Origin of the sequence: Photobacterium sp. 2_MG-2023, assembly GCF_030547675.1 — a bacterium.
Taxonomy (GTDB): Bacteria; Pseudomonadota; Gammaproteobacteria; order Enterobacterales; family Vibrionaceae; genus Photobacterium; species Photobacterium arenosum.
In genome coordinates, this window is sequence record NZ_JAUOQQ010000001.1 from 288,358 (window position 1) to 519,043 (window position 230,686).

Below are 230,686 nucleotides of genomic sequence, written 5' to 3' on the forward strand. Positions count from 1 at the left end.
TAATGTCTGCCGGCGTGTCGGAGCGGTAAGCGTCAATATGCAGACGGCAGCGTTCAACCATGGCGCGGGAGTTGTCGACGCCTATGATTCTACAACCGGGCTGTTTGATATGACGACGCATGGACAGCGTGGCAGCGCCAAGCGAACAGCCTAGATCATAAATAGTGGAATCCGGCATAGCAAAGCGCTCGGCCAGCATGCCAATGGCGGAGATGATATTGCTGTATCCCGGCACAGAACGTTGGATCATATCCGGGAATACTTCGGCGACGCGTTCGTCAAAGGTAAAATCACCCAATTTATCGATCGGGGCGGCGAACAAATTGTCGTGGCCAGCCATTATCTCTTCCTCACACCTGATATCTGAATCTCGCACGGTTCCTTCCGGTATACCTCGCCGCACGGCGATGGCAATGGGGAGTCCTTCTCCCGCTGAAAAGGCGCGTATTGTAGATAAAATAGCGCCACTTGTCTTGTGGATTTACAGGGCAGGTCAGGCAGGATTCAGAGCAGTGACACCTGGTCACCACCTTGCGGCAATTTCAGTTCGGGCAGGTGCAACGCTGTGTCAGCCAATTGTTGTGCCAACTGGCGATGAAGCCGGACGGCCAGTTCCGGGGCAAAGTCGTTGTCGGGCGTATGAATGAACAGATAAGGCTGGCGGCCTTCACTCAGCCATAAGGGAAGACGTTGTAACCAGTTGGCAAAAAAGGGATCGTTGGCATCAAGATCCGGATGACCAATGAAACGCACCACAGGGTGCATGGCGGTTGCAATGGCGTGAACCGGCACTCTGGGTTTTTTCTGGTGGGCATCAATGACGGCCTCGCTGGTGGCGGGGGCCGAAAAAACCGGGCGAGTGTCCATGATAATCCGGTTGGCCTGATGTTCGATAAGCAACCGGTTTAGCGCCTTTTCTTCTGCGCCTTTGCTGAAAAAGGCCGGATGGCGGACCTCAACCCCAACCGTCAGATCTGACGGCAGCTGTTTAAGAAAAGCGGAGAGTGCAGGCAGCTCTGCCGGTCCGAAGCTGGCGGGTAATTGAATTTTCCAGATGCCGGTTTTTTCTGCCACAGGCGCCATGATATGAAAAAATTCACCGAGCTGGCCCTGGCAGTGCATCAGCTTATATTGATGAGTGATGGTTTTCGGCAGCTTGAAGGTGAATCGAAAATCGTCCGGTGTGGCATCAGCCCAGTTCTGTACAGTGGCCGGCTTGGGCGTGGCATAGAAGGTGGTATTGCCTTCGACAGTGGAGAAAGTTTCTGCGTACCGGTTTAATCTTTCGGTGGAAGGACAGCCGCGGCCGTAGAGGCTACGTTGCCAGGGCGCATGTGACCACATTGCCATGCCGATCTTTAGGGGTGAAGAAAAGGGCATTGAAAAACCTTAGTGAATACTTTTTATTCGTCTGGATAAGGGGCTTGGCTGACATTGTGGAGAATATCCCGCCATTCGGTCAACATTCACGACTGGAATCAGGCTATTTTGCTTGATTTACGCCAGAGGTTTTTCCTACAGTGGTGTTTTTCATTTATAATACCGCGTTATTTTTATTTCGGACGTCAGTCAGGCCGCAGCCGGACACTGAAGATGGCCGAAACTGGCACAGTTGGTGTCTGTCATACCATTTTGGGCGGACACACAGGATTGTAAGTAAACAGATCGGGAAATTCTTATGCGCACCCAATATTGTGGTCACCTGAACAAGTCCCATGCGGGACAAACCGTTGAGCTTTGCGGCTGGGTAAACCGCCGTCGTGATTTAGGCGGTCTTATTTTCATTGATATGCGAGATCGTGAAGGTATCGTTCAGGTAGTGGTTGACCCGGATATGAAAGATATCTTCGAGGTGGCGAACCAACTGCGCAATGAATTCTGTATCCGTCTGACCGGTGAAGTCCGTCAGCGTCCGGACAGCCAGGTCAACAAAGACATGGCGACCGGTGAAGTGGAAGTGATTGCCAAAGGCCTGGAAATCATCAACCGTTCCGATGTGCTGCCGCTGGACTTCAACCAGAAGAACACCGAAGAGCAACGCCTGAAATTCCGCTATCTGGACCTACGTCGCCCGGAAATGAGCGACCGTATCAAACTGCGTGCGAAAGCATCCAGCTTCGTGCGTCGCTTCCTGGATGAAAACGGCTTCCTGGATATTGAAACACCTGTCCTGACTAAAGCGACACCGGAAGGTGCCCGTGACTATCTGGTGCCCAGCCGTGTGCACAAAGGCAGTTTCTACGCATTGCCTCAGTCACCGCAGCTCTTTAAGCAGTTGCTGATGATGTCTGGTTTTGACCGCTACTATCAAATCGTCAAATGTTTCCGCGACGAAGATCTGCGTGCAGATCGTCAGCCTGAATTTACCCAGATCGATATTGAAACCTCTTTCATGACGGCCGATCAGGTACGTGCCGTGACTGAGCGCATGGTAGCCGATATGTGGAAAGAGCTGCTGAACGTTGACCTGGGTACTTTCCCTGTCATGAAGTATGAAGAAGCGATGCGTCGTTACGGGTCGGACAAGCCCGATCTGCGTAACCCGCTGGAGCTGGTGGATGTGGCCGACATCCTGAAAGACGTCGACTTCAAAGTCTTTGCCGGCCCTGCTAATGATCCTAAAGGCCGCGTGGCCGTTCTGCGTGTACCGGGTGGTGCAGCGCTGTCTCGCAAGCAGATTGACGAGTACACCAGTTTTGTCGGTATTTACGGTGCAAAAGGCCTGGCATGGATGAAGGTCAATGACCGTGCGGCTGGTTTTGACGGCGTGCAGTCACCTGTGGCTAAATTCCTGAACCAAGACATAGTGGCCCAGCTGCTGGAGCGCACTCAGGCCGAATCTGGCGATATTCTGCTCTTTGGTGCCGATCGTAAAAATGTGGTTGATGAAGCAATGGGTGCCCTGCGTCTGAAGCTGGGTAAAGACCTGAAACTGACTAACGATTCGGCATGGGCACCGTTATGGGTGGTTGACTTCCCAATGTTTGAAGAAGATGAGGAAGGTAATCTGCACGCGATGCACCACCCGTTCACCTCGCCACTGGGCATGACTGCGGAAGAGCTGGCGGCTAACCCTGCAACAGCAATTTCCAATGCTTACGATATGGTACTGAATGGCTACGAAGTGGGCGGTGGTTCTGTGCGTATTCACAACGCAGACATGCAGGCGGCAGTATTCAACATTCTGGGTATTGACGCGCAAGAGCAGCAACTGAAATTCGGCTTCCTGCTGGACGCACTGAAATTCGGTACGCCGCCGCATGCGGGTCTGGCGTTTGGTCTGGATCGTCTGGTCATGCTGCTGTGCGGCACTGAGAATATCCGTGACGTGATTGCCTTCCCGAAAACAACGGCGGCAGCATGTCTGATGACAGATGCGCCAAGCCTGGCTAATCCTGCCGCTCTTGAGGAGCTGGCAATTGCGGTGAAATTAGCCGCGAAAGACGAACAAAATACCGAAGCCTGATTAATCAGGCTTATCCGGGCTGGCAGCTCTGCCAGCCCGATCACTCTTCAAGACATTGCAGTATGCTTCATACCATCTGATGTACGATCTCTCGCCGTGTTCTGAACAGTGATCAGCGCCTCCCAGTGACGCAGAGCTGGGACAACACCCTCTATAAATCCGGAGCATTGTTATGGCAGGTCATAGTAAGTGGGCCAACATCAAACACCGCAAAGCGGCGCAAGACGCTAAGCGTGGCAAAATTTTTACCAAGTTAATCCGAGAAATCGTGGTGTCGACCAAAGAAGGCGGTCCTGAAACGGAAAGCAACCCGCGCCTGCGTGCTGCTGTCGATAAAGCGCTGTCCAATAACATGACGCGTGACACCATCAACCGTGCTATCAGTCGTGGTGCTGGCGGTGAAGGTGACGACAACATGGAAACCGTGATTTATGAAGGATACGGTCCTGGCGGCACTGCTGTGATGGTTGAATGTATGACGGACAACCGCAATCGCACGGTATCCGGTGTGCGCCATGCGTTCAGCAAAGCGGGCGGTAATCTGGGCACAGACGGTAGCGTTAATTACCTGTTCGAGAAAAAAGGGGTGATTTCCTACGCGCCGGGGCTGGATGAAGACGCTGTCATGGAAGCAGCACTGGAAGGGGGGGCTGATGATGTTGAAACCAATGATGATGGTTCTATCGACGTCTACACCACACCGGCGGATTTTGGTCCGGTGAGAGACGCACTGGACACTGCCGGATTTGAAGCCCAGAACGCAGAAGTGACTCTGGTGCCGTCAACCAAGGCCGAGCTGGACGCGGACACAGCGCCAAAACTGCTGCGTCTGATTGATGCGCTGGATGATCTTGATGATGTGCAGGAGGTATATCATAACGGGGATATTTCCGACGAAGTGGCGGAACAGTTGTAATATTAATGGCCATTATTTTAGGGATAGACCCAGGCTCCAGAATCACGGGATACGGTGTTATCCGTCAGGTGGGCAGACAACTTGAATATCTGGGCAGTGGTTGTATCCGTACCAGCTGTGATGATATTCCGGGTCGGCTGCATCAGATTTATGCCGGGGTTACCGAAGTGATCACTCAGTTTCGTCCCGATGATTTTGCCATTGAAGAAGTCTTCATGGGCAAAAATGCCAATTCGGCACTGAAACTCGGGCAGGCACGCGGCAGTGCAATTGTTGCAGCCGTGAATGCCCATATCCCCGTCAGCGAATATGCGGCCAGATTGATTAAACAGGCGGTGGTTGGCAAAGGCAGTGCCGATAAAGTACAGGTTCAGCACATGGTCTGCCATATGCTGAAATTACCGGGTAAGCCCCAGGCGGATGCGGCAGATGCTTTGGCAGTGGCTATCTGTCATGCCCATACCCACAAAACCCTGGTGGCGATGGCAGGCCAGGCATCGGGTTCGAAACGGGGACGATACAGATAGTCATACGCTGTTAAGTCACCATATCAATATCCCTGTCAGGAATGCGTTCTGTTGGACGGATCAAAAAAAAGCAGCCTTGTGCTGCTTTTTCTTTGTTAATTCATTGTTAACTGAATATAGTGGTCGGAGCTGTTGGATAGTTCATATATAACAATGACAAGGATAACAAAATGTCCCCAGTCGCTTTTTGGCGCGGCCTGTTTTTGCCCTCTTCACATCAGTGGCAGGGAGAGCAAGTCCGCTTGGTTGATACCCTGCTATTTTTCACCCTCATCTCGTTTTTCGTCGGCTTGTACAGCTGGATAAAATGGTCGAGCCATGCCCATACCAGTTTGGTTATCACGTCTATTACACTCATTGGATGCGAAATACTGGCCGGGTTGGTTGTACGCTGGCTGAAACAGATTGAACTTGCGATCAATCTGGGTTTTCTGGGCATGGTGATCCATGCCGTGAACATTGTCTATCAAAGTGGCGGTATTGTTGTTTCCACTCAGGCATTCTGGATGCCGCTGCTGATTGTGGCGTTTTTTCTGGCGGCCAAACCGGTCACAGCCATGATCTGGAGTGCGCTGGTCGTAGTGATTTCTGGCTGGATGATAAAGGAATCTCTGGCCGGTCACGACTTTCCTCACCTGGTATTGACGCCGGCAGCAGAACGGCTGGAAACCTGGTCTGGCTTATTACTGCCTTTAATAGTGATAGGTATCGCTCAGGCCTTCACCGTGCGTCAGCGAGAAAGCGCGCTGGTGAAGTCGTCAGAGGCTGAACGGGCCAGCCATACATTGGCAGAGCAAGCCAAAAAAGGTGAGCAGGCGCTGGGCAGCATTATGGATCGTGCCAGCGAAAGTGCCAGTCAGCTGGCACAGTTAGCCGATGATCTGGAACAGCAGTCTGATGCGTTGCATCATCAGGTGAAAGATCTCAATCAGAACTGTCTGTCGCAGGCCAGTGCGGCCGAGCAGATGAGCCAGCAACTCGGGCAGATGACAGAAGGGCTGGATGAATCAGACCGTTCGGTAACCGAATTGCGCCAGCGCAGCCGAACCATAGAAACTCAGGCCCAGCACAGCTCGGCATCACTGAATGCCTCAACCGACGCTATCGCCCGCATCCTGCACAGTAATAATGAAGTCATGTCGGCCGCTGAGCTGATCACTGCCGTTGCCGAACAGACCAATCTGCTGGCATTGAATGCCGCGATTGAAGCCGCGAGAGCCGGGGAATCGGGACGAGGGTTCGCCGTGGTCGCCGATGAAGTCCGTAAGCTGTCTGCAAAAAGTAATGCTTCCGCCACAGAGATCCGCAGCTTGCTGGAGAAAAGTAAAAATGAAGTGCAGCAGGGACAAAAAGTCATTCATGCTACGGCGACCGAGCTGGGCGGTATTATTGCCGAGATCACTGGTCTGTCTGAGGATGTTAACCGGCTGGCCGATACCCTGGGTATTCAGGTCCAGTCACTGAAAGAGCTCAATCAGGTCAGCACCGAAGTGGCACACAGTGTGGTGCAGACTAATCAGGTTTCGGATCAGGTGGCCCAGCAGGGCGCCGAGCTGGCCAACAGAGTCGAAACCTTAAAAGGACTCGCCGATAGCCTCAATGCGCTGGTGTCACGCCATCAGGCTTGATCTTGTCTGTCATTTCTTACGACATTCTGATAAAGCGCTGGATATCCATCCAGCGCTTTATTATGCTAGAGCCAATTTAATTTGCGAGATAGAGGCAAGGCAGTGATTGGCCGATTACGAGGAATCATAGTAGAAAAACAGCCACCGGAAGTGGTGATTGAAGCCGCCGGAATCGGGTATGAAGTTCAGATGCCGATGAGCTGTTTTTACGAATTGCCGCAAGCGGGGCAGGAAGTCACCATTGCCACCCACTTTGTGGTGAGAGAAGACGCCCAGCTGCTGTACGGTTTCAATAAGAAAAGTGAGCGGGATTTGTTTCGCGAAGTCATCAAAGCCAATGGTGTTGGCCCGAAACTGGGTTTAGCCATCTTGTCTGCGTTGACGGCCAGCCAGTTCGTGCTTTGTGTGGAAAATGAAGATATTTCTACCTTAGTGAAGATCCCCGGTGTGGGTAAGAAAACGGCAGAACGCCTGCTGGTTGAAATGAAAGACCGTCTGAAAGGCTGGGGCGAGGGCGATCTTTTCACACCAGCGCTGGATACTGCAGCCAGCCAGGCACAGTCTGCCGCATCCGATAAGAACCGGGCGGAAGATGAAGCCGTGAGCGCCCTGATAGCGCTGGGCTATAAACCTCAGCAGGCTTCTAAAGTGGTCGCTCAGGTTGCGCAGGATGATATGCCAAGTGAAGCGATTATCCGTGAAGCCCTGCGCTCCATGGTGTAAGTGAGATTGTATGATAGAAGCTGATCGCCTGGTGTCGGGAAGTTATCCGGTCAACCGCGAAGAAGAGGTCATTGACCGTGCCATCCGCCCGAAATTACTGCAGGATTATCAGGGCCAGGATCATGTCCGGGGCCAGATGGAAATTTTTATTCAGGCTGCGAAACTGCGTACTGAAGCGCTCGATCATCTGCTGATTTTTGGCCCGCCCGGATTGGGTAAAACGACACTGGCTAACATTGTTGCAAACGAAATGGGTGTCAGTATCCGTACAACGTCAGGCCCTGTGCTGGAGAAGGCCGGCGATCTGGCGGCACTACTGACCAACCTGGAAGAAAATGATGTGCTCTTTATTGATGAGATCCATCGTCTCAGCCCTCAGGTGGAAGAGGTGCTCTATCCGGCGATGGAAGATTATCAGCTTGATATCATGATTGGCGAAGGGCCGGCGGCACGGTCTATCAAGATAGATCTGCCCCCGTTTACCCTGGTGGGCGCGACAACGCGTGCCGGTTCGCTGACCTCACCGCTGCGTGATCGTTTTGGTATTACCCAGCGGCTTGAGTACTACAAAGTGGCTGATCTGCAAGATATTGTTCAGCGCAGCGCCCGGTGCCTCGGGCTGTCTATGGTGCCGGAAGGGGCGCTGGAGATTGCACGACGTGCCCGCGGCACGCCGCGTATCGCGAACCGGTTGTTACGGCGCGTACGGGATTATGCTGAAGTGAAGAGTGATGGTCATATCAGTGAAGAGGTAGCAAGCCAGGCACTGGATATGCTGGATGTGGACAGCAGCGGCTTTGATTATATGGATCGAAAACTGCTGATGGCGATTATTGACAAATTCATGGGTGGTCCTGTGGGATTGGATAATCTTGCAGCCGCTATCGGAGAGGAAAAGGATACGATTGAAGATGTACTCGAACCCTATCTGATTCAGCAAGGCTTTTTGCAGCGCACACCTAGGGGACGGATTGCGACCCATCGCGCTTATCTGCATTTTGGTTTGGATATCCCTAGCAGCTGATATCACAGATAATCAAATGTTAAAAACGGAGCCCAAGGCTCCGTTTTTGTTTGCTTTTTACGCATGTTTTTTTCGGCTAAATCCGGCTGAGTCATCTAATATCATTAACATTTCCTGCATGAGTTTATGCGTCAGACGGGTCAAATCCTGACGGTGGCCATAGCTTTAATGCTGGTAAAGGCCCAAATGGTTGAGGCTGGCCAGGAGTTGCGGATTTTTCTGGCAGGCCTGGGCTTGGCGGTGATTGTTTAAAACTTGGATATTGGTGCAGTAACCAAACCGGGAAATGTTAATAGGAATATCTTCATCTCCAAACAAGTGTCACAGTTGGTATGGCTGCCAGTAAGGTGATACCTGCAGGGCACAGTCATTGTCCTGTTGTCTTTTTGGATTAGAAAAAATAATCTAAAGGTCGGGTCAGGTTTATATTAATTGCACTGTCTTTACGCTTGTTTATTGATGTTATCTTGTGCGCCGAAGTCGTTTTTTCCTTTCAGCTTTACTGAGAAAAATTACCCGTTTTTTGTTGTGACTATAGAACCTGCCAAGGTGATTAAATTTGCATTTTTTGTAACTTTATAATTGAAAAATCACATTTATTTAAAGTGTTAGCTACAAAGCTATGCAATTGCGAGAAGTTTGATCTCGCGCATGGAAATAACTTATCTATACGATTTAAATCGCAATCTGCTTAGCGAATCAGCGCGCTTTTTTATAAATACCTTTGAACCTGTGTGGCGAAGTCAGTAGTATTAGTTTCAGCTTATCTGGCTGTGGTTTTACATTAAAATCTATAATTCGAAACAAGTCCGCAACATCCAGTTTGGCGAGTAAATCGCTGGTCAGGAAATGATGTTGTAAAACAGGCAGGCGTGCTCGCTGACGTTTTGCGTAGCCTAACGATGGATAACGCGTTGTCGGGTTATCAATCAATGATTGCTGATGTTTTAACCGATTGACAGTAGTCTTGAAGAATACTTGCTGGGCGTGCTCGATCAACTATGTCGTACGTTGCCGGGAGACTGGCGACTAAAGGAGTTATCATGTTTGATATCGTCGAACTATCGCGGTTACAGTTCGCTATGACTGCGATGTACCACTTTTTGTTCGTCCCGCTGACTTTGGGCATGGCGTTTCTGCTCGCCATCATGGAGTCTGTGTATGTGATGACCGGAAAGCAAATCTACAAGGACATGACCAAGTTCTGGGGTAAGCTTTTCGCCATTAACTTTGCACTGGGTGTAGCCACTGGACTGACCATGGAATTCCAGTTCGGTATGAACTGGGCCTACTATTCTCACTACGTCGGCGACATTTTTGGCGCCCCGCTTGCAATTGAAGCGCTGATAGCTTTTTTCCTTGAATCCACTTTTGTCGGCTTATTCTTTTTTGGCTGGGATCGACTCAGTAAGCGCCAACACTTAACGGTGACCTGGCTGGTGGCTCTGGGCTCAAACTTCTCTGCATTGTGGATTCTGATTGCCAATGCCTGGATGCAAAATCCAGTTGGTGCTGAGTTCAATTTCGAAACCATGCGCATGGAGATGGTGAGTTTTGCCGAAGTGATACTCAATCCAGTTGCACAGGTGAAATTTGTCCACACTGTGGCATCAGGCTATGTAACAGGTGCCATGTTCATCTTGGGTGTCAGCTCTTATTACATCCTCAAAGGTCGCGATCTGCCTTTTGCCCGCCGTTCATTTGCGATTGCGGCTTCTTTCGGTATGGCCTCTATCCTGTCTGTGATCGTGTTGGGAGATGAATCCGGCTACGAGCTGGGTGATGTCCAAAAGGCAAAACTGGCCGCTATTGAAGCCGAGTGGCACACCGAAGAAGCCCCGGCGGCATTCACCTTATTCGGCATTCCGAATCAGGAAACCATGCACACGGATTACGCCATTAAAATCCCCTATGTGATGGGTATTATTGCTACGCGTTCATTTGATACTGAAGTCACGGGTTTACGTGATCTTAAAGATGAGCACGAAGTGCGTATCCGTAGTGGTATGGAAGCCTACGGCCTGCTTGAGAAACTGCGTGCGGGTGAAAAATCACCTGAAAATATCGCCGCGTTCGATGCCGTGAAAAATGATCTGGGCTATGGGCTGTTGCTAAAGCCTTATACCGACAGGGTCGTGGATGCTACGGATGAGGACATCGCACAAGCGGCGGCCGATTCATTGCCTACCGTCTGGCCATTATTCTGGAGCTTCCGCATCATGGTGGGCTGTGGATTTATTATGCTGGGTGTGTTTGCTGCGGCATTTATTCAAACCTGTCGCCATAAAATCACTGAGAAAAAATGGGTGCTTCGCGCGGCGCTGTACGCCATCCCGCTACCTTGGATCGCCATTGAAGCCGGCTGGTTTGTCGCTGAGTACGGTCGTCAACCCTGGGCGGTGGGTGAGATTTTGCCTACAGCGATGGCGGCGTCCAATGTGGCCGTGTCGGATGTACTGACGTCGATGGCCGTTATTATCGCTCTGTATACCTGTTTCCTCATTGCGGAAGTCTACCTGATGCTGAAATTTGCCCGTTTGGGTCCAAGCAGTCTGAAAACCGGGCGCTATCATTTTGAACAGAATGTTGCACCGCATGACTTAACTGATAACCCGGTCATGAAGTGATCCGAGACGGACAGGAGAATTAAAAATGTTTGATTACGAAGTGTTACGTCTTATCTGGTGGTTGCTGATTGGTGTCTTGTGCATCGGTTTTGCAGTGACGGATGGATTCGATATGGGTGTCGGTGTTCTCACCAACATTATTGGTAAAACAGACACAGAACGCCGCATCATGATTAACTCTATCGCACCGCACTGGGACGGTAACCAGGTTTGGTTAATCACAGCCGGCGGTGCGTTATTTGCGGCCTGGCCACTGGTCTATGCGACGGCTTTTTCCGGGTTTTATCTGGCTATGGTTCTGACAGTAGCGGCCCTCTGGCTCCGTCCTCTGGGGTTTGATTACCGCTCGAAAATTGAAGATCCAAAATGGCGTAACCTGTGGGACCGTGCGATTTTCATCGGCAGCTTTGTTCCGCCTGTGATCTTTGGTGTGGCTTTTGGCAACCTGCTGCAAGGCGTGCCTTTTGTTCTGAGCGATCTGCTGATTCCGACTTATAAGGGCTCGTTTTTCGGCTTGCTGAATCCCTTCGCTTTGCTGTGCGGCGTTGTCAGTCTGGCGATGATAGTGACACAGGGTGCGGTATACCTGCAGATGAAAACCACAGACGAGCTGCATGCGCGCGCGCGCAACATTGCGCCAGTCACAGCGTTAATAACCTTGGTTGCTTTTGTGCTGGCCGGATTCTGGGCGAAAAACCTGGAAGGGTATGTGGTCGCGTCTGAGCTTGTAAAAGATGCGGCGTCAAACCCGCTCAACAAAGAAGTGGTTCGCCAGACTGGCGCACTGATGATGAATTTCAATGCTCAGCCGCTGCTGTGGATTGCTCCGGCACTGGGCATTGTGATGCCGTTGCTGACGATTCTGGCATGTCGTATTGAACGGGCAGGGTTTGCTTTCCTGTTCTCCAGTCTGACCATGGCAGGCATTATTCTTACTTTCGGCTTTGCAATGTTCCCATTCATCATGCCGTCCAGTGAGATTCCGAACCACAGTCTGACACTCTGGGATGCAACATCCAGTGAGCTGACGCTGAACATTATGACAGTGGTTGCTTTTGTCATGGTGCCGATCATCCTGGCTTACACCTGCTGGTGTTATTACAAAATGTTTGGTCGTCTCGATAAGCAATATATCGAAGACAATAAAAATTCACTGTACTAAGGAGACTGACTATGTGGTATTTCGCCTGGATTCTGGGGGTCCTGTTAGCCTGCTCGTTCGGTATCATTAACGCGTTGTGGTTAGAAACAACAGAGAACATGGATGACAGCAGTCAATCAGACAGTGAGTAATCGTATCGACGTCTGGGTCAGAACAAGCCATGCCTGGCTGGCGCACAGTGTGTTACGTGTGCTGGCCCTGATCATGGGACTGGTTACAGGCGGTCTCGTGATATGGGACCCAGTCTTGTTCGCCGAGGAGATAGGAGGTTTTGGTCCTGTTATTTCTCCGGCACTCATCTGGTCTTGCTGTGCCGCGGTTATCTTCGGGGTAGGTTTCGTGCCTCGGCGGTGGTACTGGCAACTGTTATTCACACCTTATGCCGCCTTACCCATATTGGCGGGTATTCTTTGGCTCCGTCTGAGCTGAAAGCATGTATGTTACGACACAGCCCGCTGAGAATAGCGGGCTGTGTTTTATGTGGCAGTAATTCCCGGAAATACCGACAAGGTCAAAAATTGAAAGGAAATAATACATGCGGAAAGTCAGGGGTTTCATTCTCTAAATTAACTCCGGTATAGTTATTGCTGGATTACCTTCTGACGTCATTTTTTTGGCGTTGGTTATGCATCATTAGTGGTATTGGGATGACGGAAGAAAACGCCTTTGAATGGCCAATCACTATTTATATTGAAGACACAGACACTGGCGGCATTGTTTATCATGCCAATTATCTTAAGTTTTTTGAGCGTGGCAGAACGGAACTATTCAGAAGCTTTGGAGTCAGCTTACAGGACATGTTAGAGCAAGGTTTCAGTTTCGTGGTGCGCCATCTTGAAATTGATTACCTGAAAGGTGCCAGATTAGACGATCAGCTCAAGGTTCGTACCTGGCCGTTAAAGGTGCGTAAAGCCTCCATCGAATTTTGTCAGATTTTAGTAAACAATGAGGGCCAGTGCTTGTGTAAAGCTACTGTTCAGGTAGCCTGTGTCGACCCTCGTTCAATGAAACCCATTGTGATACCAGAACATATACTGTCGGAGATAGCCTAAGTGAGTGCTGAACTTTCTATTCTGGATTTGTTTTTGCAGGCGAGCCTGCTGGTCAAAATTGTCATGCTGATCCTGCTGGGAATGTCGGTCATCTCCTGGGCGATGATTGTGAAACGTTCGCAGATATTGTCTCAGGCAGCCTCAAAAGCCGAGCGTTTTGAAGACCGTTTCTGGTCGGGCATTGATTTATCTCATTTGTTTCAGGAAGTGCAGAGCCGTAAAGACGATCTGAGCGGAACGGAACAGATTTTCTATGCGGGATTTAAAGAGTTTGCCCGTTTGCACCGTAATAATGGCAAAGCGCCAGAATCTGTCATGGAAGGGGCTGGCCGTGCGATGCGTGTATCGCTGTCGCGGGAAGTGGAAGAAATGGAAACCAGTCTGCCGTTTCTGGCCACTGTGGGTTCAATCAGTCCTTACATCGGCCTGTTCGGTACAGTATGGGGCATTATGCATGCCTTTATTGCGTTGGGCGCCGTGAAGCAGGCAACACTGGCGATGGTCGCTCCGGGTATTGCCGAAGCATTGGTTGCAACGGCGATGGGTCTGTTTGCAGCAATCCCGGCTGTGATGTTTTACAACCGCCTGACCAACAAGGTTGCCAAACTGGAACATAACTACGCCACCTTTATGGAAGAGTTCTCCAGCATCCTGCACCGTCAGGCGTTTGCAGCTAACCAGGAGTAACATCATGGCGGTTTATCAACCGAAAAAGCGCAAGATGACGGCGGAAATCAATGTGGTTCCGTACATTGACGTGATGCTGGTGCTCCTGATTATCTTCATGGTGACCGCGCCATTTGTGACTCAGGGTGTAGACGTTGAGTTACCTGCCACGCATACAGCGCAAACGGCGGCAGAGCTGGCCGGTGAAAACGATAGCGGGGCACCTATCATTGTCGAGGTGGACAAAGATGGTCAGCTTGGCCTGAGCGTCAATAACGATGACATGATACGTGGCCTGCAATTGACTGAGCTGCTGACGCGCGTTAAAGCCGAATTGCAGCTTAATCCGAAAACGCCCGTAATGGTGGGCGGAGACGCCAGAGTCCCTTATTCAGCGATTATCGAAACGCTGGATGCCTTGAATCAGGCAGGTGTCGGCTCTGTGGGTCTGATGACTGAGCCATTGGAGCAGTAGGGAAGTAAATGAAAAAAAACAACTATACAGTTGCCATCATCATTTCGTTATTTTTCCATGCTGTATTGTTTGCTGCGCTGATCTGGGGAACGGACTTCACTATGTCTGACCCTAAGCCAAAGGGTTCGACCATTCAGGCTGTTGTCGTTGATCCCGCTTTGGTCAATCAGCAGGCCCGCCAGTTTCGCGAGCAGCGAGATGCGGCGAAAAAAGCAGAGCAAGAACGTCTTGAGCGCCTTGAACGTCAGGCTGTGGCACTGGAACAGCAGCGTCAGGCTGAAGAAGAGCGCATTCGTAAATTGAGAGCGGATAAGCTCCAGGCCGAGAAAGCAGCGCGCGAAGCAGATGCTGAAAGGGCTCGAATTTCTCGTGAAAAAGAAAAAGCAGCAGAAGAAAAGCGTCAGGCAGACGAACAAGCCAAGCTGGCTCGCGAAGAAGCGAAAAAAGCCGAAGCGGATCGTCAGGCTAAGTTAAAAGCCAAGCAGGAAGCTGAAGAAGCAACGCGTAAAGCTGAAATTGCGCGTCAGCAGAAAATTGAAGAGCAAAAACGTGCCGAAGAAGCGGCTCGCCAGGCAGAAGTTGATCGTAAAGCTAAGGTAGCGGCGAAGAAGAAAGCGGAAGAAGAAGCACGTAAAGCTGAAGCTGCCCGTAAAGAAGCCGAACGTAAAGCGAAAGAAGCAAAAGCACTGCAGCGGCAGCAGGAAGCGGCTCTTAATGACATGTTTGCCGGCCTGGAAGCAGAAACTGAGCAACGAGGTAGTGCGAAAGGGCAGTTCATCGCTGATGAAACTGCCCGTTACGGCGAAATTTATAAGCAGATGATCCAGCAAAATTTGCTGTTTGATCAAAATTTCTCGGGTAAAGAATGCAACCTGCAAATGCGACTGTCAGTGAGCGGCCTGCTGCTGGATGTGTCGGATGTGGGAGGGGATACAAGTTTGTGCCGCGCGGCAAAAGCGGCCGTTGTAAAAGTCAGCCAGTTTCCCATGCCAGAAGATCCGGCAGTGGTGGAAAAACTGCGTTCAATTCGCTTAACCGTGAAGCCAGTAAGTTAAGAGGGAAAGCTAAATGAAACGTTGGATTTTGGGCTTGTGTGCCGCCCTGCTCACCATGAGCCAACTGGCACATGCTGAACTGGAACTGGTCATTACTGAGGGTGTCGATTCGGCACGCCCGATCGGTATTATTCCCTTTCAGTGGGAGGGTGGTGGTGCGGCGCCTGTTGATATGGCGTCGGTTATTGCCTCGGATTTACGTCGCAGTGGCAAATTTAGTCCTGTTGCCCCTAATGCAATGCCGCAAACGCCTACCAGCGAAGCAGACATTAATTATGCCGCCTGGACAGCATTGGGTGTGGATGCGCTGGTAACAGGCACTGTCAGTAAGAACGCTGATGGTAATTATGTCATCAATTACCAGCTGATAGATGTAGTGCGCGGCCAGTTAACCAATGGCGAGAGCCGGGGTCTGGAAGACGGAAAGCTGGTTCAGACCAGTGATCACGTTTTGCTGAATAACCGAGCGACAGTCAGAACCAACCGTCTGCGTCAGTATGCGCACCGTATCTCGGATGTGGTCTATGAAAAACTGACCGGCGAAAAAGGGGCATTCCTGACGCGGATCTCTTACGTGGTCATCGACGATAACTCGGACTATCCGTACCAGCTTCGCATTGCTGATTATGATGGCTATAACGAGCAACTGGTCCTGAAATCCAAACAGCCGTTGATGTCGCCTTCCTGGTCTCCTGACGGCAACAAACTGGCTTATGTCAGCTTTGAAAATCAGCAGTCCCAGATTTTTATCATGAACATTACGAATGGCACCCGTGAAATGGTCGCCTCATTCCCTAGACACAATGGTTCACCGCGTTTTTCCCCTGACGGGAAGAAACTGGCCATGGTCTTGTCGAAAAGTGGGAGTTTGCAAGTCTACGTAATGGATTTACAAACTAAAGCGATGAAACAGGTGACAGACGGGCGTGCGAACAACACTGAAGCGTTTTGGGATCCAAGCGGTCAATCTATGATTTTCACGTCAGACAGAGGTGGTAAACCTCAGATATATCGAGTAAATTTAGCTGACGGTTCGACTGAGCGTCTGACATGGCAAGGATCGCAAAATCTCGGTGGTCAGCTGACTCCAGATGGCCGTTATTTGGTAATGGTGAACCGATCGGATTCGGGTTACAACATTGCCAAACAGGATTTGAAAACAGGTGCTGTACAGATTTTGACGAAAACATTTTTGGATGAATCTCCAAGCATTGCCCCAAATGGTGGCATGGTGATCTACAGCTCGGTTAATAACAAATCCAACGAGTTGTCTCTGGTATCAATAGATGGTCGTTTTAAGGCTCGTTTACCAGCTACCAGTGGGCGAGTAAGAGCACCATCTTGGGGACCGTTCTTATAGGGTTCACTGCAATATAGCGATAAATAAGGAAAAAAAATGCAACTGAATAAAGTTTTAAAGGGTTTGGCAATTGCGCTGCCAATGTTTACTCTGGCTGCTTGTAGTTCTACCGACAGCACAGACAGTTCTGCCGCTCAAACTAACACTGGCGCTGGTACAACTGGCTCAGAAACCACAGTTGTAACACCTGTAGATTCTGGTTCAGCGGCGATGTCAGAGCAAGAAGTCCGCAACCAGCAACTGCGCCAGGAACAAACGGTTTACTTCCAGTTTGACAATGCTGAAATTCAGGCCAGCTATCAGGCGATGCTTGAAGCACATGCTGAATACCTGCGTAACAACAGTGGTGTGAAAATTATTGTTGAAGGCCACGCGGATGAGCGCGGTACGCCAGAGTACAACATCGCACTGGGCGAGCGTCGTGCCAATGCTGTTGCTAAGTACCTGCAGGCACTGGGTGTGTCTTCAAGCCAGATCTCTATCGTAAGCTACGGTGAAGAGAAGCCGCTGGTACTGGGCCACACTGACGCCGATTACGCTAAGAACCGTCGTTCGGTTCTGGTTTACTAATTAAGGTTATGAAAATGAACAGTAACATGATGCGTTATGTCGCATTAACGTTGCTGATTGGTGCGGCGACCCCTGTGGTCGCCGCACCTGCTCCTGTTTCTGAGCTCAAAGGCAGCTCATCAAGCAGCGAAAGCAGTCTGCAACGTTTAGAACGTATGTTTGAGGCGCGTAGCCAGATGCAACTGGATATGCAGCGTCAACTTGATGAATTGTCCCGTGAAGTTGGCGAACTACGTGGTATGGTTGAACGCAATAGTTACGATATGAAGCAGATGCTGGAACGTCAGCGTGAGCTCTATCGTGAAATTGACAAATTAAGCCGTGAGCAACCCGCTGCAGCCAAAGCAGAGAAAAAGGATGTATCCGGCGGTGAAACCTATGCCGCCAGCGCCGATGAAAATACCGCTTATGAAAGTGCCGTGAATTTGATTCTGAAAGAAAAGGATTATGATGGTGCGGTGACGGCGTTCAACGGATTTTTGTCCACTTATCCTGACTCTGTGTATGCGGCCAATGCCCATTACTGGCTTGGGCAGCTTTATTTTACCCAGAACAAGATGGCGGATGCTCAAACACACTTTGAAGCTGTTGCCAGTTTCAAAGATTCCAATAAGCGCGCTGATGCGCTGTTGAAGATGGGTGTGTTAGCCGAGCGTGGCAACAAAGCAGATGTGGCAAAAAAACTCTACGAGCAGGTAGTGGCAGAATATCCCAATACTGCGACATCTCAACAAGCCGAAAAAAGCCTCAAGAATCTTAAATAACAGGATATCGGGCTTAGTCTATTCCTCGCCGCTGACCTCTCAAAATTGGGTTAGCGGTGTCTGATTGCCCCTTCTATGCCTTATCCAGATTAGTATTACAGCGTAATTGCAGTGTATAATGCGCGGATTGTAAGGACGAGCTGATAGAGCAAGACGTAATGAGCCTGACATTTGACCCTTCAGAAATGGTGTATCCATTTCCACCCAAACCTATTCCACTGACTCAAAGCGAGCAAGTGGATTACAAAGCGAAAATTAAAGCGCTGCTTCAGGAAAAAGAAGCTGTGCTGATCGCGCATTACTACACCGATCCCGAAATCCAGGCACTGGCCGAAGAAACCGGTGGTTTTGTGGGCGATTCGCTGGAGATGGCACGATTTGGTAATCAACATCCTGCGAAAACCCTGATTGTTTGCGGTGTGCGTTTCATGGGGGAATCGGCCAAGATTCTTACGCCAGAAAAACACGTGTTGATGCCGACGCTGGAAGCTGAATGCTCTTTGGATTTAGGCTGCCCGGAAAAAGAATTCAGTGAATTCTGCGATGCGCACCCGGATCACACTGTGGTGGTGTACGCGAATACGTCTGCAGCGGTCAAAGCACGCGCTGACTGGGTAGTGACGTCCAGTATAGCGCTGGAGATTGTCGAACATCTGGATGCCGAAGGTAAGCCGATCATCTGGGGACCAGACCGCCATTTAGGCAGCTATATCCAGAAGAAAACAGGCGCTGAGATGCTGTTATGGCAAGGCGAGTGTGTTGTTCATGATGAATTTTCCGCCAAAGCGCTGAAAGACATGAAGCACCTGCATCCGGACGCAGCTATCCTGGTCCACCCTGAATCGCCTGCGAGTGTGGTTGCCTTAGCAGATGCTGTAGGCTCTACCAGCCAGTTGATCAAAGCGGCTAAGAGCCTGCCGCAACAAAAACTGATTGTTGCGACTGACAAAGGCATTTTCTTCAAAATGCAGCAGATGGTGCCAGGAAAAGAACTGATTGAGGCACCGACGGCAGGAGCTGGCGCGACTTGCCGAAGTTGTGCGCATTGCCCCTGGATGGCAATGAACGGCTTGAAAGCCATTGAAGCAGCTTTGCGCGAAGGTGGCGAAAAGCACGAGATCTTTGTCGATGAAGCCATTCGTGTGAAATCTCTTATTCCGTTGAACCGTATGCTGGATTTTGCTGCATCGCTGCAGTTGCAAGTGAAAGGCAACGCCTGACACGGGCAAACCAGATCCACCGAGATGAAAAGCGGCCCTATGGTCGCTTTTTTTTGTATCTGAAGACTTTTGTGTTGTTGAAGGTGTGGCGGGATTTTGCGAGATGTTGTGGAATCCGACTGTGATAGACAGACCTTGATCCGGTATAAGTCATTATCGGTAAGTGGTACAGCAGGTTTTACTCGCCGTAACATAACAAAATGAATCAAATTTGTAACATTTAGTGGCACCTGAGATCTCATTGTCAGCATTTTTTAGTTGATCATGTATGCCAACAAGGCAATAACATTTATAGGATAAATAATAATGAAACAACCCTACTAAATATCTGAAAACTAGGATCATAACTATGCTTACACAATTCAGAAAAAGCTGGCTGGCCTTCACGACTACAGCATTGCTTACCTTTTCGGTTCAGGCGAGTGCGGAAAATTACACCATAGGAACAGGCAGTCAGAGCGGTACTTACTACCCGTTAGGCGGCATGCTGGCCAAGATCTGGAGTGAGAATATTGATAACTTTGATATGCGGGCTGAGGTGACTGCTGCTTCGGTTGAAAACGTGATCAAAGTATCTACCCATAAGCAATTGGCGGGTATTGCAATGGGCAATGTGGTTGAGCAGGCCTATGAAGGCACTAAACCCTTCCCGAGAAAAATGGACGCGGTAGTTTTGTTTGCTCTCTATCCCAATGTTGTCCAGTTTATGGTACCTGCGGATTCAGATATCCACAGTATTGCTGATCTTAAAGGTAAAAAGGTTTCGCTTGGCGCACCGGGTTCGGGTACACGAGTCAGCGCCGTTAATATTCTGAATGCATTGGGGGTTGAAGAAAAAGATATTCAGGCCCAGTCTCTGAATTACACCGCGACCACCAGTGCGATTGCCAATGGTCAGATTGATGCCGGAGCCATTGTCGGCAGCTTAGGTGTAGGCGCAATCACAGAGCTGGCATTGACCCGTAATATCCGTATTTTGTCGTTTACCGAAGCGGATATGGCGAAAATCACTGCGGCCAACCCCTCTTATCAATTGATCGAAGCACCCGCTGACACCTATAAGAATGTCGCAAGCTTTAAAGCACCGGCAATCTGGAATGTGTTAGTGGTGAATAAAGATCTGGATAACAAACTGGCGTATGAAATGACCAAAACCGCCTTCGAGAATATGGATAAGATTCGTAAAACGATCAGCGTGACTCAATATACGACGCTTGAAAATATGAAAAAACTGGGTGGTGTGCCATTGCATCCTGGTGCCCAGCAATATCTGGATGAGCAGTCGCAGTAAACATGGGTTGTTTTCAGGGGCGGGGAAGTGCAGACCCGGGTCTGTCTCTCAGCCCTTGTGCTGAATTGGAGTATTTATGTCAACGACAGCCACTGCCCGGCACGGGCAAAAGCTTGCAGATATGCTGATGAAAATAGCCGCTATAGCGGCTATCGTTTTGTCTGCCTTTCAGATTTGGCAGGGGGTGACGGCAGAATTAGCGGCGCCTGTTTTTCGTCCGGTACACTTAAGCTGGATTCTGGTATTAGTGTTTCTCACTCAGCCATTAATCAAACAGAGCCATTCTTTTCCACTATATCTGGCGGCACGTAGTATCGATTTTGTGTTGTCGGCTGCCACCATCTGGGCGACCTGGCACATTGTTCAGTTTGATTATGACGATATCAGTTTTTTACTGGATGGGCTGAAAGGGGCAGATCAACTGGCTGGGTTGATCACTATCGTTGCCTTACTGGAAGCGACCCGGCGTTCTGTCGGCATGGTAATGGTGGTGATTGCGGCGGTCTTTATCACTTATGCGCTGTTTGGTGATGCCTTGCCTTCTGGCATCGCCAGCAAAGGGTTCGAGTTGGAAGAGCTGATTCGATTCCATATTTTTTCCACCAACGGGGTATACGGCGCGCCTTTAGCGATTGCGGCAGGGGTAGTGTTTATTTTCGTGCTGTTTGGTGCTTTTCTGCAGGTGACCGGTGCCGGGCAATTTTTCATCGATATTGCTTTTGCTGTTGCTGGTAAATACCGCGGGGGCCCGGCAAAAGCCAGTGTGATCGCGTCGGCGGCGTTAGGCTCTATTTCTGGCTCTGCGATTGCCAACACGGTGACCACCGGCTCGTTAACGATTCCGATGATGAAAAAGCTGGGCTACAAACCTGAGCAAGCTGCCGGTATTGAAGCCGCTGCATCCACTGGGGGGCAGATCATGCCGCCTGTGATGGGGGCGGGCGCCTTTGTCATGGCGCAGTTTACCGGGATCCCTTATAGCGAAATATTACTGGTCTCGATTGCACCTGCGATTTTGTATTTTGCCTGCACGCTGCTTTATGTCCACCTGATGGCCTGTAAGCTGGGGCTGGAAGGGATGGATGTCAAAGCAGGTGTGCGTGAAGTGCTGAATAAAGGCTGGCACTTTCTCGCGCCATTGATTCTGGTCACTACGCTGCTGATGATGAGTTACTCGCCGGTGCTGGTCGGGATTGCGGGATGTGTCGCTATTCTTGTTTCCGCCTTGTGTCGCCGTTCGAGCCGTGTCAGCCTGAGTCAGGTACTGGAAGGCATGAAAGAGGGGGCATTGATGGCCCTGCCGATTTCCGTGGCCTGTGCAACGGCCGGTATTGTTGTTGGCGTTGTCGGACAAACCGGTATTGGCCTGCAGTTCACCCAGTTCCTGCTGGCGCTGTCCGGTGGTCACTTATGGTCGGCACTCCTTCTGATAGTACTGGCGGCGGTGGTGCTGGGCATGGGCTTGCCTGTAACAGCCGCGTACATAGTGCTGTCCGTTATGGCGGTACCGGCGCTGAATGATTTCGGCTTGCCTATTCTGACTGCCCACATGATTGTATTCTGGCTGTCGCAAACTTCTAATGTCACGCCACCTATCGCTCTGGCGGCCTTTGCCGGTGCCGGTATTGCGAATGCATCGCCGATGCGATCTGCGGTGCAGGCGTTTAAACTGGCTCAGGGCTTTTTCCTGATCCCTGCTATGATGGCATTCTCCGGGCTCATACTGGGTGACGGGGAGACGCTGCATTTTGTGATTGGCATTGCGACAACGGCAGGGCTGATTATTGCATTTGCGGGTGGTATTGAGGGACGTTTGATTAACCCGCTCAATAAGCCGTTCAGAGTGATACTGCTGGCATTGGCACTGATGATGCTGTTTATGGATGACTCGGTCAGGTTAGCTGCGTTAGTTGCTGTTATCGGGATAGTCGTGGTAAACACCAAGTTAGGCCGGAAGAAGGTGGAAATGACCCACTGACGCTTGTTTCCAGCCCGTGTAATCAGCCGGGCAGAAGTGGCTGCCCGGCGGTTGGTTACTGGTTTTCGGTAAGCTGTTGTGCGCGCTGAGTCAGGCCGCACAGCATGGGAGGGATGGCTTTGAATACTTCTTCAAATTGTGCCAGACCTTCAGCGCCTTGCTCAGATAAGGCGGCCATTGCACTTTCCGGATCATACAGCAGGCTGACAGAAAGCAGCACGCCACCCAGCAGGGCATTGTCCTGGCTGTTTTCCGGCATGATGGTTTCCCAGTCATCCCGGGCCAATTGCCAGCCCTGTAATACGCCTTCGGCAAATTCACGGGTGGCTGGCGTGACTAATTCTTTGTCATCCAAATCGCAGCCTTCCGGCCATTCCCAGCTATTGGACAACAAAGCCTGGCGCGCTTCGTTCCATATCTGAACGATGGCGTTGGCATAGTTTTCCAACTCTTCATGACTGGTAAATGGCGAGGTTTCATCACCACCCCACAGGTAGGCCAGCCATTCAGCCGGATCCAGTAAATGAGGGGCCGCCGCCATTGCCGTTACAAAGCCACGGGTTTGATGTTCAGACAGCAAATGCTGACTAAGTTCAGGGTCTTGCAAAATTGCCGAAAGTTGCGCAGACATTATCAGTTTCTCTTTTAAATGGGCAGGCACGCTGTTCCAGCGCCTGGGAGCAGAATAACGGTATTGTAGCAGGCAGAGTCAGAAGACATAGCCTTGTAACGGGGAAACATGAAAAAAGGGGAGTGTGAGCCTGACAATGCTGCAAAAGTATCCACTTGATTGATAATGTGGTGATTTGGGTTGACCTCAGTCGGGGGCAACACTATAGTTACGCCCCGTTACTGAGTAAGCGCAGTGACCAAAATTAGGTGAGGTGTCCGAGTGGCTGAAGGAGCACGCCTGGAAAGTGTGTATACGGCAACGTATCGAGGGTTCGAATCCCTCCCTCACCGCCACATTCAGAAAAGACCCGTTGAGAAATCAGCGGGTCTTTTTGTATTTAACGACTCTGAGTTGTATCAAATGGCCTATAAGCCAGAAAATTAAAACTGACCTTCATTATTTCATTTCTGACTCAGTCTTTATTCATGAATCGTTATTTATTTTGTATTGAAAATTTAAAATAGCGTCGTTAATGCTAGATGACAGCGAACTGGTTTATTCACGAAATACTCATTTCTAATTTGGCCGTTAAGCGCTTTTATTAGCCGAAAATATTTGCGAGCCACTATTCATTTTATGTTCATTCGTTACATTAAATATCAAACCCTCATTATATTTGTAAATTAGCAAGAACTAATTTGTAAATTTTCATATACAATCCGTGGTGATTCAACGTGTTGATTTTACTTGACATTAGAGTAATAGCTCTTATTTATTGTTTTAATTGTTATTAAAATGTTAACTTTTATGTACGTTTCATTATCGGTTTTTTGTTCGTTATGTTTGCAAAGTATTGAAATGCTGAGCCAAAGTTGAATCGCTTTCTTGAAAAGCATACATATGTGTAACGGAGCTGAAACAAGAAGTTCTCAGAAGTTAGGCGATAAAACATTTGCAGTATGAATGGTTTGTTGGTTGGGATGCGCAGGACAGCTCACTATAATCTCTAGGAATGAGTAATGAAAACAAACAAACAACAAGCTTTGGCTGTATTGACACTAGGTTCACTTTTCACCTTGCCGGCCATGGCCGCAGAAATGGTTGACGTAACCGATTCTGCTGTTCTGGAACAAGGGTTAATGGCACGTTCACTGACACCATTAAATAACAGTTTTAAACCTGTTAAATCGGTCACTTTGCCAAATGGTAAACAAAAGGTTCGCTATCAGCAGCTTTATAAAGGATTACCCGTTTATAATACTGCCGTAGTGGCAACGACAAGTAATAAAGGCCTGACTCAGGTTCATGGCCGAATGGCGCAAAATGTAGAGCAAGATCTGCCATTAATTCAGGCAAGTATTGATGAAAAACAGGCACTGAATATTGCTAAATCACACCATGCTTCTTTACATTCTCCGCAATTAACCGGTGAGCTGCCACTTGAAAATGAACAAGTGACACTGATGGTTCGTCTGGATGAAAACAATCTGGCTGAGCTGGTGTACCAGGTGAGTTTCTTTGTTCCTTCTGATGAGCCATCACGTCCTTATTTCTTCATTGATGCCAACACAGGTGATGTGCTGGATACCTGGGACAGCATCGCCCATATCCAGGCTCCGGGCTCTGGCCCTGGTGGTAACACTAAGACCGGGCAATATCAGTTCGGTGTGGATTTCCCGAATTTCATGGTGGAGAAAAACGGTACGACCTGTACCATGAATACCAGTGCAGTAAAAACCGTCGATCTCAATGGGGCGACCTCAGGCTACAACGCCTTCAGCTATAACTGTCCGACTGACAGCAACGCCAATAGCCACAAGCAGGTCAATGGTGCCTATTCACCGCTGAATGATGCTCACTACTTTGGCCAGGTTGTCTTTGATATGTATAAAGACTGGCTGAATACGGCACCGTTAACCTTCCAGCTGACAATGCGTGTGCATTACGGCTCTCAATATGAAAATGCCTTCTGGGACGGCAGCGCAATGACCTTTGGTGACGGTTCTTCTACCTTCTATCCACTGGTAGATATCAATGTCAGTGCTCATGAAGTCAGCCATGGCTTTACCGAGCAGAACTCAGGTCTGGAATACCGCAATATGTCTGGTGGTATCAATGAAGCGTTCTCTGATATTGCCGGTGAAGCGGCTGAATTCTATATGCGTGGCAGTGTGGACTGGGTAGTAGGAAGCGATATTTTCAAACAGTCCGGTGGCTTACGTTATTTTGATCAGCCATCCAAAGACGGCCGCTCAATCGATCATGCTTCGCAGTACACATCGGGCCTGAATGTGCACTATTCAAGCGGTGTATTCAACCGTGCATATTACTTGCTAGCCAATAAATCCGGTTGGGATGCCCGTAAAGGTTTCGAAGTTTTTGCAGTGGCTAACCAGCTGTACTGGACTGCCAACTCCAACTTTGACCAGGGTGGTTGTGGTGTTGTTAAAGCAACCCAGGATCTGGGCTATAACACTGCTGATGTTGTCGATGCCTTCAATACTGTCGGTGTCAATGCCGCTTGTGGTGTAACCCCGCCAACGGGTGATACGCTAGAAAAAGGCAAGCCTATCAGTGGTCTTTCCGGTAACAGAAGCAGTGAGCTTCACTACACATTCACTGTGCCAGCATCAGTATCAAGTGCTTCTGTAAGCATTACTGGCGGATCTGGCGATGCCGACTTGTATGTGAAAGCAGGCAGCAAGCCCACCACGAGCTCATGGGATTGTCGCCCATATGTTGGTGGGAATAATGAAACCTGCAATGTTGCCGTTTCATCTGGCCAGACCTACTACGTGATGCTGCGTGGCTACAGCAACTTCTCAGGCGTGACACTGAACCTGAATTACTAAGCCGTTTTTAACGTTATGAACCAGAAGGGAGCCTTGTGCTCCCTTTTTTCTTTGCTGAGCGCTTGGTCATGATATGTAATTAAATTTCACTTATGTAGTTATATCTCTTTTGTGTGCCTGCATCCCCGCGATAAAAACCTGCAGTTTTATCTTCATTTGGCATGATCTTCAGTCATGACCCAGTAAAGTGCACCTTATGCATACGACTTTTGGCAATCTTAACAGTGTTAATTGCAGGCTAGATGAGGTAGCCGAGCTTGTTCGATCCTAAGTTTATGAAAAAAATATAAAAATAACACAGGCAAATTGAAGCGGAGCTTGGGGTGGGGTTTCATGCAAATAAACCGGATCTTGGCGACAAGCTGTGTTTATCAACTGACAAACTGAGCTTTCCGGCCATTTTTGTGCCGTGAAACATGCGGAAAAACCGGATAACAGAAGGCAAGAAATACCTGAGTAGCACGTCAGTAGTGCGCAACTAGCTAAATATGCGGCTTTGATCACGATTATTGGTTGTAAATAGACAACATCAATATTAATACAGTGAGATATTTTATCTGAAAGTTGATTTAATATGACAAATGACTGGCTATGTGTGTTGATTCTGGTCATATAGTCTTTTTGAATTGCCCATATTGGCTTTTATCTCTGGTTAATGGTTCGGAGCGGCAGTGAAAGAACAATTTAATGTGCGCAATGCGGCAGCAGACACTTTTGCAATGGTGGTGTTCTGCTTTATCACGGGCATGATGATCGAAGTGTTTATCTCAGGGATGACCTTCCAACAGTCGCTGGCTTCCCGAACGTTGTCAATTCCGGTTAACATTGCTATTGCCTGGCCTTACGGCGTCTTTCGCGACTGGATGATCCGCCAGGGCGCAAAATTGAGCCCGTTGGGCCGGATGAAATTCGTCTCCGATATGCTGGCTTACGTGCTATTCCAGTCGCCTGTTTATGCCGCTATCCTTTGGTTTGTGGGGGCCGAGCCTGAGCAAATCATGACAGCGGTTGCAACTAATGCGCTGGTAAGCGGTGTACTGGGTGGCGTCTATGGCCAATTTCTTGAAGTTTGCCGTCGTATGTTCAGAGTACCGGGTTACTACCAGCAGGCTTAACACAGCGAGTTAAAACGTCTTTCCTGAGAGGCAGTCCAACGGACTGCCTTTTTCGTTGCTGCCGCTAGCGGCTCAAAGGGTGACGTTGCTGTTTCTTGATGGCAATTTCAAGTTGAGGGTGCGCAATACTGATATCGTGTGCCAGGAACTTACGTTTAATCCGGCTATGGAGATCATGGGTCAGACTGAGCCGGTGGCCAGTCTCTGCTGCATAGGCCCGCACTTCAAAATTTTGTGCGTCTGCAGTAATACTCAGAAAAAACACCTCGGGTTCAGGATTGTCCAGAACCAGTTCGCATTCATCTGCCGCCTCAAATAACAGCCGGGTCACCAATTCAGTATCAGCCAGATATTTCACACTGATAGCTATGGTTACCCGGGTAATGGAATCCGATAACGACCAGTTGACAAACTGCTCTGTGACAAAGGCTTTGTTGGGCACGATGACTTCTTTTCTGTCCCAGTCGACAATGGTGGTTGCCCGTGTATTAATTTTTGCCACAATCCCGGTAAGATCGCGAATGGTGACCGTATCTCCAATGCGGATAGGCTTCTCAAACAAAATGATTAAGCCGGATATAAAATTGGCGAAAATTTCCTGCAGACCAAAACCCAGGCCGACACCCAGTGCTGCAATCAGCCACTGCATTTTTGACCAGTCAAAACCTATCAATGCCGAACCAATAATGATACCAAAGAAAATGGCCATATAGCGGGTCAGGGAAGTAATCGCATAGCCGGTCCCCGGACTCAGGCTAATGTGTTGCAGTACCAGCAGCTCCATTGCACCGGGTAAATCACGGGCCAGAATGGCAGTCAGCCAGAGCGCCAGAATGGCGAGCAGCACACTTTTCAGCGTGATATGGCTGAGTTGTTCTATTCCGTCGATATTGGCATTGACGTCCCAGAGTGTAATGTCTTCAAGGAAGCTGGTGGCCTGATATAAATCTGACGACAAGAGCGCCAGAATAAACAGGTAAATCAGTAGCAACAGCGAGCGTAAAAGCCGCAGTGACTGCGCACTGATGACATCCAGATCGACTTCTGGCTCTTCAATTTCAATATGCAGTTCACTGCTTGATGGTTCCTCTTTGCCTTCAAGTAATTCAGCTCTTCGCTGCGCCAGTATTTCCTGACGTTTTGCTTTGGCACGTTCGAAAGCCAGCCTGCGTCGCTGAATCAGCATAAGGCGTTTGATCAGGTAATACACCAAGAGGGTAAACACGCCCAGCACTGCAGCATATTCGAGTTTGGACATCAGTTTTTGCGCCGAGCCCAGATAGCCCAGCAGTGCAAAATAGTTAAGCGCTTGCGGTAATAAAATCAGCAGCCACCAGAATAAGTGATGGCTGAGATGCAAATGGCCTTGAGGTAGGTCCCGGTAGGTCATAGGAATACGCTCATTGGCCATTTTCCACATAAAGTAACTGACGGCTATGTTGCTGATGATAAAAGCAAGTCGTCCTAGTGTGGCGTTCACATCAATATCGTTGTAGAAGAAGGCAAAGTTTTGGATCACCATCATAGGGAGGTAAACCCAGAGCAATCGGCGATAATGGCCGAAGCAGCGCATGACCAGATTGGGCTGCCAGTCAAAATGTTTGATGAGCAGGCCGTCCGGCCGTACCAGCTCCCTCATGAAACAGTACATGACCAGAGGCAATGGCAGTGCGAGGGCCTGGCCTAAGTGATGGATGAAAGGCAGTTGCCAAAGCGCGCTTAACAGGGCGCCAACGACGGCGACCACCAGTGGTGCCGGCCAGGCAAACAGGCCAGAGCAGATGACATTGATCGTGCTGAAGCTGAACCTGTCTTTGGTGACTTTACCTATATACTGACTGGTTTCTTTTAAATATTGCTTCCAGCGTGCGCGGCTCCAGCTGAGGGCAATAATCAGCAGTGCGACAATGATCAGACAGAAAGCCAGTAGCACAGGATCGGCAACCAAAGGGACTTTGAGTAAGCCCAGCCAGTGCGACGGTGAAAAAAACCACTGCAATTTTTCCAGTGTGTCGGTCGCTAATTTGATACTGAAAGCGTTGCTGTCCGGCGCCAGAAACAGCAAGCGTGCCGCTCTGTTTTTCAGGTTATTCAGTGATGAGTCCAGCCGGTCATAGGCGACTTTCAAGGTTGCTTGCTGATAAATCAGGATGTCGCTGCTGTCTATCAGCTTTTCTAACAAAGACAGGTTGTTCTGAATGAGTTCGGATTGCAGTGCTTGCTGATCTTCGGACAGATTTTTTTCTGGCGCAGACTTTGCGCTTTCGGTCAGATCTTCAAACCGTTGCTGGTATTCATACTTACGGATCTGATTTTGAGCGATGTTATTGTCGAGCTCTGACATATCCGGCGGATCTGGCAGTCTCTTGAGCCGCGTACGCATGTTTTCACTGAAAGCAGGGCTGAGGGACAACCACTCGGCCATGTTATTCAGATCCTCTGCCGTTTTTGCCACTTGTTCTGATTGCTGATCGGTTTTTTCCTGTTGCAACTGAACCTGATCCAGTTGATCTGACAACGAGGACAACACACGGGCATAGCGCCGGTTTTCTTCACTGAGCTGTTTCAGTTCAGGGGGAAGATCGACCAGCTCTTGTACAAGTTCATCGGTATCGACGGCAGACTGTTCGGCATCGGTTCTGAGTAGCCGGTTCAGCATCAATTGCAGATTGTTACGATATGCTTGTCTGGCCTCTATTTCTACATTGACCAGCTGGAGCTTTTGCTTGCTGAGCGTGCGGCGATTATCACCCGTCAACTGTTCGGCTTCGAGGGCAGACAACTGGTTGTCATAAAACTCATACTCAATGTTATGAACCAGCAACAGCGGGTTATCACGATCTCTTTCCGCCTGCTTGCGGGCTTTATCTGCATTATCTATCTGTTGGCGCAGTTGTTCGACCCGTTTTGGAAACGCATCAATACTGCGTTCTATGTCTTCAATCTCGTTGCGATAGTTATGTCGCTGTAACTCAAGCTGCTCTAACTTGTTGTCCTGTTCAGCTATCTCAAGGGTAAGCTGATCCTGGCTCCATTGGCTAAAGTCTGGAAAGTTTGAGGCATTAAAGTCACTGATTTGAGTTTTTATGGTTTCCGTTTGCTCATTGAAGTTATCCAGCAACTGCTGGTTCTTTTCGATTTGCGTTTTATAGGTTTGCGTTTTTTGCAGCTGATCCTGAGCCTGAAGTAGTTTCTCCAGTAATTTTTCATTCTCAGGCGTTGTCTCCAGCTCGTTGGCCAACGCAATCTGTTTGTCCAGTGCTTTACTGTAATCGGACGTTTGCTGGGTGGTGGCGGAATTTGACTCTTCACTGGCGTAGCAGGGAAAGACGGTGATCAATAAGACTAACGAGAGTACGAATACGGTGAGATTACGCATAGTGAAGTGGTGAGACTCAAATAAGAATTATCTTACAAGTGTAGAAATAAGCGTGTGTTAGGCCTAAGAAAAAACCGATTTGATCTTTTGATCATCGCTTACGATAAGAAAGTACAACTAATTGGGAAAAAACCTTGACCCGATTAGCACAAGTCAGTAAATTAGCCGCCGTCGACGCGACAGGCGTTGGCAACAATTTGGTGAGGTGTCCGAGTGGCTGAAGGAGCACGCCTGGAAAGTGTGTATACGGCAACGTATCGAGGGTTCGAATCCCTCCCTCACCGCCACATTCAGGAGAGATGGCTGAGTGGTTGAAAGCACCGGTCTTGAAAACCGGCATACGTTAATAGCGTATCTAGGGTTCAAATCCCTATCTCTCCGCCACATTTGAAGAAACCGCTGAAGCATCAGCGGTTTTTTTTTGCCTGAACCTTGGCAGGATGAGATAGGGTGAAGAAGCCTGGAAGGGGGCGGACGGCCAGTCTCAGCCGAGCCATAAATCCCTATCTCTCCGCCACATTCGAAGAGACCGCTGAACTATCAGCGGTTTTTTTTCGCCTGAACCTTGGCAAGATGAGATAGGGTGAAGAAGCCTAGAAGGGGGCGGACGGCCAGTCTCAACCGAGCGGAGCGAGACCACGTTGCCCTTCAGGCAAACCCATATTTAGTCTGATGTATATCAGGCCGCTAAGCCTGTTGAAATACCGCGACACCCCATCCGGATTTCTTTCGCATCCATCATCCTGCATATTCAATATAGGCATCAATTAGCTTAACTCTGCAGCCATATACTCTCTGATGAATATTGAACCGAATTATCTCAGAATAAACCTGCCTAGAAAGACAAACGTAAAAAATATTGACACATGCTTTTATGGTAAAAATGTTTATGTGTAGAAAGCCTTTATCAACTATCTAATTTAACTGAATAATTGAAATTTAATACTTAAGTTTACTACCAAACTAAACTTCCAGTGCTAAAAATAAGAAGGTGATTTTTTATATAATTTTATTGAGATTAATAAGACAAATAAGTCTTAAGGTTTAAATGTAAGACCAATTGCAACTTCATGTTTTTAAATGATTAACTTTAAATGCCTTCACGATAACTTTATTATTTGTCATTTTTTTTACGTGAACTAAAGTTAACTTTATTAAAACGCTAATATAATAATGAAAGGACGAGTAGGAATGTCTAGAAAATCATACACTAGATTGGCATTAGTGTCGGACGAGAGTATTCAGTCTTCAATTCTGAAAGAGTACTTGGTAAAGAAGCTTACATTTTCCATAAACTGTATAAAGCTGGATGAAATCAGCAAGTTATCAGCTAAGCAGATAGAAGAGACATTGTTCATTTTAGATTCTGCCAGTATCACGCCGAAATCGAGTGAAAAGTATCTGAGTATCATGGCAGATAAAGAGGTAATACCTTCTGAAGTTCTGATTAATGTTTGCACTGATATTAAGGTCGATGAGCTTAAGAGATGGCCGAATTTGGTGGGGGTTTTCTATACCAGCGATTCACTTGATCTGTTATCTGAAGGGTTGCTGAAGATACAAAGTGGTGAGTTGTGGTTTAGCCGTAAGTTATGCCAGGAACTGATTTCCGAATACCGCAGTACTCAAGCCAATATCCCAAAATTGAGCGTAGAGTTAACGACAAGAGAAAAAGAGATTATGCAACTATTGGTCTCAGGGGCATCTAATTTGCAAATTGCCGAGTCCCTGTTCGTGAGTGAAAATACAGTTAAAACACATCTCCATAATGTGTTTAAAAAAATTAAAGTTAAGAACCGCCTGCAGGCATTCATGTGGGCTAAGAATCATACATTCAATAGCTTATTATCATGAAATATCCATATTTGATGCTTGTATATCTAGCCATTGTTTTTCCTGCGGTTAGTGCAGTAAAGGGTGAGTCGATTGAGTCATCAAAACCGATTGAGAATGGACCGTCATTGGAAAATGATGAGCCGCTTGAAGTTCAGGGTCGATTGGAATCGTTAGATAGTTTGCGTGAAATTGATGGTGTAGTGATCGACAGGACAATGACTCGACTAGGTGAAGAGTTTTATTCTCTCTTTGCACAAAAATTAGAAGATCAACTTGATGAGTTAAAAGAGAATATTTCTGTGAAGGAAAGGCCGACAGCGTTATCAGGTAGTATTATTACTGTTTTTCATCGGCAAAATATCATATACAGAACGGCTTTATCTCCAGGAAGAAAAAATGTTGAAGATAAAACGGATCAGGCTGTTTCAGCGGTTAAGAATTATGTATTGAGATGGCGGATAGAAAGGTATTTAAAAGATACCTTCGATATTGACTACGACGAAATTTAAGAGGTCAGAACATGAAAGGGAAGGTATGTTGTTTATTGTTTATGAGTTTCTGGACAATTGATGTCTCAGCAACCGAACTAATTTATACGCCGGTGAACCCTAATTTTGGTGGAAGCCCATTAAATGGTAGTTATTTATTAGCAGGAGCTAATGCTATTAATGACTATAAGCCGCCACAAGAAGCCAGTTTACTGGGTGAAGACGAAAGCAGTATACAAAGATTAGCGGCGAACTTGGAGTCTCGCTTAATCGGTCAGCTACTTTCCGATGTAGGTAACGGAAATACAGGGCAACTCAGTACGGATGATTTTCTGTTGAACATAGTCGATAACAATGGTGCTTTGATGATTCAAGTCACTGATAAGGCGACAGGTGAAACATCCACTATACAAGTTAGTGGCTTAGTGCCTGATATGTAAGGAGACGATCATGAGACTCATAGCCTTATTGTGTTCTACATTAATTTTAGGTGGTTGCTCTCAGTCTATGAGCATTCCGGCACCTAAAGATGAGCCAACACTGATGCCAAGAGGGGCTACCTATTTAGATTTAACCTCTTTGCCCCTACCCCGAGGTCCGGTTTACGTGTCGGTTTATGATTTCCGGGATCAAACCGGCCAGTATAAACCTCAGCCTAATAGCAACTTCTCTACTGCGGTTCCGCAAGGAGGAGCTGCAATGTTGACAACAGCGCTGCTCAATTCTAAGTGGTTCATACCATTAGAGCGGGAAGGGCTTCAGAACTTGCTTACTGAACGTAAGATTATTCGTGCGGCTCAGAGTAAGCATGAGACACCGAAAAACCATGGTAATCATCTGCCCTCTTTGATGGCGGCCAATATCATGGTTGAAGGTGGAATTATAGCTTACGATACTAATATTCAGACCGGTGGAGCGGGAGCAAGGTATTTGGGAATAGGGTTATCTTCCCAGTACCGCACTGATCAGGTGACGGTGAATGTCAGGGCGGTTGATATTCGCAGTGGTCGTATTTTGTTGAGTGTCACAACCAGTAAAACAATCCTGTCTCAGGAGCTGCAAACCGGTATTTTTAAATTTATAGATTATAAAGATCTCTTAGAGGCTGAGTTAGGGATAACAACCAATGAACCTGTAAATGTCGCTGTAATGTCAGCGATAGATTCTGCAGTAATACAAATGGTTGTGGATGGGATAAAAACGAACCTCTGGAAGCTTAGAAACCCTTCAGATATATCAAATCCCGTCATTCAAAAATATACAGGAACCACTCAACCAATTATTTAGTGTTTTGAGTAGTTACATTTCTTTCTCTCCAGGTGTTATTTTATTATCGATGACAATCATCTCACACAGGTGATTGTCTTTTTTTTGTATTAAATGTTTAAATTATCCTGACAATAATTATGATTGTTTAGCTGATAAAGATAGACTTGTTTCTTGTGTGTCATGTAAATCACCCGCGCCCTATCTTGCTGATTTAGTTATATTTATTTTAATTTTTTTGTGAATTGTATAGTAACAAAGTGCTAGCAAAAAAATAGATACAATCATCATAAAGTTCATAGGAAATAGCTAAATAAATACCATAATGAAATTACAAACAAGGCAAGGTGATTTCGAGGGTTACAGCAATGAAGTATCAATTTCCTAATAATTCGAATGCGGTGGCCTTATTAGGTGTTATTTTAAGCTTCCCTGCTTTTTCAAGTGATCTGGCAAGAAATGAATTAAGCAGAGTGTCTGAATTGTCAGATGACTTTAATAATGTGGCAAGAGTCGAATTAAAAAATGCGTATGAGAGTTCAGCGACAATTAACCAATCGCATTTGTTTGGCTCAGGTAACAAAGCGCTAATCAGACAATCGGGATATAACAATAACGCTAATATTGATCAAATTGGTGGGGGGAACCTCTCTTATATCGAACAAAATGGTAATGATAATTATGCTGCCATTTATCAGGCCGGGTGGAACAACGAAGGCGCAATTATACAAAATGGCAATCAGAATCGTGCGGTACTTTCCCAAACGGGAATAGGGCTTAGCGAAACCATTAACCAGGATGGTGATGGTAATATGGCTTTCGTTATTGATAAGCCAAATGTGAATTACTCTGGTTTTAACATCAATCAATCAGGTAATGAGCAAATACTAATAGTCAACGGAATGAATAAACAAATAACAGTCCATTAACACAATGTAAGGAATATCACATGAAAAAGTTAGCTCTGGTAATTTCTGCGCTGTTGGTATCTGGTGGTGCGCTGGCGGTAGATAACGAAGCTGATGTAAGTATTACAGGTTACAGTGATAACAATGATGTTTGGATTTATCAGGAATCTCCAGGAAGCTGGGGTAACGAAGCAGTGGTCGATATCAGCGGTGGTTCCGATGACAACGAAATCGATATTGAACAAGATGGTTCGGATAACTACGGTAAAGTCGAAGTAGCCGACGACTCAGAAGATAACGAGTTGGAAGTGCTGCAAGACGGTGACGATAACACGGGCCGAATCAGCCTGGATGACCATGCAGATGATAACTATGTTGTTCTGAACCAAAATGGTGATGGCAATACCGCCGATGTAGATATTGAAGGTGGTGATGACAACCATGTTGATGTTGACCAGTATGGCGATGACAACAAAGTGTATGTGGACATCAAAGGCTATGGCGCAGACAACAATGACGTCTTTATCAACCAATATGATGATGATGCCCGTGTCTACGGTAAAATCCTGGGTGACTCACACCGTAACGATGTGAATATTGATCAAACATACGCTGATAAAGCGACCTTTCATATCAGCAACTCTTCACATAACGATGTTGACATCCAACAGTTCTAATAACGTTGTTGAAATTAAATTGAATGACTAGTTATGTGTAAACTTATGACCAATAAAGCGGCGATTATCGCCGCTTTCTGTTTTTATCCATCGCTGGCGATAAGCCAGACGGAGAAGCCGTTTGATATTAGCTGTAGTCTGGACGGGGAATCAGTGGCGATAATGATGATGTCGGAAAGCGGTGAGCGAGTCGCCTATTCACTGACCTCACGTAGTGGAAATAAAATGCGCTCAGCAGTAAGTGGCTCCAGCAAATCTAGAATGTCATTAAGTAAAGCTCAATTCCCTGTCAGTATCACGGTTGATGCCACTGGTGAAACGTCTCAGCTGATCGTCACTGACGATTGCCAAATTACCACCCAGACACCTCATTCCTGAGGTGTCTCAATACTCATGGCATCTTAGATTGCCTTGTAGTACTGTGCGCCCCCAGAATCGCAGATTGATGCAAATTCAGAACAGTTTGTCCTAAACATCGGGATGCATAATGGCTGAGTTTGCTTTGGTGTATGGCTATGTGCGTGAGTGCACAGAATGTTATCACTTTACGCTTTAAGCTCTCATTCCGATTTCAAAATTGCTATTATGTGAGGCTGATTCCGATTATAGCGCCTGAGTGCTGGTCGGTTTTATTGGTGATGAGGGTATGGAGGCATGAGTATTGGCCGTCAGCTAATGCAAAAAGCTATCCTGTTTGCCCGTCGTAACGGCGCCAGAGGGATCGCGTTAGAGACATCGCACGGAAACCTGACCGCCCAGGCTCTTTATGAGTCGTTGGGTTTTCAGCGCGATGAAAATTATTATCACTATTATTTGACTGTGTAGCAGTAACAACATTAATGCTTGGTTAATACTATGTATATTCAGAGAGTTATGCCCAATCGTGATGACGTTCGAGTGATCCTCAGCGCATCCGATGATTATATGTATAGTCTGTACCCACCCGAGACGAACAATCTGGAAAGTGAGGAAACCCTCATGAAGGATAATGTTCATCTGGTCGGCGCCTTTGTACGCGGTGCATTAGCCGGTATTGGCGCAGTGAAAATGATGGATGATGACGGGCAGTACGGTGAAATCAAGCGTATGTTTGTGCTGGATAACTATCGCGGCCTGGGTATATCCCGGCAAATTATGGAGGCTTTGCACCAGTACCTTAAGCATAACGGTATCGGCATTGCCCGCCTGGAAACCGGCGTGAATCAACCTGAATCAATTGGCCTATATCAAACCATGGGTTATCGGGTTTGTGAGCCTTATGGTCAGTACCAAGCGCACCCGCTCAGTATTTTCATGGAGCTTGACCTGAATTCGCTGGACAGTTAGCAGGACGTTTGACATGTCATGGAGGACAGATGTCAGTAGAAGCAAAAATTAATGCATTAGGTCTGGTGTTACCTTTGGCCAGCGAGCCGCAGGGCAGCTATGCCAATTGTGTTCGTAGCGGAAATTTGTTGTATGTATCCGGTAAAGGACCTGTTGCCGGTTTAGCCGAGGCTCCTAAAGGAAAGCTGGGGCGAGAATACAATGTTGAGGAAGGTTACCAGTTTGCCCGAATAACAGGTCTGGATATTTTGGCGGCTGTTAAGCTGGCGGTCGGGAGTCTGGATAAAGTCAGCCGGGTGGTGAAACTCCAGGGATTTGTCAATGCAACTGAAGATTTTGAGCAGCATCCAAAGGTACTTGATGGCTGTTCCGATCTGATGGCAGAGATTTTCGGAGAAAAAGGTGTACATGCGCGATCCGTTTTTGGTGCCATGTCCGTCCGTGGCAATTTACCTATTATCATCGACTCCATCTTTGAAATCGAAGACTAGCGCGTCTTCAGTCATAGCCCCATGACGACCCATCTGATGTCGAATCAATACCACGGCTCCTGTCAATGCGGGGCCGTGACCTTTTCTATCTTTGGTGAAATTAAAGCCATTACACATTGCCATTGCTCTATGTGCAGAAAAAGCCATAGTGCTGTGTATGCCACTTATGCGGCGACCTTGAAGGATAACTTTAGCCTGAAAGGTGAAGAGCATCTCACTGCGTTTTCATCCTCCCCCGGCGTTATTCGTCGGTTTTGTAAGCACTGCGGAGCCAGCGTACAGTGGCTGGACAGCGGTAAATACAGTCATGAGTGGGTGACATTTTCACTTCCTTTGCTGGATACGCCTTTTACTCCCAGAAAGCAAAAACATATTTATATCAATGATAAGCTCGTTTGGTTAGCGGTTTGTGATGAGCATAAAAAATACCCAAAAGGGCGCGGATAAGCCTCTCTTCTGTATTTCTTCTGTAAAAAGTGAGAGTTAGCGCAATCAATCAGGCTTAGATCCTTGATCTGGTTCTCTACTAAAGTAATGCTACAAAGCTTTGTGCAACTGAACTCACTGCATTTGTGTGTTGATGATCCTGTGATTGAGAAATGAAGCCAGCTTTCGAGCTTTGTCATGGCTCCGAGCGTTATCAGGTTCCATTTCTGCGAACTGTTGCAACTGTTTAAACACCGTATAAATTTGTCCAAGGAAGATCATGCTTATCAAACGGCCAGGCTCCCGGTATCAACTAAAACCGTTTACCGCGCAGGACTATTCATTACTCATGGATTGGGTAACGGATGAGGAGTTTAATTTACTTTGGGGAGGACCTGTGTATCAGTTTCCTCTGACCATAGAACAGATTGAGAAACATATTGCCCGTCCCGAAGTCCATCCCTATTTATTTCAGGTCGAAGGCCAGACAAAAGGCTATGTCGAGTTATACCAATCAGCACCCAAACAGTGCCGGCTTTGTCGTGTACTAGTGGCGAATGAATCGGACCGTGGTAAGGGCTATGGCCGGATGCTGCTGGATATGGCGGTGGAGAAAGCAGAGTCTGAGTTCGGTGCCGAGGTGGTATCATTAGCCGTGTTTGAGCACAATTTTCGTGCAGTAAATTGCTATCGTGGTATGGGGTTTGAAACGTATCAGGCTGATCGGGCGACTCGCGTTTTTAATGGTGAACCCTGGACTTTACTGCAAATGAAGAAGTTATTGTAACTATCCGGTTCGGCTTGCAGAGACACTCAGTGCTACTCTCAATAAAGAATGACTGAATTCTCCTCTTTGGTAGTGATACCAAGGTATCTTGAGCTGTATTCTGGCTATCCGGCCAGATTTGCCGCCCCTATGATGAGGTATGCCCATGAGCTTGGAACAATTCAAATATGTCAGCTATATCGCGGCAAAAGATACTGATGTCTGGAATGCTTTGCTGGATCCGAAAATGACCCAGCAATACTGGGGGCATGTGAATGAATCTGACTGGAAAGTGGGCAGCCGGTGGGCGCATATTCGGGCTGACGGCTCTGAAATTGAAGATGTGACGGGAAAAGTGTTGCTTATTCATCCACCTCACCATTTAGTGCTGAGCTGGCAGGAAACCGGAGGGCACCATGGTGTGATGCATTCATCTCAGGTGAGTGTTGCGCTGGAAAACCTTGGTGAAGACACCCGGATAACGGTTATCCACAGTGACTTGCAGTCGGGTTCGCTGAGTTATCAGGATGTCAGTGAAGGCTGGCCCGCGGTGATCAGCAATTTAAAAACCTTGCTGGAAACGGGTCATGTAATGGCCAGCGATATCTGGTCGGCCAATTAGTAACAGGTTACTGACGTTTGGTAAAACCTGGTGCGGCATCAGAAGCAGGGTGTTCCAGGTTGGTGATTGGGTATGGATGCTCTGCTTTAAATTGCTGTTTCATTTCATACATAGCAAAATCTGCCTCCTGCAGCAGTTCTGACAGGCTTTTGCTGCCCGGAGTATAAACGCTCAGGCCGATACTGGCCGAGAGCGATAATTCGCGATGGAGGAGCTGAATGGGGATTTTGAGTACGTGGTCCAGCGTGTTCATCAGAAAGTTCGACACATACGCCTGATTGACCGACTGAGGGAAAACCTGGATCACAGCAAATTCATCACCTCCCATCCTGGCAACATACATGCCATCGTGTGTCAGGTTATCAAGTCGACGCGCTATTGTTTTTAGCAACTGATCCCCGGCACCATGCCCCAGTGTATCATTCACTTCTTTGAACCCGTTCAGGTCAATCAGGAAAAACGCAAACTCGTTACCGGATTTCTCAAGATCTTTTAATTTTCTGTTGAGCCAAAGTCGGTTATGGATGCCGGTTAATGAGTCATACATCGCCAGTTGATGGTGTGTTTTCGACTCTTTCATCAGTAAGTAAATCATCATGATGCCGATCAGCAAGGTGGAAAACAGGGAGGCATGGATTAACCAGCGCAGAGAAATAAACCTGTCCAGTTTTGAGCGCAATACATTGTTGGTGAAAAGAAATGTTTTTAACGCATAACTCATCAATTGATCGTAATTATCTTTGACCGCCAGGGTCAGTTCAGTCACGTTCTGTTTGGTGAGCTGTTGCAGCGAAGCTTCGTAGCCTTTAACGATTTGATAGTGATGATTGAAAGATTGCAATGAACCAAAGGTGCTGTGAAGGCGGTTCACCTGGCTGTTGACTTGAATGGAATTAAAGCGGCTTAACAGTATCTCATACTGGAGTAGTACGTCGTTATTATCAGCCCGCCCGGCTTCATAGCTCTGAAGCTGGTATATTAACTCACTGTATTCATCGCTCAGTTGCATCATGAACCAGCTGGCCAGATTCTGGTCTTTACTGACAGACTCAGCATTGGATTCTAAAGAGCTGACAGACACGAAAGTAAACACAATAAGCAGGGGAGCCGCAAAAAAAAGCAGCTTTTTCATTAAGGGCATCCCGGCTAAGTGAAAGACTTTTAATGATTTCAAAGATAACACGTCATGGCACCACATTAATTTCGTTTATTTGCCAGACCATTTTTTCTAGGAAACCCTTATCTATGAGGTTTGGGTACGTATCCAGTGAAAAAATAAGCCAGAAGGGGCCGTAATCACGTACTCTCATCCATTCATCATTGTGACGTACCGCCAGTACAGGTTGATATGTTTCCATATCTTGCCAGTTTAACTCGGCGGTAAATTTATTCAGGGCCGTAAAATGTATGGTGCCGGGTTTTAGCTGATAGTGGTCTAACAAGGCTTGCAGATTAACACCGGAAAATGTTGCTTTGCCATTGACCCAAGGCATAGAGGTGGTGATGGATTCCTGCGGGAGGCTGGCGATATCGTCTCGTGTCAGGCGTATTTCTATGGGCGCATTTTCCGCCGACTGCCCTTTAAGTGTCAACGGAGGTGGTGTGAGAGCAAAAACAGGAAAAACGAAAATAACTCCTGCAAATAGCAGGCCTGACAAGAGGGTATTGGAAAGTGGTGAGATATACTTCCTGAGAATCACATATCCCTCAGCTTCGTGTGCGATTAGTGCGTAAATACAAAGATAGCTATATAAAAGCGCAAAGCAATACTTTTCTCGTATGAATGAGTGTGAAGGGATTATTTCAAATTTGAATTGAATGAGGTCGTTATGTCTGAAATGACAGTTTATGTGGGTTTATATTTTTCAATCATTGGACTTTTCAGTATAAACACACAGTCTTGTTGCGTGACTTTTGTTCCAAAAGTGGCGCGTGGGAGGCGATTGCATATATGAAGTTCCAACTTAAGTTTATTGTCACGCAAGGAAATCAGATGCCAAAGTGTCTTTTTTTAGACATCTGATGCTATTACCGGCGAACCCTAGTTAAAGTGCCTTTGCTGAAGTCATTGGCGCTGTTGATCACGCCGGCATGACAGGCAAATTAAAGTAACGGGCTGAACATATAAAAGCATTGTTCAAGAAATTTATGGCCTAAAGAACGTTCACGCCATTTTGCCGGATCAATCCGGCTGGATTGTTTTATATACTGTTGCTGCAATTGTGCTAATTGCGCTGTAAAAACCGGATTATCTACCGCTAACGTCACTTCAAAATTCAGCCACAGACTTCGCATATCCAGGTTGACTGTACCAATCAGGCAGTGGGTATCATCAACGACAACCGATTTAGTATGGAGCAGACCGCCGTTAAACCGGTGAATAAACACACCGGCATTGAGAAGTTCGGCAAAAAACGAGCGGCTGGCCCATTCCACCATGACAGAGTCGTTTTTGGCAGGAATGACAATGTGAACTTCTGTCCCTCGTTCCGCGGCACTGATCAGCGCATGTAACAAGTGTTCGCTGGGTACAAAATAGGGGGTAGTGATGACCACGCGCTCCCTGGCCTGGTAAATACTGATCAGCAGAACCTGATGGATGATTTCATCCGGCATACCCGGCCCGGACGGAATCACCTGGATCATATCGATGTTGCCAGCAGGCGGGGTTGCGTCGCATTCAGGAACGGGGGGCAAATAACGTTGCCCGGTTTCGACTTCCCAATCCCAGGCCTGAATACAATTGAGCACCGACACGGCCGGACCGGTGACTCGCACCATCACATCAATCCATTGCCCTACACCGGCATCTGTTTTAAAAAAAGCCGGATCGACCAGATTCATGGAGCCGGTATAGGCAATTTGCGCATCAATGACAACAATTTTACGGTGCTGCCGGATATCCAGTCTTCGCAGGAACATACGTAACGGGCTGACAGCCAGCGCTTCTGTCAATTCGATACCGGCATGCTTCATTAAACGCGGCCAGTGGGAACGGAAAAAACGCATACTGCCAGCAGAATCCAGCAATAATCTGACTTTAACACCACGTTTAGCGGCAAGAATTAATGCTGTTGCCACTTCGTCGGCCAGGCCGCCCGGATGCCAGATATAAAATTCCAAATGAATTGCGCGATGGGCCTGCTGTATGTCTGAAATCAGCGAGCGCAGAATGGTTTGCGGGGTGTCCTGCAATGTCATGCTGTTACCCACCAACGCCGGAATGCCGAGGCGGTTCTGACACAGGTCGTGAATGGGTTTGGTATGCAGGTTCATCAGCTGAGGCTGGTGCCCCGGGCAGTTATACAGTTGCTTAAACCAGTTGGCGAAGGGCTCAAACATTTCTTCGGCACGTAATGCCCGCTTTTTGCCAAGATTGAGTTCACCAAACAAGAGATAGGCAATGATGCCACCAATAGGAATGATGTAGATAATCATCAGCCATGCCAGCGACACGCCCACAACACGACGTTTGAATACCACCCGCATAGTGACAGCCGCAATGGCCACCCAATAGATAAACAGGCTGAGCCAGGCTAAGACTTGATAAACGTGATCCATAAAAGCGGCTTGTCTCTTTCTATATGCATACCTGCGCTCTATTTTGCACCCGAATCTCTGTAAAACATAGGGTTAAGCGAAAACTTGACACATTTTATAATGCCGTATGTATCAATAGTGAAGGCGTTATACGCTGAGAAATGTCTTATCTTGTAAGAGCCCCTTATTATTTGAGTATCGTGTATGGCGAACAGAGCGCAATTCAGCTCCCGCATTGGTTTCATTCTGGCGGCAGCCGGCTCCGCGGTCGGTCTGGGCAATATCTGGGGTTTTCCGACTCAGGCAGCCAGCAATGGCGGCGCGGTATTTCTGATGGTTTATTTGCTGATGGTGTTTGCGCTGGCTTATCCCTTGCTGGTGGCCGAGCTGACCATTGGCCGCTATGGCAGTGCCGATCCCATCACCTCGTTGCGTAAAGTCTGGCCACGGCAGAAAGCCTTGATGGGACTGGTCGGGCTGGCGGGTATGATAGCTGTATCGCTGATATTGAGTTTCTACGCGATTGTTGCCGGTTGGCTATTGGGGTATTTGCTGGCACCGATTTGTGAGGCGGTGGGGTTGGTTTCACTGGCTCACTGGCTGGAAGCGTTTGGCAGCGGCCGTAACCTGATACTCATGCTGGTCTTTATGTGGCTGACCGTAATGGTAGTAAGGAGCGGGGTTGCTGATGGGATCGAAAAATGGTCCACCCGTCTGATGCCTGTTCTGCTGCTGCTGTTCGTTGTTATGGTGGTGTATATATTGACGCAGGACGGCGCCTGGAACGGGTTGAAGCTGTACCTGATCCCGGATTTCAGCCATTTGTCTCCCAAGCTGATTGTCAGCGCGATGGGGCAGGCGTTTTTTTCTCTTTCTCTTGGGGTGTGCACTATGATGGTGTACGGCTCGTATCTGAGTAAGTCGGCGAATCTACCGAAAACAGCAGCGCAGGTTGCACTGCTCGATACTGCCGTTGCTTTTATCGCCGGGCTGCTGATCCTGCCTGCTATGTTTGTGGCCCAGCATAACGGCGTGGTGATTTACGACGAGAGCGGGGCATTACTGGCGTCCGATACGCTGGTATTTAGTGTGCTGCCGACCATGTTCGACACTATGGGGCCGGTGGGCATGATAGTCGGCATCTTGTTTTTCGTGCTGATGATCATTGCGGCGCTTACCTCTTCCATTTCTATGCTGGAGGTGCCCGTCTCTTGCGCCATTGAAGAACTGAACCAGAGCCGCAGTACCGCCGTCTGGTGGATAGGCGGGTTAATCTGCGTCATCTCGGCGATCATTGTGTTTAATTTTGACGCCTTGTTCGGCCGGGTAGTGACCACGACCACAGCCTACGCACAGCCGATCATCGGCATGATTTTCGCGCTGCTGGTGGGATGGATCTGGCACAGAAATAAAGTATTGCAAGAAATCCGCAAAGGTTATCCGGCCGTTGCGTCGAGCCTGTTCTGGCGGATCTGGCCCTGGTATGTGCGTATTGTCTGTCCGGTTCTCATGCTGCTGGTCTTTTTCCTCCAGTAACGGATGACATCACAAGGCTGGCGTCATGCGGCAGAGCGGGTATACTGCCGCTTTCCTGAGTTAATCGAACTGCGAACCATGTTTACACTTCTGCATCAAACCCCGGACTTCCTCGTTATTTGCAAACATGCTGGCGTGAGTGTGCATAAAGATGACAATGATCAGCCACTGCTTGCGGAGGTTGCTGCGGCAACCGGAGATAAACAGCTGTATCTGATCCACCGTCTGGATAAGATGACATCGGGCATTTTGCTGCTGGGCCGTCACGCGAAAGCCGCCGCCGAGTTGTCGGGTGGTTTTGCCCGTCGTGAAGTGCAGAAGTTTTATCTCGCTATCAGCAGCAAGAAACCCAAAAAGAAGCAGGGCACAGTGATTGGCGATATGAGCCGTTCACGTCGTCGCAGCTGGAAGCTGGATGCAACGCGAGAGAATCCGGCTATTACCCAGTTTATTTCAACGGCCGCCGGTGGTGGCCGCCGGCTGTTCCTGTGCAAACCCTGCACAGGGAAAACCCATCAGATCCGGGTGGCGTTGAAAAGTGTGGGGGCCGGCATCACAGGTGATGATATTTATGGTCAGGAAGAGGCAGACCGCGGATATTTACACGCATTTGCCCTGCAGTTTACCTTTCAGGGACAAGTCAGCCGCTTTGTCTGTTTGCCTGAACAAGGCTCGCTATGGCAAGTGGCGGAAGTGCAGGTTGCGTTGTCCGAGTGGTCTGCCCCCTGGGACATTTCATGGCCTTCGCTACCTTCAGGGCTGGTTAAACCGCGCATTGATTAACGCCGTTGCCGCCAGAGCGGCAATCCGGTTAGATTCATTTATTATTTATTCCATACTGGTGATTCATGGACGCTTCTGCTTTACCTCTTTTTTATCAACATTTGCTGTCGCAACTGGCTTCACCTCCTCATGAAATGCGCCGGCTATTCCATGGCCGGGGCCGGCGCTGGGCCGGACTGGAGCAACTGACGGCCGACTGGCTTGACGGCCAGGTGTTGATATCGCTGTTTAAAGAGCAGGATGCTGACTTTCTGGCTGCTTTGACGGCTTTACTTCAAGACGTAACGCAAACGCAAGCCTGGCAGCACTCGGGCGCGGTGTCGCTTTTGGTGCAGCATCGTGACCGGGTGGGCTCACCGATGGAAGTGATCTGGGGGGAGCTGCAAACCTGGCAGCAAGTGACGGAAAATGGCCTTAAGTTTCAGCTGGATTTGGGCCAGAAGCAAAATAATGGTCTGTTTCTGGACATGCGTTATGGCCGCCAGTGGGTAAGAGACGCGGCGAAAGACAGCAAAGTGCTCAATTTGTTTGCCTATACGTGTGGATTTTCTGTTGCCGCCATTGCGGGCGGCGCAGAGCATGTGGTTAATCTGGATATGGCCAAAGCGGCTCTGGGGCGTGGCCGGGATAATCACCGGCTGAACGGGCACGATCTGAGCAAGGTGAGCTTTTTAGGGCACGATATCTTTAAATCCTGGGGCAAACTGAAAAAGTATGGCCCTTATGATCTGATTATCATTGACCCGCCGTCCTTTCAGAAAGGCAGTTTTGCACTCACGAAAGATTACGCCAAAATTCTGCGCCGTTTGCCGGATATGCTGACAGCCGAAGGCAAGGTGCTGGCCTGTGTCAACTCGCCTGCTGTGTCACCACAGTTTTTGATCGATGGCATGGCTGAGGAAGCACCTGAACTGAGGTTTATTGAGCGCCTTGATAATCCGCCTGAGTTTGCGGATCTGGAGCACGACAGTGCGCTGAAGGCCATGATTTTTGCCCGATAAATAAAAATGCCGGAGGATATCTCCGGCATTTTTATAACGGGTTAGCTTCCTGCCTGCCTGGTTTTCTGTCTGGCAACAGATCAGGAGCCGGGAGCCACAATCTGGGCACAGAATTGTGCATTGATCGGCTGCTGCACCACGGGTCTTCCCCGCATATCCAGGATCTGAATCAGATAGCCCAGACCTTCGCTGACCATAGGCGTCAGTTCAGGATTACTGCAGAAGTTCGCTGCCGCTGCCTGAGCCGCCTGAGTGGGAGGAACTTTACCGCCACCACCGTAGAGAATGGTAATTTCAACAATATTCTGCTGCGCCTTCGCTTTCATGATCTGGTACTGATCAATCTTGGGATAAGGTGCTTTGGAGTTAATGACAGCTGCCCGGCGCTCCGCAAGCTCGTTGGTCAGGTCATCCTGCGATTTAGCACAGCCAGTGAGAATAACTGCAGCCATCATGGCGGTAAACAGGGTCTTTATGGATGCTCGATTCATAACCATCAGGCCGGAAGTACTTTTTTGAATGGCTTCACAATGACTTTGTCATAGACACCGGCATCAATGTAAGGATCGGCATCTGCCCAGGCTTTTGCTTCTTCAAGAGAGCCAAACTCGGCGATGACGGTAGAGCCTGTAAAACCGGCTTCACCCGGGTTATCGCTGTCAATGGCGGGCATAGGTCCGGCAACCAGCAGGCGGCCTTCATCCTGCAGGGCTTTGAGGCGAGCCAGGTGATTTTCGCGAACGCTCAGACGGCGCTCCAGACTGTTTTCAACATCTTGAGAAAAAATGACGTACCACATGCGTTCTGTCTCCCTGTACTTGTGGTGGAATGCAGCCGTTATCATAGCGGAATGAAAAAGCCCCAACCAGCGATCAGGGCAGATAAATCAGGCTTTCTTAATCGGACGAGGGCGGCCATCGGCATCAATGGCGACATAATTGAAGGTGGCTTCACTGACTTTGTAGCGCTCACCAATACCGTCATTGCCAACGGGTTTCACCCACACTTCCATGGCGACAGAGAGCGATGTATTACCAATACGGTTACATTCGCCATAACAGCACACAACATCGCCCACACCGACGGGGGCTTTAAACACTATGTTGTCGACTGAGACGGTAACCACTTTACCGCGAGATATTTCCTTAGCCAGAATCGCGCCGGCCAGATCGAGCTGTGACATTATCCAGCCACCAAAAATGTCGCCATTTGCATTGGTGTCAGCAGGCATGGCTAAAGTGCGAAGTAATAACTGGCCTCGTGGGACATTATTTTCTGAATTCATCATAAATCATGTGTTGGGAAGATGTATTCATATGGTCATCAATATTACGCTGGCTTGCAAGCAGAAAGCACCTGGTCTGACCCAGGCCTGATGGAACTTTGAACGAAAATCGGATTCATAGCGGCAGAAAATAATAAGGCTGTCAGTTGACAGCCTTATGAGATTACAGAAGCCGCAGTTTAGATTAGGCTTCGTTCTGTGTTGCCATGCGTACGTCTTCTTTCTGCTCGTCAGTGATCAGGCTGTCCACAATCACAGCACAGGCAGCATCACCTGTGATATTGAGTGCGGTACGGATCATGTCGAAGATACGGTCCAGTGCGAACAGCAGCGGCAGACCTTCAATAGGAATACCTGCCGACAGCAGTACAGCCACGACCAGGAATGAAGGACCCGGTACACCGGCCTGACCCACGGCGCCCAGTGTCGAAGTCACTATGATGGCGACATACGCGCTCATAGACAGGTCGACATTGAACAGCTGGGCAAAGAAGATAGCAACCAGGCCATAATAGATAGCGTTACCGCTCATATTGATAGTCGCACCAAGCGGCAATACGAAAGCCGCCGTGCTGTTTTTCACTTTCAGCTCTTCTTCGCAGGTTTCCATGGTGACAGGCAGTGTTGCCATGGAAGAGGCGGTAGACAGTGCAACTGCCTGAGGTTTCTTCATTGCAGCCAGGAACTTGATTGGCGATGTCTTGCTGAAGCATTTGATCATCAGCGGGTAGAACACGAAGCCGTATACCAGAATGGCAGCGATGTAGACAACGAACAGTTTGAACACCACCATCAGGGCGTCAAAGCCAAACGTACCCACGGCATCAGCCATCAGGCCGAATACGCCAAGAGGGGCGATCTTCATGACTACGTTGATCATCCAGACCATAGCGTCAACGATGGAATTAACACCGTTGATCAGCGGGTCACGGCGTTCTTTTTCCAGTTTAGAAACGGCGAGACCGAAGAACAGGCAGAACACCAGAATTTGCAGGATGTTTGCTTCATTCAGGGATTGGAAAATGTTGGTTGGGATCATACCCAAAATAGTTGCCCAGAACGAAGGCAGGTCACCTTTGTCAGCATAGGTATTTGCGAACATGCCCTGTACGCCGGTCAGGTCGACACCCATACCTGGCTGGAACACTTCACCCATAAACAGCGCCAGTGCAACGGCAACTGCTGATGTCAGGCCAAAGAACCCCAGAGTAATCAGGCCGATCTTACCCGCTGACTGGCTGCTACCCAGACCGGCTGCGCCAGAGATGATAGCCACAGCAACCAGAGGGATCACCAGCATTTTAATCAGGTGGATGAAAATGCTGCCCAGTGGAGCAAACATACTCGCCGAGTGCCCCATCATTGCACCGGCCAGTGCACCCAAGCACATGGCAATGACAACCTGTACTCCAATGTTGCCAAGTAGTCCTTGTTGTTTTAGCACCTTGAACACCTTTATTGTGGAAGTTTGTTAATTGATGAAAGACTTATGTTTCGCAAATGTTGCTTAATTTGAGTCAATATTTTGCGGGTTAAGGTTTTACAGCAGAATAATGCGATAATCAATGTTGAAATTCGTTACTTTCTACTTCTGTTACGATTTAGGGGCGATTTATTCTACTAGGCTGGCGGGCTTATGCATTACGTTTTTTATGCCCGAAAAGGAAGGGTGTAACAGCAATGTTAAAAAATAAGCCCCGGCTTAATGAAGCCAGGGCTCTGTTTTAGGGCGGAGGAATCCATCAGCCTCTGGTGGCTTGCTTCATACTGTGGATGAACTGTCCTAATGCGTGGAGCAAAGCGTCCGGATTATCTTTGTGCTGCTCGATGATTTTCACTACAGCAGAGCCGGATATCGCTCCGGCTGCACCGGCCTTGATGGCGTCAGCCACTTGTGCCGGCTCTGAGATACCAAACCCCAGCAGTGCGGGGGGCGCTTTATATTCGGCCAGAGAGGCCAGCAGATGGTCAATGGGCATACCTGCTTTGGTTTCCGCCCCGGTGACACCGGCGCGTGACAGCAGGTAAGTATAACCACCACCCAATTCGGCCACGGTTTTCAGCGTACTTGCTGTGGCATTCGGCGGGGCGATGAAAATCGGGTGAATTCCGTATTTTTCCGCCGCTTGCCGGAACTCTGCGGATTCATTAACAGGCACGTCTGCGACCAGAACCGAGTCAACACCCGCTTCCTGGCAACGACGGTAAAAATGCTCAATGCCGCCTGCAAACACCAGGTTGGCGTACATCAGCAGGCCAATAGGCAACTCGGGGTACTTTTCCCGCACCTGTTTTAACAGCTCAAAACAGGTGTCAGGCGTGGTTCCGGCATCCAGAGCACGGATAGTTGCCCCCTGAATGGTTGGCCCGTCGGCGAGCGGGTCTGAAAACGGAATACCCAGCTCAAGGGCATCGGCGCCGGATTCAACCAGGGTATCAATGATTTGCAAAGAGAGGGCCGGACTCGGATCCCCTAAGGTGACAAAAGGAACAAACGCGCCCTCCTGTTTGGCCGCTAAACGGCTGAATAAAGCTTGATAACGGTCCATTACAGCGCTCCCTTTTCATCCAGAATCTTATGTACGGTAAAGATATCTTTGTCACCACGGCCAGATAAGTTAACCACCAGGAGTTGTTCCTTTTCTGGTTCATCTTTAATCAGCTTGAGTGCATACGCGAGGGCATGTGCCGATTCCAGCGCCGGAATAATGCCTTCATTACGGGCCAGTGCCTGGAAAGCATCCAGTGCTTCGTCGTCGGTCACTGAACCGTATTCCGCGCGGCCGGTGGCATTCAGATGAGCATGCTGAGGGCCCACAGACGGGAAGTCTAAACCGGCCGAGATAGAGTAAGATTCCTCCACCTGACCATGTTCATCCTGCATTAACGGGGCTTTCATACCAAAGAAAATCCCCAGCTTGCCATGTTTCAGCGGTGCGCCGTGCATGTGGGTATCCAGCCCCAGGCCGGCAGGCTCCACACCAATCAGTTTCACGCTGGTGTCTTCGATAAAATCGGCAAACATGCCGATAGCGTTGGAACCGCCGCCGACACAAGCGATAACCGCATCCGGCAAGCGGCCTTCTTTATCAAGAATCTGCGCTTTGGTTTCTTCTCCGATAATGCGCTGGAATTCACGGACTATCGTTGGGAAAGGGTGCGGGCCTGCTGCGGTCCCCAGCAGATAATGCGCCTTGTCGTAAGTGGCTGACCAGTCACGCATGGCTTCATTACAGGCATCTTTCAAGGTCGCTGAGCCGGAATGAACCGGAATGACTTCTGCACCCATCAGTTTCATACGAAAAACATTCGGACTCTGGCGCTCAACGTCTTTGGCACCCATGTAAATACGGCATTTCAGGCCCAACAGGGCACAGGCCAGTGCAGTGGCAACGCCATGCTGACCCGCGCCGGTTTCGGCGATGATTTCACTTTTACCCATGCGTTTGGCCAGCAGGGCCTGGCCCAGAACCTGATTGGTTTTGTGTGCGCCGCCATGGAGCAGGTCTTCGCGTTTGAGGTACAGTTTGGTTTTGGTGCCCTTGGTTAAATTCTGGCACAAGGTCAGTGCCGTTGGGCGACCGGCATAGTCTTTCAGTAAGCCGATAAATTCTTTTTCAAAAGCCGGGTCTTTCTGCGCATCAATAAATGCGTCTTCCAGCTGGTCCAGGGCCGGAACCAGAATCTGGGGCACAAACTGGCCACCAAATTCACCAAAATACGGGTCGAGTTTACTCATGTGTCTGCTGTCCTATTCTTATCATCTGTGTCAGTGCGGAAGCCCGCAAGCTGTTCGCTTACCTGATTAAGGTTTCACTGCCTTGAATACCGAGAGTAATTTCTGTCTGTCTTTTTTGCCAGGCTCGCTTTCCACGCCTGAGTTAAAATCAAGGCCACGACAGCCTTTACTGGCGGCGTCTTTAGCATTACCCGGGTTCAAACCGCCAGCCAGCATAATGCGGCTTTTCTCTTCGCAGTTATCCAGCAGCGACCAGTCAAATTGCTGACCTGTACCACCGCTCTGATTACCGACCTGAGTATCCAGCAGGTGTCGGTCAGCTGGCCAGTCAGCCAGCTCGGGCAGGGCATCACTGACACCATGGGCTTTCCAGACTTCACAGTCTGCGGGTAATAGCGCTTTCAGCGCTGAAATATAATCAGATGACTCGTTGCCGTGCAACTGAACGGCCGCCAGTTTCAGAGTTTTAGCGAGTTCGGCTACAGCATTGACATCCGCATTGCGAAATACGCCGACGTACTTCAGCGGAGCACCACTCATCACCAGTCGGGCCAGCTCACCGTCGACGGCTCTTGGTGACCCTTCGACGAAAATCAGCCCGCCATAAACCGCACCGCTCTGGTACGCCGCACAGGCATCATCAGGGTGCGTCAGTCCGCAGACTTTATGTTCGCCCAGCAGTACAGTGCGTACAGCCATTTCCAGATTATCTTCACTCATCAGTGAGCTGCCAATCAGAAAGCCACTGGCGTAGTCTGATAAATCACGAATTTGCTGGTTGGTGTAAATACCGGATTCTGAAATTACCAGCGTACCTGCAGGCAGACGCGGAGCCAGCACTTTGGTCCGGTTCAGGTCAATGCTGAGATCGCGCAGGTTACGGTTGTTAATCCCTACCACTTTGGCTTGCAGTGCAATAGCACGTTCCAGTTCTTCTTCGTTACTGACTTCGGTCAGCACCCCCAGATTCAGCGTGTCGGCCAGGGCTGCCAGTTCGCGGTACTGATCGTCGTTCAGGACAGACAGCATCAGTAAAATGGCATCGGCCTGATAATAGCGGGCCAGATAGACCTGATACGGATCTATCATGAAATCCTTGCACAATACGGGCTGGGTCACGTGCTGGCGGACTTGCGGCAGAAAATCAAAGTTTCCCTGGAAATATTTTTCATCTGTCAGTACGGAAATCGCATTGGCATAACGGCTGTAGACCTGAGCAATATGATCCAGATCGAAATCTTCCCTGATCAGCCCTTTAGACGGCGAGGCCTTTTTGCATTCAAGAATGAATACCGCGCTTTCGCTGTGCAGAGCCTGATAAAAGTCCCGGTCGCTAGGGATGACATCGGCAATGAAGCTGTCCAGCGGTTGGACTGCCTTACGGGCTTCAACCCAGATTTTCTTATCAGCGACGATTTTGGCGAGTACAGTTTCCATGGTTAACCTCGTGCGGCCAGTTGTTCTACCAGTTGGTAGGCTTTGCCGGATTGCATGACTTCCATCGCTTGCTGAGCATTGGCTTTCAAATCTTCCTGACCAAACAGACGAAGCAGCAGAGCGACATTGACGGCCACAGCGCTTTGCTGTGCTTCCGTGCCTTTGCCCGTCAGTATGTTGGTGATAATGGCACGGTTTTCTTCCGGTTCGCCCCCTTTAATCGCATCTAATGCATGGGTTTGCAAGCCAAAATCTTCCGGTGTCACTGTATATTCGCGAATATCGCCATTGATGATTTCGGCAACCAGAGTCGGGCCGTGAATGGCCACTTCATCCAGACCGCTGCCGTGCACCACGGCGGCGCGTTTCATCCCCAGCGCAATCATGGTTTCTGCAATCGGGCGAACCAGAGCGGCATCGTACACGCCCATCAGCTCAATGCTCGGACGGGCAGGGTTAATCAGCGGACCGAGCAGGTTAAAGATAGTGCGGGTTTTCATGGCCTGACGGGCGGGCATCGCATGACGCACACCGCTGTGGTACTGAGGCGCAAACAGGAAACAGACACCTTGCTCATCGAGCGCGGCGCGGGCGTCTTGTGCCGACATCGCCAGATTAATGCCAAATTTGTCCAGCAGGTCTGAAGAGCCTGATTTACTGGAGACGCCACGGTTACCGTGCTTGGCAATTTTTACGCCGCAGGCGGCGGCGACAAAGGCCGCGGTGGTGGAAATATTAATGGTGTTCGCACCGTCACCGCCTGTGCCGACAATATCGGCAAAGTCGTAGTCAGGACGAGGGAAGGGCGCTGCATTTTCCAGTAAGGCAGTGGCGGCGCCGGCAATCTCATCGGGTGTTTCGCCTTTGATTTTCAGCGCGGTCAGAATGGCAGCCAGCAGAGCGGGCTCCACGTCACCTTTGATAATGGCATCGAATAATGTGCGGCTTTCGTCTTTTGTCAGCGTTTGCTGATCGTATAACTTGTCGGTAATCGGATAAATAGCGCTGTTCATCTGGGCTCTCCCTTAGCTTTAAAATTCAGTCACAGTGGCGGATTGGCCCGAGACCCAGTCGAGGGTATTTGCCAGCAGTTGCGCGCCTTGCGCAGTCAGAATGGACTCAGGATGAAACTGAAATCCGCAAACTTTGTCCTTCTCGTGGGTGACCGCCATCACCAGGCCATCGACCTCAGCCACTACCCTGAGCGAGTCCGGCACCTGGGTGGCTACCAGCGAGTGGTAACGGGCGATGGTCAGCGGGCTTGATAACTGACCAAAAACGGCATGCTGGTTATGGGTCATCTGCGCGGCTTTACCATGGACTATGTCACCCGCTCCCTCTACTTTGCCGCCATAGGCTTCAACAATGGCCTGATGGCCAAGACAGATACCTATCATGGGGATCTTGCCGGCTACCCGTTTGATCAGTGCCGGCATACAGCCAGCCTCGGCAGGCGCACCCGGACCCGGTGACAAAACCAGTACCGGATTTTGTTTCTCTGCCAGAGCCTGCTCCACCTGTTCTGCGCTCAGGCTGTTGCGAAAAATGGTGACCGGATAACCCATGGAGCGAAACTGGTCGACCAGGTTGTAGGTAAAGGAGTCGAAGTTATCCAGCAGAACGATGTCGATATGTTTGTTCATGAGCGGCTCCTTATTGCACATTGTGTGCGTGACGAATGGCGGTGATCACAGCCTGTGCTTTGCTACGGGTTTCGTCCGCTTCTGCCTGCGGTACGGAGTCATACACCACACCGGCACCGGCCTGCACGGTTGCAACACCGTCTTCGACATAGGCCGAACGAATGACGATACAGGTATCCATATCACCCTGCCCGGTCAGGTAACCAACTGCACCGCCATAGCTGCCGCGACGTTGCTGTTCGACATCGCGGATGAGCTGCATGGCCCGGATTTTCGGTGCCCCTGTTAGGGTGCCCATGTTCATGCAGGCCTGATAGGCGTGCAGGGCGTCAAGATCATCGCGCAACTGGCCAACCACACGGGAAACCAAATGCATCACATGGCTGTAGCGGTCAACCTGCAGCAGATCGGCCACGTAACGCGTACCTGGCTGGCTGATTCGGGCCACATCATTTCGGGCCAGGTCGACCAGCATCATGTGCTCGGCGTTTTCTTTTTTATCGCAGCGCAGTTCCAGTTCGATACGGCCATCTAGATCCAGATCTATGCCGCCGTCCGGTTTTTTACCGCGTGGACGGGTCCCGGCAATGGGGTAGATTTCGACCTGATTGCTGTCGGTGCAATATTTCAGTGCGCTCTCCGGAGAAGCGCCAAACAAAGTGAAGTCGGCATCTTTCAGGTAGAACATGTATGGGCTTGGGTTACCTATCTTCAGTGCTTTGTAGGCGTTCAGCGGTGACGGGCAGGGCAGAGTGAACTGACGGGACGGCACCACCTGAAAAACATCACCCCGTACCACAAATTGCTTTAACTGCTCGACGGTGGCGCAGAAGTCGGCATCACTGATGCTGACGCTGGGCTCGCACGTGTCCAATAACTCGGGCGGTGGCAGGGCAACCGGTTTCAGGCATATTTCTTTTATCTGTTGCAGCCGGCGGCTCAGTTCGAAATAGCTCGCCGTATAGTTGTCGCCGCCGAACAAGGTCGCCTGAAGCTTGCCTTTACGGCGCTGGTGGTCGATAACCAGCAGGGTTTCTGCCACGTAAAACAGGTAATCCGGACAGCGGTTGCCCTGCTCTGCGTCAGGCAGCGGCTCGAAGCTGGCGACCAGATCGTAGGCAAACAGACCGCCCAGAAACAGTGCTTCGCGAGACTGAGCAGGCTGGTGAAAAATGTGCTGAATCAGGCGCAGTGCATCAAAAGGTGATGACTGGCGCAGCCGGCTGTCTTCATCCAGTGCACGGCCACTTTCCTTAAATGTCAGTATCAGGGTGTTGTTGTCCACGGCCAGGTCAACATCGTCCGGGATCTGATTTTTCACTGCCTGCAGGACGTTCTGACCATTGCTGGTTAAGGCTTCCAGGCGTACTTCGCGGCCGCGGCAGACAATGCGAACGGCGGCATCAATCAGCATCAGACTTTTCAGATCTTCCTTGGAATCGATTTCTGCCGATTCAAGTAACAGATTGTGGGGACGGTCGCCACAGATTGAATAATACAGTTCCGTGGGCTCTGAGACATAAGGAACGTCCAGATTCAGAACGTCCAGTTCTCCGACAGCTAAAGGCGTTGTTTTCATAGTGTTTTACCTGCAGCTTCTACAAAGGGTTTCAGTTCCTGCATCAGTTGCTGGAACATGGGGCCGGTCAGCGCCTGATGGCCGTCAGACAGTGCTTCGCCAGGATTGAGGTGAGATTCAACGATGATGCCGTCGGCACCTACTGCGGCCGCCGCGCGGGATAAGGGAATCACCAGCTCACGGACACCCGTGCCATGGCTCGGATCAACAACAACTGGCAGATGGGTTTTCTGCTTCAGGAAAGCAACGGCATTGAGATCCAGTGTATTGCGGGTAGCGGTTTCGAATGTGCGGATACCACGCTCGCACAGGATGATGTTCGGATTGCCGGCATCATAGATATATTCCGCCGCCAGCAGCAATTCTTCGATAGTGGCAGACAGGCCGCGCTTCAGCAGAACAGGCTTTTTGCTCTCACCCACTGCTTTAAGCAAAGCATAGTTTTGCATGTTACGGGCGCCGATTTGCAGACAGTCGATGTAGTCACACATGGTCTCCATCTGGCTCACTTCCATCACTTCAGACACAGTGGGCATGTTCAGCATCTCGCTGGCTTGCTTGAGCAGTTTCAGTCCTTCAACGCCCATGCCCTGAAAGTCATAAGGGCTGGTACGCGGTTTGTAAGCGCCGCCCCGCAGTGCCACCGCGCCATGCTGTTTGACCACTTCGGCCACAGACAGCAACTGTTGTTCGGATTCCACCGAGCAAGGGCCGGCAATCACGGCAAATTGATTGCCGCCCACCGACGCATTGCCAAAGCGAACGACAGTATCATGTGCCTGCACTTCACGGCTGACCATTTTGTATTTGGTCAGGATCGGCTTGATGTTTTCCACGCAAGGATTGGCATCCAGATTCAGTTTTTGCAGCACCCGCTCGTCGCCCAATGCACCCAGCACAATGCGCTCCACACCTGGCATATAAAGGGGTTTGAGGCCGGCATCTTCGATACGTTTCAGGATGTCTTGTGCTTGGCTCTCGGTGGCTGTTGGTTTCAGTACGATAATCATGTTGTTGTCCTTGCTAGCCAGATGTGGAATTGGTTTTAGATTGTTCAGCTATAAAAAAACCCGCGAAAGGCGGGTTCTGGATTCTGTGCAGTCGGCACAGCAAATCTCACGACCCGCTAAAGGTTGTGCAGCCACCAAGTGAAGAAAGCGCGAAGCGGATGATGTTTTTGCTGTAACATAAACAGAACCTGAGTAATTAAATGTTCATCGAGTAACTTCGTACTAGTAAACTAGTTCATGGATATTATGTCAAGACTTTATTTTTATGTTGTTTGATCTTCACAGTCACACCACGGCCTCGGACGGTCGGCTTACGCCTGCAGAGCTGGTGAAACGGGCGACCGATTTCCGTGTGGATGTTCTCGCGATCACCGATCACGATACTGTCGCGGGCCTTGAATCTGCCCAGCAGGCGATAGATGCACAAAATCTGGCTTTAAAGCTGGTCAAAGGCATTGAAATATCGACAGTTTGGAATAATTTTGATATTCACATTGTTGGCCTGAACATTGACCCGGCGCATGCCGACATAGCGTCTTTAATCGCCCAGCAGGCAGAGCGACGAACTGCCCGTGCTGTGTTAATGGGGGAGCGTTTGGCCAAAAGCCAGATAGAGGGCGCTTATGAAGGCGCGAGAGCCCTTGCCGGCGACGCTACCTTAACCCGGGCCCATTTTGCCCGCTGGCTGGTAGAACAAGGGCATGCCAAAACAATGCAGGCAGTGTTCAAGAAATTTCTGACCCGGGGAAATACAGGTTACGTTCCGCCAAACTGGTGCAGTATTGCCGAGGCGGTTCAGGCTATTCATGCCGCTGGCGGGCAGGCAGTACTGGCCCACCCGGGCCGGTATGATATGACGGCGAAATGGCTGAAGCGTTTGCTCAGCGATTTTGTGGCCGCCACCGGAGATGCCATTGAAGTGGCTCAGCCGCAGCAGGCACAGAATGAGCGCCGCACACTGGCGGAGTACGCTGAACAATTTGGTCTTTTGTCATCTCAGGGGTCGGATTTTCACTATCCGTCACCCTGGACAGAGTTGGGACGCAATCTTTGGTTACCCAAAGCTTCAGTGCCTGTCTGGCAGGACTGGGGCATGGAATAAAATGTTGTAAACCTGCGCCCTGAGTAAGCGCAGGTCTGGAGGAGTGATGAGTCAAATTTTTTATGTTCACCCGGAAAACCCGCAGGCAAGGCTGATCAGTCAGGCCGTGGCTATTGTTCGCAACGGTGGCGTTATCGTTTATCCAACCGACTCAGGCTATGCGTTGGGCTGTCAGCTGGCCAATAAGCAGGCGCTGGAACGTATCTGTCGGATCCGTAAGCTTGACGAAAAGCATAATTTCACCCTGTTGTGCCGTGATTTGTCTGAATTGTCGCTATATGCCCGCGTCGAAAATGATGCGTTCAGGTTGTTGCGTAACAACACGCCGGGTGCGTATACCTTCATTTTCAAAGGGACAAAAGAAGTGCCTCGCCGCCTGATGAATCCGAAGCGTAAAACGATTGGGATCCGGGTACCAAACAACGAGATCGCGCTGGCATTGCTGGATGCGCTGGGTGAGCCTATGATGTCCACCAGTTTAATTCTGCCGGACAAAGACACAGCTGAATCGGATCCTGAGGACATTCACAATGCGCTCGATCACGCCGTCGACTTGATCATCCATGGCGGGGTGATAGGGGAAGAGCCAACGACAGTGGTGGATTTCAGTAACGACAGCATCGATATTGTGCGTTACGGCGCCGGTGATACCACTCCGTTCGAATAAAGTCCGTTCGCCTGTGCGGGCAGGGGCCGCGCGGAGAAAGAATAGCGCATTTCCCTTCTTTTTATATGGTATCAGGCGGCAGTATTTGGCATAATTCACGGCTGCTTTGAATAGGGTGGACGCCGTTTCGGCTTAAGACTGCAAACGGCGGGTATCTTGTGTTACTGGCGGACAAAACGTCAGTAACAGAACGATGATTTTTAGAATGTTTCGACGCCTGTGAAGGCGACAAAGGTTTGTCTGATGAGTGAAAAATTACAGAAGGTACTTGCGCGTTCCGGTCAGGGTTCACGACGTGAAGTGGAACTGATGATCCAGGAAGGGCGTGTCAGTATTGATGGCAAAGTTGCCCACTTGGGTGATCGTCTGGATAACCTGGACGTACTTGTGCGTATTGATGGTCACAAAGTAGACCTGGTCAAGCCTTCTGAAGAAGTGTGCCGTGTGCTTGCTTATAACAAACCTGAAGGTGAGTTGTGTACCCGACACGATCCGGAAGGACGCAGAACGGTATTTGACCGCCTGCCACGACTGAGCGAAGGCCGTTGGGTATCTGTCGGTCGTTTGGATGCCAATACATCTGGCCTGCTGCTGTTTACTACCGATGGTGAACTGGCTAATCGCCTGATGCATCCCAGCCGTAGCGTAGAACGTGAGTACATGGTGCGTGTCTTCGGTGAAGTGACTGAGCAGATGGTGAAAAACCTGGTTCACGGTGTACAGCTTGAAGACGGCATGGCCCGTTTTGAAGATGTCGTTTACGCTGGTGGCGAAGGGATGAACCACACTTTCTATGTGGTAATTACCGAAGGCCGTAACCGTGAAGTTCGTCGCCTGTGGGATTCTCAGGGTGTGACGGTGAGCCGACTCAAGCGTGTACGTTATGGCGACATCTTCCTGACCAAAGATTTACCGCGAGGTGGCTGGCTGGAGCTTGAGCTGCAGGAAGTGAACTATCTGCGTGAAATCGTTGAGCTGCCTGAAGAAACGCGTTCGCATCTGACCGTCGAAGGTCTGAAGCGTAAGAAAGGGGTGCGTAAGATCCGTCGTGCCGTTCGTCGTCATGAAGAACGTGTCAGCGATGACTCACGCGGTCGTCGTCGCGACAACCGTCGCCCGGCACCTCAAAACCAGCCTGCTGAAGAGACGGCGCGCTCTGCTGGCAATAAGCGTAAGCCTGCCGGCAACGCTGCCAACCGCAGGAACCCGTTGAAGAACAAACCTGCGAAACCGCGTACTCGCAAGTAAGCGTCGTTCTCGCAAGAATGCTGTGACGCACAGTAAAAAAGCCGACCCGTAAATGGTGGTCGGCTTTTTTGTGCCTGTCAGTTAATGGCAGAGCCGTTCCTGCGCTTATTTAGGCTGAGCATCAATGCACTGTCCGTTGACATCTTTGCTCTCAGGCCCCATCAGGTAAAGGTACAGCGGCATGATGTCTGTCGGTGTTTTCAGCGTTTTAGGATTTTCTCCCGGATAGGCCTTAGCACGCATGCCTGTGCGCGTACCGCCCGGGTTAATCGCATTCACCCGAACGCGGGTGTCGCTCAGCTCGTCAGCCACCACTTGCATCATGCCTTCAGTAGCAAATTTCGAAATCGCATACGCACCCCAAAAAGCCCGGCCATCGTGGCCCACTGTGGAGGAAGTGAAAATGATACGGCCGTCTTCGGATTTCTTAATCAAAGGCATAATCGCCTGAGTGAGCAGGAATTGTGCTTTGACATTGACCTGCATCACTTCGTCAAATGTGTCTTCACCCAGTTGGTCAAAAGGGCTGAGCACACCAAGCAGGCTTGCGTTATGCAGCACACCGTCAAGGCGACCAAACTGATCGTTAATGGTGTCTGTCATATCCAGATAGTTCTGTTTTGAAGCGCCTTTCATGTCCAGCGGGATGATTGCCGGCTGCGGGTAACCCAACGTCTCTATTTCATCGTATACGGCTTCCAGCTTGGCAACCGTGCGGCCCAGCAGAATGACGGTCGCACCGTGAGCTGCGTAGCTGATAGCGGCCTGGCGGCCGATACCGTCACCGGCACCTGTCACCAGAATGACACGGTCTTTGAGTGAGTCAGCGGCAGTTTGATAATTCACTTGCTTTCCTTCTTGGTAAGGCATTTCTTTGTGCCGCTATTGTAGGCGCTTCACGCTCAGGGTGACAAGCCAGCAAGATAGATCGGTAATGAAAAACAGCAGGTTGCTAAGACGGTTAACTGCCAGTATGGTGTGTTTTTCGAGTGCCGGGTGCCTGTCAGGCGATTAATCACTCTGGAAAGCGCAAAATGTAAACCTGAATCGTTAACAAGCCTAGAGGCTTGATTGGATTGGTATTACAATCAGGTAAAACCAGAACATGAGGAAATACGCTTGGATTTTTTGTTTGATTACGGACTTTTTCTGGCCAAGATAATCACTGTCGTGGTTGCTGTCGTCAGTATTTTGGTCATTGTAAAAAGCGTAGGTGGTCGCCAGGGGACGCGAAAAGGGTCGTTGGAAATTACCGATTTGTCTGAACGCTATAAAGAAACCGTTCATCATTTAGAGTCTCACTTGTTCGATAAACCTTTGCTCAAAGCCAGGGAGAAGGCGGAAAAGAAAGCCGAGAAAGAAAAAGGTAAAGCCCGCCAAAGTGAAATTAAAGCAGCGGCAAAATCGGGCGAGTTGTCAGCGACCCGTGAACCACGACTGTTTGTGCTGGACTTTCACGGCAGTATTGATGCCAAAGAAGTGGCCGGATTACGCGAAGAAATTTCGGCTATTCTGGCCGTGGCTGCTGACGGCGATGAAGTTCTCCTGCGGCTGGAAACCGGCGGCGGTATGGTGCATGGCTATGGTCTGGCATCTTCGCAGCTTGATCGCCTTAAACAGGCGGGTATTAAGCTGACCATCGCGGTAGACAAAGTCGCTGCCAGTGGCGGTTATATGATGGCCTGTGTTGCTGATCAGATTATCTCTGCGCCGTTTGCTGTAGTGGGGTCAATTGGTGTTATTGCCCAGTTGCCTAATTTCAGCAAGGTATTGAAAAAGAATGATATTGAGTTCGAACAAATCACAGCTGGTGAGTTTAAACGTACCCTGACTATGTTTGGTGAAAACACAGATAAGGCACGTGAGAAGTTTCAAAGCGAAATTGAAGCGACCCATGGTTTGTTTAAGGATTTTATTGCAGAACATCGTCCGTCTCTGGATCTGGAAACGGTGGCTACCGGAGAGCACTGGTTCGGTAAGCAAGCGATTACGCTGGGTCTGGTCGACAGTATTGGGACCAGTGACGACTTTATTATGAAGGCGTGTAAAGACCGTGAAGTCTTGCAGGTGCATTATGTTCAGCGTAAGAAACTGGCTGAGCGTCTGGCCGGAGCGGGCAGTGAAGCCGCCGACAGTTTGCTGCTGAAATGGATTAGCCGGGGACAGCGGCCGATTATGTAAATAGTAAAGATATAACCCGCCAGCAGGCGGGTTATATCTTTCTGGCTGAAGTAATAACAACAGATTAATGTTTTTATATTTTTGGCATGTTGTCCGTTGTATTAAATAATGTGAGTGAATATTACGCCTTTGAATCGTTTTATTGGTTGTAAAATAATCACAACGGGTCGTTTTGTAGTAAGAAAACGGATATTTCTGTGAGCTGACACAAATAAACAGGGCTGAAAATAGTCAAAGTTCCGTCGAGGTGGTAATGATCTGCGCCCTGTCTGAATACTGGCTCAGAGAGATGAAAAATGGGGGCTGATCGGATAATACAGCGACACTTAACACAGTGTTTACATATGCAGAAGGGTCGAGCAATTAGCCTGAATTTCTTAAAAACAGGTTGACCTTCTTGTATAGTAGCCCAATATTGTAATAGCGTTGCCGTGCGTACACTGTCACTTTTAGCGTGCAACTATATGTTTTTATTTGAAAATTTCGCGAGCACGAGGACGTAATAGAGTCATATGGGTAAATCTCTTGTTATTGTGGAGTCCCCGGCCAAGGCAAAAACGATTAATAAGTACCTTGGTAAGGATTTCATCGTAAAGTCCAGCGTTGGTCATGTTCGAGACCTGTCTACTGGTGGTAGCAGTACGGGTAAAAAAGCGACTGCACCGTCTACGAAAGGTCTGAGCGCTGAAGAGAAAGCACAGATCAAAAAAGAAAAAGAGCATACAGCGCTGATCAATAAAATGGGTGTTAACCCATATAAAGATTGGGAAGCGCATTATGCTGTGCTGCCCGGAAAAGAGAAAGTCGTCCAGGAATTGCAAAAGCTGGCTGAGAATGCAGATTATGTCTATCTGGCAACCGATTTGGATCGCGAGGGAGAAGCTATTGCGTGGCACCTTCGTGAGCTCATCGGTGGTGATGAAGAACGCTATAAACGTGTTGTTTTTAATGAAATTACCAAAAATGCGATTCAGCAGGCTTTCGAACATCCGGGTGAACTGAATATTGATGGTGTGAATGCGCAGCAGGCACGCCGTTTCCTTGATCGTGTTGTTGGCTTCATGGTTTCCCCTCTGTTGTGGAAAAAAGTTGCCCGGGGTTTGTCTGCCGGCCGAGTTCAGTCGGTAGCAGTAAAGCTGATTGTTGAGCGAGAGCGTGAGATCAAAGCATTTGTTCCGGAAGAGTTCTGGGATGTTCACGCCAATACGGTAACCGGTGGCAAAGATGCATTGCGTCTGATGGTAGCCCAGCAGGCGGGCAAGGCATTTCGACCGGTCAACAAAGCGGACACAGATGCGGCAGTTTCTTTGCTGGAAAAAGCCGCCTATAAAGTGGCTGAGCGGGAAGATAAACCGACCAGCAGTAAACCTTCTGCACCTTACATCACATCAACGCTGCAACAAGCGGCCAGTACCCGTTTAGGGTATGGTGTCAAGCGCACTATGGGCCTGGCTCAGCGTTTGTACGAAGCGGGTTATATTACCTATATGCGTACTGACTCGACTAACTTGTCCAAAGAAGCGGTCGAGGCTGTGCGTGGCTATATTGCCTCTGAATATGGTGAAAATTACCTGCCTGCCAACCCTGTGGTGTACGGCAGCAAGGGCAATGCACAAGAAGCGCACGAGGCGATTCGTCCATCAAGTGTCGATATCCAGCCAGCTGATCTGGAAGGCATGGATCAGGATGCCGTCAAACTGTATGACCTGATCTGGCGCCAGTTTGTGGCTTGTCAGATGACAGCGGCTCAATATGACTCCAGCACCATTACCGTGCAGGCCGATAACTTCACACTGAAAGCCAAAGGCCGGACATTACGTTTTGCCGGTTGGACCAAAGTGCAGCGTCCGTCTGGCAAGAATGAAGATACGACTCTGCCGACCGTTCAGGTGGGTGATGTTCTGACGCTGGACAGTTTAGAACCTAAGCAGCACTTCACTAAACCGCCTGCGCGTTTCACTGAAGCGGCACTGGTTAAAGAGTTGGAAAAGCGCGGTATTGGCCGTCCTTCGACTTATGCATCGATCATTTCTACTATTCAGGATCGTGGCTATGTTAAAGTGGATCAGCGTCGATTCTATGCGGAAAAAATGGGTGAAATAGTCTCTGATCGTTTGGAAGACAGTTTTTCAGATCTGATGGACTACGATTTCACCGCCCGCATGGAAGGCAATCTGGATAAGATTGCAGAAGGACAGGCAAACTGGAAATCGGTGCTCGACAAATTCTTCAGTGATTTTACCGATGAACTGGTCAAAGCCGAGCAGGATGAAGATGAAGGCGGAATGAAGCCGAACAAAATCGTTCTGACCGATATTGAGTGTCCGACCTGCTCCCGTCCTATGGGGATCCGTACCGCCTCTACCGGGGTTTTCCTGGGTTGCTCGGGTTATGCTCTGCCTCCGAAGGAGCGCTGTAAGACCACCATTAACCTGGGTGATGAAGAAGGCGTGGTGAACGTGCTGGAAGAGGACGTGGAAACCGCTGCTTTACGGGCTAAGAAACGTTGTTCTAAGTGTGGTACAGCGATGGATGCCTATCTCATCGACCAAAGCCGTAAACTGCATGTCTGTGGTAATAACCCGGGCTGTGATGGCTTTGAGGTTGAAAAAGGTGAATTCAAACTCAAAGGCTATGAAGGTCCTGTGGTTGAGTGCGATAAATGCGGCTCAGACATGGAACTGAAAAATGGTCGTTTCGGCAAATATATGGGCTGTACCAATGAAGCCTGTAAGAACACGCGGAAAATTCTGAAAAACGGTGAGGTAGCGCCACCAAAAGAAGATCCGGTTCATTTGCCTGAGCTGCCCTGTACTCAGGATCCGGATGCGTATTTTGTGTTGCGTGATGGTGCATCAGGACTGTTCCTGGCGGCCAGTACCTTCCCTAAATCCCGTGAGACCCGCGCACCTCTGGTGGAAGAGCTGGTTCGCTTTAAAGACAGATTGTCACCTAAGTTTCAGTATCTGACTGAGGCGCCGACCGAAGATCCGGATGGCCTGAAGACAGTGGTTCGTTTTAGCCGCAAGACTAAAGAGAACTATGTCCGCTCAGAAGTAGACGGTAAACCAACCGGTTATACCGCACTCTACGATGCCGGAAAATGGCTCATTACCGATAAGCGCAAAAACGCCAAAAAAGAGAAATAATGAAAAACCGCCGCAAGGCGGTTTTTTTATGCTTCCGTTTTGGTTTTGGCTGGTGAGGTGGCTTTGTCCTGCCCGCTCAGGTTCTCTTCGGCTGATGATGTCAGCTGTGTTCGATCAGCCTTAGGCTTGCGGTTGACCTGAATCACAGCGAACACGACCAGCGTTATCCCGAGCAGGTGATAGATTGTAAATGACTCATCAAGTAGGGTGATCGCGAAGACTGCTGTCATGGCCGGGCCGATATTGCTGGTCAGGCTGACTGCCGAAGGGGTCAGGCGCGCCATCGCGGCTGCAATCAGATAGGACGGCAAGACAGTGCAGAAAAATCCCAGTGCAATGCCCAGCAAGGCCAAATTCAGTGAGATAGTGCTTAGCTGCGCCCCTGACCACTGAAAATGCAGCAGAATGACAATCCCGGCACTGGTCATGCCGAGACTGGTAAATAACTGGCTGCCAAGCTGACTGATCACCCGTTTGCTCAGCACCAGGTAAGTGGCAAAAATCATGGCTGACAGAAGCGCGTACAGGCTGCCGAGCCAGATATCATCACCCAGATGCTGAATATCATGTGCGACAATCAGCGCAATACCCAGATACCCCAGCAGGATGGAAAGGAAAGTCCCCGCTTTGGGCGTTTCTTTTAGAACCAGCATGCTGATCAGAACCACGAACGACGGATACATAAATAACAGTAACCGCTCAAGCTGCGCAGAAATGCTCTCCAGCGCCAGAATGTCGAACAGCGAAGCAAAGTAATAGCCCAGTATCCCAATCAGCATAGCCTGCCAGCCATAGCGCAGGGTTTTTTGTCGCTGCCCGGTATCGCGAAGCAGCCAGCAAAGTATCAACAGATAAAAAGGCAGAGAACTGGCTGCTCTGAGGCTCATGATGGTGACAGCATCACCGCCGAGCTGATAGGCAATTTTGATCAGCACAGGCTTTAATGAGAAAAAGACTGTCCCGATAAGTGCGTAGATAATACCTTGTTTATCAACCGACAGGGTGGAGCCTGGTGCCAGGTCTTGTTCCATTACTCACTTCCTTTTTGTGTTTGAGAACAGGCTGTGAGGCATGGAGGCTGGCTGCATGACTCACAGCCGGGCAAGGGAATTGCTACCGACTGAGGGGTATCCGGGTGAGAAGCCAGCGCAGCAGCAAAATGATATTCATGATGGGTACCTAGGTATCGGTGAGTATTTAAGCTACCGAAGTTTGCATAGCCACACAAGCGATCGGGAAAGATCAGATGAATATGCCAGTTGTTGATGTTCACGGCTGAGAATCTGTGGTGAATCAGCACTACGGCTGCTCCGGGTTTGCCCCGAAGCCAGCCAGTATTTGAGTACCAGTATTTGAGTATTAGTTAATTGAGTATTTATAGAGTGTGACGGACACGGGTCAGGCAAAGCAGCAGCGCAGTGATGAACTGAATGATACCGCACAGCAAGAACAGGCTTTCTGTTCCCAGTGTCACCACCAGATAACCGGATGCCGCCAGACCAAAAGGCATGCCGAGTTTGAACAGTGAGCCGGTGATTCCAGCGACGCGTCCGAGCAGTGTGTCGCTGAAGGCTTCCTGCCGGTAACTCCAGATACAGATAGAACTCATCAAACCTATACTGCTGATCAAAAAGAAGGACAGGGCTAACACCGGCGCACTGGGCAGCAGGGCCGGCAGGGCAAATCCCACGGATTCAAAGGCGATGGAAAGAATCAGCAGCATTCCCAGACCGATACGTTTTCTGATCTTATCGGCGACTAATCCGCCCAGAATACCGCCGATCCCCGATGCAGCAATCAGATAACTGACTTCCAGGTTGGTCATCATGAGCGTGGCTTTGGCAAAGTATATCGCCTGGACATGAAACACAGCGCCTGTGGTGTTAATGACCACAACGGAGACGGTGATCAGGCACATGGTCTTATCTGCACTCAGCGCCTGCCAGCCTTCTTTGAGTGCGGTGAGGACAGGCGGATGAGTCACAGGGGCTGCTGGTGTAAATGGCATTCGGTGAAGTTGCACAAATGCAATCAGGTAGAAAACGATGAGCAGCAGGAACACCTGATGGATTGCCGCCATCAGTAGCAGCACACCGGACAGTACCGGCCCGACGGTCTCAAGAAAGCTGTACATGGTGCTGAAACGTGCGGTTGCCGTATTTTGCAAAGCTTGCGGCAGCGCTGTTTTCATCATGCCAAGCCGCGCATTGTGGTAGCCGTAATCGAAAGCCATCATCATGAAAGCGGCCGGAAAGAGTGCCCAGAGTGGTTTTGCCAGCCATTCTACGGCGGTATAAGCAATGAGCAGGCAAAGACACTGGCCAATCAGCATAACCTGTGACCAGTGCTTGCGGTTCACACGGTCGACCCAAACCCCGATGAACAGTGCCAGCAACAGATTCGGTAAATACTCTACAGCGCGCATCCAGCCCATCCATTCGGACGATGCTGTCAGCTCATACACGAGCAGTGGCAGCGCCAGACTGTAAATTTTGGCGCCGAAGGCAGCAAAAAAGGCACTGGAGAGCAGAATGAGAAACTTCGGCTCTTGCCAAATGCCCGTTTGGGGTTGGGTGACGGTTGTCATCATAAATTCCTTTTCACATCATAGAGATTTACGATTATCCGTGATAAAAGTGGAAGAAAAAGTGTAAACAATAACAAGGGATTTCACCTTTTATGCGCTATTGGCGAGCATTAATGTATTTCAGGGAAGAACTGGCGGTCGGACAAGCCCGGTCAATCTCACTCGACACTTTGGCGCAGAGACTCGCCTGTACCCGGCGCAATGCTCAGATTGTGATTAAGAAGCTGGTTGAGGAAGGCTGGATAAGCTGGCAGCCGGGTGTCGGTCGCGGTAACTTACCGACAATTTGTCTGAAAAAACCGGTTGATTCGGTTCTTAAGCAGGAAGCATTGTCGCTGCTGGCTCAGCATCAGGTGGAGCGTGCCACAGCCTTAGTGCCCGAGCCACAAAGGCAGGGGTTGCTGGCAGAGTACCTGGCTGGTTGCCGTCGTTCGGATAACCGTTCGGGTAACCGTTCGGGTAACCGTTCGATACCGCAGCAGGAACAAAGCGATGTGCTGCGTATCCCGTTTTATCGGGGGATTCATGATCTGGATGCCGTGCAGCTCTCCCGGCGGACCGAAGTGCATCTCGGCAGCTACCTTTATGCCGGTTTGCTGCAACGGGATCCTGATTCAGGGCGGATTTACGGCGACTTAGCCGCACACTGGGAGCGTGATGGCTGCGACTGGCATATCACACTCAGAAAAGGGCTGACGTTTCATGACGGTTCGCCCCTGGATGCTTTAGCGGTGCAAGCCCATTTTGCCCGTTTGCAAGCGTCTGACAGCAGTAACCGCAGGCTGTTCGAATGTATTGAGGAGGTTGTGGTGCTCGCGCCGCTGCGCCTGAAACTGACCACGAATGCCACGGCTGGTTTCATACCAACCCTGTTAACACAAAAGGCGGCAGGTATCTCGAAAGTATCCCGCGACGGGCGGATTCTCGGCGCCGGTGCTTTTCGTCTTGATGAGCACACTGAGTGGCTGACCCGGCTGAGTGCATTTGACCAATACCATGGCTATCGGCCCTGGCTCGATGCCGTGGAGATCTGGAACATTGGCGATCAGGCAATGGATTTTGAGGTCAGCAGTGATGTGGTTCATCCCTGGCTGGTGCCGGGACAGACAGCGCCGTTTTCGCAGCTCGAAGGCTGGGAAAAAGGGTGTGAGTATGCGCTGCTGAATGAAAATCGTGCTGGCTGGATGGCGGTGCCGGCACACAGGCAGCGATTATCCGCTTTTGTTCGTCAGATGCCGCTGCCTGCTGCTATGGTACCGGCAGATTACCGTGTTGCGAAAGGCATGTTGCAATCTGATCTGTCCTGTCACCACACCGGGGTGGCTGTGGATTTCTCAGACCTGGCAGTGCCTGACGCTCCGCTCTCTGTGCTGACTTATCAGTTGCGGGATCATATTGCCCTGGCTGAGCAACTGGCAGCGGCACTCAATGCCGCCGGTATTCCGGCGACTTGCTGTGTGGAAACATTTCCGGACTTCAACCAGGCAGAGCGGCTGGCTCAGGCGGATATCATTATTTCCGGTGAAGTGTTTGGCGAAGATGCGGAACTGAGCTGGATGGAATGGCTCAAGGCGAGCACTGCGCTGGCCGTATGCCTGCAGTCTCAGCAGCAGACACGGTTGCGGCGAGAATTAGAAACCGTCTTTCTGTCTGACAATCTGGCTGAGCGGCTGGACAAATTTCAGGAGATCGAACAATGGCTGGTGGACATCGGCATCTATCGTCCCTTGTGGCAAAACCGCCAGCAGCTCAATGTCCGAAGTCATCTCAATGGGGTATCACTGCTGGCGAATGGCTGGATTGATTTCAGCCGTGTGGTATTCAGCTCACCATAGCGGTGGCCGGAATGCCGCTGTGGAAGCGGAAATCTTGATCCGGGGTGTTGATGAGTCCGGCTTCGCGCTGGCCAATGTGCAGAATCCGGTCACTGATATCGTTACCGGCAATTTGCTCGGCCAGTTTCAGGTAATCCTGATAATGACGGGCTTCAGAGCGCAGTAACGAGATGTAAAACTTCTTGAGTTCATCATCAAGAAACGGAGCCAGTCTGGCGAAACGCTCGCAGGAACGAGCTTCAATGTAAGCGCCAACAATCAGTTTATCGATCAAGGTGGCGGGCTCATGAGTACGCACGGCTTTCATCAGCCCGCGGGCATAGTTGCCGGCACTCAGGTTTGAGTAAGCGATGCCGCGCTTGTCCATGATTTCAAGTACCTGTTCAAAGTGGTGGAATTCTTCTTTGATCAGGCGAACCATCCTATCAATCAGATCCTGGCCGTAAGGACAATCCGCCCTTGCTGTCAGTTCAGCACTCAGGCCATTCTTTCTGCCGTGGAAGGCGTCTTTTTGGCGTGACCTGCCATAGACGAAATCTTCGTACGGTTTGGCCCAGTCTAGCAGTGCCTGGCCGCTTTTCTCATCCACGGCGTATTTGCGGATCAGGAAAATAGCGGTCTGGCTGGCTTTCAGCTCACAGTTACAGTGATCAACCAGCAAGGCATTGAGGTTTTCCGGTTTGCGTGCCTCCTCAAGCCAGCTCTCTGGGGTTTCGCAATGCAGAAACCGGCGGACGGGAAGAAGTAGCTCGTTGATCATGCTCTGAGTGTCTGTCATGGATGAGTCTTATTGCTGAGTTGAACAGGGGAAAGAAAACCGGCGGATTATAACAAAGCTCTTTCTGAGCGGCCAGAGAATGACGGATATTGGCTCACCGGAAGAAACTAAGAAAAAAATGAACCACTTAGCTTTAAAAAATAGGGCTGTATCATCGTTATTCCATTTTGGTGTGTTTATACTGAAAACGTATGTGTCGATGGCTGGTGAAGGAGGTCTGCCGGTTATTGACATCCAGATACATCAGAAAAGGACTTTATATGCACTTACCCCGGATTGCCCCCTGGTTACTGGCCGCTGTGACTTTACCTTTGAGTGTTAATGCGCAGGCTGAACAAGCGTGCGGGCATGTCACCATTGCCGACATGAACTGGAATTCCGCCACCTTTATTGCCCATTTGGATCAGTTTATTTTACAGCAAGGATACGGCTGTGACGCCGAGCTTGTTCCCGGCGACAGCATTCCTACCACAACGTCCATGATTGAAAAAAGTGAGCCGGATATTGCCCCTGAAATGTGGAGCAATACCATGCGCGAAGCACTGGATAAAGGTGTTAAGGAAGGTCGGTTGCGCTATGCCGGTGTGACGTTATCTGACGGGGGTGAAGAAGGCTTTTGGGTGCCGGCCTACATGGTGGACAAAGAGCCAAGCCTGAAAACTCTGGCTGGGGTGAAAGCCAATGCCGGTTTGTTTAAGCATCCTGAAGACCCGGATAAATCCGCCATGATGGGCTGTCCTGCTGGCTGGACCTGCCAGATCACTTCTGAGCATTTGTTTGACGCACTCAAATTGGGCGATTCAGGTTTTGAGCTGGTGGATCCCGGTTCAGGCGCTGGTCTGGCGGCATCCATTGCAAAAGCCTATGAGCGGCAGGAGCCTTGGTTTGGTTACTACTGGGCGCCCACCGCGGTTCTGGGCAAGTACGAGATGGTGAAAGTAGACTTCGGCACAGGGGTAGATGCCGAGCATTATAAGGCTTGTATTACTCAGGCTGACTGTCTGGACCCCAAACCGACCATGTATCCGCCGTCACCGGTTGATACTGTGGTGACTGAGAGTTTTGCGGCACGAGCGCCTGACGCGCTGGCCTATTTATCAAAGCGCGCCTTTACCAATCCGCAAATGAACCGCATGCTGGCCTGGATGGAAGACAACCAGGCCGACGGTGAAATCGCTGCAGAGCACTTTCTCGCAGATAATGAGTCACTGTGGAGCCAGTGGGTAACGCCGGAAGCGTTACCGCGCATTAAGCAAGCCCTGGCGGCTCGCTGAACCAGCCAGACCCGGTAGCTGCCGGGTCTGTTCATTTTACCGATCTACGGCACCCCGATATGTCTGAACTCTCCTGGATTACCGATTTCCCCCAACTTGACCGTTATCAACTGCTCGCGATTCGTAAAACCCTCGATGGCGCATATCGTACGTTTTCACGTGAGTACGGCGACAGTATTGAATCTTTTTTTGACCCGCTGCTCTCTATGCTGATTGGCTTTGAAAAGCTGCTGCTGAACACCCCCTGGTGGCTGATGATTGCCATATTAGCCGGACTGGCTTTTTATGCCAGCCGTTCCTGGAAGCTGGTATGCGGTGTGGTGGTTGCTTTTGTGTTCATTGGTCTTTTCGGTATGTGGGAAGATACTATGCGTACTATGAGCATCATTATTGCTTCCACCCTGCTGGCGATAGTACTGGGTTTACCGATAGGGATTCTGATGGCCCGTTCAGACAGGGCGCAAAGTGTGATCACCCCGCTGCTGGATGTGATGCAAACCATGCCGGCGTTTGTGTACCTGATCCCGGTTGTGATGCTGTTGGGCATAGGCAAAATACCGGGCCTGATTGCTGTGGTGATTTATGCGATCCCCCCTGTGATCCGCCTGACTAATCTGGGTATCCGGCTGGTGGACAAAGAAGTGCTCGAAGCGGCAGAAGCGTATGGCGCGAGCGGCTGGCAACGGTTGACTGGTGTGCAGTTACCGCTGGCGATGCCGACTATCATGGCGGGGATTAATCAGACCATTATGATGGCGCTGGCCATGGTGGTGATAGCGTCCATGATTGGCGTAAAAGGCTTGGGGCAGCCTGTTCTTAAATCGATTACCAACCAGTATTTTACGCTGGGTCTGCTCAACGGGCTGGCCATAGTGGCGCTGGCTATCATTTTTGATCGTATCTCTCAAAGCTATGCCCGGCGCACTCAGCAACATCTTTCGGGGCGAAAACATGACTGATTCAATCCACACGCAAGACACAGGCACCACGCCGCTCATCCGTGTGCGCGATTTGTACAAGGTGTTCGGCCCCCAATCTGAGCGGGTACTGAAACAGGTGCATGCCGGAAAATCGAAATCTGCCATTCTGGCGGAAACCGGGCATACGGTCGGCCTGAACAAGATTAACCTGTCGATATGCCAGGGCGAGATATTTGTCGTGATGGGTTTGTCCGGTTCAGGCAAGTCGACCTTGATCCGGCATTTTAATCGTCTTATTGAGCCGTCTGCCGGCCAGGTGGAAATTGACGGGGTGGATGTCACTGCTTTGAGTGCTTCTGCATTGCAGGCATTCCGGCGACAGCGGATGGCAATGGTCTTTCAGCGTTTTGCCTTACTGCCTCACCGGACTGTGTTGCAAAACATTGGCTATGGCCTGCAAATACAAGGCGTTGATAACAGTGAGTGGCGGGAAAAAGCCAGCTACTGGCTGGAGACTGTGGGGCTGGCAGGCTATGGCGAACACTATCCATCGAGCTTGTCCGGCGGGCAGCAGCAGCGGGTTGGACTGGCGAGGGCACTTTGCACCGATGCCGATATACTGCTGATGGATGAGGCCTTTTCGGCACTGGACCCGCTGATTCGCAGCGAGATGCAGGAGCAGCTGATGGCCCTGCAGTCCAAACTCGGTAAGACCATCATCTTTATTACACACGATCTGGACGAAGCACTGCGGCTGGGAGACAGGATCGCGATATTGCGCGACGGTGAGCTGATTCAGCAGGGCCGGCCTGTGGATATTTTGCTGCACCCCATTGACGATTATGTCGAAGCCTTTGTTAAAGATGTGAATCGGTCCAGAGTGCTGAAAGTCGAGGCTGTCATGTCGCCGGGCGCGCACTGTGTTGGGTTATGTTCGGTATCTGAGGCGAACCGCTACATGGAGCAGCATAGCCTGAACGAAGTTTATGTACTGAATGAGCAGCAGCGGTATCTGGGCGTGCTGACCCGTCACAGTATTGAAAAGGCCATGACTGACGATCCGGATGGACAGTTAGAAGAATCGGCCTTGCTGCCGGTGCCTGCGATTTCGCGTCACCAGCTGCTAGAGCAGGTGTTGCCCGTCACCCTGGAGGCAGATGTCGCTTTGCCTGTGCTGGGAGAGCAAGGGGAAGTGTGTGGCCGTCTATCACGTTCCACACTGGCCAAAGTGCTCAGTGAACATCATGTCCTAAACGCCACATCGTAATCACCACGTCGTAATCACAATGTCGGCTAATTAATTGTTCGGTACAGCCCAAACGAATCAGGCCGCTTAAAAGCGGCCTGATTGGATTAGCAATGTGCTGTCTTTACCATTTCTTTTTCGGCTGGAACAGGATATCCAGTTCGTCCTGCTCTTTTTCCAGCATTTCCTGGCGCTGTTTCGCATTGCTCTGATTCTGCGAGCTGTCAATTTCATCCAGCATGGCCTGCAATTTTTCGCGGGCCTGGTTAGCATAATTGTGATTTTTGGTCGCCAGCGCATCCAGCCCTTTTCTTAACAGCTGTTTGGCAGTACCAATCTGGCGTTTCATGCGGGCATCGTTGGCACGTTTAACAACGTTTTCAATGTTGATACGCAGCTGTAACCCTTCCAGACGCGCATTCTCAGCAACGAATGCCTGGGTGCCCAGACGGCCTTTGCTGTGTTCGCTTTTAACTACCTGTTTCAGGCGTTTAACCAACTGCAGCATAGCAATAGCCTGACGGTCTGTGGTGGGTACTTTAAAGCCAGACATTTCGTTAGGAGTGTAATTTTGCTGCAGCTGATGAATCTGCTCCCGGACGTTGTTAATACGCTGGGGCATAGAGCGATCTTTTTGATCAACCTCGAACATGCTTTCCAGGGCTGACAGAATGCGTTGATTCAGACAGACCAGTAGTTCTTTGCTGTAAGGCAAATGATGAGCATGACCTATCAGATCTTCACTGGAGTCGATGATGGCAATGTGCTTGGCCAATTCCTGCTGCTTCTGGCTCTCCAGCTGCTGCCGGTACTGAATGATAACGTTATAACCCACAACCAGGACTAACAACAGGCCGATAAGACCGACCACTAAAGGTATACTCATAAAACTCGATCAGATAATCCACAGACAAATGAAGCCATAAGATACACCATCTGATCATGAGGTCATAGCATAGGGTAGAATTTTGCTCATAGCCTCACATTCGCAGTGCGCACATTTTTACATTGGGAGAGGCCGCCGGTGACCTGTCGCTAACGCCGGGCCAGTATAGATTTCCGCCTGTTGTCAAATTATGGTGGTCAGAACCCTTGTGTTGCTGTACATGTGCATTTTAGACACTATGATACTGTATATAACATAGTGAAATAGATAGTCGCATTGTTAGAATGTAACGGACTATATTTGGGGCGGGAAAATGAAACTACAACAATTACGCTATATCGTTGAGGTGGTAAACCATAATCTCAATGTGTCCTCAACGGCTGAAAATCTGTATACCTCTCAACCGGGCATCAGCAAGCAGGTACGTTTACTTGAGGATGAGCTCGGCATTCAAATTTTCGAGCGTAGCGGTAAGCACCTGACCAAAGTGACGCCAGCGGGTGAGAACATTGTCCGTATTGCTCGTGATATTCTTTCGCGAGTAGAAAGCATTAAATCGGTTGCCGGCGAGTATACGCACCCGGAAATGGGCACACTGCATATCGCGACGACACACACACAGGCGCGTTATGCGTTACCGAATGTGATTCAGGGCTTTATTGAACGTTACCCGAAAGTTTCATTACACATGCACCAGGGAACACCTTCCCAGATAGCGGATGCGGTTTCCAAGGGCACCACTGTCTTTGCCATAGCAACGGAAGCACTGCATTTATATCAGGACATGATTATGTTGCCGTGCTATCACTGGAATCGCTCAATTGTGGTGCGCTCGGATCATCCCTTGGCCCAGAAGAAAGATATTACGATTCACGATCTGGCGGCTTATCCCTTAGTGACTTACGTATTTGGTTTTACCGGGCGTTCTGAACTGGATAATGCGTTTAACCGCTCCGGGCTAACACCGCGTATTGTGTTTACGGCGACAGATGCTGATGTGATCAAGACCTATGTGCGTCTGGGAATTGGCGTCGGTGTGATGGCGAGCATGGCGATTGATCCTGAGACGGATCATGATCTGGTTGCCATTGATGCCAGCCACATTTTTGAAGCCAGTACGACGACCATTGGCTTTAAGAAAGGCACCTTCCTGCGTACCTATATGTACGATTTCATGGAGCGCTTCGCCCCGCATCTGACCCGGAACGTGGTTGATCAGGCATTAGCACTCAAGAGTAATGATGAAATAGAAGCCATGTTTGCCAGTATTAAACTGCCGGTGCGCTGAGTTATTAAAGCCCTGCAGTAATCAATAAGCCGCATTCTGCGGCTTTTTTGTACTCTCATCACTATTCACTGCTTTTGCGACCTGATATGAGATAAAATACGGCCCTTTAGTTAATTAGCGTATCAGGGGCGTCAATGTCTGCCTATTCAGACACATTTTGTCAGTTGGATGCCTTGCTCACTCAGGAACGAGCATACTGGCAGTTTATGCCTTTCGCCTGCCACGAATATCCTTGGCAGCACAGTATGCCTGCGCTGTCGGACTGGCTGGATTCTCTGTCCGATCAGGATGTGGCGAACTTATTGGAAGACACTGCTGCGCTCATTGGTGAATTAGCGGTTTTTCTCCCAGTTCTGCCTGAAATGCATCAACTTGCCAATATTCCTGTACTGCCTCCAGTCTCAGAGATTTCGCCGCGTCTGCCTCGAGGATTAGATGTCGGGATTCCGGGCCGGAAATGGCAGCAGGTGCTGGCATTCAATGCAGTACTGCCTTCGCACAAGCTTCCCTGGCTGGAATGGTGTGCCGGGAAAGGATATTTAGGGCGCGTGCTTGCAGCATGTCATAACACCCGGGTCACCAGCCTTGAATGGCAACGCAGTTTGACTGAAGACGGTCAGTCTGCAGCGAACCAGTTAGGGTTGCCAATGACCTTCGTTCAGGCGGATGCTTTTGCACCGGAAAGCGCCAGTGTGATACGACCAAATCAGCATGCGGTGGCTTTACATGCCTGCGGCGATCTGCACGTCAGTTTGCTGGAGCGGGTGGCTGCAAAGCGCACAGCGGCAGTCAGTATCTCACCTTGCTGCTACCACCTGATCCGTCATGATGCGTATCAACCATTGTCGGCACCGGCAATAAAGAGTGAGCTGAGATTGTCAAAGCACGATCTGAGAATGCCGTTGCAGGAAACCGTCACAGCCGGACAACGGGTGAAACAGCAGCGATTTGTCGAAGTCAGTTACCGTCTGGGCTTTAATGCTTTGCAGAAACATCTGACCCACAATGACGCTTATTTGCCTGTCCCCAACGTACAGAAAGCCCTTTTAAAGAATGGTTTTGCTGATTTTTGTCTGTGGGCCGCTCAGCAAAAAGGATTGCAACTGCCGGAGGACATTGATTATGCGCACTGGCAGCAAAAGGGAGAAGCCTGCTTTCGGAAGGTAGAGCGCATGGAACTGGTTCGTCAGGCTTTTCGCCGACCCCTTGAAATGTGGTTGGTTTTTGACAGGGCACTGTTTATGGAAGATGCCGGATATCAGGTGTCTGTAGGCACATTTTGTGATAAACCCATCACACCAAGAAATATTCTTATTCACGCACAATTGGAGAAATAATGGAGACAAGCACGCTGATTTTCTGTGCGCTGGCTTTATCGGCTGGTTGTTTTGTTCAAAGTACCGTTGGCTTTGGCATGGCCATTGTGGCGGCGCCGATTGTGTATTTTTATGAACCACGTTTTGTTCCGGGTGTGGTGACATTTGTTGGTCTGATACTGGCGCTGATTAATATGTGGCAGTACCGGCGAATGATTTCATTTACCGGAATGAGCGCGGCGTTTGTGGGGCGTGTGCCTGGCACCATAGTTGCCGGCTGGATCTTGGTATACATCAGTGCTGAGCATCTGGCTCTGATACTGGGCGTAGGTGTGTTACTGGCGGTTCTGATCAGTTTATCTAAGGTTCGTTTCAAACCTACCCCGAAAGCCTTGTTTGTGGCTGGTTTTACGTCGGGCCTGATGGGGACGACAACCAGTATTGGTGGCCCACCTATGGCTTTAGTGCTGCAGCATGCGGAAGCCGGAAAATTAAGGGCAAATCTGGCTGTGTATTTTGTTTTCAGCTGTGTTTTATCGCTGGTTGCCCTTTCGGCAACGGGCCACTTCAGTCTGTGGCACCTGAAATACGCATTGATTGTGCTGCCCGCACCGATATTGACTACCTTGTTAGCATATAAGGTTCAGCATTTAATCAAAACTGAATGGGTCAGATATGCCTTGCTGGTGCTGTGTACTTTTGCCGGCATGGCGGCCATGTGGCAGGGACTCAGCCCTATGTGGACGTAACATTACAGAGGCCGCTGAGAGCAGCGGCCTCTGATGTTGGATGGGGTAGGTGTGGTTAGCTGGCTTTGGGGATGATGTTGAACAGATTAAATTGTCGCTGTTCCAGCTCATGGGCGGGCATGGGTTTGCCCAGATAGTATCCCTGACAATAGTCAAACTCGCATTGCTGGATATATTCCAGCTGTTCAGGCGTCTCAACACCCTCGGCGACCAGTTTCAGGTTCAGCTTGTCGCAGATTGCACAGGTCGCTTCCACAATGGCCCGGCTGCTCTGGTTATTGGCCTGCACGAAGCTCTGATCTAATTTCACCATAGTGATGGGCAGGTTCTGCAACTGAGAGAGTGACGAATAACCGGTACCAAAATCGTCCAGGTGAAGTTCAATGCCCAGTTCTGCCAAATCGACGAGGCATTGCTTGGCGTCATCATACTCCTGCAACATGGCAGACTCAGTGAGCTCTAATGCCAGTTGGCTGGCGTTAATGTCGTAGTGTTCGAGTAATGTTCCGATATAAGTTGCGAGACTGGCATGGAGCTGGGCCCGGGACAGATTCACACTGACAGTAAAACGCTTACCATAGGTTTTATTCCAGTGTGAAAGCTGCATACAAGCTTGTTTCAGCGTCCATTTTCCTAGCGGCACTATCTGGCCGGTTTCTTCAGCAAGCGGAATAAATTCAGACGGTGCCACCTGGCCGAGATCTTCATCATACCAGCGAATTAATGCTTCGAATCCACCTAACCGATTGTTTTTTAAATCGACTATGGGCTGGTAATACAGTTCAAAGGCGTCAGCATCCATGGCTAGCGTCAGGTGATGGCGCAATGTCATTTTACGGTATAAATCTTCAGCCATCTCAGGAGAGAAATGATGGCAGCGATTACGCCCCCTCAGTTTGGCGCGGTGCATTGCCATGTCGGCCTGAGTGATGAGGGTTTCAATTTTCTTTGCGTCATTGGGGAAGCTGGCCATCCCGATACTGCAGCCAATGGATAACTCACCTACCTCTTTCAGGTGAAAAGGCTTATTGAGATTGGTAATGAGTTTTCGCGCAAACTGGGCCGGATCTTCAACCTGGCGGTGGTCAATCTGGATGATGAATTCATCTCCGCCAAAACGGGCCAGTAAGCCATTGAATTTTACAATTTCGCTGAGTCGAATAGCGATAGCCCGCAACATCTTATCGCCGATGGCATGACCATAGGTGTCATTGATGAGCTTAAACCCGTCCACATCAAGAAACAGCAAGGTATAAGGCTGAGACGAATGCTGAGAGGCGTGGATAGCAGTAATCATGCCCCTGCGGTTCAGCAGGCCGGTCAGGTAGTCGTGTTCTGATTGGTATTTCGCTTGTTTTAACTGCTCTTTTTCCTGGCTGATATTGACCAGACTGAGTAAGAGCTGTTGTTTGTCAGCCAGCCACTTGCCATCAATGCTAAACCAGTCGTAGTTTCGGCCTGTCCAGCACAGCTTTCTGTGGTTTACCACTTGTCCTTCACTGGCATCATGCAACCATTTCTCTGCCAATTTGATGTCGCCGACAAAAGTTGCGAGGCTGTCCAGCTGTTCACCAAAAGCGTGAATGAAGGCGCGATTGGCACTCAGCAGCTGCCCTTCAGAAGAAAAAAGCAGGGCAAGATTTGAGCCATCAGAAAATGCCAGTTCTCGTCTCAGGCTGGCTTCCTCAGAAATAACATGAACCAGCATGGCGATTCTGCCATCTTCGCTCGGAATACCAGAAAAATGACACAATGCATTTTTCACTTTGCTCTTTGGGCTGTAGCTCCACCAAAGCTTTAGCGACTCACCGCGTTTGAACATTTGTAAATAGTCATTCAGGGTTGCTTCTACCGCGTCGGACATATCCTGTCCCAGGTCCCGTGATCTAAGCTCGCTCAGGCTCTCTGCCTCCCAAAGGGGAAGTGCAGCAGAATTCGCCCAGATAATGGCTTTGTTTTCAATGTCGAAAACCCATACCGGGGATTGCAGATATTCAAAGGTCGTAAAGAATTGGCTCATACCAGATAAAGGAATGACTTTAAAGGGGCAATGCCTCAACGATAGCCTAAATTGCCTGTGGCATACATGCGACAGGGTGTAAAGCGTGATCTTGATTCAGGAAGTGCGTGTTGCGTAAATGTAAATTAATGATAAATAAGTACAAATAGTGAACTAGGAGTGGGTCTTTTGGCTCGGTAGTGCACTGTACAAGTGATGAGTTAACTTCTGAGAAAGGGCTTAGCTAAACAGCTAAGCCCAGAGTTATTCTTACTCTACAAGTAAATGCACACTCACTTTTCATTATGAAACTCAGTGTGCATTTTTATGGTGTTTTACCCGACGGCAGGAATAAGTCCGGCCATCTGGAGGAACTGTGCTGTGATGATCAGCACACCTGCTCCGGTAGCCATTATGAGAGCAGGTTTGCCGCCGCTGACCTGGTACTCACCGATTGTCTGTCGTTGTCCTCGTTGAACATGCACCATGGCCACTGGCAGAAAGATAGCCAGAATGACGAGCGCAATCGCCGCATAACCCAGCGCCATAATAAAGCCTTGAGGATAAAACAGAGCAAAGCACAGCGGTGGTACGAAGGTAAAAAGAGCCGTTTGTACTCTGCCGGATTTTGAATTTTTCTGATTTAAGGTATCAGACAGGAAGTCAAACAAGCCCAGGCTTACCCCGAGGAAAGAGGTCGCCAGCGCAAGGTCTGCAAAGACAGAGACGGAATTACTGACCATAGGGCTTTTTAGCAGCGTGCTCAGTGCGGCAATAAAGCTGCCCAGGCTGGAATTGGCGATCAGATCAGACTGGCTGAGAATGCCCTGGCTGGCGACTTGCCACAGCAGATAAATGACTAAAGGCACAGAGGCACCCACTATCATCACCTTGCGCAGCGCTTTCATGTCTATGCCCACATAGCGGACGATAGAAGGAATGCTGCCGTGGAAGCCAAATGAGGTAAATACCACTGGTAGTGCCGAGATGAGCAGACCTTTTTCGACTGGCATATCAACCAGGTGTTGCCCCTGAATATGCGGCAATAACAGGCTTAGCATAATAACCAGCGCAATAATTTTCAGCGTGAACAGGATACGGTTTACCAAATCTACCGAGTGTGTCCCGACCGATACCACAGTGGCAATCAGTAAAGTGAACAACACTGTGCCAGCCTGAGGCATGACATCAAGTCCAAGCCAGCCGGATAACTTGTCATTTAACTGGGCACCGCCACCGGCAATATAAGCCGCGCACAATGCGTAAAACAGAAACATCATCGCAATGTTGGCGACAACTTGTCCTTTTGTACCCAGCAGCTCTTTCGCCAGCGAGTGGAGAGTGGCCGAAGGATCAGCATGTTGATGGACTTCCAGCATAAGCAGCGCTGTGTATACCATCAGCGCCCAGATACCGACCATTGTTAGTGTGGCGGTTGTAAAACCCAATCCGGCCGATGCCAGCGGCAGAGCCAGCATCCCTGCGCCAATGGTTGTTCCGGCAATAATTAAAGTACTGCCGAAGGTTTTGTTCATGCTCATCGAGTAAAAACTCCCTGTATTTTTATTGGTTTAATTAATGGGAGAGGGGGGCGGTAAGGCTGATTCTCTCCGAAGAAAAAATATAGCCACAATGGTGCACTGGGTTGGAAGGAATTGATATGTTCAGGTTTCTTTACAACACGCTCGACCACTGCGGCCGACGATAATAGAATTTCATGGCAAACTTACTCATAACATTTGTACAACAATTAGTGTTTTTGTCTGCAAATTACACTTATTGGCAGGCGTAATTTACTGCCGTCACTTTAAATGCAGAAAAATGACCTGTCAACTTTTGTTTATTTTTGTGTAAATGTAAGTTTACAACATGAGTGATTGTGCAGTGCGTGTAATGCATTGCACCGGAGGGGGTTTTCAATTATCAGTGCTTAAGATTCTCTCGTGGTTGACTAAGTGTTACAGTGAAGTGCCAACTGAATAAATAAGAGGAACAACATGTTGCAAGTTGTCATGATAAGTACCGGTGAAGAAGTCCTGCATGGAGATATCGTTGATACCAATGCTGCATGGCTGTCCCGTTTGTTTTTTCAGAACGGCTTCGCGCTGTCGCGACGCACTACGGTCGGCGATCAGCTTGAAAGTCTGGCATCGGAAATAGAACAGTGCAGCCTGACGGCTGATATCGTTATTGTAAATGGTGGTCTGGGACCGACCACCGATGATTTGACAGCCCAGGCTGCAGCCATTGCAGCAGGAGCCGGTTTAGAGCAGTCGGAATTCTGGGTTGAGCAAATGATCGAGAAGTATCGGACTCTGGGGCGGGACATGCCGCAGGCAAACCTGAAGCAGGCCATGTTGCCAGAGGGAGCAGACGTACTGGATAACCCGGTTGGTACCGCATGCGGCTTCATGATGAAGCTGAACCGTGCGCATTTGTTCTTCACCCCGGGTGTACCCAGCGAATTTAAAGTCATGGTAGAAGACGAGATTCTGCCTAGGCTGAAATCGCTGCACCCGGATGTCGCAAGTCTTGAGTGTCACCGGCTGTACAGTTTCGGATTATCAGAGTCAGGCATCAACGATACTTTGGCTTCCCTGTCCTTACCGCCGTTATTCCAGCTGGGTTACCGCTCTTACTTGCCTTTTATTGAAGTGAAGTTGTTTGCACCTAAAGATGATACTCAGGCCGCTGCTGTGTTAGCGCAAATTCAGACGCGTCTGGGTGAGAACATTGTCGGTGCTGGTGAAACCTTGCTGGATACCATAGGTACGCATTTCTCCAAAGCCCCTCTTACATTAACGGTGGCAGAGCAGTTTACCGGCGGTGATGTACTTAACTGGCTGCAGGATAATCCGACAACTCAGACCGCATTAAGTCAGGGATGGTTGCTGACAACTCAGGTCGATCCCTCTTTGAGCGACGCAGAACCTATGGGGGCCTCTTTAGCGATGGCCGCCGCCGCCCGGCAGCAAACTGGCTCTGATCTGGCACTGGTTTGTGGCCCGCTGTATGACAACAGTATTGCGATTGCCCTGTCTACACCAAATGGCGATTGGGCGCAGCACGTGCGTACCAGGCGACAGTATGCCAATAAGCCTCATCGTAAAATGGTCGCGACTTTGATGCTGGATATGTTGCGCCGGTGGCAAACGGGTCAGACTGTGATTGGCCAGTATGAATCGTTCGAGAGACTGAGCGAGTTGTTTTTACCGGCCGAGCCGAACTGATCTCAGGACGGGACACAAGAAACTAAAAAGCCAGCCTGGCAATCCAGGCTGGCTTTTTATGACAGAGGCATGAGCTGTGTTCAGCGCTGAGGTGGGTTACTCGTTAACCGCAGATTGAGAGAGTTGGACCTGATAATCAAACTCCAGACTCAAATCTGAGGTGGGTACTGACCGGCAGGCAAGTATTTCTCCCGGTGCGACAAAGGCCATCGCCTCGCGCTGATCCACCTGGCCTGCTATCAGTTTGCACCGGCAGGCCCCACACATTCCATTGCGGCACTGGTACTCAGGCTGTAAACCTGCACGTTCCAGTTGGACTAATAAGGGTTCATCGTTATTACCATAAACCTGCTGTCCGTTAACCGTAATGGCCAATCGGCTCATAGTTCAAAGTCACCCAGATCGTCAGCACTGACGTCGTTATCAATCTGACCAACCAGATAAGAACTGATTTCCGCTTCCTGTGGTGCAACCTGTACGTTGTCAGAGGACAGCCAGGCGTTAATCCATGGAATTGGGTTTTGAGTGGCGCCAGGGTAGGCGGGTTTCAGGCCAACTGCTGTCATACGCAGGTTGGTGATGTATTCAACGTACTGGCAAAGAATGTCTTTGTTCAGGCCGATCATAGACCCATCTTTGAACAGGTACTCCGCCCATTCTTTTTCCTGCTCAGCGGCATCTTTAAAGATGTCGAAGCTCTGCTGTTCACACTCACGGGCAATGTCAGCCATCTCAGGATCATCCTGACCGGTACGCATCAGGTTAAGGATATGCTGAGTGCCTGTCAGGTGCAGGGCTTCATCACGAGCGATCAGCTTGATGATTTTGGCGTTGCCTTCCATCAGCTCACGTTCAGCGAAGGCGAAAGAGCAGGCAAAGCTGACGTAGAAACGGATAGCTTCCAGCGCGTTGACCGACATCATGCACAGGTACAGTTTTTTCTTTAACTCGTGCAGGCTGACCACAACGGTTTCCCCGTTGACCACATGCTCGCCTTCACCCATACGGTGATAATCGCTGGTGTCCTGGATCAGTTCGTCGTAGTAACGGGAAATATCCGCCGCGCGTTTAATAATGTGCTCATTTTCAACGATATCGTTAAATACCACAGCAGGATCGTTAACGATATTGCGGATAATGTGCGTGTAGGAACGCGAATGGATGGTCTCTGAGAATGACCAGGTTTCAATCCAGGTTTCCAGTTCAGGAATAGAAACCAGTGGCAGCAGGGCAACGTTTGGGCTGCGTCCCTGAATGGAATCCAGCAGGGTTTGGTATTTCAGGTTACTGATGAAAATGTGGCGTTCATGCTCAGGCAGATTGTTGAAGTTAATGCGATCACTGGATACATCAACTTCTTCCGGACGCCAGAAGAAAGATAATTGTTTTTCAATCAGTTTTTCGAAAATCTCGAACTTTTGCTGGTCGTAACGTGCAACGTTAACCGGCTGACCAAAGAACATAGGTTCATGCAGCGGGTTGTTGTTAGTTTTACAGAAAGTACTGTATGCCATTGTGTCCTCAGCATCAAAGGGGAGCCGAAGCTCCCATTTGTTTTTGTTAGTTATTAAATCTTGCAGCTGGTGCAGTCGTCTGCAGCGACATCGCCCTGCGCATCAGAAGCACCATCGCGGGTGTTGTGATAATACAGAGTTTTAACGCCGAGTTTATACGCTGTCAGCAGGTCCTTGAGCAAGAGTTTCATTGGCACTTTGCCACCTGGCTGAATGCTCGGGTCGTAGTTGGTATTAGCGGAAATCGCCTGATCGACGAACTTCTGCATGATACCGACCAGTTGCAGGTAGCCATCATTGCTGCCAATGTTCCAAAGCAACTCATAGTTGTCTTTGTACTTATTGTATTCAGGAACCACCTGCTTCAGGATGCCATCTTTAGACGCTTTGATGGAGACGAAACCACGAGGCGGCTCAATACCATTTGTCGCGTTAGAAATCTGAGAGGATGTCTCAGACGGCATAAGAGCAGACAGCGTCGAGTTACGCAGGCCGTGAGTCATGATTTCCTGACGCAGCGCATCCCAGTCATAACGCAGTTCCTGACCACAGATTTTGTCCAAATCTTTCTTATAGGTATCAATGGGCAGGATACCTTTCGAATAGGTGGTTTCATTGAACGCCGGGCAAGCGCCGCGCTCTTTGGCCAGGCCAACAGAAGCTTTCAGCAGGTAGTACTGAATGGCCTCAAACGCCTGGTGAGTCAGGTTGTTCGCACTGCCGTCTGAATAACGCACACCGTGTTTTGCCAGATAGTAAGCAAAATTGATCACACCAACACCCAGAGTACGACGGTTCATGGTCGCACGACGAGCTGCAGGCAGCGGATAATCCTGGTAGTCCAGCAGGGCATCCAAAGCGCGGACAGTCAGCTCAGCCATTTCCTCCAGCTCATCCAGGTTCTCGATAGCACCCAGGTTGAACGCAGACAGAGTACACAGCGCGATTTCACCGTTTTCATCTTCTACGTTGCTCAGCGGTTTGGTTGGCAGCGCGATTTCCAGGCACAGGTTAGACTGGCGAATTGGCGCAACAGCCGGGTCAAACGGGCTGTGAGTATTACAGTGGTCAACGTTCTGGATATAAATACGACCAGTAGACGCACGCTCTTGCATCAGCAGAGAGAACAGATCGATGGCTTTTACTGTTTGCTTTTTGATGCTGTTGTCTTGCTCATACTTCACATACAGGCGTTCAAACTCTTCCTGATCGGCAAAGAATGCATCATATAACCCAGGTACATCCGACGGTGAGAACAGAGAAATGGTCTCGCCTTTGATCAGACGGGTATACATCAGTTTGTTGATTTGAACACCGTAATCCATGTGGCGGACACGGTTTTCTTCAACACCACGGTTGTTTTTCAGTACCAGCAGAGATTCAACTTCGCGGTGCCAGATTGGGTAGAACAGTGTGGCAGCGCCACCACGAACGCCGCCCTGAGAACAGCATTTTACCGCAGTCTGGAAATACTTGTAGAACGGAATACAGCCGGTATGGAAAGCTTCGCCGCCACGGATTTCAGAGCCCAGGGCACGAATACGACCTGCGTTGATACCGATGCCCGCACGCTGGGAAACGTAGCGAACAATCGCGCTGGCGGTTGCATTGATAGAATCCAGGCTGTCATCACATTCAATCAGTACACATGAGCTGAACTGACGGGTTGGCGTGCGCACACCAGACATAATAGGTGTAGGCAGGGAAACCTTAAACAGGGACACAGCATCATAAAAGCGCTTGATGTAGTCCAGACGCGTATCTTTCGGATACTTACTGAACAAACACGCTGCAATCATAATGTACAGAAACTGGGCACTTTCGTAGATTTCACCGCTGACACGATTCTGGACAAGGTACTTACCTTCTAACTGCTTCACTGCAGCATACGAGAAGTTCATGTCGCGCCAGTGATCGATATAGTCATCCATCACTGCCATTTCTTCGGCAGAATAATCTTCGAGCAGATGCTTGTCGTACTTACCCTTGTCGACCATTTTACTGACATGGTCGAGCAGTGTAGGTGGCTCGAACTGACCATACGCTTTTTTACGCAGATGGAAGATAGCAAGGCGGGCAGCCAGATACTGGTAATCTGGCGACTCTTCCGAAATCAAGTCAGCAGCTGCTTTAATGATGGTCTCATGAATATCTTCTGTTTTGATACCATCGTAGAACTGGATATGAGATTTCAGCTCAACCTGCGACACTGACACATTTTCCAGACCTTCAGCGGCCCAGGTAATGACACGGTGGATCTTGTCCAGATCGATGCGTTCTTTGCGTCCATCACGCTTGGTTACAGTTAGCTGTTGATTCATTTTTAATCGTTTTCCCAGTTTTCCCTGATCTATAGTGCTTTTTTGCAATTTTATTAAAAAAGTAAAAGAAGATTGTGATCTTCGTTACACTTAAAATGATAGACCAAAACACTATATGTTGGGGTGTTAAGCCATGTGGCAAACAAGATAGTGGTGAGGATACGAATTTGCAAGCTGGTATTTTTTGACCGCTTGTGGATAACATGGGGATGTAAAACGGATAGTTAGTGCGTACTCACCTATTTCATCAGACTTGCCAGTGTCATAGGAAAATGCAAACAAAAAGCACCTGTTTTTTCCGCCGGAAAAATTTTTTTTCCCTTGATTTTTCCTGATTTTCCGCTCTATTTTTGCGTGCAGCATGATTGGTTAAAAAAGGCGCTTTCGTTACGATTATGTTGTTCCAGTATGGGGATGAGTGCGGCGGGTTCAGGCAGGATCGCCTGAGCTTGCCACAGGTCGGGATGATGCTCATCACCTATGTATCCCCATCCTGCGACAGCACCTGGCATGCGTGCGGCTCGCGCGGCAATCATGTCCTTTTCAATGTCACCGACATACAGGCAACTTTCAGGTGGGATGTTAAGGAGCTGGCAGGCATGCCAGAGCGGATCGGGGTGTGGCTTGGCTTTGTCTAATGTGTCGCCACAAACGACAACTTCTGCTTCGGACAAAACAGGGAAGTAGGGAAGCAGGCGCTGAGTGAGAAACTCAGGTTTATTTGTCATTATCCCCCATGGTACTTTATTTTTATTCAAATAGGATAAAAGTGTATCAATTCCACTATACATTGATGTTTTTAAACAAATTTCATCATGGTAGTAATCAAGGAACTGTTGTCTGAGGTGCGTGGGGTTCAGATGCGCGGGTATTGTGCCAAATCCCGCTTTTATCAAGCCATTGGCACCGTAACTGGTATTCGCCTGGATTTGCGCTGCGGTCAGTGGCTGAACATCATAATCTGCAAGCACTCTGTTAGCCGCTCTTGCCATATCCGGAGCGGTATCAAGCAAGGTGCCGTCCAGGTCAAAAAGTACAGCGTCAATCCGATACCCCAACATAGGCCGTGTCCTTATCTCAAAGGCTGATAAAACGTGTGCAATGAATGTGCTTAAAGCATATCAGCAAAAAGGCGAAGTCGTAGGATTATGGGCATAATCCGGGTATTGGATCAAACGAGGCAGAAAGGTGAGGTCAGCCAGACCAGAATGACCAGCCTGGCTGCGGTGTGACAGGTTACTTATTCTGGTTTCACTGTGTGCAGGATATAATTCACGTCCACGTTACGGCCCAGCTTGTAGGTGTCGGTAAGTGGGTTGTAGTGCAAACCAGTAATATGGCGGTCTTCGAGCGCAGTCAGATCAACCATCGCCATCAATTCTGACGGACGAATAAACTTTTTGTGATCATGCGTACCTTTTGGGACCAGTTTCATGACCTGCTCGGCTCCGACAATCGCAAATAAATAGGATTTCATGTTCCGGTTCAGGGTTGAAAAGAACACATGGCCGCCAGGCTTCACCAATCTGGCACAGGATGCAATCACAGAGGCGGGATCCGGCACATGTTCCAGCATTTCCATACAAGTGACGACGTCGTACAGTCCGGGGTGCTGTTCAGCATGTTCTTCAACCGTTTGCTGGATGTAGTCCAGCTTAGTGCCGGTTTCCAAAGCATGCAGACGAGCCACAGTTAATGGCTCTTTACCCATGTCTAGGCCCGTAACATCCGCGCCTTCTCTGGCCATACTTTCGGCCAGAATGCCGCCGCCGCAGCCCACATCGAGGATTTTTTTGCCAAACAGTCCGCCGGCATGGTCGATCACATAGTTTAAGCGCAGTGGGTTAATCTGGTGCAGAGGCTTAAACTCGCCTTCCAGATCCCACCAGCGTGATGCCATTTCTTCAAATTTACTGATTTCTGCCGGATCGACATTTAACTGCTTGGTCATTATTGCTCGCCATTTCCATTGATGTCAGAGCGGGCATTATAGCGAAAGACGGCTGACATGAAATGCTTGTTTGCCTAACCTAGCTTTGTCGCAAGAAAATACAGTGATGCTGGTGAATCTTTGGCCTGTCGCTGTTTTTCTGTATTAAAAACCTTCACTTGATGTCGGAGGATGGCCCAAGGATTGCACAGAAGGACAAGAGTTTATTTTCAATTCGCAAAATTACTCACAAGAAAGGCACTGAAAGGTGTGCCTATTAAGTGGGAAATATGCTATATTCCCGCACCTTGCACGTATAAAAATACGACAGAATCTACCTGAGGGATAGTGGCTCCATGAGCGATCTTGCAAAAGAGATCACGCCGGTAAACATTGAAGAGGAGCTGAAAGGCTCATACCTCGACTACGCGATGTCAGTCATCGTGGGTCGTGCTCTTCCTGATGTGCGTGATGGCCTGAAGCCGGTACATCGCCGCGTACTATTCGCGATGAACGTACTCGGTAATGACTGGAATAAACCATACAAAAAATCTGCCCGTGTTGTGGGCGACGTGATCGGTAAATATCACCCTCATGGTGATAGTGCGGTATACGACACTATTGTTCGTATGGCACAACCTTTCTCCCTTCGTTATATGCTGGTTGACGGCCAGGGTAACTTCGGTTCCATTGATGGCGACTCAGCCGCAGCAATGCGTTATACCGAAGTGCGGATGAGCAAAATTGCTCACGAACTGCTGGCCGACCTGGATAAAGAAACTGTCGACTTTGTTGACAACTACGATGGCACAGAGCGTATTCCTGCTGTGTTGCCAACCAAAATTCCTAACCTGCTGGTTAACGGTGCGTCCGGTATTGCCGTAGGTATGGCGACCAATATTCCACCGCATAATTTGGGTGAGGTGATTGACGGCTGTCTGGCATTTATGGACAACGATCAAATTACCATCGACCAGCTGATGGAATATATACCTGGCCCCGATTTCCCGACAGCGGCGATGATCAGTGGCCGTAAAGGTATTATTGACGCTTATAAAACGGGGCGCGGTAAAGTTTACATGCGCTCTAAAGCCGATATTGAATCAGACAAAAATGGTAAAGAAACCATCGTTGTCACAGAGATTCCCTATCAGGTCAACAAAGCGCGTCTGATTGAAAAAATCGCTGAACTGGTCAAAGAGAAAAAAGTTGAGGGCATCAGTGCACTGCGTGATGAGTCTGATAAAGACGGTATGCGCATTGTTATTGAGTGTCGTCGTGACGCTGTGGCTGAGGTGGTACTGAATAACCTGTATGCACAGACTCAGCTGCAGACTACGTTCGGTATCAACATGGTGGCGCTGGATAAAAATGGCCAGCCTAAGCTTTTCAATCTGAAAGAGATGCTGGAAAGCTTTGTTAACCACCGCCGTGAAGTTGTGACACGTCGTACCATCTTTGAACTGCGTAAAGCGCGTGAGCGTGCACATATTCTGGAAGGTCTGGCGATTGCACTGGTCAATATTGATGAAATCATCGATCTGATCCGTCAGGCGGCGACGCCGCAAATTGCCCGTGAAGGCCTGTTGGCCCGTCCATGGCAATTGGGTGACGTAGCAGCCATGCTGGAACGTGCCGGTGTGGATGCGGCTCGCCCTGAGTGGCTGGCTGCTGAGCTGGGTGTTCGTGATGGTATGTATTACCTGACGGAACAACAGGCACAGGCAATTCTGGATCTGCGTTTGCACAAGCTGACCGGTCTGGAACACGAGAAGATTCTCGACGAGTACAAAGGTCTGTTGACTCAGATCGAAGAGCTGATGCTGATCCTGAGCAGTGCTGAGCGCTTGATGGAAGTGATTCGTGGTGAACTTGAGCTTGCCCGAGAGCAGTTCAATGATGTTCGCCGTACCGAAATCACAGCGGCCAGCCACGATATCGATCTGGAAGATCTGATCACTCAGGAAGACGTGGTGGTGACTTTGTCTCACCATGGCTATGTGAAATATCAGCTGCTGGCTGATTACGAAGCACAGCGTCGCGGTGGTAAAGGCCGAGCAGCAACGCGTATGAAGGATGAAGACTTCATTGAGCGTCTGCTGGTTGCCAATACCCACGATACTATCCTGTGCTTCTCAAGCCGCGGCCGGATGTACTGGCTGAAGGTTTATCAGTTGCCGCAGGCTAGCCGGACAGCACGTGGCAAGCCGATTGTGAATATTCTGCCGCTGGAAGAGAATGAGCGTATTACCGCGATTCTGCCGGTGAAAGAATATGAAGAAGATAAGTTTATCTTCATGGCAACGGCCGACGGTACGGTTAAGAAAACACCGCTGACTGATTTCAGCCGTCCTCGCAGCGCCGGTATTATTGCCGTGAACCTGCGTGAAGGTGACTCACTGATTGGTGTGAATATCACAGACAGCAGCAATGACATTATGTTGTTCTCTGCCGCCGGTAAAGTGGTGCGCTTCTCTGAAGAACAAGTGCGTGGCATGGGCCGTACGGCGGCAGGTGTCCGCGGTATCAAGCTGGCCAATGACGACAAAGTGGTGTCGCTCATCGTACCTGGCAATGAAGGCGATGTGCTGACTGTGACTGAAAACGGTTACGGTAAGCGTACCAGCCTGGAAGAGTACCCAGCGAAGAGCCGTGCAACTCAGGGTGTTGTTTCCATCAAAGTCTCCGAGCGTAATGGCTCTGTGGTCGGTGCAGTTCAGGTACAGGAGGGTGATGAATTCATGATGATCACCAATGCCGGTACTCTGGTGCGTACCCGTGTCGCAGAAGTCAGCCGCGTAGGTCGAAATACTCAGGGGGTTACCCTTATCCGTACAGCAGAAGATGAACAAGTTGTTGGTCTTCAGCGTATTGAGGAACCTGAGGATGACGAGTTGCTGCAAGTTGACGGCGAAGAGGTTGTGGCGGAAGTGACAACGGATACCGATGCGGTATTGCCTGAAGAAGGCGATGAAGCCAAAGACAGCAGCGAAGACTGATTGTTAGCTTAACCTTAAAAACGCAGCTCAAGAGCTGCGTTTTTTTATAACATTTTTTTAGCAAAATGCCTCTCTTGTTTGTTTCGCTGGCGTTTATCGGTATTTTTTATTGTTTACTCAACAAAAAAGGTTTTCAGCAACGAATGAAAGGTGTAAAAAAATAAAACACAGATCCGGTTATTCATGATGTTGATAACAGGGTCACCACATTTTCGCAAAGCAGGAGCATGTTTCTCATCATGGATAAGGTTTATAACTTTTGTGCAGGTCCAGCAATGATGCCAGCAGAAGTGTTGGTAAAAGCCCAACAGGAATTGGTGAACTGGAATGGTCTGGGAACCTCGGTCATGGAGATCAGCCACCGAAGTAAAGACTTTATCGCTGTAGCAGAACAGTCTGAGCGCGATTTACGTGACCTGCTGACTATTCCTGACAACTATCATGTTCTTTTCTGCCACGGTGGTGCACGGGCACAATTTGCTGCCGTGCCGATGAACCTGCTGGGCGATGCCACCACGGCGGATTACATTGATGGCGGTTACTGGGCACAGAGTGCTGTTGACGAAGCCCAGAAATATTGCCAGCCGAATGTTATCGATATCACTTGCGAGCGTGATGGCAAAAAAGCGGTTCTGCCGGCGAGTGACTGGGCGCTGACTGAACAGGCGGCCTATGTGCATTTCTGCCCGAATGAGACTATCGACGGTATTGAGATCCGTGACTTGCCACAGACGGACAAGCCGATTGTTGCCGATATGTCTTCTACCATTTTGTCGCGCAAAATCGATGTGTCACTGTACGGGGTGATCTACGCCGGGGCGCAGAAAAATATCGGCCCTGCTGGCCTGACAATCGTGATTGTTCGTGATGATTTACTGGGTCTGGCCAAAGACATCCTGCCAAGCATACTGGATTACAAAGTGCTGGCAGAGAAAGAATCTATGTTTAATACACCACCCACCTTTGCCTGGTATCTGGCTGGTGAAGTGTTCAAGTGGCTGAAAGCCATCGGTGGCGTAGAAGTGATGCAGGCGCGCAATGAAGCGAAAGCGAAATTGCTTTATGATTTTATTGATCAGTCTGATTTTTATCGCAATGAGGTGCATCAGGCTAACCGTTCATTGATGAATGTTCCTTTCCAGCTGAAAAATGCGGAACTGGATAAAGCCTTCTTGCAACAGGCGGATGCCGCGGGTTTGAAAGCTTTGGCTGGCCACCGTGTGGTTGGCGGTATGCGGGCCTCTATTTATAACGCGATGCCGATTGAAGGCGTGCAGGCGCTGGTCGATTTCATGGCGGTATTCGAACGCGACAATGCCTGAGTAAAGAACCTCTGCCGTCAAGCCGCCTGATAAGGCGGCTTGTTTGTTTATACCTGGCGATTGCCGCTGAAGGTCAGTTGAGCGCCGTGGAAGTGGACTTTGAACAGTCTTCTTCTCAGATCGCAACGGATCGGTTCAGTATTGAAGGGACAGCGCAGTATGTTAATGGCTCGCTGTCTGTGAATGGCGTTGAATTGCTGATGATCTCAATGGTTCACCTGGAGGACGGCCTGACGAAAGCCTCCTCGGACGGGCAGTGGGTTGAGCTGGAATGTTATTTTGATGGCTCGGCCGGCAGCCAGTGTCGTCTGGATGACTAGCGGGATTCAGGCAGTGTAAATGACCCTGTCACAAGGTTTCGCAAGCAGGGTTTATCCCCTGTCAGGCTCAGTCTGGCGCGGGATGGCGCGTTTTGAGCCCTGGGATGACTAGCATCACTTCGAAATATTGGTTACTCTGCGGAAACGCAAATACAACAGGATAGAAAAATCACCCAATGGAGAGTTTAACTTTACAGCCAATTCAGCGTATTGACGGGGAAGTGAACCTGCCAGGTTCCAAAAGTGTGTCTAACCGGGCGCTCTTGCTGGCAGCACTGGCGAACGGCACGACGCGTCTGACGAATCTGCTCGACAGTGACGATATCCGTCACATGCTCAATGCTCTCACCAAGCTGGGCGTTTCGTATCAGCTTTCAGAGGATAAAACCGTCTGTGAAGTACAGGGACTGGGTCAGGCATTTCATGCCAAACAGCCGCTCGAGCTGTTTCTGGGCAACGCGGGTACGGCTATGCGTCCGTTAGCTGCGGCCTTGAGTTTAGGTTCGGGTGAGTATGTGCTGACCGGAGAGCCGCGGATGAAAGAGCGCCCGATTGGCCATTTGGTCGACGCACTGCGCAGTGCCGGCGCGGATATTACTTACCTTGAAAATGAAGGTTTCCCGCCGCTGAACATTAAGGGAGCCGACCTCAAAGGCGGTGAAGTAGAGATTGATGGCTCAATTTCCAGCCAGTTTCTGACTGCATTTCTGATGACCGCACCTCTGGCGTCAGAAGAGACAGTGATCCGTATCAAAGGTGAGCTGGTTTCTAAACCCTACATTGATATTACCCTGCACATCATGGCGCAATTTGGGGTACAGGTCGAGAACGACAACTATCAGCGCTTTATCGTAAAAGGTGGCCAGCAGTACCAGGCACCGGGTGATTTTATGGTAGAAGGAGATGCTTCTTCCGCTTCATATTTTCTTGCTGCCGCAGCCATTAAAGGCGGTACTGTGAAAGTTACCGGAATTGGTAAATCCAGTATCCAGGGCGATACCCAGTTTGCTGAAGCACTGGCGGCTATGGGTGCTGAGATAGAGTGGGGTGATAACTATGTCATCGCCCGTCGCGGCACGCTTCATGGTGTGGATATGGATTTTAACCATATCCCGGATGCGGCCATGACCATTGCCACAACGGCATTGTTTGCTGAAGGGACGACGGCTATCCGTAATGTCTATAACTGGCGTGTAAAGGAAACGGATCGTTTATCCGCCATGGCAACTGAGCTGCGTAAAGTGGGCGCGACAGTCGAGGAAGGCGAAGATTACATTATCATCACACCTCCGGCGCAGTTGCAGCATGCTGCCATCGACACTTACGACGATCACCGCATGGCGATGTGTTTTTCGTTAGTTGCGCTGAGCGAAGACACACCGGTGACGATTAATGATCCCAAGTGTACCTCAAAAACGTTCCCGGATTACTTTGAGAAACTGGCCGCATTAAGCCATTGATCCACTTCCTCAGATTTGTCCCTGTCACCCAGCTTAAGGCTGGGTGATTTTTTTCCCGACTGGAAGTGCCTCCAGGGCAAATTTACCGTATAATACGGCCCGCGTTGAAACAGCAAGTTTGCTGAAGGTTTAACAAATTCGGAGAATTCTATGTCTACAAACGCACCAGTGATCACTGTTGATGGGCCAAGTGGAGCCGGTAAAGGAACACTTTGCATGCTGTTGGCAGATAAGCTGGGCTGGAATTTACTGGATTCTGGTGCTATTTACCGAGTACTGGCACTGGCAGCAATTCATCATGGTGTAGAACTGGACTCTGAAGCCGCATTGGTTCCACTGGCTGCGCATCTGGATGTGCAGTTCCTTGCAGAAGGCGAACTGGTGAAAGTGATTCTGGAAGGAGAGGACGTCTCTACCACATTACGTACTGAAGACGTTGGCAATGCAGCGTCAAAAGTTGCGGCATTGCCTCGGGTGCGTGAAGCATTGTTACGCCGCCAGCGTGCATTTAGCGGAGAGCCTGGCCTGGTTGCGGATGGACGTGATATGGGTACAGTGGTTTTTCCTAACGCTGAAGTAAAAATTTTCCTGGATGCCAGCGCCGAAGAGCGCGCCAAACGCCGCATGAACCAGTTGCAACAAAAAGGCTTAAGTGTTAACTTTGACAGTCTTTTAAGCGAAATTCAGGAGCGTGATGATCGCGACCGCAACCGTGCTGTTGCGCCATTACGCCCCGCAGCAGATGCTTTAGTGCTAGACTCTACGCATCTGTCGATTGAGCAAGTGACCGAACTGGCGCTGGCTCACATTGAAGAAAAATTGTCGGCTGAGAAATCGGCCTGATGGTATGTCGGTGTCAAGGAATGATAACTGACTTTGTTTTCAACCCCATGCGGTAGGATACCCATGGTTGTTCATATACTGAAGATTATTTAAATGACTGAATCTTTTGCTCAACTCTTTGAAGAGTCTCTAAAAGAAATCGAAACACGCCCTGGCGCGATCGTTAAAGGTACTGTAGTTGCCATTGAGAACGGTTTCGTTCTGGTTGACGCTGGCCTGAAATCTGAGTCAGCTATTCCTGCTGAGCAGTTCAAAAATGCTGCTGGTGAGCTGGAAATCGAAGTTGGCGTTGAAGTTGACGTAGCTCTGGACGCGATTGAAGACGGTTTCGGTGAAACTCAACTTTCTCGTGAGAAAGCGAAGCGTCACGAAGCTTGGATCCAGCTTGAGAAAGCTTACGAAGATGCTGAAACCGTTATTGGTATCATCAACGGTAAAGTTAAAGGTGGCTTCACTGTTGAGCTGAACGGCATCCGTGCGTTCCTGCCTGGTTCTCTGGTTGACGTTCGTCCAGTACGTGACACTGCTCACCTGGAAGGCAAAGAGCTAGAGTTCAAAGTTATCAAGCTGGACCAGAAGCGCAACAACGTTGTTGTTTCTCGTCGTGCTGTTATCGAATCTGAAAACAGCGTTGAGCGTGATGAGCTGCTGGCTTCTCTGCAAGAAGGCATGGAAGTTAAAGGTATCGTTAAGAACCTGACTGACTACGGTGCATTCGTAGATCTGGGCGGTGTTGACGGCCTGCTGCACATCACTGACATGGCTTGGAAACGCGTTAAGCATCCATCAGAAATCGTTAATGTTGGTGACGAAATCAACGTTAAAGTTCTGAAGTTCGACCGTGAGCGTACTCGCGTATCTCTGGGTCTGAAGCAACTGGGTGAAGATCCATGGGTTGCTATCGCTAAGCGTTACCCAGAAGGTACTAAGCTGTCTGGTCGCGTAACTAACCTGACTGACTACGGCTGCTTCGTTGAAATCGAAGAAGGCGTTGAAGGTCTGGTACACGTGTCTGAAATGGACTGGACCAACAAGAACATCCACCCATCTAAAGTGGTTAACGTGGGTGACGAAGTTGAAGTTATGGTTCTGGACATCGACGAAGAACGTCGTCGTATCAGCCTGGGTCTGAAGCAATGTAAAGCTAACCCTTGGCAGCAGTTCGCTGAAGCACAAGCTAAAGGCGACCGTGTAACTGGTAAGATCAAGTCTATCACTGACTTCGGTATCTTCATCGGTCTGGACGGTGGCATTGACGGTCTGGTTCACCTGTCTGACATTTCTTGGAATGTTGCAGGCGAAGACGCTGTTCGTGACTTCAAGAAAGGCGACGAGATTTCAGCAGTTGTTCTGGCTGTTGATGCTGAGCGTGAGCGTATCTCTCTGGGCGTTAAGCAAATCGAAGAAGACCCGTTCAACAGCTTCGTAGCTCTGAACAAGAAAGGTACTCTGATAAACGGTAAAGTGCTTGCCGTTGATGCTAAAGGCGCAACCATTGAGCTGGCTGAAGGCGTAGAAGGTTACCTGCGTGCATCTGAAGCTTCTCGTGACCGCGTAGAAGACGCAACTCTGGTTCTGTCTGAAGGCGATTCAGTTGAAGCGAAGTTCACCGGTGTTGACCGTAAGAACCGCGTTATCAACCTGTCTGTACGTGCGAAAGACGAAGACGAAGAGCAAGAAGCAATGGCTAGCCTGAACCAGCAGGACGAATCTGCATTCGGTAATGCTATGGCTGACGCGTTTAAAGCGGCTAAAGGCGAATAATTTGCCCCAAGGGGGGAAGCATTTTCCCCCTTAACGGTTATACTATTGAGAAACATACTAAAAACGGGGTGATTATGACAAAGTCTGAATTGATCGAAAGGCTGTGCAGCCAACAAACTCATCTTTCTGCCAAACAGGTAGAAGATGCGATCAAGGAAATCCTTGAGCATATGGCAACAACCCTTGCTGAAGGGGACCGTATTGAAATCCGTGGCTTTGGTAGTTTCTCTTTGCATTACCGTGCACCGCGCGTAGGGCGTAACCCGAAAACCGGTGATAAAGTGGAATTGGACGGCAAGTACGTTCCTCACTTTAAACCTGGTAAAGAGTTACGTGACCGCGTGAATGCACCGAATGCAGGATAATCGTATTTAGCACGAAAAAACGGCATGCTGTAAGTATGCCGTTTTTTTATGTCTGTTGATCATGGTCTGATGAGTCGTTTTACTGCATAATCTAATCATCAAGTTTTTGATCTAGTGAGAGGATTCACGATGAAAATAGTAGGCATTATTATCTTGATAGCGTGTTTTTTACTAACGCTGGCGCTGGGTGCGCAGAATCAGGTGATGGTTGACTTCGATTTTCTGATAGCCAAAGGACAATTTCAGCTATCTACGCTTTTAGGTGCGACCTTCGGTATTGGATTTGCAATTGGTTGGTTGATTTGTGGCTCTATGTATCTGAAAGCCCGCTTCACAAAAAATCGTTTAACAAAAAAAGTCGCCAAACAAGAAAAAGAACTAGAGCAGTTGCGTTCTGTAGAGACCGCCAAGGAATAATCACTTCATGCTAGAGCTGTTGTTTCTGTTACTTCCTATTGCCGCAGCATATGGCTGGTACATGGGTAACAGAAGCGCGAGTAATAAGCGGCAGGAAAAGTCTCATCACCTGTCACGCCAATATGTGACAGGCCTGAACCTGCTGCTCTCTGATCAGTCTGATAAAGCTGTCGATTTGTTTATTGAATTATTACAGGTTGATAGTGAAACGATAGATACTCACCTTGCCCTGGGGAACCTGTTCCGTAGCCGGGGTGAAGTTGATCGCGCTATTCGCATTCACCAAAACCTGATTGCCCGCCCGAACCTGACTATTGACCAACGTAACCTGGCATTGCAACAATTGGCTAAAGACTATATGGCTGCCGGGTTCTTCGATCGCGCAGAAAAAATCTTTGAGCAGTTGCTGGACGAGCCTGATCACAGAGAAGGGGCGTTGCAGCAGTTACTGACGATTTATCAGCAAACCCGAGAATGGGATAAAGCGATCGAAATGGCCAGTCAGTTGGTCAAGATGGGTAAAAATAAGCTCAGGCATGATATAGCGCATTATTGGTGTGAGCTGGCCATGCTGGAACTGAGCGCGCATAATTCAGAAAAAGCCAAGCAACTGCTGAAGAAAGCACTGTCTGCCGACAAACACTGTGTACGTGCCTCAATCAGCACCGCCCGGATTCTTATCGCTGAAAAGAATTATAAATCTGCAGCGCAGCAGCTGGAAAAAGTCGCCGAGCAGGATGTGGATTACATTAGTGAAACCCTGCCAATGTTGCTGGAATGCTATGAAGCGACTCACAATGAGGATGGCTGGATAAAGTATCTTCACCACTGTGTTGACAACCATGCCGGGGCGACCGCTGAACTGATGCTTGCGGATGAGATTGCTCGTCATGAAGGCGCTATCATGGCGCAATCCTTTATGACGCGACAACTGCTGAAGAACCCAACGATGAAAGGCTTCTATCAGTTGATGGATTATCATCTTGATGAAGCAGAAGAAGGCCGCGCCAAGGACAGTTTGTCCACGTTGCGCAGCCTGGTCGGTGAACAATTGAAAATGAAACCACATTATCGTTGCGGTAAGTGCGGTTTTGAAAGTCATTCACTTTACTGGCAATGCCCGTCCTGCAAAGGGTGGGGGGCAGTGAAACCCATTCGAGGACTGGATGGGGAGTAATGGCGACAAAGAGAATGTAAATTTGAAAGGGCTGATCACTGTGTGTGCTGGCCCTTTCTTTTGAAGATAGCAATGCAGAACAGAAGTCTAGGAGAAAGCATGTTAGACCCAAAAGTGATAGTGGCACTGGATTACCCTACTCAGGATGCGGCACTGGCCTTTGTTGACCGCATTGAGCCAGGCAGCTGCCGACTGAAAGTAGGCAAAGAAATGTTTACTTTGTTTGGGCCGGACTTTGTGCGTAAGTTACACGACAAAGGCCATTCCGTCTTTTTGGATCTTAAGTTTCATGATATCCCGAATACCTGTTCCCGTGCGGTGAAAGCGGCGGCCGAACTCGGGGTGTGGATGGTGAATGTACACGCCAGTGGTGGTGAGCGCATGATGAGCGCCTCTCGTGAGATTCTGGAGCCTTACGGTAAAGACAGGCCGCTGTTGATTGCCGTCACTGTGCTGACCAGCATGGAAGCACAGGACTTGGCCGGGGTGGGTATCTCCTGCTCACCAGAAGAACATGTACTGAATCTTGCGACTCTGACCAAGAACAGTGGGCTGGATGGCGTGGTATGTTCAGCACAGGAAGCGAGTCTGCTGAAGGCAAATCTGGGTGCTGAATTTAAACTGGTGACGCCGGGAATTCGCCCTGCCGGCAGTGCCGCGGGTGATCAGCGCCGTGTGATGACTCCTGCAGAAGCGGTGAAAGCAGGGTCAGATTATCTGGTCATTGGTCGTCCTATCACTCAGGCTGACGATCCGGCTGCAGTGCTGGCCGAGATCAACCGTTCTCTTCTGGCGTAATTTTCTCTTCCTATACTGCCTCTGTCTCTCTATGTCATCCTCGCTCCGGCGGGGTTGTTTTTACAGCACTTCAGGATGTTTCTTACACTTTTACTTGTAAGTACAGATAATAAAGCCGTAGAGAGCATGTGCTGGACTGGCAATCTCCACTCTGGCGGTTGGTTGGGGTTGCCATATTGATAGGGGTGATCGTTGGTTTGCAGCATGACTGGCTAACCAGTAATCAACAAGAAGGGCAGCGTGCATTCGGACTTGTTCATTGGCCGGCTTTCTGCGAGGGCTGATTGGTCATCAGGCGGGCATTTATTCGGCTGTTGATCTGAACATTACTGACTCTCAGTTAAACATGAATCTTCGCTGAGCGGCTGCTGGTCCGGGTGCTGCGATCGTGCGACGGCGCCGTAAAGTGACTGTCCAGCAGCTTCTGAGTCAACGGGTGCTGTGGCGCACTGAACACCTCCTGCGTTGCACCCTGTTCCACAACTTCTCCTTTTTGCATCACCATCAGCTTATCGCTGAAATGCTTAATCACGCCCATATGCTGAGAAACATAGATGTACGACAGCCCCATTTCCTGCTGGAGATCGAGCAGCAGGTTAATGATCTGAGAGCGTACTGACATGTCCAGCCCATTGAGTGCTTCGTCTGCCACGATAATACAAGGCTGCAGAATCAGCGCGCGAGCCAGTGATACCCGCTGTTTCTGACCGGTTGCCAGCATTTGCGGGTAGAAATAGGCATGTTCCGGCAGCAAGCCGACGCGCAGCAAAGTGGCCTTGATACGGTTCTCACGCTCCTGCGGCGTCATGCTGGTATTTCGTTTCAGTGGCCCTTCCAGGAGCTGACCAATTTGAATCCTTGGATTCAGCGAGGTATTCGGATCCTGAAATATCATGCGAATCAGCTTACAGCGGGTTTTGTAATCCTCGAAAGCCAATGGCTCGTCGTTGACCCTGATTTCACCACCCGAGGGGTCGACAACGCCTGCCAGCATCTTAGCCAGAGTCGATTTACCTGAACCATTTTCACCGATCAGAGCCAGGGTTTCACCCACCTCCAGGTTGAAAGATACCGGTTTGACAGCTTCTGAGCTGCGGCGGCGGAAAAAGCCGGAACGGTGGTGGTATTCTTTTCTCAGGTCAGTCACTTCCAATAGGGCACTCATGATTTAGGCTCCGGCATATTCAGCGGGAAATGGCAGCTGTATTTATGGTTTTTGACTTTCTTGCGCTTAGGGATTTCCACACACTTACGCTGTGCATAGGGGCAGCGCGGTCCCAGCCGGCAACCGATAGGCAAATGCTGCAACGGTGGAATCGAGCCGGGCAGCGTGGTGAGTTTACTCTTATGCGGAATATCCTGGCTGAAATCCGGCATGGCCTGCAGCAAGGCGATCGTATAAGGGTGGTGCGGCGTGGTCAGTAACTGTTTACGGCTGCCGGATTCAACCGCCTGTCCGCAGTACATCACTGTGATCCGGTCGGCCCACTGGGTGACCGTTGTCAGGTCGTGGCTGACCAGCAGTATAGTGGTGTTATTGAGCTGGTTCATCCGGCTCAGCAAACGGAAAATCTGCGCCTGTGTGATGGGGTCCAGATCGTTGGTGGGCTCATCGGCAATCAATAACCGTGGCCGGTTGGCAATGGCCATCGCTATCATGATTTTCTGGCACTCACCGTCAGTCAACTGATAGGGATAACTGCTCATAACGCGTTTATGGTCTTTTATGCCGACCTTGTGCAGCAGGGCTATCGCCTGTTTCTGACGCCAGTGGAAGCGCTGCCAGAAGGTACCATTGAAAGAGCTGCGCGGAATGGCTTCTTCCAACTGCTGGCCCACATGCTCAGAGGGATCAAGGCAGGAAGAGGGTTCCTGAAAGATCATCGCAATTTCGCGGCCCACCACTTTGCGGCGTTCGCGCGGAGACAGTGCCTGAAGATCAATATCGCCAAGGCGTAAGCGGTCGGCACTGACCCGCCAGTTGTCTTTAGTGACACCGGCGATAGCCTTCGCGACCAGACTCTTACCTGACCCTGACTCGCCAACCAGTCCGCGAATTTCACCTTCATTCAGTGTCAGGCTCATGCGCTCAACGGCTTTGACCATGCCCTGAGGCGTTTCAATTTCAATGGTGAGGTTTCGTATATCGAGCAGTGGCATCAGTCGACTCCTGCATTAATTGCCTGACGGAGACCTTCTCCTACTAAGTTTACCACTAAGATGCTGAAGGTGATGGCCAGGCCGGGCAGGGTCACTGTCCAGGGTGCCAGATAGATCAATTCGATGGAATCACCCAGCATGGCACCCCATTCCGGTGACGGAGACTGTGCCCCCAGCCCCAGAAAGCCCAGCGCCGCGATATCTATCATGGCGATAGAGATCGCCCGGGTCAGCTCACTGATAATAACGGGCTGAATATTTGGCAAAACAGAGTAGTACAGCAGGTAGAAACTGTTCGCACCGTCTAGCCGCGCTGCAATGATGTACTCTTTTTCCATCTCATCGTGGACAGCAGAGTATATCGCACGGATAAAACGCGGGATCAGCGCCAGCCAGATTGCCAGCAGAATACTGGTCATGCCGGTACCCATGTAGGCAATGATGATAATGGCAAGCAGCAGCGACGGTATCGACAACACAGTATCCAGTACGTGGTTAAGGATACTGGACTTCAGCCCGCGAGTCATACCTGCCAGTACGCCTATGATTATGCCCAGGATCGCCGAAGCCAGTGCCACAAGCAGCGCGTAGCCAAAGGTCAGCTGGCTTCCCAGCAGAATTCGGGTGAAGAGATCGCGGCCCAGATCATCAGTACCGAAGAAAAATTCCACATGTCCACTGGCGTCCCAGGAAGGGGGCATCAGAAACTCGCCCACTTGCTCTCCCGGCCCGTAGGCAACCATTAACGGGGCGAAGATTGTTATCAGCAGCAGGAAGCCAAGGCACCACAATCCAAACACCGCCAGAGAATTGGCCTGATAATTTTGCCAGGCCCGTTCCCATTGCGTCGGAATCTTATGTTCCTGATATATATTATTTGATGGCATACCATTCCTTACGGGTCAGTGGGTTCACCATAGCGCCCGCCAGGTCAGAAAGAATGTTCGCGAACAGAATGAATCCACCGACAGTAATCACACCGGCCTGAATGGCTACATAGTTTTGTGTGGCAATGGCGTCCAGCAACCAGCGGCCTATACCGGGCCAGTTGAAAATGGACTCTGTTAACATGGCGAAGGTCATCATGGTTGAAAACTGCATCCCCAGTTTGGGGATAATTGGCGGAATGGCATTTTTCAGGGCATGCCGGATGATGATCTCCCACATTGACAACCCTTTGGTTTGCGCAACCCTAATGAAGTTTTGCTGCATGACATCGGCAACAGAAGCACGGGTCAGACGTATCACTTCGGTCGTTGGTGCTATGGCCAGCACTAATGTCGGTAATACCAGATGGCGGATGACATCGATCAGTGCGGCTGAACGATAGCTCACGTCAGACAGAAACACATCGATCAGGGCAAAACCTGTCACGGAATCAATCTGGTAGAGCAAGTTATAGCGCCCGGCAACAGGCAGCCAGCCAAGCTTGAGCGAAAACAGCATAATAAACAGCATGGCCAGCCAGAATAACGGCAGGGAATAACCCACCAGTGTCAGGGATGAAATGCAGGTATCCACCCAACGGCCACGCTTGACGCCTGCCAGTGTGCCAAGCGGGATGCCAACAATCAGCGACAGAATAAAGGCGAAAAAGCACAGCTCCAGTGTGGCAGGGAACACCTGGAGAATCTCTGACAGAATAGGTTGCCCTTCCTGATTCAGCCCGAGGTTACCCACCATCAGGTTATCGAGATACAGCAGCCAGCCGGGCCAAAATTCGTGAAGATTCCAGTAGCTGGACGGCTCAATACGTAAAATGCTGTAGCCGATCAAGGTGAGTATGAACAGGGTGATCAGAAACAGATTCAATCGGCGAATGGTATAGATAAACATCAGTTATTCGCTCCGGTACACATTAGAGAATGAGCGAGTACCGAACGGACTCAGATGCAGCCCGTGCAGAGATTTATGGTGGATCTGATAATGAATACCGTGCGCCAGCGGAATAATCGGCACTTCGTCGCGTAATATTCCCTGAGCATATTGGTAGTAGTCCATGCGTTGATCCAGCTTAGTGGTGCGTGACGCCAGTTCCAGCAGGTTATCAAACTGAAGGTTGCACCAGTTAGCGACATTCAGGCCAGCTTGCTTGGCGCTGCACGACAGCAGCGGGCGCAGGAAGTTATCCGGATCGCCATTATCCGCCACCCAGCCAGTCAGGGTCAGATCTATGCCTTTCTGGGCCACCGAACCTGGCCGGAGCGGCCTGTCCTGTAACAGTAAGGTGATATCAACCCCCACTGCCCGTAAGTCAGCCTGGATTAACTCGGCCGTTTTGCGCGGGCTGGGGTTGTAAGGCCTGGGTTCCATTGGAACGGCAAGGATCAGGTGCAGGTTATTACTGTAGCCAGCCTCTTTCAGCAATGCCATGGCTGTGTCCGGGTCATAATTGACGTCTGTCAGATGAGCATCATGTGCCCAGGACATGGGTGGCAGCAATGTTTTGGCCTTGGTACCCGTGCCGTAGTAGACAGAATCAAGCAGGTTCTCACGGTTAATGGCCAGATTGAGCGCCTGACGTACCCGAACATCCTGCAAAGCGGGGATATTATTATTGATGGCCAGAAAAGCAACGTTCATGGCTGTCTGGGCAATCAGTTCGAAGTCCGGGTTATTTTTAATCACAGGTAACTGACTGGCAACCGGCGAGGAGAGAACATCACACTCATGATTGAGAAGCTTGGCCAGTGATCCTGTGCCGCGAGACGAAATATCAAACACCACCTGATTCATGAAAGGCGCACCACGCCAGTAAAAAGCATTACGTTTCAGCCGGATCAAATCATGCGGATGATATTCAGCCAGATAGAATGGGCCAGTGCCTACCGGTTTGGTATCAATGTAGTCAGGATGGCCTTCACGCAGCAGCTGATCAGCGTATTCTGCTGAATGAATGGCCGCGTACGAACTCGACAGGGTAGATAAAAAGGCATTGTCAGGCCGGGTGAGAGTGAATCTCACTGTGCTGGTATCAAGGCTATCAATACTGTCAATCAGCTGGCCGAATGACTGACTTTCGAACCAGGGATAATGACCGCCAGAGACAGAATGATAAGGGTGCTTGGGGTCGATTACCCGCTTAAAGCTGAATACCACGTCTTCGGCATTAAAGTGCCTGGTAGGTGCAAAATTTGCGGTCTGCTGAAAGCGCACATCTTTTCTGAGAGTGAAGGTGTACTCCAGACCGTCCTCACTGACGCTCCAGCTACTGGCAAGCGCAGGTTGCGGCAGATGACTGATAGGATCAAGCTGGAGCAGACGGTCAAAAACCTGAGCGGCCAGACTGTCTGCGGTATGTCCGCCATCGGTTAACTGCGGGTTAAAGGTCCAGGGTGTATCCTGACCACAATAAATAAACCCCCATTGGCGTATGGTGTTATCGTGTTGTGGCTGTGAACAGGCCGTCAAACCCAGCAATCCGGCACAGGTGAGCAGCAATCGGAAACAGGCGTTCATAACAACGCTCTTATCTAAATGGTGTCGAGAAAAAACAAGTGGCTAAATTTACCACTTTCCGTGCCAAGCACCAAGGTATCTCCTTCAATATCCAGTGTGTTTTTATCCGAAGGTCCTTTTTCTATTCTTCCAGATTACTGCCCACCATATTATGTTTACGCAGTAAGCCCCTGAGTTGATGGTAGCTTAATCCCAACAGTTGTGCGCCTTTTCGCTGGTTGTACTTGGCTTGCGCCAGAGCATGGTTAATTAACGCAATTTCCTGTTCGGTCTGATACTGACGTAAATCCAGCGGTAACACAGGCAGAGCATTAACGGACTGAGTACTGTTTTCTGAGTCGTTGTTTTCTTGATCAGAGTCATTAGCTGACCAGGGTGACTGAAACGGGTCCAGTACAATATCCTGTATTGGAAGATCCTCATTTGACTGGCGGAACACGGAACGCTCTACGGTATTTTTCAACTCTCTGACGTTACCGGGCCATTGGTAAGCCAGTAAAGTGCGCTGGGCTTGTTGACTGAATCCGGCAAAGTAGCTGAATCCCATTTCCCGGCACATGCGCACGGCATAGTATTCAGCCAGTGGCAGAATGTCTTCCTGGCGTTCACGAAGTGGCGGAAGATGTATGATATCGAAGGCGAGTCTGTCCAACAGATCCGCTCTGAATTGGCCAGCTTCGGCCATCGCCGGCAGATCGGCATTGGTGGCACAAATCAAACGGACATTGGCCTGGCAGGTTTTGCTTCCTCCCACCCGTTCGTATTCCCCGTATTCAATGACACGGAGCAGTTTTTCCTGAATGCCCATCGGAGAGGTGGCCAGCTCATCCAGAAACAGCGTTCCTCCTTCCGCCCGCTCGAACCTGCCCTGATGGCGGCCTTTGGCGCCGGTAAAGGAGCCGGCTTCATGGCCGAATAATTCAGAGTCTATGATGCCGTCACTCAGTGCGGCACAGTTTAACGATACCAGAGGCTGATCCCAGCGCTTTGATAAATAGTGGATACGCTGGGCAATCAGCTCTTTGCCTGTCCCGCGTTCACCAAGAATCAGTAAAGGGCGTTCAAGCGGAGCCAGACGGGATGCATGATCCAGGGCTGCCAGAAAGGGTTCAGATTCACCGATCAGATTATCTGTTTTTTGCATCAGGTTATCCGTTACTGTGTAGAAAATGAATATATGCCCAACTGGCGAGAGGTTGCCGGGAGGCACAATACTGGTGTGGTGAATTTCACCAACTCTTGGTGTAAACACTCATAAGATAGCAGCGAGAATCTGTATCTGCAAAGGTAAATGTCTGAAATTACGGCTTTTTAAAAGTTGGCACGGCTCTTGTAATAAGAGTTACAGGCAGATTGCTATCTGGTGAAATGACATATCACAATGCTTGCAACCCGACATGTGTGGTTGCAGCGATGAAAGGAGAGACATAATGGGTATTTTTTCTCGCTTTGCGGACATTGTAAACGCCAACGTGAATTCGCTGTTGGACAAAGCTGAAGATCCGCAAAAAATGATCCGCCTGATCATTCAGGAAATGGAAGACACGCTGGTGGAAGTCCGTACTTCTTCGGCCAAAGCGATGGCAGATAAAAAAGAGCTGTATCGTCGTATTAACAGTCTGCAATCACAGTCTGAAGACTGGCAGAACAAAGCTACACTGGCACTGCAGAAGAGCCGTGAAGATCTGGCACGCGCTGCGCTGATTGAAAAACAGAAAATCAGCGATGTGGTACTGACGCTGCAGGAAGAATATAAGCTGGTGGAAGAAACCATCGAAAAGCTGGCAACAGAAGTGGCTGAACTGGAGCGTAAGCTGCAGGAAACCCGCGCCCGGCAGCAAAGCCTGGTGGTGCGTCATCAGGCTGCAGATAATCGTCGTGAAGTCCGCCGCCAGCTTGATACCGGTAAAGTGGAAGAAGCCTTGTCTAAATTCGAGCAGTACGAACGCCGTATTGATGAAATGGAAGCAGAAGCTGACAGCTATAATATAGGCCGGGGCAAAAGCCTGGAGCAGGAATTTGCAGACCTGCAGGCGCAGGATGACATTGAAAAAGAGCTGGAACGCCTGAAAGCGGGCATGAAAGACAAAGAATAACGTCTCAGAAGGAGAGTGTGCATGTCCATGGGATTTATTGTAGGGCCGTTGATTGTCTTTCTGGTGTTTGTTGCGCCACTGTGGCTGATTTTACACTACCGCAGTAAGCGTCAGACGGCACAGGGGCTGTCAGGTGAAGATACTGACAAATTACAAGGGCTGGTGGTCCGTGCTGAGCAAATGCAGCAACGTATTGTGACACTGGAAAAAATACTTGATGCGGAAGCGCCACACTGGAGGCAGAAGCCATGACGAAAACCTTATACCGTGATCCGAAGAACGGCAAGCTGGGCGGGGTTTGCGCCGGGATCGCCGAATACTTCGGGGTGGAGGCCTGGGTTGTCCGTATTCTGACTGTGTCTGCCTTTCTGCTGGGTATCGGGTTCTTTGTGACACTGGCTTATATCGCAGCTTGTCTGTTTCTCGACAAGATGCCGGAAGAGCGTCAGATTCAGCAGCATGCTTATAAAGAGCACACAGTGAAACAGAAACCCTGGCAGTCGGGGCAGTCGCCGTCGCAGCTATTGGATAATATTGAAAATGAGTTTGATCAGATGGAAGGCAAGCTCCGCGACATGGAAGCCTATGTCACCTCATCGGCCTTCAATGTAGAAAAAGCGTTCAAACAGCTTTAATTTATCGGTCAAGTGTTACGAAAAGCAGGCAGTGGCCTGCTTTTCTGTTGCGTATCAGCCAATAACAACCAAAAGGGCAGGATATGATTCATTTGGGGCAAGAGCTCAACAAACTGGTAAACCGTGGCCTGGACAGGCATGTGCGTCTGGCGGTGACAGGATTGTCCCGAGCCGGTAAAACGGCCTTTATTACTTCGCTGGTGAATCAACTGCAGCATGTCAGCACCAACCCGCGGCTGCCACTGTTTCCGGCCGTCAGTGACGGTCATCTGCTGGGCGCGCGCCGTGTCCCTCAGGTTGATATGCACGTACCGGCTTTTGGTTACGAAGAAGGCATGCAGGCTTTGCTGCAATCGCCCCCGCACTGGCCGGAACCGACCCGGGACGTCAGTCAGATACGTATGGCGCTGCGCTTTAAACCGCAGAAAGGCCCGTTAAAACTGCTGCAGGATACCGCCACTCTGTATCTGGATATCATTGATTATCCTGGTGAGTGGCTGCTGGATCTGCCGTTACTGGAAATGGATTACCTGGCCTGGTCAAAACAGCAGGCTCGGTTGATGACTGGCCGCCGTCAACAGCTGGCAAGTGACTGGCTTGCTGCAGGCGAGACACTGGATCCCTTCGCGCCGGCTGACGAACAAGCATTGGCGCTTCTGGCGGCGACCTTCACCGACTATCTGTTCAAGTGTAAAGCAGAAGCCGGGTTGCACTGGGTTCAACCAGGACGTTTTGTGTTACCCGGTGAACTGGCAGGGGCACCGGTGTTGCAGTTTTTCCCGTTTATGTGGCTGGAAAAATACACCGAAGCCCAGTTAAATGAAGCGGGTGACGACACCAATATCGGCTTGCTGAAACGCCGCTACAAGTATTATCAGCAGCACGTGGTGAAAGGCTTTTACCGGGAGCACTTTTCCCGTTTCGACCGACAGATCATTCTGGTCGATTGCCTGCAACCGCTCAATGCCGGCCGCGAATCGTTTAATGATATGCGCCATGCACTCAATCAACTGATGCAGAGTTTTCATTATGGCAGAAGCTCCTTGTTACGCCGCTTGTTTTCGCCTCGTATCGATAAAGTGCTGTTTGCGGCGACCAAGGCCGATCACATTACCCCGGAGCAACATCCGAATCTGGTCAGCCTGTTACAGCAAATGGTCAATGAAGCCTGGCAAACGGCTTCTTTTGAGGGCATTAACATGAGCTGTACTAGTCTGGCTGCCATTCAGGCCACGGAGCCGGGCTTTGTGGATCATCAGGGCAAGCAGGTGCCGGCACTGCGGGGGCATACCTTGTCAGGACAGGCACAGACAGTGTTTCCTGGCGAAGTGCCGCGCAGACTGCCGGATGATGCTTTCTGGCAGGCGCAGGGGTTTGACTTTGTCAGTTTCCGTCCGCTGCCACAACAAAGCGATGAGCCCTTGCCGCACATTCGTATGGATAAAACATTGGCGTTTTTGCTGGGAGATAAACTGCGATGACTAAGCCGTATCAAAGCAAAATTGTATTTGATGAGAAGGACGCCGAGCCGCCAGGCCCGGATCTGAAAAGTCGGCTGGAATTTGCCGGGCAGGACAGCTTTTTGCCCGCCGCAGCCGAAGAGGAATCTGACTCGCAGGCCGAAGCGCAATTGGAGAAAACGCTGGGAAAATCGTCTTCCCGGGGACGCTGGCTGAAAACCTTGCTGCTGGGCGGCATCGGACTGACGATGTGGCAGAGCGTTGATTATGTTGCCAGCGCCTATCTGAGCGGTGACTGGTTGTCACTGGGCTGGAGTGTGCTGGTGGCCTCGGTAGCTGCAACGGGTATCGGTGTGCTTGGCCGTGAATGGCTCAGGCTACGCCGCCTCAAAGATCGCCAGACAGAACGCGAGCAGGCTGAAATGTTACTGGCCGCCGAGGGCATCGGGCAGGGGAAAGCATTTTGTATCCGCCTGGCCAAGCAAGGTGCAATTTCGGCTGAGAACCCGGGTTACAGCCGTTGGCAGGCGTCTTTGGCGGCAACACATAATGATGCGGAAGTGCTGGCCATGTATGACCAGCTGGTGCTCAGTCAGCAGGATAAGCAAGCCAAAAAGCTGGTGGTTAAATATGCGCGGGAAGCCGCCCTGATGGTCGCGGTCAGCCCGTTAGCGATTGCTGATGTGTTGCTGGTCGCCTGGCGGAATTTTCGTCTGATTGATCAGATAGCGGCAGTCTATGGTATCGAGCTCGGCTACTGGTCGCGTATTCAGTTGTTCAAGCTGGTATTGAAAAATATGGCCATAGCCGGTGCCAGTGAGCTTATCACCGACAGCAGCATGGATATCTTGTCTGTGCATCTTGCCGGTCGACTGTCTGCCAGAGCCGCGCAAGGATTGGGTGTGGGTTTGTTGACGGGCCGTCTTGGCCTTAAGGCCATGAATCTGATGCGTCCGTTACCCTGGCAACCGGAACAAGCCCCGGCATTGAGTGATATTCGTCGTGACTTACTCAGCCGACTGGGCGGGGATAAAGCAGAAAAACCGGCAGACTGATGCCCTGAATTACAACGACCAGCCGTAACATACTGGTCGTTTTTTATCCGATTAACGGCGTTTAGAAACAAAAAGTATTTTCTGCTGCCATTTCATCACGATATAGCTCTCACCTTCGGGCATTGCCGTCTTGACGACACACCGACTTCCGCGCACACTTCTTTTCGTGTCACGAATTGTTGACAGTTTTGTCTGGAGCGAAAAGGCAACCACTATGAGACTACAAGTCTTTTGTGTCGATCGGCTTGGGATGACCCGTGAACTGCTGGATATTCTGGCGAGCCGGGAACTGGATCTGCGGGGAATCGAAATCGACCGCAGCGGTATTATTTATCTCAATTGTCCGGAAATCGAATTTGAAGAGTTTCGTCAGTTAATGTTTCAAATCCGTCAGTTAGACGGAGTCACGGATGTGCGTAAAATACAGTTCATGCCGAGCGAGCGTGAACACAAAGAATTGAAAGCCTTGCTGGAAGCACTGCCGGATCCCTTTTTCTCTGTCAATCTGCAGGGAAAAATTGATCTGGCTAATCAGCCGGCAGAGCAGTTATTAGGCAAAACCCGCGAAGCTGTGTTGGGAGAAACCGTCCACAGTGTGCTGGGTTTCAATTTCCATCGCTGGCTGGAGAAAGACAGCGCCAAGCATTACAGCGAAATGGTGGTGTTGTCCGGCCTGGATTATCTGATGGAAGTCATGCCGGTCTACGTGGCCGATGAATCTGATAATGAAGTGCTGGCCAGTGCAGTGATTTTACTGAAGTCCCTGTCTGAGGCCAAAATGCCGCTGGCGATGCGCAAGATCAGCGGTGACAATGGTTTTGAGCATCTGGTCGGGCAATCTTCCCGTTTCCGGCATTTGATTGCACAGGCGAAAAAACTGGCCCTGCTCGATGCACCTTTGCTGATTCAGGGTGAAACCGGGACGGGTAAAGAAATGCTGGCCAGAGCCTGTCACCAGCGTTCACTGCGGCGGGAAAAACCATTCCTGCTGGTCAATTGCGTGTCTATGCCGGATAACGCCGCCGAAACCGAGTTGTTCGGGGTGGCCGGTACCGGTGGTGAATCCGGTAAGAAAGGCATTTTCGAACAGGCCAGCGGCGGTACGGTGTTCCTGTATGAGATTGGTGAGATGTCCTCTCATTTGCAGGTGAAACTGTTACGCTTCCTGCAGGATGGCACTTTCCGCCGGGTCGGCGAAGAGAAAGAAGTGCGGGTCGATGTCCGGGTTATTTGCTCCACACAGAAACGATTGCCGGATCTGGTTGCCGCGGGGCAATTCCGCGAAGATTTGTACTACCGCCTGAATGTGTTATCTCTGGTGGTTCCGCCGTTGCGGGAACGTGCGGCAGATATAGTGCCCCTGGCTGAACTTTTTGTGTCTCAGTTTGCCCAGGAGCTGCAGCAGGCGAAACCTGTGATGTCAGATAAACTGTCCCAGATGCTGAGCCAGTATGCGTGGCCGGGCAATATCCGCCAGCTGCGCAATGTTCTGTTCCGGGCCATGACGCAGCTTGAAAGCGCCGAAATGACGGTCGATGATATTCAGCTGCCAGAGAATGAATCGGCCAGCGTGATCAACGAAGAGACACTCGATGGCTCGTTGGATGACATCATGAAGCGCTATGAAACCGGCATCCTGACAAACCTGTACCGGAGTTACCCTTCTACGCGTAAATTGGCAAAACGATTAGGGGTGTCTCACACCGCAGTAGCGAATAAATTACGGGAATATGGCATCAGTAAGCCGTAACCTGCTTGCTGTGCTACGTCAATCACCCGGAAGGCCACTCAGCTAAAGTGGCCTGATTTTGGACTGGATGTGGCCATTTTCAAGGGCCCGTAAAAGGTTGATCAAATCCAGCCCAAAACGGCAACTGATTCTCGGATTCTGGCAGATCACGCGGTGACAGGGTATGAGTATAGGGATGGGATTCACATTTTTAGCCAGTGCCACCGCCTGATGAGCTTGTTTATTACCGAGCTGGGCAGCCAGTTCCTGACTGGTGCGTGTTTCGCCATAGGGAATGGCCTGGATAGCCTGCCAGACCTGATGCTGAAAAGCTGTGCCATCGGGCGCTAAACGCAATGAAAATTGCTGACGCTGTCCTTCCAGGTATTGTTTGAGCTGAAGGGTGTACTCTTGTAATTTTTTAGGGTGATGAACCCAGCAGGGGGGAGGCTGATAGCCGTCACTGGCAATGGTGATCAGTTTCAGCCCCTGGTCGTCGGCCTGCAGATAAATCAGACCAAGCTCAGTGTTGATCAGGTCGTAGTACATAATTGCCTTCACCGGTCAGAGAGTCTTAACGGCTACCTTCAGCCAGGCACAGGGGAACGCCTCAAATGCCGGTAGCGTTAAAGTGAAAGTATAGTATGCAGAGGTCAGCTTGTTTCATTCAATCATGCAGCGTTCATCAACCTTAAAAGTTGATGAACTGACAGTGCGTCTGGTGACAAATAAAGATGCGCGTCAGATAGCGTCATATTATCAGCGTAACAAACAGTTTCTCCAGCCTTGGGAACCGCTTCGGGATCCGGCTTTCTTTACTGTGGAAGGCTGGGAACGCCGTCTGACACAACTGGCAGAACTTCATAAACACCAGTTGGCGTATTATTTTGTTATCTTCATGGAAGGCTCAGAAGAAGTCTGCGGTGTCATTAATTTCAGTAACCTGGTGCGCCACCCTTTTTACGCCTGCCATGTCGGTTATTCACTGGATGAAAAATGTCAGGGTAAGGGTATTATGCGGCGGGCGTTGAATGCTGCTATACGCTGGATGTTTGACGTGCAGCAGTTTCATCGGGTGATGGCGGCTTATATACCGCGCAATAAGCGCAGTGCGGCAGTACTGAAATCGGCGGGTTTCGAGCAGGAAGGTGTGGCTCGTGAATACTTGTTAATCAATGGGCGCTGGGAAGATCATATACTGACGGCCCGTATTAACCCGGACTGGTCGCAACCTTCGCAGTAACGGTTTACAGGGCGCATTAACTGTGGGCCGGTAAAACGGAAATAAAAAAGCTTGCGTTTACTGTATGCTCAGTACCGCAAGCTTTTTTCGTTTCAGCGTGTTGCTCTGACTTATCAGTCGACAGTCAGGATACGCATGTTGTTGGTACTGCCGACCGTGTCCATGATGTCACCTTGAGTGATAATCACCAGATCGCCTGTTTTCAGCAGATTCAGCTCTTTCAGATCGTGAATGGCATGTTTGGCAACATCCAGACCCGCGTCACCGGCACGGTCGAAAAAGACAGGTGTGACACCACGATACAGTGCGGCGCGATTGAGTGTCTGCTCATTGCGCGACAACGCAAAGATTGGCAGGCCGGATGAAATACGCGACATCATCAGCGGTGTACGACCGGATTCGGTCAGGGTGATCATGGCAGTGACACCGACCATGTGGTTGGCGGCATACATGGTTGACATCGCAATGGTTTCTTCCGGGGTATCAAAGGTGCGGTCCATGCGGTGAGAAGACACGTTCACACTGTGCTCTTTCTCGGCACCCAGACACACGCTGGCCATGGCTTTGACTGTCTCAACCGGATAATCACCTGCAGCGGTTTCAGCCGATAACATTACCGCATCCGTACCGTCGAGTACGGCGTTAGCCACGTCCATCACCTCAGCACGGGTTGGCATCGGGCTGGTGATCATGGATTCCATCATCTGAGTGGCAGTAATGACAGTACGGTTCAGGCTGCGAGCGCGGCGGATCAGCTTCTTTTGCACGCCGATCAGTTCCGGGTCACCAATTTCCACACCCAGATCACCACGGGCAACCATCACAGCGTCTGAGGCCATGATAATATCGTCCATGGCTTCTTCGCTGGCAACCGCTTCAGCACGCTCTACTTTCGCCACCAGACGGGCATTCAGGCCAGCATCGGTTGCCAGACGGCGCGCATAGTGCATGTCTTCGCCGTTGCGGGGGAACGAAACCGCCAGATAATCCACATTCATGGCCGCTGCCGTGATGATATCGGCTTTATCTTTTTCAGTCAGGGCTTCGGCGGACAGGCCACCCCCTTTCTTGTTGATGCCTTTGTTATTGGATAAAGGGCCACCAACAGTCACTTTTGTGTGTACTTTGTTACCTTCAACATGCGTGACTTCAAGCTGTACACGGCCATCATCAAGCAGCAGTAAGTCGCCAGGGCTGACATCTTTTGGCAGCTCTTTATAATCCAGACCAACCGCTTGCTGATTACCTTCACCTTTAGGTAAATCGCTGTCGAGGGTGAACGTGTCACCGATAGCCAGCTTGATTTTGCTGTCTTTGAAGGTAGAAATTCGGATTTTCGGGCCTTGCAGATCGCCAAGTATAGCGACGTGGCGGCCAAGCTTAGCAGCGATTTCACGGACTTGTTTAGTGCGTTGAATGTGATCGTCAGGGCTGCCGTGCGAAAAGTTCATGCGTACCACGTTGGCGCCGGCCGCAATAATGGCTTCGAGGTTGTTGTCGCGATCGGTAGCAGGGCCGAGTGTAGTTACGATTTTGGTACGTCTTAACCTTTGAGACATGAAGCTCTCCATATAGTCGAAAGGATACGATGAGATGGGTTATAACTTGGGTATATAGTGTTAGCATTATCTGTAATTATATTACAGGCGCTTGTAGTAAAAAGGCGACATAGGACAATGAATTGACGACTTTGTCGTCCGTGTTGGTCGTTTTCATTCTCAGCTAAGCGGGTATTATTGTCCGTTTTAAACGCAGAGGGAATACTGAGGGTATAAAAAAGCATGGCTATATCACCATGCTTTGATGTTTTTCCAACCTGAGAATCATAAACAGGTCGTTGAGTTTAAAATAACCCTTCTTTTGCAATGCGTGAATCTTTGATGGTCTCTTTTACGCGTTTCAGGTTCTCTCTGAAACCCGGGCCACGGCGCAAGGTAAAGCCGGTTGCGAGCACATCAATGACCGTCATCTGTACCACACGGCTGGCCATAGGCATGTAGATGTCAGTATCTTCTGGAACATCGAGGCAGATAGACAGTGAGCATTCGCGATCCAGCGGCGAGTCTTTGGCGGTAATACCAATAACAGTCGCACCGTTTTCACGTGCCATCTCAGCAATTTCTACCAGATTCTTGGTACGGCCAGTGTGAGAGATCAGTACCACAACATCATTGTCAGTGCAGTTAATCACACTCATACGCTGCATCACAACGTCATCAAAACAGACAATAGGGATGTTGAAGCGGAAGAACTTATTCATGGCATCATGGGCCACCGAGGCTGATGCGCCCAAGCCAAAGAATGAAATGCGTTTTGCCTGAGTCAGCAAGTCTACTGCTCTGTTAACTTGCATCGGATCGAGACTGCTCTTAGCAACATCCAGACAAGCCATGGTGGACTCGAAGATTTTGGCTGTGTAAGCTTCTGCGCTGTCGTCTTCTTCAACGTTACGGTTTACATAGGGAGTACCGTTCGCCAGGCTTTGAGCAAGATGGAGTTTAAAATCCGGGAAACCTTTGGTATCAAGGCGACGGCAGAAACGGTTGACCGTTGGCTCGCTGACATCGGCCATTTTGGCCAGCGTCGCAATGCTTGAGTGAATGGCGGTTTGCGGGGAAGCGATGATAACTTCAGCAACCTTACGCTCTGACTTACTAAAGTTTTCTAAATTGTTTTGGATTTTTTCAAGGGTATTCATACGATAACCGCGATTCGTTGCTGAATTTCAAAATAGGCGAGTTCGTTGGGACGCTGCCAAATATGATGAAACTATACTACTTTTCTTTTCTGGCCTCCTAGCAAATCTCTGAAAATCACTTTTCCTTTTTATTATAGTTTGATCACGATCTACTTTCCCTTTCAGTTTTGAAATGATTTTAACGGGGAAAAACCAATGAAATGCCGAGTATTAAGCTGCTTTGTGTTATTTATTTTCAATGCCCGGAATTAATTTACAGTTTGAATTAAATGTACAACAAAAAGACAATGAATAAATTTCAAAGGAAGTAATGATGGAAAAAGCAAAGCGTGTCAGTGTCTGTGGCTGCGGTTGGTTAGGTTTGCCTTTGGCCAAGCGCCTGCATCATTCCGGTTATGAAACATTCGGTTCAAAGCAGACTCAAGAGGGCGCTGAAGTATTGGAGCGCCAGGGTATCAAAGGTGTTGTGGTTCGTTTGCCGCTACTGCTCGAGGCGCACTCGCCGACGCTGAACGCATTTTTAGCGGCAGATGTCATGGTGCTGAATGTACCGCCCGGGAGACAGACAACGTCAGCAGATGAATACAGCACAAAAATCCTGTCGTTATCTGAGGCAGCGAAAGCGGCCGGTTGTCATAGGTTGATTTTTATCAGCACTACCTCGGTTTACGGGGATGCCGAAGAAGAAGTTACTGAATTAACCGAGCCTGCTCCTTCGACAGAATCTGGCAGGGTACATGCTGATCTGGAACAGCAACTCCGTCAGTCATGGGGTGATGATCTTGTGGTGTTGCGTTTAGCCGGCCTGATTGGCCCTCAACGGCATCCTGTGAAGTTTCTGGCCGGACGACAAGGCATTGCCAATGGCGGGGCGCCAGTCAACCTGGTGCATCTGGATGATGTGATATCAGCCGTTATAGCAATCTTAGAATGCTGGCCGACAATGACGACTTTGCATTTGTCTGTGCCACAGCACCCCGGCAGGGAAATATATTATCGGGAAATGGCCCGTTTGGCAGGATTAGCCCAGCCTGAGTTTCAGCCTGGTGGCGAGCAGGGGAAGTGGATAAATGCATCCGCAACCGTTGAGGCTCTGGGTTTGAACTGGCGTTATGAGGATATAATGACTCTGGCTCCTGAGCTCTGAGGAGGGGTCAAGCGCTTCACCATGTAGGCTCGGTGTTGCGAGTGCCAGATAAAAAAAATCCCGCTGAAAAGTCAGCGGGAGGAATTTATCCTTAACACAATTAGGAGTTTAGCAGCAGTGGCATTGTCGATTAAAGCTGTTCAGTGAACCATTCATTGGCGGCCGGTTATCAATCACTTCGTTAATCTTAATGTCACTAGTTATGACCGAGCGCTCATCGCTTAGTTCCGATGTCACACCGCTTTTTTTGAAATATTTTCTAACCAATTGATATCTATAAGACAAAATAAACCGTTTTTTAAACAACCGCGCACTTGCTGAAACGTTCAGGCTAAGGTTGTTTGTCATAGGGTGAAAATGAAAGAAACCCGTTTCCAGACGAAAACGGGCTTTGAAGAAAATCTTCTAAGAAAAAGCAGTGGCACTATGTATGACTCCGGTATTCAGCCTTGGTTCCCACCGTACTTCGCATTATTTAAATTTTTTTCTTTTCTTCTCCGTTTCAATACTGTTCATCGCTTGTTAAATCTGTTAGCAAGGTGTAGAGTTTAAACATGTGTTTAATACGGGTGACTTAATATGGTAGTCAAAGCTGATACAAAAAGCCGCATTCTGGACGCCGCTGAACTCTTGTTTGCAGAGCATGGCTTCAAAGAAACGTCGCTGCGAACAATAACCAGCAAAGCGGGAGTCAACCTGGCCTCTGTTAACTATCACTACGGTGATAAGAAAACGCTTATCCGGGCAGTGCTGAGCCGCTACCTGGAAGAATTCATGCCAGCGCTTAAGCAGGAGCTGGAAGTGCTGCTGACCCGAGATGATTTCAGCATGGAAGATGTCTTCCGCTGTACCAAGCAACCTTTGCTGAAGCTCGGCAATTTCCGTTCTGGCGGTGCCACTATTTTCATGTCCCTGATTGGTCGCGGTTATACCGATGTTCAGGGCCACTTACGCTGGTTTATCGTAACGCGTTATAACCCGGTGCTAAACCTGTTCACGAAAGCGGTTTGCCGCGCCAATCCGTCATTAGATCCGGAAACCCTGTTCTGGCGCTTGCATTTTACCTTAGGGGCGTCCGTTTTTACGATGGCATCCAGTACCGCACTGCGCGAAATTGCTGAAAATGATTTCAAATGTACTGTGTCGACCGCCGATCTGATTGATCGCATGGTGCCGTATCTTGCTGCGGGTGTTGCCGCGCCGATAGAGATGCCTGCACCAGTATCAGCTGCGACAGAGAACTCTTACTGAACCCTGCAAAAAAAATATAACAGTTAACTCTCGCCAAGACGTGGCAGAAAGACAAAAGGACGTGACCCATGAGTAATAAAAGTCTGAGACAACGCTACATCAGTGATCCTGCTTTCAAGGTATTTAAGAAAGTGTTACCGCCACTGTCTGATACCGAACGGGAAGCCATGGAAGCAGGCAGTGTCTGGTGGGACGGTCAGCTTTTCGCCGGTAAGCCGGACTGGAATACCCTGCTGAATTATCCCAAGCCTAAGCTGAGTGACGACGAACAGTCTTTTATTGACAATGAGCTTGAAACTCTGCTGAAAATGCTGGATGACAATCAGATTGTTCGTGAAGATCGTGATTTGCCTTCTGAGGTGTGGGAGTACCTGCGAAAAGAAAAATTCTTCTCATTGATCATTGGCAAAGAGTATGGCGGTCGCGAGTTCTCTGCGCATGCCAACTCGACCATTGTGACGCGTATTGCAACCCGAAGCCAAAGCGCCGCCGTGTCTGTCATGGTACCTAATTCTTTGGGTCCGGGTGAGCTACTGAGTCACTATGGTACAGAAGAACAGAAGAATTACTGGTTACCGCGCCTGGCTGACGGGACAGATATCCCGTGTTTTGCACTGACCGGCCCGGAGGCGGGCTCTGATGCCGGCGGTATCCCGGATATGGGTGAAGTTTGTTATGGCGAGCATGAAGGTAAGGAAGTACTGGGTATCCGCGTAAGCTGGAACAAGCGATATATTACCCTGGCACCTGTTGCCACTGTGCTGGGACTGGCCTTTAAACTGCGTGATCCGCAAGGTCTGATTGGTGATCAGAAAGATATCGGCATTACCTGTGCCCTGATTCCAACCAGCCATGATGGTGTGGAAATTGGTGAGCGTCATGACCCGCTGGGTGGTGCCTTCATGAATGGTCCAACCCGTGGTCAGGATGTGTTTATTCCTATGGAGTGGGTGATCGGCGGTCAAGACTATGCTGGGCGTGGCTGGCGTATGCTGGTGGAATGTCTGTCAGCTGGCCGTGGTATCTCACTGCCAGCGTTGGGGACGGCCATTGGCCACCTGACATCTCGCAGCACCGGGGCCTATTCTTATGTGCGTAAGCAGTTTGGTATGTCGATTGGTCATTTTGAAGGTGTTGCCGAAGCCCTGGGACGTATTGGCGGCATGACTTATATGCTGGAAGCGGCCCGTACGCTGACGACCACTTCTCTGGATATGAAAGAAAAACCGGGCATAGTGACGGCAATTGCCAAGTACCACATGACGGAAATTGCCCGTACTATCCTGAACGACGCCATGGATATTCACGCCGGGCGGGGAATTCAGTCCGGGCCGATGAATTATCTGGCAAATCAGTATATTGGTATGCCTGTGGCGATCACCGTTGAAGGGGCAAACATTCTGACCCGTAACCTGATGATCTTTGGTCAGGGGGCGACCCGTTGCCACCCTTATGTACTGAAAGAAATGGAAGCCGCTGCGAATCCGGATGCAGACCAGGCAGCGAAAGACTTCGATCAACTGCTGTTCAAACACATTGGTTTTGCGGTGGGGAATGTCAGCAAAGCCTTGCTCAATGCCTTCACCGGCTCCAAACTCAACCGGACACCGGTATCGGGTGAAACGGCGTATTACTATCGTCACTTGTCCCGCATGAGCCGTGCTCTGGCTGTAGCGGCAGATTTCTCTATGTTGTCACTGGGCGGGGAACTGAAACGCCGTGAAATGGTGTCTGCCCGTCTGGGTGATGTGTTAAGCCACCTGTATCTGGCATCGGCTGTGCTGAAGCGTTATGAAATGGAAGGGCGTCAGCAAGAAGATCTGCCTTTGGTTCATTACGCGTTACAGCACTGTCTGAACAAGTGCGGTGTTGCGTTTGATGAAGTCTTCAATAACTTCCCGCGCAAAGGGGTTGGACGGGTACTGCGCACACTGACCTTCCCGCTGGGAATTCACTATGAAGCGCCAAAGGATGAGCTGAAACTGGCGATTTCCAAATTGCTGATGACTCCAGGGGTCGCGCGTGACCGACTGACCACCAACTGCTATATCGGTGAGAAAGACAATGATCCTGTGGCTATCATGGAGCGTGCTTTCGTTGCCATGTACGGTGTGCGCGATATTGAGCGTAAACTGGCGAAAGCGGTGAAAGCCGGCACTGTGCCTCGTAAGGCACCATTAGCTGAAAAACTGAAGATTGCCCTGGATGCGGGGGTAATCACAGAAGCTGAGGTTGAGAAAGTGCATAATGCTGACCAGTTGAGATCGCGTGCGATACAAGTGGACAGCTTCGCACCCGAAGCGTTTAAAAAGGGCGCCTTACAGCCAGGGAAAGCCGCCTGATAAGCAATGATATTGCTTAATGAAGAATAAACCTGGTGGTTAAATATGCCGCGCATTTGCGCGGCATTTTTTTCACTGGCTCAGCTATCCTGAAGAGGCCTGGGCTTTTAAGACGTATCCTTATTGTCTGTGGGTGCTGTTTTCTTCAGCAACTCATGGCTCAATATCAAAAAATCTGCCTTAACACCTCCAACCACTGGTCGATTTTAGCGGTTTCGAACATAAAACTGATGCGAATTAGTGACTAACCTTTTATCCTACGGGCAACAGAACAAAGGAAGAAAACGAAATGATCATCAAACCAAAAATTCGTGGATTCATTTGTACAACGACTCACCCAGTGGGTTGTGAAGCAAACGTCAAAGAGCAAATCGAATACACCCAGTCTCAGCCTAAGCTGGAAAATGGCCCTAAGCGTGTATTGGTGGTTGGCTCTTCCACTGGCTACGGTCTGGCTTCTCGTATCGCGGCAGCATTTGGCTCCGGCGCTGCGACTATCGGCGTGTTCCTGGAAAAGCAAGGTACAGAGAAAAAGCCGGGTTCAGCGGGCTGGTATAACTCTGCAGCGTTTGACAAATTCGCCAAAGCAGAAGGTCTGTACTCCAAGAGCCTTAACGGTGATGCTTTCTCGCATGAAATGAAGCAGAAAGTGATTGAGCTGATCAAAGAAGATCTGGGTCAGATTGACATGGTGGTCTACTCACTGGCTTCCCCAGTGCGTAAAATGCCGGATTCAGGCGAGCTGATTCGCTCCAGCCTTAAACCAATGGGCGAGACCTACACAGCGACAGCAGTTGATACCAACAAAGATGTCCTGATTGAAGCGAGCATTGAGCCTGCCAGCGAGCAGGAAATTGAAGATACAGTGAAAGTCATGGGCGGCCAGGACTGGGAACTGTGGATCAATGCTCTGGCTGATGCCGGCGTGCTGGCTGAAGGTTGTAAGACGGTTGCATACAGCTACATTGGTACTGAAATCACCTGGCCAATCTACTGGCATGGTGCACTGGGTAAAGCCAAGATGGATCTGGACCGTGCTGCCAGTGAGCTGAGCAGTAAACTGGCTGCTATTAAAGGTACGGCAAACGTTGCTGTACTTAAGAGTGTTGTGACTCAGGCCAGTGCGGCGATTCCTGTAATGCCACTGTATATTGCAATGGTCTTCAAGAAAATGCGCGAAGAAGGTGTTCACGAGGGCTGTATGGAGCAAATCTTCCGTATGTTCTCACAACGCCTGTATAAAGCCGATGGTTCAGCCACTGAGCTGGACAGCGACAACCGCCTGCGTTTGGATGACTGGGAATTGCGTGAAGATATCCAGGAGCACTGCACAACGCTGTGGCCACAGGTGACAAATGAGAATTTGTTTGAGGTGACAGATTATCAGATGTACAAAGACGAGTTCATGAAATTGTTTGGCTTTGGTCTGAATGGCGTAGACTATGATGCAGAAGTCAATCCTGTGGTCGAGTTCGACGTTCAGGATGTCTGATCACTTTATGGTGATTACAAAAAAGCTGTGATAAAAAACCGCCGATGTTGGCGGTTTTTTATGGCTGAGATTTCCGCGCAGCGAAAACAGCGTATAAACGGCGCATGAATTAAAGGGCGTTAACTGCTCTTGTCATCTGGTAGCTCAATCACGAAGGCTGCCCCTTCAATGCTGGCTTTTTCCACGTAAATACGACCGCCGTAACAGGAAACAATATCGTGGCACACAGACAGGCCAATTCCTTGTCCCGGATTGCGCTGATCAGCCCGGATCCCCCGTTGGAAAATGGCTTCCCGCATATCATCGCTGACACCGGGACCGTCATCCTCAATACGGATAATCAATTTTCCCTGCTGTTGCGCGGCGCTGAGGCGAATCTCACTGATACAGAACCTGAAGGCGTTTTCCAGCAGATTTCCCAGCAGTTCCATCAAATCGGTGCGGTTCAGAGGGAGGCACAAGCCCGTGCTGTACTGGCGTTTCAGTGTGACCTGTTTGGTGCTGTAAATCTTCTTCAGCATCCGCTCAAAGCTTTCCACGACTGGGTTGAGCAGGGTCTTATCTTTCTGCAGACCTTGTTGTCCCATTAAAGCACGTTTTAACTGATACTGAACCAGATCGTCCATCTGACTGATTTGTTCCAGCATGCGCTGATTGAGATCGCAGCGGGGCAGGGAATGATCATCCAGCAAGGCATTGGCGGCGGCCAGACGGGTTTTCAGGCTGTGTGCCAGATCGTCCATCGCGTGGCGGTAGCGGGCGGTCTTGTCGTTACTGATCCGGATGAGACGATTAAGTGACTGTGTCACGTCCTGCAACTCAGTAGGAAAATCACTGTCCAGCTGCTCGCGTTTGGCGTCCGTGACCTGATTGAGCTGAGTGGCCAGTTTTCGCAACGGCTGAAAGCTCCAGTGAAATGCGGCGATGAGAAAGGCAACGGCGATCAATACAAACAAGCCGAGATAGAGGGCGGTTCGGTTGTGAAGCCGGCTCAGGGACTGTTCATAGGCCGTACCTGAGCGCAGGACAACCAGCTGGTAAGCATTGCCATTCTCGCGGTCACGGCTGATATCGTAAGCGATATAGCTCTTTGTGTTATCAGCCTTGACCAGGGTGGGGGTTTGCATTGCATCCGGCAGGCTGCTGCAAATACTGGTCAGCCCCGCGGCTTTTGCCTCATCTGATAACCACATCGTATTATCATTGCGATCACAAAGGACCGACATGTAATCCGTCGCGGATGGATCCAAGGAGTCAATCCATTTATCAACGTCTTTGATTAATCCTGCCCGGTTAAGCTGGGCAACGACTAACGGCATTTGTGCAACAAGATCCGTGGAATAGGCAGCCATGTAACTCTGGCTGTAGAGTTCATTGATCACCCAGGCCAGGGCCGAGGTAATCAGGGCAATGATCGCAATGGATGTGATCATTACCCGATGGCGCAAACGCGGGAGAATAGCCAGATTCATTGCGCGGTAAGCTCAAAGATGTATCCCTGACCGCGAATGGTCGAAATGGGGTTATCCTGTCCGGTCTGGCTGATTTTTTTGCGCAGACGGCTGATCATGACCTCGATGGTATTAGGATCGCCTTCCTGATCTTCATACAACACGTCCAGCAGTCGCTGCTTGGAGACCACCTGGCGGCTGTGGCGCATCAGGTATTCCAGCAGTTCGTACTCAAAAGCGGTGAGGTCGAGCAGGTTTTCACTGACAAAAACCTGTTTCGCCAGCAGGTCGACACGGATTTCTCCGGCGATCATCTCGGGCTTTATAAACCCTGCACTACGGCGAACCAACGCACTCAGCCGGGCCACCAGCTCTTCTCTCTGGAAAGGTTTCACCAGATAATCATCGGCACCAGCTTCCAGTCCCGTGACTTTATCCTGCCAGTTAGAACGTGCTGTCAGAATCAGGATTGGCAGTCGTAAGCCTTTATCACGGATTTCACGAATCAGAGTGATACCGTCACGGTCGGGCAGACCTATATCGACGATAGCGACATCATTGGGGTAGTTATCAGCATAGAACAGGCCTTCTTCGGCCGTATTGGCACACTGAACTTGATTGCCCAGCTCACTGAGCTGAGTTTTCAGATGGTGGCACAGGATCGGATCGTCTTCGACTATCAGGATGCGCATCATAATAAAGTTACCTGAAACTGTGGAATAGAGTTGCGAATACCAGAAAGCACGCTTTATAGCAAAGGGGGCTGGCGGGTACAATTTTCACCGGTTAATTGTGAGAGATTATACCACCTATCATCTGAATAACGGCTGACTCTGCCAAATGCCAGTGTCAGCCGTGTGGGGAGGTGCTAGCTGAGAATAATAATCAGCGTACCTGCTATTGTGAGCAGAACGTTAGCTATGGCGTAGGTGCCTGCATAACCCAGAGCAGGAATAGTACTGCGGGCATGCTCATTGATCATGTCCATCGCCGGGGCGCAGGTACGGGCGCCGATAATGGCACCAAACAGCAGTGCACGGTTCATATCCAGTACATACGCGCCGAAAAGGTAGGCAAGCATCACGGGAATCACGCTCACCATCATGCTGACTAAAAATACGCTCGGACCAATTTGCGTAATCGATTCAAACAGGTTAGAACCGGCACTCAGGCCAATACCAACCATGAACACCATCAAACCGAGATCTTTGGCCATATTGAGTGCGCCCTGCGGAACATAGCCGAACGTCGGGTGATTGGCTCGCAGGAAACCCAGAGAGATCCCGGCGAGCAACAGACCTGCGGCATTACCCAGACCAAAGGTAATCTGGCCGAAGGTCATGGTAATGGAACCGAAAAGCAGCCCCATAATAAAGAAGCAGCAAAAGGCCAGAAGATCAGCAATCTGACTGTGGATAGAGATAAAGCCAATGCGCTCGGCCAGCCCCAGCACCCGGCTTTTCTCACCGCTGACCTGGAGGATGTCACCTTTATTGAGCAGGGTACTGTGGTCCATCGGCATTTCAATCTGAGCGCGTACCACACGGTTGAGGAAGCAGCCATATTCGGCCAGATTCAGCTCTGATAAGCGCTTACCGGCAATATTGTCGTTCTTGACCACGATCTCTTCTTCAACAATGCGCAGATCGAGCAAATCACGGTCAAACACTTCTTTTCCGTTGCGGAAGCTGGGATCCAGTCGTGCGTGGCTGTCGGGGTAACCCACTAAGGCAATCTCGTCGCCTTCCTGCAGGATGGCATCACCATCCGGGTTGGCAAGAATACCATGGCGCCGGATACGCTCAATGTAGCAGCCCGTCTGGCGATAGATGCCCAGTTCACGCAGGTTACGGCCATCGATCCAGTCAATCAGTTCAGGTCCGACACGGTACGCACGTATGATAGGTAAGTAGACTTTGCGTTGTGAGGCGCCACCTATTCCACGCTCTTTCGCAATCTGTTGCGAGGATTCAGCCAGATCTTGCTTTTGCAGCTTGGGCATCAGCTTGGCCAGCAGTATCAGGCTGATCAGGCCAATCAGGTAAGACATGGCGTATCCGACACTCAGGCTGTCAATCAGGTCTTGAACAATCATGGGATCAGACAGATTCGATAAGCCGCCACTTAATGCATCTTTGGCACCGACCAGAACCGGCGTAGCAGTAAGAGAGCCCGCCATGAGGCCGGTCGCCAGACCCAGATCCAGATTCAGGTAATGTGACATAGTCAGTGTGATCGTGATGGCTGATAAGAGCACCACTAAAGCCAGCAGTAAATAATGTTTACCGTCCCGGAAAAAAATACCGAAGAAGTTTGGCCCGGCCTGAATACCCACACAGAAGATGAATAGCATGAAGCCAATATTGAGGGCTTCAGCATCAAAGGTAAAACCGGCGTTACCGAAGAGGAGCGCAGTCAGGAGTACGCCAATGGAATTACCAATCTGCAACTTGGCGATACGAAGTTTTCCGACAGTAAGACCCACAGCGAGAACTACAAAGAGGAGCAGAATATCATTCTGGCGAAGCAGGTCAGCAATGTCGATGTTCACAACAAATTTTTCCGAAGTCAGCGCAATATACTAAAGATATGGTTCGGAATTTTATCTTAAACTACTGCTATACGATACCGATATTCGAGGTGCGCGACACAAAAAAAGGCTGATTAAACAGCCTTTTTGTCAACGAGTCACATTTGCGCAATTGAACTGTGATTATTGAAACAGTCCAAGGTTGTCTTTTGCGTACGCTTCGAATTCTGTGCAGCCACCGATATGCTGTTGATCAACGAAGATTTGTGGCACCGTTTCAACGGGCTTACCCACGGTTTTTTCCAGGTCAGCCTTGGAAATGCCTTCTGCGTGAATATCTACGTAACGATAGTTGAAATCATCACGTTCTTCTTTCAGCTTGTCAGCCAAGTCTTTTGCACGAACACAGAAAGGGCAGCCAGGGCGACCAAAAATTACTACGAACATAGAGCTTCTCCTTTGTCTTGTGGGGCTACTATAACGTGAGTCTGTCGGCGGTGAAAGTCGGAATTATCAGTAGCATCAATAGAAAATTTCGATGGTTAGCGTTATTTACATCAGCGGTAAACCTGTTATGTCTGAGGTAGCGGCAATGAAAAAAGCCAGGCTGGACAGACCTGGCTTTGGGCGGCAGTGGAGCAAGAAGTTAGAAGTCGTAGCGAATAGCCATCGCCAGAACGTCTTCGTTACCGTCGATTTGATCGGCTTTGTACTCTGCGTAGGTACGCAGGTTTTTGTTGAACTTGTAGTAGGCGCCAAGCACAAAATAGTCCTCAACATCTGACGTGGTGCCTGTATCGGCTTCCAGATAGTTGTAGACAGCCTGAGCAGAGAAGCCATTACCAAAGTTGTAGCCCACTACGGCTTCGTAGCCGTCGTAGTCAGTACCGGTTTCTGCGCCTGACTTGTCTTTCCAGTTTTCACCCATGCTATACAGCAGTGCGGCATAGATGTTGTTGGCGTCGTACGCAACAGACAGTGCAGTCACTTCTGCATCATCAGTGCCATCCAGGCCTTCACCTGAGTTATAACCGGCACCAAATTTCACGCCCACAGGCAGTGCGTAAGAGGCAGCAACACCGTAAGAGGTTGATGTGTCGCCATTTACTTGCTGAACGGCGTTGTTGTCCAGCTGGTAGCTTGCTTCAACAGTCAGGCCGCTGAATTCGCCAGCATATTTCAGCACTGAGCTGGTCTTACCTGTACCGAAACGGTCGGTACCTGTACCACTTGCATCTGCACCGAATTCTTCCAGGGTATCGGTGTAATCAGAAATCAGGGTAAACGACCCTTCCTGACGACCGTAGGTGGCTTCACCGAAGTTACCGCCCAGACCGGCATAAGCTTTACGTGTTTCAAGACCTTCGTCTTTAGAAGAGGCGTTCACTTCAGTTTCGTACAGGCCGACACCGTAAAGGTTGCTGTTAATTTCAGACTTCGCTTTGGCACCAAAGCGGAAATAGCTTTGATCGCCTTTTTCGCTGTTGTCATCCGAGCTGTAGTACATACCTACTGCACGGCCATACAAATCAACGGTTGCCCCATCCTTGTCATAAACGTTTGCAGCAGCAGCTGAGCCAGAAACAAAAGCAGTAATCAATGCCGATGCTAAAACAGTTTTTTTCATTTCTTTTTCCCCTAGGTAGGTATCAAGTGCTTCATTGCTGTTTTGATGGGCTGCAGGATAGAAGGTGAATATGACAAAAAAATGTTGTTCAAAAGTCACTTTGATGAAAGCGAAACATTATTTATCAATGAATTACTCCACTTGCATGCTTACCGGCCAGTCAGAGTGTGCAATCTAGATCATCTGGTTGTTTATGATAGAGTGCATAAATTGCCCCAGATAATCTTTGTTATTGGCAAGCAAATGATGGTGTTTTCAAGCTGAACCGTAGGATGAAGAGAATAATGAATCAGACAATTGATACGATACTGGCACACCGTTCTATACGACGTTTTACCTCTGAACCTATTCAGGCGGATGTACTTTCGACCCTGCTTGACTGCGCAATTGCAGCCTCGTCTTCCAGTTTCATCCAATGCGTGAGCGTGATACGGGTGGTTGATACAGACAAACGCACTCAGATGGCCCATCTGGCCGGTGATCAGCCCTATGTTGCTTCAGCGGCAGAATTTTTAGTGTTCTGTGTGGATTTCCACCGCCATTTGCAAATTCATCCTGAAGCACAGCTTGGTTTTACTGAGCAGACGCTGATTGGTGCCGTCGATGCTGCGCTCATGGCACAAAATTGTTTGTTAGCGGCTGAATCTTTGGGTTTGGGTGGGGTCTATATTGGCGGGATCAGAAATAATCCGGCAGAGGTGGCTGCATTGCTTGATATGCCTAAGCAAGTCATGCCCGTTTTTGGACTGTGCCTGGGCTATCCGGATCAAAATCCTGAATCTAAGCCGCGTCTGCCGCAGTCGTTGGTCATTCATCAAAACAGCTATCAGCAGGAGCTGGATCGCCATCAGCTGGCAGAATATGACGAAAAAGTGCGCCAGTATTACCAGTCGCGAACTGGCGGCAATAAAGATATGAGCTGGTCAGAACAGATTACCGCGACTTTAACCAAAGAAGCCCGGCCCTTTATGAAGGATTTCCTTACCAGTAAAGGCTTTAGTACCAGGTAGGCATCAGTTAAACTATTTGAGTATTCACTCATTTTTGCCTTACCGATTTGTATAAAGGGCCACTTTCTGCTTGTAATTTAATAAGAAAGTGGCCTAAACGAGTACTTATCATGCTGATGCTGGGGGAGTGTCATTTCATACTGGTAGGACTTCTGCCGCTTTACAGACATAGCTTTCCATAATTGTGAGTGGATTGGCTGTAAAATCAAATTATTACGGAATTTTTTATGAAAAGAACGGGCCTTTCAGCCCTGATGGTGTTTTTTGCCGTGTTACTGGGTGCTTGCTCAAGCACGCCTGAAATGAGTGAGTCGGATACTGCTATCTCTGAACAGGGAGAATTTCAGCGGGTATTGTCTGCTTACCGGCACTGGCAGCAGTCAATGCAACATACCAGCGAACTGGCCATTTATTCACCGGATGCTTATCAGCTCATGATAACCAGCTGGGAAAATGCAGAAAAAATTTATCAAGAGATCACCGCAACGCCGTCGACGGCGTATAAAAGTTACTCTTTATTTTCTTCTACCACGTATTTACAGCAGATACAGTTAGAGCTGAATCAGGTTGAAGTCTCTTTGAATCAATTGAAGCAGCTACAGAAGGTCGCCGACGATGTGCTGTCTCCTGCGATAACCCAGATGCAGTATCTGGATTCTCTGGATGCCAGGCAGTACTACCGAAGCGAGTACACACGCTTGCATCGCCTGTATGCCAGCTTGTTTACCCTGGTAGAAGATGATGAGCTGAGTGATGCGAGAGAGGAGCAGGACGAGTTCCTTTCGCGCAGCCATAGTCTGGAAGTTAAAACGATCAAAAAAATCTATATTGCGCCGCTGGAAGCCATGATGATTGAACTGCGTCGTCAGGATGTGAATGACTATGCGCCAAACAGCTACGCACAGATTGAGCAGCGTATCGAAGCCGGTAAAGCATTAATTGAGCGTACCCCCCGCGATTTTGATGCCATACAGCAGGCGGCGAGTGCGGTACAGTTTGAGCTTGCCCATGCTCAGCATATTTCGCTGGAAGTGCAGCGCTTACGCGATTTAAGTAAAGATGATTACGAGTCTTATATTCTGGATTTCGAAAATAAGCTGCTGAGAATCTCCAAAGCTTTGAAAGAGGAAGATTTGCGTGATCAACCCATTCAGGAACAGGCCAGATTAATCATTGATGGTGCTATCAATGTCAGGGAGGCCACAGCCAGCAAGCCGCCGGCAGATGAGGTGCTGAAGGATAAAGATAAGTACATCCGCGATCTTAATGCATTGGTAATGAGTCAGCAGCGTCAGATAAGCCTGTTGCAGTCTAAACTGTCTGCTAGCAAGGAGACGCTGCCTTCAGTGTCTTTACCGGCGCCGAGCGAAGCACCCGACTCCAATGCCACCTTAACTGCGCCGCCGAGCGATACTGGCGAAACCGGATCTGCCGTCATGCAGTAGCGCCTTCGTCATACGGTTACATCTGAGTAAAAAACCGCTGCAGCGACAGCGGTTTTTTTGTACACAATTTCTTCGGTGATTGTTTGATATCACCATGACTCTCTTTGCTAGGCTATCTGATTCTGACTATAAAAACAGGAGTTTATGCTTCGTTATTCAAACGCTATTTACAATAGAACCGCTGTTAAAATGGTCAGTGACTACAGGCTGTTGATAGCTTTTGATGTATTATGTTACATCTTTCATGGGTTTTGACATATTTTTCGTATTTACTTTTTTCTGGTTAATCATGCTTTTTTGTCTGATGGTTGGTTTTTGTACGGCTGAGACATTGTTTTCCCTCAGGACATAGATTAGAATTCGCGCCGCGCCAGATTGCGCAATTATTTTAATTAATATCACTTTTATTTAAGTTTTCCTGTAGGGGAATAAAATGTCTACGAATTTTGCAAATCCAGCACCTTTGGGATTGATGGGCTTTGGTATGACCACCATTTTGCTGAACATCCACAATGCAGGCTTTTTCCCACTGAACTCTATGATTCTGGCTATGGGGATTTTTTATGGCGGTCTGGCTCAGATTCTTGTCGGCATGATGTGTTTTAAGCGTGGTGATACATTCGGTACTACCTCTTTCACCTCTTACGGTCTGTTCTGGCTGACACTGGTTGGTCTGATTGTGATGCCGTACATGGGGCTGCCTGCTGCACCTGCAGAGTTCATGGCATGGTATCTGCTGCTGTGGGGCGTCTTTACTGCCTTTATGTTTGTTGGTTCACTCAATTACCCGCGCGCCAAACAATTTGTATTTGCTTCTTTGACTGTGTTGTTCTTCCTGTTGGCTGCACGTGATTTCACCGGCAGCACCCTGATTGGTACCATTGCGGGTTTTGAAGGCATCATCTGTGGCGCGAGTGCGATTTATTTTGCGATGGCCCAGGTACTGAACAATGAGTTCGGCCGTACTGTTCTGCCAATTGGTGAGCGTAAAGTGGCTGCTGTGGAGCCTCTGAAAGCAGCGGCATAACTTTGTTCAATTCTATATTTACTGCTTACCCCGTGCCGTGAGGTACGGGGTTTTTTTATGCCGGTTGCTGACTGGTGTTGCATCGCAGCGATGAAGAAAGCCGGACGCCGTTAGCCCGGCTGCGGTGAGACCTTAGGCTGCAGGTGAAATAATGGCAGGTTTAATGTGTTGTAAGCCAAAGAACGCAGGCTAATGGGCAGGTTGTTGAGAGCGGGAATGCAGAGGATCGTTAACACAGGGAATAAAAAAGGAGGCTTAAGCCTCCTTTAATGTATCAATCTGATTGTCCTTTAGGATCAGCAGATCACTTTAATCGCCAATCCCCCCTGGGAGGTTTCGCGATACTTGGCATTCATGTCTTTACCGGTTTCCAGCATGGTCTCGATCACTTTATCCAGCGATACCCGAGGCTCGGAAGCACGACGCAAAGCCATACGTGAAGCATTGATGGATTTAACTGCTGCGATACCGTTTCGTTCGATACAAGGTACCTGCACCTGGCCAGCCACCGGGTCGCATGTCAGACCCAGGTTATGTTCCATGGCGATTTCCGCGGCCATACAGACCTGCTCAGGGCTTGCGCCCATCAGCTCAGCCAGACCGGCAGCGGCCATTGAACAAGCGACACCCACTTCACCCTGACAGCCTACTTCAGCACCAGAGATAGAAGCATTACGCTTATACAGACCGCCGATTGCGCCAGAAGCGGCAAAGTAACGGATATATTCTTTTTCGCTGACCGGCTGAATGAATTTATCATAGTAAGCCAGTACTGCCGGGATAATACCGCAAGCACCGTTAGTTGGCGCGGTGACCACCCGGCCGCCTGCTGCGTTTTCTTCATTCACTGCAAAAGCGTACATGTTCACCCAGTCAACCACTGTCATCGGGTCGGTGTTGGTACGCTCAGAGGTGATGAGCTGCTGGCGAAGTGCGGCAGCACGGCGAGGCACACGCAGTGGGCCAGGCAAAATGCCTTCTTCGTTCATGCCACGGTCCATACAGTCCTGCATGGTTTTCCAGATTTTGGCGAAGTAATCTTTAATTTCGTCTTCAGTGTTCATGGCACGTTGGTTTGCCATGACGATAGAGCTCATTGAGCGACCGCTTTCTTTGCAGTGCTGAACCAGTTCTTGTGCCGAGGTAAACGGGTACGGGACTTTGATTTCAGACTCTTCTTCTTTACCGAAGTTTTCTTCATCAACAATGAAGCCGCCACCGATAGAGTAATAGGTCTTGCTGTAAATTTTGTCTTCACCAGCCCATGCATGAATACTCATGCCATTCTCGTGCAGGGAAAGGTTGGTGTTATGGAAATTCATCCCGCCATCACGTGGGAAATCAACGGTATGAATATTACCTGCAATTGGAAGACGCTCGGTTTCACCAACGCTGGCGATAAACCCAGGGATGCTGTCGATATCAACAGTTTCAGGGCTGTTGCCAGCCAGGCCCATGATAATGGCAATGTCTGTGTGGTGGCCTTTACCTGTCAGAGACAGAGAGCCATACACATCAACGGTGACTTTTGTCACATCATTGATTTTGCCCATTTCACGCAGGTTATCGACAAACTCTTTACCTGCTTTCATCGGACCTACAGTGTGTGAACTGGAAGGACCCACACCAATTTTGAAGATATCAAAAATACTGATCATGCGTAGTACCTCAGTCGGGGAAGCGATCTTGCCTCGGCCGTGACTGTTATCTTTTTATGAACTCCCGCCCCTTCCTTGGCGAGTATAGTCAAAACAAAAGAGCAGGTGCTGAAAGCTCCCCTGCTCTTAAGTATCGGTTCTTTTACGTATTTTGTCAGTAATGCAATACGGGCGAGATGTTAGAAAAATAGCCCGTACATAATGGCTGAAATCGCGATCAGACCCATGAGTGTGACAAATACGTTGCTTACCGCGCCCTTGTACTTCTGCATTGCCGGTACTTTATGTACGGCATACATAGGCATCAGGAACAAGATTGTCGCAATAATCGGGCCGCCTAATGTTTCAATCATCCCAAGAATACTAGGATTAACTGTCGCGACCAACCAGATAGTAGCAATCATGAAGACAACGGTAAATTTGTCAATATTCTTTTCGTTAACTTGCTTACCAGCCGACTTTAATTGTTTAGAAACTAGACCATTCAGACCTTCTCGCGCACCCAGATAATGACCGAAGAAAGATGAAACGATAGCTACAAATGCTACAACCGGGCCCAGATATGAAATAAATGGACTGTCATGCTTGTTGGCCAGGTAAGACAGAATAGCCAGGTTTTCCGCTTTTGCTTGCGCCAGATCCTGAGGGCTCAGGCTCAGTACGCACGAGAACACGAAGAACATCACAAAGCCCAGCAGCATAACGGCAGATCGCGCCAGAATACGGGACGCTTTCTCTTCTGCCAGCTCGCCATGTTCGCGCGCTTGCGCCTGCGAGAAAGCCGAGATAATAGGACTGTGGTTAAACGAAAATACCAGTACAGGAATGGTAATCCACAAGGTGACCGCAAAATCACCCAATGAAGGCATGGTGCTCAGGCTGACGGAAGACAGATTCCACTCAGGGATCAGATATACCGACATAAACAGCAAAATACCTACCAGAGGATAAACCAGAAACTGAGTGACTTTCAGCATCAGTTTTTCACCGGCAATCATGACGGACATCATGCCCAGAATCAAAATGATGGACAGTAAAGCCCGTGGCATGGATGCCATACCAAGCTGGTTGACCATGAAGGAATCGACAGTATTGGTGATACCGACACCATAAATCAGCACAATCGGGTAAATAGCAAAGAAGTAGAGCAGGGTGATTAATTTACCGGCACGGGCGCCAAAATGTTCTTCCACCACTTCAGTAATGTCACTGCCGGGTTTCGCGGAAGACAGGACAAAACGCGCCAGACCGCGGTGAGCGAAGTAAGTCATCGGGCCAATCAGCAGTGTCATCGCCAGCAGTGGCCAGAAGCCACTCATACCCGCATTGATTGGCAGAAACAGGATACCGGCACCAACTGCCGTACCAAAAAGGGAAAGCACCCAGGTCGTATCTTGTGCAGTCCAGCGGCTTTTGGCAGCAGCGGATGCAGCAGATACAGATGCAGTTTTCGTTTGCATAAGTTAGTCCAACATTTAATAGGGAACAGGAATCTGGGTATTTTCGCTTATTTAGGGCATGAAAAAATGATCTGTGAAAAAACTCGCTCACTATTTAACATTTGTTGCAAGGAAATGAGAGTTTGATCACCAAAGGAATGGCCATTTGTGTCTCAGGTGGTGAAAGGTTCAGCGATTGTCTACCCAGATTTGATGTGACAGGGCTTTGACTATCTGAGCCGTTGCGCCCCAAATGGAATATTCCTGGTAAGGGATGGCATAAATGGTGTGCTCTTTACCTTTGAAGGTAAAACGCTGGGTGCGCATATTGCGGGGATTGAGCAAGAAGGTAACAGGGACTTCAAATATGCTGTCGACTTCATTGGGATCGAGCACGGGCCGGTAGTTGGCTGCAACAGTCGCTAAAAACGGTGTAACCATATAACCGCTGAGAGTCGGGAGGGCGGGCAATGTGCCCAGAATGTCTTTTTTATCACACAGAATGCCAATCTCTTCCTGTGTTTCCCGAATGGCAGTATTGATGAGTTCGCCGTCTTCGCTTTCAAAGCGACCGCCCGGGAATGCGACCTGACCCGGATGGTGTTTCAGGTGGTTTGCCCGCCTAGTCAGTATCACATGGTAACCGTCAGGCCTTGCCACCAGAGGGATCATCACTGCCGCGGGTTTAAAGCGGCTGCTGTTGGGCAGCAACTGCTTGATACGTCTCTGATGGCTGCGATCATACTGGCCCGGCTGCGCAAGCAGGAAGCGGCTGAGCATGTGATGCTGGACTATCATGTGGTATTCCCGATGGCGCCCCCTCCCGGCAATTTGTTGAGGGTATGTTATAAGATTGGCAGAATTTTGCTCAGCTTGTCCAGCGTTTCCTGGTATTCGCTCTGAGCTTCGCTATCGGCCACCACACCGCCGCCTGCCCAGGCATAAATCTGCTTGTCGACCGCAATCAGGGTTCGGATCGTGATGCTGGTATCCATCTGACCGCAGCGGCTGATGTAACCTATACTGCCGCAGTACACGCTGCGTCTGTGCGGCTCCAGTTCTTCGATAATTTCCATGGCGCGGACTTTCGGTGCCCCCGTGATAGAACCGCCAGGAAAACAAGCTTTCAGCAGATCCGTTGCACAATAGTGAGCAGGATCCATGTCGGCCGTGACCGTGCTGACCAAGTGATGCACGGCCGGGAAGCTTTCAATGGCAAACAGGCTGGGGACACGCACCGTGCCCGGTGATGCCACCCGGCCGATATCATTGCGCAGCAAATCGACTATCATCAAATTTTCCGCCCTGTCTTTGCTGGCGTGTTTCAGATCATCGGCATTGGCCTGATCGGTGACAGGATCTGCTGAGCGCGGACGGGTGCCTTTAATCGGCTTGGTTTCAATTTTGTTGTCTTTGAGTTTCAGAAAACGCTCCGGTGACACAGACAACACCGCGGCCTGCTCAAGTCGAATAAAGGCCGAAAAGGGCGCACCATTATGGCTTTCCAGCTTCTGGTAAGTCTGCCATTCATCGCCCTGATAACCGGCGTTGAAACGCTGTGCGAGGTTAATCTGATAACAGTCGCCTGCGTTCAGGTAATCCTGTACCTGATTAAATTTCCCGATATAGCTGTCGAGCGTCATGTTGGCCTGCCAGTCGGAGGTCAGCCGGAAGGCATCTCTCTGGTCAGACTGAGCTGACTGCTGTGCTTTCAGCCACTGCAGCCGCGCTGAGGTATCCGGCGCCACCAGCGAGAGCTGCCGGGTATGGTGGTCAGCAATTAACGCCCAGTCATATAAGCCCACCGCCATATCCGGCGCCTGGATATCCTGAATGGCCAGGGCCGGTATCTTTTCCACCTGCCGGCCCAGATCGTAAGCAAAATACCCCACAGCGCCGCCGGTAAAAGGCAGATCGTCAATGGCCGGACAGGCCGGTAATAATTCCGACTGCAGCGCGTGCAGTAATGAAAACGGGTCTTGTTCTGAGCTGTGTTGCTGGCCGCTTGTATGGGTGATCACACTGACACCGTCGCGGGTTTCAATGGTCGCCAGCGGGCTGGCAACCAGAATGTCATAACGATTGTCAGGGTGGCCTTGCGCTGCTGAGCGCAGCAGCATAGCCCAAGGGGAGGCAGAAAGAGGTTCGAACCAGTCCAGAACAGCATTCTGGCTATAGTCCAGATGCATGACCTGGAGTTGAGAGACAGCAGAATATTTCATTTTCTTTTTTGTGACAGGTGTTCGATTGGCGCATAGCGCGAGATTGCGGGCAAGAGTATCATAGAAACAAATACGACGTCTGCATCGCGACTTTTCCGGTGCATTGATGATTCAGCTCAAGATTTCGGTCTGCCTCTGACACCCTACCATGCATAAGGTCCGGGTCAGGCCCGTCAATTTGCAGGCGCGTATACGACAATAAGCAACGAGGGCAACTATGACCGTCATCCGTAAAGAAGATGTGATCAGCAGTGTGGCAGACGCGCTGCAATACATTTCCTACTATCATCCGCTGGACTTTGTGCAGGCTCTTGAAAAGGCTTACCACAAAGAGCAGAGCCAGGCCGCGAAAGATGCCATGGCACAGATTCTGATTAACTCTCGTATGTCCGCCGAAGGCCATCGCCCGATTTGCCAGGACACAGGTATTGTGACCTGTTTCGTGAAAATTGGTATGAACGTACAGTGGGAGAGCGATCTGACCGTTCAGGAAATGATCGATGAAGGTGTGCGTCAGGCATATAACAACCCGATCAACCCTCTGCGGGCATCGGTTGTCGCGGATCCTGCCGGAGCGCGTATCAACACTAAAGATAACGCCCCTGCGGTTGTTCATATTGACATGGTACCGGGCAACGAAGTGGAAATTCAGCTGGCAGCCAAAGGTGGCGGCTCAGAGAACAAAACCAAAATGGTGATGCTGAACCCGTCGGATGATATTGCCGAGTGGGTTGAAAAGACGGTTCCTCTGATGGGCGCAGGCTGGTGTCCGCCGGGTATGCTGGGAATCGGTATCGGCGGCACGGCTGAAAAAGCCGCGGTACTGGCGAAAGAGTCGCTGATGGAAGCAGTTGATATTCATGAGCTGATAGAACGCGGTCCGCAAAATGCGGAAGAGAAACTGCGTCTGGATATTTATGATCGTGTCAACAAGCTGGGTATCGGTGCTCAGGGCCTTGGCGGCATGACCACAGTCCTGGATATCAAAATCAAGACCGCACCAACGCATGCGGCCTCTAAACCGGTTTGCATGATCCCGAACTGTGCGGCAACCCGCCATGTGCACTTCACTCTGGACGGCAGCGGTCCGGCAGAGCTGACTCCCCCTAAACTGGAAGACTGGCCGGAAGTGACCTGGGAAGTGGGCCAGAATGTGCGTCGTGTCAATGTTGACAACATCACCAAAGCGGAAATTCAGCAATGGAAATCCGGCGAAACTGTCCTGTTGTCCGGTAAAATCCTGACAGGTCGTGATGCTGCCCATAAGCGTATTCAGGAAATGCTGAACAGCGGACAGGGCCTGCCTGATGGTGTGGATTTCAATAACCGCTTCATTTATTACGTAGGTCCTGTGGATGCAGTGGGCGACGAAGCTGTGGGGCCGGCCGGCCCGACAACGTCCACCCGTATGGATAAGTTCACCGACATGATGCTGGCTGAAACCGGCCTGATTGGCATGATAGGTAAAGCAGAGCGCGGTCCTGTGGCTATTGAGTCAATTAAAAATCATAAAGCAGTGTATTTAATGGCAGTGGGTGGCGCGGCGTACCTGGTGGCGAAAGCGATCAAGAAATCGCGCGTTGTGGCCTTTGAAGACCTGGGCATGGAAGCTATCTATGAATTTGAAGTGCAGGATATGCCTGTCACGGTCGCCGTCGATTCAGACGGTGTGAATGCGCACCAGACCGGCCCTGATATCTGGAAAGTCAAAATTGCTGAAATGGATGCGTAACACGCTTGATGTGTTATCTGCTGAATTACTTTGCAATAAAAAGGAGCCGTTTGGCTCCTTTTTTTGCACTGGTTTAACCTTTGATTAAGGAAGTAAGCAATAAAATGACGTTCTTTTTTGCTATGTTAACGCGCAGCTAAATACAAAATGTTGAATAAATCAGACCTATTGAATTGGAGAGGCATTGAATGAGGTTCACTCTGCTGGTCCTGGCTCTGTCGGTGAGTATGCTCACCGGTTGCAGTGAGGAAACAAAATCTGTGCCCGAACCTGTATCCCGACCGGTTAAATTGTTAACTGTTGATGTCGGTGACAGTCAGAGTTACCGGACATTTCCTGCCCAGGTGGAAGCCGGCGATAAAGCGGTGCTGGCATTCCGGGTATCGGGAGTTTTGGAAAGTGTGGATGTACGCGATGGCGAAGAGGTGAAAAAAGGCCAGCGTCTGGCGAAGCTGAAAACTGATGAGCTGACCTTGCTGGTTGAACAGGCCAAAGCCAATTACAACCTTGCTCAGGTTCAGTACAAACGAAATGCAGAATTGCTGAAAACCAATGTGGTGTCCGAACTGGATTTTGACCAGTCAACGGCAGCCAGAAATCAGGCCAAAGCAGAATTGGACAAACAGGAAGCAAACCTGAAGTACGCGACCCTGATTGCGCCTTACGATGGGGTTGTCTCTATTTCAATGGCCAACAGTTATGAGTATGTCTCAGCGAAGCAGCCTATGATGCATATACAGAGCGAAGGGTTGCTTAATGTCAGTTTCCAGTTACCCCAGCAACTGCTTAGCCGTATGCGATCCGGCGATGATCGCTCTGCTCAGGTGATCTTCGATACCATCCCGGATCAGGTGTTCCTGGCTAACCTGAAGGAAATTGACACCGAAGCCGACACTAAAACCTCCAGTTACCAGGTCACACTTACCATGGAAAAACCCGTTGATCAAAACCTGCTTCCCGGCATGGCAGCGCAAGTGAAAATCGCGTTACCGCAAACAGGTGCCGGTTCATTACCAGCGCGGGCGATTGTGAGGGAAAACGGCAGTACTTATGTATGGCAGGTGGCAGACGGTGGCAAAGTCAGCAAAGTTGAAGTGGTGCTGGATGAACAATCCCGTGTAGTCAGTGGATTAGAAGACGGAGTGGTTATTGTGGCGTCTGGTGTGACTGAGCTAAAAGAAGGCCAGATTGTACGTGAATGGGTGAAGGAGCGGGGTCTCTGAGATGAAAAGAACCTTATTACGTTCAGCTTTCTGGGTATTGCCGTGGTTACTCTTTGGTTGTGGTCAGGAGTTGCAGTCTGAGTCTAAGGCTTCACAGTCTGTGAGTGTCCACCAGGTTGGACTGGAACAAAGTTCACCGATTTTATCTTTCCCGGCTGTCGCTGCTGCTGCAGATAAATCTGTGTTGTCTTTCCGTCTGTCCGGTGAAGTGATCAAGGTCAACGTGAAGCCAGGCGAGTTTGTGAAAAAAGGCCAGTTGCTGGCGCAACTTGATCCGACTGATTACCAGCTGACAGTCAATGATGCGCAGGCGAAATTCAGTCTGGCGGACAGTCAGTATCGCCGCTCGGCAAAATTGGTTAAGCAGGGATATCTGGCCCAGTCGCAGTTCGATGAACTGGCTGCTCAAAGGCAAATTGCGCTGGCAAAGCTCAATCTTGCCAAGTTGCGTCTGACCTTTACGGCATTACACGCCCCTTTCAGCGGGGTGATTTCTCGTGTGCCTGTTGAGCAGTTTGAAAATGTCCAGGTGGGCGAGGCTGTCATGAATATCCATAGCGCGACTGACGTGGATATCCTGATCCAGGCTCCGGACATGATTTATTCAAAAAACACCGCCAGACAAGTGCATCATAAGCAGCCAGGAATAAAAGTCACGCTGGATGACGGGACAGAATACACGGCGCATCTGAAAGAGTTTACGACAGAGCCGGATCCAGAGCTGGGCTCTTTCAAGGTGACACTCACTATGCCTATGCCGACAGAGCAATTCATTCTTGATGGCACTTCGGTTGAGGTAAAAGTGGACGGACAAAAAATGCAGATTTATCGCTCGGATGAAGCGGTGATCCCGCTCAGTGCCGTGTTCAATGAAGATGGCGATGCTATCAACCCTGCCAATAAATTCGTGTGGATAGTCAATGATGGTAATACAGTGACAAAGCGCCAGATTGTGACAGATAAAGTCGTCCCGGATGGTGTGCGTATTGTGTCCGGATTACAGGAAGGCGACGTGATTGTGACTGAAGGCGTTAATCGCCTCCGTGATGGTCAGCATGTGACTGTTGTGGATCAGGAGGCAGCCAAATAATGAAACAGGATATAGCTACATACTTTATTAAAAATAAAGTCATCAGCTGGATGCTGACCCTGATCTTTCTGATCGGCGGGACAATGGCATTTCTGGAATTAGGCCGACTGGAAGACCCTGAATTCACGATCAAAGATGCCATGGTGGTGACTTCGTATCCTGGTGCGACAGCGCAGCAGGTTGAGGAAGAGGTGACCTATCCGATAGAGAAAGCCATCGGCCAGCTCCCTTACGTGGATGAAGTGAACTCCATTTCAAGCCGGGATCTGTCTCAGATCACAGTGACCATGAAAAATAATTATGGTCCGGACGATCTGCCGCAGATCTGGGATGAACTGCGCCGTAAGGTTAATGACCTGAAACCCAGCCTGCCACCCGGTGTCGGCACCCCAAAAGTGGTGGATGACTTTGGTGATGTGTACGGTATTCTGCTGGCTGTGACCGGGGAGGGCTATACCTACCGTGAGTTAAACGATTATGTGGATTACCTTCGCCGGGAGCTGGAGCTGGTCGATGGTGTGGGTAAAGTACAGGTCACGGGCACGCAGCAGGAGCAGGTATTTATTGAAATCTCCATGCAGCGGCTCAGTAATCTGGGTATCTCACCGCAGACGATTTATGGCACCTTGCAGCAGCAGAATCTGGTGACCAGCGCCGGCGCCATTCGCGTCGGGGATGAATATATCCGTGTTCAGACCACAGGTGAATTCCAGAATGTGGATGCGCTGGGCGATCTGATCATCAAAGACTCCGGCTCTCAGGGGCTGATTTACCTCAGAGATGTCGCCACGATTGAACGCGGATTCAAGGAAGTCCCGGATAACCTGGTCAGCTATAACGGTAAGCAAGCCTTGAACCTGGGGATCTCTTTTGTTTCCGGTATCAATGTGGTCGAAGGCGGTAAGCGTGTAATGAGCCGCCTGGCTGAACTGAAAGTGCAGCAGCCGGTGGGCATAGATATCGGCGTGGTGTACAGCCAGCCGACAGAAGTGGATAAATCGGTCAGCGGTTTTGTGGTGAGCCTGGGCCAGGCCGTTGTGATTGTTATTGTTGTCCTGTTGTTCTTCATGGGATTGCGCTCCGGTCTCCTTATCGGACTGATTCTGTTGTTAACCGTGCTTGCCACCTTTGTGTTTATGAAATGGATGGCTATCGACTTGCAGCGCATTTCACTGGGGGCGCTGGTCATTGCCCTGGGGATGCTGGTTGATAATGCCATTGTGGTGGTTGAAGGCATACTGATTGGTTTGCAGAAAGGGCGAACCCGACTGCAGGCGGCGTCTGACATAGTCACACAAACTAAGTGGCCGCTGCTGGGCGCGACCGTAATTGCTGTCATGGCGTTTGCGCCCATCGGTTTATCGCAGGATTCGACCGGTGAGTACACCCGTACTTTGTTTACCGTACTGCTTATTTCTCTGATGCTGAGCTGGTTCACGGCTATTTCTCTGACGCCTTTCTTCGCTGATCTGTTCTTTAAATCGCAAAAAGTGGCTGAAAGTGACGAAGAAAATGACGACCCGTACAAAGGCAAGTTTTTTGTCTTGTACCGACAGTTCCTTGAGCTTTGTATGCGGCGCGCCTGGCTGACTGTGATATCGCTGGTGGTCATGCTGGGGGTGAGCCTGTACGGCTTCACACTGATTAAGCAATCTTTCTTCCCCGCTTCAACGTCGCCTATGTTCATGGTGGATATCTGGTTGCCTGAAGGGACAGATATCCGGGCGACGAATGATGCCCTGAAACAACTGCAGCAGCAAATTGAGCAAGATGACAGTATTGATTATGTCAGCACCAGTGCGGGTAAAGGCTCGCAGCGCTTTATGCTGACCTATTCACCCGAAAAAAGTTATGCCGCATACGGTGAGCTGATTATTCGGGTGAAGCAGTTTGATGATGTGTTGCCGGCTATGTCTCAGGTTCAGGCGATCATTGGCAAAGGTTTCCCGAATGTCGAATACAAGCTCAAGCAAATCATGCTTGGCCCGTCTTCTGGCGCCAAAATTGAAGCCCGCCTGATCGGCCCCGATCCGACTGTGCTTCGCGGTCTGGCTAAAGAAGTCACTGATATCATGCGGGCTGATGCAGGCACAGCCAACATACGTCATGACTGGCGAGAGCGCACCAAAGTGCTGGAGCCGGTCTTCAATGAAAGTCAGGCCCGCCGTTACGGTATCACCAAAAAAGATGTCGATGATCTGCTGCAAATGGCGTTTTCCGGCCTGTCGGTAGGTATCTACCGCGAGGGTACTACCCTGATGCCGATTGTTGCCCGACTGCCGGAGCAGGAGCGTGTTGATATCAGTACCATTGAAGGTATGAAAATCTGGAGTCCGGCGGTACAGGGCTATGTGCCATTGCAGCAAGTGGTCTCGGTTGTGAATCTGCGCTGGGAAGATCCGCTCATCGCGCGTAAAGACAGAAAGCGGGTACTGACAGTCATGGCTGACCCCGATCCGCTCGGGGATGAAACTGCCGCGACGGTGCAAAAGCGAATTCAGCCAGCGATTGATTCACTGGACCTGCCACCGGGCTATGCGCTGGAGTGGGGCGGGGAATACGAGTCATCCGGCGATGCGAAAGCGTCGTTGTTCAGCTCGATGCCAATGGGCTACCTGATGATGTTCCTGATCACTATCTTCCTGTTTAACAAGGTGAAGGAAGCGCTGATTGTGTGGGCGACTGTGCCGTTGGCGGTGATTGGGGTGGCTTCCGGCCTGTTGTTGCTGAACACCCCGTTTGGTTTTATGGCGCTGCTGGGCTTTTTGAGCTTGTCAGGCATGTTGGTGAAAAACGGTATCGTGCTGTTGGATCAGATCGAAATCGAAATCAGCAGCGGCAAAGACAAATACCAGGCGGTGGTAGATGCCGCCGTTAGCCGGGTTCGTCCAGTCTGTATGGCAGCGATCACCACTATTTTGGGTATGATTCCGCTCTTGCCGGATGTGTTCTTTAAGCCGATGGCAGTAACCATTATGTTCGGCCTGGGCTTTGCGACCATACTGACTCTGATTGTGGTGCCTGTGCTGTATCGTTTATTCCACAGCGTCCCGTTGCCGGGCCGTGAGGGCTAAACCAGAGAATCAGCCTGGTTAGTACTTTCATGCTGATTCTTTCAACACCACCACCTGCCGTCCTCTCCGCATTCGCGGGGCGGACGGTGGTAAAGAGGGTGTTATGACACCGACTCACGGGTGGTGCTGCTCTGTGCCAGCATACGCTTGGTAATAACCGGATAAACAATCAGAGAAAACAGAATCATGCTGATTGCCATCGTCAGAAACAAAGGCTTGTAGCTGAAGTCTGCCGGCAGCATCAGGATCAGGGCAATGGATACCGCACCGCGTGCACCTGAGAAATTCAGCAACCAGAAATCAAGCCGCGACAGTTTTTTCGAATCTATACGCAGGACAGGCAGCATCAGCCAAAGCGAAATAAACCGCGCCGAAAAAAGCAGCACTATGGATAACAGTATGATAACGGTGGACAGGGTATCGGGAGATAGCAGGGTAAACACGCTGGAACCGAGCAGGAAGAAAAGCATCGCGTTGGCAACATAATCCAGATACTCCCAGATCTCCTGATGCGCAAGATGATTGGCATCATCCTGATAAGGCTTGTAACCGTAAGCCAGTGCCGCGGCAAACACGGCCAGAATTCCGGAAAAATGCATTTCTTCTGCCAGCACAAAACTGCCATATGCCAATGCCAGCGTGATATTGGTTGTTAAGGTGTAATGCCGCTCATGCAGTAAAGTCAGCAGCCAGCGAGCGCCACGCCCGAGCACTGCACCGACAGCCAAAGCCCCCGCCACATGTGACACTAAACTCAGGCTGCTGCTTGTCAAATCAAATTCAGTACCGCTGAAAATCACTATCGAAAGAATACTGGCGACAGTGACCACAAAACCGTCGTTCAGTATGGACTCCCCTTCAATCAGCAGTTTCTGGTTTTCGGTCACGCTCTGGTTATCTTTGAATAAGGCGCTGATGGCCAAAGGGTCGGTGGCGGAAATGATGACCCCGAACAATAAAGCAGGCATGAAGGGCACCCCGAGCAGCCAGTGTATGGCGGCCGCAATCACAAACATGCTGATCAATATGCCTAAGGAGCCGGCCAGCGACGCAGGAATCAGCACCTGCCTGAAATGAAACAGGCAAATACACTGGGTGGATGAAAATACCAGCAGCGGCACGAAAAGATACAGCACAACATGCGGCTCCAGTACCAGATCTGGCAAATTGGAATCTGGCATTGCGGAAACCGCGCCGTAGATCAGTCCCAGCAGGAGGATCCAGGTAATGTCTGAAAACAGCCGCCAGCGGTGAGAAAAGAAAAAGATGGCGTTCAGGGCGACCCAGCCCAGTACGGCGAAAATGACAAGTGAAGGGATAGATTCATAACCAGTCACAGACACCTCTCCAAAAAAGTGATTGTTTTTTATACTTTAATCGTGCTGGAGAATGAAGCAAGCGGATTGTTTGAAGTGAGAACAGATTGGATGAGAATAAGGCTCCGATGCAGGAGCCTTATTTCGATGGCGTAGCAGGTTACTGAGCCACTTTCCAGCTGATTTGTTCACCGGCCCGGATAGGCACAACCTGATCGGCGCCGAATTCCATGGTGTCCGGCACCGCCCAGCTTTGTTTGGTCAGGGTGATAGTGTCGTGATTGCGAGGCAGGCCGTAGAAGTCAGGACCATTGTGGCTGGCAAAACCTTCCAGTTTGTCGAGTGCGCCTGCCAGCTCGAAAACTTCTGCGTACAGCTCAATGGCAGCATGTGCTGTATAAGAGCCGGCACAGCCACAGGCGGCTTCTTTTTGGCCTTTCGCATGCGGTGCTGAATCTGTGCCCAGGAAAAATTTGTTGCTGCCACTGGTTGCTGCTGCAATCAGTGCTTCCTGATGAGTATTGCGCTTTAAAATAGGCAGGCAGTAAAAGTGCGGACGGATACCGCCAGCCAGCATATGGTTACGGTTATAGAGCAAATGGTGGGCGGTAATTGTTGCCCCCACGTTTGGCCCGGCATTGTTGACAAAGTCGACCGCATCTTTGGTGGTAATGTGTTCAAGCACCACTTTCAGGTTTGGCATGGCAGCGACGATAGGTGCCAGTACAGTTTCAAGAAAGACTTTTTCGCGGTCAAAAATATCCACATCGTGCTTAGTCACTTCGCCATGAATCAGCAGCGGCATGCCCAGTTCCTGCATGGCTTCCATGGTGGGCAGCAGCTTGTTGATGTCGGTGACGCCTGAATCAGAGTTAGTGGTTGCTCCGGCAGGGTAGAGCTTTGCCGCGTACACATGACCGCTGGCCTTGGCTTTGCGAATCTCGTCAGGTGTTGTGTTATCGGTGAGGTATAGCACCATCAAAGGAGAGAATGTTTCACTTGGCTGAGCAGCCAGAATGCGATCACGGTAAGCAAGAGCGGCAGAGGTATCGGTAACGGGAGGAACAAGGTTAGGCATGATGATAGCCCGCCCCATATAACGGCTGATGTCCCGAACCGTATCCTTCAGTACATCGCCATCGCGCAAGTGTACGTGCCAGTCGTCCGGACGTGTGATAGTGATCGACGTCATAATAGCTCCCTCCAAAAAATTCGCCCGATTCTAAAAGTATGGCGTGACTAAGTAAAGCCGTATTCCCTAATTACCTGACCAAACCGCAATCGTTTACATTATTTGCCTTGTCTGTGATGGTGGTGCGGTTATGCATCGTCTGATCTCACCAAACATTGATCGAAAACAATCACAGAATCTGGCTGAGTGGTAGCGTATATATATGCCTATGGTTTCAATAAAATTAAGTGCATTCCATTGGCAGTTCTTACCTTACCTACAAAAGACAGAGTATAAAATGGCATCTATAACCAGAACACAAGATATTACGCCGCTAAAAGACAGCCCGTTTTGTGTATTAGTGAATGATATTGAGGTGAAAGCCGTACCCGGTGAAAGTGTCTTGAGCACACTATTAGCCAGTGAGTTCAGGCGTTTGATGAAAAACGATTTTGGCGCATCTTCAGGGGCTTTTTGCGGTATGGGCGTTTGCCATTGCTGCCTGGTCGAAATTAATGGGCGTCATAAGCAGCGTGCCTGCCAGACACTTGTCCAGCCCAACATGACAATCCGCACCTGTCGCAATCGGGTTATCGAAGGGGACAGCAAACATGTCTGAGAATATCGTGATTGTCGGTGCCGGCCCTTCTGGTATGTCGATAGCAACTACTTTGTCGGCATTTGGTATACGGTCAACAGTCATTGACGAGTCGCCAAAAGCCGGCGGTGTTATCTATCGCGGACCCTGGCGGGCAACACAAGCCATGCCGCATCTGGATGAAAGCCTGCAGAAGAACATAACGTTACAGCAGGCCCTAGTGACGGAGCACCAGCACAATATCGAATTTCTGACCGAAACGCGGGTACTTGGCCCGTTAGCCGGCAGCCAACTGCTGCTGTCCCACCATGGCAGGCTTTCTGCTCAGGATTTTGACTATTTGTTTCTGGCGACGGGCTGTCAGGAACGGAGTATTCCTTTTCCGGGTTGGCAGTTACCGGGTGTGATGCTGGCTGGTGGCATCCAGCTACAGCTCAAGAGCGGACTGGTCCTCCCTGGTCGGCAGGCGGTAATCACAGGGACAGGCCCGTTATTGGTACTGCTTGCCTGTCAGCTTCTCCGCTCAGGAGTCGAAGTGAAAGGTGTTTATGACGCCGCATCTTTCAGTGAGATGAGTAAGGAGGTGGTCGCGTTGCTTAATCGTCCGCAGATAGCACTGGAAGGTCTGTCGCTGCTTGCTTATCTCAGGTTGCATCAAGTACCGGTGAACTATGGCTGGGGGATAGTGAAAGCGGAAGGCAGTGTCAGTCTGGAGCGTGTGGCCGTAGCACCCTATAACAGCAACTGGGAAGCTGATCGGCAGAAAATGCAATGGATAGAGGCCGATTTACTGGGCGTGGGTTACGGCTTTGTGTCCCGGTCCCAGCTCGCTCAGTTAATGGATCTTGAGGTAAGAGTGGATGAATTCAGCGGACTGATTCCGGTAACAGATACATATCAGCGCAGTAGCCGCCCGAATATTTTTTGTGCCGGTGACTCTGCCCGTTTTGCCGGGGCGGATGTCGCCATTGTGGAAGGTCAGATTGCGGCTCTGGCATTGGCGGCAGAGTTGTACCCGGACAAAGTGGCCGATGTAGCGGAACGCCTCTCTGACCTGCAGAAGACGCTCAAGCGTTTGTACCGTTTTCGTGGCGCTTTTGACCGCGTTAATCAGCGTAAAAAAGGGCTGTTGAACCTGCCCGACGCCGAGACTGTGATTTGTCGCTGCGAGCAGGTAAAGCGTTCTGATATAGACAAAGCGATTGCCAATGGCTGCCGGGATAGCATAAGCCTGAAAATGCGTACTCGTGTCACCATGGGAGACTGTCAGGGGAAAACCTGTAGTCATTATTGCTATGACAGGCTAGCAAATGAAGGCTTTCACCGTGAACAGGGCCAGTTTCGAGTCAGATTCCCATTAGATCCCATCCCTTTTGCTGCCATGGAGAACGAATAATGAAGCACTATGATGTGGTAATCTGCGGTGGCGGAGTTATCGGCAGTGCGGTGGCCTTCGCGTTGAGCCGTAACCGGGATCTGAATATTGCGCTGGTCGATTTCAAAAAACCGGGCAATGCGTCCCGCGCCTCTGCCGGCGGATTGTGGGCAATGGGCGAATCAACGGGGTTGGGGTGCGGGGTCATTCTGTTTAAGACGCTGTCAAAACAACTCCAGGAAGGGGCGGACGTATCGGGTGCTTCAGCCATGAAGCCGCATATCATGCCTAAGCCTTTTTTTGACCTGGCGATGATGTCAAATGCTATGTATCCGGCTTTAAATCAGGAGCTGCTGGAGAAACACGGTGTTGATATGAAATTTGAAAAAACAGGGCTGAAGTTCGTTCTGTTTGATCAATACGATCGTATTTATGCTGAACATATTGCGGCTGCTGTGCCAGATCGCCAGCAACACATTCGCTGGCTTGATAAAGCCACGTTACTGGAAGAAGAGCCGAATATAGCACCGGATGCCATTGGCGCAATGGAGTTCGATACCGACCACCAGATCAACCCTTATCGTCTGAACGATGCTTATGTCGAAGCCGCGCGCCAGAACGGGGTGGATTTGTACCTTAATACCTCGATCACAGCGATTGAGCGACAGGGTAACCGTGTAACGGGCGTGCAGACGTCCCGGGGTAAATTAAGCACCGGTATGGTCATTAATGCAGGTGGGGCATGGGCTGAGCAGATCAACGTGTGGGCGACGGGCATGCAGATGCCAGTTTTCCCGGTAAAAGGACAGGTGCTGGTGTCTGAAAGGTTGCCCAAAATACTCAATAGCTGCATTACCACCAGTGACTGTTATATTGCGCAGAAAGACAATGGCGAGATCCTGATTGGTTCAACCACTGAAGAGTGTGGCTATGACACCCGCACAGATTTGAACCGGCTTAAATCATTGGCCCAGGGCGCGATGAAGACGATTCCTCAGTTGCGCGACATGAATATTAAACGCTGCTGGGCCGGATTGCGTCCCGGTTCCCCGGACGAGTTGCCCATTCTGGGGCCAGTACCCGGTATTGAGGGTTATCTGACGGCTTGCGGTCATTTCAGAACAGGTATGCTGACCTCTGCGATTACCGGTAAGTTGTTGAATGAACTGGTACGTGGCGAACCAACCAGTGTGGATATCAGCCCATTTCTGTACGAGCGTTTTTTGCACGGTAATGTTGAAAAGGCTGGTGCAGCCTATTCAGCTACAGCGGGCTCAACTTCTGTGAACAGGATACCCAGTTCATGACCGTTCCCGAAATGGACAGCAAGGGTGGTGCTGTGCAACTACAGCGCTTTCGAATCAATGCAATCACAACAGGTGATTTCCCTTGAATCTTAGGAGTTTCTGCGGCTAAATTCAGATTATTTCGACATTAGATTCAGATAATGGAACCTTTACCATACTTAAGAGATATTCAGCTGAAACGAGAGAAAATTGACTCTTTTAGCCATTATCCGTTTTGTATTCCGGCAGTAAAAGGCCTGGATAAAATCGACTTCAGTCCGGAGGTCACTATTTTTGTTGGTGAAAATGGCAGCGGTAAATCAACTTTACTGGAAGCTATTGCTGTCGGTATGGGGTTCAACGCAGAGGGGGGAACGAAGAATTTCAATTTTTCGACCCGAAGTACGCATTCTGAATTGTATAAGTCTATCCGTTACAACAAGTCGTTCAGGCGTTATAAGGACGGCTTTTTTCTCCGGGCTGAAAGTTTTTACAATGTCTCGACCCATATTGATGAACTGGACGAAGCACCAGGTTTCGGGCCGCCTGTGATTGATTCATACGGCGGTGTTTCCCTTCATCAACTGTCACATGGCGAGTCATTTCTGTCATTAATGGTCGAGCGGTTTGGCGGTAAGGGCTTATATATACTGGACGAGCCTGAAGCCGCTTTATCTCCTATGCGCCAACTCTCTGTGCTCAGTCGAATGCATCAGCTGGTTCAGGATCAATCACAATTCATTATTGCTACCCATTCTCCCATGATCATGGCGTACCCCGGCGCTCTGATTTATCAGATTGGCCCGTCCGGCATTCACCCGGTGAAATATGAAGAGACGGAACACTACGCGATTACGAAAGCTTTTCTGAATAACCCCCAACCCATGCTTGATGAGCTGTTTGTCGATTAACGAATTGCCAATTATAAGGACAGTCACGTTAATGTGCTTGGGGACAGGGATTGCAAGGACAGACACCTTAAAGAAAGTGCAAGCAAGGACAGTCATACAAAATGTAAAGCCATCAGGCTCTTCACTGAATTTGGTGAGTTGCTTATAAAACGCTGTTAAAAGTACCGATTTACAGCGTGCTGGAATGCAAAGTGAGATTGTATGCCTCTGGCATGATTTCCAGGCGAGCAGTAGCATACGAATGTATCGCTGGTGAGGAGCTGTTTGCTGTGAATGGGTTAAGGGATCTGTAAACCGGTACACCGTTGCCGGTTCAATTTCGGCAAAACAGCTTGAATTGACGAGGTGGTGCCAATGAGGGTGCCTGTTGCTATCTTGGTGCAGATATTCAACCATGAAGCTGTATTAAAACCGAGCCGTTCAAGGATGGGATGCTGGGTTGAGCGGATATGGTGATGTTTTCCTTCTCTGATTTGCCGTCCGGTCCACTCAACCAGTTCAATATAATCGAACAGGTGAAAAGGCAGTCCTTCTGGCATATTGCTGCGCGGATTGCCCGCGAAGGGAAAAAGATTGGGCGCCGTTGCTTCGTTCTTTTGAAGCGATTTAATGCGCGCTTTAACGGAAGTGTAGGCGGAGGTTTCCGGTGTCTCCGCGATACCGGCCCGGATCGGATTTAAATCGACGTACGCCATGGCGGCAGCTAAAGCATTGTCATCCAGCAATGCCTGGCTTTTGAAGCGGCCTTCCCAAAAATGGCCAGTGCAGTCGTCTTCCTGATTGGCTTTGCTGGCAATGTACTGATTGAGCAGGCGCATGAACCAGCTGATGGAACAAAGCCGCTCGCGCCAGGTTTTGATGAGGGTTAAGCAAGCAGACTGTTCGGCCTCGGATAAGGCCTCGTGCTTCAAAAACCGCTGAATCAGCACAGGGGCGCGATGTAAGGTGAGCCAGCGCTCTATAACTTCATGGTTCGAGAGGCGGTGGGCCTGCTCCTTGTTGATATGCAGAACGACATGGTAGTGATTGCTCATAATGGCGTAGGCGCAAACATCCACACAAAAGACACTGGCAATCCGTTTTAACCGCTTCTCAACCCATCCCCGCCGGTGTTCATAGCTGGTCTGGGTCAGTTCATCGTAGCCGCAAAGAAAGGAGCGGCGAACACAGCGGGAAACACAATGGTAGTAGGGCGTAGCTTCTATACTGATAAGTTGACTGCGTGCTGTCGTCATTGGGAGTCACAACAATTGAGCTGGATGAATATACAGTATACGTCTGTGCTGGCCGAAAAAAGGAGCAAATCACGAAGTGGGGATCTGGGTCAGAATCTCATGAAATTGATGAAGTTGTTTTTTCTTCAGGTGTCTTCCTTGCAAGCATGGTATGTCTGTCCTTGTACGACTGTTGACCTGTCTGTCCCGGTACATCCCCCGATGGTCCTCAATGCTGGCCGGTCATCTATTTCGGCAAATCCGTGCGAATTAGCGTATTATGTCGTCACTGTATTTGCTGAAGACATTCATGACCATTCCAATAAAAAACATCGCTGTCCCTGAGGTTTCTTGCTCTACTTGTCAGGCTTGCTGTTGCCGCTTAGAAGTCATGATCATTACTGACACTGGCGTTCCAGAACAACACATTGCCACTGATGAATGGGGCGGTGAAACCATGTTACGTCTGGCTGATGGTTGGTGTTCGGCGCTAAACCGGGAAACTTTTATGTGTACCATCTATGAAAACCGGCCTTGGATTTGCCGGGAATTCGAAATGGGCTCGTACGAATGTCGGGATGAAAGAGCAGATTTAGTGTGATTATTGGGGAACAATCACGGTTCAGAAGCACAGCGTCTGTATATCCAAAGCGCCTACGGCAGTTGGATACAGTATAGATCGAGGCAAATAGACGCCTTTAAAGCGAGGCCAATATGGGTTTTGGACACCAAAGTTGGCCTCTGGGGTAACGGAGCAGCTTTATAGCAACTGCCGCCGATAAGCCAATCAAATGAACATCACTCTCAATTAACGTGAATGATGCCCGTCAGAGTCAGATTTTCACACAAGCGAAAAGGGCATTGCCTGATCTGTTATCCCAAGGGATGATTTTCTCATAGTCATGCTCAAAGATATGAACTTCAAAGTAGGGCTGCAGTATGTCTTTTAATTCATTGATAGTGACAGCAACCATGGGGTGTTCGTCATGCCATTGATGGGTTTCTTCAGCCGTGCTTCTTTCGATGCTGAGCTTTAACGACTGTTTTTCGCCGTCGCCACAATAATGCCAGCCCGAGTGGAAAGTGAACTGGCTGCCGTCGTGCTGGGCAGTGTGCCTGACAAATAAATCGTTATTGATTTTATCTTTGTCGACCACGTTAAAGCAGAACATCCCCTGATCGCCTAATGCACTGTGCACGCTGGCGATACAGTCTTTCAATTTTTCAATACCATCGCTGTAATGGATGGAATACAGGAAACAGGTGATCAAGTCGACTGGGGACGTAATGTTGAAATCACTCATGTTTTGCAAAGTGAACTGTGCTTCCGGGCAACGCGTGGCGGCAATATCCAGCATCGGCTGATTGATATCCAGTCCGCTGCTCTGATAGCCATAATCAATGAAATGACGAACATGCGGCCCTGTCCCGCAGGCCAGATCAAGATGGGTATTTCCGTTGTTACCGAACAATTGATGGAGCCGGCGAATACAGTGGCTTTGGGCCTGGTAATCGATATCGACACACATTAAGTCGTAATAGCCTGAAAGGCCTGTGTAAAGGGCGTTGGCGGACATAGTTGCCTGGTAGACTGAGCTGAAATTTTTGGGTGGCGCATAGTAAACCAATCTGCCGCAATTGCGAAGCAGATAAAAGTATCAGTAACTGAGCTTGTCGCTGGCTATGACGGGACAGACACGGTTATGACGAAAAGGGTGTTGGCGGGACAGACACTATGATTAAGGCCAGAAACTCGTTCTGGCCTATTGAGTGTTATTGTATTGATCAGAGGGTAAATCGCTGAACCAGGGCGTTTTGCTCTTTGGCCTGGAGATCCAATTTCAGGCTGGCACTGGTGACGCTTTCCATCGCCGCAAGGTTGGCATCGGCAATTTCGCTGATGTCTTCCAGGCTACGGGCAATACTGGCAGTGGTGCTGCGTTGTTCTTCGGTGGCTTGTACTATCTGGCTGCTCATATCGCTGATTTCAATAATGATGGCTTCAATTTCTTCCATCGCGCTGCTGGCTTCTGACGTCTGGTTGACGCTGTCTTCCATTTCGTTAACGCAGCTCTCAATCACCTGAACAGCCTGGCTCGAGCTGGATTGCAGCTCTTGAATCATAGATTCAATCTCGCCCGTTGAGGCGGTAGTTCGCTGAGCAAGAATGCGCACTTCATCAGCAACCACCGCAAACCCCCGCCCTTGCTCACCGGCGCGTGCGGCCTCAATAGCCGCATTCAGTGCCAGCAGGTTAGTCTGATCGGCAATAGTGCGAATCACATCCAGGATACTGCCGATATTACTGCTCATTTGCTGAAGCTGGTTCACCGCTTGCACCGACTGATCCAATTGCTCAGACAGTTGATGGGTGGTGGAAATATTACGGCCCATGACTCCACGGCCCGTTGCCGCGGCCGACTCGACATTTTTCACTTTATCGAGAGTGTGCTGAGCACTTTGGGTCACCTGAGCCACAGAATGCTCCATCTCTGTCATTGCTGTTGCTACGGACGCGGTTTGCTGGCGTTGTTCGTTCAGACGATCTTTGGCGTCGGCTGTGGTGGTCTGGTTCTGGGTGGCGACTTCAGTCAGCTCGGCAGAGGCATCGCTCAACTGGCTCAGCAATTGCTGCAGATGGTCAGCCAGCGTATTGATGTGATGGCTCAGTTGACCGAACTCAGCGTATTTGTTGTCAGTAATGCGCTTTGTCATATCGCCTGCTGTCAGTGCTTCCAGTGTGGTCAGCGTGGAAGCCAGCGGTTGTCTGACATTACGTGCCAGGAACCAGCCGATAACAACGGCCAGAAACGCGGCCAGACTGCCTAGCAGAACGGTATTTCGGACGCCCGTCTGGTAAGACTCACCTGCCTGAGCGATGGCCATATTCATGTCATCTCTTGCCTGGCTGCGGAAGCTTTCAAGCAAAGAGTTAGCATTGTTAATTTCTGCTGCCAGATTACTGATACTGGTATAGAGGCGTTCCTGAGCCTGAATATAGTTAAAATGCACATCCAGCACACCACCTGACTGACCTATGTCCTGATTGTATTGGTCAATCGACGAGTCAAAAGTCCGCTTGAGATCGGGGATCATCGAGGTTAGTGTGCGGTAAGAATTGCTGAGATGGTTAACCAGGCGCTTATTGTTTTTTATCGCTTCATTAATTTTTTCAACATCACTGGATGCCAGAGCATCAGATGTAATGGCTTCTGTCTGGCTGAGTTTGTCGAAGTAACTTTTTGCCAGCATCAGCTCAGACACCCGGCTGCGATCGGCAATCACATCTTTCATCCGCACATTGAGGTCGCGATGCAACTGCTGAAAGCGGCGGATGGATTGCTGACGAGCTTCATTGGCGGCTAACTGATCACGGTAGTTGCTCATGGCAACCTGGGCCTGGGTAAAGTATCTGCCTTCTAATGCTGTCAAGGCTTCCAGCTGGCTGCTCAGCGAAGGGTAGTCTTTCGCGGTATCGACAAGGGTTGTCAGCGTTTGGCTGAAATGATCGTAAGATTCAGTAAACTGACTTTCATACTGCTGCATTCGGTTTTGATCATTGGTGGTCAGAAAATCTTTAAACACTTTGTCGGCGACCAGTAGTTCCACGTTGGCCTGACTGGAAATGGTGACTAACGGAACGGATTCGGTGTTTACCGACTCTAATTGCCCATAGATAGTTTTGGTTTCCATCAGCGTTAGTGTGCTGGTGGTTGCGAAGAGGCCGATCATCACGGCGAAACCCGCGTACATACGCCGGATGACAGAAGTCTGTTTTTTCATTGCACTATCGTCCCTAAAACATCCCAGGCCGGACACAGCCCGAGCATTTCCTTGCTTACCAGTGTGGTTTTTATTTTGAGTGTTATTATTTTGTTACTCATACATCGTTTGCTTCACGACGTAAAATAAGTGTGCCTCAAGCCGTGACCGTGTCATCAAAATATCACCGTAATTTGCTAGGCAGGCGTTTGATGAGGATAACCGGATACTCTCTGCACATACTTTGGCAGGTGTAACAAAATGAAGATTTTGCAGTGAAATAATCGCAGGAAAATTGGTTTAAAACGACGTTCAATATTGCTCTGATTACGCGACTCACGCATACTCGGCAATGGTAGAAATCAAAAGATGGAGAAAGTCATGGCAGAAGAAACTATCTTCAGCAAAATAATCCGTAAGGAAATCCCGGCTGATGTGGTGTATCAGGATGATCTGGTCACTGCATTTCGCGATATTAACCCCCGAGCTCCAAGCCATATCCTGATCATTCCTAACAAGCTGGTTCCAACGGTTAACCATGTTGAAGCGGAAGATGAAGCGATGATGGGGCGTTTGTTTACCGTGGCCCGCAAACTCGCAGAAGCGGAAGGTATTGCGGAAGACGGTTATCGCTTGATTGTGAACTGTAATCCTCACGGTGGGCAGGAAGTGTACCACATTCATATGCACCTGTTGGGTGGACGACCGCTCGGCCCGATGCTGGTTGGTTAAGACTGGCGAATCTTCATGGCCTGCTTTCCGCAGAGATTTGTGGGCAGCCAGATGACAAACAGGATCGAATGAAAAAACATTTCCGGCACAAAACTCTTGTCTTTTTTTGCGCTTTTATTCTCTCAGGCTGTGCCAATTTATCCGGGCACAGCCTGTTCAGCCATTACAGCGCCAGCACAAAATCGAGCAGACACGCTTTGTATCAAGGCCAGATTCAGGGCGCATTAGACAGTCTGCCTGATGAGCCGGCTGGGGCGATTCTCGACGGCATGGAGCGGGGCAGGCTGACGTTGCTGACCGGCGATTACACCGCCAGCTTTGCAGCATTGCAGAAATCGGACAACGCGGTTAAAGAGCAGCAAGATGCAGCCCGGATTCAGGTGTCTGAAGGGTTGAACCAGGCTGGATCATTGTTCACCAATGACAATATGATCAGCTACCAAGCCTCTGATTATGAACTGGGATTTTTGCATTTATATCTTGCGCTGAACTACATTCATAATCGGGACCTGAATGGCGCGCTGGTTGAAATGCGCAGAGCGAATCAGGTTCAGGAAGCGGCCAGACAGCAGCGTGAATCTGAGTTAGCCTCGGCAGAAAATCAGCTGCAAAAAGAGGGGCTGACAGACAATATCGGTTCAGTGCTCGCGCGTTACCCGAATGCCGGGCAGACACTGGCAGCGGTGCAGAACGGCTATTTATTCTATTTGTCAGGCATGCTGTATGAAGCGGACGGTAATCTGAATGATGCCTATATCGATTTCAAACGGGCGTTAGCGGTTGCTCCCGATAATCCCTATGTGGCAGAGGCGGTGCAAAGACTGGCTGAGCGGTTGAGCATGAAAGATGATCAGCAGCTGTTGGCCAAAAAGTATGGCCCCTGGCAATCACCTCAGTCAGGAACTGGTCGCCTGATTATTTTAGATGAACAGGGCGTGGTACAGGCTCCCGAAGGCTGGCGTTTGCCGCTTTGGCTCTATGACAGCCAGGGTCAGAGTGTGCTTTACAATCTGGCATTGCCTCATTACCCGCCGCGTCCGGCAGTATTGCCGGGTAAACTCAGTCTTAACAATCGGTTACTGACTGCGCCGCCTTTGGTTAATGTTGATCAAATGGCGAAACAGAGCCTGAGCGAAACGCTGCCAGTGCGGGTATTGCGCCAAAGCCTGCGAGTGATTGCCAAAGAGCAGGTCAGACAGTCGGCGGCGCGAAACGGTGATGAAGTCGGTAATGTTTTGGCTAATATATTCAATACATTAACAGAGCAACCGGATACAAGAAGCTGGCAAACTCTGCCTGCTCGGGTTGCTTTGTACCAGGAAGACTTGCCTCCCGGCAGCCATCAAATTCAATGGCAGGGCAGGTCGGTGGATGCTGAGGTTAAATCAGGCCGTACCACTATGGTCTGGATTTCCCGACAGGGTCAGTCAATGAGTGGCTGGTCGGTGTTATTAGGAGGAAACTAATGAAATATTTTGCAGTACTACTGTTAACTGTGATGATGGCAGCCTGTGCGGATACCACAACCTCTGGTATCAGTATTGATAGCAGTAACCAGTATGTGGTTATTGCTAACCCTTATCTGGCCAACCAGATTGGGATAGAAAAAGCCATTGTCTCACGTCAGAATGGCTTGCTTCAGGCCGGTGTGCCGGTAAACAGCAAGTCAGATACTGATATTAAGCTGCAGTACCGTTTTTACTGGTACGATGCCAAAGGCTTGGAAGTCAGCGGTAGCGAAAGCCCATGGCGGCAGTTCGTACTGCATGGTAAAGACACAATGACAATCAAAGCCATGGCGAAGAGTGCGGATGTCACCAATTACCGTATTTATATCCGTGAAGCGACCAGTACATGGTAAGCAAGTTTAGTGGGCTGATTGTAATCACCTCATTATTCCAAGAATGATAAAAACCGATTAAGGGTTAGAAATGAAAAAACGCGTCATAGCTTTAGTGGGAATTGCTGCCCTGATGGGGGGTTGTGCAAAACAGGTAACTTATGGAGATGCTCAGGGGGTAGAAACCACGACTTCTGAATTCGGCTCGACAGACCTGCAAAAGATTGCGGAAAACATGACAGACAGCATGCTGGCATCGGGCTCAGTGGGCGCGATTACTGCCGGTAAGCGTCCTATCATAGTGGTGGACAGCATCAAAAATAAAACCAGCGAGCACATCGATACAGAATCTATTACCGATTCAATCAGCACGCGAATGCTCAACTCAGGTAAGTTCCGTTTTGTCGATATGACGCGTGTAGAAGCTGTTCGTAAGCAACTGAACTTCCAGAATAACGATGAACTGGTTAATCAAAGTACGGCGATTCAGTTTGGCAAGATGGTTGGCGCGGAATATATGATGTACGGCAACCTTGCCAGTATCGTGAAGCAATCAGGCAGCGATAAAGACGTGTATTATAAAATGACTATGCGCCTGATGGATCTGGAAACCGGCTTGATTGAGTGGGCGGATGAAACTGAAATCCGTAAGCAGGAAGCCAAACGCTTGCTGGGCTGGTAAGTGCCTGACTCATCGTCTATTCAGCCGGAAGAATGGCCATTCTCCCGCATTGCTGGTTTCGATGTGCTGAATGCCCGCCCTTTGGGGGGCGGGCTCAGTAACCGATGCTGGCAGCTTGTTCTGCACTCCTCTACCTCTTCTGATTCACACGCGGTCTGGCGTCCTGTCAGCCCGGCCAGCCAGGCATTTGGCGTTGACCGTCAGCAAGAATATCAGCTGTTGTCAGCGATTCAGCCTTGCCCGTTTGCCCCGCATCCAATTGCAGAAACGCCAGCCGGTATACTTGTGGAGTGGATAGCAGGAGAGGTTTGTACTCATTCCCCATCGCCAGCCGTGATGATGGCTTTGCAGGCCAAGATTCACCGGTTACCTTTGCCTGGCTGGCGTTTAGCCGTACGTCAGCGGGCTGAACAGTATCTTGCTGCCATCTCACCGGAGGATAACGGGGAAGAACTGGCATCAGTATGCGCACATTATTTCAGCCATATTCCTCAAAGTGGGTTTCCAGACACCTGTTGCCATCATGATCTGGGATTTTACAATCTCATTCAACGTCCGGGCGGAGAGTTGGCCGTGATTGACTGGGAGTATGCGGCGGCCGGTGACCCTATGCTGGATCTGGCGCTGACGGTTCAGGCCAACCAGCTTGAAGTTGTAACGGCTGCGCAGCACTACTGCCGTTATCAGGGGGGTGACCCGGAGCTTGTCTCAGAAGCTGTGCAGCAGTGGCTACCCTGGTGCGATTTCTTGGCTATGCTTTGGTATTATGCTGGCGCAAATTTGTGGCAGGATGACACCTATCGTATTGAGGCAAAAGCATTGTTAGCGAAATTGGCTGTTGCCTGATTGCTATCGCCGGGTAAACCTGTCAGACAGTTTCTGGAGGAAGTACGCGTGAGTCTAGCCTGTGCTCGTTGGTATCGTCCGTTACTGTTGTTGTGTGTATTGGCTTTTCTCTCGGGGTGTGCCGCCCGCCTTGCCTATAACACGATGAACTATTGGGTTCCCTGGTATCTGGATGATTATGTCAGCCTGACCCCGGCGCAGGCATCCCGGTTTGAAAGCGAGCTGTTACAGGCTCAGGCTGTGCACCGTCGTCAGGAATTGCCAAAACTGCATCAGCATATTCTTGAATTTCAGCAGGATCTGCAACGTCCGCTGACTTCAGAGCAAATAAGAAGTTACCACTATAGCTTTACGGCACTGGCAGAGCAGAGTGCTTCAGTTTTTACCCCTCCGGCGGCAAACCTGCTGCGATACCTGAGTAATATCCAGATTGATCAGATTAACAGTAATATCAATAAGGAACTGGATGAACTTCGGGTCAAAAGAGATAAGTTAAGCCAGAAAGAGAAACTTCAGCGCTATACCACCAGATTTGAGAAATTCAGCAAGGAATGGATTGGTTCACTGACGGAAGAGCAACAAACCATTATTGAAGAACTGGCAAAGTACCAGTTGGATATTGAGCCGGTCTTTTTTTCTGCGCGTCGCGGGCTTTATCAGCAATGGCAGGCGCTATTGTCACAGCGTCACCGTCCGGAATTTGATGCCAGGTTCGAGAGGTTATTAAGAGATGTTGTCGGTCTTCGCTATGCGCCGGTACAGTCTCAATTAGACCAATACCTTCAGCGCCGATTTACCTTAATGGCGCAGCTGAATCAGAGTTTGTCTTCTTCTCAGCGCCAGTACCTGATAAATAAATTAACCGACACGCGCAAAGAAATCGCCGTGTTAATCCAACAGTAACCATTATCAATGACCAGGTTAACCACTTTAACTTTGTGGGTAAGAGGGAATGCCGTATAGTTATTAACCTCAATACGGACATTTTTCAGGAGTCGCTTCACTATGATCATTTATCTGCATGGTTTTGATTCCACCAGCCCTGGCAACCACGAAAAAGTGCTTCAGCTGCAATTTATCGATCCCGATGTTCGCGCAGTGACTTATAGTACACTTCATCCCAAACACGATATGCAATATTTGCTTAAAGAAGTGGATAAACTCATTGCTGCCAGCGATGATGCACATCCGTTGATATGTGGCGTAGGGCTGGGGGGTTACTGGGCTGAGCGTATCGGCTTTCTCTGTGGTATCAAGCAAGTAATCATTAACCCAAATTTACATCCTGAAACAAATATGCAGAAGAAAATAGACCGGCCGGAAGAGTACGAAGATATAGCAACAAAATGCGTGTCTGATTTCAGAGAAAAAAATATCGGGAAGTGCCTCTGTATACTTTCAACTAATGATGAAGTGTTAGATAATCGATCCATAAATAGAACATTGGACGCATATTACCAAGTGATCTGGGACGATACACAAACGCATAAATTCAAGAAAATCTCCCAGCACTTACAAGCAATAAAGCAATTTAAAGCAACCAATTGAGTATATGCCTCTCCCTCCGCAGATGGATTGAAACGATCCTCTGCCCAACTCTACGTCAGTCAGAATTTTTACCTGGCAGGGCAATGTCCCTGCCGGTTTGTGCAAGATTTATAAAAACTAGAGGAAAAAGACTGTGACGAGAATCATCGTAGTTGGAGGCGGTGCCGGGGGCCTGGAATTGGCCACCAAACTAGGGCGCACCTTAGGCCGTAAACGAAAGGCAAACGTTACCCTGGTAGACAAAAACAGCAGTCATCTGTGGAAACCACTGTTACATGAAGTGGCGACCGGCTCGCTGGATGAGGGCGTTGACGCATTGAGCTACCGTGCGCATGCCAAAAATCATCATTTCGATTTCCAATTGGGTGCGCTGAAAGACATAGACCGCGATCGCAAAAGCATCACATTGCATCCGCTTTACGATGAGCACGATGAACTGCTGATCCCCGAGCGCGAGATTGAATACGATATTCTGGTTCTGGCTATCGGCTCGAAATGTAATGACTTCAATACACCCGGGGTGCGAGAGCATTGTATTTTCCTGGACAGTCCGGCGCAGGCACATAAATTCAGGACTGAAATGAATAACCAGTTTCTGAAGCTGCATGCACACAAAGAGCAGAAAACGGTTGATATCGCTATTGTCGGTGCGGGTGCTACCGGAGTGGAATTGTCCGCGGAGCTGCATAATGCCGTGAAAGAGCTGCGTTTGTACGGCTTTGGTGATCTGGACAGTTCCCGACTGAACGTCAACCTGATTGAAGCCGGTGAGCGTATTTTGCCTGCGTTGCCGCCTCGCATTTCAGCTGCTGCGCATACCGAGCTGACTAAGCTGGGCGTCAAAGTACACACGGCAACCATGGTGGTTAAAGCGGATGAAACCGGCCTGACAACCAAAGACGGTCAGCATATTCCGGCCAAACTGATGGTTTGGGCGGCGGGTATTAAAGCCCCGGATTTTATCAAAGACATTGCGGGACTGGAAACGAACCGTATTAACCAGCTGGTGGTGAAAGACACGCTGCAGACCACCCGTGACGATGATATTTATGTGATTGGGGATCTGGCTGCCTGTACGCAGAAGGACGGTACTCTGGTTCCGCCTCGGGCACAGTCGGCTCATCAGATGGCCAGCCGCTGCTTTTCAAATATCGTCGCTAAGCTGACAGATCGTGCGCAGAAGCCTTATGTCTTTGTGGATCATGGTTCGCTGGTTTCCCTGAGTCGTTTTTCTACCGTCGGGAGCCTGATGGGTAACCTGACCAAAGGGTCGATGATGATTGAGGGCCGTATTGCCCGCGTGATGTATATTTCGTTGTACCGGATGCACCATATTGCGCTGCACGGTTTCTTCAAGACCAGCCTGATGATGCTGGTTGGACGAATTAACCGCGTGCTGCGTCCCAACCTCAAGCTACACTAAGACTATTGTGTCAGACACTTGGAGCTGGCACTCATACAAAAAACCGCCTGAAACGGCGGTTTTTTGTTATCTCTAACCGTACCTGTCACGGGCGGTGGTGAGGGTTTGGCTATCAATTGATTTTTAATAATTCGACATCGAAAATCAGCACAGATCCGGGACCGATTTTACCCATAGAGCGGTTACCATACGCCAGTTCAGCCGGGATAAATAAACGTACTTTTTCCCCTTCAACCATCAGCTGAAGTCCTTCTGTCCAGCCTTTGATTACCTGATTGAGGTTGAAAGCGATCGGCTCGCCGCGCTCAACAGAGCTATCAAACACTGTGCCGTCAATCAGGGTACCGTGGTAGTGGACAGTCACCTTGTCCGATGCCTTGGGGTGCTCCGTTCCCGTGCCTGATTTCAGCACAGTATATTGCAAGCCTGAGGCTGTGGTTTTAACCCCATCCTGGTTTTTATTGGCTTCAAGGAAGGCTTGGCCTTCTTCTGCATTTTGAACTGCCAGCTGCTTATTGTTCTGGCTGCGTTGAAAGAAGAAAATCACCAAGCCGATGATAATGATCGCGAGAATAATTTTAAACACTGATATTCCTACCTTTTTTGTATTGTCTTTGATGAATATAGCCAAGTAACCCGAGGTTATGTGGCTATCTTAGCCTATCCGGTTGCGTTTAGGTGCCAAGTCCTGCGGGATCAGTGAGTAGACCATGCCATCGCAAGCTTTGCCATGTGTGTAAATCCGGTTCCGGCTCAGAGATTCGAACAGGGCGCCTGTGCGTTCAGCTGTTTTCTGGCTGGGTGTATTGGTGATGTGTACCACGATTTCCAGCCGGGTCAGTGCCAGCGTATCAAACGCAAAACGCGCCAGAGCGACAATCGCTTCTGTCGCATACCCCTGACGATGGCAACTGCTTCGTATCCAGTAACCCAATTCAGCAGAATTGGTCAGCTGAGACAGATTATTCAGACACACAGTACCTAAAAATTTGTCGTCACGGCGGGTAAAAATTGCCAGTTCGTAGCCATTGTCGATTTTCCAGTTCATCTGAGAAGCCGACAGCCAGGCGTGTGCATCCTGTTGGTCATAGCCATCATGACACCATTCGACCCAGGGCTTTAAATCCGGCTGCGATTCCAGTACTGCGGACAGGTTGTCGTCAACATCCGCAATTTTGTAGGGTCGCAGGTAAAGGCGGGGAGTGGTGAGTATGAAGTCCAGCTTCATCGGTGATTCCTGCAGACAGTAAACGGAAAAAGGGGCCGGATGGCCCCTCGCAAAAGCTGTTATTCTGAATCAAGGCGGCGGATTTGTACTACCATTCCCATCAGCGGGTGATCAAGGTAATGGGTTTCACCGCTTCGCATTTTACGCTGCTGGTCAAAGCGGAATGCTTTGAGGAATTCTTCAACCTCTATTTTCTTTTTCACTTCCTGCAGCTGTCCGTACTGAACCGTGCCGCTCTGGTTTGGATCCAGGCTGTCTAATGGCTCGGTGCCGACAACCACTTCACGGCGGCCAGGCTCACGTAAATCCAACTGGGTATTGGTGAAAAGAAAGTGATTCACATAGACCTGAATTTTCCCTTCAAGCTCATACAGCGGCTTACTCGCTGCCGGAGAAGGCTCTGCTTGCGTGACTTCACCGGAAGCAAGATCAAAGCTGGGCGGTGCTGTTATTTCGCTGCTGTTCAGGCCATGGCGCGCAGCTTCAGCTTTAGAGGTGCCGTCTTGCAGAAACTGACCTGAGAAATCCCGGCCAGCGGTTAAGTGAAAAGTCGGTGCCTGTGCTTTGCTGAGATCCCCTTGCCGCCAGCCAAAGTGAGCAAGTGGGGCGAAACCGGCATGACTCTTCAGGCGCTGATACTGTTCGCTCAGCTTAAATCGGCTTGCCGGCATAGGCGTAATGCCTCTGTTTGCCAGTTGCGCCATATTGTTCAGTCGCACTGTGCCACTGTAATTCAGAGGCTCTGCCTGATCCGGCCAGGATTCAGCCGTTTGCCCCGGATCAATGTTTCGCTTGAAGATAATGACTTCAATGTCAAATTGTCGTGCTGCGAAACTTGGCAGGCTGATGGCAAGCAGCAGCAAATAAATCAGATTTTTCAAGGTTATACTCCGCACTGGTATGCAGCCATTATAGGGTGTTTTCAGCTAATTGTGTTAGGAAGCCGTCAACATACTTGATGCGCTCACGGCGGTCCGTCAGTGTTGCCGTGACCTTCAGCTTGGTTGGACCATCCATTCTGAATCGCTGTGGCTGTGATTGTAACAGACCGACCAGGAAACCGGGGTCAATGGCAGCATTTTCAGTAAATTCGAAATAACCGCCTTTCTCTCCGGCTTCTATGCGACGAAGTCCCAGATTTGCTGCTTTCAGCTTCAGCTTATTGAGCGTTAACAGGTTCGCAGCGGCATCCGGCAACAGGCCAAAGCGGTCAATCAGCTCCACTTTTAACTCGTCAAGGGCGTCTTCATTGCCGGCACTGGCAATACGTTTATACAGGGACAGTCGCGTATTGATATCCGGGATGTAATCTTCCGGCAGCAGCGCCGGTAATCGCAGTTCAACTTCAGTCTGCTCGCGCAGCAGGTCATCCAACGACGGCTCTTTGCCGGCTTTGAGTGCTTCTACTGCCTGTTCCAGCATTTCCATGAACAGCGTAAAACCAACCGACTGAATCTGGCCCGATTGTTCATCGCCCAGCAGTTCGCCGGCGCCGCGTATTTCGAGATCGTGTGTCGCCAGTGTAAAGCCTGCGCCCAGATCTTCCAGTGACGCGATGGCCTCCAGGCGCTTCACGGCGTCTTTGGTCATACGCTTGGGATGCGGGGTCAGCAGATACGCATAGGCCTGGTGGTGCGAACGGCCAACGCGACCACGCAGTTGATGTAACTGGGCCAGACCAAGATGGTCAGCCCGGTTGATAACTATGGTGTTTGCTGTCGGGACGTCAATTCCGGTTTCTATGATAGTCGTGCAGACCAGCAGGTTAAAACGCTGATGGTAAAAGTCGCTCATGACTCTTTCCAGCTCACGTTCGCGCATCTGCCCATGGGCAGTAGTAATACGCGCTTCAGGAATCAGAACGGCCAGATCCTGCGCCGTTTTTTCGATGCTTTCTACGTCGTTGTGCAGGAAATACACTTGCCCGCCGCGCATAATTTCACGCAATACGGCTTCACGGATGATCAGGTCTTCACGCTCGCGAACGAAGGTTTTGATCGCCAGACGCCGGGCAGGCGGGGTCGCGATAATAGACAGATCGCGCATGCCGCTCATTGCCATATTCAGCGTACGCGGAATCGGGGTAGCGGTGAGCGTGAGAATGTCGACGTCTGCGCGCAGCGATTTCAGTTTTTCTTTCTGGCGGACGCCGAAGCGGTGCTCCTCATCGACAATCAGCAGGCCGAGATCCTGATACTTCACTTCGGCGTTGAGCAGCTTGTGGGTGCCGATCAGGATATCAATTTTTCCCTTAGCGACATCTTCCATAATCACTTTTTGTTCTTTTGCTGTTTTGAAACGGGACAGCACTTCCACACGTACCGGGGTGTTGGCAAAGCGGTCGCGGAAATTTTCAAAATGCTGCTGTGCGAGCAAAGTGGTTGGTACCAGCACTGTGACTTGCTTGCTGTTATCGACGGCCACAAAGGCTGCACGCATTGCGACTTCGGTTTTACCGAAACCGACATCACCACACACCAGGCGATCCATGGCTTTGGCCTGGCACATATCCGACAGCACGGCATTGATGGCCATAGCCTGATCGTGAGTTTCTTCGAACGGGAATCCGGTACAGAAATCGGCATAGGCTTCGCGGTCGAGTTTAAATTTGAAACCCGGTTTCAGCTCACGCTTGGCGTAAACATCCAGAAGCTCTGCCGCCACATCACGGACTTTTTCTGCCGCTTTGTTGCGGGCTTTTTGCCAGCTTTCACTGCCCAGTTTATGGATAGGGGCGGCTTCTTCTGCCCCGCCCGAATAGCGGCTGATAAGGTGCAGGGATGCCACGGGGACATAGAGTTTCGCCCCGCCCTGATACTCCAGGGTGACGTACTCAGTGGTAATGCCGCCGGCTTCGAGGGTCTGCAAGCCCTGATAGCGGCCTATGCCATGGTTAAGGTGGACTACAGGCTGGCCAATTTTCAGCTCTGCCAGATTTCGGATAATGGTATCTGAGCTGACAGTGCGCTTGTCCTCACGGCGACGGCGCTGAATTACACGCTCACCCAGCAGATCACTTTCACAGATGAAAGCCAGAGCCGGTTCATCGAGGATAAAACCCTGTTCTGCGGCCCCAATCACCAGAGTGTACTGACTGGCGGCTGCCATGGCCTCTTCAAGGCTGTGACAGACCATAGGGCGCAGTTTTATCCGGGCAAGCAAGTCCAGCAAGGCTTCGCGGCGGCCTTCACTGGCAACGGAAAAGATGATTTTTCCGGTGAAGCTTTCCTGAAACTGACGCAGTGCCGATAAGGGCTCTTTCAGCTGATGATTGATGGTCAGCGCAGGCACAGGCGAAATGGCCGGGTTGAACCGGCCGGCTTTGTCTTCTTCCAGGGCTTTGTTCAGTTTGACTTGCGGCAGGGTTTTAAATCCGCTGAACATTTCTGCGGTTGTCAGCCACAGGGCTTTAGGTTCGAGAAGCGGGCGCAGCGGGTCGACACGGCGCTCCTGAAAGCGGTATTCGGCATCGTGCAGAAAATGTTCCGCTGCGTTGTCCAGATCGCCTATGGTCAGTAACAGCGTGTTATCTGGCAGATAATCAAACAAAGTATCTGTATTGTCGAAAAACAGCGGCTGCCAGTATTCAATCCCTGCCGGCCAGGTGCGCTTGCTGACCTGCTGATAGATGGACTCTGGCTCCCGGCGGGCTTCGAATTGCTCACGCCAGCGCATGCGGAAGTTTTCCACGGCCACTTCATCTGTTGGAAACTCGTGCGCGGGCAGCAGGTGAATATTGTCGATCTCGCCGGTCGACAGTTGCGACTCCGGGTCGAATTGACGAATCGAATCCACTTCGTCATCAAAGAAATCAATCCGGAAGGGCTCATTGTTTCCCATTGGGAAGAGATCAAGCAGTGAGCCGCGGCTGGCGTACTCACCGTGTTCCATTACCTGATCGACATGGCGGTAACCAGCGGCTTCAAGCTGCAGGCGTAACTTCTCCAGCGACAGGCGATCCCCTTTGCTGACCAGCAGAGCGTGCTGGTGAATAAAGCTACGCGGTGTCAGGCGCTGTAACAAGGTACTGACAGGAACCAGCAGCACACCATCCTGCTGAGTCGGCAGTTGATATAAACGGGCCAGGCGATCAGAAATGATGTCCTGATGCGGCGAAAAACTGTCATAAGGCAGGGTTTCCCAGTCGGGGAAAATATTGACCTCTGCCTGAGAGAACTGGCTGATTTCAGGCTGTAAACGCAATGCCGTCTGCGTATCCGGCACCACAGCCAGCACCGGGCCTGTATGGCTTTTCGTCAGTTCGGCAATGGCAACCGCCAAGGCGGCACCGGAGACATTTCCCACAAAGCGCTTGTCGCCAGCTTTGTTCGGCAATGGAAGAGAAAATAGCGTGTGTGTTGTCATGACTATGATTGACTTTCGTTTCGTTGCAGCGCACGTTGACGCAGCAGTTTTTGTTGGATGTGCAAAGCTGCACGAATGAGTAAATCCCTGTCGTCTTCCTGCAGTCTGGTGTACTGCAGTGTGATGTCAAACTTATCTTCACTGGCCTGGCAATCACTGACACTGGCATAGCAATACACGGCTGCAGGAGGATTATCAAGAAACAGTTTAAGGCGAAGCTGGCAACCAATCTCAAGCGGCCGCTCTGCCAGATAAGTCAGCTGGCTGGCCCCGAAGGTTTGCGTGGTATGACGCAGGGTTGGATCATCTTGCTGTGAAAGCACAAATGAGAGCAGCAGATTTATCTTATTGTTCTGTGCCGCCAGATAATCCAGCAGTGGCCGGTTCATTGTCTTTTTATCCTGCTGCAGCATTTTTTCTGCACTGCCTTCCAGTTCGCTACATTCACTGGCAACACGAAACAGAGGGGGAATTTCCCGCAGAAATTCGGCGTCATCGGGCAGCACAGCATGTTCCCCTAAAGGTTCAACATTAATGGTAAGCCCTGCATGGACTGAAAAGTACTCGTCCTGATTCATGTCACACTCGTGATTTGTTAACTATTCTTCGATTATCACTTAGCATCGGCTAACGGGCAAGTTAGAGGTCTCAACAGGTTGATTTTTAGCCACTCTTTTTGCATGAGATTGACCAAGTTGCATGGTAATCACAGCCAGCAGCAGGTATGCTTTCGACCACTGTTAACAGGATGGTTCCAGACTGAATGATGTTTCATCCATTGCCTATTTTTATTGGGCTGCGCTATCTGAAAGGCCGTTCGGGTGACCGTTTCAGCCGCTTTGTCTCTGCAATGTCTACCGCAGGTATCACCATAGGTGTGCTTGCGCTGGTTATTGTCATTTCTGTGATGAACGGTTTTGAGCAGCAGCTCAAAGACCGCATTCTGGGTGTGTTGCCGCAGGCACTGATTACTCAGGATGGCCCTTTTACCCAGCCTGATGCGCCGCCTGCTGCGCTGTCTGCCTTACCTCAGGTCAACCGGGCGGTGCCGTTAACCCGTGCTGAGGCCGTGTTGCAAAGTGCAGGTGCGCTGGCGGCCGGAGCCATGCTGGGCATAGAGCCTGAAGACTATGAACCGCTGGCTGCGCATATGGTGCAAGGGCAGGTTGCTGATCTGACACCGGGCAGTTACCGGGTCATTCTCGGTAACGGCATGGCGCAGCAACTCGGAGTCAAAGTCGGGGATAAAGTCCGCCTGATGGTGACCAGCGTCAGCGTCTATACCCCTCTGGGGCGTATTCCCAGTCAGCGCAATTTTATTGTGTCTGGCATCTATTTCACCGGTTCTGATGTCGATAAATCGCTGGTGTTAACCAACATCGCAGATGCAGGACGTCTGTTACGCTACAAACCCGACGCGTTCACCGGCTGGCGTTTATTTCTGGATGATCCGTTTAGTGTCACAGAACTTGCTCAGTCTGATCTGCCCGATGGCTTCAGTTGGTCGGACTGGCGGGATCAGCGCGGTGAGCTGTTTCAGGCGGTGAAAATGGAAAAGAACATGATGGGGCTGATGCTGGGTCTGGTGGTTGGCGTCGCGGCTTTTAACATCATTTCGGCCCTGATCATGGTGGTGATGGAAAAGCAGGCCGAAGTCGCTATTTTGAAAACACAGGGAATGACCAGTCAGCAGGTATTGCTGACCTTTATTGTGCAGGGAGCCAGCAGTGGTGTGATAGGTGCTGTGGCTGGTGGCATACTTGGCACCCTGCTGGCGTTGAATATTAATGGTATTTTGTCGCTGCTGGGCGTTGATCTGGCGAGCTTAGGCGGTTCGTTACCTGTCGATGTGAAGCCATTTCAGGTTGCCATCGTGATTATCGGGGCGATTTGTCTGAGTTTACTGGCGACCCTTTTCCCTTCTTATCGGGCGGCGGCTGTCCGTCCTGCTGAGGCCTTGCGTTATGAGTGATTCGTTATTGGTATGCCAGCATCTGAGTAAGGTGTACCGTGAAGCCCAATTGGAAACCCAGGTACTGAATGATATCAGCCTGCAAATAGAAGCCGGGGAACTGGTGGCGATTGTGGGATCATCGGGGTCGGGCAAAAGCACTTTGCTGCATTTGCTGGGGGCGCTGGATGCGCCGACGGCAGGAGATGTGTACTTCAAAGGCCAGAAACTCAATGGCATGAGTGCCAATAAACAGGCCAGAGTACGCAATCAGGACATAGGTTTTGTCTATCAGTTTCACCATTTACTGTCTGATTTCTCTGCGGAAGAAAATGTCGCTATGCCCTTAATGATTGGCGGTGTATCCGCCGCGGCAGCCAAAGAGCAGGCCAGACAGATTCTGGGTCAGGTGGGGCTGAGCCACAGAACCAGCCACAGGCCATCAGAACTCAGTGGCGGCGAGCGTCAGCGGGTCGCCATTGCCCGGGCTCTGGTGAATAAGCCGGCCCTGGTACTGGCGGATGAGCCGACAGGCAACCTGGATCACAAAACCGCGTTGGAAATTTACGATCTGATGCGCAAGCTGAATCAGGAATCCGGCACCGCTTTTTTGGTTGTAACGCATGATAATGAACTGGCTGGCAAGCTTGATCGTTGCCTGCATATGCAGGATGGTCAGTTGGCGGCCTTAGAGGTGGCCTGATGCGACCACTGTCTCTTTTTATCGGCAGCCGCTTTAGCCGGGCCCGGCAGCGGAACCGACTGGTTTCTTTTATCTCAATCTCCTCCATTCTCGGGATCGCAGTGGGCGTGGCGGTTATTGTGATTGGCCTGTCGGCAATGAATGGCTTTGAGCGTGAGTTGCAAAACCGGGTACTGGCGGTGATCCCCCACGGTGAACTGGAAGCAGTGAAACCACCATTTACGGATTGGCAACCTGTTCTGGAAACTGTTGAAAAGCACCCCAGAGTCAAAGCGGCGGCGCCTTATGTGCAATTTACCGCCTTGCTTGAAAAAGGCACGCAGCTTAAAGCGGTTGAAGTCAGAGGGGTCGATCCTGTTCAGGAAACCCGGGTCAGCGCCTTACCTGGCTATGTCAAAGACGGTGCGTGGCGAGATTTTCAGGCGGGTCAGAAACACATTATTCTTGGTCAGGGAGTCGCGGATCTGCTCGGGATACAGGTGGGTGACTGGATCTCTGCGATGTTGCCAAACCGTGATAGCGGAAATCAGCTCAAAGCCCCGAAGCGCATTCGTCTGCAGGTTGCCGGCGTGCTGGCGCTGGGCGGTCAGATTGACCATAACTTTGCTTTAGTACCTCTGCAAGATGCCCAGGATTACCTTGCCATGGGTGACGGGGTTTCAGGTATTTCGCTCAATGTGGACAAGGTGCTTGATGCCACAAATATAGTGAAAGAAGTCGGATATACCTTACCTGTGTATGTCTACTTAAAAAGCTGGACCCAGAAGTATGGCTATCTTTATCGTGATATCCAACTGGTGCGTACTATTATGTATCTGGTGATGGTACTGGTGATTGGGGTCGCCTGCTTTAATATTGTTTCAACACTGATGATGGCGGTGAAAGACAGAGCGGCAGATATCGCTATTTTGCGAACCATGGGCGCAAGTGATCGTCTGGTTAAAATGATCTTTGTCTGGCATGGCTTACTGTCTGGCCTGATTGGCAGCCTGCTTGGAGCTGTTCTCGGGGCCTCGGTTGCACTGAACCTGACTTCGATAGCACGTTTTGTGGAAAAACTGATTGGCCATCCGTTTTTATCAGGGGATATTTACTTTGTGGATTTTCTGCCTACAGAGCTTAGATGGCATGATGTGCTGATCGTGATGGTGACAGCCATTGTGCTGAGCCTGCTGGCAACCTGGTATCCGGCTCGCAGGGCGAGTGCACTCCAGCCAGCGCAGGTATTAAGTGCAAAATAAATGTCGGTAAATTGGCGCTTATATTGGCGTAGCTCTGTGAATCAGGCCGAAAAAGTATTGATGCCAATGACGCAAAGTGGGTAATCGATAATACCTGGCTTCCAAACAGACAGTGTTTTTCTGCACCCCGTCAAAATACGTTATAAAAAAACCTCGCATTGGCGAGGTTTTTTTATGGTTAATCTTAGGTGCTTATTTCTGGAGTGATTGTCACCGGAAGCGGCGGCGGTTCCAGCTGCGGACAACAGAATAACGCCAGAATCCACGAATACCGAAGTAACCAATCAATGCGCAAATCGTCCCGCAGACTAAACAGCCCAGCAGAAACGGCGGGCCAATCTGGCTCATCTGCTGCTCAAGGAAGGCCCAGGACAGTTCGAAATGGAAAGGCTGATAGGGCACGTTCATCAGCCATGCTCCGAGCTTGTATGCCGCGTAGAACATGACCGGCATAGTGATTGGATTGGTAATCCACACCAGAGAAATGGAGAGCGGCAGATTGACGCCAAACAGGATGGCTAACCCTGCAGCCATGATCATCTGGCTGGGTAAGGGGACGTATGCCATAAACAGTCCCACCGCGAATGCACCAGAGGCAGACCGGCGGTTCAGACACCACAGGTTAGGGTTATGCAGCACAGTACCAAAAACTTTCAAAGCCTTGTGGTTTTTAATCATCTCTGGGCTGGGCAAGAAACGTTTTATCAGTTGTCTTGGCATCGTCTGTCGTTATTTTTAATGGCTGTTAGCGTCAGGTTGTCATGATGTTTCAGATGACAGCCGGTTTATCCATTGGCGTTTTGTCACTTCACTACTGGCAATCCTTACCAGACTACAAATGGTTTATTACAGCCATGATTATAGGTGGAGCGATATTTTTCTGTTTGCGTATCAACTTGTTTCTTGCGATCGCAATAGGTGGGCTCTGGGCTTGGGTAACTGCTGTTGACTATAGCAAGGCAGTCAATAGCCTTCCTCATGAGCGCGGGAATATTACCATAGTTGGCGAAGTTCGCAGCCTAATTAATCATAATATTCTTGATAAGCGATTCATTTTTGTTGCAGAGAGTGTGAAGGAACGCGATCTTCTGCGAAAAGATGCGATCCGTTTATTGCTTGACTGGCCGGCGGTGACGGATCTGAAACAAGGGCAACGGTATCAATTGGATATCAGGGTTCGTCGCCCCAACGGACGGGCAAATGCCGCAGGATTTGATGCCGAACGTTACGCGGTGGGGAGCGGTATCCATGGTACAGGGACTGTCATTGCCGGTACCTTGTTGTCGCAAAATGGCACTATGAGTTTGCGTCAGCGCTGGTTTGATCGCGCGGTGCAGCAAACAGACGGTTTCACCTACCGGGCCTATCTGTTAGCGCTCGGTTTTGGCGAGAGAGACGGTTTAGATCAGGATGACTGGTCGATACTTCGCGACAGCGGACTGGCTCACCTCATGGCGATATCCGGCCTGCATATCGGACTGGTTGTGGTGATTGGATGGGGTATCGGAAGCCGGGTACGGGGTACCTTGCCTGAGTCCGGGTATTGGCTCTGGTTACCCTTCTGGCTGGCATTATTGCTGGCGTATAGCTATGCCTGGCTGGCCGGATTCAGTATTCCCACTCAGCGCGCTTTACTGACATCGGTCTTGTGTCTGCTGATGATTCGTTGCGGTGTAGTGTGGAGCGGACTGCAATTGTGGTCTGTGATACTGGCCAGTTGTCTGATACTCAATCCGCTGGCGTCTTACTCGGCCGGATTGTGGTTGTCATTTGGTGCTGTGCTGGTTTTGTATCTGGCCAATACTGGCGGTATCCGGCGACGAAAGCAGGCTGAGCAGGTCCGAGTGCCATGGCGCGAGACAGTCCGTGTTTATGTGCTGCTGCAACTGGCACTGCTGGGGTTAATGCTGCCGTTGCAGTGGGTCTGGTTTGGCGGGATCTCGCTGGCAGCGCCGCTGATTAATTTACTCGCGGTGCCCTGGGTCAGTCTGGTGACTGTACCTTGTGTATTGCTGGCCGTGGTCACTATCACTGTGCCCGGTCTCTCAGGTGTGTTCTGGCAGTTAGCCGACTGGTCTCTGCATCCGGTTATCGCTCTGGCAAGTCTGGCGGAAGGTGCCTGGTGGCCACTGTCTGAAAGTCTGTTTATCGTCCTGCTGGCCATGGTGACGGGTATTGTGCTGTGCTGGCTTCTGCCCTGGCGACGCTTTTTGTCTCTGCAAGTGAGTCTGGTACTGGCGCTGTGGGGAGTCAGTGACTGGAGCAAGTCCCAAACGCTTAATCCTGACAGCTGGCAGGTCGATATGCTGGATGTCGGACATGGGCTGGCAATACTGATTCAGCGACAGGGCAGAGCTGTGCTTTATGATACCGGAAATAGCTGGCCGGGCGGGAGCATGGCTCTCTCGGTTATTGAGCCGGTATTGAGACGACAGGGCATTCGTCATCTGGACGGTCTTATTCTCAGCCATGCAGATGCCGATCATGCTGGCGGGACTTCAGATGTGACAGCACGTCTGAATCCGGCCTGGCTGCGCAGCAGTGACAAGCGCGAGGGCTTTGCACCTTGTGTACGCGGACGTTTATGGCGCTGGCAGGGATTGACCTTCAAGGTGCTCTGGCCGCCGGAAAGGGTAACAAAAGCCGCCAATCCGCATTCCTGCGTGATACAGGTGAGTGACCAGTGGCTAAACCCGGAATCGGACACATCGCTGTTGTTAACCGGTGACATTGATGCCATTTCGGAATTGCTGCTCGCCAGGCTGGAGCCGGATCTGAAAGCGGATATATTGCTGGTGCCTCATCACGGCAGTAACTCATCATCCACTCAGACCTGGTTAGATTCGTTGCAGGCGACATACGCCTTAGTCTCTGCTGGTAAATACAGCCCCTGGGCTTTACCGGCTGAGCAGGTAAAGCATCGTTACCTGATGCAGGGTTTGCACTGGCTGGAGACGGCCGAAGACGGCCAGGTCAGCATGCGTATTGAACAGGGCGAAGTGGTGGTCACACGCTATCGCAAAGACAGCCAGCGACACTGGTATCAACCGCTTTTCAGGCCGTGATTGAGTCTCTCAAATTGTGCTCGAACGGATAAAAAAGCATCGCTTTTCAGGATTTAAGAAGCACGAGAGCCTTGTAACTTACTTGGTGCATGACTCGTTAACGAGTAGAATAACCGCCACTAACAGATAACAATCGGTTTTACATGATACAAGCTAACGATCAATCCACCTGGGATACGTTCAAACGACTCTGGCCGTCAATCAGCTTATATAAGGCGGGTTTGATTGCTGCCGTTATCGCGCTGATCATTAATGCAGCCAGTGATGCATTGATGTTATCAATGATCAAACCTCTGATGGATGAAAGCTTTGGCGGTCTGAACAGTGTGGACTCCAATTTTCTGGCCAAGATGCCTTTTTATCTTCTGGGGTTGATGCTGGTTCGTGGCTTGAGTGGCTTTGTTTCCACTTACTGTCTGTCCTGGGTCTCCGGCAATGTTGTGATGAATATGCGCCGGCAGGTGTTTAACCACTTCATGACGATGCCGGTCAGTTTTTTTGACAAAGAATCATCCGGCGCACTCTTATCCCGAATTACCTATGACACTGAGCAGGTTGCCTCCGCAACCAGTGGTGCGCTGGTCAGCCTGGTTCGTGAAGGCGCGACCATTATTGCGCTGATGGGGATGATGTTCTGGAACAGCTGGCAACTGTCTGCCATTTTGCTGGTGATTGCCCCGGTGGTGGCTGTCAGTATTCGTGTGGTCTCAAAGCGTTTCCGCCTCATTTCTAAAAATATGCAGGACACCATGGGTTCTGTGACCTCATCGGCCGAGCAGATGCTGAAAGGGCACAAAGTGGTATTGAGCTATGGCGGCCAGCAGGTTGAGAAAAACCGTTTCGAGCAAGTCAGCAATCGCATGCGTCAGCAGACCATGAAGCTGGTGTCGGCTCAGGCCATTGCCAACCCTGTTATTCAGCTTATTGCGTCAATGGCGCTGGTTGCTGTGCTGATCCTGGCCAATACCGAAAGTCTTCGCAGTGAACTGACTCCCGGTACTTTTGCCCTGATCTTTGGTGCCATGTTCGGCATGATGCGGCCACTGAAAGCGCTGACCAATGTCACCTCTCAGTTCCAGCGTGGCATGGCGGCGTGCCAGACGCTTTTCGGCATCCTGGAGCTGGAAACCGAAAAAGATCACGGTACTTACGAAACGCAGCGCGTGAAAGGGGATGTGGCCTTTAATGACGTCACTTTCACTTATCCGACAAAAGATACTCCCGCACTGCGCAATGTCAGTTTTGACTTACCGGCGGGTAAAACACTGGCTCTGGTTGGCCGTTCAGGCTCGGGTAAAAGTACGATTGCTAATCTGCTAACCCGTTTCTATGACATAGATTCTGGCCTGATTAGCATAGATGGGCGTGACATCCATGATTATAAACTGGCAAACCTGCGCGATCAGGTGGCGATTGTGTCGCAAAACGTGCACCTGTTTAACGACACCATTGCCAACAATATCGCCTATGCCAGTGATGATAAATACAGCAGGAAAGATATAGAGAAAGCCGCTGAACTTGCTTACGCCATGGATTTTATCCAAGGTATGGATCAGGGGCTGGACACGGTTATCGGCGAAAACGGGGTCAGTTTATCCGGTGGTCAGCGTCAGCGTATCGCCATTGCCCGTGCCCTGTTGCGTGATGCGCCAGTGCTGATACTGGATGAAGCCACATCGGCGCTGGACACAGAATCTGAGCGCGCCATTCAGGCAGCATTGGATGAGTTGCAGAAAGACAAAACTGTGCTGGTGATTGCTCACCGTTTGTCGACCATTGAAAATGCCGATGAAATTCTGGTGGTGGACGAAGGTGAAATCATTGAACGCGGTGTCCATGCCGCGCTGCTGGAAAAAGACGGCGCCTATGCGCAGTTGCACCGAATTCAGTTTGGCGAATAAGCAGAGCGGGTCTCATGACAAATCTGATTGAAAAAATCTGGTTTGAGCGCCACCCGGCAGGGTGGGCGCTGGCACCTGTCTTCTGGCCATTAAGCAAGCTATTTGGCTGGATTAGCCGCCGGCGCCGACTCAGCTACCAATCCGGTAAAAAAGTGGCATACCGTGCCCGCGTGCCTGTGGTCGTCGTCGGCAATATTACCGCAGGCGGAAACGGTAAAACGCCGGTCGTTATCTGGCTGGTGGAACAACTTCAGGCGCAAGGTTTGACAGTGGGCGTGGTGTCCCGGGGTTATGGCGGCAAATCGGATCATTACCCGCTGCGCCTGAGCGAGAGCACAACAACGGCTGAAGCAGGTGATGAGCCGGTGTTAATTGCCCGTCGCACCTGTGCCCCTGTTGTAGTTGCACCAAACAGGGCGGAAGCGGTGAAAGTGCTGGAAAAGGACGTCGATGTCATTATCACCGATGACGGCCTTCAGCATTACGCGCTCGCCAGAGACATTGAGATTGTCGTCATCGATGGTAAACGCCGTTTCGGCAATGCGCAGTTGATCCCTATGGGGCCACTGCGCGAGCGCTGTGACCGATTGAACGAGGTCGACTTTCTGATCTGCAATGGTGGCGAAGCCCACCACAATGAAATTGCCATGCAACTGCAGCCCGGTGAGCTGGTGAATTTGCTGACGGGTGAACGCCGTGCACCAGACAGCCTGCAAAAGGTCGTGGCCATCGCCGGAATCGGTCATCCGCCACGCTTTTTTGCCACATTAAATGCGCTGGGAGTGTCCCCGGTTCATTGTCAGGCTTTCCCGGATCATCAGGCTTTTGAGGCCAGTGAACTGGAAGCGCTGGCAGAGCAAGGCGAACACCTGGTGATGACTGAAAAAGATGCGGTGAAGTGTCAGGCATTTGCCCGGCAAAATTGGTGGTATCTGCCTGTTGATGCCAAACTTTCAGAGCCTCAGTCAATCGAATTACTGAACAAAATTATAGAAGTGAAGGAAGAATATGGATCACCGTCTGCTTGAGATCGTTGCTTGTCCGGTATGCAAAGGCAAACTGCACTTTGATAAAGACAATAATGAACTGATTTGTAAATTTGATCGCCTGGCTTATCCGATAAATGACGGCATTCCAGTTCTGCTGGAGCCGGAAGCGCGCACTTTGAGTGCCGATGAGGTGATGTAATGGCATTCACTGTCATTATTCCGGCCCGTTATCAATCCTCCCGTTTGCCCGGCAAACCGCTGGCCGATATCGCCGGGAAACCGATGATTCAGTGGGTGTACGAACAAGCGAGTAAAGCCGGTGCCAGACAGGTCATTGTCGCGACGGATGATCAGCGCATCGCAGAAGTGGTGACAAGCTTTGGCGGCGAGGCGTGTCTCACGCGGGCGGATCATGAATCCGGCACTGAGCGCCTGGCGGAAGTGGTCGAAAAGTACCAGCTGGCTGCTGACGAGATAGTGGTGAATGTTCAGGGCGATGAGCCGATGATCCCGCCAAGTATCATTCGTCAGGTGGCGGACAATCTGGCTCGCAGTGACGCCCCTATGGCCACCCTGGCGGTGGAAATTGACCATGCTGATGAAGTGTTTAACCCGAATGCCGTCAAAGTGGTGATGGATAAAAACGGTTACGCGCTGTATTTCAGCCGGGCCTCCATTCCGTGGGATCGCGATAACTTTGCCAAGCGCCCGCAGGAGATCCATCAGAACCTGCTGCGCCATATCGGAATCTATGCCTACCGGGCGGGCTTCATCAATACCTACATCAGCTGGGAACCCAGCACGCTTGAGAAAATCGAGTCGCTGGAGCAACTGCGTGTGCTGTGGCACGGCGAGAAAATCCATGTTGATGTCGCCATTGAGCCGCCTCCGGCCGGGGTAGACACCCCGGAAGATCTGGATAAAGTCCGTTTGCTGATTAAGTAAGTGGGATAACTCGACATGAAAACAGCCGACCAAGAGGCCGGCTGTTTTTTTCATTCACCATTCTGATTCCTCTCCCCCCGCATTTAATGGTTCTGGTCGCATCAGTGATATCTTTCGCAGACTTTTTCTTTCAATCAGTTATAAAATCAGTTGCTTAAGAGGGGCTGGTTGAACGCTCGTGTGTTCCGGGTGGGTCCTATCTCTGAATCTTCTTCACTGTTAATGGCTGGTTGATAATGCAAAAGATTTCACGAAGAGGTCTACTGAAAAGTGCTGTGATTGCTGGTGTGGCGGGCACCACAGGCGCATGGTGGCTCCATGATACCCAAACGCCGGAGGCGGCTTTGGATGAGATGTTCAATGATGCTTTAACCGATTTACCGGCTGCATCTATCGGCGCGGTTCTGATCAAAAATGGTCAGGTGGTGTGGGGCAGAGGGTTTGGCTACCAGAACCTGGAAAACAGAGTGCCAGCAACGCTGGACAGTATTTGGCCGACACTGGGATCTGTCTCTAAGCTGGTGACCTGGATAGCGCTGATGCAGCTGGTGGAGCAGAATCAGGTCCGGCTGGATGATGATGTCAGTGACTACCTGGGGTTCACATTGCGCAATCCGCATTTTCCGGATACACCGATTACTCCTTATCACTTGCTGACTCACAGTTCGTCGCTGTCGACCCGGAAAATGACATCGGCACCTGACAGCATGGCCGATTTTTTCTGCAAGCAGGACTCGGTTGATTTGAAAACCTGGGTGACGACTTATTTATCGCCGCGGGGCGCTCAACACGATCCGGCCTTGGCGTTTGATCCTTATCAGCCTGGAGATTTTTCGCAATTAACACCAGACCCCATTGGGGTGATTGCAGGTTATTCGAGCCTGAATACCATGGTCGCAGCCTGCTTGATTGAGCAGGTGAGCCGCCTCTCATTTGAAGACTATACCCAGCAGCATATTTTTTCGCCCTTAGGTTTGAAGGATATCGGTTGGCAAAAGGCTGAATTGGATCAGCAAAAAATCATCACGCCTTATGAGGCCAAAAACAGCCCAAGAGCCCCAATCATGGCAGTATTTACCCAGCAGATGAAGGACAGAGGCTATTTGGACCGGACGGCTGTTACAGCGGATGATCATAAAACCTATTTTGCCTTTAATGATTGTCAGTATTTTTCACCGTTGAATGCTGCGGCGTTATTAGGATCTTCCACCAACGCATTTGTCACCCTGATGTGTGCCTGTTTGCCCCAGGATAAAACGACGCCTGCTCTGCTTAAAAGAGAAACGCTGAATAGCATGTGGCAGGTTCAGCGCCATGATCCGCGTACGGGGAGTACGCTTGGGCTGGGCTGGTTTCAATTCAAATCTTCCCGTTACGGGGCATTTTGGGGCCATGATGGCGGTGGGCCGGGCATTCTATCTCGCGTCATGGTTGATCCGGAGACAGGGGATGGCTTGGTGTTGTTGATTAATAATTTTTTTGTTGATTTCAGAAAGCGCGCCGCGCTGATTGATCAGATGATGAAAACGCTGGAAAGGTTTTGAAAAATGGGCATGACGTAAACATGTGATAACCCTGAATGCAAACAGCCCGGTCAGGACCGGGCTGTTTGTGTATCCGTATTGCTAGCGGATCAGGCGTTGGCCCGCTCACCACTGATTTCTTCATCGCTGTCGAAAATGCTGTTGTCTGCTTGTCCCAATACCCGGGATGTCACTGTACCGGCAGTCATCGAACCGCTGACATTCACCGCAGTACGGCCCATATCAATCAGAGGCTCAATGGAAATCAGCAGGCCAGCCAGTGCCACCGGCATATCCAGCGCAGACAGAACGATAATGGCGGCAAACGTTGCCCCGCCACCCACGCCGGCAATACCGAATGAGCTGATAGTAACGATTGCAATCAAGGTCATAATGAAGCCCGGATCCAGCGGGTCAATGCCAAGGGTCGGGGCAATCATCACTGCCAGCATGGCCGGGTACAAACCAGCACAGCCGTTCTGGCCCATGGTGGCACCGAAAGAGGCAGAGAAGTTAGAAACGGCTTCACCGTTACCCAGTTTTTTCACCTGAGTCTCAATGTTCAGTGGCAGGGTGCCTGCGCTGGAACGTGAGGTGAAGGCGAAAGTCAGCACCGGCAGGATTTTTTTCAGGAAACGCACCGGGTTCACACCGACACCAGCTACCAGAATCAGGTGCATTACCAGAATCAGCCCCAGGCCGACGTAGGAAGCCACCACGAAGTTGAGCAGATTCAGAATATCGCTGTAGTTTGAACCGGCAACGACTTTGGTCATCAGTGCCAGTACGCCATACGGTGTCAGAGCCAGCACCATGCGCACCAGAGTTCGGACAACTTCCTGTGCTACATTGACAAAGGTTTCCAGGCTCTTGCCCAGTTCTGGCTGAGTGCGGATAACGGTCAGGCTGGCGACACCGATGAACGCGGAGAAGATCACCACTGCAATGGTTGAGGTTGGACGGCTGCCTGCCAAATCGGCAAACGGATTACCCGGGAAGAAAGAAATAATCATGTCAGCCAGAGACAGCGTCTCTACCGAGGCCAGACGGGTCTGCAGTGCTTCACCTCGGGCAATTTCACGCGCGCCCTGAACAATGCCTTCAGCGCTCAGACCAAACATGTTGCTGACCAGAATACCTATCAGTGCAGATACGGCTGTGGTTGCCAGCAGGATACCAATGCTCAGGCCTGAAATTTTGCCCAGTGAACCAGCATTTTTCACTTTCACGATAGCGGCAATAATCGACACCATGATCAAAGGCATCACAATCATTTTTAACAGGCTGACATAGCCTGAACCGACAATACCGACATACTTGAGTGTGGTTGCAATGGCTTCATGCCCGGCACCGTAAAAAAACTGCAGCGCCGCACCAAAAATGACACCCAGTCCCAGACCTGTAAATACACGCTTAGACAGGGTTTGATCACTGCTTTGTTGTTTCACCAGAAAGGCAATCAGCAGCGCAAATACCGCCAGGTTCACGATTAGAAACATACTTCTCTCTATTCATAAGGTATCCAGCCTGCATAACATGTTGCGCAGAGCTGTCAAAAAATGTTTTCAGCATCATAGGGATTAAGCGGAGTTTAAGGAATGTTTCCTAATTACTTTAACTATTCAAAAATCGAACATGTTAAAACCAAATGGAATATTGGTTAAGCTGTAACCTATTGGAGGGGAATAATTGTGCAGTGACAGCCAGCAATGAGCTGGCTGTTGTATTGAAGCGTTTCAGGCGGCGGTGTTGTTGGCGACAGGCTGCACGACATTGACGGGCGCGGCGCTGTCGGCCATGTCACGCAATTTCTGCCACCATTTACCCAGCGTTTCATGCCAGAATCGCTCTGTTTGTTCCAGATACTGGGCTTTAGGTGCGTATTTTAGCCAGGGCTGGTGGATTTCATCACTGGCGAGATAATTTGTCGGGGCAGGAATCGGGCTCAAGCCAGCCTGACTGAACTCGGTGATGGCACGCGGCATATGGCTGGCTGAAGTCACAAGAACCAAGTTGCGCTTGCCGACCACAGAAGCGGCCTGAAAGGCTTCTTCCCAGGTATCTTTTGCGGTTTCCAGCAAAAGTATATCCAGTTTATTCACCCCTAATGCGATGGCCACTTTTGCCATCATTCTGGCCTGACTGATTTCAGTGCCTCCGTCATAGCCTGACAGGATGATTTTGGAACCGGGTGACAGATTATGGATACGTATGGCTTCAGCAAGGCGCATCAGCGAGGCGCGTGACAGCTCAGAGGTGATAGGCAGATCTTTGTCGACTACATGGCTGTTACCTAGCACCATAATGTAATCCACCGGCTGTCCGGAAGGAATATAGCCTTTATACTGACGTTCTAACGGGGTCAGCAGGCTACTCGAGACAGGCTGAAAGGCAACCAGGAAAATACCCAATAAGGAGACGGCCAGCATGTACCCGGCCAATTTATGGCGACGGGTAAACCAGAGTATCATCAACCCTGTGATGCCCACGATCAGCAGCAAAGGAAGGGGCATCAAAAAAGCTGACAAGATTTTTTTCAGTTCAAACATATCAGGTCGTCCGAAATTTCAGCAATTGAGCTTGAATACGCGCTCCAAGTCTTTATTACTCTAAAGCTTGTGACACAATAAGCATCTGACTAGGCCACTATCATAACGAAAACTGACGTGATCAGAGATCGAAATTTTGATGATTTAGCCCAAAAGTTCTCAGAAAACATCTACGGTACAGCAAAAGGGCTGATCCGTCAGACTGTCGTATGGCAAGATTTGGAGCAGATTTTACATACCCTTGACGCGACATCAGCAGAGCCGGGCGCATTATTGCATGTGCTGGATGCTGGCGGCGGAATGGGACAGTTATCGCAATTGATTGCGAAACGTGGTCATACCATCACTTTATGTGATCTTTCTGGAGAAATGCTGAAACTGGCAGGTGTGGAAATTGCCAAAAATGGCCTGCTTGAGCAATATCGACTCATACATTGTCCGGTGCAGCAGGTTGATCAATACCTGGATGAGCCGGTCGATTTGATTTTGTTCCATGCGGTAATGGAATGGCTGAGCGATCCGCGTGCCGTACTCGAACACCTGATGAAGCAGCTGAAACCGGGCGGGATAGTGTCCGTCATGTTTTATAACCATAATGGCTTGCTGTTTAAGAACCTTATTTGCGGTAATCTAACCCACGTAGAACAAGGGATGCCACACCGCAAACGATTCAAGCTTCAGCCCCAGTCGGCACAGACACCGGAAGAGGTGTATGCATGGCTCACGGAAGGCGGTTTTACCATTTTGGGTAAAACCGGTGTACGGACTTTTCATGATTACATGCGTACCGACAGGGTGGGTGACTACAGTCTTGAACAATTACTGGCGATGGAGCAGCGTCTCTGCCGTCAGGAACCGTATTTATCTTTAGGGCGGTATATCCATGTATACGCTCAGAAACCGTTGCAGTAAGAAACATAAAGCCGGTTGCAAGTAATAAATCTAACAAATAAGGACAACGGATGAGTGACCAATCCCAGACTGTTCCTGAGCTGGTGACCTGGGTGAAACAACATGAATTCGCCCTTAACCTGCCAACGGAAAGACTGGCATTTTTATTGGCGATTGCCGTGTTGAGCGGCGAGCGTCTGGATGAGGAACTGGGGGAAGGTGAACTGGTTGATGCGTTCAAAATCGTGAGCGATATGTTTGACCAGTCGAAAGACACCCTGGTTTTCCGCGCCAATAACGCAATCAACGAACTGGTGCGCCAGCGTCTGATTTCCCGTTTTACCAGTGAAATGACAGAAGGTGCCAGTATTTACCGGCTCAGTCCGTTGGCACTGGGTATTGCCGATTACTACGCCCGTCATCGCGAGTTCTCATCGATGAAGCTGTCGATTCAGTTGGCTATGGTGGCCGATGAGCTGACCAAAGCAGCGGTCGCTGCCCATGAAGGCGGCAATGAACAGCACTGGAAGATCAACGTCTATGCGGTACTGAAATATTCAGTGGCCGAGATTTTTGATCGTATCGATCTGAACCAGCGCACCATGGATGAGCAGCAGCAGCAGGTGAAAGAAGACATTGCTGAACTGCTGAATCAGGACTGGCGTGCGGCCATTACCAACTGTGAAAGCCTGCTTAATGAAACCTCCAGTACGCTGCGCGAGCTTCAGGATACTCTGCAAGCAGCCGGTGATCAGCTGCAAACCCAGCTGCTTGCCATTCAGGATGCAGTAAGCACAACCTCGGATCTGGATCTGGAATATGTCGAAGGCATGGTGTACTCGCTGCAGGCAAAACTGGACCGGATCATTAACTGGGGTCAGCAGGCAATAGACTTGTGGATCGGCTACGACCGCCATGTGCATAAGTTTATCCGTACCGCCATTGATATGGACAAAAACCGTGCCTTCAGCCAGCGTTTGCGCCAGTCGGTCGCCGAGTTTTTCGACGCACCATGGCAGCTCACTTACGCCGATGCTGATCGCCTGCTGGACATGCGTGATGAAGAACTGGTCCTGCGTGACGATGAAGTAACAGGCATAGTGCCGGAAACGGTTGAATTTGAAGAACTGAGCCAGGTCAATGATCAGCTCAGTGAAAGAATTGCTGAAATGCTGGATATTCATAAATCTCAGGGCGCCGCCATTAATCTGGGCGCCTTGATCCGGGAATATCTGAGCCAGCATTCCCATGCACAACATTTTGATTTAGCTCGTATTATTGTCGATCAGGCCGTGAGGCTCGGTTATTCCGAGTCGGATTTCAGTGCGATTCAGCCTGATTGGGAACTGATCAACGACTACGGAGCCAAGGTACAAGCCAATGTCATTGACAAATATTGAAGAATTTATGCCAGAGAATCTGGCCAAAGCCATTGCCAACCCCTTGTTCCCGGCATTGGATAATGCATTGCGTTCGGGCCGCCATGTTTCCAGCGAAGATTTGGATAATCACGCCTTTTTGCTGGAGTTTGAGCAGGACCTGATGCTGTTTTATAAGCGCTATAACGCTGAACTGGTCAGAGCCCCTGAAGGCTTCTTCTATCTGCGTCCCCGCTCCACCTCGCTGATTGGCCGCTCTGTGCTGTCTGAGCTGGATATGCTGGTAGGAAAAGTATTGTGCTTCCTGTACCTGAGCCCTGAACGTCTGGCTCATGAGGGGATATTTACCAATCAGGAATTGTTTGATGAGCTTTTGTCGCTGGCCGACGAAAAGAAACTCATGAAGCTGGTGACCAACCGGGCGTCAGGCTCTGATCTGGATCGTGAAAAACTGTTCGATAAAGTGAAAACTTCCCTGCGCCGTATGCGCCGTCTGGGCATGGTGATCATGCTGGGCGACAGCGGTAAATTCCGCATCAGTGAAGCGGTATTCCGCTTTGGTGCAGATGTGCGTAACAGTGATGATATCCGGGAAGCTCAGCTTCGCCTGATCCGTGACGGCGAAGCCATAGTGCACCAGCAATTGCCGACTCAATCCAGTTTGATTGAGGCAGAGCAACCGAACGACACTGCAAGTGATGAAGAAACCGAGCAAGAGGAACACGCCTGATGGAGCGCGGTAAGTACCAATCTCTGACCATGGTTAACTGGAACGGCTTCTTTGCCCGGACATTTGATATTGACCAACTGGTCACCACACTTTCCGGCGGTAATGGTGCGGGTAAATCCACCACCATGGCTGCGTTTATCACATCTTTGATCCCTGATCAGAGCCTGCTGCACTTTCGTAATACCACAGAAGCGGGAAGTTCCAATGCGTCCCGTGATAAGGGATTACACGGCAAGCTCAAGCCAGGCGCCTGTTATTCTGCGCTCGATATCGTCAACTCCAAGAACCAGCGCATTATTTTTGCGGTGAAACTGCAGCAGGTTGCCGGCCGGGACAAGAAAGTCGACATCAAACCTTTCCTGATCCAAGGCTTACCGTCAGCGGTGAAACCAACGGATATTCTGGTGGAAACCCTGTCTGAGAACCAGGCACGAGTGCGTCAGATCAATGAAGTGAAAGACGCTGTGTCTCAGTACGAAGGTGTGCAGTTTAAAACTTTTTCTTCTGTTACGGACTACCACACGCAGATGTTTGAATTCGGTGTTTTGCCGAAGAAGCTGCGTAACAGTACCGACAGGTCTAAGTTCTACCGTTTAATCGAAGCGTCGCTGTATGGCGGTATTTCCAGTGCTATTACACGCTCGCTGCGTGATTACCTGTTGCCGCATAACTCTGGCGTGAAGAAAGCCTTCCAGGATATGGAAGCGGCGCTGCGTGAAAACCGCATGACGCTCGAAGCGATCAAAGTGACCCAGAGCGATCGTGATCTGTTTAAACACCTGATCACTGAAGCGACCAATTATGTGGCTGCCGACTACATGCGTCATGCCAACGAGCGCCGTATCAAGCTGGAACAGACACTTGGTCTGCGTCGCGAATTACTGGGTTCACGCCAGACGCTGATCGATCAACAGCAGGTGTTCGGCAACATGTCGCAGGAGCTCGACGAGCTGAAAGACAACGAGAGTGCGCTGGAGCAGGATCATCAGGCGGCATCGGATCACTTACAATTGGTTCAGACGGCCGTTCGCCAGCAGGAAAAAATAGAGCGTTACCGTGATGATCTTCTTGAGCTGACTGAGCGTCTGGAAGAGCAGGTCATGATTGTCGAAGAAGCGGCTGAGCAACTGGCACTGGCGGAAGAACAGGCCATGCTCAGTGAAGACGAGGTCGACAGCCTGAAATCTCAGCTGGCTGATTATCAGCAGGCATTGGATGCACAGCAAACCCGCGCCTTACAGTACCAGCAAGCCGTTCAGGCGCTGGAAAAGGCCCGTCAGATTTCGGCAGATGACACGCTGGATCAGGAGAATGCCGCTGAACGGCTGTCCAGCCTGAAACAGCAGCAAGACAGTAAAACCACGGCATTGCTGGCACTCAAACATAAGCTGGATATGTCTGCAGCCGCGGCGCAGCAATTTGAGCGTGGTCTGCAGCTGGTGGTGACCATTGCCGGTGCTGTTGATCGTGCATCGGCAGGTAAAAAAGCCCGTGAATTACTGGCGACAGGCCGTGAATTGCGGATGATTGCTCAGCGCAGTGAACAGCTGAGTGCTCAGTATCGCGATCTGGAGCGCAGCATGCGTCACCAGCGTCAGGCCCAGGAACTGGCAGATACTTACGCTAAGCGTTTTGCCGTTGAGGTTGATGGCGAACGGGCGCTGGCTGAAGAGCAGGCCCGTCACGAAGCAACCTTAGAGAGCCTGGAGCAGAATCAGTCTGATCTGGTGGAAAAACGCAGTGAACTGCGCCGCCAGGAACAGCAGCTGGCGAAAGACATCAGCCTGCAGGAAGGCAAAGCACCGACCTGGATTGCTGCCAGTGATGCGCTGGAAAAACTGGCAGAACAATCTGGCCAGGATCTTTATGACAGCCAGGCGGTGATGACGGCCATGCACCAGACGCTGGAGTCTGAGCGTGACGCCATTCATGCCAGAGACAAGCTGGCAGTGCGCAAGCAAAATGTAGAACATGAAATCGAACGTCTGGCCTTGCCGGGCGGCAGCGATGATTCCCGTTTGCGTGTGATTGCCGATGTGCTGGGCGGTACCTTACTGTCTGAGATTTATGACGACATCACGATTGATGATGCGCCGTACTTCAGTGCCATGTACGGTCCTGCACGCCATGCCATCGTGGTACAGGATCTTCAGTCAGTCCGCGAGAAACTCTCAGGGCTGGATGACTGCCCGGACGATCTGTATATCATCGAAGGCGAAGCGGACTCGTTTGACGACAGCAGCTTTGTTGTTGACGAACTGGAAGGCGCAGTGTGCGTTCAGCTCAATCAGCAGCAGTTGCGTTATTCCCGATTCCCGAAAGTGCCACTGTTTGGCCGGGCCGCCCGCGAGCAGCGTCTGGCGATTCTGCGCGAAGAGCGTGATCAGATTGTTGAGGATCACGCCAAGGCATCTTTTGATGCGCAGAAACTTCAGCGTTTGTACCAGAGCTTCAATGCCTTCGTCGCCAGCCATCTGGCGGTCGCTTTCGATGCCGATCCGGAAGAAGCAATTCGTATCGCGCGTGAAAAACGTAATCAGATTCAGCGTCAGTTGAATGACACCGAAGCCACCGAGCAGCAGCAGCGCAGCCAGCTCACCGCTGCACGTGAAGGTTTATCGCTGTTATCCAAACTGCAGCCGGTCGTGGCCTTGTTAGAAGATGAGACGATCGCCGCCCGCCTTGAAGAGGTGGAGCAGCAGCTTTCCCAGATTGACGAAGCACGTCATTACCTTGAACGTCACGGCAAAGCACTGGAAGAGCTGGAAGGTCTGGTGTCGGCACTGGATACCGATCCTGAGCGGTTTGATGCCATGCAGGCTGAGTATCAGGATGCGGATCAGGCCCTTCAGACCCTGAAAAGCCAGATTTTTGCACTGGCTGATTTGGTTGAACGTCGCCACCACTTTGGCTATGCCGATGCGGTTGAGCTGCTGAGCAAGAGCTCTGAGCTCAACGAGCAGCTGAAAACCAAACTGGAAACGGCGGAACGCGAACGTGCCCGCCACCGTGAGAGCCTGAAACAGGCGCAGACTCAGAGCAACCAGTACAACCAGTTGCTGGCGTCGCTGAAAAGTTCACACCAGGCCAAGCAGGAAACCGTACAGGAATTTGAACGCGAGCTGCAGGAACTGGGTGTCCGCGCTGATCTAGAAGCGGAAGAACGTGCACGCCTGCGTCGTGATGAGTTGCATGAGCGTCTGCACAGTTCCCGTAACCGTCGCAGCGAGCTGGAAAAAGCCACCACGTCACTGGATATGGAAATGCGTAATCTGGTGAAGCGTCTGCGCAAGGTAGAAAAAGATTATATCGACTTACGCACCCTGGTGGTGAACACCAAAGCGGGCTGGTGTGCCGTGCTGCGACTGGCTCGAGAAAGTGATGTTGAACGCCGTCTGCATCGCCGCGAAATGGCCTACATGACGGCCGACGAACTGCGCTCATTGTCAGATAAAGCCCTGGGCGCACTGCGTCTGGCCGTGGCCGATAATGAAACGCTGCGTGATGCACTGCGTGCTTCTGAAGACGTATCACGTCCGGAGCGAAAAGTATTGTTCTACATTGCTGTGTACCAGCATCTGCGTGAGCGTATCCGCCACGATATTATCCGTACCGACGATCCGGTTGAGGCCATCGAAGAGATGGAAGTTGAGCTGGCTCGTCTGACAGAAGAGCTGACAGCACGTGAAAAGCGTCTGGCTATCAGCTCAGACAGTGTGGCGAATATCATCCGCAAGACCATTATGCGCGAGCAAAACCGCATTAAGATGCTGAACCAGGGTCTGCAGAACATCAGTTTCGGTCAGGTGAAAGGGGTGCGTCTGAATGTTAACGTGCGCGAAACCCATGAATCTCTGCTGACGGGTCTTGCTGATCAGCAGGATCAGCATCAGGATTTGTTCGGCAATAACCGTCTGACTTTCTCTGAAGCCATTGCCAAGCTGTTCCAGCGACTGAATCCGCATATTGATATGGGTCAGCGTTCACCACAAACTCTGGGTGAAGAGTTGCTGGACTACCGGAACTATCTGGAGCTCAGCATTGAAGTGAACCGTGGTACAGATGGCTGGTTGCAGGCCGAATCGGGCGCTTTGTCAACCGGTGAGGCCATTGGTACAGGTCAGGCTATCTTGCTGATGGTTGTGCAGAGCTGGGAAGAAGAAGCCCGTCGTCTGCGCGGTAAAGATATTATTCCATGTCGTCTGCTGTTCCTGGATGAGGCAGCGCGACTGGATGCCAAGTCTATCGCAACTCTGTTCGAGCTGTGTGATCGTCTGGACATGCAGCTGTTGATTGCTGCGCCAGAGAATATCAGCCCGGAGAAAGGCACCACCTACAAGCTTGTGCGCAAGATCTTTAAAGATCGGGAACACGTGCATGTGGTGGGTTTGCGTGGTTTTGGTCAGGAACCGAAAGGTGAGCCGGAACCGGGCAGGCAACTCGAGTTAGACCCGGCCTAAAACCTGACGAAAAACGAAAACCAGCGTGGAAACATGCTGGTTTTTTTGTCCTATCTTTTTCCTGTTCTCTCCAGCCCTCTGACTTGAGGGCTTTTGTATCAAGCGTTGTCTGAGCGATCACTTCGCCTCTTTTTATCCTGTTTTGCATCATCATGCGGTCAGTTTTGTCTTGTTCCTAAGACCTGTTTCTCAATCGTTAGTGTCACAGTCGATAGCGCTTTGGGGCTCGATAGAGTGCCTAGAATTTTAGTGTTGGAGTCGGCCATCTGACTAACCACTCAATGCATGTTTCAGGCGTGGCGGTCGGGTTGAGTGAATAGTGAATAACGAATGAATAAGTTTTGTCGTAGGGGTGATGACATGAAAAGTATAATTCTATTAATGCTCGCCATGATGGCAGTGGCGGGTTGTAGTGATTCAGACAGTGCGGATAATGCTGCGAATACACCATTAGATTCAGATGGTCAGCAGGAAGTACCCGTCACAATTGAAGTACCTGAAAACCCGGGTACGGATCCTGGTGATCCCGGTGGCCCTGGTAGTCCTGGAGACGGTTATGATGGTCCACGTAAAGTGTGTCTGGCCATTACGGGCCTGGAAATCAAAGGCAGTGCCGGTAATATTATTGAATACACCAATGAAGTGATTGAACAGGCGCTGAAGTCGGATCCAGATTGTGTGCCACCATCAGAAATTATCAATGATGCGCTGCCAGAAGGCATGGTGCTGATTGATTTACTGCATATGAGCAATGATTTGGCTTATCTGCTCAAAGGCGTGGGTCTGCCGGTTGATGATTATGTCAGTGTGACTCTGAATATTAACGACCAGGGTAGTTACGGTGGTGGTTATGATGTTGATCTTGATGGCGATATTGATATCAATACCGGTAGCCCTTATTCCTATGTTCAGGAATATGATGGTGACTACAAGAAAATTGATCTGGGCGGTAAGCTGGAATTTGCGGGCTTTAACCTGAAAGATAAGTATGGTTACCCACAAACCTATTCCATGATGATTGACCCTTATAGTGCCTTTAACATACAGGATAACGGTGCTTACGGGCTGTCAGGTAAAGGGATGTGGCTGGTGAATAAACTGGATGCTATCGATGTCGTGGGTGATATTCTGGACTCGGCTTGCGTGCAGGACAGCCTGAAACTGATTTATCTGTTTAAATCTCACTCCGATGGCCCAAGCTCAGGTGATCCTGATTATGTGACCACTGCAAGTGAGGATGATAACGGGGGCTATTCTTACGGTATGGCAAGTATTCCGAAAGGATACTATGACTTCGAAATCATGTGTGATGTCGATGATGCTATTCCCGAATTCTCCGGTTACGGCAACTACGATGTTGAAGTGACAGATAACGCAGACGGTAACTATGACATCTACTGAGTTATCGGGTTGATGTAAACACAACCGGTCGACTTTGTTCGACCGGTTTCTTTTTGTCACAAGCTTGAATTTCTGCTGAACAACTAGTCGATAATGCTGAAAATGCGTAATTTTAGCTTTTTACACAAGATCAATATCTCATTTTTGCGCAAAAATAATCTTAGTGTGTTCAGAACAACTCTTTGATTCCCGTCCTGTTTATAAACAATGTCGATGTTTTTAGTCGCGATTGCCCAGATAGGTCTGGTTGTTTTTTGACCTTCCATTCATTAAAGTTCTTTCCATTGCGTGTACAGGAACCAAAGAGAAACAACTATGACTTTCAGTGGCAAATTGCTTTCACCGGCGTTGAATGGACTCACACTACTAAAACAAATTGCACTCAGTTCAGTATTTGGTGTTGCTGTGATGGCGTATGGTATACATCCGGTTCAGGCATCTGTGACCACAAAGCCGACTAATCACCTGAAATCGACACTTAAATACGTGGAGCTAGAAGCGGAAGCGGGTGATAAGAATATGCAGCTTTTTCTGGGCCGGGCATATCTGGAAGGGAATAGCGGCATTGAGGCCGATCCACTGAAAGGGCTTTACTGGCTGGAAAAAGCCGCGGTAGATATGCCTGAAGTGAAAACGATGATCGGCGATCTGTTCAAAAAAGGCCAGTTGCTGCCGCAGAATAATGAGCTGGCAATCAACTGGTACAGCAAGGCGGCCAATGAAGGTGATATCCCTGCCATGGTCGAGCTGGGCAATTATTATGCTTCCGGCGCTGCAGGCGAGGTGAACTGCGGTAAAGCTATTCACTGGTTTACTCAGGCGTCGAATGGCGGCTCACTGGATTCAAAGCGTAATCTGGTCTGGTTATACGCAACCTGCTCAGATGAAAAAGCACGCGACGGCCACTTAGCGCTGAAGCTGGCTAAACAGTTAGTCAAAAAGTCAGAGGCAGATGCGGGTGATTATGACAATCTCGCTGCCGCTTATGCAGCCTGCGGTCAATTTAATCAGGCTGTCAGAGCGCAGGAAATCGCCCTTGATAAATTGGAGCAGGACGCAGAAGCGCAACGCATTGCGAAGTTTACTCAGCGCTTAAGGCTATATCAGCAAAACCAGACGATTTACAGCGCTTCATTGTAATACCCATTTCGCATAACAACACCTGAACGGTTATTTCTTCTCCTGTTATGCATTAAAGCCTTCACAGTGTTGTGAAGGCTTTCTTTTGTCCCATTTCGAATACAGATTTTTACCTCAACTGGCAGTATTTTGCCGATAATTAATACATAGCTGTGTTTTTTGTAATGGGCGCTGTTGTGATACCTCCCGAACGTGATATATCCGATATTGTAAGCGGTGACATTCTGGATTTCTCATCTGGAAACAACCGGTTGAATGCTGCAGGTGGCGACGCGGGTATTCGTAAACTGGCCGATGCATTTTGTCAGTGTATGGAAACGCAACCCGAACTGGCTGTAATTCGCGCCAAGTATCCGGACGATCTCACTGATTTTCGTGAAACGCTGGCGACTTTTCTGCTGACTTGGATACGGGGTGAAGTGCCGCTGTACACTAAATCGAATGGTCGGCGTTACCTGAATACCAATCAGCGGCGGGTTCGCCTGAACAGCGCCGAGAAAGCAGCATGGCTTCGCTGTATGCAACAGGCACTGGATACTCAGCCCCTGAGTGAAGTGTTTAAGCGGTATGTTATGGTGCAGTTAACCTTGTCGGCTGAAATGACGCGAAAGGCCTCTGAATAGCAAAGGGCTGGCTGTCGATTTCTTTTACACCCTCTCTTTGTTCACCTTATTTTTGTAAATAAAAACAAAGCATTATAAGGTGGCTTGCTGCTTGCATAGCCTAGTTACTCATGTTGTAGATTGGAGAGCAAGGCATGAAGTTATTGAATGGGTTAACATTGACGGCATTGTGCTGTTTTGGCACTTCAGTCAATGCTGCTGAAATCAATTTAGCGGCACCGGGTGTGGATCAGGCAGTATTGACGATGGGCAACCAAGGTGACAGCTATGTGGCTGTTTATCAGCAAACCGGGGCCGGGTCGGGTAATCTGGGATCATTTCTTCGTGTTCAGGAAAGCGGAAACGGTAACGGGAATGGGAACAGCAATGGGGATGGAAACGGTATCCAGGAAGGTTTTAATACCAGCACCACTGATCCTTATATGATGGATCAGCACCCGTCGGGTAATTTTACCCGTGATGTCACCTTCTCTGAATTGCAGTCACTGGATGGTTTCTATGCCTTTATTCTCGATGCTAATGAAACCGGTAATAATAATGAAATCGTGCTCACTAACCTGATGCTGTTCTCAACAAGTGTTGCCAGCCAGAATGTGGATGATATTGCGAACTTGCAGAATAGTACTTTGCTCTGGAGTCTGGACTGGGATGACAATGGTGCTTTTCAGGATAACTCTGTGCGTTTGGATACCAGCAAGAATAACAACGGCCCAGGTAGCGGTGCGACGGATTTAGTGTTCTTAATCAATGAGAATTACTTTGCCAATATTCCCGCCGGTCAGAACAATTTCGTTCTCTACTCCAGCTTCTCTGAGTTTGATTCAGGCTTTGAAGAGTGGGCACATGACCAGGTGGCATTTGATCCGGATGGTGGCGATCCGCCAACGCCCGTATCAGAGCCGGGTAGCTTGGCATTACTTGGCCTTGGCTTATTAGGGCTATTAAGAAGCCAACGCAGACGGCGCATTACGCAATCATGAACGATGTCATAAAACCATAAGCCGGAAAGGGAGTGTTCACTCCCTTTTTTCATGATTCTGATCCTTTCAGTTAATCTTGCGGGGACTTCAGTAAGTCCTCCAGCGCCTGAATAGCAGCATCTACCCATTCCTGTAAGTTTCCTGCTTGTGACAAACCGGCACTGAGCTCAGAGCGCTGAATCTCGATATACATACGCTTCTACCTCCATGTTAAGTGTAGATCTGTTACGCCAGCGCCGGACGGCCAAACCGGTCGCCCAAAACCGGCTGCCCCAAAACCGGCCGCCAAAGACGGACAGGCACTCAAGTCGTCTTAGTGCTTGATTGATTCCATTAGAGAATGAATTGATATCTCAGCTTTCGCTGTTAACGGGTTCTGAGTGATGCTAATTTTTCCGGTCTATGGGTACAGGTCCCCATCGTTTTCAGGAAGAAGTATGGACATCTCTTTAGACATTCTCGCTATTTTATTCTTTGTGGCCGGTCTGGCTGCTTTTATTGATGCTATTGCGGGTGGCGGCGGGTTGCTGACCGTGCCTGCGTTATTGGCAGCCGGCGTGCCGCCAACACAGGCTCTGGCAACCAATAAACTGCAAAGCTCCTTTGGCAGTTTTTCGGCTACCTATTATTTTGTGCGTAACGGCCTGGTCGATCTCCGGCAAATGGTGCTGGCAATAATCTGTACTTTTGTCGGTTCAGCCGTGGGTGCGGAATTGGTGCAAGTGATTGATGCAGGGTTGCTGACGACTATGATTCCTGCTTTGCTGATTGTTATTTCTCTGTATTTTCTGTTTGCGCCCCAGGCCAGTATACATGGCGGTAAAGCTAAGATTTCTGACGGTCTTTTTGCCTTTACTGTCGGCACCAGCATTGGTTTTTATGATGGTTTTTTCGGGCCGGGAACCGGCTCATTGTTTACCATTTGCTTTGTCACTTTAGCCGGTCTGGGCATAGTGGAAGCGACAGCCCGTACCAAAGTGCTGAATTTCACTTCCAACATTGCCGCACTGATGTTCTTTATCATGGCAGGGCTGCCGGTATGGGAGATTGGCCTGGTGATGGCGTTAGGTGGATTCATCGGTGCCAGGATCGGTGCCAAAATTGTGGTCAGTAACGGACGAAAGTTAATTCGTCCTATGGTGGTGATCATGTCTATGCTGATGGCAGTAAAGCTGCTGTGGGAACAAAATCCGCAATGGTTTCAATAAGGTGCTTAACACGTTCTGAGCGGTAGCTGTGTTGTCGGTAGCAAAGATAAATGGGCCGGGCAAAGCCATCAAGAAACGCAAAATGCTGGCAATGCTGTTCTTTGATTGCCAGTGTTTTCACCACAGAAAGCGGCACCAGTGCAGGGGCTGCTCCGCCCAGTGCCAGTTTGGCGGCTGCGGTGTAAGAGTCCATTTCCATCAAAGGGCGGATCCCCGCCTGCTGCAATAATCCCGCCTGATAGGCATTGGCAGGATTGCTGAGATCATTGGTCAGCAGGCACTCTGGTGCCTCATCCAGCGGCTGATTGAACACCACAGTAAAAGGCTCATCGAATAGATGCCTTGCCTGAAGTCCGTGATGGGCGGGCAGGTGACCGGCACAAAACCCGACGGTTGCATCACCGGCCTGTACTCTCTCTACAATAACGGGAGTATGGTGGGTATTGAGCACTATATGAGGGTCGTCTTTCAGAAAGCTTCCCATTAAGGCGGCAAGATAACCAGCGACCAGGGTTTCAGAACAGGCCAGAATAACCGGGCTATGATCCCGGATGGCCTGTTGATCGAAGATCTGGCCTTTCAATTCATTGAAACCGGGGCCGACCTGCGCCACTAATGCCTGCGCATCCGGGGTTAACTTGATATTCCGGCCATCAGGCACAATCAGCTTTTTGCCTAACCGTTGTTCAAGCCTGGCGATACGTTTACTGACAGCACTCTGGCTGATGTATAAACGGCTGCCGGCACGGCTCATGGTGCCTTCTTTTGCAAGTACCAGTAATGTTTCCACACCTTCAAGCAGCACAATAGCTCCTGGTGCATTATTGATGAATAGTTGGAATCGATGATAGCAAAGCCAGCGGGGGGAGGCGATGGTCGAGCGGGAAAATAACAGATAAACCGCCAGTAAACTGTCCGGCGGTTTATCAGAAAGGAAGCTTAGTGGTGGCCTGAGGTATCGTCGGGATGCGTCTGCGTAATACTGCCTACTTCCAGCATAGGTGCCACATCCAGATGTTCGGCATTCATCATGGAAGAAATGCGCTGTACCGACGATAGCAGCAGCGACTGTTCCCACTCGTCTAACTGCTGAAAACGGGAAACAAAACTTTCCTGCAAAGGCAGCGGGGCTTTATCCAGATTAGCCAAGCCTTCCGCGGTGAGATGCGCATGTACTTTTCGTTTATCCAGCTTGCTTCTTTCCCTGATGACAAGGCCACGTTTTTCCAATCGGTCAAGAATCGTTGTTGCTGTTGCCTGACTCATATTGGTGTTGCTGGAAAGCTGGCGAATAGTCACTTCACCTGAATCGCGTATGGCTTTCATGAGTACCAATTGCGGTCCGGTCAGACCGGTTGATTTGTTCAGTTGTCTTGAATGCAGGTCGATCGCTCGGATTATTTGTCGCAGGGCGATGAGGACTTCTTCATGTTTGTCCATGTTGCTCTCCCACCTTGTTGCCGCACGGAACATCAGGCGATGGATTGTTGCGTGATAGAAACGGCAAAAGCACTTATTGATTCAGGTTGTCTGAGTAGTTAGCTGACGTGATGGTTTATCTTTTTCAGCCAGACCTTCAGTAAAGCCAAAATTCTAGCACGCCAATTAATAAGCCAGCTATCAAAAATGCTGTAAAAACCATGATTTGCTCGATTTATCGGCTTCTGACATCAGGAAGCAGCGACGAACAACTCAGGTAATTCCTGATAAACAGATTAGCTGTCGATTCCTGCTGATAATTTCTATTGTAGATTAGTGGAATAGTTATCGGACCCACACCGAAATCTCGATAAGGAGCGGTGGACTATTCTGAGGCACACTAATGAAAATGGCTAAACCTTGACCACTGCGTGTCGTATTTTTTTGTTTGTACGGATTTTGGTCACTGTTTTTCAAATTGTTTCTACTTGTTACTTGTTATTGTTGTTTTCGTGAATAATAATAATTCTCAATATAAGCCTCATTATTTTTAATTTCACCAAGGACGATACGCCCAAGATGAAGAAGACTTTTACCCTTTCTCTGCTGGCTGCTTCTGTCGTGGCCTCCGCTTCAGCGCATGCTGCTGTTTCTAAGCAAGATGTGGTCAGCCACTACGCAGATATTGCTTTTAATGTTTTCAGTGATGCCCGGACAACGGCACAAAATCTGGACAAAGCCATTGATGCTTTGATTGCTGCTCCTTCTGAAAAGACGCTGGCTGAAGCCAGAGAGGCCTGGAAGCTGGCTCGTATCCCTTATCAGCAATCGGAAGTGTTTCGTTTTGGTAACACAGTTGTAGACGACTGGGAAGGTCAGTTGAATGCCTGGCCTTTGGATGAAGGTCTGATCGATTATGTTGCTCAGGGTTACCACTATGAGCTTGGTAATGATGGTGCCACCGCTAATATCATTGCAAATGAAACGATTCAGGTGGGTAATGCAACGATCAATGCGGTGCAAATTACTCCTGAGTTACTGGCGGATATGAATGAAGTCGGTGGTTCAGAAGCTAACGTCGCCACCGGTTATCATGCTATTGAGTTTTTGCTGTGGGGCCAGGATTTGAATGGTACCTCTGCTGGTGCCGGTGAGCGTGCCTATACCGATTTTGCAAATGGTGAAGCTTGTACTAACGGCCATTGTGATCGCCGCCGTGCTTACCTGAAAGCGACATCTGAGCTGCTGCTGACAGATCTGGACTGGATGGCTAAGCAATGGTCTGTCACCGAGAAAGGCAATTACCGCAGCGAGTTGCTGGCGGATTCAGCGGATAACGGCTTGCGGAAAATGCTGTTCGGGATGGGATCACTGTCGCTGGGTGAACTGGCCGGTGAGCGTATGAAAGTGGCGCTGGAAGCCAACTCGACCGAAGATGAGCATGACTGTTTCTCAGACAACACCCATAACTCACACTTCTACAATGAGCAGGGTATTTATAACGTTTATACCGGTACTTACAAGCGTGTTGATGGCAGCACAGTGACAGGGCCGAGTATCCACGATCTGGTGGCTGAGAAAGATCAGCAAGCAGCCAAAGCGATTCATACTGAGTTCGACAATGCTCGCTCGCAGGTTTATAGCCTGGTTGAGTCTGCAGAGAAGAATAATCAGCATTTTGATCAGTTGATTGCGGCGGGTAATAAAGCGGGTAACAAGCTGGTTAATGACGCCATCATGTCGCTGGTGAAACAAACGGCGGAAATCGAGCGCGCGGCCAGTATTCTGGGTGTCACAAACCTGAATCCGGATACCGCTGACCATCAGTTTTAAACTGTGATGGCATGAATCAATAAAAACAAAAACAAGGGCTCATCTGAGCCCTTTTGCCGTCATAACGGGTTATTTGAAGCCTTTAGAATGTGAGCGTGTACAAGCATGAAGTTCAAGCCTTTTGCAGCCAGAATAGCGGTATGTTTTCTGCCGTTAGCGATCGCTTTTCCTGCCGTGGCCCAGCAAAGCAGTGAAACCGCGGCTACGGCTGATCTTTCTTTACTGAAATCCGGTGGGGCGACCAGTGTCACTAAAACCGGTGCCAATGCTTTCTCCATGCCTGCGGCGAACCTGCCTTTGGTTCACCGTCTGGATTTTAGTGTCGGCAACAGTTTTTTCCGTAACCCTTGGGTACAGGCCCCCGCGACCACAGATGCCCGCGACGGGCTGGGGCCCTTGTTCAACACCAATGGTTGCCAGAATTGCCACATCAAAGATGGCCGGGGGCATCCGCCGGAAGAAGGGGATACCAATGCTGTGTCTATGCTGGTGCGGTTAAGCATCCCGGCCCTGACACCGGAACAAAAGAAAACCCTGATTCTGGATGGTGTGATTCCAGATCCTGTCTATGGCGGTCAACTGCAGGATTTTGCACTGCCTGACGCCAAGCCCGAAGGCCAGATCACAGTGACGTACAGTGAGGTGCCGGTTACTTTTTCGGATGGCGACATCGTCACATTGCGCAAACCGACGCTGGCGATCACGCAACTGAATTATGGCGACCTGCATCCGGACATCATGATGTCGGCGCGTATCGCACCGCCCATGATTGGCCTGGGGTTGCTGGAGCAGATCTCCGAACAGACCCTGGAATCCCTCGCGGCAGCACAACTACTGGAAAACAAAGGGATTTCCGGCAGGCTGAACCGGGTATGGGATGTGGAAAAACAGCAAACCGTAGCCGGGCGATTTGGCTGGAAAGCGGGCCAGCCGACACTGATGCAGCAAAACGCCGGCGCGTTTAACGGCGATCTTGGCCTGACGAGTCGTTTGTTTCCGGTTGAAAACTGCACCAGCGGTCAGGACGTATGTCAAACACTGCCCAATGGCGGCTCCCCCGAAGTCAGCGATAAGATCATGAATTTTGTTGAATTCTATTCCCGTCATCTGGCTGTGCCTGTGCGCCGCAATCTGGATGATCCGCAAGTAAAACGCGGTGAGCGCTTATTTGCTGAAGCAGGGTGCGGATCTTGCCACCAGAGCAAGCTACAGACAGCCAAAGTTGACAGTTTACCGGCTTTGTCGGAGCAGACCATTCACCCTTATACCGATTTGCTGTTGCATGACATGGGAGAAGGCTTGGCGGATGGCCGTGGTGAGTTTCTGGCCAACGGCCGGGAATGGCGAACCGCACCGCTGTGGGGGATTGGCTATAGCGAAGAAGTGAATGGTCATACGTATTTCCTGCATGACGGCCGGGCCCGCAACCTGATGGAAGCTGTGCTCTGGCATGGCGGTGAAGCGCAGGCCAGCCGCGATCAGGTGCTCCAGCTGGGTAAACAGGATCGGGAAGCGTTAATCGCTTTCCTGCAATCACTGTAAGGACATGAAATGAGAAGAACGATAGTTGCACTGAGCCTTATCTCTGCACTGGCCGGACTGACCGCTTGCAACGATAACCAAGAAATCAGCAGTGCGGTAATTCATCAGCAACATATTAAAGCGGCAGACGCCTTTTCCGACGCTGCCCGCGTGTTGGGAAGCGCTGTCGGTGAAGTGTGTCAGGCACAAACAGAAAAAACGCTGGCGGCCAGTCGATCAGCCTGGCAGGTGTTGATGCAAGACTGGATGGTATTTCAAGGCCGGGAGAAAGGCAGTGAACAAGCACTGGCTTTAGCCTGGCAGATCCAGTTCTGGCCGGACAAGAAAGACATTACGGGTCGAAAAATGGAGCAGCTGTTGGCGCAGGACACAAAATGGACAGCCGAATTGCTGGCTGAACAAAGCGTGGCCGTACAGGGGCTGGGGGCGATGGAGTGGTTACTGTATGCCAACCCTGATAAGTTAAGCCAGCCTAACGGCTGTGCGCTGGCAACGGCAGTCAGCCAGCGCCTGATAGACAGTGGGGAAGCACTGGCTGAGGCCTGGAAAGCCAATCCCTGGCAGGCAATGACACCGCAGCTGGCACTGGGCGAATACGTTGGCGCCCTGACCAATCAGCTGGATTTTGCCCTGAAGAAGCTGACATTACCTATGGGCAAGCCGGGCCAACCGCGTCCTTATCAGGCGGAGTCCTGGCGCTCTCAAACATCCATGAACAATCTGAAAGCCAATGTACAGGCAATGCAGTCGCTGTACCTGGCGGATGGGAAAGGGCTGGATGCTTTATTGCGGGCGCAGGGAGAAGCTGCACTGGCTGATCGTATTGCCGGGCAGTTTAACAGCCTGATCGCTGGCTGGCCGCAAAGTGCCAGTATGGGCGAGTTACTGAAAACACGCGATGGGTATCGCGAACTCATCAGCATTTTTAACGGCATGGAGTACCTTCGTTTCGCACTCCATGATGAGGTATCGCCTGCTTTGGGCATTGTCGTAGGATTTAATGCAACCGATGGTGACTGATTTAACAAGGCGGGCACTGCTGAAAAAGGCGCTGGGCACCGCTATTTTGCTTCCGGCTGCCGGGATGCTGTCTGCCTGTGCTTCAGCGGAGCTCGCCAAGGAGCAACTTACCAAGGGACAGTCAACCGGCACAGCAACCGGGGATCGCATCATCGGCTGCAGCAGAACCGCTGACGGCCGTTATGCGGTTGTTGTGGCAGACTCGCACGGTCGGCCCATACACCAGATAGCTCTGCCTGAGCGCGGACACGGTGTGGCGATTCAGCCTGGCGGAGCACTGGCGGTGGCGTTTGCTCGTCGTCCGGGTGCTTATATGCAGGCTTTTTACCTGGCAACGGGAGAGAAACAGCCGCTTCGCCGTGCGGATCAGAACCGCCACTACTATGGTCATGGCGCATTTTCCGCTGACGGCCGTTACCTGTACGCAACCGAAGGGATGAGCACAACCAGTGAAGGCGTGATTGGCGTTTATGATACGACAGCCGGACTGCAAAAAGTGGCTGAATACACAGGGTTTGGTATTGGTCCTCATGAAGTGGTGCTGGCCGATCCGGAAACTTTGGCGGTTGGTGTCGGGGGCGTACATACCCTCGGCCGGGAACCGCTGAACCTGGAGACCATGCAACCTGCATTAGTGTATCTCGATATTCAGAGCGGGAAAGTTGTCGATAAAGCCGTGCTGTCAGATAAACGGCTGAGTATCCGGCACCTTGCCGTGACAGATACCGGAGACATCGCCTGCGGTCAGCAATATCGGGGACTGCCAGAGCAGGCCGCGCCGCTTGTTCATCTGCATACACGTGGCGGCGCGCTTCGCCCGCTGCAGGCGGATGAAGAGGACTGGATGCGGTTTAACCATTATATTGCCAGTATTGCCAGCCTGGACGGTTATCTGCTGGCAACCTCACCACGAGGCAACTGCTATGGCATCTGGCGTGAAGAGACTGGCGAGCTGGTGGATCTACAGCCTTTGACGGATGCGTCAGGGGTGGCAGTCAGCCAGGGGCAGTGGCTGGTTGGCTCAGGGGCGGGAAAAATTCTGACCCGCACGCCGCTACGTCCGGGCCGGATCGCTCAATCTGCAGTGATGTGGGACAACCACTGGAAATTGCTGTTCAGTTGAAACTTTGAAACAACGGGCTTTCGAATATCTCACTACCTTTATAACTATAAACAGGGAAAGCATCGAGTTATCGTTTGATTTCAAGCGATAATCGCTTCGCTTTGCCATAATGATAGTGATGGTAGCGGAGAGCGCACATGACTAGGCTAGGTCGTATCGGGCTTCTTCTGGTAGTCAGCAGTGTTTCATATACTCTGCATGCACAGGATGCGTCAAACACAGATCCTGAGTCAGAGATCAGTGTAACCATCGACGCGCCTGTTGCACCAGAAGCTGAAACAAGTGCCATGGCTGAACCGGCTCCTGCGGCCGAGGCGGCGGCCATTGCGCCAACCCCGGAGCAGATTCAGGCTCAGAAACACGCGGACGAATTAGCGCTTATCCGGCAAAAGTCATTGGCCTGGGTCGATGAAGTGTCTGCTCAGTTACCGGGATTGCGATATAAACAGCAACTTGCTCAGCTGTATCACGGGTTAGGTTATGTGCCTCTCTGGCAAGACAGCTTCACTGTGACTGATTTTGAGCAGCAGTTATGGGTGCTGACACTCGCGGAAACCAGCCCGGATTTTAACTATCGTCTGAAGCAGCTCAAACGGCTGAAGCAAAGTCAGGATTGGCGTCAGTATGATCTGCTCGCGACAGACACCTTACTGGCATACCTCAGTTTCATTGAAAATGTCATTGATAACCGCACGCAGTGGCTGTTTAGCGAGGAAGTGCCCACGCGCATGCCTGCGCCTTCGGATGAAAGTCTGGCTGAGCTGATGGCAGTGCTGGAACGAGATCAGCTCAATGTTTTCGTGGCGTCGCTCAAACCTACCGGACGCCACTACAACCAGTTTCTGCAGGCCATCAACCGAATGGAAACCATTGCGGAGAAGCCCTGGCCAGTGTTCAGTCAGCCCGGCATTATCCGCCTGGGCGCCTGGCTGAGAGAGCCGGATATCTTAATCACCATGCTGGAACGTTTGGGTGACTTAACTGACTACCAGGCAGAGCAGCTCAGAACCGCGGGCAAGAAACACTACAATATCGATCTGGCAGAAGCGGTGAAGCACTTCCAGCAACGGCATGGATTAAAAGTGGACGGTGCAATTGGCCCGCAAACCCGTGCCTGGCTAGCGGTGACGCCTCAGGAGCGTATTCGCCTGCTGGCATTAAATGCCCAGCGCAGCCGGGTGTGGACGTCAGATTTTCCGTCCAGGCTGGTTGTGAATATTCCCGATTTTGCGCTGAATCTGTGGCTGGATAACCGCATGGTGTTTGATGCCAGAGTCATAGTCGGGCAACCCAAACGGCCAACGCCTGTCATGATCTCGAACCTGTCCGCTGTGGTGTTTAATCCGTACTGGAATGTCCCTAACTCTATCATGAGAAAAGACATTCTGCCTAAAGCCCGGTACGACAGCGGCTACTTGTACCGCCATCATTACGACGTACTCCGCGGTTGGAACAGTAATGAAAAAATTCCCATCAGCTCTATCAACTGGCGCTATGTGACGGCGAAGAACTTTCCGTACCGGTTACGGCAAAAACCAGGTGCGCATAATGCACTGGGACGTTTTAAGTTCACTATCCCGAATAATCAGGCTATTTATCTTCACGATACGCCGTCAAAAAGTCTGTTCAATAAAGATTTCAGAGCGTTTAGCTCCGGCTGTATCCGTGTTCAGGGCGCGGATGAGATGGCGAAAGTCTTGTTAAGCTATGCAGGTGTATCAGAGCAGCGCTTTGATCAGTTGGCCGGGCGAAGCTCGACCAGAACCGTCGGCGTGAAACAGAAAATTCAAGTGTTCCTGATTTATCAGACTGCGTGGATTGACGAACAGGGGCTGGTGAACTATCGCAATGATGTGTACCAATACGATGAGCAGGATAAAAATTCACCAGACTCTGAAAAATTTGCATCAATTTACAAAAATTAAATTCCTTATACGTCAATAGTTAGTCAATTTAATGGCTTTTTTGATGTCTGTTTTTTGACATTTGTGCGTTGACTCATCGAAAACACACGGCTATCGTGCAGTCGTTTACAGGCTTTTGCGCTTGTTTTTTGTGTTTTACAGTTGAGTTTTTCAGGATGTCAGAAGTAGATAATAAGCGTCGTCAGCTCCTGATCGCGAGCGGGCTGACATTAGGCGCCTTTATGTTGCCAAAAATGGCGATTGCGAGTCCATATACCGCGAAAAGTGCCCGAGAGCTGTACCTATGTAACATTCATACAAAAGAAGAATTGGAAACACGTTACTTTGATGGGAAGTTCTATCTGGACAAAGAGTTAAAGCGCATGAACCATATTTGCCGTGACTTCCGTCAGAATGAAGTTGCGCCAATGGACCGACGCCTGTTCGATGCGATTTCCCAGATCCGTGAAGAACTGAGCCATAAAGGTCAGGTTCGCATCATATCTGGCTACCGTTCGCCCAAAACCAATCAAATGCTGCGTGGCTCCACCAAAGGAGTGGCAAAGAAAAGCTACCATATGACAGGTCAAGCCATTGATTTTAATCTGGAAGGTATTTCTTTGTCTCGTGTCCGCAGTGCAGCACTGGATCTGAAATTGGGTGGTGTTGGTTATTATCCTCGCAGCGGGTTTGTGCATATTGATACAGGTCCTGTGCGTCGCTGGTAAGCACAGTACGCAGAAGAGCAGGGGTGTGGTATGCTGGCGCGGTTTTGCAACAGTTAGGACAAGTGTATGAGTCTGCAGTTTGAAATCGTGCCAGTGACCCCGTTTCAGCAGAATTGCTCAATTCTGTGGTGTGATAAAACACTGGAAGGTGTGGTTGTCGATCCCGGCGGGGATATTGAACGTATCACGGCCCGTATTACGTCATTAGGCATCAGGGTGGTGAAAATCGTTCTGACGCATGGTCACCTGGATCATGTCGGCGGCACAGCACCTTTATCGTCCCAGCTTGAGGTGCCTGTATGGGGACCGCACCAAGACGATGCGTTCTGGCTGGATTCGCTGCAACAGCAGTGCCAGATGTTTGGCTTTCCTCCCGTGACCTCGTTTCAGCCTGACCGCTGGCTCGATGAGGGAGACTGTATCCACTTTGGTGAGCAGAGTCTGGCTGTGTATCATACACCGGGCCATACGCCGGGACATGTTGTTCTGCACAGTGAAGAAGCCGGACTGGCGGCTGTGGGCGATGTGCTGTTTAACGGCAGTATCGGCCGAACCGATTTTCCGCGTGGTGACCATGGCACATTGATTGCGTCGATCAAAACCAAGCTATGGCCACTGGGTAATGACACGCGTTTTATTCCCGGCCACGGTCCAATGTCGACTTTTGGTGAAGAGCGTGCCAGTAACCCGCACGTGGCTGATGCTATGCCGCTCTGGTAATTGATTGTTACCTGGACTGAGCCAGAAAACGACGAGCCAGACCGATAAAGTCATCGGCTGGCCTGTCGAGCAGATCTTCTGAAATAAAAAAATCATACCCCATCAGTTCTCTGTTGTAGCGCATGCGATTTGCCAGCATAGCCAACAACCCCTTGTTTATTTTACCGTTTTCCCCCACATAGTGTTTGTCATCAAATAACATATCTTCTATTTCATGAGGCGGGTTGTCTGCACGCTTGTACGCCATGATCATCAAACCGCGCTGTTCCATTAATATCTGGCTGGCAATACGGGGGCAGATGCTGTCCAGGAACTCATCGTAATGTTTGAGTCTGATGCCAATCCAGGGCAAGGGCTTGTGCCAGCCCTGAGTGCTGACAGACGCGCGTCCTATATCCGCGACATTTTGCCACCGGGTCAGCCAGCCGCCGTGCGGACTGTGGTACTGAAGGTGCATGAAAGTGAGGGTGAAAGTAATCGGTGACTGTCGGTTGAGTTTCACCCCTATGAGTAACAAGGTCATCATGGCGAGCAATAACAGCGCGACGGCCACGCCGTTTATGTCGGGAAAGGTAAAGACGGTCAGCCCGAGCACGAGTATAGCCAGCAGGCTCAGCCAGATCAGATAAGCACCGGGTTTGGGATGCGGCGACTGAATATATACGCTATTCAAATTAACTCCAGAGAGAGCATGAAGATGTCATCTTTATAAAGTATGGCAAATTGTCCAGAGATATTACTCACAGGTTGTGGCTAGCGATATGGGTGTCAAATCACTGACGACTGTTTATGCAATGCGTAAGGGCTAGTTTGCATGAAAGTCGGTATTTATTCCATTAATTGCATGAACTTGAAAAAGATAAAAATGAGATCTTGTCGCTTAAAATACGCAAAATATGGCTTTTATTGTGCTTAAAATAGCCGTTTGCTGGCATTCCTCTGACATCCTTGATATAACTCGCGCTACTTTTTTTCCCGCTGGGCATCCAAACTGGCGACTGAAAGTAGTACAACGGAGTAGGAAGTTAATGAGAATCTCTCACAAACGTAAAGTACAGCTTAAACTGCAAAAACGCATCAAAGCGGCCACGGCAGTGACTCAAAAACCTGTCACCAAAGCAGCGGTGAAGCAGGCAGCCCCGGTAGCGGCAGCAAAGCCTCAGGTTGATGTGAAAAAAACAGAAGCACCAGCGGGTAAAGTCGCGGTTACTGTATCGTTGACACCTAAGCAGCAGCAGGTGCTGGGCATAGTGGCAAACAATGCAGAAGGTATTAACCCGAAAAGTATCGGCCTTGAAGCCGGCCAGGAAGACAGCAAAGCCGCTTCCTGGGCAACGGGGGCACTGAAAAAACTGGTTGAAGAAGGGCTTGTTGAGCGAATTCAGCTTGCTGGCAATAAAGTCGTATATAAAGCGCTATAATTGTCCTTCCCCGTTCCTGAATTATCAGGAGCGGGTTACCTTTCTTGCCTTTTTCAATCATTTATCTCCTTTTTTCCTCGTAATCAGCATTTCTTACAGCCGACCATTCATGGCTGATTTTATTGCGCAATTTCGTTTCGGTCTGACGAACTAGTCTTATTCTGCTATACCTATTTAAGAGGATCGGATTATTCACGGATGTAGGCACTCACAGATGAGGTAATATGACAATGATCAGTGCTCGAGAGTTTTCCGAATGGTTACGTAACCGTTTTGCTGAGGATGAACAGGGTGTGTGTTTAACCCGGGAGGACATTAATCAGCTGACTGGCCGGCAAAGTTTCTCGCTGGGATTTGTGCATGATATTCATTACGAGTTAATGCAGTTTGATATGGCATTCGTAACAGATACATCACGGGAAAATTTTTATCTGGTCCATATTTCCAAGAAGTCGTGGCGAGACCAGCTGGAACGACAATATGAGCGTGAGCTGTTTTGTAATGTGCTACCGCTGGATAAATCCGGTTGATGTGAAGCAGGCAGACAGTGCACCGAAAGTACAGTGAATAACAAATACAGCAAAATGCACCAGAGCATTAAACAGAAAGCCAAAAGACAGTCAAAAGAAGGGGGCGCCCTGTGAGCGCCCCCTTCTGTGCAGGTTACTGAGCCTGAAAGTTACAGGACAGCGGCAATGCCATTGCACAGAGGCTGCATGTTATCTTTGGTCATACCCGCCACGCTGATACGGCCAGAGCCTACGATATAAATAGCAAATTCTTCTTTCAGGCGTGTCACCTGATCTTTATTCAAGCCAGAGAATGAGAACATGCCGTTCTGGCGCTCAATAAAGCTGAAGTCGGCGTCTACACCCAAATCTTTCAGTGTCTGAACAAACAGGGTACGCATTTCCTGAATGCGGTCACGCATGTCTGCGACTTCCTGTTCCCACTCTGCACGCAATTCGGCATTGTTCAGAATTTCAGTCACAATCGCTGCGCCGTGAGCCGGTGGGTTAGAGTAGATCACACGGGCAATGCTTTTAACCTGGCTGAATGACGTGCTGGCCACTTCAGCGGTTTTAGCCACCAGAGTGAAGGCGCCCACACGCTCGTTGTACAGGCCAAAGTTCTTGGAGAAAGAGCTGGCGATCAGCAGTTCACTGTTGTGTTCAGTAAAAATACGCAAACCGGTTGCATCTTCTTCAACGCCTTTGGCAAAGCCCTGATAAGCAAAGTCGAACATTGGCAGCAGGTTTTTCTCTGCACAGAATTTTGCTAAAGCCAGCCATTGATCGGCATCCGGGTCGATACCGGTAGGGTTATGGCAGCAACCGTGCAGCAATACCACATCACCTGCTTTAGCATTTGCCAGAGAACTCAGCAAAGCATCGAAATCCATGCTCTTGGTTTCGGCATTGTAGTAAGCATATTGTTCTGTCTGCAGGCCAGCAGCGCCAAAGACACCAAAATGGTTTGCCCAGGTTGGGTTGCTGATCCAAACGGTCACATCGCCCAGCTGGCGTTTAATGAATTCTGCCGCTACGCGCAGTGCACCCGTACCACCCGGCGCTTGAGCCGTTTGAGCACGTTTGTCAGTAATAATGGCGGCACCTTTGCCAAACAGCAGTTCCTGAACAGCCAGACCGTATTCTGCTGTACCGGGAATACTCAGATAAGATTTGGTGGTTTCTTTTTCCAGCAGGATAGCTTCAGCTTTTTTCACTGTCGCCAGAACCGGGGTATTACCCGATTCATCTTTGTAGATGCCAACGCCAAGATTAATTTTCTCAGCGCGAGTGTCATTTTTGAATTCTTCAGTCAGTCCCAGGATAGGGTCAGCTGGTGCGGCAACGATTTTTTCAAACATTCGTGAATCATCCATGCTAGTCAGTGATACGGTCGACGTGCCTGGAAAGACCATAATTTTTCAATGGCCATGTGACTCTGATCGAAATTCTGCAGTCCTTCAAGGATCTGGCAGACAGAAATCCGGTCTGGCTTTTGACATTCCGGTGCGATCAGGCTCCCAAGCAAACATCCATTGTAAAAGAAAATGAAACACAAACATCATCTATTGGAAATTTTCACGTGAGCTTGATCACATTGCGAATTTGCAATTTTTCATATACCCATCCTGAAATGCCGGATCACGCTGAATGCAATCGGCGATGGCGTTGATGCTCTTTGATAAATTCCATGAATGCCCGATCAGCCATCGATAAGTAGCCATTTTTTCGCCAGGCGATAGCCAGATTGAGCTGTACCGGCTGTTCGAAAGGCACGGCTGCTAAACCGGGCTCGTGGCGGGTGACCATTTCCAGTAAGGCCGATATGGCAAACTCCTGTCTGATAATACTCAGGATCATGGGCAACAGGTTTGTTTCAAACGCGATGTGCTGTTTGAGCTGATGTGCCTGACAGACATGGTCGATGTAGTCGCGATGAAAGTACCCTTGCTTGAACATAACCAGCTCCTGGCTGAAAAACTGTTCGAACGACACCGAGGACTGCCGGGCAAATTCGTGGTTCGGGCTGACGACAGCCACCATTTCTGACGTGAGTAACGGCTCGGCTTCAAGGCTGTCGGGGAGATCAGCACTTCGGATCACACCTAAATCCAGCTCTCCGTTAAGCAGCATCAAGCGGATCGACTGGGTACCGGCTTCGACCAGCGTCAGTTTGAGATTGGGGTAGCGAGATTTAAACCCCATCAGGATATCGGGAAAAAAATACGACCCCAGCATACTGGGTACACCCAGCCGGACTTCGCCTTTTTGCAATCCCTTCAATTCCGCCATGGCGATCTTTGCATCACCCACCTGCTGCAAAATCAGGCGGGCATGCTGAATCAGTACTTCACCTTCGTGAGTCAGCACTATCTGGCGATCGCTGCGGTGAAACAACGGCATCTCTAGCTGTTGCTCGAATTTCTTTATTGCGATGCTTAAAGCCGGCTGGGCTATGTGCAGTTTTGCCGCGGCTTTCGTGAAACTGCCGGCCTCTGCAATGGCAATGAAATAAGTGAGCTGGCGAATGTCCATTGGTTACTCTGGCTATTAATAAAAGATATGGAGTCGATATTTTTAATATATTTTCACTATCAGAGGGAAATTGCTACTGTTTCAGCAACTCTTCATCGTCTGGTGCCTGTCTGTGATAGAAATCCATAGTTCTGCCTATCGTCGGGCCAGTTTTGCTCTGGCTCTTGGTTCATTTCTGGTGTTTTGTAATTTGTATCTCTTCCAGCCACTGTTGCCTGTAATGACGGAGGCTTTTTCCGTGAGTGCCACCAAAGTTAACTGGTTGTTGGCAGCAGGTACACTGGCTCTGGCGCTAACTCTGGTGCCATGGGCTGTCAGCTCCGAAATGATTGGACGGCGTAAGGTGATGTTGCTGAGTCTGTTCTTGCTGCCTGTGGTGGGCGTACTGATGCTATTGGCTGAGAGCTTGCTGATGCTGAGTCTTGCCCGGGCACTGATGGGCGCCTCGCTGGCAGGGTTTGCAGCGGTTGCAGTGGCCTATATGGCTGAAGAGTTTTCACCTAAAGCCCTGTCGCTGGCGGTAGGCGGATACATCAGCGCTAACTCACTGGGCGGCATTGCCGGGCGATTATTCGGCGGCTTTGCGTCAGACGCCTGGGGCTGGCAGGGGGCTGTGCTGGGTATGGCACTTTTTAGTTTGGTTGGCGCTTTGGTGGTCGCCAGATTATTGCCGCAGCAGCAACATTTTACCCCTCAGCGCGGGCAGCTCAGGCATCACACAAAACATGTGATCCGGCATTTACAGCAACCGGTATTGTGGATCCCTATGCTGATTGGCGGTATCAATTTTGCCTTGTTTGTGAACCTGTATTCTGTGATGGGCTTCAGGCTGGTCTCACCGCCTTATTCCTTGCCGGTCAGCTGGGCGTCTCTGATATTTCTGTGTTATCTGAGCGGGACGCTTACCGCAAAACTCAGTGGCAGCTGGAGCATCAGGTATAAACCGGTGAGTGGCATGATACTGGGTACGACAATCAGTGCGCTGGGGATGTGGGTAGCCGCGCTGGACTCTGTGTCGGCCATGCTGAGCGGTTTGTTGTTAATCAGTTCCGGTGCGTTTTTTACCCATTCTCTGGCGTATGCCTGGGTGAGCCAGAAAGCGAAGACAGGAAAAGCCACGGCCACCGCCCTTTACCTGGTGCACTATTATGTCGGCGGCAGCCTGGGCGGGTTTTACCTGATCACCTGCTGGCAACACTGGAACTGGCACGGCGTGCTGGTGGGCGGCAGTGTGCTGTATTTGGCTCTGTATGCCTTGTGCTGGCGCCTGGGAAGAAAGCAGGCCACCGAGCCAGTGGCATCGGTGGCTGTTTAACATATACCCTGGTCAGACTGGGTTAAACCTCGCTGCTGGCTTCACTGACCAGGGGTTCTAACGGCTTGCGTCTGTCGCGGTACTGATAGCCATACGGGTGGAACCGGTAGCAGTCGCGACCGGCATCTTTGCACTCGTACAATGCGCGGTCGGCACGGTCTATCATGGTCATCAGGCTGTCGCCTGAGGTAAAAGTCGCAATGCCGATGCAGGCTGTGATTGACACATGTGTTTCTTCTATATCGGTTGGCAGTTGCAGTGAGCGGATATCGGCTAACATCCGGTCTGCAATTTTTTGCGCTGTTAAGGTATCGCAGCAGGGCAGGCAAAGAATGAACTCTTCGCCGCCATAACGTCCGAACAGATCGGTTTTCCGCGATGCCAGTTGCAGATGATCGGCAAAACCGCGCAGTACTTTGTCACCAACGCCATGGCCCCAGGTATCATTGATGCGTTTGAAACGATCGATATCAAACAGCAGCAGAGAAAAAGGCTGGCGTTTGGCCTGACAGTTTTCCATGGCTTTCTGGGCTTGCTGCAGTAACATTCTGCGATTGTATATCCCGGTTAACGGATCCAGGGTTGCCTGGCGGTACAAACGCATCAACATGTAAAGCTTGGATAACTGTGACCAGATGACGACAATAGCCAGCACGTTCTGCAGCCAGTAATTGGCCAGTGTTTCCGGCATCAGCACCGTGCCTGTCTGTAAATCGACTGCGATTTCTGTGACAGCGGTGAATGCCAGCAGGCACAGGCTTTCCTTCAGTGTAATCGGCAGGATAGTTAAAATGGCGACATGCAAAATAGGCAACAGCGTATAGCCGTATTCAAAACCGCTGTATACTTCGGGAAAACCCAATACCCAGATGCAATAGGTGTAGAAGAGGTTCAGTCCCAGAACCATGAGTGCCATGCACCATTGCGACTGACGCAAGGTGGTGTGAGTCTCGTTGACTTTGGCAATACCCATTAAAAATAACGCGAGAAGTAAACGGGCACTGGCAATTCGGGTATCTTCTCCTGTATTGAGGTAAAAAAAGTCAAAAGGTATCCATGCTATGATCAGTACTGCCCATACAATGCAGAGCAGAGAAATTCGGCTGCGCAGGTATCCGCTTCGCGTATTCTGGAAGCTCTGGGTGTGTGCTTTAGCACTCCATAGATCCGGAATATAGAGCTTGAGCGCATGGCACAACAGCCTATGGTAGTGGTTATAAGTCGATATCATCTTTGCTTCCAGCTCATCTGACATCTGTTTTGTGAGAAAAAACAGACGGTAAACGCCCTTTATTTTTATAATCGAACAATTATTCTACAAGACGGTCGCCAAAACCGTGATCTTGATTCATATAATACATGTGAAACCAGGTTAATTGTCGGGAAATTTGAGCGATGGATGTTTTTAGTACTGTTCTGATATAATTTCGGGCGTTTTTCTCTTTCTTCTGTAGCCTTTCATGAATATGACTTATACCACTTTACTCGTCTCTGCCCTGTTGGGAGCACAGATGATTCTCACTCTCGTTTTAACGAAAGGAGAGATCTGTCCGGGCCAGCGAGGCCGGGTCCATAAGATGCTTCCTGTACTGTTGCTGGGTTGGTTAATCGCATGCATCAACCAGCCAGTGGCACTGTTGCCGCTTCTGGGTGTAGGCTTGTTCACTTTCCAGGTAAAAACCGGTAAGACGCGGGATCAGGGGCCGTTGAAGCTGTTGTATGCCTCGTGCGCGATGGCAGTGCTGAGCTGGCTGATGGCACTCTCTTCGCTGTCATGGTCAGAAAAAGTGCAGAGCCTGATTGCCGTGGTGATGTTTGGCGCCGCCCTGGCGCACCTGTTGCTGACTCAATCACGAACGCGGTTGCAGGCTTTTCACCGGGTATTACCCGCAGCAGGCCTGGTGAGTGCCATGCTGAGTGTGTTGCTGTTTTCAGGCCAGCTCTATTACTCTGTGCCTCAGGCACAGGTGGAAAGCCAGTTACTGGCGATTTGTGCGGCATTGTTATTACTGATTGCTGCTCAGGTGATTTGGGTCGGCCATATTGTGTTGGCGAAACCGGTCAAAGTCTGGCAATTGTCCGGTGTGCTTATATTGCTGTCTGCCTCAGCAGGATGCCAGCTTTCAGTGTTCTGACTGAATGAAGTGCTCTGACTGGTCGAATGATAGGTAGAGCGTCTATGCTAACAACAAGAGGAGTTGTTTGACTCCGGGTCTGATGTTCTAACGGCAGTAGCCGGAGGAGGGAGAGGTGGAAATCAGTAACTTGCTGAACATGGACGCTAACATAGTGCTGGGCATAGTGAACGAAAGATTGCGCCTGGAATGCGATACGATTGACGATCTTTCCAGCCGTTACGAGCTGGATCAGGAACAATTGCGACAAAAAATGGCGGCCCTCGGCTACCGCTATGATCCCATTTCTAATCAATTTAAATGAATAAAGGGCACCCGTCTCGGTGCCCTTTGTTTTTTCAGGTCTATTGTAGACTTGCCTCAGGCTGCTTTAATGCCCTCAAGGTGTGTCTGGCACTGCTGCCGGGCCGTCGCAAAGAAGGCCTGAAGATAATGGCGCTCTTTTTCTGATGCGCGAATCGCCGCATACAGTCTTCGCCACAAGCCTTTACCCAGTGGCTTGCTGGCGATTAATCCCTGGCGGGCAAAATCATGGATTGCCCAGTTGGGCAGGGCAGCAACTCCCAAGCCTGCCGAGACCATTTGCACCAGCATCAGGGTATTATCGGCTTGCTTCCATATCTTAGGTTCAATGCCCGCAGGCTGCAGAAAATGTTTCACCACATCTAAGCGGTTTTTTTGTACCGGGTAGGTCAGCATGGTTTGGCTGGCAAGATCGGCCGGTTTAATTGTGCTCAACTCGGCCAGGGGAGACTGCGGCGAAACTACCAGGCGCATCTCAAAGTCGAACAGGGGTTCATAGTGCACTTCCGAGCGCGGGTTAATGTCAGATGTTATCACCAGATCGAGTTCCCCGGCAGCCAGAGCCGGGATAGGCTCGAAACTAAAACCGGATGAAAAATCCAGGCTCACCGTTGGCCAGTTAATCTGGTATTCCTTCAGCGCAGGCATCAGCCACTGGAAGCAGGAATGGCACTCAATTGCCATATGCAGCCGACCTTTTGCGTCTTCTTTTAAATTGGCAAGTTCATGCTCGGCGCGTGCGATACGGGGCATTAAATCATCGGCCAGTTTCAGCAGGATATCGCCTTCTGCGGTGAATCTGACCGGGCGTGTCTTGCGTAAAAACAGTGGTGCGCCAATCCGCTGCTCAAGATCCTTAATTTGGTGAGACAGCGCCGACTGGGTCAGGCAAAGGGTGTTGGCTGTTGCTGTCAGGGAACCGGTGTCTCTCAGTACCGCTAATGTGCGAAGGTGTTTAATTTCAATCATGTTCACTCAGTCCCTGAAGATTACTGCTGTTCAGAGTACTGGTTATCGAGAGAAGTGTAAACATCCAGACGTCTATAATCGATTACATTAGGGCGTAATGAGTGTCGCATAGTGATCTTGTATCTGTTATCTGAAACCAAACTGGCAAATAGATGACGCCTGGCTGAAAATAGGATTGAAACCCGGTGTAACTAAATTGTTTAAGGGAACTTGATGAAGCGACAACGTCTTACATTTATTGGCTTACTCTTGTTTGCCGGGTTGATCTTGTCGATTGTGATGCTGCTTTTCTTCTCTCATCTGGAAACCCGCCGTATTCAGCAGGAATTTGAATCGGATGTCACGGAAGCCTCACACGCCTTTATTCAGGCGATGAACAGCCACTTTGAAGCGCTTTATACCCTGCAGCTTAATCTGGACACCAACGGCATTCCGGATGCCAAGGGTTTCGCGGCACTGACAGATAAAATTCTTACCCGTTTTCCGGCAATCACTGCCCTGGAATGGATTCCCGAAGTGGAACAGGCAGACCGTGCCAGCTTAGAACAACGGGCCAATGAATGGCTGCCCGGATATGTGATTACCGAACAGGTCGCGTCCGGAGAGCGTGTAGCGGCCAGCGAGCGAGCTGTTTACTATCCGGTTTATTACGTCGAGCCTGTCACCGGAAACGAGGCGGTAATAGGTTACGACATGGGCTCGCACTCTCTGCGTTTTGAAGCGGTTCAGCGCGCCAGAGATACCGGGCAATTGCAACTGACTGTCCCGCTCCAGATTCAGCGCAATGATGTCACCGCACAGGGCATCCTCAGCCTGTTGCCTGTGTACGAATTCCCTGAACCTATGTCAGAGGCAGAGCGGCAGGACAGCTTGCTGGGCTTTGTGGCAGGGGTGTTTAATCCCGCGCAGATTTTTCTCTCATCACCCGGCTTAACTCAGGTCAAGCCTTTTGCACTGACACTGATTGATACCCTGGCACCCCAGCCAAATAAATTGGTATTCAGCCTGGTGCCGACGTTGGATACCGGCCCGGTTAGCCAGCAAAAGCATTACCACTATAGCCAGAAAAGGCTGACCCAGGAGGTTCTCACCCGCGAGTATGCGCCTGATTACCGCTATGTTCATCAGGTGTTGAGCAAAGGCGGACGCCGCTGGGTGATTGAAGCCACACCTATGCAGGACTATATTCGCCAGCATCAGTCATTAACACCCTGGTGGGTCTTCTGGGGAGTCAATGCATTTTTTGCTGTCGCAGCCTTGGTGAGTTTCTTCGTGTTTCAACGGGGCCAGCAATATCTGGATACTCTGAATCAGCAACATGACAGACTGCTGGCCGTTAACGAAAAGCTGGAACGCATGAGCCTGATTGACCCGCTGACGGGTATCGCTAATCAGCGAGCGTTTGAAGAAAGTCTGGATAAAGCGGTCAGAGTCGCACGGCGGGAACAATCCCCGCTGGTGGTGGTGTTGATCCAAATTGATGATTACGCGCACTTTGTCAGCCAGTGTCCGCAGGACATGTATGAGTCCGGCCTCAGGAGGCTGGCCAACGAGCTGGGCAGAACATTAAAACGCCCCGCTGACATGGTGGCACGGCTCGATGATGACAGGTTTGCCGCCGTATTGCCGAATACTAACAATGGTGAAGTGGTTGCCCGCCATCTGCGCACTGCGGCTGAACGTTTGAATCTGGCCAATACAGAAATGAGTGCCAATCCCTATCTGACGGTGTCTGTGGGCGCGATGACAGTCTTCGACATTCAGGGGTTAACAGCAGAAACCCTGTTCCATCAAACAGAAGCTTTGCTGTATCAGGCACAGCAGGAAGGATTTAACAAAGTGAGTGCAAAGGTTCGTCAGCCACAAGCATCAACTGAGAACGCGCTCAGTTGATGCTGTCAGACAGGAGGGTGGCGAATTACATTGGCTGAGTGGCGGTGAAAGTCAGAGTATGCTGACTATTACTGAGCGTCAGCGTATTTCCTTTGACTTCGGCTTTGCTCCACTGGCTTAAGGTATCACTCATCACACGTTCCAGTTTCATCGCATCATCCGGGCAGGCCATCATGGTCATGCCCATTTTTTCAATCCGGAACTGGCCGTCTTTAACTTCGGCAGAACCGAAATAGCGGTTACAGCCGGAATGCCCATGTGCCATTGTGTTATTTTCAAACCCCAGGGTCGGCACGGCTCCCATACTCGGGATGGTGACGGCCTGATTGTCGATCTTTGACAGTTCCCATTCATATTGCGTCAGATCAGCAGAAGAGCCAGCTGTTGTGTTGCCACCGGTTCCGGCGCAGGCAGATAACAGCAGGGCAGTGCCCATGGCGGTCAGCAGGTGTTTTTTCATTGTATTTCCCCAAATGGATTCGAAGATTTTTGACTGACGGTAAGACAAAAAATTCCGTAAACCGTGTTTTTTAGTGTAGAAGCAATTCAACTTGGATGTTTTTACGCATCGTTCTTTTCCGGGCTGACCATGTGTAAATGCACATCCTGCTGCGGGAAGGGGATAGAAACGCCTTCTTTGTCGAACCGCAGTTTGACTTCGCGCGTGACATCCCAGTACACATCCCAGTAGTCATCCGTTTTCACCCAGGGCCGAACAATAAAGTCCACCGAAGAGGTGTTTAGTGTGTGTACTTTGATGGTTTTCTCCGGGGCACGCAGCACAGCCGGATGGTTATCAATAATGTCATGTAAAATGGCTTCGGCTTGCTCAATGCTGTCTTTATAGCCGATCCCAAATACCATATCGACACGGCGGACGCGCTCGTGCGTAACATTCTTGATTGTGTCCCCCCAGATTTTACTGTTCGGCACTATGATGATCTGGTTATCAAAGGTACGGATAGTGGTATTGACCAGGCTCATGTGGCTGACCTTACCAGACACCCCACCAGCCTCAACAAAATCGCCGACATCAAAAGGGCGGTAAATCAGCAGCATCATGCCTGAAGCAAAATTAGACAAGGTGTCCTGCAAAGCAAAACCGATGATCACACCGGCCACACCGAAACCTGTCAGTATCGGCGCAAGGTTAAGCCCGACCTGTGACAGGGCAATTAACAGCCCGAGAAAAAAGACCGCTTTGCCCGACATGGAAATAAAGAAGTCCTGCATCAACTGCGACATCTTGAGATTGGGTGACGCCACGGCGCGCTTAACCACTTTACGTGTCAGGTTTTTTAACAGCCGGAACAGCAAAAGGACCAGGGCGAAGATCAACACCTTGAACAGCACCTGCGGGGTATTATCAATCAGCCACTTTTTCAGGTTGTCGGCCCAGGCTGAGACAATCGAATAGATTACCCGCGGATTCAGGATGTCATTGGTGAGATCACCGGTCACTTCAAATTGCTGCTTTTTGTAGTTCGACGTATCTATCTGTGCCTGATCACCGAGGTTGATTAAGTAGTTTAAGCGGTCAATATCGCTCGACAGTTTGCGTTGTGCCAGAATGTGCATCAGTTGCAGTGAGGCTTTCTCACCCTCTGACGCCTCTTTGAGCTGCTTAGCCAGCACTTTTTCCTGCTGGTTGTTGTAATCCAGTGAAGCAGAGACAAACTCTAAGCGGTTGCTGATGGCTTTAGCCAGTTTGTTTTTTTTCTGATCGGCATTATGACCAAGCTGTTCCATCCAGCGGTAGTTTTCCCACTGCTCGCCCAGCATCTGAACAGACAGCATGCGCTCTTCATTCAATTGCTTGAGCTTGAGCAGCTGTTCTTCCTGCGAGGCTTTGTCCAGTGCTTTTTCATCAGCCAGAATCTTGTTACTCAGATAGTTTGCCGTATTGTCGGTATAGCGTTCCTGTCGTTTGACGTAATCCAGCAGGGTGGCGGTTGCCCCTTCCGGCGGCTCACTGATTAACTCCCCGATCTTGTCGCGCAGTTCATTGTTCTTATTCAGTACCTGCATGCGCAGTACATCACGTGTGGTACCGGTACGGCTCTGGCCGGCCTGATACAGCTCCATGACTTCCTGGTTCAACTGCGACAGTTCATCCAGCTGAGAGGGCGGTGTTTCAGCCTGGGCAAAGACATTGAGGCTGTATGTAAGCAACGTAATAATGAGTAAAAGCTTGCGCATAGTAGAGCGGTATTCCGGTTCAGGGAGATAAATACAAGTACATCGCGGCAACGGGTGTGCCGCGATGAGAATGAGTGCCGTGATTATAACATGCTAACCGTTGCGGGTGAGGTCAGAGCAAATCCTGCTGGCAAAGGAACTGATGATGATCAAATTGCCAGCACCAGTCCGGCGTCCACATTTCCTGATTCAGAATGATCAGCATAGGCCGGTTAATCTGATGCAGCATATACCAGAGTGCAGGGTAGTGGCGCTGATCACAGATGAGGGTGTCGCATCCTGAAGCCGCAAGGGTGTCTGCAAGCAGCTGCTGGTGGCCATTTTGTGAATAGGTAAAGGCCATCAGGTTATGTAAACGGCAAAAGGCGGCATACTGTTGCGTCATGATCCGCGAAGATTGCAGAATACCAGTGAGTTTGGGGTGAGCATCCATTGCTGCGAGTTTGTGAATCCAGGATTTAGCATGTGAAATTTCATGATTCTTTTGCATCATCTCACCTGTCTGACCTTGGCCTGAATGTCCGGCGCCAATAGAATTAATCAGTGTTCATTTGAGTGTAAATCCGGCTGTTGTGTGAAATGTCAGGAATGGGTAAAAAAAGAGCAAAAAAAAGCCCCCAAGGTTGGGGGCAAGTACTTACCATCGCTTTTATTATCTGTCGTTTCGGGTATCTGTTGTGTCGGGGCCGGCCGGATTTCACGGCATGCTATGCCGTCTGGAATCCAGGATTAGCCGAAGTCGCCGTTCACATAGCCGCGGGTACGGTCATCACGCGGGCTGTTGAACAGCGCATAAGTATCATCGTGTTCGACCAGCTCACCCATCAGGAAGAAGGCGGTACGATCTGAAATTCGGCGTGCCTGCTGCATAGAGTGAGTGACGATAACGATAGTGAAGTTCTTTTTCAGAGACTCCATCAGATCTTCAATTTTCTTGGTCGCAATCGGATCCAGCGCTGAGGTTGGTTCATCCATTAAAATGACCTCAGGCTCCATAGCGATGGTACGGGCGATACACAGACGCTGCTGCTGACCACCAGACAGACCGAAGGCGTGTGATTTCAGACGATCTTTCACTTCATCCCACAATGCGGCACCGCGCAGCGATTGCTCTACCACTTCATCCAGACGTTTTTTGTCGGCCACACCCTGAGCACGCAGGCCGTAAGCCACGTTCTCGTATATGCTCATCGGGAAGGGGTTAGGCTTCTGGAACACCATGCCCACCTTAATGCGCAGTCTGGAAACGTCTATGTTGCCGTAAACGTCTTCTCCGTCCATCGACAATTTGCCTTTGATCTTCACACCTTCGATCAGGTCATTCATGCGGTTAAGGCAGCGCAAAAGCGTGGATTTACCGCAACCGGACGGGCCGATTAATGCTGTCACCTGGCGATTAGGAATCGGCAGATTGATTTTTTTCAGTGCCTGGTTGTCGCCGTAAAACAGATCCAGATTTTCAATATTAAATTTGTTCATAATGTATTACCCCGAAATCAGTAAGTCGCAGTGTTAAAACGTTTGGCAAGCAGTTTGGTGCACAGGTTGATGATCAGAACAATCACAATCAGAATCGTGGCAGTGGCGTAAGCCTGATGCCATTCGTGAATGGTGTAGAGTTCCTGAGTCAGCTTGTACAGGTGCACGGTGAGTGTCCGGCCGGAATCAAGCAGACTCTCCGGAAGACGTGCCACCATGCCTGCTGTCATGAATACCGGTGCCGATTCACCGATAACACGACCTACACTGAGGATGATAGAAGTGACTATGCCTGGCATTGCGCTTGGCAATATCAGGCGCCAGATGGTGTAAATTTTGGATGCGCCCAGTCCGTAAGACCCTTCGCGGTAAGTTTGCGGCACCGCCATCAAGGCTTCTTCTGTGGTGCGAATGATCACGGGCAGAATCAGAATGCTCAGTGTCAGGGCACCAGACAAAATCGAGAAACCAAAGCCAAGCACGACCACAAAGAAAGTCATACCGAACAGGCCGTAAATAATAGAAGGAATACCCGCCAGTGATTCGGTACAGAAGCGGATCACTTTCACCAGCCGGCTGCCGACTTTGGCATATTCTGTCAGGTATATTGCGGTCATGATCCCCATGGGCGCGGCAACCAGAATTGACGCCAGCACCATGTACAGCGTGGCAACGATCATCGGCCAGATGCCCGACTCCTCGCCCAGCGTTGTATAGTTGCTGGAGATAAATGTCCAGTCGACGTAGGCAAGGCCGTTGCTCAGAATGTACCAGACGACCCACAGCAGGAAGCCGACCGTTACCGTGGCCGAGGTCCAGATCACACTGAGGTAGATTTTGTCTTTAAGTTGCTGTCTGGCAGGGTTACTTGCCTGCAAATGTGTGTTTGTTGATAGCGTCATTGTGATTACCTCGCGCGCTCACGGTTCAGGTAGAGCAGGGCAGCATTCAGCATCATGATGAACACCAGCAGAACAATACCTGTGGCATACAGGGCGCTGGCGTGAATACCGGTGGCGTACGACATTTCAATCGCGATATTGGCGGTGAGGGTACGTGCTGAATCCAGAATGCCCTCAGGCATAGCCGGGGAGTTACCCATCACCATGATGATGGCCATGGTTTCACCTAATGCACGTGCGATACCCAGAATAACGCCCGTCATAATGCCGGAACGCGCAGCCGGTACCAGCAGTTTGAAAATGGTGAAAATATGCGATGCACCCAGCGCCAGTGAGCCTTCTTTATAGCTGCGCGGCACAGCACGAATGGAGGTTTCAGACACAGTGATCACTGTGGGCAGAATCATGACTGCCAGTACTATGATACCCGCCAGCACCGTGTTACCCGCCGGTACATTAAATACGTTCTGGATCAGAGGAACGATAATCACCAGACCGAAGAAACCGTATACCACAGAGGGAATACCCGCCAGCAGTTCAACCATAGGGCGAATGATGTCGGCCAGGCGCTTGGGAGCTACTTCAGCGATAAAAATCGCGGTCATCACACCAATCGGCACACCGACAATCACAGCACCTGCGGTAGAAACCACAGAAGCAACAATCATAGGGAAGATGCCGAACAAGGCAGGTGGTAACCATTCGTCACCCAGCACAATGCCGGAGAAACCGGCTTCAGCGAAAGCCGCATAGCCTTCACGGAAAATGAAATAGCCGATAGTAATCAGAGACAAAATGCCGATAGCGGCACTGGAAAGAAACAGGTATTTAAAAAAGAGTTCACGCCAGTCAATTTTATCTGCAGCGGCGAGCGCGGCATTTTTCTTGTCGGCGTTATCGTAATTATTGGCGATGGTCATTTGAACGTTACTCCAGACACTGAACAGCAGGTTCAGTTGCTGCGAATAAATAAACCTGCCCAAAAATATGGGCAGGTAAGTCACTAAGAAAAATTACAGGATAGAAACGTAGCCTTCTTTGGCAACCAATGCCTGAGCATCTGCAGTTTTAATCCAGTTCAGGAATTCCAGAGCTTCTTTAGATGGGCGACCGTCTTTGTAAAGCACCAGGAATGGGCGTTGTACGCCGTAATCACCGGATTTGATTGCTTCAACTGATGGTGCGTGGCCTTCGATGGACAAAGGTTTAACAGAGTCATCGACTGAACCTAGCGAGATGTAACCAATAGCGAACGGGTTGCTGGCTACCATGGTTTTCAGCTGACCGTTACCGCTGGCCACCTGAGCACGCTGAGAGATAGCAGTAACGGTTTTACCGTTGATTTTACGCTTCAGAGACATGATGTCTTCGAATGCACCACGGGTGCCTGAAGCGGTATCACGGGTAGCTACAACGATAGGCTTGTCTTCACCGCCTACTTGTTTCCAGTTGGTGATCTCGCCTTTATAAATTTGAGAAACCTGCTCTTTGCTCAGGTCTTTTACCGGGTTGGAGTTGTTCACAACAACAGCGATACCGTCACGGGCAATCACTACTTCGGTAATGTCAGACGCTTTTTCAGATGATTTCAGATCACGAGAGCTCATGCCCAGGTCAGCAGAACCGTCGTGAGCAGTACGGATACCGGCAGAAGAACCCGGCCCCTGAACTTCTACCACAACGTCGTGAGTTTTAGTGTAAGTTTCGCCCAGCACTTCCATGAGTGGTGTCACCGAGTTCGAACCAACGACAGAAACTGTTTCAGCCGCCATAGCCGGGTTAAACATCATTGAGCCAGCCAGTGTGATAGCACCGATAACCTTTGCTTTCATTTTTCCATATCCTTTCGAATTTGGCGGAATTGCCAATCAGTTGTTTAACGAACGAGGCACAGGTTAGGAGAGTTTTATGACAGGTTTGTTGCAGTTTGTTGAACACTCTATGAAGATGAAACTAAGTGGCTGATATACATCAATAATTGCAGTTAATGTGAAATCGTAGACTGATGAAAGGCTATCAATAATACTCATGAGGTATAAATGATGCCTGACTGCATGATGAATTCTGGAAGGCATTTCTCACTTGAGCCGCGGGTCTGCCATGGCAGATGAGGGTCAGGTATCCCGGTGTCACCTTTTTTTACACAGCAAGACGTAAAGGGTTCTGGGCAAGCAGGTATGAAAAAAACGCAAAATTACCCGGAGAATCCCCACACAGCTTGGTGAGCGCTATAGCCTTGATTTACTGAGGTCATTTCCTGAAAAGTTCCGCTTCCGTTACTGCGCTGTTTTTCGTTCAGGCTGCGATGGCACAGAACTTGAAGCACTCCTGCACGAACACAAAAACGACAATAAAGTTGGGTTGGGGGTGTGTAATGAAACCTGTGACAAAAATAACGATGTTCAGTCTGGCGATGCTGGCAAGTGCTCATGTCAATGCCGCATTAGTCACTGTTGAGTTTGGCGCATTTACGGGTTCCTGGGTTAACGCGGTGGCAGATTCCGGCAGTGGTCAGCCAATGACGATCGGCAATGCGACGGATAACCCTATGTTACGCTGGGGGCTGCCATCGCCGTCTTCGGGTCCGCAGAGCGGCTATGATTTTGCCTCTGCAGCCAGCTTCGACACCACGTTTGATACAGATACCGGCACCAGCGATGATTTTCAGCTGGGGACTTTTACCCATTTAAATAATGTCATTCTGAGCACAGGTGCCAGCTTGCAAAGTGTCGATTTGCAACTGAGCACCACAGTGTCTATTGACGGCGGAACGCCGGTGGATGTGCAGTTTGTGTTTAACTTTACCCATAACGAGACCAGCAACAGCGCGGATCCCTGCGCGAACGGGGAAGCGAATGGCGTTGGGGTAAACGTGAACGGCTGTGCGGACATCATTACGGTATCCACCTCGCAGTTCACGGATGTCACTACCGTAAACGGCATCCAGTATACGGTGAACATTCAGGGTTTTCTGGTCAACGGTCTATTTGCTGATCGGTTTGAAACCGTTGAGCAAAGCACCAATCAGGCTTTCATTCAGGCTAATATCTCTGCACTGACTGAGGTGCCGGTACCAGAACCCGCCAGTGTTGCCATTCTGGGTACAGTGCTGGCTGGCATTGCCATGATACGCCGCCGTAAACGGCAGAATCAACGGCAGAATCTCAGCTCATAACCCAATCTCATCCAGCCGCAGAACCTGCGGCTTTTTCTTTGCCTGAACAGCGAATATTTATTCTTCGGGGCATGAAATTTTTCAGGCAGGAGTTTTACTGACTTGCAAGTCAGAATTAAATATATTTGTACTATTTATGCAAAAATTTGAGCTTGAGTAGCATTCTGTCATTCCCTTGTGGCATTTATTTGCCTTTGTTTTTCTTTTTGTGAATAGTGAGGGCAAAATTACATCAAATCGTTGTTTGGGGCGCGTCAATGCAGCTTAGTCATTTCTCAATCCGCAATAAAATTTTGGTTTTAGGTGGTGCAGTCTCACTGATGTTCGTGATTGCAATGTTATTCATTAAATCAGCTAATGACCGTATTGGCAGTAATTTCAGTGAGTTTTACCAGCATAACTATAAAGTGTCGCAATTAATCAGCCAGATTCGCCAGGCGCAGGCCGATATTATCGGTAATGTCAGGGGGCTGCAGGTGGTGTACCTTCTGGGGTTGTATGAACAAGTGCCTGAATTTAATGCGATTGTCGATAAAAACAGTGCGATCACCCCGGAACTGGTGAAAGAGCTGAAGCAAGACTACAACGGTGACCCTCAGATGTTGGCGGACTTTGAGCAAAAGTTATCGACCTACCAGGCCAATACACTTCAGTTTGTGTCGGATATGGAATCAGCACCTAACCATCAGGCACCTTATCCAGTATTCAGAGCCTTTGTTGACAGCTATGAAGCCCTGAATCTGCAGTTCGATAAAATCCAGCAGGCCAGCGCTCAGATGGCGATTCAGGCCAATCAGGATACCTTGCAGTCAATTAAAACCGCTAATACTGTCTTTTATATCTCCATTATCCTGTCGGTGCTGATTGCGTTTGTATTGAGCCACTGGATTGCGCGAGGTCTGGTTGGCGGGATCAGCCGGGTTAAGGCAACAGCCGAAGCCCTGGCCAGCGGCCATCTGGATGTGCTGTCCAATGTTAAAGGGACAGACGAAGTGGCCCAGCTGAGCAGCGCGATTGACAGCACAGTCAACCGTCTGAACAGTACTGTTGCAGGCATAGTGCGCTCCAGCACACTGGTGACCGAGAACAGCCGTATTTTACAAGATGCCAATAACAATATTCAGGTTGCGGCGGGTGAGGTATCAGAGCATACCATTCAGGCCGTGACGGCGATTGAAGAGCTCTCGACAACCAGTAAGAGTATTGCGGTCAATACCTCAGATTCAGCCAGAGCATCTGATCAGATGATGGGACTGGCGGAAAGGGGCATTGAATCTTCTGAGCACACCCAGTCTGTGGTTCAGCGGCTGGTTGCCACCTTGCAAGATACCTCGGGCGTCGTTAATGAGCTGCATGGCGAATCCCGCAAGATTGAAAGTATTCTGGAAGTGATACGCGGTATTGCTGAACAGACAAACCTGCTGGCCCTGAACGCGGCGATTGAAGCAGCCCGGGCCGGTGAACAGGGACGGGGCTTTGCTGTTGTGGCCGATGAAGTGCGCGGCCTGGCGCAGCGCTCACAAACTTCTGTCAACGAAATTGAGCAGATGCTGGCTCAGCTGCAACAAGCCTGCAGCAGCGCGGTTGACATGATGGCAGACAGCACCACAGAAGCCGATCAGGCCGAAGCGAGGATGTCTGAAACCAATCAGTTACTGGCAGACATCATGAACATGATCAATCAGGTTAATGAGCAGACTCAGCAGATTGCGACGGCAGCGGAAGAGCAGAGCGCGGTTGCCGCCGATATCAGCCAGAATATTCATACGGTGCAGGCGTTGTCGGATAAGACCTCGTCTATCGCCTCTGAAACGGTACAATGCAGCGATGACATGCACCGTGTCAGCCAGGAGGTGGTTGAGCAGGTCAGCTTTTTTCAGGTAGCCAATGTGAGTGAAGGTCACAGCATCAAGGCCAGCTAAAAGAAGCAGCAATAGAACAACGTATTGAAAGTTAATGTATTGAAAGTTAATAAAAAATAAGAAACCCGCCAATAAAATTACTGGCGGGTTTTTCGTACTGTGTAAGACCTAAAGGCCTATTTATAGTAGTGTCAGCGGTTTGCTTTTTCTGTCTTAATGCTGAGATCTGAGCACGAGATAACAATATTGCAGGCCAGTGTACTCACTGGCCCGTGACTCATTGCGTATTCACCCTTTGTGTACTAACGGTTGTGTACTAACGGGCGACTTCATCCACCAGATACAAGATCGACTGATAAGGCACACCACTGTGATGCGAGAGGCCGATTTCGCAGGTACGGCTGTTGCTGAAACCACGTCGGCAGTCTGGCGGAACCTGAGCCTTCAATGGTTCCAGCGAGGCGGCGTTAAGCTCAGGGATACTAAATCCTTTATCGCCCGCCCAGCCACAGCACTGAATGTGCTCCGGCACTATCACAGTGCTGACACAGGCTTTGGCCAGTTCCAGCATGTCATCTTCTAGCCCCATTTTGCGGCTGCTGCACGTGATATGCAGCATCACAGTCTCATGCTGACGTTTCAGTTCCAGATGTGGCAACAGATAATGCAGTACCAGCCCAACAGGCTCGACAATATTCATCAGCCGGCTGAAACTTTCCACACTGCGTTTGGCGCAGGGGCTGGCATCAATCAGAATCGGGTATTTGCCCTGTTCACTGGCTTGCCAGAGCGCGTCTTCGAGTTGCTGGCTTTTTTGCGCCGCAGGCTCTGTCATCCCTTTGCTGTCGTAGGGCATACCGCAGCAGAGATCGTTTACCGCCTGAGGGATAACAACATCAAACCCTGCCTTTGAAATTAGTGACATTGTCACTTCTGTGAGCGGGCGCTGATCCGGGTTATCTGGTTGCTGACCCATAGTGCGGCTGGCACAGGAAGGCAGGTATACCACTTTTTTCTCGCCGTGTGCCGGGCTGCTGCCGGCAGTTTCAATTAACTGATGGCGATTGACTGCCGGTAATTCTGGCAGCCACTGTGGTGTACTGTTGTGGCTCCAGCGTCTGGCTGCGTTGCTGATCGCTGTCATTCTGTGCTCACCAAGCAGAGACTGGGCAGACTGCGCCACGCCAAGACCGGTTTTCACTAAGCGGGTAGTGGTGGCGAAGTGATCGGCGGTCCAGCGCGCAATCGGCGCAAAGCGCTGATACTTGTCGGTACGCAGTTTTTTGATGAGATCCCCTGTGTTAATGCCCACCGGGCAGCGCTCGGCACACAACCCTGTGGCCGCACAGGTGTCAACGCCCTGATACTGAAAGACAGATTCCAGTGCTTTTGCGCCGACTGAGTCTCCGCTGCGATGGCGATGCTGCAGCTCGCGGTATAACACAATGCGCTGACGCGGGGATAAAGACAGCGTCCGCGACGGACAGACAGGTTCACAAAAGCCGCACTCAATGCAGCGATCCACCAGTTCGTCGGCCGCAGGCATGGGTTTCAGGTGACGAAGATGGGCGTGCGGATCGTCATTGATGATCACCCCAGGATTCAGCAGCCCTTGCGGATCGAACAGCCGCTTGATGCGCTGCATCAGCTGGTAGCCTTCTTTGCCCCATTCCAGCTCGACATAAGGCGCCATGTTGCGGCCGGTGCCATGTTCGGCTTTCAGCGAGCCATGATACTTGACGGCCACCAACTCGGCGACGGCATCCATAAAGGCACCGTAACGGTCGATTTCACTCTGAGCATCAAACCCCTGGGTGAACACAAAGTGCAGATTACCTTCCAGCGCATGGCCAAAAATGATGGCTTCGTGATACCGGAACTGCGCAAACAAGGCCTGTAGATCACGAACGCCTTTAGCCAGATCTGCGACAGGGAAGGCGACATCTTCAATGATGACAGTGGTGCCGGTTTCCCGTACCGCTCCCACGGCGGGGAACATGCCTTTGCGGATCGCCCACAGTGTATTGACAGTGGCCGGCTCAGAGGTGAAGGGCACAGATTCGATAATGGTAAACGCCGACAAACTGGCCATGATGGCGTCGCACTGACTGAGCAGTTCGTCGTGCGTACCTGCCCGGCTTTCAACCAGCAAGGCGGCGGCTTCCAGATCCAGATGGGCGATAAAATCGGGCATTCCGGCTTTATCGGCAACGGAGCGCATCGCGCGACCGTCCATCATTTCGACGGCGGAGACAGGGGTGGTGGCCAGTACTGAGGTCGCTTCACTTGCGTGCTCAATATTACTGAAAACCAGCAAAGCAGAGGCTTTGTGAGGGTGCTCGATAACCGTCTTGTAAGTGATGTCGGAGATAAAGCCCAGCGTGCCTTCAGAGCCGATCATCAGATGTTCAAGAATATCAATAGGATCACTGAAATCGGTCAGTGCATTCAGCGCGTAACCTGTGGTGTTTTTCAGCCGGTACTTATGCTGAATTTTATCTTTCAGTGCCGGGTGAGTGTCGACGTCTTTCTTCAGTTCAGACAAATCGCCGAGTAATGAGGCATGGCTGCGGCGGAATGCGGCTTTACTCTCTTCATCGCGGGTGTTCAGTACCGTGCCATCGGTCAGAATAACTGTCATCCCATCTACAGTGCGATAGGAGTTTTGTGCCGTACCGCAGCACATACCACTGGCATTGTTGGCCGCGATCCCGCCAATTTTGCAGGTGTTGATCGAAGCGGGATCCGGCCCGATCTTGCGTCCATAAGGGGCCAGATAGCGGTTAGCATCCGCGCCGATAACACCGGGTTGCAGGGTAATTTTCAGCCCGTTGTCTTCAATGAGATGGCCTCGCCACTGATCGCTCAGGGTGATCAGTACCGAATCGGAGACTGCCTGTCCCGACAGGCTGGTGCCTGCGG

General features: G+C 50.1%; 203 protein-coding genes and 3 tRNA genes (2 of these 206 running past the window's edge). 128 read left to right on the plus strand and 78 right to left on the minus strand.

Annotation, left to right across the window (positions count from 1 at the left end; translation table 11 throughout):
• Together cmoA and Q4491_RS01315 are read right to left on the minus strand one after the other, a co-directional pair.
• Positions 1-340, minus strand: the 5' end (the start) of a protein-coding gene (gene cmoA, locus Q4491_RS01310) for a carboxy-S-adenosyl-L-methionine synthase CmoA (RefSeq protein WP_218383031.1). 389 nt of this gene lie to the left of the window's left edge; 340 of the gene's 729 nt are visible here — the first part of the coding sequence; its start codon is at positions 338-340; its stop codon lies off the left edge, out of view.
• 164 nt (positions 341-504) lie between these two features.
• Complete coding sequence (locus Q4491_RS01315) at positions 505-1,380, minus strand: DUF72 domain-containing protein (protein ID WP_303453605.1); 876 nt, start codon at positions 1,378-1,380, stop codon at positions 505-507.
• Positions 1,381-1,678: 298 nt separating this feature from the next.
• Between Q4491_RS01315 and aspS the strand changes: the two genes are divergently transcribed.
• The 6 genes from aspS to ruvB all read left to right on the plus strand — a co-directional run bounded on the left by aspS (position 1,679) and on the right by ruvB (position 8,284).
• Complete coding sequence (gene aspS / locus Q4491_RS01320; RefSeq protein WP_303453608.1) at positions 1,679-3,466, plus strand: aspartate--tRNA ligase; 1,788 nt, start codon at positions 1,679-1,681, stop codon at positions 3,464-3,466.
• 172 nt (positions 3,467-3,638) lie between these two features.
• Positions 3,639-4,382, plus strand: a complete 744-nt coding sequence (locus tag Q4491_RS01325) for a YebC/PmpR family DNA-binding transcriptional regulator (RefSeq protein ID WP_192015251.1) — start codon at positions 3,639-3,641, stop codon at positions 4,380-4,382.
• Positions 4,383-4,387: 5 nt separating this feature from the next.
• Positions 4,388-4,909: a crossover junction endodeoxyribonuclease RuvC gene (ruvC, locus tag Q4491_RS01330; RefSeq protein ID WP_027253444.1), complete on the plus strand. Its 522-nt coding sequence runs from the start codon at positions 4,388-4,390 to the stop codon at positions 4,907-4,909.
• A gap of 170 nt (positions 4,910-5,079) precedes the next feature.
• A complete protein-coding gene (locus tag Q4491_RS01335) occupies positions 5,080-6,537 on the plus strand; it encodes a methyl-accepting chemotaxis protein (RefSeq protein WP_237794141.1) in 1,458 nt (485 codons plus the stop codon).
• 102 nt (positions 6,538-6,639) lie between these two features.
• A complete protein-coding gene (ruvA, locus tag Q4491_RS01340; RefSeq protein ID WP_192015253.1) occupies positions 6,640-7,260 on the plus strand; it encodes a Holliday junction branch migration protein RuvA in 621 nt (206 codons plus the stop codon).
• Between the two features lie 10 nt (positions 7,261-7,270).
• The gene (ruvB, locus tag Q4491_RS01345) at positions 7,271-8,284 is read left to right on the plus strand and encodes a Holliday junction branch migration DNA helicase RuvB (protein WP_192015254.1); all 1,014 of its coding nucleotides are present in this window, start codon (positions 7,271-7,273) and stop codon (positions 8,282-8,284) included.
• A gap of 699 nt (positions 8,285-8,983) precedes the next feature.
• Here ruvB and Q4491_RS01350 read toward each other — a convergent pair.
• The gene (locus Q4491_RS01350; protein ID WP_192015255.1) at positions 8,984-9,283 is read right to left on the minus strand and encodes a hypothetical protein; all 300 of its coding nucleotides are present in this window, start codon (positions 9,281-9,283) and stop codon (positions 8,984-8,986) included.
• Positions 9,284-9,327: 44 nt separating this feature from the next.
• On the opposite strand from Q4491_RS01350, the gene cydA reads away from it, so the two are divergent.
• The 14 genes from cydA to Q4491_RS01420 all read left to right on the plus strand — a co-directional run bounded on the left by cydA (position 9,328) and on the right by Q4491_RS01420 (position 22,504).
• Entirely contained in the window at positions 9,328-10,911 is a 1,584-nt protein-coding gene (gene cydA / locus Q4491_RS01355; protein WP_192015256.1) for a cytochrome ubiquinol oxidase subunit I, read from the plus strand.
• A gap of 25 nt (positions 10,912-10,936) precedes the next feature.
• The gene (gene cydB / locus Q4491_RS01360) at positions 10,937-12,073 is read left to right on the plus strand and encodes a cytochrome d ubiquinol oxidase subunit II (protein ID WP_218383047.1); all 1,137 of its coding nucleotides are present in this window, start codon (positions 10,937-10,939) and stop codon (positions 12,071-12,073) included.
• An 11-nt stretch (positions 12,074-12,084) separates the two neighbouring features.
• Positions 12,085-12,204: a cytochrome bd-I oxidase subunit CydX gene (cydX, locus tag Q4491_RS01365; protein ID WP_192015258.1), complete on the plus strand. Its 120-nt coding sequence runs from the start codon at positions 12,085-12,087 to the stop codon at positions 12,202-12,204.
• Entirely contained in the window at positions 12,176-12,502 is a 327-nt protein-coding gene (locus tag Q4491_RS01370) for a cyd operon YbgE family protein (RefSeq protein WP_218383049.1), read from the plus strand. Before cydX ends, Q4491_RS01370 begins: the two co-directional genes overlap by 29 nt.
• A 218-nt stretch (positions 12,503-12,720) precedes the next feature.
• Positions 12,721-13,125, plus strand: a complete 405-nt coding sequence (gene ybgC / locus Q4491_RS01375; protein WP_192015260.1) for a tol-pal system-associated acyl-CoA thioesterase — start codon at positions 12,721-12,723, stop codon at positions 13,123-13,125.
• Positions 13,126-13,812 (plus strand): protein TolQ, encoded by a 687-nt coding sequence (gene tolQ, locus Q4491_RS01380; RefSeq protein WP_192015261.1) that lies wholly within the window; start codon positions 13,126-13,128, stop codon positions 13,810-13,812.
• A gap of 4 nt (positions 13,813-13,816) precedes the next feature.
• Entirely contained in the window at positions 13,817-14,266 is a 450-nt protein-coding gene (gene tolR / locus Q4491_RS01385; protein ID WP_225445102.1) for a protein TolR, read from the plus strand.
• Positions 14,267-14,274: 8 nt separating this feature from the next.
• Complete coding sequence (gene tolA / locus Q4491_RS01390) at positions 14,275-15,321, plus strand: cell envelope integrity protein TolA (protein ID WP_303453625.1); 1,047 nt, start codon at positions 14,275-14,277, stop codon at positions 15,319-15,321.
• Positions 15,322-15,334: 13 nt separating this feature from the next.
• Positions 15,335-16,681 (plus strand): Tol-Pal system beta propeller repeat protein TolB, encoded by a 1,347-nt coding sequence (tolB, locus tag Q4491_RS01395; RefSeq protein ID WP_192015263.1) that lies wholly within the window; start codon positions 15,335-15,337, stop codon positions 16,679-16,681.
• 36 nt (positions 16,682-16,717) lie between these two features.
• Positions 16,718-17,251 (plus strand): peptidoglycan-associated lipoprotein Pal, encoded by a 534-nt coding sequence (gene pal, locus Q4491_RS01400; protein ID WP_192015264.1) that lies wholly within the window; start codon positions 16,718-16,720, stop codon positions 17,249-17,251.
• Between the two features lie 14 nt (positions 17,252-17,265).
• A complete protein-coding gene (gene ybgF / locus Q4491_RS01405) occupies positions 17,266-18,015 on the plus strand; it encodes a tol-pal system protein YbgF (protein WP_192015265.1) in 750 nt (249 codons plus the stop codon).
• Between the two features lie 158 nt (positions 18,016-18,173).
• Positions 18,174-19,235: a quinolinate synthase NadA gene (gene nadA, locus Q4491_RS01410; RefSeq protein ID WP_192015266.1), complete on the plus strand. Its 1,062-nt coding sequence runs from the start codon at positions 18,174-18,176 to the stop codon at positions 19,233-19,235.
• 349 nt (positions 19,236-19,584) lie between these two features.
• On the plus strand, positions 19,585-20,526 hold the full coding sequence (locus tag Q4491_RS01415) for a TAXI family TRAP transporter solute-binding subunit (RefSeq protein ID WP_303453632.1): 942 nt from the start codon (positions 19,585-19,587) through the stop codon (positions 20,524-20,526).
• 76 nt (positions 20,527-20,602) lie between these two features.
• Positions 20,603-22,504, plus strand: a complete 1,902-nt coding sequence (locus tag Q4491_RS01420) for a TRAP transporter fused permease subunit (RefSeq protein ID WP_303453635.1) — start codon at positions 20,603-20,605, stop codon at positions 22,502-22,504.
• 55 nt (positions 22,505-22,559) lie between these two features.
• On the opposite strand, the gene Q4491_RS01425 is transcribed toward Q4491_RS01420, so the two are convergent.
• A complete protein-coding gene (locus Q4491_RS01425; RefSeq protein WP_192015269.1) occupies positions 22,560-23,135 on the minus strand; it encodes a UPF0149 family protein in 576 nt (191 codons plus the stop codon).
• Between the two features lie 247 nt (positions 23,136-23,382).
• On the opposite strand from Q4491_RS01425, the gene Q4491_RS01430 reads away from it, so the two are divergent.
• The 3 genes from Q4491_RS01430 to Q4491_RS01440 all read left to right on the plus strand — a co-directional run bounded on the left by Q4491_RS01430 (position 23,383) and on the right by Q4491_RS01440 (position 27,084).
• Positions 23,383-23,470, plus strand: a tRNA-Ser gene (locus Q4491_RS01430).
• 666 nt (positions 23,471-24,136) lie between these two features.
• Complete coding sequence (locus Q4491_RS01435) at positions 24,137-25,969, plus strand: M4 family metallopeptidase (RefSeq protein WP_303453638.1); 1,833 nt, start codon at positions 24,137-24,139, stop codon at positions 25,967-25,969.
• Between the two features lie 671 nt (positions 25,970-26,640).
• A complete protein-coding gene (locus Q4491_RS01440) occupies positions 26,641-27,084 on the plus strand; it encodes an L-alanine exporter AlaE (RefSeq protein ID WP_303453641.1) in 444 nt (147 codons plus the stop codon).
• A 64-nt stretch (positions 27,085-27,148) separates the two neighbouring features.
• On the opposite strand, the gene mscM is transcribed toward Q4491_RS01440, so the two are convergent.
• Entirely contained in the window at positions 27,149-30,463 is a 3,315-nt protein-coding gene (mscM, locus tag Q4491_RS01445; RefSeq protein ID WP_303453644.1) for a miniconductance mechanosensitive channel MscM, read from the minus strand.
• Between the two features lie 199 nt (positions 30,464-30,662).
• Between mscM and Q4491_RS01450 the strand changes: the two genes are divergently transcribed.
• The 15 genes from Q4491_RS01450 to Q4491_RS01520 all read left to right on the plus strand — a co-directional run bounded on the left by Q4491_RS01450 (position 30,663) and on the right by Q4491_RS01520 (position 39,269).
• Positions 30,663-30,750, plus strand: a tRNA-Ser gene (locus Q4491_RS01450).
• Positions 30,751-30,756: 6 nt separating this feature from the next.
• Positions 30,757-30,847 (plus strand) — tRNA-Ser (locus Q4491_RS01455).
• A gap of 807 nt (positions 30,848-31,654) precedes the next feature.
• Complete coding sequence (locus Q4491_RS01460) at positions 31,655-32,317, plus strand: LuxR C-terminal-related transcriptional regulator (protein WP_237794150.1); 663 nt, start codon at positions 31,655-31,657, stop codon at positions 32,315-32,317.
• Positions 32,314-32,808 (plus strand): curli production assembly/transport protein CsgE, encoded by a 495-nt coding sequence (locus tag Q4491_RS01465; protein WP_303453650.1) that lies wholly within the window; start codon positions 32,314-32,316, stop codon positions 32,806-32,808. Before Q4491_RS01460 ends, Q4491_RS01465 begins: the two co-directional genes overlap by 4 nt.
• 11 nt (positions 32,809-32,819) lie before the next feature.
• Positions 32,820-33,227 (plus strand): curli assembly protein CsgF, encoded by a 408-nt coding sequence (locus Q4491_RS01470; protein ID WP_303453653.1) that lies wholly within the window; start codon positions 32,820-32,822, stop codon positions 33,225-33,227.
• Between the two features lie 10 nt (positions 33,228-33,237).
• Positions 33,238-34,074: a CsgG/HfaB family protein gene (locus Q4491_RS01475; RefSeq protein ID WP_303453656.1), complete on the plus strand. Its 837-nt coding sequence runs from the start codon at positions 33,238-33,240 to the stop codon at positions 34,072-34,074.
• 347 nt (positions 34,075-34,421) lie between these two features.
• Positions 34,422-34,982, plus strand: a complete 561-nt coding sequence (locus tag Q4491_RS01480; protein WP_303453659.1) for a curlin subunit CsgB — start codon at positions 34,422-34,424, stop codon at positions 34,980-34,982.
• A 20-nt stretch (positions 34,983-35,002) separates the two neighbouring features.
• Positions 35,003-35,638 (plus strand): hypothetical protein, encoded by a 636-nt coding sequence (locus Q4491_RS01485; RefSeq protein WP_303453662.1) that lies wholly within the window; start codon positions 35,003-35,005, stop codon positions 35,636-35,638.
• Between the two features lie 33 nt (positions 35,639-35,671).
• Positions 35,672-36,016, plus strand: coding sequence for a hypothetical protein (locus Q4491_RS01490; protein WP_303453665.1), 345 nt, complete (start codon positions 35,672-35,674; stop codon positions 36,014-36,016).
• A gap of 276 nt (positions 36,017-36,292) precedes the next feature.
• Positions 36,293-36,463, plus strand: a complete 171-nt coding sequence (locus Q4491_RS01495; protein WP_303453668.1) for an N-acetyltransferase — start codon at positions 36,293-36,295, stop codon at positions 36,461-36,463.
• Positions 36,464-36,562: 99 nt separating this feature from the next.
• Positions 36,563-36,964, plus strand: coding sequence for a GNAT family N-acetyltransferase (locus tag Q4491_RS01500; RefSeq protein WP_303454265.1), 402 nt, complete (start codon positions 36,563-36,565; stop codon positions 36,962-36,964).
• Between the two features lie 29 nt (positions 36,965-36,993).
• The gene (locus Q4491_RS01505; RefSeq protein WP_218383063.1) at positions 36,994-37,455 is read left to right on the plus strand and encodes a RidA family protein; all 462 of its coding nucleotides are present in this window, start codon (positions 36,994-36,996) and stop codon (positions 37,453-37,455) included.
• A 21-nt stretch (positions 37,456-37,476) separates the two neighbouring features.
• On the plus strand, positions 37,477-37,902 hold the full coding sequence (locus Q4491_RS01510) for a GFA family protein (RefSeq protein WP_303453671.1): 426 nt from the start codon (positions 37,477-37,479) through the stop codon (positions 37,900-37,902).
• A 259-nt stretch (positions 37,903-38,161) separates the two neighbouring features.
• Entirely contained in the window at positions 38,162-38,668 is a 507-nt protein-coding gene (locus tag Q4491_RS01515) for a GNAT family N-acetyltransferase (protein ID WP_192015282.1), read from the plus strand.
• Positions 38,669-38,813: 145 nt separating this feature from the next.
• On the plus strand, positions 38,814-39,269 hold the full coding sequence (locus Q4491_RS01520) for an SRPBCC domain-containing protein (protein WP_052729897.1): 456 nt from the start codon (positions 38,814-38,816) through the stop codon (positions 39,267-39,269).
• Positions 39,270-39,276: 7 nt separating this feature from the next.
• On the opposite strand, the gene Q4491_RS01525 is transcribed toward Q4491_RS01520, so the two are convergent.
• From Q4491_RS01525 to cls, 3 genes are all read right to left on the minus strand, one after another.
• Complete coding sequence (locus tag Q4491_RS01525; protein WP_237794161.1) at positions 39,277-40,401, minus strand: GGDEF domain-containing protein; 1,125 nt, start codon at positions 40,399-40,401, stop codon at positions 39,277-39,279.
• Between the two features lie 52 nt (positions 40,402-40,453).
• Complete coding sequence (locus tag Q4491_RS01530) at positions 40,454-40,969, minus strand: oxidoreductase (RefSeq protein WP_303453689.1); 516 nt, start codon at positions 40,967-40,969, stop codon at positions 40,454-40,456.
• A 403-nt stretch (positions 40,970-41,372) separates the two neighbouring features.
• Positions 41,373-42,830, minus strand: coding sequence for a cardiolipin synthase (cls, locus tag Q4491_RS01535; RefSeq protein ID WP_303453692.1), 1,458 nt, complete (start codon positions 42,828-42,830; stop codon positions 41,373-41,375).
• A gap of 183 nt (positions 42,831-43,013) precedes the next feature.
• On the opposite strand from cls, the gene Q4491_RS01540 reads away from it, so the two are divergent.
• The 3 genes from Q4491_RS01540 to Q4491_RS01550 all read left to right on the plus strand — a co-directional run bounded on the left by Q4491_RS01540 (position 43,014) and on the right by Q4491_RS01550 (position 46,129).
• A complete protein-coding gene (locus Q4491_RS01540; RefSeq protein ID WP_303453695.1) occupies positions 43,014-44,345 on the plus strand; it encodes a sodium-dependent transporter in 1,332 nt (443 codons plus the stop codon).
• A gap of 78 nt (positions 44,346-44,423) precedes the next feature.
• A complete protein-coding gene (locus Q4491_RS01545) occupies positions 44,424-45,128 on the plus strand; it encodes a TIGR01621 family pseudouridine synthase (protein ID WP_192015377.1) in 705 nt (234 codons plus the stop codon).
• Between the two features lie 65 nt (positions 45,129-45,193).
• Positions 45,194-46,129, plus strand: a complete 936-nt coding sequence (locus Q4491_RS01550; RefSeq protein WP_303453698.1) for a class I SAM-dependent methyltransferase — start codon at positions 45,194-45,196, stop codon at positions 46,127-46,129.
• Between the two features lie 80 nt (positions 46,130-46,209).
• Here the strand turns inward: Q4491_RS01550 and gspS2 are convergent, their stop codons facing one another.
• The 11 genes from gspS2 to Q4491_RS01605 all read right to left on the minus strand — a co-directional run bounded on the left by gspS2 (position 46,210) and on the right by Q4491_RS01605 (position 56,822).
• Complete coding sequence (gene gspS2, locus Q4491_RS01555; RefSeq protein ID WP_303453701.1) at positions 46,210-46,620, minus strand: type II secretion system pilot lipoprotein GspS-beta; 411 nt, start codon at positions 46,618-46,620, stop codon at positions 46,210-46,212.
• Positions 46,621-46,625: 5 nt separating this feature from the next.
• Positions 46,626-46,928, minus strand: coding sequence for a YciI family protein (locus tag Q4491_RS01560; protein WP_027253406.1), 303 nt, complete (start codon positions 46,926-46,928; stop codon positions 46,626-46,628).
• 87 nt (positions 46,929-47,015) lie between these two features.
• On the minus strand, positions 47,016-47,414 hold the full coding sequence (yciA, locus tag Q4491_RS01565; protein ID WP_192015378.1) for an acyl-CoA thioester hydrolase YciA: 399 nt from the start codon (positions 47,412-47,414) through the stop codon (positions 47,016-47,018).
• Between the two features lie 184 nt (positions 47,415-47,598).
• Positions 47,599-48,867: a dicarboxylate/amino acid:cation symporter gene (locus Q4491_RS01570; RefSeq protein WP_303453707.1), complete on the minus strand. Its 1,269-nt coding sequence runs from the start codon at positions 48,865-48,867 to the stop codon at positions 47,599-47,601.
• A gap of 289 nt (positions 48,868-49,156) precedes the next feature.
• The gene (trpA, locus tag Q4491_RS01575; protein WP_218383072.1) at positions 49,157-49,963 is read right to left on the minus strand and encodes a tryptophan synthase subunit alpha; all 807 of its coding nucleotides are present in this window, start codon (positions 49,961-49,963) and stop codon (positions 49,157-49,159) included.
• The gene (gene trpB / locus Q4491_RS01580) at positions 49,963-51,153 is read right to left on the minus strand and encodes a tryptophan synthase subunit beta (RefSeq protein WP_192015290.1); all 1,191 of its coding nucleotides are present in this window, start codon (positions 51,151-51,153) and stop codon (positions 49,963-49,965) included. Before trpB ends, trpA begins: the two co-directional genes overlap by 1 nt.
• Before the next feature lie 66 nt (positions 51,154-51,219).
• A complete protein-coding gene (gene trpCF, locus Q4491_RS01585; protein ID WP_303453710.1) occupies positions 51,220-52,590 on the minus strand; it encodes a bifunctional indole-3-glycerol-phosphate synthase TrpC/phosphoribosylanthranilate isomerase TrpF in 1,371 nt (456 codons plus the stop codon).
• 2 nt (positions 52,591-52,592) lie between these two features.
• Complete coding sequence (gene trpD, locus Q4491_RS01590; RefSeq protein WP_192015380.1) at positions 52,593-53,591, minus strand: anthranilate phosphoribosyltransferase; 999 nt, start codon at positions 53,589-53,591, stop codon at positions 52,593-52,595.
• Between the two features lie 30 nt (positions 53,592-53,621).
• Positions 53,622-54,233 carry an aminodeoxychorismate/anthranilate synthase component II gene (locus Q4491_RS01595; RefSeq protein WP_255557828.1) on the minus strand — a complete coding sequence of 204 codons (612 nt, stop codon included), beginning with the start codon at positions 54,231-54,233 and terminating at the stop codon, positions 53,622-53,624.
• A 10-nt stretch (positions 54,234-54,243) separates the two neighbouring features.
• Positions 54,244-55,812, minus strand: coding sequence for an anthranilate synthase component 1 (locus Q4491_RS01600; protein ID WP_303453720.1), 1,569 nt, complete (start codon positions 55,810-55,812; stop codon positions 54,244-54,246).
• Positions 55,809-56,822: a bifunctional 3-deoxy-7-phosphoheptulonate synthase/chorismate mutase gene (locus tag Q4491_RS01605; RefSeq protein ID WP_237794169.1), complete on the minus strand. Its 1,014-nt coding sequence runs from the start codon at positions 56,820-56,822 to the stop codon at positions 55,809-55,811. The genes Q4491_RS01600 and Q4491_RS01605 overlap by 4 nt, the downstream gene beginning before the upstream one ends.
• A gap of 265 nt (positions 56,823-57,087) precedes the next feature.
• Here Q4491_RS01605 and Q4491_RS01610 point away from each other — a divergent pair, with 265 nt between their 5' ends.
• The 3 genes from Q4491_RS01610 (at position 57,088) to rluB (ending at position 59,839) form a co-directional block, all read left to right on the plus strand.
• Positions 57,088-57,924, plus strand: coding sequence for a PHP domain-containing protein (locus Q4491_RS01610; RefSeq protein WP_237794170.1), 837 nt, complete (start codon positions 57,088-57,090; stop codon positions 57,922-57,924).
• 46 nt (positions 57,925-57,970) lie between these two features.
• The gene (locus Q4491_RS01615) at positions 57,971-58,591 is read left to right on the plus strand and encodes an L-threonylcarbamoyladenylate synthase (protein ID WP_303453726.1); all 621 of its coding nucleotides are present in this window, start codon (positions 57,971-57,973) and stop codon (positions 58,589-58,591) included.
• 243 nt (positions 58,592-58,834) lie between these two features.
• Positions 58,835-59,839, plus strand: coding sequence for a 23S rRNA pseudouridine(2605) synthase RluB (gene rluB / locus Q4491_RS01620; protein ID WP_192015297.1), 1,005 nt, complete (start codon positions 58,835-58,837; stop codon positions 59,837-59,839).
• A 105-nt stretch (positions 59,840-59,944) separates the two neighbouring features.
• Here the strand turns inward: rluB and Q4491_RS01625 are convergent, their stop codons facing one another.
• Positions 59,945-60,685: a YciK family oxidoreductase gene (locus Q4491_RS01625; RefSeq protein WP_192015298.1), complete on the minus strand. Its 741-nt coding sequence runs from the start codon at positions 60,683-60,685 to the stop codon at positions 59,945-59,947.
• Between the two features lie 273 nt (positions 60,686-60,958).
• Here Q4491_RS01625 and sohB point away from each other — a divergent pair, with 273 nt between their 5' ends.
• Complete coding sequence (gene sohB, locus Q4491_RS01630; protein WP_192015299.1) at positions 60,959-62,020, plus strand: protease SohB; 1,062 nt, start codon at positions 60,959-60,961, stop codon at positions 62,018-62,020.
• 512 nt (positions 62,021-62,532) lie between these two features.
• Positions 62,533-65,169: a type I DNA topoisomerase gene (topA, locus tag Q4491_RS01635; protein WP_303453732.1), complete on the plus strand. Its 2,637-nt coding sequence runs from the start codon at positions 62,533-62,535 to the stop codon at positions 65,167-65,169.
• Between the two features lie 26 nt (positions 65,170-65,195).
• Here topA and Q4491_RS01640 read toward each other — a convergent pair whose 3' ends face one another.
• On the minus strand, positions 65,196-66,200 hold the full coding sequence (locus Q4491_RS01640; protein ID WP_303453735.1) for a DMT family transporter: 1,005 nt from the start codon (positions 66,198-66,200) through the stop codon (positions 65,196-65,198).
• A gap of 344 nt (positions 66,201-66,544) precedes the next feature.
• On the minus strand, positions 66,545-67,756 hold the full coding sequence (locus tag Q4491_RS01645; protein ID WP_303454272.1) for an MFS transporter: 1,212 nt from the start codon (positions 67,754-67,756) through the stop codon (positions 66,545-66,547).
• Between the two features lie 92 nt (positions 67,757-67,848).
• Here Q4491_RS01645 and Q4491_RS01650 point away from each other — a divergent pair, with 92 nt between their 5' ends.
• Complete coding sequence (locus Q4491_RS01650; protein WP_303453738.1) at positions 67,849-69,591, plus strand: SgrR family transcriptional regulator; 1,743 nt, start codon at positions 67,849-67,851, stop codon at positions 69,589-69,591.
• Here the strand turns inward: Q4491_RS01650 and miaE are convergent.
• Entirely contained in the window at positions 69,578-70,369 is a 792-nt protein-coding gene (miaE, locus tag Q4491_RS01655) for a tRNA isopentenyl-2-thiomethyl-A-37 hydroxylase MiaE (RefSeq protein ID WP_303453741.1), read from the minus strand. The genes Q4491_RS01650 and miaE overlap by 14 nt on opposite strands.
• A 260-nt stretch (positions 70,370-70,629) precedes the next feature.
• Here miaE and Q4491_RS01660 point away from each other — a divergent pair, with 260 nt between their 5' ends.
• From Q4491_RS01660 to Q4491_RS01670, 3 genes are read left to right on the plus strand one after another with little or no spacing between them, the layout of a single operon-like run.
• Positions 70,630-71,643 carry an ABC transporter substrate-binding protein gene (locus Q4491_RS01660; protein ID WP_192015304.1) on the plus strand — a complete coding sequence of 338 codons (1,014 nt, stop codon included), beginning with the start codon at positions 70,630-70,632 and terminating at the stop codon, positions 71,641-71,643.
• 59 nt (positions 71,644-71,702) lie between these two features.
• Positions 71,703-72,602: a proline/glycine betaine ABC transporter permease gene (locus Q4491_RS01665; RefSeq protein ID WP_192015305.1), complete on the plus strand. Its 900-nt coding sequence runs from the start codon at positions 71,703-71,705 to the stop codon at positions 72,600-72,602.
• Positions 72,595-73,830, plus strand: coding sequence for a glycine betaine/L-proline ABC transporter ATP-binding protein (locus tag Q4491_RS01670; protein WP_303453747.1), 1,236 nt, complete (start codon positions 72,595-72,597; stop codon positions 73,828-73,830). Before Q4491_RS01665 ends, Q4491_RS01670 begins: the two co-directional genes overlap by 8 nt.
• 103 nt (positions 73,831-73,933) lie before the next feature.
• On the opposite strand, the gene Q4491_RS01675 is transcribed toward Q4491_RS01670, so the two are convergent.
• Entirely contained in the window at positions 73,934-74,695 is a 762-nt protein-coding gene (locus Q4491_RS01675) for a hypothetical protein (protein ID WP_027253385.1), read from the minus strand.
• A 313-nt stretch (positions 74,696-75,008) separates the two neighbouring features.
• On the opposite strand from Q4491_RS01675, the gene cysB reads away from it, so the two are divergent.
• The 3 genes from cysB (at position 75,009) to Q4491_RS01690 (ending at position 78,048) form a co-directional block, all read left to right on the plus strand.
• On the plus strand, positions 75,009-75,983 hold the full coding sequence (gene cysB / locus Q4491_RS01680) for an HTH-type transcriptional regulator CysB (RefSeq protein ID WP_192015307.1): 975 nt from the start codon (positions 75,009-75,011) through the stop codon (positions 75,981-75,983).
• A 134-nt stretch (positions 75,984-76,117) separates the two neighbouring features.
• Entirely contained in the window at positions 76,118-77,320 is a 1,203-nt protein-coding gene (locus tag Q4491_RS01685; RefSeq protein WP_192015308.1) for a methyltransferase, read from the plus strand.
• A complete protein-coding gene (locus Q4491_RS01690) occupies positions 77,320-78,048 on the plus strand; it encodes a sulfite exporter TauE/SafE family protein (protein ID WP_192015309.1) in 729 nt (242 codons plus the stop codon). Before Q4491_RS01685 ends, Q4491_RS01690 begins: the two co-directional genes overlap by 1 nt.
• A 55-nt stretch (positions 78,049-78,103) precedes the next feature.
• Here the strand turns inward: Q4491_RS01690 and Q4491_RS01695 are convergent, their stop codons facing one another.
• Entirely contained in the window at positions 78,104-80,068 is a 1,965-nt protein-coding gene (locus tag Q4491_RS01695; RefSeq protein ID WP_303453753.1) for a bifunctional diguanylate cyclase/phosphodiesterase, read from the minus strand.
• A 314-nt stretch (positions 80,069-80,382) separates the two neighbouring features.
• A complete protein-coding gene (gene tyrP / locus Q4491_RS01700; RefSeq protein ID WP_303453755.1) occupies positions 80,383-81,588 on the minus strand; it encodes a tyrosine transporter TyrP in 1,206 nt (401 codons plus the stop codon).
• A 456-nt stretch (positions 81,589-82,044) separates the two neighbouring features.
• Here tyrP and Q4491_RS01705 point away from each other — a divergent pair, with 456 nt between their 5' ends.
• A complete protein-coding gene (locus Q4491_RS01705; protein WP_303453758.1) occupies positions 82,045-83,277 on the plus strand; it encodes a CinA family nicotinamide mononucleotide deamidase-related protein in 1,233 nt (410 codons plus the stop codon).
• A gap of 96 nt (positions 83,278-83,373) precedes the next feature.
• Here the strand turns inward: Q4491_RS01705 and Q4491_RS01710 are convergent, their stop codons facing one another.
• The 5 genes from Q4491_RS01710 to ubiG form a co-directional block, all read right to left on the minus strand.
• On the minus strand, positions 83,374-83,661 hold the full coding sequence (locus Q4491_RS01710) for a 2Fe-2S iron-sulfur cluster-binding protein (RefSeq protein ID WP_303453761.1): 288 nt from the start codon (positions 83,659-83,661) through the stop codon (positions 83,374-83,376).
• Positions 83,658-84,791 (minus strand): class Ia ribonucleoside-diphosphate reductase subunit beta, encoded by a 1,134-nt coding sequence (gene nrdB / locus Q4491_RS01715; protein WP_027253377.1) that lies wholly within the window; start codon positions 84,789-84,791, stop codon positions 83,658-83,660. The genes Q4491_RS01710 and nrdB overlap by 4 nt, the downstream gene beginning before the upstream one ends.
• Before the next feature lie 53 nt (positions 84,792-84,844).
• The gene (gene nrdA / locus Q4491_RS01720) at positions 84,845-87,112 is read right to left on the minus strand and encodes a class 1a ribonucleoside-diphosphate reductase subunit alpha (RefSeq protein WP_192015314.1); all 2,268 of its coding nucleotides are present in this window, start codon (positions 87,110-87,112) and stop codon (positions 84,845-84,847) included.
• A gap of 344 nt (positions 87,113-87,456) precedes the next feature.
• On the minus strand, positions 87,457-88,173 hold the full coding sequence (locus tag Q4491_RS01725; protein ID WP_225445107.1) for an HAD family hydrolase: 717 nt from the start codon (positions 88,171-88,173) through the stop codon (positions 87,457-87,459).
• A 179-nt stretch (positions 88,174-88,352) separates the two neighbouring features.
• A complete protein-coding gene (ubiG, locus tag Q4491_RS01730) occupies positions 88,353-89,063 on the minus strand; it encodes a bifunctional 2-polyprenyl-6-hydroxyphenol methylase/3-demethylubiquinol 3-O-methyltransferase UbiG (protein WP_192015315.1) in 711 nt (236 codons plus the stop codon).
• Between the two features lie 335 nt (positions 89,064-89,398).
• Here ubiG and gyrA point away from each other — a divergent pair, with 335 nt between their 5' ends.
• The 10 genes from gyrA to pyrF all read left to right on the plus strand — a co-directional run bounded on the left by gyrA (position 89,399) and on the right by pyrF (position 100,507).
• Positions 89,399-92,041, plus strand: coding sequence for a DNA topoisomerase (ATP-hydrolyzing) subunit A (gene gyrA, locus Q4491_RS01735; protein ID WP_218383110.1), 2,643 nt, complete (start codon positions 89,399-89,401; stop codon positions 92,039-92,041).
• A 239-nt stretch (positions 92,042-92,280) separates the two neighbouring features.
• Entirely contained in the window at positions 92,281-93,363 is a 1,083-nt protein-coding gene (gene serC, locus Q4491_RS01740) for a 3-phosphoserine/phosphohydroxythreonine transaminase (RefSeq protein WP_218383114.1), read from the plus strand.
• A gap of 77 nt (positions 93,364-93,440) precedes the next feature.
• Positions 93,441-93,683, plus strand: coding sequence for a hypothetical protein (locus tag Q4491_RS01745; protein ID WP_303453776.1), 243 nt, complete (start codon positions 93,441-93,443; stop codon positions 93,681-93,683).
• A gap of 176 nt (positions 93,684-93,859) precedes the next feature.
• Positions 93,860-95,143 (plus strand): 3-phosphoshikimate 1-carboxyvinyltransferase, encoded by a 1,284-nt coding sequence (gene aroA, locus Q4491_RS01750; protein ID WP_192015319.1) that lies wholly within the window; start codon positions 93,860-93,862, stop codon positions 95,141-95,143.
• 150 nt (positions 95,144-95,293) lie between these two features.
• Positions 95,294-95,986: a (d)CMP kinase gene (cmk, locus tag Q4491_RS01755; RefSeq protein WP_237796043.1), complete on the plus strand. Its 693-nt coding sequence runs from the start codon at positions 95,294-95,296 to the stop codon at positions 95,984-95,986.
• Between the two features lie 93 nt (positions 95,987-96,079).
• Positions 96,080-97,750, plus strand: a complete 1,671-nt coding sequence (rpsA, locus tag Q4491_RS01760; protein ID WP_192015321.1) for a 30S ribosomal protein S1 — start codon at positions 96,080-96,082, stop codon at positions 97,748-97,750.
• A 74-nt stretch (positions 97,751-97,824) separates the two neighbouring features.
• A complete protein-coding gene (gene ihfB, locus Q4491_RS01765) occupies positions 97,825-98,115 on the plus strand; it encodes an integration host factor subunit beta (RefSeq protein WP_027253366.1) in 291 nt (96 codons plus the stop codon).
• A gap of 129 nt (positions 98,116-98,244) precedes the next feature.
• On the plus strand, positions 98,245-98,532 hold the full coding sequence (locus Q4491_RS01770; protein ID WP_046219696.1) for a LapA family protein: 288 nt from the start codon (positions 98,245-98,247) through the stop codon (positions 98,530-98,532).
• Between the two features lie 7 nt (positions 98,533-98,539).
• Complete coding sequence (gene lapB / locus Q4491_RS01775) at positions 98,540-99,709, plus strand: lipopolysaccharide assembly protein LapB (protein WP_192015322.1); 1,170 nt, start codon at positions 98,540-98,542, stop codon at positions 99,707-99,709.
• 99 nt (positions 99,710-99,808) lie between these two features.
• Positions 99,809-100,507 (plus strand): orotidine-5'-phosphate decarboxylase, encoded by a 699-nt coding sequence (gene pyrF / locus Q4491_RS01780; RefSeq protein WP_192015323.1) that lies wholly within the window; start codon positions 99,809-99,811, stop codon positions 100,505-100,507.
• A gap of 340 nt (positions 100,508-100,847) precedes the next feature.
• On the opposite strand, the gene Q4491_RS01785 is transcribed toward pyrF, so the two are convergent.
• The 6 genes from Q4491_RS01785 to pspF all read right to left on the minus strand — a co-directional run bounded on the left by Q4491_RS01785 (position 100,848) and on the right by pspF (position 107,270).
• A complete protein-coding gene (locus Q4491_RS01785) occupies positions 100,848-101,672 on the minus strand; it encodes an ATP-binding cassette domain-containing protein (protein WP_192015324.1) in 825 nt (274 codons plus the stop codon).
• Positions 101,669-102,667: an oligopeptide/dipeptide ABC transporter ATP-binding protein gene (locus Q4491_RS01790; RefSeq protein WP_192015325.1), complete on the minus strand. Its 999-nt coding sequence runs from the start codon at positions 102,665-102,667 to the stop codon at positions 101,669-101,671. Before Q4491_RS01790 ends, Q4491_RS01785 begins: the two co-directional genes overlap by 4 nt.
• Positions 102,667-103,554 (minus strand): putrescine export ABC transporter permease SapC, encoded by an 888-nt coding sequence (gene sapC / locus Q4491_RS01795; RefSeq protein WP_192015326.1) that lies wholly within the window; start codon positions 103,552-103,554, stop codon positions 102,667-102,669. Before sapC ends, Q4491_RS01790 begins: the two co-directional genes overlap by 1 nt.
• Entirely contained in the window at positions 103,541-104,503 is a 963-nt protein-coding gene (locus tag Q4491_RS01800; protein WP_192015327.1) for an ABC transporter permease subunit, read from the minus strand. Before Q4491_RS01800 ends, sapC begins: the two co-directional genes overlap by 14 nt.
• 3 nt (positions 104,504-104,506) lie before the next feature.
• A complete protein-coding gene (gene sapA / locus Q4491_RS01805) occupies positions 104,507-106,126 on the minus strand; it encodes an ABC transporter substrate-binding protein SapA (protein ID WP_303453806.1) in 1,620 nt (539 codons plus the stop codon).
• Positions 106,127-106,247: 121 nt separating this feature from the next.
• Positions 106,248-107,270 (minus strand): phage shock protein operon transcriptional activator, encoded by a 1,023-nt coding sequence (gene pspF / locus Q4491_RS01810; RefSeq protein ID WP_192015329.1) that lies wholly within the window; start codon positions 107,268-107,270, stop codon positions 106,248-106,250.
• Positions 107,271-107,556: 286 nt separating this feature from the next.
• Here pspF and pspA point away from each other — a divergent pair, with 286 nt between their 5' ends.
• The 6 genes from pspA to tyrR all read left to right on the plus strand — a co-directional run bounded on the left by pspA (position 107,557) and on the right by tyrR (position 113,122).
• On the plus strand, positions 107,557-108,222 hold the full coding sequence (pspA, locus tag Q4491_RS01815) for a phage shock protein PspA (protein WP_192015330.1): 666 nt from the start codon (positions 107,557-107,559) through the stop codon (positions 108,220-108,222).
• Positions 108,223-108,243: 21 nt separating this feature from the next.
• Positions 108,244-108,474, plus strand: a complete 231-nt coding sequence (gene pspB, locus Q4491_RS01820; protein WP_027253354.1) for an envelope stress response membrane protein PspB — start codon at positions 108,244-108,246, stop codon at positions 108,472-108,474.
• Positions 108,471-108,857: an envelope stress response membrane protein PspC gene (gene pspC / locus Q4491_RS01825; protein ID WP_192015331.1), complete on the plus strand. Its 387-nt coding sequence runs from the start codon at positions 108,471-108,473 to the stop codon at positions 108,855-108,857. Before pspB ends, pspC begins: the two co-directional genes overlap by 4 nt.
• Before the next feature lie 83 nt (positions 108,858-108,940).
• Positions 108,941-110,338: a YcjX family protein gene (locus tag Q4491_RS01830; RefSeq protein WP_192015332.1), complete on the plus strand. Its 1,398-nt coding sequence runs from the start codon at positions 108,941-108,943 to the stop codon at positions 110,336-110,338.
• On the plus strand, positions 110,335-111,372 hold the full coding sequence (locus Q4491_RS01835; protein ID WP_192015333.1) for a YcjF family protein: 1,038 nt from the start codon (positions 110,335-110,337) through the stop codon (positions 111,370-111,372). Before Q4491_RS01830 ends, Q4491_RS01835 begins: the two co-directional genes overlap by 4 nt.
• Before the next feature lie 214 nt (positions 111,373-111,586).
• Positions 111,587-113,122 (plus strand): transcriptional regulator TyrR, encoded by a 1,536-nt coding sequence (gene tyrR / locus Q4491_RS01840; protein WP_192015334.1) that lies wholly within the window; start codon positions 111,587-111,589, stop codon positions 113,120-113,122.
• Positions 113,123-113,164: 42 nt separating this feature from the next.
• Here the strand turns inward: tyrR and Q4491_RS01845 are convergent, their stop codons facing one another.
• Entirely contained in the window at positions 113,165-113,650 is a 486-nt protein-coding gene (locus tag Q4491_RS01845) for a methylated-DNA--[protein]-cysteine S-methyltransferase (RefSeq protein ID WP_192015335.1), read from the minus strand.
• Positions 113,651-113,759: 109 nt separating this feature from the next.
• On the opposite strand from Q4491_RS01845, the gene rimJ reads away from it, so the two are divergent.
• The gene (gene rimJ / locus Q4491_RS01850; RefSeq protein ID WP_225445108.1) at positions 113,760-114,344 is read left to right on the plus strand and encodes a ribosomal protein S5-alanine N-acetyltransferase; all 585 of its coding nucleotides are present in this window, start codon (positions 113,760-113,762) and stop codon (positions 114,342-114,344) included.
• Positions 114,345-114,457: 113 nt separating this feature from the next.
• On the opposite strand, the gene pyk is transcribed toward rimJ, so the two are convergent.
• On the minus strand, positions 114,458-115,903 hold the full coding sequence (gene pyk, locus Q4491_RS01855) for a pyruvate kinase (protein WP_192015336.1): 1,446 nt from the start codon (positions 115,901-115,903) through the stop codon (positions 114,458-114,460).
• A gap of 284 nt (positions 115,904-116,187) precedes the next feature.
• Positions 116,188-117,042 (minus strand): MurR/RpiR family transcriptional regulator, encoded by an 855-nt coding sequence (locus Q4491_RS01860; RefSeq protein ID WP_046219713.1) that lies wholly within the window; start codon positions 117,040-117,042, stop codon positions 116,188-116,190.
• Between the two features lie 310 nt (positions 117,043-117,352).
• Between Q4491_RS01860 and Q4491_RS01865 the strand changes: the two genes are divergently transcribed.
• The 4 genes from Q4491_RS01865 (at position 117,353) to fabV (ending at position 123,274) form a co-directional block, all read left to right on the plus strand.
• A complete protein-coding gene (locus Q4491_RS01865; RefSeq protein WP_303453827.1) occupies positions 117,353-118,189 on the plus strand; it encodes an NAD-dependent epimerase/dehydratase family protein in 837 nt (278 codons plus the stop codon).
• 579 nt (positions 118,190-118,768) lie between these two features.
• Positions 118,769-119,440 (plus strand): TetR/AcrR family transcriptional regulator, encoded by a 672-nt coding sequence (locus tag Q4491_RS01870; RefSeq protein WP_192015337.1) that lies wholly within the window; start codon positions 118,769-118,771, stop codon positions 119,438-119,440.
• A 68-nt stretch (positions 119,441-119,508) separates the two neighbouring features.
• Positions 119,509-121,782, plus strand: a complete 2,274-nt coding sequence (locus tag Q4491_RS01875) for an acyl-CoA dehydrogenase (protein ID WP_303453834.1) — start codon at positions 119,509-119,511, stop codon at positions 121,780-121,782.
• Between the two features lie 289 nt (positions 121,783-122,071).
• Positions 122,072-123,274, plus strand: coding sequence for an enoyl-ACP reductase FabV (gene fabV, locus Q4491_RS01880; RefSeq protein WP_192015339.1), 1,203 nt, complete (start codon positions 122,072-122,074; stop codon positions 123,272-123,274).
• Between the two features lie 119 nt (positions 123,275-123,393).
• On the opposite strand, the gene Q4491_RS01885 is transcribed toward fabV, so the two are convergent.
• The 5 genes from Q4491_RS01885 to Q4491_RS01905 form a co-directional block, all read right to left on the minus strand.
• A complete protein-coding gene (locus tag Q4491_RS01885; RefSeq protein WP_237796048.1) occupies positions 123,394-124,746 on the minus strand; it encodes an ATP-binding protein in 1,353 nt (450 codons plus the stop codon).
• Positions 124,743-125,417, minus strand: a complete 675-nt coding sequence (locus Q4491_RS01890) for a response regulator (RefSeq protein ID WP_192015385.1) — start codon at positions 125,415-125,417, stop codon at positions 124,743-124,745. The genes Q4491_RS01885 and Q4491_RS01890 overlap by 4 nt, the downstream gene beginning before the upstream one ends.
• Before the next feature lie 176 nt (positions 125,418-125,593).
• Positions 125,594-127,276, minus strand: coding sequence for an aspartate:alanine antiporter (locus Q4491_RS01895; RefSeq protein WP_192015341.1), 1,683 nt, complete (start codon positions 127,274-127,276; stop codon positions 125,594-125,596).
• Between the two features lie 162 nt (positions 127,277-127,438).
• Positions 127,439-127,702 carry a GrxA family glutaredoxin gene (locus Q4491_RS01900; RefSeq protein ID WP_192015342.1) on the minus strand — a complete coding sequence of 88 codons (264 nt, stop codon included), beginning with the start codon at positions 127,700-127,702 and terminating at the stop codon, positions 127,439-127,441.
• Positions 127,703-127,901: 199 nt separating this feature from the next.
• Entirely contained in the window at positions 127,902-128,882 is a 981-nt protein-coding gene (locus Q4491_RS01905; RefSeq protein ID WP_192015343.1) for a porin, read from the minus strand.
• 284 nt (positions 128,883-129,166) lie between these two features.
• On the opposite strand from Q4491_RS01905, the gene nfsA reads away from it, so the two are divergent.
• The 3 genes from nfsA to Q4491_RS01920 all read left to right on the plus strand — a co-directional run bounded on the left by nfsA (position 129,167) and on the right by Q4491_RS01920 (position 132,364).
• Positions 129,167-129,892 carry an oxygen-insensitive NADPH nitroreductase gene (gene nfsA, locus Q4491_RS01910; protein WP_303453845.1) on the plus strand — a complete coding sequence of 242 codons (726 nt, stop codon included), beginning with the start codon at positions 129,167-129,169 and terminating at the stop codon, positions 129,890-129,892.
• A 227-nt stretch (positions 129,893-130,119) separates the two neighbouring features.
• Positions 130,120-131,337, plus strand: coding sequence for a hypothetical protein (locus Q4491_RS01915; RefSeq protein WP_303453848.1), 1,218 nt, complete (start codon positions 130,120-130,122; stop codon positions 131,335-131,337).
• 433 nt (positions 131,338-131,770) lie between these two features.
• A complete protein-coding gene (locus tag Q4491_RS01920) occupies positions 131,771-132,364 on the plus strand; it encodes an acetate uptake transporter (protein WP_192015346.1) in 594 nt (197 codons plus the stop codon).
• A 296-nt stretch (positions 132,365-132,660) separates the two neighbouring features.
• Here Q4491_RS01920 and Q4491_RS01925 read toward each other — a convergent pair whose 3' ends face one another.
• From Q4491_RS01925 to pabB, 4 genes are all read right to left on the minus strand, one after another.
• The gene (locus Q4491_RS01925; RefSeq protein WP_120511151.1) at positions 132,661-134,022 is read right to left on the minus strand and encodes an L-serine ammonia-lyase; all 1,362 of its coding nucleotides are present in this window, start codon (positions 134,020-134,022) and stop codon (positions 132,661-132,663) included.
• Between the two features lie 179 nt (positions 134,023-134,201).
• Positions 134,202-135,482 carry a serine/threonine transporter gene (locus tag Q4491_RS01930; protein ID WP_192015347.1) on the minus strand — a complete coding sequence of 427 codons (1,281 nt, stop codon included), beginning with the start codon at positions 135,480-135,482 and terminating at the stop codon, positions 134,202-134,204.
• 168 nt (positions 135,483-135,650) lie between these two features.
• The gene (locus tag Q4491_RS01935) at positions 135,651-136,259 is read right to left on the minus strand and encodes a CoA pyrophosphatase (RefSeq protein ID WP_303453857.1); all 609 of its coding nucleotides are present in this window, start codon (positions 136,257-136,259) and stop codon (positions 135,651-135,653) included.
• Between the two features lie 47 nt (positions 136,260-136,306).
• Positions 136,307-137,683 (minus strand): aminodeoxychorismate synthase component I, encoded by a 1,377-nt coding sequence (gene pabB, locus Q4491_RS01940; protein WP_303453859.1) that lies wholly within the window; start codon positions 137,681-137,683, stop codon positions 136,307-136,309.
• Between the two features lie 217 nt (positions 137,684-137,900).
• Between pabB and Q4491_RS01945 the strand changes: the two genes are divergently transcribed.
• The 4 genes from Q4491_RS01945 (at position 137,901) to Q4491_RS01960 (ending at position 144,802) form a co-directional block, all read left to right on the plus strand.
• Positions 137,901-139,415, plus strand: coding sequence for a fumarate hydratase (locus Q4491_RS01945; protein ID WP_192015350.1), 1,515 nt, complete (start codon positions 137,901-137,903; stop codon positions 139,413-139,415).
• Between the two features lie 188 nt (positions 139,416-139,603).
• Positions 139,604-140,638 carry an efflux RND transporter periplasmic adaptor subunit gene (locus tag Q4491_RS01950; RefSeq protein WP_303453863.1) on the plus strand — a complete coding sequence of 345 codons (1,035 nt, stop codon included), beginning with the start codon at positions 139,604-139,606 and terminating at the stop codon, positions 140,636-140,638.
• Between the two features lies 1 nt (position 140,639).
• A complete protein-coding gene (locus Q4491_RS01955) occupies positions 140,640-141,728 on the plus strand; it encodes an efflux RND transporter periplasmic adaptor subunit (RefSeq protein WP_303453866.1) in 1,089 nt (362 codons plus the stop codon).
• On the plus strand, positions 141,728-144,802 hold the full coding sequence (locus Q4491_RS01960) for an efflux RND transporter permease subunit (protein ID WP_303453868.1): 3,075 nt from the start codon (positions 141,728-141,730) through the stop codon (positions 144,800-144,802). Before Q4491_RS01955 ends, Q4491_RS01960 begins: the two co-directional genes overlap by 1 nt.
• 101 nt (positions 144,803-144,903) lie before the next feature.
• Here Q4491_RS01960 and Q4491_RS01965 read toward each other — a convergent pair whose 3' ends face one another.
• Entirely contained in the window at positions 144,904-146,139 is a 1,236-nt protein-coding gene (locus tag Q4491_RS01965) for a sodium:proton antiporter (protein WP_303453872.1), read from the minus strand.
• A 139-nt stretch (positions 146,140-146,278) separates the two neighbouring features.
• Entirely contained in the window at positions 146,279-147,310 is a 1,032-nt protein-coding gene (pyrC, locus tag Q4491_RS01970) for a dihydroorotase (RefSeq protein WP_192015355.1), read from the minus strand.
• A gap of 277 nt (positions 147,311-147,587) precedes the next feature.
• On the opposite strand from pyrC, the gene Q4491_RS01975 reads away from it, so the two are divergent.
• The 4 genes from Q4491_RS01975 to Q4491_RS01990 all read left to right on the plus strand — a co-directional run bounded on the left by Q4491_RS01975 (position 147,588) and on the right by Q4491_RS01990 (position 151,459).
• Entirely contained in the window at positions 147,588-147,908 is a 321-nt protein-coding gene (locus Q4491_RS01975) for a (2Fe-2S)-binding protein (protein ID WP_192015356.1), read from the plus strand.
• Positions 147,901-149,283, plus strand: coding sequence for an FAD/NAD(P)-binding oxidoreductase (locus tag Q4491_RS01980; protein WP_303453876.1), 1,383 nt, complete (start codon positions 147,901-147,903; stop codon positions 149,281-149,283). The genes Q4491_RS01975 and Q4491_RS01980 overlap by 8 nt, the downstream gene beginning before the upstream one ends.
• Positions 149,283-150,569 (plus strand): FAD-binding oxidoreductase, encoded by a 1,287-nt coding sequence (locus tag Q4491_RS01985; protein ID WP_303453879.1) that lies wholly within the window; start codon positions 149,283-149,285, stop codon positions 150,567-150,569. The genes Q4491_RS01980 and Q4491_RS01985 overlap by 1 nt, the downstream gene beginning before the upstream one ends.
• A 140-nt stretch (positions 150,570-150,709) precedes the next feature.
• The gene (locus tag Q4491_RS01990; RefSeq protein WP_192015358.1) at positions 150,710-151,459 is read left to right on the plus strand and encodes an AAA family ATPase; all 750 of its coding nucleotides are present in this window, start codon (positions 150,710-150,712) and stop codon (positions 151,457-151,459) included.
• 278 nt (positions 151,460-151,737) lie between these two features.
• On the opposite strand, the gene Q4491_RS01995 is transcribed toward Q4491_RS01990, so the two are convergent.
• Positions 151,738-152,694: a transposase gene (locus Q4491_RS01995; protein WP_303453882.1), complete on the minus strand. Its 957-nt coding sequence runs from the start codon at positions 152,692-152,694 to the stop codon at positions 151,738-151,740.
• A gap of 289 nt (positions 152,695-152,983) precedes the next feature.
• Here Q4491_RS01995 and Q4491_RS02000 point away from each other — a divergent pair, with 289 nt between their 5' ends.
• Positions 152,984-153,274 (plus strand): YkgJ family cysteine cluster protein, encoded by a 291-nt coding sequence (locus Q4491_RS02000; protein ID WP_081669315.1) that lies wholly within the window; start codon positions 152,984-152,986, stop codon positions 153,272-153,274.
• Between the two features lie 232 nt (positions 153,275-153,506).
• Here Q4491_RS02000 and Q4491_RS02005 read toward each other — a convergent pair whose 3' ends face one another.
• Together Q4491_RS02005 and Q4491_RS02010 are read right to left on the minus strand one after the other, a co-directional pair.
• The gene (locus tag Q4491_RS02005; RefSeq protein WP_303453897.1) at positions 153,507-154,250 is read right to left on the minus strand and encodes a class I SAM-dependent methyltransferase; all 744 of its coding nucleotides are present in this window, start codon (positions 154,248-154,250) and stop codon (positions 153,507-153,509) included.
• 208 nt (positions 154,251-154,458) lie between these two features.
• Positions 154,459-156,456, minus strand: coding sequence for a methyl-accepting chemotaxis protein (locus Q4491_RS02010; protein ID WP_237796023.1), 1,998 nt, complete (start codon positions 156,454-156,456; stop codon positions 154,459-154,461).
• A gap of 360 nt (positions 156,457-156,816) precedes the next feature.
• Here Q4491_RS02010 and hinT point away from each other — a divergent pair, with 360 nt between their 5' ends.
• The 8 genes from hinT (at position 156,817) to Q4491_RS02050 (ending at position 163,506) form a co-directional block, all read left to right on the plus strand.
• A complete protein-coding gene (gene hinT / locus Q4491_RS02015; protein ID WP_192017530.1) occupies positions 156,817-157,167 on the plus strand; it encodes a purine nucleoside phosphoramidase in 351 nt (116 codons plus the stop codon).
• Positions 157,168-157,235: 68 nt separating this feature from the next.
• Positions 157,236-158,633, plus strand: coding sequence for a COG3014 family protein (locus tag Q4491_RS02020; RefSeq protein ID WP_192017529.1), 1,398 nt, complete (start codon positions 157,236-157,238; stop codon positions 158,631-158,633).
• The gene (locus Q4491_RS02025; RefSeq protein ID WP_192017528.1) at positions 158,633-159,028 is read left to right on the plus strand and encodes a YcfL family protein; all 396 of its coding nucleotides are present in this window, start codon (positions 158,633-158,635) and stop codon (positions 159,026-159,028) included. The genes Q4491_RS02020 and Q4491_RS02025 overlap by 1 nt, the downstream gene beginning before the upstream one ends.
• 70 nt (positions 159,029-159,098) lie before the next feature.
• Positions 159,099-159,689 (plus strand): penicillin-binding protein activator LpoB, encoded by a 591-nt coding sequence (lpoB, locus tag Q4491_RS02030; protein WP_046219739.1) that lies wholly within the window; start codon positions 159,099-159,101, stop codon positions 159,687-159,689.
• Positions 159,690-160,535 carry a phosphotransferase gene (locus tag Q4491_RS02035; protein WP_303453913.1) on the plus strand — a complete coding sequence of 282 codons (846 nt, stop codon included), beginning with the start codon at positions 159,690-159,692 and terminating at the stop codon, positions 160,533-160,535.
• Positions 160,536-160,583: 48 nt separating this feature from the next.
• Positions 160,584-161,438 (plus strand): DUF6279 family lipoprotein, encoded by an 855-nt coding sequence (locus tag Q4491_RS02040; protein ID WP_303453916.1) that lies wholly within the window; start codon positions 160,584-160,586, stop codon positions 161,436-161,438.
• Positions 161,439-161,540: 102 nt separating this feature from the next.
• A complete protein-coding gene (ycfP, locus tag Q4491_RS02045; RefSeq protein ID WP_303453918.1) occupies positions 161,541-162,083 on the plus strand; it encodes an alpha/beta hydrolase YcfP in 543 nt (180 codons plus the stop codon).
• Between the two features lie 133 nt (positions 162,084-162,216).
• On the plus strand, positions 162,217-163,506 hold the full coding sequence (locus Q4491_RS02050) for an NAD(P)/FAD-dependent oxidoreductase (RefSeq protein WP_192017525.1): 1,290 nt from the start codon (positions 162,217-162,219) through the stop codon (positions 163,504-163,506).
• A 112-nt stretch (positions 163,507-163,618) separates the two neighbouring features.
• Here Q4491_RS02050 and Q4491_RS02055 read toward each other — a convergent pair whose 3' ends face one another.
• The 5 genes from Q4491_RS02055 to Q4491_RS02075 all read right to left on the minus strand — a co-directional run bounded on the left by Q4491_RS02055 (position 163,619) and on the right by Q4491_RS02075 (position 169,677).
• Entirely contained in the window at positions 163,619-164,092 is a 474-nt protein-coding gene (locus Q4491_RS02055) for an FKBP-type peptidyl-prolyl cis-trans isomerase (protein WP_218383164.1), read from the minus strand.
• Positions 164,093-164,161: 69 nt separating this feature from the next.
• Complete coding sequence (locus tag Q4491_RS02060) at positions 164,162-164,734, minus strand: GNAT family N-acetyltransferase (RefSeq protein WP_218383166.1); 573 nt, start codon at positions 164,732-164,734, stop codon at positions 164,162-164,164.
• A 59-nt stretch (positions 164,735-164,793) separates the two neighbouring features.
• Positions 164,794-165,615 carry a peptidoglycan binding protein CsiV gene (locus Q4491_RS02065; RefSeq protein WP_303453930.1) on the minus strand — a complete coding sequence of 274 codons (822 nt, stop codon included), beginning with the start codon at positions 165,613-165,615 and terminating at the stop codon, positions 164,794-164,796.
• Positions 165,616-165,643: 28 nt separating this feature from the next.
• Positions 165,644-169,099 carry a transcription-repair coupling factor gene (gene mfd, locus Q4491_RS02070; RefSeq protein ID WP_192017521.1) on the minus strand — a complete coding sequence of 1,152 codons (3,456 nt, stop codon included), beginning with the start codon at positions 169,097-169,099 and terminating at the stop codon, positions 165,644-165,646.
• A 2-nt stretch (positions 169,100-169,101) separates the two neighbouring features.
• Positions 169,102-169,677 (minus strand): PilZ domain-containing protein, encoded by a 576-nt coding sequence (locus Q4491_RS02075; protein WP_303453934.1) that lies wholly within the window; start codon positions 169,675-169,677, stop codon positions 169,102-169,104.
• Positions 169,678-169,865: 188 nt separating this feature from the next.
• On the opposite strand from Q4491_RS02075, the gene lolC reads away from it, so the two are divergent.
• Genes lolC through lolE form a run of 3 tightly spaced genes read left to right on the plus strand, consistent with a single transcriptional unit; the run spans position 169,866 to position 172,994 of the window.
• Positions 169,866-171,071, plus strand: a complete 1,206-nt coding sequence (gene lolC / locus Q4491_RS02080) for a lipoprotein-releasing ABC transporter permease subunit LolC (RefSeq protein WP_303454275.1) — start codon at positions 169,866-169,868, stop codon at positions 171,069-171,071.
• Positions 171,064-171,753 (plus strand): lipoprotein-releasing ABC transporter ATP-binding protein LolD, encoded by a 690-nt coding sequence (lolD, locus tag Q4491_RS02085; protein ID WP_303453937.1) that lies wholly within the window; start codon positions 171,064-171,066, stop codon positions 171,751-171,753. The genes lolC and lolD overlap by 8 nt, the downstream gene beginning before the upstream one ends.
• Positions 171,750-172,994: a lipoprotein-releasing ABC transporter permease subunit LolE gene (gene lolE, locus Q4491_RS02090; protein ID WP_218383318.1), complete on the plus strand. Its 1,245-nt coding sequence runs from the start codon at positions 171,750-171,752 to the stop codon at positions 172,992-172,994. The genes lolD and lolE overlap by 4 nt, the downstream gene beginning before the upstream one ends.
• A gap of 210 nt (positions 172,995-173,204) precedes the next feature.
• On the opposite strand, the gene Q4491_RS02095 is transcribed toward lolE, so the two are convergent.
• Positions 173,205-173,714 carry a DUF2062 domain-containing protein gene (locus Q4491_RS02095; protein ID WP_192017518.1) on the minus strand — a complete coding sequence of 170 codons (510 nt, stop codon included), beginning with the start codon at positions 173,712-173,714 and terminating at the stop codon, positions 173,205-173,207.
• A gap of 44 nt (positions 173,715-173,758) precedes the next feature.
• Between Q4491_RS02095 and Q4491_RS02100 the strand changes: the two genes are divergently transcribed.
• The 6 genes from Q4491_RS02100 (at position 173,759) to Q4491_RS02125 (ending at position 181,438) form a co-directional block, all read left to right on the plus strand.
• Positions 173,759-176,059 (plus strand): DNA internalization-related competence protein ComEC/Rec2, encoded by a 2,301-nt coding sequence (locus Q4491_RS02100; RefSeq protein WP_303453939.1) that lies wholly within the window; start codon positions 173,759-173,761, stop codon positions 176,057-176,059.
• 143 nt (positions 176,060-176,202) lie between these two features.
• On the plus strand, positions 176,203-177,960 hold the full coding sequence (msbA, locus tag Q4491_RS02105; protein WP_192017517.1) for a lipid A ABC transporter ATP-binding protein/permease MsbA: 1,758 nt from the start codon (positions 176,203-176,205) through the stop codon (positions 177,958-177,960).
• Between the two features lie 14 nt (positions 177,961-177,974).
• The gene (gene lpxK, locus Q4491_RS02110) at positions 177,975-178,988 is read left to right on the plus strand and encodes a tetraacyldisaccharide 4'-kinase (RefSeq protein ID WP_303453944.1); all 1,014 of its coding nucleotides are present in this window, start codon (positions 177,975-177,977) and stop codon (positions 178,986-178,988) included.
• Positions 178,969-179,148: a Trm112 family protein gene (locus Q4491_RS02115; RefSeq protein WP_027253299.1), complete on the plus strand. Its 180-nt coding sequence runs from the start codon at positions 178,969-178,971 to the stop codon at positions 179,146-179,148. Before lpxK ends, Q4491_RS02115 begins: the two co-directional genes overlap by 20 nt.
• Entirely contained in the window at positions 179,148-179,894 is a 747-nt protein-coding gene (gene kdsB / locus Q4491_RS02120) for a 3-deoxy-manno-octulosonate cytidylyltransferase (RefSeq protein ID WP_303453947.1), read from the plus strand. Before Q4491_RS02115 ends, kdsB begins: the two co-directional genes overlap by 1 nt.
• 236 nt (positions 179,895-180,130) lie before the next feature.
• Complete coding sequence (locus Q4491_RS02125; RefSeq protein ID WP_303453950.1) at positions 180,131-181,438, plus strand: serine hydrolase; 1,308 nt, start codon at positions 180,131-180,133, stop codon at positions 181,436-181,438.
• 89 nt (positions 181,439-181,527) lie between these two features.
• Here the strand turns inward: Q4491_RS02125 and Q4491_RS02130 are convergent, their stop codons facing one another.
• Entirely contained in the window at positions 181,528-182,916 is a 1,389-nt protein-coding gene (locus Q4491_RS02130; RefSeq protein ID WP_192017513.1) for an L-cystine transporter, read from the minus strand.
• A 237-nt stretch (positions 182,917-183,153) separates the two neighbouring features.
• Complete coding sequence (elyC, locus tag Q4491_RS02135) at positions 183,154-183,966, minus strand: envelope biogenesis factor ElyC (RefSeq protein ID WP_192017512.1); 813 nt, start codon at positions 183,964-183,966, stop codon at positions 183,154-183,156.
• A 117-nt stretch (positions 183,967-184,083) separates the two neighbouring features.
• Between elyC and cmoM the strand changes: the two genes are divergently transcribed.
• The 8 genes from cmoM (at position 184,084) to Q4491_RS02175 (ending at position 195,570) form a co-directional block, all read left to right on the plus strand.
• Positions 184,084-184,878, plus strand: coding sequence for a tRNA uridine 5-oxyacetic acid(34) methyltransferase CmoM (gene cmoM, locus Q4491_RS02140; RefSeq protein WP_303453957.1), 795 nt, complete (start codon positions 184,084-184,086; stop codon positions 184,876-184,878).
• Between the two features lie 50 nt (positions 184,879-184,928).
• Entirely contained in the window at positions 184,929-186,257 is a 1,329-nt protein-coding gene (gene mukF, locus Q4491_RS02145) for a chromosome partition protein MukF (RefSeq protein WP_303453960.1), read from the plus strand.
• Complete coding sequence (gene mukE, locus Q4491_RS02150; protein WP_027253292.1) at positions 186,238-186,966, plus strand: chromosome partition protein MukE; 729 nt, start codon at positions 186,238-186,240, stop codon at positions 186,964-186,966. The genes mukF and mukE overlap by 20 nt, the downstream gene beginning before the upstream one ends.
• Positions 186,966-191,426 (plus strand): chromosome partition protein MukB, encoded by a 4,461-nt coding sequence (mukB, locus tag Q4491_RS02155; protein WP_303453966.1) that lies wholly within the window; start codon positions 186,966-186,968, stop codon positions 191,424-191,426. Before mukE ends, mukB begins: the two co-directional genes overlap by 1 nt.
• Before the next feature lie 360 nt (positions 191,427-191,786).
• A complete protein-coding gene (locus Q4491_RS02160) occupies positions 191,787-192,827 on the plus strand; it encodes a hypothetical protein (RefSeq protein WP_192017507.1) in 1,041 nt (346 codons plus the stop codon).
• A gap of 315 nt (positions 192,828-193,142) precedes the next feature.
• Entirely contained in the window at positions 193,143-193,967 is an 825-nt protein-coding gene (locus tag Q4491_RS02165) for a tetratricopeptide repeat protein (RefSeq protein ID WP_218383187.1), read from the plus strand.
• Between the two features lie 176 nt (positions 193,968-194,143).
• Positions 194,144-194,590 carry a globin gene (locus Q4491_RS02170; RefSeq protein WP_192017505.1) on the plus strand — a complete coding sequence of 149 codons (447 nt, stop codon included), beginning with the start codon at positions 194,144-194,146 and terminating at the stop codon, positions 194,588-194,590.
• A 134-nt stretch (positions 194,591-194,724) separates the two neighbouring features.
• Entirely contained in the window at positions 194,725-195,570 is an 846-nt protein-coding gene (locus Q4491_RS02175; protein WP_218383192.1) for a PEP-CTERM sorting domain-containing protein, read from the plus strand.
• Positions 195,571-195,640: 70 nt separating this feature from the next.
• On the opposite strand, the gene Q4491_RS02180 is transcribed toward Q4491_RS02175, so the two are convergent.
• Positions 195,641-195,763: a hypothetical protein gene (locus tag Q4491_RS02180; RefSeq protein ID WP_269093539.1), complete on the minus strand. Its 123-nt coding sequence runs from the start codon at positions 195,761-195,763 to the stop codon at positions 195,641-195,643.
• A 244-nt stretch (positions 195,764-196,007) separates the two neighbouring features.
• Between Q4491_RS02180 and Q4491_RS02185 the strand changes: the two genes are divergently transcribed.
• Positions 196,008-196,778: a TSUP family transporter gene (locus tag Q4491_RS02185; protein WP_303453984.1), complete on the plus strand. Its 771-nt coding sequence runs from the start codon at positions 196,008-196,010 to the stop codon at positions 196,776-196,778.
• On the opposite strand, the gene Q4491_RS02190 is transcribed toward Q4491_RS02185, so the two are convergent.
• Both Q4491_RS02190 and Q4491_RS02195 read right to left on the minus strand, forming a co-directional pair.
• Positions 196,723-197,583: a LysR family transcriptional regulator gene (locus Q4491_RS02190; protein WP_192017502.1), complete on the minus strand. Its 861-nt coding sequence runs from the start codon at positions 197,581-197,583 to the stop codon at positions 196,723-196,725. The two genes, Q4491_RS02185 and Q4491_RS02190, sit on opposite strands and share 56 nt — an antisense overlap.
• Positions 197,584-197,717: 134 nt before the next feature.
• Complete coding sequence (locus Q4491_RS02195; protein ID WP_192017501.1) at positions 197,718-198,218, minus strand: MarR family winged helix-turn-helix transcriptional regulator; 501 nt, start codon at positions 198,216-198,218, stop codon at positions 197,718-197,720.
• 558 nt (positions 198,219-198,776) lie between these two features.
• On the opposite strand from Q4491_RS02195, the gene Q4491_RS02200 reads away from it, so the two are divergent.
• From Q4491_RS02200 to Q4491_RS02230, 7 genes are all read left to right on the plus strand, one after another.
• Positions 198,777-200,030: an imelysin family protein gene (locus Q4491_RS02200; protein ID WP_303453991.1), complete on the plus strand. Its 1,254-nt coding sequence runs from the start codon at positions 198,777-198,779 to the stop codon at positions 200,028-200,030.
• A 105-nt stretch (positions 200,031-200,135) separates the two neighbouring features.
• On the plus strand, positions 200,136-201,572 hold the full coding sequence (locus Q4491_RS02205; protein WP_303453994.1) for a di-heme oxidoredictase family protein: 1,437 nt from the start codon (positions 200,136-200,138) through the stop codon (positions 201,570-201,572).
• A 9-nt stretch (positions 201,573-201,581) separates the two neighbouring features.
• Positions 201,582-202,592 (plus strand): imelysin family protein, encoded by a 1,011-nt coding sequence (locus tag Q4491_RS02210; protein ID WP_303453997.1) that lies wholly within the window; start codon positions 201,582-201,584, stop codon positions 202,590-202,592.
• Positions 202,573-203,715 carry a DUF1513 domain-containing protein gene (locus Q4491_RS02215; protein WP_303454000.1) on the plus strand — a complete coding sequence of 381 codons (1,143 nt, stop codon included), beginning with the start codon at positions 202,573-202,575 and terminating at the stop codon, positions 203,713-203,715. Before Q4491_RS02210 ends, Q4491_RS02215 begins: the two co-directional genes overlap by 20 nt.
• Before the next feature lie 137 nt (positions 203,716-203,852).
• Positions 203,853-205,640, plus strand: coding sequence for a murein L,D-transpeptidase (locus Q4491_RS02220; RefSeq protein ID WP_303454003.1), 1,788 nt, complete (start codon positions 203,853-203,855; stop codon positions 205,638-205,640).
• Between the two features lie 155 nt (positions 205,641-205,795).
• Complete coding sequence (locus tag Q4491_RS02225) at positions 205,796-206,347, plus strand: YcbK family protein (RefSeq protein ID WP_027253274.1); 552 nt, start codon at positions 205,796-205,798, stop codon at positions 206,345-206,347.
• Positions 206,348-206,413: 66 nt separating this feature from the next.
• Positions 206,414-207,067, plus strand: coding sequence for an MBL fold metallo-hydrolase (locus Q4491_RS02230; RefSeq protein ID WP_192017495.1), 654 nt, complete (start codon positions 206,414-206,416; stop codon positions 207,065-207,067).
• Positions 207,068-207,074: 7 nt separating this feature from the next.
• On the opposite strand, the gene Q4491_RS02235 is transcribed toward Q4491_RS02230, so the two are convergent.
• Entirely contained in the window at positions 207,075-207,740 is a 666-nt protein-coding gene (locus Q4491_RS02235) for a DUF2982 domain-containing protein (RefSeq protein ID WP_237795992.1), read from the minus strand.
• A gap of 355 nt (positions 207,741-208,095) precedes the next feature.
• Here Q4491_RS02235 and Q4491_RS02240 point away from each other — a divergent pair, with 355 nt between their 5' ends.
• Both Q4491_RS02240 and Q4491_RS02245 read left to right on the plus strand, forming a co-directional pair.
• The gene (locus tag Q4491_RS02240) at positions 208,096-208,488 is read left to right on the plus strand and encodes a MarR family transcriptional regulator (RefSeq protein WP_192017494.1); all 393 of its coding nucleotides are present in this window, start codon (positions 208,096-208,098) and stop codon (positions 208,486-208,488) included.
• Positions 208,489-208,712: 224 nt separating this feature from the next.
• A complete protein-coding gene (locus Q4491_RS02245) occupies positions 208,713-209,018 on the plus strand; it encodes a hypothetical protein (protein ID WP_027253270.1) in 306 nt (101 codons plus the stop codon).
• A 149-nt stretch (positions 209,019-209,167) separates the two neighbouring features.
• Here the strand turns inward: Q4491_RS02245 and Q4491_RS02250 are convergent, their stop codons facing one another.
• Positions 209,168-210,358 carry an amino acid aminotransferase gene (locus Q4491_RS02250; protein ID WP_192017493.1) on the minus strand — a complete coding sequence of 397 codons (1,191 nt, stop codon included), beginning with the start codon at positions 210,356-210,358 and terminating at the stop codon, positions 209,168-209,170.
• Between the two features lie 280 nt (positions 210,359-210,638).
• The gene (locus Q4491_RS02255; RefSeq protein WP_303454021.1) at positions 210,639-211,532 is read right to left on the minus strand and encodes a LysR family transcriptional regulator; all 894 of its coding nucleotides are present in this window, start codon (positions 211,530-211,532) and stop codon (positions 210,639-210,641) included.
• A 112-nt stretch (positions 211,533-211,644) separates the two neighbouring features.
• On the opposite strand from Q4491_RS02255, the gene Q4491_RS02260 reads away from it, so the two are divergent.
• The gene (locus Q4491_RS02260) at positions 211,645-212,847 is read left to right on the plus strand and encodes an MFS transporter (RefSeq protein ID WP_192017491.1); all 1,203 of its coding nucleotides are present in this window, start codon (positions 211,645-211,647) and stop codon (positions 212,845-212,847) included.
• A gap of 22 nt (positions 212,848-212,869) precedes the next feature.
• Here the strand turns inward: Q4491_RS02260 and Q4491_RS02265 are convergent, their stop codons facing one another.
• On the minus strand, positions 212,870-214,078 hold the full coding sequence (locus tag Q4491_RS02265; RefSeq protein ID WP_192017490.1) for a GGDEF domain-containing protein: 1,209 nt from the start codon (positions 214,076-214,078) through the stop codon (positions 212,870-212,872).
• A gap of 280 nt (positions 214,079-214,358) precedes the next feature.
• Between Q4491_RS02265 and Q4491_RS02270 the strand changes: the two genes are divergently transcribed.
• On the plus strand, positions 214,359-214,982 hold the full coding sequence (locus tag Q4491_RS02270) for a hypothetical protein (protein ID WP_303454027.1): 624 nt from the start codon (positions 214,359-214,361) through the stop codon (positions 214,980-214,982).
• 115 nt (positions 214,983-215,097) lie between these two features.
• Positions 215,098-215,286: a DUF4250 domain-containing protein gene (locus Q4491_RS02275; RefSeq protein WP_027253265.1), complete on the plus strand. Its 189-nt coding sequence runs from the start codon at positions 215,098-215,100 to the stop codon at positions 215,284-215,286.
• A gap of 56 nt (positions 215,287-215,342) precedes the next feature.
• Here the strand turns inward: Q4491_RS02275 and metR are convergent, their stop codons facing one another.
• Complete coding sequence (metR, locus tag Q4491_RS02280; RefSeq protein WP_192017488.1) at positions 215,343-216,254, minus strand: HTH-type transcriptional regulator MetR; 912 nt, start codon at positions 216,252-216,254, stop codon at positions 215,343-215,345.
• Positions 216,255-216,467: 213 nt separating this feature from the next.
• Here metR and Q4491_RS02285 point away from each other — a divergent pair, with 213 nt between their 5' ends.
• Positions 216,468-218,147, plus strand: coding sequence for a CHASE domain-containing protein (locus tag Q4491_RS02285; RefSeq protein ID WP_237795987.1), 1,680 nt, complete (start codon positions 216,468-216,470; stop codon positions 218,145-218,147).
• A gap of 25 nt (positions 218,148-218,172) precedes the next feature.
• Here the strand turns inward: Q4491_RS02285 and Q4491_RS02290 are convergent, their stop codons facing one another.
• The 7 genes from Q4491_RS02290 to Q4491_RS02320 all read right to left on the minus strand — a co-directional run bounded on the left by Q4491_RS02290 (position 218,173) and on the right by Q4491_RS02320 (position 224,559).
• Entirely contained in the window at positions 218,173-218,607 is a 435-nt protein-coding gene (locus tag Q4491_RS02290; protein WP_192017486.1) for an META domain-containing protein, read from the minus strand.
• 101 nt (positions 218,608-218,708) lie between these two features.
• Complete coding sequence (locus Q4491_RS02295) at positions 218,709-220,346, minus strand: mechanosensitive ion channel family protein (RefSeq protein WP_237795986.1); 1,638 nt, start codon at positions 220,344-220,346, stop codon at positions 218,709-218,711.
• A 112-nt stretch (positions 220,347-220,458) separates the two neighbouring features.
• Positions 220,459-220,836 (minus strand): hypothetical protein, encoded by a 378-nt coding sequence (locus tag Q4491_RS02300; protein WP_192017484.1) that lies wholly within the window; start codon positions 220,834-220,836, stop codon positions 220,459-220,461.
• 239 nt (positions 220,837-221,075) lie between these two features.
• Positions 221,076-221,825, minus strand: a complete 750-nt coding sequence (gene pstB, locus Q4491_RS02305; protein ID WP_303454040.1) for a phosphate ABC transporter ATP-binding protein PstB — start codon at positions 221,823-221,825, stop codon at positions 221,076-221,078.
• A gap of 17 nt (positions 221,826-221,842) precedes the next feature.
• Positions 221,843-222,727 (minus strand): phosphate ABC transporter permease PstA, encoded by an 885-nt coding sequence (gene pstA, locus Q4491_RS02310; RefSeq protein ID WP_161458648.1) that lies wholly within the window; start codon positions 222,725-222,727, stop codon positions 221,843-221,845.
• 5 nt (positions 222,728-222,732) lie between these two features.
• Complete coding sequence (gene pstC, locus Q4491_RS02315) at positions 222,733-223,647, minus strand: phosphate ABC transporter permease subunit PstC (protein ID WP_192017482.1); 915 nt, start codon at positions 223,645-223,647, stop codon at positions 222,733-222,735.
• A 93-nt stretch (positions 223,648-223,740) separates the two neighbouring features.
• Positions 223,741-224,559, minus strand: a complete 819-nt coding sequence (locus Q4491_RS02320; RefSeq protein ID WP_303454047.1) for a phosphate ABC transporter substrate-binding protein — start codon at positions 224,557-224,559, stop codon at positions 223,741-223,743.
• A 542-nt stretch (positions 224,560-225,101) separates the two neighbouring features.
• On the opposite strand from Q4491_RS02320, the gene Q4491_RS02325 reads away from it, so the two are divergent.
• A complete protein-coding gene (locus Q4491_RS02325; RefSeq protein WP_303454050.1) occupies positions 225,102-225,902 on the plus strand; it encodes a THxN family PEP-CTERM protein in 801 nt (266 codons plus the stop codon).
• Positions 225,903-226,159: 257 nt separating this feature from the next.
• Positions 226,160-227,824 carry a methyl-accepting chemotaxis protein gene (locus Q4491_RS02330; RefSeq protein WP_303454054.1) on the plus strand — a complete coding sequence of 555 codons (1,665 nt, stop codon included), beginning with the start codon at positions 226,160-226,162 and terminating at the stop codon, positions 227,822-227,824.
• 256 nt (positions 227,825-228,080) lie between these two features.
• On the opposite strand, the gene Q4491_RS02335 is transcribed toward Q4491_RS02330, so the two are convergent.
• On the minus strand, positions 228,081-230,686 hold the 3' portion of the coding sequence (locus Q4491_RS02335) for an FAD-binding and (Fe-S)-binding domain-containing protein (RefSeq protein ID WP_303454057.1). It continues 214 nt past the right edge of the window; 2,606 of the gene's 2,820 nt are visible here — the last part of the coding sequence; the start codon falls outside the window, past its right edge — the gene reads right to left on this strand; it ends in the stop codon at positions 228,081-228,083.

What these genes read in the sequence shown, in the direction of transcription:
- Q4491_RS02270 (WP_303454027.1), top strand. Translation starts at nt 214,359, where the DNA reads ATGATTCTCACTCTCGTTTTAACGAAAGGAGAGATCTGTCCGGGCCAG.
- Q4491_RS01645 (WP_303454272.1), bottom strand. Translation starts at nt 67,756, where the DNA reads ATGACAACCGTCACCCAACCCCAAACGGGCATTTGGCAAGAGCCGAAG.
- Q4491_RS01595 (WP_255557828.1), bottom strand. Translation starts at nt 54,233, where the DNA reads ATGAACAAACATATCGACATCGTTCTGCTGGATAACTTCGACTCCTTT.
- cydA (WP_192015256.1), top strand. Translation starts at nt 9,328, where the DNA reads ATGTTTGATATCGTCGAACTATCGCGGTTACAGTTCGCTATGACTGCG.
- Q4491_RS01495 (WP_303453668.1), top strand. Translation starts at nt 36,293, where the DNA reads ATGAGTATTGGCCGTCAGCTAATGCAAAAAGCTATCCTGTTTGCCCGT.
- Q4491_RS02000 (WP_081669315.1), top strand. Translation starts at nt 152,984, where the DNA reads ATGACCATTCCAATAAAAAACATCGCTGTCCCTGAGGTTTCTTGCTCT.
- Q4491_RS01930 (WP_192015347.1), bottom strand. Translation starts at nt 135,482, where the DNA reads ATGCAAACGAAAACTGCATCTGTATCTGCTGCATCCGCTGCTGCCAAA.
- Q4491_RS01665 (WP_192015305.1), top strand. Translation starts at nt 71,703, where the DNA reads ATGTCTGAACTCTCCTGGATTACCGATTTCCCCCAACTTGACCGTTAT.
- Q4491_RS01315 (WP_303453605.1), bottom strand. Translation starts at nt 1,380, where the DNA reads ATGCCCTTTTCTTCACCCCTAAAGATCGGCATGGCAATGTGGTCACAT.
- gspS2 (WP_303453701.1), bottom strand. Translation starts at nt 46,620, where the DNA reads ATGAATCGAGCATCCATAAAGACCCTGTTTACCGCCATGATGGCTGCA.
- Q4491_RS02160 (WP_192017507.1), top strand. Translation starts at nt 191,787, where the DNA reads ATGAAAAGTATAATTCTATTAATGCTCGCCATGATGGCAGTGGCGGGT.
- Q4491_RS01955 (WP_303453866.1), top strand. Translation starts at nt 140,640, where the DNA reads ATGAAAAGAACCTTATTACGTTCAGCTTTCTGGGTATTGCCGTGGTTA.
- Q4491_RS02285 (WP_237795987.1), top strand. Translation starts at nt 216,468, where the DNA reads ATGAAGCGACAACGTCTTACATTTATTGGCTTACTCTTGTTTGCCGGG.
- Q4491_RS02220 (WP_303454003.1), top strand. Translation starts at nt 203,853, where the DNA reads ATGACTAGGCTAGGTCGTATCGGGCTTCTTCTGGTAGTCAGCAGTGTT.
- Q4491_RS01460 (WP_237794150.1), top strand. Translation starts at nt 31,655, where the DNA reads ATGTCTAGAAAATCATACACTAGATTGGCATTAGTGTCGGACGAGAGT.
- Q4491_RS01600 (WP_303453720.1), bottom strand. Translation starts at nt 55,812, where the DNA reads ATGAAAACAACGCCTTTAGCTGTCGGAGAACTGGACGTTCTGAATCTG.
- Q4491_RS01990 (WP_192015358.1), top strand. Translation starts at nt 150,710, where the DNA reads ATGGAACCTTTACCATACTTAAGAGATATTCAGCTGAAACGAGAGAAA.
- hinT (WP_192017530.1), top strand. Translation starts at nt 156,817, where the DNA reads ATGGCAGAAGAAACTATCTTCAGCAAAATAATCCGTAAGGAAATCCCG.
- Q4491_RS01420 (WP_303453635.1), top strand. Translation starts at nt 20,603, where the DNA reads ATGTCAACGACAGCCACTGCCCGGCACGGGCAAAAGCTTGCAGATATG.
- Q4491_RS02210 (WP_303453997.1), top strand. Translation starts at nt 201,582, where the DNA reads ATGAGAAGAACGATAGTTGCACTGAGCCTTATCTCTGCACTGGCCGGA.
- trpB (WP_192015290.1), bottom strand. Translation starts at nt 51,153, where the DNA reads ATGAGTAAACTCGACCCGTATTTTGGTGAATTTGGTGGCCAGTTTGTG.
- pstC (WP_192017482.1), bottom strand. Translation starts at nt 223,647, where the DNA reads ATGACCATCGCCAATAATTACGATAACGCCGACAAGAAAAATGCCGCG.
- tolA (WP_303453625.1), top strand. Translation starts at nt 14,275, where the DNA reads ATGAAAAAAAACAACTATACAGTTGCCATCATCATTTCGTTATTTTTC.
- Q4491_RS01545 (WP_192015377.1), top strand. Translation starts at nt 44,424, where the DNA reads ATGTTTACACTTCTGCATCAAACCCCGGACTTCCTCGTTATTTGCAAA.
- ubiG (WP_192015315.1), bottom strand. Translation starts at nt 89,063, where the DNA reads ATGACCAAGCAGTTAAATGTCGATCCGGCAGAAATCAGTAAATTTGAA.
- Q4491_RS02195 (WP_192017501.1), bottom strand. Translation starts at nt 198,218, where the DNA reads ATGGACAAACATGAAGAAGTCCTCATCGCCCTGCGACAAATAATCCGA.
- Q4491_RS01890 (WP_192015385.1), bottom strand. Translation starts at nt 125,417, where the DNA reads ATGCGCATCCTGATAGTCGAAGACGATCCGATCCTGTGCCACCATCTG.
- Q4491_RS01510 (WP_303453671.1), top strand. Translation starts at nt 37,477, where the DNA reads ATGACGACCCATCTGATGTCGAATCAATACCACGGCTCCTGTCAATGC.
- Q4491_RS02215 (WP_303454000.1), top strand. Translation starts at nt 202,573, where the DNA reads ATGCAACCGATGGTGACTGATTTAACAAGGCGGGCACTGCTGAAAAAG.
- Q4491_RS01520 (WP_052729897.1), top strand. Translation starts at nt 38,814, where the DNA reads ATGAGCTTGGAACAATTCAAATATGTCAGCTATATCGCGGCAAAAGAT.
- pspA (WP_192015330.1), top strand. Translation starts at nt 107,557, where the DNA reads ATGGGTATTTTTTCTCGCTTTGCGGACATTGTAAACGCCAACGTGAAT.
- kdsB (WP_303453947.1), top strand. Translation starts at nt 179,148, where the DNA reads ATGGCATTCACTGTCATTATTCCGGCCCGTTATCAATCCTCCCGTTTG.
- cls (WP_303453692.1), bottom strand. Translation starts at nt 42,830, where the DNA reads ATGGATCACGTTTATCAAGTCTTAGCCTGGCTCAGCCTGTTTATCTAT.
- Q4491_RS01605 (WP_237794169.1), bottom strand. Translation starts at nt 56,822, where the DNA reads ATGATTATCGTACTGAAACCAACAGCCACCGAGAGCCAAGCACAAGAC.
- trpCF (WP_303453710.1), bottom strand. Translation starts at nt 52,590, where the DNA reads ATGGAAACTGTACTCGCCAAAATCGTCGCTGATAAGAAAATCTGGGTT.
- lpoB (WP_046219739.1), top strand. Translation starts at nt 159,099, where the DNA reads ATGAAAAAACGCGTCATAGCTTTAGTGGGAATTGCTGCCCTGATGGGG.
- ycfP (WP_303453918.1), top strand. Translation starts at nt 161,541, where the DNA reads ATGATCATTTATCTGCATGGTTTTGATTCCACCAGCCCTGGCAACCAC.
- rluB (WP_192015297.1), top strand. Translation starts at nt 58,835, where the DNA reads ATGAGTGAAAAATTACAGAAGGTACTTGCGCGTTCCGGTCAGGGTTCA.
- aroA (WP_192015319.1), top strand. Translation starts at nt 93,860, where the DNA reads ATGGAGAGTTTAACTTTACAGCCAATTCAGCGTATTGACGGGGAAGTG.
- Q4491_RS01870 (WP_192015337.1), top strand. Translation starts at nt 118,769, where the DNA reads ATGGTAGTCAAAGCTGATACAAAAAGCCGCATTCTGGACGCCGCTGAA.
- Q4491_RS01865 (WP_303453827.1), top strand. Translation starts at nt 117,353, where the DNA reads ATGATGGAAAAAGCAAAGCGTGTCAGTGTCTGTGGCTGCGGTTGGTTA.
- pspB (WP_027253354.1), top strand. Translation starts at nt 108,244, where the DNA reads ATGTCCATGGGATTTATTGTAGGGCCGTTGATTGTCTTTCTGGTGTTT.
- ruvB (WP_192015254.1), top strand. Translation starts at nt 7,271, where the DNA reads ATGATAGAAGCTGATCGCCTGGTGTCGGGAAGTTATCCGGTCAACCGC.
- sapC (WP_192015326.1), bottom strand. Translation starts at nt 103,554, where the DNA reads ATGCCATCAAATAATATATATCAGGAACATAAGATTCCGACGCAATGG.
- Q4491_RS01835 (WP_192015333.1), top strand. Translation starts at nt 110,335, where the DNA reads ATGACTAAGCCGTATCAAAGCAAAATTGTATTTGATGAGAAGGACGCC.
- cysB (WP_192015307.1), top strand. Translation starts at nt 75,009, where the DNA reads ATGAAACTACAACAATTACGCTATATCGTTGAGGTGGTAAACCATAAT.
- Q4491_RS01705 (WP_303453758.1), top strand. Translation starts at nt 82,045, where the DNA reads ATGTTGCAAGTTGTCATGATAAGTACCGGTGAAGAAGTCCTGCATGGA.
- Q4491_RS01950 (WP_303453863.1), top strand. Translation starts at nt 139,604, where the DNA reads ATGAGGTTCACTCTGCTGGTCCTGGCTCTGTCGGTGAGTATGCTCACC.
- Q4491_RS02255 (WP_303454021.1), bottom strand. Translation starts at nt 211,532, where the DNA reads ATGGACATTCGCCAGCTCACTTATTTCATTGCCATTGCAGAGGCCGGC.
- trpA (WP_218383072.1), bottom strand. Translation starts at nt 49,963, where the DNA reads ATGGACCGTTATCAAGCTTTATTCAGCCGTTTAGCGGCCAAACAGGAG.
- Q4491_RS01660 (WP_192015304.1), top strand. Translation starts at nt 70,630, where the DNA reads ATGCACTTACCCCGGATTGCCCCCTGGTTACTGGCCGCTGTGACTTTA.
- msbA (WP_192017517.1), top strand. Translation starts at nt 176,203, where the DNA reads ATGATACAAGCTAACGATCAATCCACCTGGGATACGTTCAAACGACTC.
- Q4491_RS02130 (WP_192017513.1), bottom strand. Translation starts at nt 182,916, where the DNA reads ATGTTTCTAATCGTGAACCTGGCGGTATTTGCGCTGCTGATTGCCTTT.
- pyk (WP_192015336.1), bottom strand. Translation starts at nt 115,903, where the DNA reads ATGTCTCAAAGGTTAAGACGTACCAAAATCGTAACTACACTCGGCCCT.
- cydB (WP_218383047.1), top strand. Translation starts at nt 10,937, where the DNA reads ATGTTTGATTACGAAGTGTTACGTCTTATCTGGTGGTTGCTGATTGGT.
- nfsA (WP_303453845.1), top strand. Translation starts at nt 129,167, where the DNA reads ATGAATCAGACAATTGATACGATACTGGCACACCGTTCTATACGACGT.
- metR (WP_192017488.1), bottom strand. Translation starts at nt 216,254, where the DNA reads ATGATTGAAATTAAACACCTTCGCACATTAGCGGTACTGAGAGACACC.
- Q4491_RS01980 (WP_303453876.1), top strand. Translation starts at nt 147,901, where the DNA reads ATGTCTGAGAATATCGTGATTGTCGGTGCCGGCCCTTCTGGTATGTCG.
- Q4491_RS01610 (WP_237794170.1), top strand. Translation starts at nt 57,088, where the DNA reads ATGTTGTTTGATCTTCACAGTCACACCACGGCCTCGGACGGTCGGCTT.
- Q4491_RS01550 (WP_303453698.1), top strand. Translation starts at nt 45,194, where the DNA reads ATGGACGCTTCTGCTTTACCTCTTTTTTATCAACATTTGCTGTCGCAA.
- Q4491_RS01770 (WP_046219696.1), top strand. Translation starts at nt 98,245, where the DNA reads ATGAAAATAGTAGGCATTATTATCTTGATAGCGTGTTTTTTACTAACG.
- Q4491_RS02240 (WP_192017494.1), top strand. Translation starts at nt 208,096, where the DNA reads ATGAGAATCTCTCACAAACGTAAAGTACAGCTTAAACTGCAAAAACGC.
- Q4491_RS01885 (WP_237796048.1), bottom strand. Translation starts at nt 124,746, where the DNA reads ATGAATCTGGCTATTCTCCCGCGTTTGCGCCATCGGGTAATGATCACA.
- pspF (WP_192015329.1), bottom strand. Translation starts at nt 107,270, where the DNA reads ATGCAAAAAACAGATAATCTGATCGGTGAATCTGAACCCTTTCTGGCA.
- Q4491_RS01325 (WP_192015251.1), top strand. Translation starts at nt 3,639, where the DNA reads ATGGCAGGTCATAGTAAGTGGGCCAACATCAAACACCGCAAAGCGGCG.
- mscM (WP_303453644.1), bottom strand. Translation starts at nt 30,463, where the DNA reads ATGCGTAATCTCACCGTATTCGTACTCTCGTTAGTCTTATTGATCACC.
- Q4491_RS01845 (WP_192015335.1), bottom strand. Translation starts at nt 113,650, where the DNA reads ATGTACTACGACCTGATCAACACTGAGCTTGGTCTGATTTATCTGCAG.
- gyrA (WP_218383110.1), top strand. Translation starts at nt 89,399, where the DNA reads ATGAGCGATCTTGCAAAAGAGATCACGCCGGTAAACATTGAAGAGGAG.
- Q4491_RS02185 (WP_303453984.1), top strand. Translation starts at nt 196,008, where the DNA reads ATGGACATCTCTTTAGACATTCTCGCTATTTTATTCTTTGTGGCCGGT.
- Q4491_RS02225 (WP_027253274.1), top strand. Translation starts at nt 205,796, where the DNA reads ATGTCAGAAGTAGATAATAAGCGTCGTCAGCTCCTGATCGCGAGCGGG.
- Q4491_RS01905 (WP_192015343.1), bottom strand. Translation starts at nt 128,882, where the DNA reads ATGAAAAAAACTGTTTTAGCATCGGCATTGATTACTGCTTTTGTTTCT.
- Q4491_RS02250 (WP_192017493.1), bottom strand. Translation starts at nt 210,358, where the DNA reads ATGTTTGAAAAAATCGTTGCCGCACCAGCTGACCCTATCCTGGGACTG.
- Q4491_RS01960 (WP_303453868.1), top strand. Translation starts at nt 141,728, where the DNA reads ATGAAACAGGATATAGCTACATACTTTATTAAAAATAAAGTCATCAGC.
- ruvC (WP_027253444.1), top strand. Translation starts at nt 4,388, where the DNA reads ATGGCCATTATTTTAGGGATAGACCCAGGCTCCAGAATCACGGGATAC.
- mukF (WP_303453960.1), top strand. Translation starts at nt 184,929, where the DNA reads ATGAGTGACCAATCCCAGACTGTTCCTGAGCTGGTGACCTGGGTGAAA.
- Q4491_RS01710 (WP_303453761.1), bottom strand. Translation starts at nt 83,661, where the DNA reads ATGAGCCGATTGGCCATTACGGTTAACGGACAGCAGGTTTATGGTAAT.
- rpsA (WP_192015321.1), top strand. Translation starts at nt 96,080, where the DNA reads ATGACTGAATCTTTTGCTCAACTCTTTGAAGAGTCTCTAAAAGAAATC.
- Q4491_RS01900 (WP_192015342.1), bottom strand. Translation starts at nt 127,702, where the DNA reads ATGTTCGTAGTAATTTTTGGTCGCCCTGGCTGCCCTTTCTGTGTTCGT.
- Q4491_RS01725 (WP_225445107.1), bottom strand. Translation starts at nt 88,173, where the DNA reads ATGTTGGGGTATCGGATTGACGCTGTACTTTTTGACCTGGACGGCACC.
- pstB (WP_303454040.1), bottom strand. Translation starts at nt 221,825, where the DNA reads ATGAACAAATTTAATATTGAAAATCTGGATCTGTTTTACGGCGACAAC.
- mukB (WP_303453966.1), top strand. Translation starts at nt 186,966, where the DNA reads ATGGAGCGCGGTAAGTACCAATCTCTGACCATGGTTAACTGGAACGGC.
- nrdA (WP_192015314.1), bottom strand. Translation starts at nt 87,112, where the DNA reads ATGAATCAACAGCTAACTGTAACCAAGCGTGATGGACGCAAAGAACGC.
- Q4491_RS02180 (WP_269093539.1), bottom strand. Translation starts at nt 195,763, where the DNA reads ATGTATATCGAGATTCAGCGCTCTGAGCTCAGTGCCGGTTTGTCACAA.
- Q4491_RS01920 (WP_192015346.1), top strand. Translation starts at nt 131,771, where the DNA reads ATGTCTACGAATTTTGCAAATCCAGCACCTTTGGGATTGATGGGCTTT.
- Q4491_RS01650 (WP_303453738.1), top strand. Translation starts at nt 67,849, where the DNA reads ATGCGCTATTGGCGAGCATTAATGTATTTCAGGGAAGAACTGGCGGTC.
- mukE (WP_027253292.1), top strand. Translation starts at nt 186,238, where the DNA reads ATGTCATTGACAAATATTGAAGAATTTATGCCAGAGAATCTGGCCAAA.
- Q4491_RS01475 (WP_303453656.1), top strand. Translation starts at nt 33,238, where the DNA reads ATGAGACTCATAGCCTTATTGTGTTCTACATTAATTTTAGGTGGTTGC.
- Q4491_RS01505 (WP_218383063.1), top strand. Translation starts at nt 36,994, where the DNA reads ATGTCAGTAGAAGCAAAAATTAATGCATTAGGTCTGGTGTTACCTTTG.
- Q4491_RS02325 (WP_303454050.1), top strand. Translation starts at nt 225,102, where the DNA reads ATGAAACCTGTGACAAAAATAACGATGTTCAGTCTGGCGATGCTGGCA.
- pyrC (WP_192015355.1), bottom strand. Translation starts at nt 147,310, where the DNA reads ATGACGTCGATCACTATCACACGTCCGGACGACTGGCACGTACACTTG.
- Q4491_RS01335 (WP_237794141.1), top strand. Translation starts at nt 5,080, where the DNA reads ATGTCCCCAGTCGCTTTTTGGCGCGGCCTGTTTTTGCCCTCTTCACAT.
- cydX (WP_192015258.1), top strand. Translation starts at nt 12,085, where the DNA reads ATGTGGTATTTCGCCTGGATTCTGGGGGTCCTGTTAGCCTGCTCGTTC.
- Q4491_RS01945 (WP_192015350.1), top strand. Translation starts at nt 137,901, where the DNA reads ATGACCGTCATCCGTAAAGAAGATGTGATCAGCAGTGTGGCAGACGCG.
- nrdB (WP_027253377.1), bottom strand. Translation starts at nt 84,791, where the DNA reads ATGGCATACAGTACTTTCTGTAAAACTAACAACAACCCGCTGCATGAA.
- Q4491_RS02330 (WP_303454054.1), top strand. Translation starts at nt 226,160, where the DNA reads ATGCAGCTTAGTCATTTCTCAATCCGCAATAAAATTTTGGTTTTAGGT.
- Q4491_RS01695 (WP_303453753.1), bottom strand. Translation starts at nt 80,068, where the DNA reads ATGAGCCAATTCTTTACGACCTTTGAATATCTGCAATCCCCGGTATGG.
- Q4491_RS01690 (WP_192015309.1), top strand. Translation starts at nt 77,320, where the DNA reads ATGGAGACAAGCACGCTGATTTTCTGTGCGCTGGCTTTATCGGCTGGT.
- aspS (WP_303453608.1), top strand. Translation starts at nt 1,679, where the DNA reads ATGCGCACCCAATATTGTGGTCACCTGAACAAGTCCCATGCGGGACAA.
- Q4491_RS01975 (WP_192015356.1), top strand. Translation starts at nt 147,588, where the DNA reads ATGGCATCTATAACCAGAACACAAGATATTACGCCGCTAAAAGACAGC.
- Q4491_RS02175 (WP_218383192.1), top strand. Translation starts at nt 194,725, where the DNA reads ATGAAGTTATTGAATGGGTTAACATTGACGGCATTGTGCTGTTTTGGC.
- Q4491_RS02095 (WP_192017518.1), bottom strand. Translation starts at nt 173,714, where the DNA reads ATGCCAAGACAACTGATAAAACGTTTCTTGCCCAGCCCAGAGATGATT.
- Q4491_RS01560 (WP_027253406.1), bottom strand. Translation starts at nt 46,928, where the DNA reads ATGTGGTACGTCATTTTTTCTCAAGATGTTGAAAACAGTCTGGAGCGC.
- Q4491_RS01995 (WP_303453882.1), bottom strand. Translation starts at nt 152,694, where the DNA reads ATGACGACAGCACGCAGTCAACTTATCAGTATAGAAGCTACGCCCTAC.
- Q4491_RS02295 (WP_237795986.1), bottom strand. Translation starts at nt 220,346, where the DNA reads ATGCGCAAGCTTTTACTCATTATTACGTTGCTTACATACAGCCTCAAT.
- Q4491_RS02115 (WP_027253299.1), top strand. Translation starts at nt 178,969, where the DNA reads ATGGATCACCGTCTGCTTGAGATCGTTGCTTGTCCGGTATGCAAAGGC.
- Q4491_RS01670 (WP_303453747.1), top strand. Translation starts at nt 72,595, where the DNA reads ATGACTGATTCAATCCACACGCAAGACACAGGCACCACGCCGCTCATC.
- elyC (WP_192017512.1), bottom strand. Translation starts at nt 183,966, where the DNA reads ATGTTTGAACTGAAAAAAATCTTGTCAGCTTTTTTGATGCCCCTTCCT.
- Q4491_RS01935 (WP_303453857.1), bottom strand. Translation starts at nt 136,259, where the DNA reads ATGATAGTCCAGCATCACATGCTCAGCCGCTTCCTGCTTGCGCAGCCG.
- Q4491_RS02320 (WP_303454047.1), bottom strand. Translation starts at nt 224,559, where the DNA reads ATGAAAGCAAAGGTTATCGGTGCTATCACACTGGCTGGCTCAATGATG.
- Q4491_RS01515 (WP_192015282.1), top strand. Translation starts at nt 38,162, where the DNA reads ATGCTTATCAAACGGCCAGGCTCCCGGTATCAACTAAAACCGTTTACC.
- lpxK (WP_303453944.1), top strand. Translation starts at nt 177,975, where the DNA reads ATGACAAATCTGATTGAAAAAATCTGGTTTGAGCGCCACCCGGCAGGG.
- Q4491_RS01490 (WP_303453665.1), top strand. Translation starts at nt 35,672, where the DNA reads ATGTGTAAACTTATGACCAATAAAGCGGCGATTATCGCCGCTTTCTGT.
- Q4491_RS02165 (WP_218383187.1), top strand. Translation starts at nt 193,143, where the DNA reads ATGACTTTCAGTGGCAAATTGCTTTCACCGGCGTTGAATGGACTCACA.
- sapA (WP_303453806.1), bottom strand. Translation starts at nt 106,126, where the DNA reads ATGAACGCCTGTTTCCGATTGCTGCTCACCTGTGCCGGATTGCTGGGT.
- fabV (WP_192015339.1), top strand. Translation starts at nt 122,072, where the DNA reads ATGATCATCAAACCAAAAATTCGTGGATTCATTTGTACAACGACTCAC.
- Q4491_RS02125 (WP_303453950.1), top strand. Translation starts at nt 180,131, where the DNA reads ATGCAAAAGATTTCACGAAGAGGTCTACTGAAAAGTGCTGTGATTGCT.
- ybgF (WP_192015265.1), top strand. Translation starts at nt 17,266, where the DNA reads ATGAACAGTAACATGATGCGTTATGTCGCATTAACGTTGCTGATTGGT.
- Q4491_RS01860 (WP_046219713.1), bottom strand. Translation starts at nt 117,042, where the DNA reads ATGAATACCCTTGAAAAAATCCAAAACAATTTAGAAAACTTTAGTAAG.
- cmk (WP_237796043.1), top strand. Translation starts at nt 95,294, where the DNA reads ATGTCTACAAACGCACCAGTGATCACTGTTGATGGGCCAAGTGGAGCC.
- Q4491_RS01640 (WP_303453735.1), bottom strand. Translation starts at nt 66,200, where the DNA reads ATGGAACAAGACCTGGCACCAGGCTCCACCCTGTCGGTTGATAAACAA.
- lolD (WP_303453937.1), top strand. Translation starts at nt 171,064, where the DNA reads ATGAGTGATTCGTTATTGGTATGCCAGCATCTGAGTAAGGTGTACCGT.
- Q4491_RS02010 (WP_237796023.1), bottom strand. Translation starts at nt 156,456, where the DNA reads ATGAAAAAACAGACTTCTGTCATCCGGCGTATGTACGCGGGTTTCGCC.
- Q4491_RS01790 (WP_192015325.1), bottom strand. Translation starts at nt 102,667, where the DNA reads ATGCCACTGCTCGATATACGAAACCTCACCATTGAAATTGAAACGCCT.
- Q4491_RS01470 (WP_303453653.1), top strand. Translation starts at nt 32,820, where the DNA reads ATGAAAGGGAAGGTATGTTGTTTATTGTTTATGAGTTTCTGGACAATT.
- tyrR (WP_192015334.1), top strand. Translation starts at nt 111,587, where the DNA reads ATGAGACTACAAGTCTTTTGTGTCGATCGGCTTGGGATGACCCGTGAA.
- Q4491_RS02060 (WP_218383166.1), bottom strand. Translation starts at nt 164,734, where the DNA reads ATGAAGCTGGACTTCATACTCACCACTCCCCGCCTTTACCTGCGACCC.
- topA (WP_303453732.1), top strand. Translation starts at nt 62,533, where the DNA reads ATGGGTAAATCTCTTGTTATTGTGGAGTCCCCGGCCAAGGCAAAAACG.
- miaE (WP_303453741.1), bottom strand. Translation starts at nt 70,369, where the DNA reads ATGACAGACACTCAGAGCATGATCAACGAGCTACTTCTTCCCGTCCGC.
- tolR (WP_225445102.1), top strand. Translation starts at nt 13,817, where the DNA reads ATGGCGGTTTATCAACCGAAAAAGCGCAAGATGACGGCGGAAATCAAT.
- Q4491_RS01915 (WP_303453848.1), top strand. Translation starts at nt 130,120, where the DNA reads ATGAAAAGAACGGGCCTTTCAGCCCTGATGGTGTTTTTTGCCGTGTTA.
- lolC (WP_303454275.1), top strand. Translation starts at nt 169,866, where the DNA reads ATGTTTCATCCATTGCCTATTTTTATTGGGCTGCGCTATCTGAAAGGC.
- pal (WP_192015264.1), top strand. Translation starts at nt 16,718, where the DNA reads ATGCAACTGAATAAAGTTTTAAAGGGTTTGGCAATTGCGCTGCCAATG.
- ihfB (WP_027253366.1), top strand. Translation starts at nt 97,825, where the DNA reads ATGACAAAGTCTGAATTGATCGAAAGGCTGTGCAGCCAACAAACTCAT.
- serC (WP_218383114.1), top strand. Translation starts at nt 92,281, where the DNA reads ATGGATAAGGTTTATAACTTTTGTGCAGGTCCAGCAATGATGCCAGCA.
- yciA (WP_192015378.1), bottom strand. Translation starts at nt 47,414, where the DNA reads ATGAATTCAGAAAATAATGTCCCACGAGGCCAGTTATTACTTCGCACT.
- Q4491_RS02290 (WP_192017486.1), bottom strand. Translation starts at nt 218,607, where the DNA reads ATGAAAAAACACCTGCTGACCGCCATGGGCACTGCCCTGCTGTTATCT.
- Q4491_RS01985 (WP_303453879.1), top strand. Translation starts at nt 149,283, where the DNA reads ATGAAGCACTATGATGTGGTAATCTGCGGTGGCGGAGTTATCGGCAGT.
- Q4491_RS01415 (WP_303453632.1), top strand. Translation starts at nt 19,585, where the DNA reads ATGCTTACACAATTCAGAAAAAGCTGGCTGGCCTTCACGACTACAGCA.
- Q4491_RS01370 (WP_218383049.1), top strand. Translation starts at nt 12,176, where the DNA reads ATGACAGCAGTCAATCAGACAGTGAGTAATCGTATCGACGTCTGGGTC.
- pabB (WP_303453859.1), bottom strand. Translation starts at nt 137,683, where the DNA reads ATGAAATATTCTGCTGTCTCTCAACTCCAGGTCATGCATCTGGACTAT.
- Q4491_RS01485 (WP_303453662.1), top strand. Translation starts at nt 35,003, where the DNA reads ATGAAAAAGTTAGCTCTGGTAATTTCTGCGCTGTTGGTATCTGGTGGT.
- pstA (WP_161458648.1), bottom strand. Translation starts at nt 222,727, where the DNA reads ATGACGCTATCAACAAACACACATTTGCAGGCAAGTAACCCTGCCAGA.
- pspC (WP_192015331.1), top strand. Translation starts at nt 108,471, where the DNA reads ATGACGAAAACCTTATACCGTGATCCGAAGAACGGCAAGCTGGGCGGG.
- Q4491_RS02020 (WP_192017529.1), top strand. Translation starts at nt 157,236, where the DNA reads ATGAAAAAACATTTCCGGCACAAAACTCTTGTCTTTTTTTGCGCTTTT.
- Q4491_RS01785 (WP_192015324.1), bottom strand. Translation starts at nt 101,672, where the DNA reads ATGAGTGCCCTATTGGAAGTGACTGACCTGAGAAAAGAATACCACCAC.
- Q4491_RS01540 (WP_303453695.1), top strand. Translation starts at nt 43,014, where the DNA reads ATGGCGAACAGAGCGCAATTCAGCTCCCGCATTGGTTTCATTCTGGCG.
- Q4491_RS02005 (WP_303453897.1), bottom strand. Translation starts at nt 154,250, where the DNA reads ATGTCCGCCAACGCCCTTTACACAGGCCTTTCAGGCTATTACGACTTA.
- Q4491_RS01465 (WP_303453650.1), top strand. Translation starts at nt 32,314, where the DNA reads ATGAAATATCCATATTTGATGCTTGTATATCTAGCCATTGTTTTTCCT.
- Q4491_RS02265 (WP_192017490.1), bottom strand. Translation starts at nt 214,078, where the DNA reads ATGATATCGACTTATAACCACTACCATAGGCTGTTGTGCCATGCGCTC.
- Q4491_RS02205 (WP_303453994.1), top strand. Translation starts at nt 200,136, where the DNA reads ATGAAGTTCAAGCCTTTTGCAGCCAGAATAGCGGTATGTTTTCTGCCG.
- Q4491_RS02025 (WP_192017528.1), top strand. Translation starts at nt 158,633, where the DNA reads ATGAAATATTTTGCAGTACTACTGTTAACTGTGATGATGGCAGCCTGT.
- Q4491_RS01675 (WP_027253385.1), bottom strand. Translation starts at nt 74,695, where the DNA reads ATGAGTATACCTTTAGTGGTCGGTCTTATCGGCCTGTTGTTAGTCCTG.
- tyrP (WP_303453755.1), bottom strand. Translation starts at nt 81,588, where the DNA reads ATGAGCATGAACAAAACCTTCGGCAGTACTTTAATTATTGCCGGAACA.
- mfd (WP_192017521.1), bottom strand. Translation starts at nt 169,099, where the DNA reads ATGACAACACACACGCTATTTTCTCTTCCATTGCCGAACAAAGCTGGC.
- Q4491_RS01830 (WP_192015332.1), top strand. Translation starts at nt 108,941, where the DNA reads ATGATTCATTTGGGGCAAGAGCTCAACAAACTGGTAAACCGTGGCCTG.
- Q4491_RS01875 (WP_303453834.1), top strand. Translation starts at nt 119,509, where the DNA reads ATGAGTAATAAAAGTCTGAGACAACGCTACATCAGTGATCCTGCTTTC.
- Q4491_RS01525 (WP_237794161.1), bottom strand. Translation starts at nt 40,401, where the DNA reads ATGAAAAAGCTGCTTTTTTTTGCGGCTCCCCTGCTTATTGTGTTTACT.
- Q4491_RS01435 (WP_303453638.1), top strand. Translation starts at nt 24,137, where the DNA reads ATGAAAACAAACAAACAACAAGCTTTGGCTGTATTGACACTAGGTTCA.
- Q4491_RS02300 (WP_192017484.1), bottom strand. Translation starts at nt 220,836, where the DNA reads ATGCAAAAGAATCATGAAATTTCACATGCTAAATCCTGGATTCACAAA.
- ybgC (WP_192015260.1), top strand. Translation starts at nt 12,721, where the DNA reads ATGACGGAAGAAAACGCCTTTGAATGGCCAATCACTATTTATATTGAA.
- Q4491_RS01480 (WP_303453659.1), top strand. Translation starts at nt 34,422, where the DNA reads ATGAAGTATCAATTTCCTAATAATTCGAATGCGGTGGCCTTATTAGGT.
- Q4491_RS02245 (WP_027253270.1), top strand. Translation starts at nt 208,713, where the DNA reads ATGACAATGATCAGTGCTCGAGAGTTTTCCGAATGGTTACGTAACCGT.
- Q4491_RS02075 (WP_303453934.1), bottom strand. Translation starts at nt 169,677, where the DNA reads ATGAATCAGGACGAGTACTTTTCAGTCCATGCAGGGCTTACCATTAAT.
- lapB (WP_192015322.1), top strand. Translation starts at nt 98,540, where the DNA reads ATGCTAGAGCTGTTGTTTCTGTTACTTCCTATTGCCGCAGCATATGGC.
- Q4491_RS01500 (WP_303454265.1), top strand. Translation starts at nt 36,563, where the DNA reads ATGTATAGTCTGTACCCACCCGAGACGAACAATCTGGAAAGTGAGGAA.
- pyrF (WP_192015323.1), top strand. Translation starts at nt 99,809, where the DNA reads ATGTTAGACCCAAAAGTGATAGTGGCACTGGATTACCCTACTCAGGAT.
- Q4491_RS02230 (WP_192017495.1), top strand. Translation starts at nt 206,414, where the DNA reads ATGAGTCTGCAGTTTGAAATCGTGCCAGTGACCCCGTTTCAGCAGAAT.
- nadA (WP_192015266.1), top strand. Translation starts at nt 18,174, where the DNA reads ATGAGCCTGACATTTGACCCTTCAGAAATGGTGTATCCATTTCCACCC.
- Q4491_RS01685 (WP_192015308.1), top strand. Translation starts at nt 76,118, where the DNA reads ATGTCTGCCTATTCAGACACATTTTGTCAGTTGGATGCCTTGCTCACT.
- tolB (WP_192015263.1), top strand. Translation starts at nt 15,335, where the DNA reads ATGAAACGTTGGATTTTGGGCTTGTGTGCCGCCCTGCTCACCATGAGC.
- Q4491_RS01800 (WP_192015327.1), bottom strand. Translation starts at nt 104,503, where the DNA reads ATGTTTATCTATACCATTCGCCGATTGAATCTGTTTCTGATCACCCTG.
- Q4491_RS02100 (WP_303453939.1), top strand. Translation starts at nt 173,759, where the DNA reads ATGTTTCAGATGACAGCCGGTTTATCCATTGGCGTTTTGTCACTTCAC.
- Q4491_RS01925 (WP_120511151.1), bottom strand. Translation starts at nt 134,022, where the DNA reads ATGATCAGTATTTTTGATATCTTCAAAATTGGTGTGGGTCCTTCCAGT.
- Q4491_RS01425 (WP_192015269.1), bottom strand. Translation starts at nt 23,135, where the DNA reads ATGTCTGCGCAACTTTCGGCAATTTTGCAAGACCCTGAACTTAGTCAG.
- Q4491_RS02200 (WP_303453991.1), top strand. Translation starts at nt 198,777, where the DNA reads ATGAAGAAGACTTTTACCCTTTCTCTGCTGGCTGCTTCTGTCGTGGCC.
- Q4491_RS01615 (WP_303453726.1), top strand. Translation starts at nt 57,971, where the DNA reads ATGAGTCAAATTTTTTATGTTCACCCGGAAAACCCGCAGGCAAGGCTG.